252 protein-coding genes, 7 pseudogenes, 2 riboswitches and 2 other annotated features (1 of these 263 only partly in view) are annotated in these 228,759 nt (G+C 36.3%); of the genes and pseudogenes, 167 read left to right on the top strand and 92 right to left on the bottom strand.

What is annotated here, in order from left to right:
• Window positions 1-46: 46 nt before the first annotated feature.
• Window positions 47-148: riboswitch (TPP riboswitch) on the bottom strand.
• Window positions 149-342: 194 nt separating this feature from the next.
• From NST14_RS24490 to NST14_RS24480, 3 genes are read left to right on the top strand one after another with little or no spacing between them, the layout of a single operon-like run.
• The gene (locus NST14_RS24490) at window positions 343-570 is read left to right on the top strand and encodes a FeoA family protein (protein WP_000060519.1); all 228 of its coding nucleotides are present in this window, start codon (window positions 343-345) and stop codon (window positions 568-570) included.
• Window positions 567-2,555, top strand: a complete 1,989-nt coding sequence (gene feoB / locus NST14_RS24485) for a ferrous iron transport protein B (RefSeq protein ID WP_095843206.1) — start codon at window positions 567-569, stop codon at window positions 2,553-2,555. Before NST14_RS24490 ends, feoB begins: the two co-directional genes overlap by 4 nt.
• Before the next feature lie 16 nt (window positions 2,556-2,571).
• Window positions 2,572-2,739: a FeoB-associated Cys-rich membrane protein gene (locus NST14_RS24480; protein WP_000989595.1), complete on the top strand. Its 168-nt coding sequence runs from the start codon at window positions 2,572-2,574 to the stop codon at window positions 2,737-2,739.
• 56 nt (window positions 2,740-2,795) lie between these two features.
• On the opposite strand, the pseudogene NST14_RS24475 reads toward NST14_RS24480, so the two are convergent.
• From NST14_RS24475 to NST14_RS24445, 8 genes and pseudogenes are all read right to left on the bottom strand, one after another.
• Window positions 2,796-2,915, bottom strand: a pseudogene (locus NST14_RS24475) (IS3 family transposase); the annotation flags it as partial.
• Window positions 2,916-3,024: 109 nt separating this feature from the next.
• Entirely contained in the window at window positions 3,025-3,426 is a 402-nt protein-coding gene (locus tag NST14_RS24470) for a hypothetical protein (protein WP_000413492.1), read from the bottom strand.
• Window positions 3,383-3,649, bottom strand: coding sequence for an EndoU domain-containing protein (locus NST14_RS24465; protein WP_229143071.1), 267 nt, complete (start codon window positions 3,647-3,649; stop codon window positions 3,383-3,385). Before NST14_RS24465 ends, NST14_RS24470 begins: the two co-directional genes overlap by 44 nt.
• Window positions 3,649-3,858: a hypothetical protein gene (locus NST14_RS31050; RefSeq protein WP_370648076.1), complete on the bottom strand. Its 210-nt coding sequence runs from the start codon at window positions 3,856-3,858 to the stop codon at window positions 3,649-3,651. Before NST14_RS31050 ends, NST14_RS24465 begins: the two co-directional genes overlap by 1 nt.
• Window positions 3,832-4,153 (bottom strand): annotated as a pseudogene (locus NST14_RS24460) (WXG100 family type VII secretion target); the annotation flags it as partial. The pseudogene NST14_RS24460 and the gene NST14_RS31050, both read right to left, overlap by 27 nt.
• Window positions 4,154-4,297: 144 nt before the next feature.
• Window positions 4,298-5,440, bottom strand: coding sequence for a S8 family peptidase (locus tag NST14_RS24455; protein ID WP_000724386.1), 1,143 nt, complete (start codon window positions 5,438-5,440; stop codon window positions 4,298-4,300).
• Between the two features lie 46 nt (window positions 5,441-5,486).
• The gene (locus tag NST14_RS24450) at window positions 5,487-5,918 is read right to left on the bottom strand and encodes a hypothetical protein (protein WP_001095277.1); all 432 of its coding nucleotides are present in this window, start codon (window positions 5,916-5,918) and stop codon (window positions 5,487-5,489) included.
• Between the two features lie 48 nt (window positions 5,919-5,966).
• Window positions 5,967-6,440 (bottom strand): hypothetical protein, encoded by a 474-nt coding sequence (locus tag NST14_RS24445; protein ID WP_000933426.1) that lies wholly within the window; start codon window positions 6,438-6,440, stop codon window positions 5,967-5,969.
• A gap of 300 nt (window positions 6,441-6,740) precedes the next feature.
• Between NST14_RS24445 and NST14_RS31045 the strand changes: the two are divergent.
• Window positions 6,741-6,860: pseudogene (locus NST14_RS31045) on the top strand (DUF3967 domain-containing protein); the annotation flags it as partial.
• A gap of 301 nt (window positions 6,861-7,161) precedes the next feature.
• On the opposite strand, the gene NST14_RS24440 reads toward NST14_RS31045, so the two are convergent.
• Window positions 7,162-7,740: a lipoprotein BA_5634 family protein gene (locus NST14_RS24440; protein WP_000737498.1), complete on the bottom strand. Its 579-nt coding sequence runs from the start codon at window positions 7,738-7,740 to the stop codon at window positions 7,162-7,164.
• Window positions 7,741-8,143: 403 nt separating this feature from the next.
• On the opposite strand from NST14_RS24440, the gene NST14_RS24435 reads away from it, so the two are divergent.
• The 5 genes from NST14_RS24435 to NST14_RS24415 all read left to right on the top strand — a co-directional run bounded on the left by NST14_RS24435 (window position 8,144) and on the right by NST14_RS24415 (window position 10,964).
• Complete coding sequence (locus NST14_RS24435; protein ID WP_000110281.1) at window positions 8,144-8,809, top strand: PspA/IM30 family protein; 666 nt, start codon at window positions 8,144-8,146, stop codon at window positions 8,807-8,809.
• Between the two features lie 80 nt (window positions 8,810-8,889).
• Entirely contained in the window at window positions 8,890-9,294 is a 405-nt protein-coding gene (locus tag NST14_RS24430) for a DUF350 domain-containing protein (protein ID WP_000220322.1), read from the top strand.
• 21 nt (window positions 9,295-9,315) lie between these two features.
• Entirely contained in the window at window positions 9,316-9,822 is a 507-nt protein-coding gene (locus NST14_RS24425; RefSeq protein WP_000051759.1) for a DUF4178 domain-containing protein, read from the top strand.
• A 12-nt stretch (window positions 9,823-9,834) separates the two neighbouring features.
• Entirely contained in the window at window positions 9,835-10,650 is an 816-nt protein-coding gene (locus NST14_RS24420; RefSeq protein ID WP_000071211.1) for a DUF4247 domain-containing protein, read from the top strand.
• A 95-nt stretch (window positions 10,651-10,745) separates the two neighbouring features.
• Entirely contained in the window at window positions 10,746-10,964 is a 219-nt protein-coding gene (locus NST14_RS24415) for a hypothetical protein (RefSeq protein WP_229143059.1), read from the top strand.
• A gap of 189 nt (window positions 10,965-11,153) precedes the next feature.
• On the opposite strand, the gene NST14_RS24410 is transcribed toward NST14_RS24415, so the two are convergent.
• Both NST14_RS24410 and NST14_RS24405 read right to left on the bottom strand, forming a co-directional pair.
• Window positions 11,154-12,026, bottom strand: a complete 873-nt coding sequence (locus NST14_RS24410) for a YitT family protein (protein ID WP_000411240.1) — start codon at window positions 12,024-12,026, stop codon at window positions 11,154-11,156.
• A 187-nt stretch (window positions 12,027-12,213) separates the two neighbouring features.
• Window positions 12,214-13,248, bottom strand: a complete 1,035-nt coding sequence (locus NST14_RS24405) for a YdcF family protein (protein WP_071743408.1) — start codon at window positions 13,246-13,248, stop codon at window positions 12,214-12,216.
• A gap of 709 nt (window positions 13,249-13,957) precedes the next feature.
• On the opposite strand from NST14_RS24405, the gene NST14_RS24400 reads away from it, so the two are divergent.
• Both NST14_RS24400 and NST14_RS24395 read left to right on the top strand, forming a co-directional pair.
• Window positions 13,958-14,770 carry an S-layer homology domain-containing protein gene (locus tag NST14_RS24400; RefSeq protein ID WP_098946908.1) on the top strand — a complete coding sequence of 271 codons (813 nt, stop codon included), beginning with the start codon at window positions 13,958-13,960 and terminating at the stop codon, window positions 14,768-14,770.
• Between the two features lie 84 nt (window positions 14,771-14,854).
• The gene (locus NST14_RS24395) at window positions 14,855-15,088 is read left to right on the top strand and encodes a spore germination protein (protein ID WP_001998505.1); all 234 of its coding nucleotides are present in this window, start codon (window positions 14,855-14,857) and stop codon (window positions 15,086-15,088) included.
• 166 nt (window positions 15,089-15,254) lie between these two features.
• Here the strand turns inward: NST14_RS24395 and cydB are convergent, their stop codons facing one another.
• Both cydB and cydA read right to left on the bottom strand, forming a co-directional pair.
• The gene (gene cydB, locus NST14_RS24390) at window positions 15,255-16,283 is read right to left on the bottom strand and encodes a cytochrome d ubiquinol oxidase subunit II (RefSeq protein WP_229143058.1); all 1,029 of its coding nucleotides are present in this window, start codon (window positions 16,281-16,283) and stop codon (window positions 15,255-15,257) included.
• Window positions 16,273-17,622: a cytochrome ubiquinol oxidase subunit I gene (gene cydA, locus NST14_RS24385; RefSeq protein WP_001286187.1), complete on the bottom strand. Its 1,350-nt coding sequence runs from the start codon at window positions 17,620-17,622 to the stop codon at window positions 16,273-16,275. Before cydA ends, cydB begins: the two co-directional genes overlap by 11 nt.
• Window positions 17,623-17,845: 223 nt before the next feature.
• On the opposite strand from cydA, the gene NST14_RS24380 reads away from it, so the two are divergent.
• Window positions 17,846-18,409 (top strand): beta-class carbonic anhydrase, encoded by a 564-nt coding sequence (locus tag NST14_RS24380; RefSeq protein WP_000838159.1) that lies wholly within the window; start codon window positions 17,846-17,848, stop codon window positions 18,407-18,409.
• Here NST14_RS24380 and yidD read toward each other — a convergent pair.
• Window positions 18,406-18,642, bottom strand: coding sequence for a membrane protein insertion efficiency factor YidD (yidD, locus tag NST14_RS24375; protein ID WP_000809333.1), 237 nt, complete (start codon window positions 18,640-18,642; stop codon window positions 18,406-18,408). The two genes, NST14_RS24380 and yidD, sit on opposite strands and share 4 nt — an antisense overlap.
• 128 nt (window positions 18,643-18,770) lie before the next feature.
• Between yidD and luxS the strand changes: the two genes are divergently transcribed.
• Window positions 18,771-19,244, top strand: coding sequence for an S-ribosylhomocysteine lyase LuxS (gene luxS, locus NST14_RS24370; RefSeq protein ID WP_001141369.1), 474 nt, complete (start codon window positions 18,771-18,773; stop codon window positions 19,242-19,244).
• A 484-nt stretch (window positions 19,245-19,728) separates the two neighbouring features.
• Here luxS and NST14_RS24365 read toward each other — a convergent pair whose 3' ends face one another.
• The 3 genes from NST14_RS24365 to ytzI are packed head-to-tail and all read right to left on the bottom strand — an operon-like array spanning window position 19,729 to window position 20,322.
• Window positions 19,729-19,959: a YczI family protein gene (locus tag NST14_RS24365; protein ID WP_061185174.1), complete on the bottom strand. Its 231-nt coding sequence runs from the start codon at window positions 19,957-19,959 to the stop codon at window positions 19,729-19,731.
• Between the two features lie 44 nt (window positions 19,960-20,003).
• A complete protein-coding gene (locus NST14_RS24360; RefSeq protein WP_219993374.1) occupies window positions 20,004-20,180 on the bottom strand; it encodes a DUF3953 domain-containing protein in 177 nt (58 codons plus the stop codon).
• Window positions 20,173-20,322: a YtzI protein gene (gene ytzI / locus NST14_RS24355; protein WP_000472802.1), complete on the bottom strand. Its 150-nt coding sequence runs from the start codon at window positions 20,320-20,322 to the stop codon at window positions 20,173-20,175. Before ytzI ends, NST14_RS24360 begins: the two co-directional genes overlap by 8 nt.
• Before the next feature lie 83 nt (window positions 20,323-20,405).
• Between ytzI and NST14_RS24350 the strand changes: the two genes are divergently transcribed.
• A complete protein-coding gene (locus NST14_RS24350) occupies window positions 20,406-20,723 on the top strand; it encodes a hypothetical protein (protein ID WP_000435818.1) in 318 nt (105 codons plus the stop codon).
• A gap of 84 nt (window positions 20,724-20,807) precedes the next feature.
• A complete protein-coding gene (mutTA, locus tag NST14_RS24345) occupies window positions 20,808-21,287 on the top strand; it encodes an antimutator 8-oxo-(dGTP/GTP)ase (RefSeq protein ID WP_000276388.1) in 480 nt (159 codons plus the stop codon).
• A gap of 208 nt (window positions 21,288-21,495) precedes the next feature.
• Here the strand turns inward: mutTA and NST14_RS24340 are convergent, their stop codons facing one another.
• The 5 genes from NST14_RS24340 to NST14_RS24320 form a co-directional block, all read right to left on the bottom strand.
• The gene (locus tag NST14_RS24340; RefSeq protein ID WP_000583949.1) at window positions 21,496-21,936 is read right to left on the bottom strand and encodes a hypothetical protein; all 441 of its coding nucleotides are present in this window, start codon (window positions 21,934-21,936) and stop codon (window positions 21,496-21,498) included.
• Between the two features lie 13 nt (window positions 21,937-21,949).
• The gene (locus tag NST14_RS24335) at window positions 21,950-22,342 is read right to left on the bottom strand and encodes a hypothetical protein (RefSeq protein ID WP_000719389.1); all 393 of its coding nucleotides are present in this window, start codon (window positions 22,340-22,342) and stop codon (window positions 21,950-21,952) included.
• A 27-nt stretch (window positions 22,343-22,369) separates the two neighbouring features.
• Window positions 22,370-22,714, bottom strand: coding sequence for a hypothetical protein (locus NST14_RS24330; protein WP_000604189.1), 345 nt, complete (start codon window positions 22,712-22,714; stop codon window positions 22,370-22,372).
• Between the two features lie 14 nt (window positions 22,715-22,728).
• A complete protein-coding gene (locus NST14_RS24325) occupies window positions 22,729-23,652 on the bottom strand; it encodes an ATP-binding protein (protein WP_000238738.1) in 924 nt (307 codons plus the stop codon).
• A 214-nt stretch (window positions 23,653-23,866) separates the two neighbouring features.
• The gene (locus NST14_RS24320; protein WP_000617314.1) at window positions 23,867-24,538 is read right to left on the bottom strand and encodes an HAD family hydrolase; all 672 of its coding nucleotides are present in this window, start codon (window positions 24,536-24,538) and stop codon (window positions 23,867-23,869) included.
• Between the two features lie 93 nt (window positions 24,539-24,631).
• Here NST14_RS24320 and NST14_RS24315 point away from each other — a divergent pair, with 93 nt between their 5' ends.
• Window positions 24,632-25,747, top strand: coding sequence for a recombinase family protein (locus tag NST14_RS24315; RefSeq protein ID WP_229143057.1), 1,116 nt, complete (start codon window positions 24,632-24,634; stop codon window positions 25,745-25,747).
• A gap of 214 nt (window positions 25,748-25,961) precedes the next feature.
• Window positions 25,962-26,189 carry a hypothetical protein gene (locus tag NST14_RS24310; RefSeq protein WP_000849109.1) on the top strand — a complete coding sequence of 76 codons (228 nt, stop codon included), beginning with the start codon at window positions 25,962-25,964 and terminating at the stop codon, window positions 26,187-26,189.
• Between the two features lie 34 nt (window positions 26,190-26,223).
• Here NST14_RS24310 and NST14_RS24305 read toward each other — a convergent pair whose 3' ends face one another.
• The 3 genes from NST14_RS24305 to NST14_RS24295 are packed head-to-tail and all read right to left on the bottom strand — an operon-like array spanning window position 26,224 to window position 28,806.
• Entirely contained in the window at window positions 26,224-27,030 is an 807-nt protein-coding gene (locus NST14_RS24305; protein WP_073541066.1) for an ABC transporter permease, read from the bottom strand.
• Complete coding sequence (locus tag NST14_RS24300) at window positions 27,023-27,787, bottom strand: ABC transporter ATP-binding protein (RefSeq protein ID WP_000009050.1); 765 nt, start codon at window positions 27,785-27,787, stop codon at window positions 27,023-27,025. Before NST14_RS24300 ends, NST14_RS24305 begins: the two co-directional genes overlap by 8 nt.
• Before the next feature lie 11 nt (window positions 27,788-27,798).
• Window positions 27,799-28,806: an ABC transporter substrate-binding protein gene (locus tag NST14_RS24295; protein WP_229143056.1), complete on the bottom strand. Its 1,008-nt coding sequence runs from the start codon at window positions 28,804-28,806 to the stop codon at window positions 27,799-27,801.
• Window positions 28,807-28,926: 120 nt separating this feature from the next.
• Between NST14_RS24295 and NST14_RS24290 the strand changes: the two genes are divergently transcribed.
• From NST14_RS24290 to NST14_RS31040, 3 genes and pseudogenes are all read left to right on the top strand, one after another.
• The gene (locus NST14_RS24290) at window positions 28,927-29,223 is read left to right on the top strand and encodes a DUF3986 family protein (protein ID WP_000455572.1); all 297 of its coding nucleotides are present in this window, start codon (window positions 28,927-28,929) and stop codon (window positions 29,221-29,223) included.
• An 11-nt stretch (window positions 29,224-29,234) separates the two neighbouring features.
• Window positions 29,235-29,465 carry a hypothetical protein gene (locus tag NST14_RS24285; RefSeq protein ID WP_000227427.1) on the top strand — a complete coding sequence of 77 codons (231 nt, stop codon included), beginning with the start codon at window positions 29,235-29,237 and terminating at the stop codon, window positions 29,463-29,465.
• 106 nt (window positions 29,466-29,571) lie between these two features.
• A pseudogene (locus tag NST14_RS31040) lies at window positions 29,572-29,646 on the top strand (YwbE family protein); the annotation flags it as partial.
• An 82-nt stretch (window positions 29,647-29,728) separates the two neighbouring features.
• Here the strand turns inward: NST14_RS31040 and NST14_RS24280 are convergent.
• Window positions 29,729-30,982 carry a glycosyltransferase family 39 protein gene (locus NST14_RS24280; RefSeq protein ID WP_000956217.1) on the bottom strand — a complete coding sequence of 418 codons (1,254 nt, stop codon included), beginning with the start codon at window positions 30,980-30,982 and terminating at the stop codon, window positions 29,729-29,731.
• 290 nt (window positions 30,983-31,272) lie between these two features.
• On the opposite strand from NST14_RS24280, the gene NST14_RS24275 reads away from it, so the two are divergent.
• Window positions 31,273-33,342 (top strand): LTA synthase family protein, encoded by a 2,070-nt coding sequence (locus NST14_RS24275; RefSeq protein ID WP_000873612.1) that lies wholly within the window; start codon window positions 31,273-31,275, stop codon window positions 33,340-33,342.
• A 357-nt stretch (window positions 33,343-33,699) separates the two neighbouring features.
• Here NST14_RS24275 and NST14_RS24270 read toward each other — a convergent pair whose 3' ends face one another.
• Window positions 33,700-34,509 carry an alpha/beta fold hydrolase gene (locus NST14_RS24270; protein ID WP_000498295.1) on the bottom strand — a complete coding sequence of 270 codons (810 nt, stop codon included), beginning with the start codon at window positions 34,507-34,509 and terminating at the stop codon, window positions 33,700-33,702.
• Window positions 34,510-34,777: 268 nt separating this feature from the next.
• On the opposite strand from NST14_RS24270, the gene NST14_RS24265 reads away from it, so the two are divergent.
• Both NST14_RS24265 and NST14_RS24260 read left to right on the top strand, forming a co-directional pair.
• Complete coding sequence (locus NST14_RS24265) at window positions 34,778-36,031, top strand: ATP-binding protein (RefSeq protein ID WP_000664875.1); 1,254 nt, start codon at window positions 34,778-34,780, stop codon at window positions 36,029-36,031.
• The gene (locus tag NST14_RS24260) at window positions 36,028-37,248 is read left to right on the top strand and encodes an ATP-binding protein (protein WP_001030620.1); all 1,221 of its coding nucleotides are present in this window, start codon (window positions 36,028-36,030) and stop codon (window positions 37,246-37,248) included. The genes NST14_RS24265 and NST14_RS24260 overlap by 4 nt, the downstream gene beginning before the upstream one ends.
• 200 nt (window positions 37,249-37,448) lie before the next feature.
• Here the strand turns inward: NST14_RS24260 and NST14_RS24255 are convergent, their stop codons facing one another.
• On the bottom strand, window positions 37,449-38,369 hold the full coding sequence (locus NST14_RS24255) for a Nif3-like dinuclear metal center hexameric protein (RefSeq protein WP_001111103.1): 921 nt from the start codon (window positions 38,367-38,369) through the stop codon (window positions 37,449-37,451).
• A 321-nt stretch (window positions 38,370-38,690) separates the two neighbouring features.
• On the opposite strand from NST14_RS24255, the gene NST14_RS24250 reads away from it, so the two are divergent.
• On the top strand, window positions 38,691-39,014 hold the full coding sequence (locus NST14_RS24250) for an iron-sulfur cluster biosynthesis family protein (protein WP_000289565.1): 324 nt from the start codon (window positions 38,691-38,693) through the stop codon (window positions 39,012-39,014).
• Window positions 39,015-39,312: 298 nt separating this feature from the next.
• The gene (locus NST14_RS24245) at window positions 39,313-40,218 is read left to right on the top strand and encodes a DMT family transporter (protein ID WP_001255398.1); all 906 of its coding nucleotides are present in this window, start codon (window positions 39,313-39,315) and stop codon (window positions 40,216-40,218) included.
• A 28-nt stretch (window positions 40,219-40,246) separates the two neighbouring features.
• Here the strand turns inward: NST14_RS24245 and NST14_RS24240 are convergent, their stop codons facing one another.
• Window positions 40,247-40,468, bottom strand: coding sequence for a hypothetical protein (locus NST14_RS24240; protein WP_000639042.1), 222 nt, complete (start codon window positions 40,466-40,468; stop codon window positions 40,247-40,249).
• A gap of 278 nt (window positions 40,469-40,746) precedes the next feature.
• Here NST14_RS24240 and NST14_RS24235 point away from each other — a divergent pair, with 278 nt between their 5' ends.
• Entirely contained in the window at window positions 40,747-41,130 is a 384-nt protein-coding gene (locus NST14_RS24235) for an ATP synthase subunit I (protein ID WP_000624930.1), read from the top strand.
• A gap of 234 nt (window positions 41,131-41,364) precedes the next feature.
• On the opposite strand, the gene NST14_RS24230 is transcribed toward NST14_RS24235, so the two are convergent.
• Window positions 41,365-41,562 carry a hypothetical protein gene (locus tag NST14_RS24230; RefSeq protein ID WP_000788116.1) on the bottom strand — a complete coding sequence of 66 codons (198 nt, stop codon included), beginning with the start codon at window positions 41,560-41,562 and terminating at the stop codon, window positions 41,365-41,367.
• Window positions 41,563-41,852: 290 nt separating this feature from the next.
• The gene (gene pckA, locus NST14_RS24225; protein ID WP_000108804.1) at window positions 41,853-43,439 is read right to left on the bottom strand and encodes a phosphoenolpyruvate carboxykinase (ATP); all 1,587 of its coding nucleotides are present in this window, start codon (window positions 43,437-43,439) and stop codon (window positions 41,853-41,855) included.
• A gap of 228 nt (window positions 43,440-43,667) precedes the next feature.
• A riboswitch (SAM riboswitch) is annotated at window positions 43,668-43,789 on the top strand.
• Window positions 43,790-43,958: 169 nt separating this feature from the next.
• Between pckA and metK the strand changes: the two genes are divergently transcribed.
• The gene (gene metK / locus NST14_RS24220) at window positions 43,959-45,158 is read left to right on the top strand and encodes a methionine adenosyltransferase (protein WP_000163125.1); all 1,200 of its coding nucleotides are present in this window, start codon (window positions 43,959-43,961) and stop codon (window positions 45,156-45,158) included.
• 177 nt (window positions 45,159-45,335) lie between these two features.
• Here the strand turns inward: metK and NST14_RS24215 are convergent, their stop codons facing one another.
• Entirely contained in the window at window positions 45,336-45,515 is a 180-nt protein-coding gene (locus NST14_RS24215; protein WP_000424795.1) for a hypothetical protein, read from the bottom strand.
• Window positions 45,516-45,754: 239 nt separating this feature from the next.
• Between NST14_RS24215 and NST14_RS24210 the strand changes: the two genes are divergently transcribed.
• A complete protein-coding gene (locus NST14_RS24210; RefSeq protein ID WP_000117134.1) occupies window positions 45,755-46,264 on the top strand; it encodes a MogA/MoaB family molybdenum cofactor biosynthesis protein in 510 nt (169 codons plus the stop codon).
• Complete coding sequence (locus NST14_RS24205) at window positions 46,261-46,863, top strand: molybdenum cofactor guanylyltransferase (RefSeq protein WP_000049606.1); 603 nt, start codon at window positions 46,261-46,263, stop codon at window positions 46,861-46,863. The genes NST14_RS24210 and NST14_RS24205 overlap by 4 nt, the downstream gene beginning before the upstream one ends.
• Before the next feature lie 280 nt (window positions 46,864-47,143).
• Here the strand turns inward: NST14_RS24205 and NST14_RS24200 are convergent, their stop codons facing one another.
• From NST14_RS24200 to NST14_RS24190, 3 genes are all read right to left on the bottom strand, one after another.
• Complete coding sequence (locus NST14_RS24200) at window positions 47,144-48,286, bottom strand: glycosyltransferase family 4 protein (protein ID WP_001261612.1); 1,143 nt, start codon at window positions 48,284-48,286, stop codon at window positions 47,144-47,146.
• A 12-nt stretch (window positions 48,287-48,298) separates the two neighbouring features.
• The gene (locus NST14_RS24195; protein WP_000868600.1) at window positions 48,299-48,832 is read right to left on the bottom strand and encodes a phosphatase PAP2 family protein; all 534 of its coding nucleotides are present in this window, start codon (window positions 48,830-48,832) and stop codon (window positions 48,299-48,301) included.
• 143 nt (window positions 48,833-48,975) lie between these two features.
• Window positions 48,976-49,488, bottom strand: coding sequence for a gamma carbonic anhydrase (locus tag NST14_RS24190; RefSeq protein ID WP_000640211.1), 513 nt, complete (start codon window positions 49,486-49,488; stop codon window positions 48,976-48,978).
• Window positions 49,489-49,562: 74 nt separating this feature from the next.
• Between NST14_RS24190 and NST14_RS24185 the strand changes: the two genes are divergently transcribed.
• Genes NST14_RS24185 through NST14_RS24175 form a run of 3 tightly spaced genes read left to right on the top strand, consistent with a single transcriptional unit; the run spans window position 49,563 to window position 51,742 of the window.
• Window positions 49,563-50,366: an alpha/beta hydrolase gene (locus NST14_RS24185; protein WP_000267442.1), complete on the top strand. Its 804-nt coding sequence runs from the start codon at window positions 49,563-49,565 to the stop codon at window positions 50,364-50,366.
• 37 nt (window positions 50,367-50,403) lie between these two features.
• Entirely contained in the window at window positions 50,404-51,468 is a 1,065-nt protein-coding gene (locus tag NST14_RS24180; protein ID WP_001102457.1) for a tetraprenyl-beta-curcumene synthase family protein, read from the top strand.
• A gap of 40 nt (window positions 51,469-51,508) precedes the next feature.
• Complete coding sequence (locus NST14_RS24175; protein WP_117611438.1) at window positions 51,509-51,742, top strand: hypothetical protein; 234 nt, start codon at window positions 51,509-51,511, stop codon at window positions 51,740-51,742.
• Window positions 51,743-51,779: 37 nt separating this feature from the next.
• Here the strand turns inward: NST14_RS24175 and NST14_RS24170 are convergent, their stop codons facing one another.
• A complete protein-coding gene (locus tag NST14_RS24170) occupies window positions 51,780-53,081 on the bottom strand; it encodes a PepSY-associated TM helix domain-containing protein (RefSeq protein ID WP_000867806.1) in 1,302 nt (433 codons plus the stop codon).
• A gap of 289 nt (window positions 53,082-53,370) precedes the next feature.
• Between NST14_RS24170 and NST14_RS24165 the strand changes: the two genes are divergently transcribed.
• Entirely contained in the window at window positions 53,371-53,760 is a 390-nt protein-coding gene (locus NST14_RS24165; RefSeq protein WP_306299033.1) for a MerR family transcriptional regulator, read from the top strand.
• Window positions 53,757-54,650, top strand: coding sequence for a DUF2268 domain-containing protein (locus tag NST14_RS24160; protein ID WP_000688526.1), 894 nt, complete (start codon window positions 53,757-53,759; stop codon window positions 54,648-54,650). Before NST14_RS24165 ends, NST14_RS24160 begins: the two co-directional genes overlap by 4 nt.
• 142 nt (window positions 54,651-54,792) lie before the next feature.
• Here NST14_RS24160 and NST14_RS24155 read toward each other — a convergent pair whose 3' ends face one another.
• From NST14_RS24155 to NST14_RS24130, 6 genes are all read right to left on the bottom strand, one after another.
• Window positions 54,793-55,332, bottom strand: a complete 540-nt coding sequence (locus tag NST14_RS24155) for a hypothetical protein (RefSeq protein ID WP_001024985.1) — start codon at window positions 55,330-55,332, stop codon at window positions 54,793-54,795.
• Window positions 55,329-56,003, bottom strand: a complete 675-nt coding sequence (locus NST14_RS24150; RefSeq protein WP_214328355.1) for an aspartate/glutamate racemase family protein — start codon at window positions 56,001-56,003, stop codon at window positions 55,329-55,331. Before NST14_RS24150 ends, NST14_RS24155 begins: the two co-directional genes overlap by 4 nt.
• 24 nt (window positions 56,004-56,027) lie before the next feature.
• Window positions 56,028-56,708, bottom strand: coding sequence for a hypothetical protein (locus NST14_RS24145; protein ID WP_000457763.1), 681 nt, complete (start codon window positions 56,706-56,708; stop codon window positions 56,028-56,030).
• Window positions 56,709-56,726: 18 nt separating this feature from the next.
• Window positions 56,727-57,560, bottom strand: a complete 834-nt coding sequence (locus NST14_RS24140) for an ABC transporter ATP-binding protein (RefSeq protein ID WP_000959708.1) — start codon at window positions 57,558-57,560, stop codon at window positions 56,727-56,729.
• 192 nt (window positions 57,561-57,752) lie between these two features.
• Window positions 57,753-58,325, bottom strand: coding sequence for a class I SAM-dependent methyltransferase (locus tag NST14_RS24135; RefSeq protein ID WP_000764500.1), 573 nt, complete (start codon window positions 58,323-58,325; stop codon window positions 57,753-57,755).
• Entirely contained in the window at window positions 58,322-59,281 is a 960-nt protein-coding gene (locus NST14_RS24130; protein ID WP_000868018.1) for a TIGR01212 family radical SAM protein, read from the bottom strand. Before NST14_RS24130 ends, NST14_RS24135 begins: the two co-directional genes overlap by 4 nt.
• Window positions 59,282-59,392: 111 nt before the next feature.
• Here NST14_RS24130 and NST14_RS24125 point away from each other — a divergent pair, with 111 nt between their 5' ends.
• The 11 genes from NST14_RS24125 to NST14_RS24075 all read left to right on the top strand — a co-directional run bounded on the left by NST14_RS24125 (window position 59,393) and on the right by NST14_RS24075 (window position 72,052).
• Complete coding sequence (locus tag NST14_RS24125) at window positions 59,393-59,656, top strand: YtzC family protein (RefSeq protein WP_000840869.1); 264 nt, start codon at window positions 59,393-59,395, stop codon at window positions 59,654-59,656.
• A 15-nt stretch (window positions 59,657-59,671) separates the two neighbouring features.
• Window positions 59,672-59,821, top strand: a complete 150-nt coding sequence (locus tag NST14_RS24120) for a hypothetical protein (protein WP_001129345.1) — start codon at window positions 59,672-59,674, stop codon at window positions 59,819-59,821.
• Between the two features lie 136 nt (window positions 59,822-59,957).
• On the top strand, window positions 59,958-60,980 hold the full coding sequence (locus NST14_RS24115) for a DUF418 domain-containing protein (protein WP_000527877.1): 1,023 nt from the start codon (window positions 59,958-59,960) through the stop codon (window positions 60,978-60,980).
• Between the two features lie 337 nt (window positions 60,981-61,317).
• The gene (locus NST14_RS24110; RefSeq protein ID WP_000165846.1) at window positions 61,318-62,079 is read left to right on the top strand and encodes an ABC transporter ATP-binding protein; all 762 of its coding nucleotides are present in this window, start codon (window positions 61,318-61,320) and stop codon (window positions 62,077-62,079) included.
• Window positions 62,080-62,097: 18 nt separating this feature from the next.
• Window positions 62,098-63,957 carry an FtsX-like permease family protein gene (locus tag NST14_RS24105; RefSeq protein WP_000897792.1) on the top strand — a complete coding sequence of 620 codons (1,860 nt, stop codon included), beginning with the start codon at window positions 62,098-62,100 and terminating at the stop codon, window positions 63,955-63,957.
• A 328-nt stretch (window positions 63,958-64,285) separates the two neighbouring features.
• On the top strand, window positions 64,286-64,852 hold the full coding sequence (locus NST14_RS24100; protein WP_000454218.1) for a tyrosine-type recombinase/integrase: 567 nt from the start codon (window positions 64,286-64,288) through the stop codon (window positions 64,850-64,852).
• 33 nt (window positions 64,853-64,885) lie between these two features.
• Complete coding sequence (locus NST14_RS24095; RefSeq protein ID WP_001026042.1) at window positions 64,886-65,383, top strand: cation:proton antiporter regulatory subunit; 498 nt, start codon at window positions 64,886-64,888, stop codon at window positions 65,381-65,383.
• Window positions 65,384-65,386: 3 nt separating this feature from the next.
• Window positions 65,387-66,610, top strand: a complete 1,224-nt coding sequence (locus tag NST14_RS24090; protein ID WP_000380205.1) for a cation:proton antiporter — start codon at window positions 65,387-65,389, stop codon at window positions 66,608-66,610.
• Window positions 66,611-66,915: 305 nt separating this feature from the next.
• Window positions 66,916-68,109, top strand: coding sequence for an MDR family MFS transporter (locus tag NST14_RS24085; protein WP_001137564.1), 1,194 nt, complete (start codon window positions 66,916-66,918; stop codon window positions 68,107-68,109).
• Window positions 68,110-68,297: 188 nt separating this feature from the next.
• Window positions 68,298-68,517: a binding site (T-box leader), on the top strand.
• 65 nt (window positions 68,518-68,582) lie between these two features.
• On the top strand, window positions 68,583-70,991 hold the full coding sequence (gene leuS / locus NST14_RS24080; RefSeq protein ID WP_000009457.1) for a leucine--tRNA ligase: 2,409 nt from the start codon (window positions 68,583-68,585) through the stop codon (window positions 70,989-70,991).
• 203 nt (window positions 70,992-71,194) lie between these two features.
• Window positions 71,195-72,052, top strand: a complete 858-nt coding sequence (locus NST14_RS24075; RefSeq protein ID WP_341119180.1) for a hypothetical protein — start codon at window positions 71,195-71,197, stop codon at window positions 72,050-72,052.
• A 44-nt stretch (window positions 72,053-72,096) separates the two neighbouring features.
• Here the strand turns inward: NST14_RS24075 and NST14_RS24070 are convergent, their stop codons facing one another.
• The 5 genes from NST14_RS24070 to NST14_RS24050 form a co-directional block, all read right to left on the bottom strand.
• The gene (locus NST14_RS24070) at window positions 72,097-72,519 is read right to left on the bottom strand and encodes a hypothetical protein (protein ID WP_000180554.1); all 423 of its coding nucleotides are present in this window, start codon (window positions 72,517-72,519) and stop codon (window positions 72,097-72,099) included.
• A gap of 98 nt (window positions 72,520-72,617) precedes the next feature.
• On the bottom strand, window positions 72,618-72,803 hold the full coding sequence (locus tag NST14_RS24065) for a hypothetical protein (RefSeq protein ID WP_000038783.1): 186 nt from the start codon (window positions 72,801-72,803) through the stop codon (window positions 72,618-72,620).
• A gap of 90 nt (window positions 72,804-72,893) precedes the next feature.
• Window positions 72,894-73,979: a Ger(x)C family spore germination protein gene (locus tag NST14_RS24060; protein ID WP_000411398.1), complete on the bottom strand. Its 1,086-nt coding sequence runs from the start codon at window positions 73,977-73,979 to the stop codon at window positions 72,894-72,896.
• Complete coding sequence (locus tag NST14_RS24055) at window positions 73,949-75,049, bottom strand: spore germination protein (protein WP_000049063.1); 1,101 nt, start codon at window positions 75,047-75,049, stop codon at window positions 73,949-73,951. The genes NST14_RS24060 and NST14_RS24055 overlap by 31 nt, the downstream gene beginning before the upstream one ends.
• A gap of 17 nt (window positions 75,050-75,066) precedes the next feature.
• Window positions 75,067-77,139 (bottom strand): spore germination protein, encoded by a 2,073-nt coding sequence (locus tag NST14_RS24050; RefSeq protein ID WP_220779606.1) that lies wholly within the window; start codon window positions 77,137-77,139, stop codon window positions 75,067-75,069.
• Window positions 77,140-77,291: 152 nt separating this feature from the next.
• Here NST14_RS24050 and NST14_RS24045 point away from each other — a divergent pair, with 152 nt between their 5' ends.
• A complete protein-coding gene (locus tag NST14_RS24045) occupies window positions 77,292-78,416 on the top strand; it encodes an alpha/beta fold hydrolase (RefSeq protein WP_229143054.1) in 1,125 nt (374 codons plus the stop codon).
• Between the two features lie 49 nt (window positions 78,417-78,465).
• Here the strand turns inward: NST14_RS24045 and NST14_RS24040 are convergent, their stop codons facing one another.
• The gene (locus tag NST14_RS24040) at window positions 78,466-78,648 is read right to left on the bottom strand and encodes a hypothetical protein (protein ID WP_000171893.1); all 183 of its coding nucleotides are present in this window, start codon (window positions 78,646-78,648) and stop codon (window positions 78,466-78,468) included.
• Between the two features lie 200 nt (window positions 78,649-78,848).
• Between NST14_RS24040 and NST14_RS24035 the strand changes: the two genes are divergently transcribed.
• From NST14_RS24035 to NST14_RS24010, 6 genes are all read left to right on the top strand, one after another.
• Complete coding sequence (locus NST14_RS24035; RefSeq protein ID WP_000141219.1) at window positions 78,849-79,154, top strand: rhodanese-like domain-containing protein; 306 nt, start codon at window positions 78,849-78,851, stop codon at window positions 79,152-79,154.
• 77 nt (window positions 79,155-79,231) lie between these two features.
• Entirely contained in the window at window positions 79,232-79,456 is a 225-nt protein-coding gene (locus NST14_RS24030; protein ID WP_000512463.1) for a spore germination protein, read from the top strand.
• A 20-nt stretch (window positions 79,457-79,476) separates the two neighbouring features.
• Window positions 79,477-79,800, top strand: a complete 324-nt coding sequence (locus NST14_RS24025; protein ID WP_001110853.1) for a hypothetical protein — start codon at window positions 79,477-79,479, stop codon at window positions 79,798-79,800.
• Between the two features lie 119 nt (window positions 79,801-79,919).
• Window positions 79,920-83,651, top strand: coding sequence for a BclA-related collagen-like exosporium protein (locus NST14_RS24020; RefSeq protein ID WP_341119179.1), 3,732 nt, complete (start codon window positions 79,920-79,922; stop codon window positions 83,649-83,651).
• A gap of 173 nt (window positions 83,652-83,824) precedes the next feature.
• Window positions 83,825-84,838 carry a GTP 3',8-cyclase MoaA gene (gene moaA / locus NST14_RS24015; RefSeq protein WP_048557778.1) on the top strand — a complete coding sequence of 338 codons (1,014 nt, stop codon included), beginning with the start codon at window positions 83,825-83,827 and terminating at the stop codon, window positions 84,836-84,838.
• Window positions 84,839-84,854: 16 nt separating this feature from the next.
• Window positions 84,855-85,868 (top strand): molybdopterin-synthase adenylyltransferase MoeB, encoded by a 1,014-nt coding sequence (locus tag NST14_RS24010; protein ID WP_046198214.1) that lies wholly within the window; start codon window positions 84,855-84,857, stop codon window positions 85,866-85,868.
• 38 nt (window positions 85,869-85,906) lie between these two features.
• Here NST14_RS24010 and moaC read toward each other — a convergent pair whose 3' ends face one another.
• A complete protein-coding gene (gene moaC / locus NST14_RS24005) occupies window positions 85,907-86,392 on the bottom strand; it encodes a cyclic pyranopterin monophosphate synthase MoaC (protein ID WP_000094141.1) in 486 nt (161 codons plus the stop codon).
• 83 nt (window positions 86,393-86,475) lie between these two features.
• On the opposite strand from moaC, the gene moeA reads away from it, so the two are divergent.
• From moeA to NST14_RS23970, 7 genes are all read left to right on the top strand, one after another.
• Window positions 86,476-87,765 carry a molybdopterin molybdotransferase MoeA gene (gene moeA / locus NST14_RS24000; RefSeq protein WP_229143053.1) on the top strand — a complete coding sequence of 430 codons (1,290 nt, stop codon included), beginning with the start codon at window positions 86,476-86,478 and terminating at the stop codon, window positions 87,763-87,765.
• Window positions 87,735-88,250 (top strand): molybdopterin-guanine dinucleotide biosynthesis protein B, encoded by a 516-nt coding sequence (mobB, locus tag NST14_RS23995; RefSeq protein ID WP_048557779.1) that lies wholly within the window; start codon window positions 87,735-87,737, stop codon window positions 88,248-88,250. Before moeA ends, mobB begins: the two co-directional genes overlap by 31 nt.
• A complete protein-coding gene (gene moaE / locus NST14_RS23990; RefSeq protein WP_048557780.1) occupies window positions 88,247-88,711 on the top strand; it encodes a molybdopterin synthase catalytic subunit MoaE in 465 nt (154 codons plus the stop codon). The genes mobB and moaE overlap by 4 nt, the downstream gene beginning before the upstream one ends.
• Before the next feature lie 2 nt (window positions 88,712-88,713).
• Window positions 88,714-88,947 carry a molybdopterin converting factor subunit 1 gene (moaD, locus tag NST14_RS23985; protein ID WP_000621789.1) on the top strand — a complete coding sequence of 78 codons (234 nt, stop codon included), beginning with the start codon at window positions 88,714-88,716 and terminating at the stop codon, window positions 88,945-88,947.
• Window positions 88,948-89,041: 94 nt separating this feature from the next.
• Complete coding sequence (locus NST14_RS23980; protein ID WP_000717661.1) at window positions 89,042-89,461, top strand: DUF3888 domain-containing protein; 420 nt, start codon at window positions 89,042-89,044, stop codon at window positions 89,459-89,461.
• Window positions 89,462-89,497: 36 nt separating this feature from the next.
• Window positions 89,498-90,355, top strand: a complete 858-nt coding sequence (gene glcU / locus NST14_RS23975) for a glucose uptake protein GlcU (RefSeq protein ID WP_000350853.1) — start codon at window positions 89,498-89,500, stop codon at window positions 90,353-90,355.
• A 13-nt stretch (window positions 90,356-90,368) separates the two neighbouring features.
• Window positions 90,369-91,154 carry a glucose 1-dehydrogenase gene (locus tag NST14_RS23970; protein WP_048557781.1) on the top strand — a complete coding sequence of 262 codons (786 nt, stop codon included), beginning with the start codon at window positions 90,369-90,371 and terminating at the stop codon, window positions 91,152-91,154.
• A gap of 72 nt (window positions 91,155-91,226) precedes the next feature.
• Here NST14_RS23970 and NST14_RS23965 read toward each other — a convergent pair whose 3' ends face one another.
• Complete coding sequence (locus NST14_RS23965) at window positions 91,227-91,721, bottom strand: CarD family transcriptional regulator (protein ID WP_001998466.1); 495 nt, start codon at window positions 91,719-91,721, stop codon at window positions 91,227-91,229.
• 255 nt (window positions 91,722-91,976) lie between these two features.
• Here NST14_RS23965 and NST14_RS23960 point away from each other — a divergent pair, with 255 nt between their 5' ends.
• Window positions 91,977-92,213: a DUF2553 family protein gene (locus NST14_RS23960; RefSeq protein ID WP_000533800.1), complete on the top strand. Its 237-nt coding sequence runs from the start codon at window positions 91,977-91,979 to the stop codon at window positions 92,211-92,213.
• 1 nt (window position 92,214) lies between these two features.
• Window positions 92,215-92,397 (top strand): sporulation protein Cse60, encoded by a 183-nt coding sequence (locus NST14_RS23955; RefSeq protein WP_000621751.1) that lies wholly within the window; start codon window positions 92,215-92,217, stop codon window positions 92,395-92,397.
• Between the two features lie 34 nt (window positions 92,398-92,431).
• Here NST14_RS23955 and NST14_RS23950 read toward each other — a convergent pair whose 3' ends face one another.
• Window positions 92,432-92,659, bottom strand: coding sequence for a DUF3973 domain-containing protein (locus NST14_RS23950; protein WP_000498984.1), 228 nt, complete (start codon window positions 92,657-92,659; stop codon window positions 92,432-92,434).
• A gap of 424 nt (window positions 92,660-93,083) precedes the next feature.
• Here NST14_RS23950 and NST14_RS23945 point away from each other — a divergent pair, with 424 nt between their 5' ends.
• Both NST14_RS23945 and NST14_RS23940 read left to right on the top strand, forming a co-directional pair.
• On the top strand, window positions 93,084-93,515 hold the full coding sequence (locus NST14_RS23945; protein ID WP_000437668.1) for an SRPBCC family protein: 432 nt from the start codon (window positions 93,084-93,086) through the stop codon (window positions 93,513-93,515).
• Complete coding sequence (locus tag NST14_RS23940) at window positions 93,516-93,839, top strand: ArsR/SmtB family transcription factor (RefSeq protein ID WP_000098837.1); 324 nt, start codon at window positions 93,516-93,518, stop codon at window positions 93,837-93,839.
• Window positions 93,840-93,871: 32 nt separating this feature from the next.
• Here the strand turns inward: NST14_RS23940 and NST14_RS23935 are convergent, their stop codons facing one another.
• Window positions 93,872-95,308: an MDR family MFS transporter gene (locus tag NST14_RS23935; protein WP_229143052.1), complete on the bottom strand. Its 1,437-nt coding sequence runs from the start codon at window positions 95,306-95,308 to the stop codon at window positions 93,872-93,874.
• A gap of 283 nt (window positions 95,309-95,591) precedes the next feature.
• Entirely contained in the window at window positions 95,592-96,863 is a 1,272-nt protein-coding gene (locus NST14_RS23930; protein WP_000558878.1) for a BaiN/RdsA family NAD(P)/FAD-dependent oxidoreductase, read from the bottom strand.
• 254 nt (window positions 96,864-97,117) lie between these two features.
• Between NST14_RS23930 and NST14_RS23925 the strand changes: the two genes are divergently transcribed.
• Together NST14_RS23925 and NST14_RS23920 are read left to right on the top strand one after the other, a co-directional pair.
• On the top strand, window positions 97,118-98,770 hold the full coding sequence (locus NST14_RS23925) for a putative polysaccharide biosynthesis protein (RefSeq protein ID WP_109630349.1): 1,653 nt from the start codon (window positions 97,118-97,120) through the stop codon (window positions 98,768-98,770).
• 41 nt (window positions 98,771-98,811) lie between these two features.
• Complete coding sequence (locus NST14_RS23920) at window positions 98,812-99,540, top strand: pseudouridine synthase (protein WP_229143051.1); 729 nt, start codon at window positions 98,812-98,814, stop codon at window positions 99,538-99,540.
• 81 nt (window positions 99,541-99,621) lie between these two features.
• Here the strand turns inward: NST14_RS23920 and NST14_RS23915 are convergent, their stop codons facing one another.
• Window positions 99,622-99,843 (bottom strand): DeoR family transcriptional regulator, encoded by a 222-nt coding sequence (locus NST14_RS23915; RefSeq protein ID WP_000805512.1) that lies wholly within the window; start codon window positions 99,841-99,843, stop codon window positions 99,622-99,624.
• Window positions 99,844-100,200: 357 nt separating this feature from the next.
• On the opposite strand from NST14_RS23915, the gene pepV reads away from it, so the two are divergent.
• The 4 genes from pepV to NST14_RS23895 all read left to right on the top strand — a co-directional run bounded on the left by pepV (window position 100,201) and on the right by NST14_RS23895 (window position 105,679).
• Entirely contained in the window at window positions 100,201-101,607 is a 1,407-nt protein-coding gene (gene pepV, locus NST14_RS23910) for a dipeptidase PepV (protein WP_001274276.1), read from the top strand.
• 219 nt (window positions 101,608-101,826) lie between these two features.
• Window positions 101,827-102,372 (top strand): RNA 2',3'-cyclic phosphodiesterase, encoded by a 546-nt coding sequence (thpR, locus tag NST14_RS23905; RefSeq protein ID WP_000418993.1) that lies wholly within the window; start codon window positions 101,827-101,829, stop codon window positions 102,370-102,372.
• A gap of 138 nt (window positions 102,373-102,510) precedes the next feature.
• A complete protein-coding gene (gene pulA / locus NST14_RS23900; RefSeq protein ID WP_229143050.1) occupies window positions 102,511-104,652 on the top strand; it encodes a type I pullulanase in 2,142 nt (713 codons plus the stop codon).
• 229 nt (window positions 104,653-104,881) lie between these two features.
• Window positions 104,882-105,679: a phosphotransferase family protein gene (locus NST14_RS23895; protein ID WP_001998457.1), complete on the top strand. Its 798-nt coding sequence runs from the start codon at window positions 104,882-104,884 to the stop codon at window positions 105,677-105,679.
• Between the two features lie 3 nt (window positions 105,680-105,682).
• Here the strand turns inward: NST14_RS23895 and NST14_RS23890 are convergent, their stop codons facing one another.
• On the bottom strand, window positions 105,683-105,961 hold the full coding sequence (locus NST14_RS23890; RefSeq protein WP_001122234.1) for a YtzH-like family protein: 279 nt from the start codon (window positions 105,959-105,961) through the stop codon (window positions 105,683-105,685).
• Between the two features lie 233 nt (window positions 105,962-106,194).
• Between NST14_RS23890 and trmB the strand changes: the two genes are divergently transcribed.
• Window positions 106,195-106,848, top strand: coding sequence for a tRNA (guanosine(46)-N7)-methyltransferase TrmB (gene trmB, locus NST14_RS23885; RefSeq protein ID WP_001239380.1), 654 nt, complete (start codon window positions 106,195-106,197; stop codon window positions 106,846-106,848).
• A 70-nt stretch (window positions 106,849-106,918) separates the two neighbouring features.
• Window positions 106,919-107,773 (top strand): YtnP family quorum-quenching lactonase, encoded by an 855-nt coding sequence (locus tag NST14_RS23880; RefSeq protein WP_000436882.1) that lies wholly within the window; start codon window positions 106,919-106,921, stop codon window positions 107,771-107,773.
• 195 nt (window positions 107,774-107,968) lie between these two features.
• Here the strand turns inward: NST14_RS23880 and NST14_RS23875 are convergent, their stop codons facing one another.
• Window positions 107,969-108,280 carry a PepSY domain-containing protein gene (locus tag NST14_RS23875; RefSeq protein WP_000118540.1) on the bottom strand — a complete coding sequence of 104 codons (312 nt, stop codon included), beginning with the start codon at window positions 108,278-108,280 and terminating at the stop codon, window positions 107,969-107,971.
• Window positions 108,281-108,428: 148 nt separating this feature from the next.
• Between NST14_RS23875 and NST14_RS23870 the strand changes: the two genes are divergently transcribed.
• The 9 genes from NST14_RS23870 to murC all read left to right on the top strand — a co-directional run bounded on the left by NST14_RS23870 (window position 108,429) and on the right by murC (window position 119,668).
• Complete coding sequence (locus tag NST14_RS23870; protein ID WP_001031510.1) at window positions 108,429-109,502, top strand: M42 family metallopeptidase; 1,074 nt, start codon at window positions 108,429-108,431, stop codon at window positions 109,500-109,502.
• A gap of 279 nt (window positions 109,503-109,781) precedes the next feature.
• A complete protein-coding gene (locus tag NST14_RS23865; RefSeq protein WP_000869929.1) occupies window positions 109,782-110,291 on the top strand; it encodes a DUF84 family protein in 510 nt (169 codons plus the stop codon).
• Window positions 110,292-110,374: 83 nt separating this feature from the next.
• Entirely contained in the window at window positions 110,375-110,689 is a 315-nt protein-coding gene (locus NST14_RS23860; protein WP_000838188.1) for a thioredoxin family protein, read from the top strand.
• 78 nt (window positions 110,690-110,767) lie between these two features.
• Window positions 110,768-111,580: a DUF1444 domain-containing protein gene (locus tag NST14_RS23855; protein ID WP_000784603.1), complete on the top strand. Its 813-nt coding sequence runs from the start codon at window positions 110,768-110,770 to the stop codon at window positions 111,578-111,580.
• The gene (gene ytpR / locus NST14_RS23850; RefSeq protein ID WP_001006759.1) at window positions 111,577-112,191 is read left to right on the top strand and encodes a YtpR family tRNA-binding protein; all 615 of its coding nucleotides are present in this window, start codon (window positions 111,577-111,579) and stop codon (window positions 112,189-112,191) included. The genes NST14_RS23855 and ytpR overlap by 4 nt, the downstream gene beginning before the upstream one ends.
• A gap of 229 nt (window positions 112,192-112,420) precedes the next feature.
• Window positions 112,421-112,765 (top strand): hypothetical protein, encoded by a 345-nt coding sequence (locus NST14_RS23845; protein ID WP_000813335.1) that lies wholly within the window; start codon window positions 112,421-112,423, stop codon window positions 112,763-112,765.
• Window positions 112,766-112,986: 221 nt separating this feature from the next.
• On the top strand, window positions 112,987-116,925 hold the full coding sequence (locus tag NST14_RS23840; protein WP_341119173.1) for a DNA translocase FtsK: 3,939 nt from the start codon (window positions 112,987-112,989) through the stop codon (window positions 116,923-116,925).
• 61 nt (window positions 116,926-116,986) lie between these two features.
• A complete protein-coding gene (locus NST14_RS23835; protein WP_229143048.1) occupies window positions 116,987-118,105 on the top strand; it encodes a nicotinate phosphoribosyltransferase in 1,119 nt (372 codons plus the stop codon).
• Window positions 118,106-118,357: 252 nt separating this feature from the next.
• Window positions 118,358-119,668: a UDP-N-acetylmuramate--L-alanine ligase gene (gene murC / locus NST14_RS23830; protein WP_000219470.1), complete on the top strand. Its 1,311-nt coding sequence runs from the start codon at window positions 118,358-118,360 to the stop codon at window positions 119,666-119,668.
• Window positions 119,669-119,720: 52 nt separating this feature from the next.
• Here the strand turns inward: murC and NST14_RS23825 are convergent, their stop codons facing one another.
• The gene (locus NST14_RS23825) at window positions 119,721-120,383 is read right to left on the bottom strand and encodes an HAAS signaling domain-containing protein (protein WP_001031376.1); all 663 of its coding nucleotides are present in this window, start codon (window positions 120,381-120,383) and stop codon (window positions 119,721-119,723) included.
• Window positions 120,380-120,724, bottom strand: a complete 345-nt coding sequence (locus NST14_RS23820) for a PadR family transcriptional regulator (RefSeq protein ID WP_000414143.1) — start codon at window positions 120,722-120,724, stop codon at window positions 120,380-120,382. Before NST14_RS23820 ends, NST14_RS23825 begins: the two co-directional genes overlap by 4 nt.
• Before the next feature lie 122 nt (window positions 120,725-120,846).
• Here NST14_RS23820 and NST14_RS23815 point away from each other — a divergent pair, with 122 nt between their 5' ends.
• The 6 genes and pseudogenes from NST14_RS23815 to NST14_RS23790 all read left to right on the top strand — a co-directional run bounded on the left by NST14_RS23815 (window position 120,847) and on the right by NST14_RS23790 (window position 123,913).
• Window positions 120,847-121,260, top strand: coding sequence for a MerR family transcriptional regulator (locus NST14_RS23815; protein ID WP_000276595.1), 414 nt, complete (start codon window positions 120,847-120,849; stop codon window positions 121,258-121,260).
• A pseudogene (locus NST14_RS23810) lies at window positions 121,250-122,157 on the top strand (DMT family transporter). Before NST14_RS23815 ends, NST14_RS23810 begins: the two are co-directional and overlap by 11 nt.
• A gap of 57 nt (window positions 122,158-122,214) precedes the next feature.
• Window positions 122,215-122,763, top strand: coding sequence for a GNAT family N-acetyltransferase (locus tag NST14_RS23805; protein ID WP_000494672.1), 549 nt, complete (start codon window positions 122,215-122,217; stop codon window positions 122,761-122,763).
• Window positions 122,760-123,251 (top strand): GNAT family N-acetyltransferase, encoded by a 492-nt coding sequence (locus NST14_RS23800; protein ID WP_001003093.1) that lies wholly within the window; start codon window positions 122,760-122,762, stop codon window positions 123,249-123,251. The genes NST14_RS23805 and NST14_RS23800 overlap by 4 nt, the downstream gene beginning before the upstream one ends.
• Before the next feature lie 78 nt (window positions 123,252-123,329).
• Window positions 123,330-123,734 (top strand): PH domain-containing protein, encoded by a 405-nt coding sequence (locus NST14_RS23795; RefSeq protein ID WP_001010634.1) that lies wholly within the window; start codon window positions 123,330-123,332, stop codon window positions 123,732-123,734.
• A complete protein-coding gene (locus tag NST14_RS23790; protein ID WP_000878351.1) occupies window positions 123,731-123,913 on the top strand; it encodes a hypothetical protein in 183 nt (60 codons plus the stop codon). Before NST14_RS23795 ends, NST14_RS23790 begins: the two co-directional genes overlap by 4 nt.
• A 45-nt stretch (window positions 123,914-123,958) precedes the next feature.
• Here the strand turns inward: NST14_RS23790 and NST14_RS23785 are convergent, their stop codons facing one another.
• Window positions 123,959-125,074: an aminopeptidase gene (locus NST14_RS23785; protein ID WP_000654722.1), complete on the bottom strand. Its 1,116-nt coding sequence runs from the start codon at window positions 125,072-125,074 to the stop codon at window positions 123,959-123,961.
• Window positions 125,075-125,261: 187 nt separating this feature from the next.
• Here NST14_RS23785 and NST14_RS23780 point away from each other — a divergent pair, with 187 nt between their 5' ends.
• The 4 genes from NST14_RS23780 (at window position 125,262) to ccpA (ending at window position 128,785) form a co-directional block, all read left to right on the top strand.
• Entirely contained in the window at window positions 125,262-125,774 is a 513-nt protein-coding gene (locus tag NST14_RS23780) for a DUF948 domain-containing protein (RefSeq protein WP_001197726.1), read from the top strand.
• Window positions 125,774-126,100, top strand: coding sequence for a bacillithiol system redox-active protein YtxJ (gene ytxJ, locus NST14_RS23775; protein WP_001057466.1), 327 nt, complete (start codon window positions 125,774-125,776; stop codon window positions 126,098-126,100). The genes NST14_RS23780 and ytxJ overlap by 1 nt, the downstream gene beginning before the upstream one ends.
• Before the next feature lie 117 nt (window positions 126,101-126,217).
• Entirely contained in the window at window positions 126,218-127,234 is a 1,017-nt protein-coding gene (locus NST14_RS23770; RefSeq protein ID WP_229143047.1) for a CamS family sex pheromone protein, read from the top strand.
• 552 nt (window positions 127,235-127,786) lie between these two features.
• Window positions 127,787-128,785: a catabolite control protein A gene (gene ccpA / locus NST14_RS23765; protein WP_001103296.1), complete on the top strand. Its 999-nt coding sequence runs from the start codon at window positions 127,787-127,789 to the stop codon at window positions 128,783-128,785.
• A 35-nt stretch (window positions 128,786-128,820) separates the two neighbouring features.
• Here ccpA and NST14_RS23760 read toward each other — a convergent pair whose 3' ends face one another.
• The 3 genes from NST14_RS23760 to dhp61 form a co-directional block, all read right to left on the bottom strand.
• Window positions 128,821-129,183: a DUF4288 domain-containing protein gene (locus tag NST14_RS23760; protein ID WP_229143069.1), complete on the bottom strand. Its 363-nt coding sequence runs from the start codon at window positions 129,181-129,183 to the stop codon at window positions 128,821-128,823.
• Window position 129,184: 1 nt separating this feature from the next.
• Window positions 129,185-129,421 carry a DUF3949 domain-containing protein gene (locus NST14_RS23755; RefSeq protein WP_000637881.1) on the bottom strand — a complete coding sequence of 79 codons (237 nt, stop codon included), beginning with the start codon at window positions 129,419-129,421 and terminating at the stop codon, window positions 129,185-129,187.
• 80 nt (window positions 129,422-129,501) lie between these two features.
• Window positions 129,502-129,798, bottom strand: coding sequence for a protein Dhp61 (gene dhp61, locus NST14_RS23750; protein ID WP_000456865.1), 297 nt, complete (start codon window positions 129,796-129,798; stop codon window positions 129,502-129,504).
• 152 nt (window positions 129,799-129,950) lie between these two features.
• Here dhp61 and NST14_RS23745 point away from each other — a divergent pair, with 152 nt between their 5' ends.
• Window positions 129,951-130,223: a DUF3917 domain-containing protein gene (locus NST14_RS23745; RefSeq protein WP_000636593.1), complete on the top strand. Its 273-nt coding sequence runs from the start codon at window positions 129,951-129,953 to the stop codon at window positions 130,221-130,223.
• A 50-nt stretch (window positions 130,224-130,273) separates the two neighbouring features.
• Here NST14_RS23745 and mscL read toward each other — a convergent pair whose 3' ends face one another.
• The 4 genes from mscL to NST14_RS23725 all read right to left on the bottom strand — a co-directional run bounded on the left by mscL (window position 130,274) and on the right by NST14_RS23725 (window position 134,408).
• On the bottom strand, window positions 130,274-130,678 hold the full coding sequence (gene mscL / locus NST14_RS23740) for a large-conductance mechanosensitive channel protein MscL (protein ID WP_000267019.1): 405 nt from the start codon (window positions 130,676-130,678) through the stop codon (window positions 130,274-130,276).
• A gap of 128 nt (window positions 130,679-130,806) precedes the next feature.
• Entirely contained in the window at window positions 130,807-131,733 is a 927-nt protein-coding gene (locus NST14_RS23735) for a Gfo/Idh/MocA family protein (RefSeq protein ID WP_061536129.1), read from the bottom strand.
• A 154-nt stretch (window positions 131,734-131,887) separates the two neighbouring features.
• Window positions 131,888-133,018 (bottom strand): RNA-guided endonuclease InsQ/TnpB family protein, encoded by a 1,131-nt coding sequence (locus NST14_RS23730; RefSeq protein WP_061185372.1) that lies wholly within the window; start codon window positions 133,016-133,018, stop codon window positions 131,888-131,890.
• Between the two features lie 709 nt (window positions 133,019-133,727).
• A complete protein-coding gene (locus NST14_RS23725; protein ID WP_048557726.1) occupies window positions 133,728-134,408 on the bottom strand; it encodes an ankyrin repeat domain-containing protein in 681 nt (226 codons plus the stop codon).
• A 149-nt stretch (window positions 134,409-134,557) separates the two neighbouring features.
• Between NST14_RS23725 and NST14_RS23720 the strand changes: the two genes are divergently transcribed.
• The 3 genes from NST14_RS23720 (at window position 134,558) to NST14_RS23710 (ending at window position 137,094) form a co-directional block, all read left to right on the top strand.
• The gene (locus tag NST14_RS23720) at window positions 134,558-136,012 is read left to right on the top strand and encodes a sensor histidine kinase (RefSeq protein WP_000023851.1); all 1,455 of its coding nucleotides are present in this window, start codon (window positions 134,558-134,560) and stop codon (window positions 136,010-136,012) included.
• Window position 136,013: 1 nt separating this feature from the next.
• Window positions 136,014-136,703, top strand: coding sequence for a response regulator transcription factor (locus NST14_RS23715; RefSeq protein WP_001993852.1), 690 nt, complete (start codon window positions 136,014-136,016; stop codon window positions 136,701-136,703).
• A gap of 118 nt (window positions 136,704-136,821) precedes the next feature.
• Window positions 136,822-137,094, top strand: a complete 273-nt coding sequence (locus NST14_RS23710) for a hypothetical protein (RefSeq protein WP_000502330.1) — start codon at window positions 136,822-136,824, stop codon at window positions 137,092-137,094.
• Window positions 137,095-137,145: 51 nt separating this feature from the next.
• Here NST14_RS23710 and NST14_RS23705 read toward each other — a convergent pair whose 3' ends face one another.
• From NST14_RS23705 to acuA, 4 genes are all read right to left on the bottom strand, one after another.
• Window positions 137,146-138,021, bottom strand: coding sequence for an alpha/beta fold hydrolase (locus NST14_RS23705; RefSeq protein WP_001998432.1), 876 nt, complete (start codon window positions 138,019-138,021; stop codon window positions 137,146-137,148).
• A gap of 172 nt (window positions 138,022-138,193) precedes the next feature.
• Window positions 138,194-139,360, bottom strand: a complete 1,167-nt coding sequence (gene acuC, locus NST14_RS23700; RefSeq protein WP_000092806.1) for an acetoin utilization protein AcuC — start codon at window positions 139,358-139,360, stop codon at window positions 138,194-138,196.
• Window positions 139,357-140,001: an acetoin utilization AcuB family protein gene (locus tag NST14_RS23695; protein WP_000634568.1), complete on the bottom strand. Its 645-nt coding sequence runs from the start codon at window positions 139,999-140,001 to the stop codon at window positions 139,357-139,359. The genes acuC and NST14_RS23695 overlap by 4 nt, the downstream gene beginning before the upstream one ends.
• A gap of 17 nt (window positions 140,002-140,018) precedes the next feature.
• Window positions 140,019-140,651, bottom strand: coding sequence for an acetoin utilization protein acetyltransferase AcuA (acuA, locus tag NST14_RS23690; protein ID WP_000581400.1), 633 nt, complete (start codon window positions 140,649-140,651; stop codon window positions 140,019-140,021).
• A gap of 176 nt (window positions 140,652-140,827) precedes the next feature.
• On the opposite strand from acuA, the gene acsA reads away from it, so the two are divergent.
• From acsA to tyrS, 6 genes are all read left to right on the top strand, one after another.
• Window positions 140,828-142,546 (top strand): acetate--CoA ligase, encoded by a 1,719-nt coding sequence (gene acsA, locus NST14_RS23685; protein ID WP_000862042.1) that lies wholly within the window; start codon window positions 140,828-140,830, stop codon window positions 142,544-142,546.
• A 67-nt stretch (window positions 142,547-142,613) separates the two neighbouring features.
• Window positions 142,614-143,162 carry a GNAT family N-acetyltransferase gene (locus tag NST14_RS23680; protein ID WP_000701361.1) on the top strand — a complete coding sequence of 183 codons (549 nt, stop codon included), beginning with the start codon at window positions 142,614-142,616 and terminating at the stop codon, window positions 143,160-143,162.
• 93 nt (window positions 143,163-143,255) lie between these two features.
• Window positions 143,256-143,711 (top strand): hypothetical protein, encoded by a 456-nt coding sequence (locus NST14_RS23675; RefSeq protein ID WP_000066454.1) that lies wholly within the window; start codon window positions 143,256-143,258, stop codon window positions 143,709-143,711.
• Window positions 143,692-144,237 carry an RNA polymerase sigma factor gene (locus NST14_RS23670; RefSeq protein WP_000057192.1) on the top strand — a complete coding sequence of 182 codons (546 nt, stop codon included), beginning with the start codon at window positions 143,692-143,694 and terminating at the stop codon, window positions 144,235-144,237. The genes NST14_RS23675 and NST14_RS23670 overlap by 20 nt, the downstream gene beginning before the upstream one ends.
• The gene (locus NST14_RS23665; protein ID WP_001293775.1) at window positions 144,218-144,463 is read left to right on the top strand and encodes a hypothetical protein; all 246 of its coding nucleotides are present in this window, start codon (window positions 144,218-144,220) and stop codon (window positions 144,461-144,463) included. The genes NST14_RS23670 and NST14_RS23665 overlap by 20 nt, the downstream gene beginning before the upstream one ends.
• A gap of 77 nt (window positions 144,464-144,540) precedes the next feature.
• Window positions 144,541-144,769: a binding site (T-box leader), on the top strand.
• A gap of 70 nt (window positions 144,770-144,839) precedes the next feature.
• Window positions 144,840-146,096 carry a tyrosine--tRNA ligase gene (gene tyrS, locus NST14_RS23660; RefSeq protein ID WP_000512078.1) on the top strand — a complete coding sequence of 419 codons (1,257 nt, stop codon included), beginning with the start codon at window positions 144,840-144,842 and terminating at the stop codon, window positions 146,094-146,096.
• Between the two features lie 77 nt (window positions 146,097-146,173).
• Here the strand turns inward: tyrS and NST14_RS23655 are convergent, their stop codons facing one another.
• Window positions 146,174-146,476, bottom strand: a complete 303-nt coding sequence (locus tag NST14_RS23655) for a YjdJ family protein (RefSeq protein WP_076856074.1) — start codon at window positions 146,474-146,476, stop codon at window positions 146,174-146,176.
• Between the two features lie 150 nt (window positions 146,477-146,626).
• Here NST14_RS23655 and NST14_RS23650 point away from each other — a divergent pair, with 150 nt between their 5' ends.
• The gene (locus NST14_RS23650) at window positions 146,627-146,755 is read left to right on the top strand and encodes a transporter (RefSeq protein WP_098824552.1); all 129 of its coding nucleotides are present in this window, start codon (window positions 146,627-146,629) and stop codon (window positions 146,753-146,755) included.
• Between the two features lie 54 nt (window positions 146,756-146,809).
• On the opposite strand, the gene rpsD is transcribed toward NST14_RS23650, so the two are convergent.
• Window positions 146,810-147,412 (bottom strand): 30S ribosomal protein S4, encoded by a 603-nt coding sequence (gene rpsD / locus NST14_RS23645; RefSeq protein WP_000135319.1) that lies wholly within the window; start codon window positions 147,410-147,412, stop codon window positions 146,810-146,812.
• A 397-nt stretch (window positions 147,413-147,809) separates the two neighbouring features.
• On the opposite strand from rpsD, the gene megL reads away from it, so the two are divergent.
• Window positions 147,810-148,988 (top strand): methionine gamma-lyase, encoded by a 1,179-nt coding sequence (megL, locus tag NST14_RS23640; RefSeq protein WP_074540385.1) that lies wholly within the window; start codon window positions 147,810-147,812, stop codon window positions 148,986-148,988.
• Window positions 148,989-149,049: 61 nt separating this feature from the next.
• Here the strand turns inward: megL and NST14_RS23635 are convergent, their stop codons facing one another.
• Entirely contained in the window at window positions 149,050-149,529 is a 480-nt protein-coding gene (locus NST14_RS23635) for a GAF domain-containing protein (RefSeq protein WP_000494346.1), read from the bottom strand.
• Between the two features lie 147 nt (window positions 149,530-149,676).
• Between NST14_RS23635 and refZ the strand changes: the two genes are divergently transcribed.
• Entirely contained in the window at window positions 149,677-150,315 is a 639-nt protein-coding gene (gene refZ, locus NST14_RS23630; protein ID WP_000814931.1) for a forespore capture DNA-binding protein RefZ, read from the top strand.
• 11 nt (window positions 150,316-150,326) lie between these two features.
• On the opposite strand, the gene NST14_RS23625 is transcribed toward refZ, so the two are convergent.
• Window positions 150,327-151,271: a DMT family transporter gene (locus tag NST14_RS23625; RefSeq protein WP_076856075.1), complete on the bottom strand. Its 945-nt coding sequence runs from the start codon at window positions 151,269-151,271 to the stop codon at window positions 150,327-150,329.
• 124 nt (window positions 151,272-151,395) lie between these two features.
• On the opposite strand from NST14_RS23625, the gene NST14_RS23620 reads away from it, so the two are divergent.
• The 8 genes from NST14_RS23620 (at window position 151,396) to NST14_RS23585 (ending at window position 160,949) form a co-directional block, all read left to right on the top strand.
• Complete coding sequence (locus NST14_RS23620) at window positions 151,396-152,238, top strand: LysR family transcriptional regulator (RefSeq protein ID WP_000362561.1); 843 nt, start codon at window positions 151,396-151,398, stop codon at window positions 152,236-152,238.
• Between the two features lie 207 nt (window positions 152,239-152,445).
• Entirely contained in the window at window positions 152,446-154,158 is a 1,713-nt protein-coding gene (gene ezrA, locus NST14_RS23615) for a septation ring formation regulator EzrA (protein ID WP_000377297.1), read from the top strand.
• A gap of 168 nt (window positions 154,159-154,326) precedes the next feature.
• Complete coding sequence (locus NST14_RS23610; RefSeq protein WP_229143043.1) at window positions 154,327-155,469, top strand: cysteine desulfurase family protein; 1,143 nt, start codon at window positions 154,327-154,329, stop codon at window positions 155,467-155,469.
• A 6-nt stretch (window positions 155,470-155,475) separates the two neighbouring features.
• Window positions 155,476-156,690 carry a tRNA uracil 4-sulfurtransferase ThiI gene (gene thiI / locus NST14_RS23605; RefSeq protein WP_000989282.1) on the top strand — a complete coding sequence of 405 codons (1,215 nt, stop codon included), beginning with the start codon at window positions 155,476-155,478 and terminating at the stop codon, window positions 156,688-156,690.
• A gap of 80 nt (window positions 156,691-156,770) precedes the next feature.
• The gene (locus tag NST14_RS23600; RefSeq protein ID WP_000124489.1) at window positions 156,771-156,968 is read left to right on the top strand and encodes an alpha/beta-type small acid-soluble spore protein; all 198 of its coding nucleotides are present in this window, start codon (window positions 156,771-156,773) and stop codon (window positions 156,966-156,968) included.
• A 222-nt stretch (window positions 156,969-157,190) separates the two neighbouring features.
• Window positions 157,191-158,777 (top strand): acyl-CoA synthetase MbcS, encoded by a 1,587-nt coding sequence (gene mbcS, locus NST14_RS23595; protein WP_074540388.1) that lies wholly within the window; start codon window positions 157,191-157,193, stop codon window positions 158,775-158,777.
• Between the two features lie 102 nt (window positions 158,778-158,879).
• On the top strand, window positions 158,880-159,311 hold the full coding sequence (locus NST14_RS23590; protein WP_000600364.1) for a VOC family protein: 432 nt from the start codon (window positions 158,880-158,882) through the stop codon (window positions 159,309-159,311).
• Between the two features lie 69 nt (window positions 159,312-159,380).
• Window positions 159,381-160,949 carry an amidohydrolase gene (locus NST14_RS23585; protein WP_229143042.1) on the top strand — a complete coding sequence of 523 codons (1,569 nt, stop codon included), beginning with the start codon at window positions 159,381-159,383 and terminating at the stop codon, window positions 160,947-160,949.
• Between the two features lie 234 nt (window positions 160,950-161,183).
• Here the strand turns inward: NST14_RS23585 and NST14_RS23580 are convergent, their stop codons facing one another.
• Window positions 161,184-161,987: an NAD kinase gene (locus NST14_RS23580; RefSeq protein ID WP_000785168.1), complete on the bottom strand. Its 804-nt coding sequence runs from the start codon at window positions 161,985-161,987 to the stop codon at window positions 161,184-161,186.
• A 205-nt stretch (window positions 161,988-162,192) separates the two neighbouring features.
• Between NST14_RS23580 and NST14_RS23575 the strand changes: the two genes are divergently transcribed.
• From NST14_RS23575 to ackA, 5 genes are all read left to right on the top strand, one after another.
• Window positions 162,193-162,831 (top strand): DUF2953 domain-containing protein, encoded by a 639-nt coding sequence (locus NST14_RS23575; RefSeq protein WP_000620650.1) that lies wholly within the window; start codon window positions 162,193-162,195, stop codon window positions 162,829-162,831.
• 12 nt (window positions 162,832-162,843) lie between these two features.
• Window positions 162,844-163,239, top strand: a complete 396-nt coding sequence (ytfJ, locus tag NST14_RS23570) for a GerW family sporulation protein (RefSeq protein WP_000350002.1) — start codon at window positions 162,844-162,846, stop codon at window positions 163,237-163,239.
• 134 nt (window positions 163,240-163,373) lie between these two features.
• Window positions 163,374-163,874 (top strand): thiol peroxidase, encoded by a 501-nt coding sequence (gene tpx, locus NST14_RS23565; RefSeq protein WP_000024528.1) that lies wholly within the window; start codon window positions 163,374-163,376, stop codon window positions 163,872-163,874.
• A gap of 197 nt (window positions 163,875-164,071) precedes the next feature.
• Entirely contained in the window at window positions 164,072-165,058 is a 987-nt protein-coding gene (locus NST14_RS23560) for a class I SAM-dependent methyltransferase (RefSeq protein ID WP_000084357.1), read from the top strand.
• 299 nt (window positions 165,059-165,357) lie between these two features.
• Complete coding sequence (ackA, locus tag NST14_RS23555; protein ID WP_000034576.1) at window positions 165,358-166,551, top strand: acetate kinase; 1,194 nt, start codon at window positions 165,358-165,360, stop codon at window positions 166,549-166,551.
• Window positions 166,552-166,574: 23 nt separating this feature from the next.
• Here the strand turns inward: ackA and NST14_RS23550 are convergent, their stop codons facing one another.
• Window positions 166,575-167,009: an NUDIX hydrolase gene (locus NST14_RS23550; RefSeq protein WP_000283489.1), complete on the bottom strand. Its 435-nt coding sequence runs from the start codon at window positions 167,007-167,009 to the stop codon at window positions 166,575-166,577.
• A 222-nt stretch (window positions 167,010-167,231) separates the two neighbouring features.
• Entirely contained in the window at window positions 167,232-167,867 is a 636-nt protein-coding gene (locus NST14_RS23545) for a DUF1796 family putative cysteine peptidase (RefSeq protein ID WP_229143041.1), read from the bottom strand.
• Between the two features lie 136 nt (window positions 167,868-168,003).
• Here NST14_RS23545 and NST14_RS23540 point away from each other — a divergent pair, with 136 nt between their 5' ends.
• Window positions 168,004-168,837 carry an EcsC family protein gene (locus NST14_RS23540; RefSeq protein ID WP_001256869.1) on the top strand — a complete coding sequence of 278 codons (834 nt, stop codon included), beginning with the start codon at window positions 168,004-168,006 and terminating at the stop codon, window positions 168,835-168,837.
• A 31-nt stretch (window positions 168,838-168,868) separates the two neighbouring features.
• On the opposite strand, the gene NST14_RS23535 is transcribed toward NST14_RS23540, so the two are convergent.
• Window positions 168,869-169,531 (bottom strand): YitT family protein, encoded by a 663-nt coding sequence (locus tag NST14_RS23535; protein ID WP_001244531.1) that lies wholly within the window; start codon window positions 169,529-169,531, stop codon window positions 168,869-168,871.
• Between the two features lie 843 nt (window positions 169,532-170,374).
• Between NST14_RS23535 and NST14_RS23530 the strand changes: the two genes are divergently transcribed.
• Window positions 170,375-170,569, top strand: a complete 195-nt coding sequence (locus NST14_RS23530) for a hypothetical protein (RefSeq protein WP_000910277.1) — start codon at window positions 170,375-170,377, stop codon at window positions 170,567-170,569.
• 28 nt (window positions 170,570-170,597) lie between these two features.
• On the opposite strand, the gene NST14_RS23525 is transcribed toward NST14_RS23530, so the two are convergent.
• Window positions 170,598-170,915 (bottom strand): radical SAM protein, encoded by a 318-nt coding sequence (locus NST14_RS23525; protein WP_229143040.1) that lies wholly within the window; start codon window positions 170,913-170,915, stop codon window positions 170,598-170,600.
• 166 nt (window positions 170,916-171,081) lie between these two features.
• On the opposite strand from NST14_RS23525, the gene NST14_RS23520 reads away from it, so the two are divergent.
• From NST14_RS23520 to NST14_RS23510, 3 genes are all read left to right on the top strand, one after another.
• Window positions 171,082-172,287, top strand: a complete 1,206-nt coding sequence (locus tag NST14_RS23520; protein WP_000412327.1) for an argininosuccinate synthase — start codon at window positions 171,082-171,084, stop codon at window positions 172,285-172,287.
• Window positions 172,284-173,672 carry an argininosuccinate lyase gene (gene argH / locus NST14_RS23515; protein WP_000041262.1) on the top strand — a complete coding sequence of 463 codons (1,389 nt, stop codon included), beginning with the start codon at window positions 172,284-172,286 and terminating at the stop codon, window positions 173,670-173,672. The genes NST14_RS23520 and argH overlap by 4 nt, the downstream gene beginning before the upstream one ends.
• Window positions 173,673-173,770: 98 nt before the next feature.
• The gene (locus NST14_RS23510) at window positions 173,771-174,124 is read left to right on the top strand and encodes a DUF3139 domain-containing protein (protein WP_229143039.1); all 354 of its coding nucleotides are present in this window, start codon (window positions 173,771-173,773) and stop codon (window positions 174,122-174,124) included.
• A gap of 43 nt (window positions 174,125-174,167) precedes the next feature.
• Here the strand turns inward: NST14_RS23510 and NST14_RS23505 are convergent, their stop codons facing one another.
• Window positions 174,168-174,347 (bottom strand): hypothetical protein, encoded by a 180-nt coding sequence (locus NST14_RS23505; protein ID WP_000342760.1) that lies wholly within the window; start codon window positions 174,345-174,347, stop codon window positions 174,168-174,170.
• Window positions 174,348-174,442: 95 nt separating this feature from the next.
• On the opposite strand from NST14_RS23505, the gene NST14_RS23500 reads away from it, so the two are divergent.
• Together NST14_RS23500 and NST14_RS23495 are read left to right on the top strand one after the other, a co-directional pair.
• Window positions 174,443-175,138: a hypothetical protein gene (locus NST14_RS23500; RefSeq protein ID WP_001252896.1), complete on the top strand. Its 696-nt coding sequence runs from the start codon at window positions 174,443-174,445 to the stop codon at window positions 175,136-175,138.
• 78 nt (window positions 175,139-175,216) lie between these two features.
• Window positions 175,217-175,888, top strand: a complete 672-nt coding sequence (locus NST14_RS23495; protein ID WP_000052602.1) for a hypothetical protein — start codon at window positions 175,217-175,219, stop codon at window positions 175,886-175,888.
• 55 nt (window positions 175,889-175,943) lie between these two features.
• Here the strand turns inward: NST14_RS23495 and NST14_RS23490 are convergent, their stop codons facing one another.
• Window positions 175,944-176,402, bottom strand: coding sequence for a universal stress protein (locus NST14_RS23490; protein ID WP_001066673.1), 459 nt, complete (start codon window positions 176,400-176,402; stop codon window positions 175,944-175,946).
• Between the two features lie 147 nt (window positions 176,403-176,549).
• On the opposite strand from NST14_RS23490, the gene NST14_RS23485 reads away from it, so the two are divergent.
• The 3 genes from NST14_RS23485 (at window position 176,550) to NST14_RS23475 (ending at window position 180,375) form a co-directional block, all read left to right on the top strand.
• Window positions 176,550-177,341, top strand: a complete 792-nt coding sequence (locus NST14_RS23485) for an SDR family oxidoreductase (RefSeq protein ID WP_002163505.1) — start codon at window positions 176,550-176,552, stop codon at window positions 177,339-177,341.
• A 213-nt stretch (window positions 177,342-177,554) separates the two neighbouring features.
• Window positions 177,555-178,688 carry an alanine dehydrogenase gene (gene ald / locus NST14_RS23480; RefSeq protein ID WP_001219405.1) on the top strand — a complete coding sequence of 378 codons (1,134 nt, stop codon included), beginning with the start codon at window positions 177,555-177,557 and terminating at the stop codon, window positions 178,686-178,688.
• 250 nt (window positions 178,689-178,938) lie between these two features.
• Window positions 178,939-180,375, top strand: coding sequence for an IS4 family transposase (locus tag NST14_RS23475; protein WP_001053964.1), 1,437 nt, complete (start codon window positions 178,939-178,941; stop codon window positions 180,373-180,375).
• 507 nt (window positions 180,376-180,882) lie between these two features.
• Here NST14_RS23475 and NST14_RS23470 read toward each other — a convergent pair.
• The 3 genes from NST14_RS23470 to NST14_RS23460 form a co-directional block, all read right to left on the bottom strand.
• Window positions 180,883-181,119: a hypothetical protein gene (locus NST14_RS23470; protein WP_000236389.1), complete on the bottom strand. Its 237-nt coding sequence runs from the start codon at window positions 181,117-181,119 to the stop codon at window positions 180,883-180,885.
• Window positions 181,113-181,289, bottom strand: a complete 177-nt coding sequence (locus NST14_RS23465; RefSeq protein WP_000421056.1) for a hypothetical protein — start codon at window positions 181,287-181,289, stop codon at window positions 181,113-181,115. The genes NST14_RS23470 and NST14_RS23465 overlap by 7 nt, the downstream gene beginning before the upstream one ends.
• 98 nt (window positions 181,290-181,387) lie before the next feature.
• The gene (locus tag NST14_RS23460; protein ID WP_000775177.1) at window positions 181,388-181,579 is read right to left on the bottom strand and encodes a hypothetical protein; all 192 of its coding nucleotides are present in this window, start codon (window positions 181,577-181,579) and stop codon (window positions 181,388-181,390) included.
• Window positions 181,580-181,764: 185 nt separating this feature from the next.
• Here NST14_RS23460 and NST14_RS23455 point away from each other — a divergent pair, with 185 nt between their 5' ends.
• The 10 genes and pseudogenes from NST14_RS23455 to NST14_RS23410 all read left to right on the top strand — a co-directional run bounded on the left by NST14_RS23455 (window position 181,765) and on the right by NST14_RS23410 (window position 188,854).
• Complete coding sequence (locus NST14_RS23455) at window positions 181,765-183,981, top strand: peptidase domain-containing ABC transporter (protein WP_000823107.1); 2,217 nt, start codon at window positions 181,765-181,767, stop codon at window positions 183,979-183,981.
• On the top strand, window positions 183,974-185,287 hold the full coding sequence (locus NST14_RS23450; protein ID WP_000036958.1) for an HlyD family efflux transporter periplasmic adaptor subunit: 1,314 nt from the start codon (window positions 183,974-183,976) through the stop codon (window positions 185,285-185,287). The genes NST14_RS23455 and NST14_RS23450 overlap by 8 nt, the downstream gene beginning before the upstream one ends.
• 33 nt (window positions 185,288-185,320) lie before the next feature.
• On the top strand, window positions 185,321-185,800 hold the full coding sequence (locus tag NST14_RS23445; RefSeq protein ID WP_000879945.1) for a CPBP family glutamic-type intramembrane protease: 480 nt from the start codon (window positions 185,321-185,323) through the stop codon (window positions 185,798-185,800).
• Between the two features lie 162 nt (window positions 185,801-185,962).
• Window positions 185,963-186,115: a hypothetical protein gene (locus tag NST14_RS23440; RefSeq protein WP_000600385.1), complete on the top strand. Its 153-nt coding sequence runs from the start codon at window positions 185,963-185,965 to the stop codon at window positions 186,113-186,115.
• Window positions 186,116-186,261: 146 nt separating this feature from the next.
• Complete coding sequence (locus tag NST14_RS23435) at window positions 186,262-186,594, top strand: cupin domain-containing protein (protein ID WP_000516428.1); 333 nt, start codon at window positions 186,262-186,264, stop codon at window positions 186,592-186,594.
• A complete protein-coding gene (locus tag NST14_RS23430; RefSeq protein WP_000736739.1) occupies window positions 186,591-187,379 on the top strand; it encodes a GNAT family N-acetyltransferase in 789 nt (262 codons plus the stop codon). Before NST14_RS23435 ends, NST14_RS23430 begins: the two co-directional genes overlap by 4 nt.
• A 2-nt stretch (window positions 187,380-187,381) precedes the next feature.
• Window positions 187,382-187,726 carry a DUF6176 family protein gene (locus tag NST14_RS23425; RefSeq protein WP_001100205.1) on the top strand — a complete coding sequence of 115 codons (345 nt, stop codon included), beginning with the start codon at window positions 187,382-187,384 and terminating at the stop codon, window positions 187,724-187,726.
• A 71-nt stretch (window positions 187,727-187,797) separates the two neighbouring features.
• The gene (locus NST14_RS23420) at window positions 187,798-188,253 is read left to right on the top strand and encodes a GNAT family N-acetyltransferase (RefSeq protein WP_001222927.1); all 456 of its coding nucleotides are present in this window, start codon (window positions 187,798-187,800) and stop codon (window positions 188,251-188,253) included.
• 138 nt (window positions 188,254-188,391) lie between these two features.
• Window positions 188,392-188,584, top strand: a pseudogene (locus NST14_RS23415) (hypothetical protein); the annotation flags it as partial.
• 63 nt (window positions 188,585-188,647) lie between these two features.
• On the top strand, window positions 188,648-188,854 hold the full coding sequence (locus NST14_RS23410) for a hypothetical protein (RefSeq protein ID WP_001248905.1): 207 nt from the start codon (window positions 188,648-188,650) through the stop codon (window positions 188,852-188,854).
• A 14-nt stretch (window positions 188,855-188,868) separates the two neighbouring features.
• Here NST14_RS23410 and NST14_RS23405 read toward each other — a convergent pair whose 3' ends face one another.
• A complete protein-coding gene (locus tag NST14_RS23405) occupies window positions 188,869-189,696 on the bottom strand; it encodes a DUF2785 domain-containing protein (RefSeq protein ID WP_000941483.1) in 828 nt (275 codons plus the stop codon).
• 90 nt (window positions 189,697-189,786) lie between these two features.
• Here NST14_RS23405 and NST14_RS23400 point away from each other — a divergent pair, with 90 nt between their 5' ends.
• Window positions 189,787-190,164: a hypothetical protein gene (locus NST14_RS23400; protein ID WP_073541114.1), complete on the top strand. Its 378-nt coding sequence runs from the start codon at window positions 189,787-189,789 to the stop codon at window positions 190,162-190,164.
• A 30-nt stretch (window positions 190,165-190,194) separates the two neighbouring features.
• Here NST14_RS23400 and pepQ read toward each other — a convergent pair whose 3' ends face one another.
• The gene (pepQ, locus tag NST14_RS23395; protein ID WP_000994042.1) at window positions 190,195-191,292 is read right to left on the bottom strand and encodes a Xaa-Pro dipeptidase; all 1,098 of its coding nucleotides are present in this window, start codon (window positions 191,290-191,292) and stop codon (window positions 190,195-190,197) included.
• Window positions 191,293-191,441: 149 nt separating this feature from the next.
• Between pepQ and NST14_RS23390 the strand changes: the two genes are divergently transcribed.
• Window positions 191,442-192,125 (top strand): metal-dependent hydrolase, encoded by a 684-nt coding sequence (locus tag NST14_RS23390; protein WP_229143038.1) that lies wholly within the window; start codon window positions 191,442-191,444, stop codon window positions 192,123-192,125.
• A 40-nt stretch (window positions 192,126-192,165) separates the two neighbouring features.
• Here NST14_RS23390 and NST14_RS23385 read toward each other — a convergent pair whose 3' ends face one another.
• Window positions 192,166-192,327, bottom strand: coding sequence for a hypothetical protein (locus NST14_RS23385; RefSeq protein ID WP_000976310.1), 162 nt, complete (start codon window positions 192,325-192,327; stop codon window positions 192,166-192,168).
• 244 nt (window positions 192,328-192,571) lie between these two features.
• On the opposite strand from NST14_RS23385, the gene NST14_RS23380 reads away from it, so the two are divergent.
• The 4 genes from NST14_RS23380 (at window position 192,572) to NST14_RS23365 (ending at window position 195,831) form a co-directional block, all read left to right on the top strand.
• The gene (locus NST14_RS23380; RefSeq protein WP_000201583.1) at window positions 192,572-193,885 is read left to right on the top strand and encodes a CBS domain-containing protein; all 1,314 of its coding nucleotides are present in this window, start codon (window positions 192,572-192,574) and stop codon (window positions 193,883-193,885) included.
• Window positions 193,886-194,083: 198 nt separating this feature from the next.
• The gene (locus tag NST14_RS23375; RefSeq protein ID WP_061535703.1) at window positions 194,084-194,407 is read left to right on the top strand and encodes a hypothetical protein; all 324 of its coding nucleotides are present in this window, start codon (window positions 194,084-194,086) and stop codon (window positions 194,405-194,407) included.
• A 129-nt stretch (window positions 194,408-194,536) separates the two neighbouring features.
• Window positions 194,537-195,478 (top strand): phosphotransferase enzyme family protein, encoded by a 942-nt coding sequence (locus NST14_RS23370; RefSeq protein ID WP_048557718.1) that lies wholly within the window; start codon window positions 194,537-194,539, stop codon window positions 195,476-195,478.
• Between the two features lie 89 nt (window positions 195,479-195,567).
• Window positions 195,568-195,831 (top strand): DUF3949 domain-containing protein, encoded by a 264-nt coding sequence (locus NST14_RS23365; protein WP_000099739.1) that lies wholly within the window; start codon window positions 195,568-195,570, stop codon window positions 195,829-195,831.
• A gap of 7 nt (window positions 195,832-195,838) precedes the next feature.
• Here the strand turns inward: NST14_RS23365 and NST14_RS23360 are convergent, their stop codons facing one another.
• Window positions 195,839-196,144 (bottom strand): YtpI family protein, encoded by a 306-nt coding sequence (locus tag NST14_RS23360; protein ID WP_001144765.1) that lies wholly within the window; start codon window positions 196,142-196,144, stop codon window positions 195,839-195,841.
• 236 nt (window positions 196,145-196,380) lie between these two features.
• Here NST14_RS23360 and NST14_RS23355 point away from each other — a divergent pair, with 236 nt between their 5' ends.
• Window positions 196,381-197,313, top strand: a complete 933-nt coding sequence (locus tag NST14_RS23355) for a DHH family phosphoesterase (protein WP_000545147.1) — start codon at window positions 196,381-196,383, stop codon at window positions 197,311-197,313.
• A 51-nt stretch (window positions 197,314-197,364) separates the two neighbouring features.
• Here NST14_RS23355 and ytrI read toward each other — a convergent pair whose 3' ends face one another.
• On the bottom strand, window positions 197,365-197,868 hold the full coding sequence (ytrI, locus tag NST14_RS23350) for a sporulation membrane protein YtrI (RefSeq protein WP_001265735.1): 504 nt from the start codon (window positions 197,866-197,868) through the stop codon (window positions 197,365-197,367).
• Window positions 197,865-198,278 (bottom strand): YtrH family sporulation protein, encoded by a 414-nt coding sequence (locus NST14_RS23345; RefSeq protein ID WP_001998397.1) that lies wholly within the window; start codon window positions 198,276-198,278, stop codon window positions 197,865-197,867. The genes ytrI and NST14_RS23345 overlap by 4 nt, the downstream gene beginning before the upstream one ends.
• Before the next feature lie 42 nt (window positions 198,279-198,320).
• On the opposite strand from NST14_RS23345, the gene dnaE reads away from it, so the two are divergent.
• From dnaE to NST14_RS23305, 8 genes are all read left to right on the top strand, one after another.
• A complete protein-coding gene (dnaE, locus tag NST14_RS23340; RefSeq protein WP_000673762.1) occupies window positions 198,321-201,647 on the top strand; it encodes a DNA polymerase III subunit alpha in 3,327 nt (1,108 codons plus the stop codon).
• Window positions 201,648-201,780: 133 nt separating this feature from the next.
• Window positions 201,781-202,989, top strand: coding sequence for an NAD(P)-dependent malic enzyme (locus NST14_RS23335; RefSeq protein ID WP_001970845.1), 1,209 nt, complete (start codon window positions 201,781-201,783; stop codon window positions 202,987-202,989).
• 14 nt (window positions 202,990-203,003) lie between these two features.
• On the top strand, window positions 203,004-203,648 hold the full coding sequence (locus NST14_RS23330) for a FadR/GntR family transcriptional regulator (RefSeq protein WP_000204431.1): 645 nt from the start codon (window positions 203,004-203,006) through the stop codon (window positions 203,646-203,648).
• Between the two features lie 185 nt (window positions 203,649-203,833).
• Window positions 203,834-204,703, top strand: a complete 870-nt coding sequence (accD, locus tag NST14_RS23325) for an acetyl-CoA carboxylase, carboxyltransferase subunit beta (protein WP_000942861.1) — start codon at window positions 203,834-203,836, stop codon at window positions 204,701-204,703.
• Entirely contained in the window at window positions 204,691-205,665 is a 975-nt protein-coding gene (accA, locus tag NST14_RS23320) for an acetyl-CoA carboxylase carboxyl transferase subunit alpha (protein WP_000818794.1), read from the top strand. Before accD ends, accA begins: the two co-directional genes overlap by 13 nt.
• 128 nt (window positions 205,666-205,793) lie before the next feature.
• The gene (pfkA, locus tag NST14_RS23315) at window positions 205,794-206,753 is read left to right on the top strand and encodes a 6-phosphofructokinase (RefSeq protein WP_000821160.1); all 960 of its coding nucleotides are present in this window, start codon (window positions 205,794-205,796) and stop codon (window positions 206,751-206,753) included.
• Window positions 206,754-206,806: 53 nt separating this feature from the next.
• Window positions 206,807-208,564 carry a pyruvate kinase gene (pyk, locus tag NST14_RS23310; protein WP_001232661.1) on the top strand — a complete coding sequence of 586 codons (1,758 nt, stop codon included), beginning with the start codon at window positions 206,807-206,809 and terminating at the stop codon, window positions 208,562-208,564.
• 199 nt (window positions 208,565-208,763) lie between these two features.
• Window positions 208,764-209,153 carry an FxsA family protein gene (locus tag NST14_RS23305; RefSeq protein WP_000871626.1) on the top strand — a complete coding sequence of 130 codons (390 nt, stop codon included), beginning with the start codon at window positions 208,764-208,766 and terminating at the stop codon, window positions 209,151-209,153.
• 573 nt (window positions 209,154-209,726) lie between these two features.
• On the opposite strand, the gene ytvI is transcribed toward NST14_RS23305, so the two are convergent.
• Window positions 209,727-210,845: a sporulation integral membrane protein YtvI gene (gene ytvI / locus NST14_RS23300; protein ID WP_001081397.1), complete on the bottom strand. Its 1,119-nt coding sequence runs from the start codon at window positions 210,843-210,845 to the stop codon at window positions 209,727-209,729.
• 419 nt (window positions 210,846-211,264) lie between these two features.
• Here ytvI and NST14_RS23295 point away from each other — a divergent pair, with 419 nt between their 5' ends.
• From NST14_RS23295 to NST14_RS23275, 5 genes are all read left to right on the top strand, one after another.
• Window positions 211,265-211,726 (top strand): DUF441 domain-containing protein, encoded by a 462-nt coding sequence (locus NST14_RS23295; protein WP_000625507.1) that lies wholly within the window; start codon window positions 211,265-211,267, stop codon window positions 211,724-211,726.
• 387 nt (window positions 211,727-212,113) lie between these two features.
• A complete protein-coding gene (gene citZ / locus NST14_RS23290) occupies window positions 212,114-213,262 on the top strand; it encodes a citrate synthase (RefSeq protein ID WP_000503660.1) in 1,149 nt (382 codons plus the stop codon).
• A gap of 160 nt (window positions 213,263-213,422) precedes the next feature.
• The gene (icd, locus tag NST14_RS23285) at window positions 213,423-214,715 is read left to right on the top strand and encodes an NADP-dependent isocitrate dehydrogenase (RefSeq protein ID WP_000206898.1); all 1,293 of its coding nucleotides are present in this window, start codon (window positions 213,423-213,425) and stop codon (window positions 214,713-214,715) included.
• Between the two features lie 19 nt (window positions 214,716-214,734).
• Window positions 214,735-215,673 carry a malate dehydrogenase gene (gene mdh, locus NST14_RS23280; RefSeq protein ID WP_000153232.1) on the top strand — a complete coding sequence of 313 codons (939 nt, stop codon included), beginning with the start codon at window positions 214,735-214,737 and terminating at the stop codon, window positions 215,671-215,673.
• A gap of 216 nt (window positions 215,674-215,889) precedes the next feature.
• Complete coding sequence (locus NST14_RS23275; RefSeq protein WP_000914178.1) at window positions 215,890-216,363, top strand: MaoC family dehydratase; 474 nt, start codon at window positions 215,890-215,892, stop codon at window positions 216,361-216,363.
• A gap of 56 nt (window positions 216,364-216,419) precedes the next feature.
• Here the strand turns inward: NST14_RS23275 and NST14_RS23270 are convergent, their stop codons facing one another.
• Entirely contained in the window at window positions 216,420-216,551 is a 132-nt protein-coding gene (locus NST14_RS23270; protein ID WP_002022497.1) for a hypothetical protein, read from the bottom strand.
• Between the two features lie 86 nt (window positions 216,552-216,637).
• On the opposite strand from NST14_RS23270, the pseudogene NST14_RS23265 reads away from it, so the two are divergent.
• From NST14_RS23265 to NST14_RS23215, 11 genes and pseudogenes are all read left to right on the top strand, one after another.
• Window positions 216,638-216,873: pseudogene (locus NST14_RS23265) on the top strand (hypothetical protein).
• A gap of 125 nt (window positions 216,874-216,998) precedes the next feature.
• The gene (phoP, locus tag NST14_RS23260; RefSeq protein ID WP_001065225.1) at window positions 216,999-217,718 is read left to right on the top strand and encodes a two-component system response regulator PhoP; all 720 of its coding nucleotides are present in this window, start codon (window positions 216,999-217,001) and stop codon (window positions 217,716-217,718) included.
• The gene (gene phoR / locus NST14_RS23255) at window positions 217,711-219,474 is read left to right on the top strand and encodes a sensory box histidine kinase PhoR (protein WP_220778269.1); all 1,764 of its coding nucleotides are present in this window, start codon (window positions 217,711-217,713) and stop codon (window positions 219,472-219,474) included. Before phoP ends, phoR begins: the two co-directional genes overlap by 8 nt.
• Window positions 219,475-219,759: 285 nt before the next feature.
• Entirely contained in the window at window positions 219,760-222,393 is a 2,634-nt protein-coding gene (polA, locus tag NST14_RS23250) for a DNA polymerase I (RefSeq protein ID WP_229143037.1), read from the top strand.
• Between the two features lie 12 nt (window positions 222,394-222,405).
• Complete coding sequence (gene mutM / locus NST14_RS23245) at window positions 222,406-223,236, top strand: DNA-formamidopyrimidine glycosylase (protein ID WP_001114483.1); 831 nt, start codon at window positions 222,406-222,408, stop codon at window positions 223,234-223,236.
• A 72-nt stretch (window positions 223,237-223,308) separates the two neighbouring features.
• Window positions 223,309-223,941 carry a sporulation membrane protein YtaF gene (gene ytaF, locus NST14_RS23240; RefSeq protein ID WP_000281751.1) on the top strand — a complete coding sequence of 211 codons (633 nt, stop codon included), beginning with the start codon at window positions 223,309-223,311 and terminating at the stop codon, window positions 223,939-223,941.
• Window positions 223,942-223,994: 53 nt separating this feature from the next.
• Window positions 223,995-224,597: a dephospho-CoA kinase gene (gene coaE, locus NST14_RS23235; protein ID WP_229143045.1), complete on the top strand. Its 603-nt coding sequence runs from the start codon at window positions 223,995-223,997 to the stop codon at window positions 224,595-224,597.
• A 109-nt stretch (window positions 224,598-224,706) separates the two neighbouring features.
• The gene (locus NST14_RS23230) at window positions 224,707-225,735 is read left to right on the top strand and encodes a glyceraldehyde-3-phosphate dehydrogenase (protein WP_000198972.1); all 1,029 of its coding nucleotides are present in this window, start codon (window positions 224,707-224,709) and stop codon (window positions 225,733-225,735) included.
• Window positions 225,736-226,124: 389 nt separating this feature from the next.
• A complete protein-coding gene (gene speD, locus NST14_RS23225; protein WP_002003660.1) occupies window positions 226,125-226,508 on the top strand; it encodes an adenosylmethionine decarboxylase in 384 nt (127 codons plus the stop codon).
• A gap of 280 nt (window positions 226,509-226,788) precedes the next feature.
• Window positions 226,789-227,250 (top strand): transcriptional regulator NrdR, encoded by a 462-nt coding sequence (nrdR, locus tag NST14_RS23220; RefSeq protein WP_001203687.1) that lies wholly within the window; start codon window positions 226,789-226,791, stop codon window positions 227,248-227,250.
• Window positions 227,251-227,376: 126 nt separating this feature from the next.
• Window positions 227,377-228,759, top strand: the 5' portion of a protein-coding gene (locus NST14_RS23215; RefSeq protein ID WP_000415041.1) for a replication initiation and membrane attachment family protein. Its footprint extends 24 nt past the window's final position; only the first 1,383 of its 1,407 coding nucleotides appear in the window; its start codon is at window positions 227,377-227,379; its stop codon lies off the right edge, out of view.

Raw genomic sequence — 228,759 nt, 5'->3', positions numbered from 1 at the left:
GATATCATAGGAGGATACGAAATACGTAAATAAAAAGAGGTATGTATTTCGGACGTTTGCACAATCCCTGCGTTAGCATTAACTAACAGGTTCGAAGGGTCGGAACGAAGTGTTCCCTCTCAGCGGCATGGCTCCCCCTGTGATAACGAGATTCTTTATTTGCTACTGTTTATTGTAAGCGAAATGGATGAGAATGGCAAACGAATACAGTATGACAATAATTGAAATAGAATTGTAGCGAAATGTTAATAAATATGAAGCAAAAGGGTATAGTACAAGAGAAATAGAGTGTGCTATAATTTTTTTGAAAATAATTATCATTCTCTTCTGAGGGGGAAGGTTATGAGCTTAGTAGATATTAAAATTGGTGAGAAAGTGTTAGTAAAAAGCGTTCAGTCGTTAGATCAATTATTAAAGAGAAGACTGGCTGCTTTTGGTCTTTCTGAAGGAAGCGAACTTCGTATGAAGCAGAAAGCGATGTTCAAAGGTCCTTGTACATTGGAGTGTCGTGGACAGTTAATTAGCATTCGTCATTGTGACGCGAAAATGATAAAGGTGGAATTAGCGTGAATAAGGTAGCTTTGCTAGGGAATCCGAATACAGGAAAGACATCATTATTTAATGCGCTTACTGGTTCTTATGAATACGTAGGAAACTGGAGCGGTGTAACAGTAGAAAAGAAGGTTGGTAAATTAAAAGATAAGCAAGGAACATTAATTGATTTACCAGGTGTGTATGATTTAAATCCAGTTTCGCGTGATGAAGGTGTTGTAACAAACTTTCTATTAACAGAAGAATTTCAGCATATGTTAAATATTGTGGATTCTTCGCAGTTCGAACGAAATATGCATTTAACGTTGCAATTACTTGAATTTGGTAAGCCGGTCTCAATTGGTTTAAATATGATTGATGTGGCGAAGCAAAGAGGAATTGTCATTGATGTAAAACGATTATCAGAACTATTAGGTGTAACAGTCGTTCCTGTCGTTGCAAGAAGTGGAAAAGGCTGTGAAGAATTACTTGCGACTCTTAAAGAAAATGATAAAAACGAGAAAAAGCCATTCATTATTTCATATGGTGTACGAATGGATGAAGGAATTGGAGAAGTAATTTCTCTTTTAGAGAAAGCGAATTATGAGCATCCGAGATGGTTAGCTCTTCAATTTTTAAGTAATAACGAAGTAGTAGAAAAAGAAATGAAAGCATTACCAATCTATAAGGAACTCATAGCCATTCGATCTCGCTTAGAAGAAAAACTTGATTGTACGTTGGAAGAGCACATTTACAAAACTCGTGAAGCGTATATTGAAAAGTTAAAAACAAATGTTATGAAGCATGAGAAAGAAGGAGAAATTCCTTTTTCAGAAAAAATTGATAGATTAATTACACATAAAATTTTAGGACTTCCAATCTTTTTAGCAGTTATGTTTTTTATTTTTCAGGTTACGTTTACGTGGATTGGGACACCGTTATCTGATATGTTAGATGAGTTTTTTGCTGGACAGCTTACGGATTGGGTGATAGCTGGGCTTGCAAGTGTTGGAGCTTCTGATTTTATTCAAGCACTCGTTACGGAAGGTATTATTGCTGGTGTTGGTGCCGTATTAGTATTCGTTCCACAAATCTTTGCACTATTCTTTTTCATTTCATTATTAGAAGACTCAGGATATATGGCGCGAATTGCAGTTGTTATGGATAGAATTATGGAGTTCTTCGGTTTAAACGGAAAAGCGTTTATTCCGATGATTATCGGTTTTGGATGTAATGTTCCAGGTATTATGGCAGCGAGAACGATTGAACAAGAAAAAGAACGTTTACTTACAGTTCTTGTAACACCATTTATGTCTTGTTCGGCACGTTTACCTGTATATGCGTTATTTGCGGGAGTATTCTTCCCTCATAGTCAGGCAACTGTTGTGTTCTCCCTATATGTTGCAGGGATTGTCCTTGCGTTATTAGTTACAAAAATTATGTCTCTTACCATTTTAAAAGCGGAAAAATCTATTTTCGTTATTGAACTACCGCCTTACCGCGTGCCGCAAGCGAAAACGTTATGGCTAAGTACGTGGGAGAAAGGGAAAGGATTTGTTCGTAAAGCAGGTACATTTATCTTTGGTGGTTCTGTTGTCATTTGGCTATTAAATTATGCAGGGCCATCAGGATTTGGTGTTGATATGGGAGACAGTTTCTTAGCAATGATTGGTGGATTTATCGCACCACTATTTGCGCCGCTTGGCTTTGGAACGTGGCAAGCTGCAGCTTCCCTTTTAACAGGATTTTTAGCGAAGGAAGTGGTCGTTTCTACAATGGCCATTATTTATGCGGTGAAAGAAGATGTGCTTGGAAATGTAATGGGAGCACATTATACAGCATTATCAGCTTATGCATTTATGTTCTTTATTTTATTATATGTTCCGTGTTTAGCGACGGTAGCTGTTATTAAACGTGAAACAGGATCAGCGAAATGGACGATTTTCTCAGTCGTGTATCCACTCGTAGTTGCTTATGTATTAACGCTCATTATATACCAAGTTGGATCCCTACTCGGATTCTAGAAGGAGATGTATTGTGATGATGGTCAATATTATAATTGGAGCTATCATTTTTGGTTATGCAGCATACACGTTAGTTAATTTTGTAAAGAGAAGTAAAAAAGGAAAATGCGCGGCATGTTCTTTAAATAAGTCATGTCAGTCGAATACTTGTAGTCCGGATATGGAGCAAATTGCTCATAAATAGAAAAAAGCTTTTCGAATTTGAATTGAACCCAAAAAGTTAGGCAAATATATTAAGCAGCTAGCTACTAAGGATTGAACTCTGTATTGCACAGGGGGCAATCCTTTTAGTTTTGCTTTAATTCTTTTGTGATTGTAGTAATAAATATAAGTTTCTAGTTCTTGCTTAAATTGTTCCATTTACTGCTTGTATTTTATCCTTTGAAGAAAATTTAGCCGTAAAAAATGCACCTCCAATTGTTAATTATGTGTCTAACAATTGGGGTGCACTTCATTACAGGCAGTCTTTTTAATCTACTTCAATATCTCGGCCTTCTGTCATCACTTTATTTCTCCAAAGCAAAAGTAATCTCCTGAATTCTGAAGTTTCTAATTTACATTGATTATTTGGTGGGCTAATGTAATAATTAATCGCGCTTGTATATTTAGGTTCAATAAATACAGCAGCAGCATTGTATTCTAGTTCATAACTAGGGTACTTTCCTTCTACGACATGGTCTAAAACTTCTATGTATTCATCCGCTTCATCTTCATCTAGATTTTCTATAAAGTCAGATACAATAGCAATTTCTTTTGGTAAACGAATTCTTAGTCCACCAAATGGGTCACGCCAAAATTCATGTGAATAATTCATTAATACAACCTCACTATCTTCTCGTATATTTTGGATAAGCAGTGGTAATTTCTCCATTTTCAATAATCATCTCAACCTTAAATCCAGAAGAAGTTTGCTCTACGTATTTATTTGGAGCGATTTGAACAAGATTGGTATATGCTTCTTTAATAGAATCAACTACCTGGACTCTATTCCAATCCTTAGGGAAAAATGAAGATTTAGCTTGTTTTACAATACCATCAACCTTTAGCTCTGCAACATATAATCCTGCAGGATTTGGTGGCCTAGTAACGCGAATTATCTCTCCCCCATCATATTCTCGTGAATAGTGTCTTTTATTTTATTCACATCTTTATACGCTGCATCGATACCATGTTTAAATTTATCATATAAAGACTCATCGGAATTTTTTACTTTACTAAGATCCTCATAAGTTTCCTTGAGACCATGCCAAACCTTGTCACGTAAAAATCCATCATTTTTCTCACTATTTAACTTACCACACATTGCTCCTTCTTCAAGATTTCCATCATATGAAGCATCTGCGGTACGGAATTTTTTCGGCAATTCTTTTCAAATTCTCTTCCACTTTTATAATCGAATTGATAGATGTAAAAGCTTTTGGTCTTGCATCATTGAACATTTGAATGAACTGTTGGTTAGAGGCACCAATCCATTGAAAACACAAATGATCTATTTCATTACATAAATTATTATGTATAGTTTCTCATGCGATGCTGGTATTATTTGCACAATTAGCAACTTCTTCTAGCATTTCAGTTGTTACTTTGATTTGAACCATTTCTTTCCTCCCTTTCCCCAAATTAAAATTATGAGATAAAAAGAAAAAATGTAAATACGGAAACTTTAGATTAGCATAATAATATTTGTGTTAAATAATGTTAAAAGGTGCACTCATATTTAAGTGCACCTTTTAACATTATGTTTAATCCGCCATATTTAGAGCGTAGTCTACATTTATCTTACCATTACCATATTCAAAAGCATTACCAAGAGAAATAGCCGCTTTATTCATAATCTCTCTAACTTGTTTATTTGATAAATAAGGGTTCTTTTCAAATATTAATGAAGCAACGCCCGCGACGTGGGCTGCTGCCATAGATGTTCCGCTATCTAATCTGTAATTTCCATCTTTCCATGTACTTAAAATATCAACACCAGGTGCCATTAATTCAAGTTCATCACCTTTACTTGAAAGAAAACCGCGTGCATCATTTTTATCTAAAGCTCCGACAGCAACTACTGATTGGAATTTTGCAGGATAAGAAATTGTATTTCCGTCCTTATACCCCTCATTACCAGCTGAGGCAATTAATAAGATACCCTTTTGATAAGCCTTGTCCATAGCTTCTTTAAAAAATGCTGACTCTTTCTTTCCTCCTAAGCTCATTAAAACAATATTTACATTATGTTCAATGGCCCAGTCTATTCCCTTTACAACTGTACTGTATTTTCCATTTGTATATTTATCTAATACTTTTACGGCATATAAATCTACATTAGGTGCTATACCTGTCATTCCTAATTCATTATCTTGTGCTGCGACAATTCCTGCTAAATGTGTCCCGTGACCGTTATCATCATCAAAACTTGGGTGATTCTCTACAAATGAAATACCGTCTTTTATTTTTAAATCTGTATGTTCTGTATCAATTCCCGAATCCAATATAGCAACAGATACCCCTTTTCCAGTGAAAGGAATAGTGTTGATGGATTTTGATTGTGTCATTGAGGGATTAGTTTGAGTATTACTATCCCCAAGGGCTTTAATAGTTTGATCTACTTCCACTTCACTAACATTACTATTATGTTTTAAAACTTTTTCAGGATTATAGGAGAATTCAGCTTTAATAATAGGTAAATTTTCAAAGGTTTCCTTAATAACACCACCATGTTTAATGATAAGTTGTTCGTCAACTGTGTTATTAAACATAATTAAGTAGTCTTTTTTTATATCATGTTCAGCAGCAAATACGTTTTTTTCATTTAATCCACCAATAAAAAAGATTAATAAAGAAAAAATAGTAAAAGCAAATAAAGGTAAATTATGAATAGTTATTTTTTTCATCGAATGTTAGTCCTTTCAAACGTAAAAATAAGGCGCATATTGCGCCTTATTTTTGTGATTCTGAAATTAAATACTCACAAATGTCTGTATGTATACCTTGTCGATTCGTACGCTTTAATAAAATTAAAGGTTTTACATCTTCAGGTAAAAATGGAGTAATAAGAGATGAAAATGCTTCAAAAGTTGGAGCATTTTCTATAGATAGTCCATTAAAACCTGTAGTATCTAAATGAGAGTATTTAGATAACATGGCTTCTTTATGAGATTCAAAATATTTAATTCCATCTTTTTCTAATTGCTCTGATTGACGTCTTAATTGAAGAGAAAAAGCACTTAGAATATCTACAAAAATATTATGTTGTTCTCTAGAAAAATTATAGTCAATCATATAATCATAGAGAGGGTTGTCATCAATATTAACCATTTTTTTCAATAGTTCAATTTGATATTTTAATAATTCGAATTCATTCGTGTTCATGTATATCATCTCCATACTTCTATAAGGTATCAATACTATTATTACACATTATAGAATAACAAATAAAATTCCTTCCGCTACTACATCTGCTGTAGAAGGTGTTATGCCGCAATCATCAATTAAAAAGTTTTTTAATCCTCGTTTAGCTACATTTTCTGTGTACTCTAAATAGTGGGCAATTGATAAACGATTTTCTTTTACAGCGTTCTTATATTTTGCTTTACCTAAGTATCCAAGAAGGCTTTCTAACGCTTCACCGCCCCATTTTAAACCGTAAATTAATCCTTGCTTTTTCCAACCTTGAGCAGATACCTCGCCGTCTTCATCTATATCAATTGTTGGATTTTGATTTAAATCAGTCACATTGTAGTTTGTTTGTGGGAAATTCACAACATTATTTTTCACAGGTGCATCTGTTTCAGCAGCAAAAGAAGAAAGTGGTGCAACTGTTAAAAGTGCAGCGAATGCCATTGAAGCTGGGATGATTTTCTTGAATTTTGATTTTAAGTTTAGGTTTAACATAAGTGTATAATTCATCCAAAAATGTTTTTTTTAAATAACGATTCCAATTGTTGCATATTTTATTTAGGGCGTCCATGCGATATGCAATATTGCATATATTTATAAATATATATATATTATTTATTGGGTAAAATATTATTTTTTATGTCTGTTCTTTATTAGAGGGGATTAAAATAAAAATGGTGTCATTTATTTAAGTGAAGTGAAGTTACATCCAAAAATCATTTTCTTGAACTGTTTTAAACCCTCTTCCGATTTGAAATAGTTATCTTCTTAATTAATCAAATCCGTTGTAACGTTATGACGGACGAAATTGTTTATTCTGCTAGTGAAGTATCCAAACGACTAGGAATAAGTGATAGCACTCTTAGAAAGTACATGGAAGTATTGCAGTGCGAAGTAATAAAGGGATATAAAGATGGTATGTATAACATTAATGGTAATTAGTGGATTTCAGGTGAGTGTGTAAGGTTCGAAAAATAATATTAACGTCATATTATTGTAAAATGCATCCGTACAAATTATAGATTTATTCAGTGGATCAATGTCAACGACAGTCATATAGTTAGTAAGTAAAAAACATCTTCAGTACCTTCTAGATATCGTTTTACTGCTTGTATTTTATCCTTTGAAGGAAATTTAGCCATAAAAAATGCACCTCCAATTGTTAATTATGTGTCTAACAATTGGGGTGCACTTCATTTCGTGAAGCTTTTTTGTTTTACTTTTTAATTTTTACAAGTTGTGATGATTCTACACCATTCTTTCCAGGGAACTCTTTACTTGGATCTTTATCGAATTTTAATACACCTACAGATTTTTCTTCACCTTTTACATTTCCGTAAGTTGCATCATCAACAATTGCGAACATGTCGGCATATGCACGGCCACTTCCGATAATTGTGTTGCCTTCATATTTTAATTTTGCTCCATCAAGTGTAGCATTTTCTACTTTTTCTTTAGCAAATAATACACCTTGTTCTGCTGTTACAGCTGGTAATTTATCAAGTGGCTTCGTGTTGTCTTTTGCATCCACTTTGTTAAGTAATTCTTTCTTCACCAGTTCTTCACCAGTTTTCTTATCCATGACAAGAACTTTTTTACCTTCTAATGTTGTCATTTTCATTTTATAGAAGTCTTTTTCTTTCACTTCTTTTTTGTTTTTATCTGTAATTTGCTGAACTTGTTCTTCTGATCCGTAAATTACAAAACCGTTCGCTTTCTCTCCTAATAAAGAACAACCTGATAATGCCCCAAGTGAAATTGCTGCTGCTAACCCGATTCCTACTAATTTTTTCATGATGATTTCTCCTTTTATCTGTTTTATAGTAAATACAATTTTTGTATTAGTTCCGAAATGATGAGAAGCTTGTTTGTTGCTTCTGGTATTAGTGTATAAGAAATAGGGAGACGCAACTATCGAGTTAGCTTACAGTAACATTACACTTATGTAATTTAGTGAAATTGCACAAAAGCAAGTTAATTTTAAAGAGGGATAATGAGAATATATTAGAAATACAATATTATATATAGAATGTCATATTATAATGGATGTATTTTGGAAATAACATGTAAGGACATATTAGTTTTGTTATAATAAACACATAGGCTGTAAAAATGAATATTCTTTACTGTAAAGGGAGATTTTTCAGTTTTCCAAGTAGTGAATTTGAAATATGAGGTATATCATAGGAGGAATTTAGATGTCTGTATTTAAACGATTAAGAGATTTAACAATGTCGAACGTATATTCATTAATTGAAAAAGCGGAAGATCCAGTTAAGATGACGGATCAATATTTACGCGATATGCAAGCGGATGTACAAGAAGCTGAGAAAAGTGTAGCCGCTCAAATTGCACTTGAGAAGAAATTCAAAATCTTATTTGAAGAGCAAGAAGCGCTTGTGAAAAAACGTGAAGAGCAAGCTCATATGGCTGTTCAAGCTAACAACTTAGATCTTGCGCGCCGTGCATTAGAAGAAAAACAAAATGCAGAGCAAAAGATGAATGAGTATAAAGCAAGCTATGAGCAAAACAAAGCTGCTGCTGATAATCTTCGCCTGAAGCTAGAAGAAATGCGTAAGCAATTAACTGAGCTGAAAAATAAACGTGAGACACTTGTAGCACGTGTAAATGCGGCGAAAGCACAAAAGAATATTAATCAGGCGATGTCTGGATTTGATTCAAACTCAGCGAAAGCTGGTTTAAGCCGTATGGAAGAGAAAGCTCTTCAATTAGAGGCTGAAGCAGAAGCAAGCGGTGAAGTGTACAAAAAAGAAAAATCATTAGATGATGAATTCGCAAGCTTAAACAAAAACTCTGCTGTTGACGATGAATTAGCTCGTATTATGAAGCAGTATGAGAAATAATATAGAATAGAGACAAATGAACCGACATGTCTAAACAAATTCATGTCGGTTTTCTATTACTTTTTAGAGGAGGTTTTGCAATGACATGGACAAATGTATTAGCCATGCTTGTATGGACTGGAGCGAGTGCAGTACTTTTATTTGCAATTATGTGGGTTGATTCGATTTTTACAAAATACAATGATTTAAAAGAAATAAAAAATGGCAATACAGCTGTAACAACTCGTTTCGTTATGAAATTATTCGCACAAGGGTACATTTTATCTCAATCGATAACGAAAGCAAATGACTTATGGCAAGCACTACTTGCATCAGCCGTTTCTTTCGTTATTTTATTAGTGGTAGAAATGTTTATCGAATTTGTGTTAAAGAAAATGGCTGGTTTAGATTTAGAAGAAGGTACGAAAGAAGGCAGTGTTGCGCACGCGATGTTGGCCGGATCATTACATATTGTGGGTGCACTTATTTTAGGTGCTTGTTTATAAAGAGAGAAGGAGGGGTAGCTCATGAGTTTATTTAAACGAATTAAAAATATAATGAAAAGCCCAGAACCGCCGAAACCAGAGAAAAGTTTGTTAACGTTAGCTCCTGGCGATATGGTTGAAGTTTCATTAGTCATGTATGAATTAATTGGGAAAACGAGTATGCATTCTCGTAAAGAAATTGTTTTAACACTGCAAGACGGGAAAGATATTCGTTATTTAAAAATTGAAGATCGTGAAAATACGTATTACAAATTATATACACCAATTGATGGTCGTTTAGATTCGATTGATGAAATTCCGACGACAATTGAGATGGATGATACAGAGTACCATATGGAAGAGCAATATAACGGACGTGTTGTTGTGATGGGGAAAACACCATTCTCAGCTTCAGAAGAACAGTATGTATGGGAGTTCCAATCGGATAATCGAAAATTATTACGTATTGAATGGCAAAATGGTCGCACAATGATGTATGAGGGAGAAGCAATTATTCCTGCTGATGTACAAATTATAAGAGCAACGTAAGGGGGCGTAATCATGTCAAACCGATTGTTTACCATGATTAAATCGTTCGTGATCCCTATACTTGCTATCGTTACGTTACTTGTTGTTGCTGGATATGCCTTATCAGGTTGCCAAGGCGGACAGACAAAGTCGATTCAAGATCGTTATCCGCTTGAATCTGTCGCAAAAGAAGGTAAACAAGAATCTTACGTGTATAGGGCCGCCAATCGGTCAGTTCCTGAAGTCGCGAAGGAACTCATGAATGAAAGAGAACCGAAGCAAGCATCTAAAGAAGATGAAAATCAAATGTTCCTCGTTTATTCTGATAAGATTTATAACTTGCAAAAGGATAAAGAGAAGCCATCTGATACGTTAATTGAAATAAGTAATAAAGAATTTGTTCGTCAAAATTACCAACCGTCCTTCCTGCAAGGATATATTATGGGTAGTATATTAAATGATATATTCGGTTCACGAAAATCATCGTACGGTGATTATCGCGGATATAATGACAGACAAAATCATAAACCAGTTATTCCAGAGAGACCGCCTACGAAAGAAGAAAAGAAAACCCCGCCTCCAATTACGAAGGAAGGGAAAGGGTCTATCATTAAGCGTGGCGATAATGTAGATTCGAAATCTTCTGTAGGAGATACAGGAAGTATTACGAAAAAAGGAAGCAGCACGCCTCCGCCTTCTACTGGAAGCAAAGGGAAAATAACGAAAACACCAGGTGGTTCGAGCGGATCAGATGTGAAGCCGAAATCATCTATTAAAACGCCACCAAGGAATACATCTCCTCCGAAAACGAGGGTCGGTGGTTCAGGAAAGATTACGAAGAGAAGATAGTGTAGAGACCGGAAAGTGGAATTTGCTTTTCGGTCTTTTTTATGGGGATTAATTCCTTGTAGCTGGTACAATGGATTTATAAGGAGGAGATTATTATGACTATGTATAAAAGATTTAGTGTAATTATGTTCCTCGTCTTATTTTTAAGTTTATTCATTAGCACAACGATGAAATTTCACTTTGTAGTAGGTATTCTATGGATACTATGTACATGTACTCTTTTTCTATATGTTCCGCTTCGTTTTCAACATGAAGTGCCAGCCTTTCAAAAATACGTGGCATGGATTAAGAGCGGGGGAAGATGGGGGGAGTAAAAATATATCAGTGATTATCGAAATATATCGACCACAACTCCAAATATATCAGCGATTATTGGAATATATCGCCCGCAACTCCAAATATATCAGCGATTATTAGAATATATCGACTTACCGACAAAATTTGACAAAAATAAAAGAAGAGGGTGTGCCAACATATTGGCACACCCTCTTCTTTCATAATGATTAATGAATATCACGTTTCTTAAAGTTACCGCCTTTTACTTCTGCTACGTCATAAACTGTAATAAAGGCGTGTGGATCGATTTCATTAATAAGTTCTTTCATTTTACTTTCTTCTAAACGGTTAATTACACAAGAAATTTCTTTGAATTTCTCTCTAGAATAACCGCCGTATACTTCGTTATATGTTGCACTTCGGCCTAAACGATCACGAATGGTTTCTACCATCAATTCAGGCTCTTTTGTAATGATTTTAAATGCTTTCGAACCACTTAAACCAACTTCAACGATATGAATCACTTTCGAAGCAATAAAGTAAGCAATTGCCGAAAGGATAGCTCCTTGAAGACCGAATACGGTTGATACGAAAATAAATACGAACATGTTTAAGAATAAAATAAGGTCACTCGTTCCAAATGGTAACTTACGAGAAAGCAATACAGCTAGCATATCGATTCCATCTAATGCCCCGCCATTACGTAATGCTAGTCCCATACCAAAACCGATGATAATACCACCAACAACTGTAACTAATAATGTATCGCCTTCAATAATAGCTGGTATTCCGTGCATGACAACGGTACCTATTGCTAATGAAGCAATCCCGATAATGGAATAAATAGCAAAGCTTTTACCGATTTGCTTATATCCTAACCAAACGAAAGGAATGTTAATAACTGCGATTAGAGCTCCTAATGGTAATCCAAACAATCTTGAACTAACGATACTTAAACCAGTTACACCACCGTCTGATACGTTATTTGGAATTAATACTGCCTCTAATCCGTACGCTGTAATAAATGCCCCAATAATAATCATCAAAGCTTTTGAAGCGATTTTAAGCTTATTGGGCTTGTTTTTGATAATTTTCTCCATATGATTTCCTCGTTTCAAACTAGTTTCTTATTTGTTACGTCATTCACACTTAAATTTTATTTTAACATTTTATTTGAAAAAATTCTCCTTTAATGGATGTATGCAGGGAATATTATGACCATATTAACTTTAAAATATTTTTGAAATGCGTATAAGAAATCCCATCCTTTCAAAGGATGGGATGCTATTAAGAAATGATAAAACTAAGTAAGGATAGGAATAAAGAAAATCCTAAAATAACTCCGCAAACTTTCATATGGCGCTTACGTCCCATCACAACGATTGCAACATACTCACGAATCATTGCATTAGGCCAATAATAAAAGGCTGTCTTTGATCCAATTCCTTGGCTATTAAGACCAGCTTGTCTTGCATATATACCAGCGCGGAAAAGGTGGAAATTATTCGTTGTAAAAATACTTTTATACTTACCGTCTGGTTTTAAAGAATCCATAATTTCTTTAGAGAACAACATATTTTGATATGTGTTTACAGAGCGATTTTCTTGCACTGTATGTTCAAGCGGAATTCCTTTTTCAACAGCGTACTTTTGCATCGCTTCTGCTTCAGGAAGGCCTTCATCTGGACCTTGTCCACCAGAGAAAATAATTGTTGGTGGGGTATTCACAGCGGCTTGTTTCCAGTAAAAGTCGATCGCTTTATGAATACGACTGGCAAGTAAAGGTGGTACTTTATCATTAATTAAGCCGCTACCGAGAACGATAATGAAATCTTGATTACGCCTTGGTCTGTTGAATTGATATAGAAAATAAGCGCTTAAGAAGTTAGATAAGTGTATAAAGAAATATACGGTTATAAGAGAAATACCAGCGAAAATAGGCTGGAAATGTGATGAGAAGAAACTTGCTGGACTTATGAAAAGGAATAATATACAGAATAAAATACCTAAAGCAGCAATAAGTGTTAAACAGTTAGTAAAACGTCGGCCTTCTCGTTTCATTAAAATTCTCGCATTCAGAAATAGTCCAAACATTAAAGCAACAATACCAAAAGGAATCATAACGATAAGTGCTAAAATAGGTAAGACTATTATGTAGCCTAGGATAGTATTACTTGAGTTCCAAGAGACAAGTATACAAAACAGAAGGAAAAAACAGATAAAAGTATTAAATAAAAACCCATTTATTATTTTTCGTGGATCTTTTAAATAGGAGATAAGAAAAATAATAAACAATATAAGAGGAATGATTCCGAAAGACATAAATATAGTACACCTCAACTTGTATAAGAATTTGACATACCTTTTATATTACATGATTTTATAATTGAAAATGAAAAAAAAAGGATTTTGAATTTTCTCAATAAAATATATGGATACATATGTTACAATGTATGTAAAGCGATATATTAAAAGTAAAATGGTTGAAGAGGCACTCTATGGAGTGTCTTTTCTTTTTCATATGTAATTATGCATATTATATTTATTTTCAAGTGAAGAGGATTAAAATATAAGTGGTAGACATACTTTATAAAACAGAATGTAATACAAACATTTCCCTCTATTTTTTGTATCTAACAATCGTATAACAATAAATAATTCTGTTTTATAGTGTCTGTTTATGAAAGGCATCTTCTTTGAAGGCGCCTTTTTTGTTGTTTCATGTAGATGCTTTTCACTGTTGGTATAGTGGAAAGTATCTATACTAAACATTAGCAATCTTCCGTATAAATATTATCAATTTACTATATATTCCAGTAGTGTTAACCTACATATGAAAGGCTTTCTTTTTCAAAATATTACCCCTAATAAATTTTTGAAGAAGTCAACTGTCTCCAAAATTGCCATTCATGCTTAGCAAAAAAGAATCCTGCAGGATTCTTTTTTGTGTTCGACAGAATATGACAAAGTACATTTGAATAATTTGTTATATTGTTAAATGGTTATTATGGGAAGAGAAGGAGACTTAAGTATGAGATTTAAAAAATTAATTTTAACAGGTGCACTTGTTGCAACTACAGCATTTACTTCAATTGGAACAGCGGAGGCAAGCGCAGGTTTTAAAGATGTTCCAAACAATCATTGGTCTTATAAAGCAATTATGGATTTAGCAAATAAAAACGTTGTTGCTGGATACGGAAATGGGATTTTTGGATTTGGTGATGATGTAACGCGTGAGCAAGTTGCAGCTCTTATGTTCCGCCATTTAAAACCGACAGTAAAAGAACAGTATAACAATCCATATAAAGATGTTACGGATCGTTCAACTATGTTTAAAAAAGAGATTCTTGCTTTAACAGAGATGGGCGTATTCGTTGGAGATAACACAGGGAAATTCAGACCGAAAGATGCGTTAACTCGTGAAGAAATGGCACAAATTTTGACAAGAGGATTCCAATTGCAAATTAGAGGGGATCATAATTTCCCGGATGTAGATAGAAATGGATGGGCGAATCCTGCGATTACTGCAATTAAATCAAATTATATTACAGCTGGAACTGGTGACGGTACATTCGCACCTAAAATGCATGTAAGTCGTGAGCAATATGTTCAGTTCTTATATAATGCAACGTTACCACTTGAAGAAAGACCAGGAGCAAAACAACCACAGCCGAAACCAGAACCGAAACCAGAAGTAAAGCCAGATCCAAAACGTTTTGCTAATTGCAAAGAAGCAAACGATGCGGGATATTATGACATTACAAGAGATAGCCCGTATTATGGTAAGCATTTAGACCGTGATGGCGATGGAATTGCTTGTGAGAAAAAGAAAAAAGGTAAATAAGAAAAAAGCACTCAGTCTGAGTGCTTTTTTCTTATGGAAACATGCTATTTTTTTAGGCACTTTTCATAAAATGAAAGTAAGGAAATGAAAGTAGGTGACAAAATGCCGTCAGTTGTGGAAGGCGTTATTATTGAAAACTGCAATGGAACGATTAATTTAGGAGATAAATATAACGTGCAGCCGATTGAAAAAACGAAAGCTTATAATGGATCGGGATCATCGAATACAGGGATTAAAGTACAAACATTTAGCGGGATTAGTACATCAGATGTAGGGGATAGCGATGTGAATGATCAGGGAATACAGTTTACTTTATAGAGAAATATGTAAAATTGCATAAAATGATGAACTTGTCCTGTGCTACAATCTAGCTGTGAGCTGTTAATGATTCTTCTGTATTATAGTTGTTAGATTAGAAATATAACATCTTATCGAAAATCATACGTATAAAAAAGACACTTCAAACGAAGTGTCTTTTTTCATTTTAGTGATACCCTTTAGCAGAGTCTTTATGAATTTTATTTTTAAAGATACTGTAACTCCAAAGTTGATATCCAATAACAATTGGTACCATAACCATTGCAACGAAGAACATAATTTTTAAGTTTAATTGACTACCAGCTGCGTTGTATAACGTTGTACTATAAGCATCATTAATACGAGATGGTAACATTCTTGGGAACATACCCGCAAAGCCAGTTGTCATAAACATTGCGATTGTTAAGCAAACGAATGTGAATGCAAGACCGATTTTATGTTTGTACACCATAATAAGTGCGAGTACACTCATTAACATTGCAAGTACTGGAAGAATGAATAGTACCGGGTACTCTGTGAAGTTTTGGAATAAATTTGTACGATTTGCAGTTGCTACATAGAAAATAGCTAAAATGATAGCAGCTGCCATTGAAAATGGTCTTGCGATTTTATAAGCACGGTCAGATACTTCACCAGTCGTTTTAATCATAACCCAAAGGGCACCAGATACGACGAATATAGCAGTGAAGAACAGCCCTCCTAAAATACCGTAATGATTTAGTAAGCTAAGTAAATTTCCTTCATAGCCATTTTTTCCAATTTGTAGTCCGTAATAAAGATTAGCAAATGTAACACCGAATAGGAAAGCAATTAAGAAACTACCAATTGAAAATGCCCATTTACAAGTTTTTTGCCAAATTGGTGAATCATCTTTATGCATGAACTCAAGTCCAGCAGCACGAGCAAATAGTGCAAGTAATACTAAGAATAACGGTGTATATAAATAACTAAACATATTTGCATATGTGACTGGGAAGGCAGCAAATGTTGCGCCACCAGCTGTAATTAACCACACTTCATTACCGCCCCAGAACGGGCCAATTGCTTCTTGTAATTGATTTCGTTCTTGTCGGTCTTTCGTAACGAAAGGAAAAATCATTCCGTTACCAAGTGCATATCCATCAAGAATAAAGTAAACTGTCCAAATCACGCCCCATAAACCAAACCAGATAATCGCAAGCATATCATGAGACATGAGCCACGCCTCCCTCAGTAGCAGGTTCTTCTAATGCTGCTGGTCCTTTTTTGGCGAACTTCAGCATTAAGTATACATCTGCGATTAAAAGTAAAGTGTAGAACAAGATTAAACTAATTAATGAGAACCAAATTTGCGGGACAGATATAGGTGATACAGATTCTGCGGTACGCATGAGTTTATAAACTGTCCATGGTTGACGACCTACTTCGGCAACAATCCAACCAGCATTAATTGCGATATATGGTAGTAAAACAGACCATATTGTAATTTTTAAGTAACGTTTTGAGTTTTCTAGTTTTCCTTTTCGGTTTAAGTAGAAACCGTACCAAGTTAATGCCATAAAGAACATACCAAGTGCAACCATTAAGCGGAAGCTATAGTACACAAGGTTAACGTTTGGACGATCTTCTTTCGGAATATCTTTTAAACCAACAATTTCGCCATCAAATGAATTTGTATAGAAGAAGCTTCCTAACTTTGGAATCGTAAGGAATTCAAAGTTCTTTTCATTTTCCACATCAGGAATTTGAACAATCGAGAAGCCTTGTCCTTTCCCAGTTTCCCAAACAGCTTCCATTGCAGCACCTTTAGCAGGTTGATATTTAGCCGCGGATACACCAGATTGATGTCCCATAAACGGTGTAATTGTTGCGGCAAATAAGCCTAACATTAAGCCAAACTTAAATGATTTTTTGAAGAATTCAACTTCATTTTTACGTAATAAGTGATAGGCACTAATTGCCATGACGAAGAAAGCACCAACAATATAACAACCAACTACAGTATGGAAGAACATATTCCAAGCGTATGGATTCGTAACGAGTGCCCAGAAATCATTTAATTCAGCGCGGCCGTTACGTACGACGTAGCCAACTGGGTTTTGCATAAAGCCGTTTGCTGTAATAATCCAAAGGGCGGAAATATTTGTGCCAAGTGCAACCATCCACATACAGAAGGCACGGAACTTTGGTGAAATTTTATCTTTACCGAATAACCATATTCCCATGAAAGTAGATTCTAAGAAGAAGGCAACGAGTGCTTCGATTGCGAGAGGTGATCCGAAAATATCTCCCATATATTTGGAGTACTCAGACCAGTTTGTTCCAAATTGGAATTCCATCGTAATCCCGGTTATAATCCCCATTACGAAGTTAATTGTAAATAATTTACCCCAGAAATTTGCCATTTTGCGGTATGTTGGATTCAATGTGCGGGCGTATTGAGTTTCCATACATGCTACTAAAATGACAAGTCCGATTGTCAAAGGTACAAATAAAAAGTGATAAAAAATAGTAATTGCAAATTGAAAACGACTCAGTAACAGAACGTCGGACATAATAAATATTCACTCCTTTTTTACATTATCTACAATCAGTTTATAGTGAAAATGCGTTTAAAGTATGTGAGACTTGTTACAAAGCTGTGTGTATATTTTGAAAGAATTATGTCGATTATCTGAAAATATCTTATTTTTAATATAAAGCGATATCCTTTTTGAGTTTTTCATATTTTGGTACACTATTTATGTAGTGTAAACGAGAGAAAAGAGGGCCTTTACTATGAAGTCATTAGAAGAGATTTTGCAATACAATGAGAAATTTGTTGAAGAGAAAAAGTATGAAGAGTTTGTAGCGGGGAAATTTCCAAACAAAAAGATGGTAATTATTTCTTGTATGGATACAAGACTTGTTGAACTATTGCCGAAAGCGATGAATATGCGTAACGGCGATGTGAAAATTATTAAAGTAGCAGGCGCTGTTATTTCACATCCATTTGGAAGTATTATGCGTAGTATTTTAGTCGCTGTATACGAACTTGGCGCTGATGAAGTATGTGTAGTTGGTCATCATGATTGTGGTATGGCAAAAATTCAAGCAAGCAGTACGATTGAGAAAATGAAAGAACGCGGTATAACAGAAGAGAAATTAGATATGCTTCGTTATTCTGGAATCGATTTAGAACAATTCTTGCGCGGCTTCTCTAGTGTGGAAGAAAGTGTAGAACATAGCGTATCAGTACTTCGCAACCATCCATTACTTCCGGAAGAAGTACCTGTTCACGGTCTTGTTATCGATCCTGATACAGGAAAATTAGATTTAGTTGTGAATGGTTACGACAATTAAGAATGTACTTTGTCATCCTTTTTATCTGGGACAGGATCAAATCCTCCTGGGTGGAAAGGGTGACATTTTAATATACGCTTACAAGTAAGCCAAAAGCCTTTGAGTGCACCATGCTTTTGAAACGCCTCTAATCCGTAATGAGAACAAGTTGGATAAAAGCGGCAAGTGGGTGGTGTCATCGGAGAAATGAATTTTTGATAAAAGCGTATAATCCCAATAAAAATCTGTTTCATAACGGTCTCCTTTTCAGCATATTCTTAAAGTATTATAGCACGACTGTACATAATACTTTACTAATGTGAATTTCCGTTATATCATATTGGATATAACGGAATTAAATTAAAAGCGGGAGAGATGTTGTATGCCATCAGTAGAAAGCTTTGAATTAGATCATACGATTGTAAAGGCACCTTATGTAAGACATTGCGGAGTTCACAATGTAGGTAGTGACGGTATTGTAAATAAATTTGATATTCGTTTTTGCCAACCGAATAAACAAGCGATGAAACCAGATGTTATTCATACGTTAGAACATTTATTAGCATTTAATTTACGTAAATATATTGATCGTTATCCGCATTTCGATATTATCGATATTTCACCAATGGGCTGCCAAACAGGATACTACCTTGTAGTAAGCGGAACACCGACAGTTCGAGAAATTATTGATTTATTAGAATTAACATTAAAAGATGCGGTTCAAATTACAGAAATTCCAGCTGCAAATGAAACGCAATGTGGTCAAGCGAAGCTTCACGATTTAGAAGGAGCAAAACGTTTAATGAACTTCTGGTTAAGCCAAGATAAAGATGAACTTGAGAAAGTATTTGGATAGAAAGAAAACTGCCTGTGAAAGGGCAGTTTTTTTGTGTCATGATAATAAATAAAATTATATCGACGATTTTTCGAATATATCGACCGTAACTTGAAATATATCAACGATTTTTTTAATATATCGACGTTTCGACATGGAATATCGACTTACCGACAAAAACTGACAAAAAAATCATCCCTATTTTATTACGTGCTTGTAAATGCGAAATTGCTCAAGATTTCATTCTATACGTAGCGAAGGTAGTTTGATATGAGAACGAAGAGTGTAAGAATAGAAACGAAAAAAAAACGGAATGCTCATTGATTTTCGTCCGGATATAAATTTGTTAATTCCGACAAGAATAAAGAAACAACTGAGAATAAATTGTACGTATGGGAGAAGTGAGAAATGATCGGTAATCTGGATATATGTGCAAAGAAAGAGTATGAGAAGCGTGAAAAGTCCTAAAACAATCCGTAATCCAGTTAGCATGTAAATAGATTATTTATCGGAATAGTTCTGAGAAGCTAAGAAATAAAGCACCAGCTCCAGCTATGAAAGCAAATATACCACTAGATTTTCTGTCTTGTTTTATTTCTCCTAGTCCTATAGTGAAAGCCATTAATCCTAAGAAAATGAACATATAAGGCATCATTTCTCTATTACCAGTAAAATATCCGTAAATTACTATACATAATGCAATGAGTGCAAAAATAATCTGTAATCCCTTTAGCATATATATCCCCCTTGTTATTTTATATAGCTAATGATGAGGAAAATCTAAATAAATCCGGTTCCTGAATCTTTTTTCTTTATTTGTTCAAGGGCAATAAGGAATAGTAAAGCTCCTAATAGAAATTGTGAAAGTGGTAGAAAGTTATGTTGACCTGCTAGTAAACGAATACTGGATATGATGTGGCCTAAAATAAGTAGTAGTATACGAAGCGTATTATGAATTCTTCTTGCTGTTTTTTGTATACGGGTTATCTTCTGGTTTATCGACGGAATGTTTATAAGCGTAGCCTTTATTAATCGTCATGACGGAGAGTACTAATATGACTAGGACGATTATAATACCAATAATTAATATTTTAAACATGGAATCCCTCCTTTTCTTTATTTTACATAATTTTGTAATTGATGAAAACAATAGAAATAAAAAGGATGAAAGAAGGGTGTTACATGGAGCAGAAAAAAACATATTATATATCAATAGCAAACGGTCAAATTTCACAAGTGAAGACAGCGGATACGTATAATTTTGAGATTTCCGCAAATGATGAGGAAATTACGGAGTTAAGAGAGTACTTTGATCAAGCGTATGTAGAGGATTTAGGTTCATTTGTACGCTCCCACGTTCCATTTGTTGAGTATCATCATGATTCAAATAATGACCGATATGATGAACAACTACAAAAAGCATATAAAATGATTTACGATTTAGGAAATCATGAGACGAAAGAATTAGTCGCGCAAATGGGAATAATCAATGGATTATAATTGGATAATATTATGCAGAAAAGCGAGAATATGCTACAATTTGTGGTAGGAAAAACTTGTAACCATCAATAGGGGAGTAATGGCATGTACAAATTTAAAGATTATTACCACAACACTGTACAATTATCGTTTGAACGTTATCCATTTTCTCCTGAGCCAAAGCATGTTTGGGTTGTATGCCGGTACGGGGATCAATGGTTATTAACGCATCATTTACGTCGCGGTCTTGAATTTCCAGGTGGAAAAGTAGAACTAGGGGAAACACCGGAAGAAGCGGCAGTTCGAGAGGTTCATGAAGAAACCGGCGGCATAGTTTCTGATTTAACTTACTTAGGACAATATAAAGTATCTGGAAAAGACAAAATAATCATTAAAAACATTTATTTTGCAACAATTAGTGCGGTAGAACAACATACGCATTACGAAGAAACGAAAGGGTCTGTTTTATTAAAAAACATTCCTGACAACATTAAAACGGATAGAAAATTTAGCTTTATAATGCGCGACGATGTATTGGCGCGTACGATGAAACATATAGAAGAAATCGGCTGTTTTACGAAGTAAAGTGGCCGATTTCTTTTTTATTGAGATAGATTTTGATCAACTTCCTAAAATATTTGAGGGACATTATGTTTTCGTAAAAAAGAACTGGTGTGGATGTTTCTGGAAGGAGATTTTGTTTTATCATTTATCGGGAAAGGTTATAGGGAGAATTTATTTATTGAATAAGGGGCCCTGAATTAGGGCCCCTTTTGAAGCGGATGTTTATATATTAGTCTAAAGAAATATAATGAGTAATTACTCCTTTTGGATAAATTCTTTTTTCTAAACAGCGATAAGCAATTTGATTTTGATTAAAATCTAAACGTTCTATTACCCCTTTTTGAACAAGATCATTTAATTTGTCTTGTACTTGATTTGCACTATCCTTACTATCGATGAAGTTCACAATATCTGTATAAGTTCCCATTTCGTATTGATAAAAATATGATTTTACTTTTTTATCAATAGACTTATCCATAAAGTAACCGAGGGTGAAAAGTATAGCTAGTAGAATTAAGGACCAAGGGAAAAATGCAACGATTAAAAATCCTACCCCTATTATAAGGGCAATCCCTATAGCAACTAATAATAGTTGTCCTATAAATCGCAGTAATACAAGTATAATACCTAAACAAAAGAGGGCGCCTAATATATACAATATAATGATCATTTGTAATGCCCCCTTATTCAGCTGAATTAGAGATTTCATAGGATACTTCTTTAGCATCCTGTAATTCTTTTAAGGCACTTTCTGTTAAATTTGATGTTGGAAGTAAATTATTGGTCTCTTTCTTTACCCATTTTTTGGCCGAATCTTGAAAATAACCGTCCATTGATACTTTAAATTCTTTAGAAGACGTGTAAGTTATTTTGAAAATTCCACCTGCAAATGTTAATTTGTCGTTTACTTCTATTTTTTTTATGATTTCTTCTGTACTTTCTGAATATAGTTCAGCGATTTCATTTAAGTTATATTGTATTTTTGGCGATGGAAGAAACTGTTTAAATATTTTTATGAACTCTTCCGTATCTTCTAAAAGTGATCTGAGTTTTTTAAAATCTCCTATTTTTTTCATGCTTTTTATTTTCCTTCCTCAATTATGTTAATTTAATTGTAATTCTAATTCATGAGTTATATCAGTTTCTTGAGAGGTTTTATTAGCCTTTGCTAAAATTTCGGGTGGCACATCGTATTCCGATACTTCACGAGTTACAACAGTTTCATGCCATTGCCCTTGTTGGTCACGAGTGTAGTGTTTTGAAATTTCTTGCATAGCTTCATACATTTTTTTGATGAAAACTTTTGTACCGTAAATGATTGTTTGCATCATTTCTTGTACTTTAGAAATAGCTCGTTTTAACCAATCAACTACACTATTCCAATATCTAGCTAATAAACTACCACCTATTAAAATTCCAGCGCCGACTATGAGTGAAGTTAAAATCATATAAAATCCTCCTGTTATTTCTGTAATTGTGTTTTTACATATTCTTCATCAACAATCCGATCGGTAGTTTTAATATTTTGTTGATGGTTATGTCTTTTACTTTTTAATATGTTTGATATAGAGTCTTTAAAGTATTTATCAGAGACATGAGATTCATTTTTTCTAGCTGCAGCAAATGCTGCATTTAAAATAGCGTTAGATATATCACTTCCAGTGACTCCTGGGTATTCAGTTGCCATTTCAGTTAAATCGAGATTTTGCGGAAGTTCGCGAGGGATTAATTTTCGCCATAGATTTTCCCTTTGTTCTGCATCAGGTAATGAAAAGTGTATATGAGCTAAAATTCTTCTCATAAATGCAGGATCAAAATTAGAGATAAAGTTTGTTGCAAATAAAATAATATCTTGATAATCGTTGAGCAACATGAGTAAAACAGAACGAGTTTGGTTCACGCTTACATCAGTAGAGTTAGACATGTTGGTAACACGTCTACTTAGCATTGCATCAGCTTCGTCGAAAAATAAAATACTATTTGTTTCCTTAGCAACTTGAAAAATATGTACTAAGTTTTTTGCAGTTTCTCCAACATACTTTGATTCAATATCAGCATAGTTTACTACCATTAAGTCACGTTGAAGCTTATTTGCAATTGCGTGGGCAGCCATAGTTTTTCCTGTGCCAGGATCACCATATAAATTAATACCAATTTTTTTTGAAAATTTATGGGTATTATTAAGTCCCCATTTTTCAAAAACAACTTCGCTATTCTTTTGATAAGATAATACATTTAAAAGTTCCTCTTTTGTTTTTTCATTAAGTATAATGTCATCGAAAGAATATTTAGGCTTCTCAGTAGTAAATGCTGCACTTGTTTTTTTGATAATTTCTTTAGGTGGGGAAGGATTTGTTTTTTCTATCCTATTTCCGATCTTAACCATAAAATCACTCCTGTTGTATATAAGGATATATGTATAATTTTCTACTTAAACATTGTAATATAAAAGTTAAATAAATCCAATTCAAAAAATATAGTTGATTTAAAAATCTCGAAAGAAGGCTGTTTTAAAAGATTATTTTAGAACATTCTTCCTTCGTTATTAGCTTACTATTACAAAAGTGATAGGTTAAAATAATCGCTGATATAATTTATTGTTATTTTGTTTTCATCTCTATCTCTAAAAACGAAAGCACCTCCAACAAATCATCCACCACATGCGAATGCTCAAAATCACCCCAAAATGAATCTCTTTTCCAAACACCAAGAATCCCTACTTGTTCAGAACCCAGTACATCATTTTCAGGATGATCCCCAACGTAAAGACATTCTTCTGCCTTCACATCTAGCTTTTTTAAAGCTCTTTCGAAAATTTCAGGATGCGGTTTTTTAATTCCTTCCGCTTCTGAAACGAGAATTGTATTTGTATACGTATGTATGTTTAGTGCGCGAAGATTATTTATCTGAAAGTCAGTAAAGCCGTTTGTAATAATACCAATTTTAATATTTTGTTGTGTTAAACGTCGAAGTAATTCATGCATGTTTTGGAAAGGGATACAATGATGTTGAAAATTTGTAATGTAGTCGTGCAGCAGTTGCTCTTGCGTTAAAGTAGTAATGTTGTATTCAGAAAGGAGAGTAGCATATACTTTATCTTTCCACGTATAGCCATTATTATCTAGTTCGAGAAATCGAGAACAATACTCGGATTTTTCTATGTTCATTAAATGAGAGGCAAAGCGATTATATTGATCATGAATAAATTGTTCTAAAGATTGACGACGATCTAATAGTGTTCCATCTAAGTCGAATAAGACTGCCCGAATCATAGGAAACCTCCTTACAATTTTTATAATTTATTATCGCATATTCGTTAAAAAATGATTATGATATTTTTGTAGAATGTATTGATGGAGGAATGTATGAAGAGACTGTATGGCAAGTTAGTAGGGGTTATCGTTGCAATCGGCTTACTAGCAGGGTGTGAAAGTTCTATGAAGAGTGTGAAAGAAAAAGAAGTGTGTAAAACAGACGAAGAATGTGTGGAAATAGGAGATAAGAAACTTCAAAAAGTATATGAAAAAATAGATGGATTATCTGAGCTTGAAGCAGTAGAAGATTATGAAATAGAAGAGCATGAAAGTGCGGATATGAAAGAGGCAGAGCAGAAAAAAGAAGATGATGATGAAAATTATTTCTTTTTAGCTTCTTATTATATTGATGGTGATGAAATTGTAGATCCTTATTTTGAAAAAATAGAACGGAAACGTTTAAATAAAGTATTTGCTGAAGAGAAAGAAGCGAAAGAAGAGGTGCTACAACAACGTCAAGATAGAGGGTATCATGAAGACTTGTGGGATATGTATCGCACGCTCATTCCAGCTAAATATCGCGGGAATATAACAGAATTTGATCTAATAACGGATGGTTATGACGGTGTTGTTGCTCACGTTATGCCTAGTATAGAGAATCCGAAAGAATGGACTCTTAGCTTAGATACGCTTGATTCTGCGGTAAATATTGATGAAGTGATGAAAACATTAATTCATGAGACGGCTCACGTGTTAACGCTCGGGCATAAGCAAATACCAGTAGATGAAAACTATGTAAAGGATTTTGAAGAGGATAAAGATATTTCGACGTACCGAAATAAATGCGGCAATCTTTTCTTACAAGAGGGATGTGCGAAGGAAAACTCTTATATTAATCAATTTTATAATTCTTTCTGGAAGCCTATTGAGCAGGAGTGGACAGAAAAGAAAGTAGAAGAAAGTGAAGAAACGCAAATTGAATTTTTTAAAGAAAAACATGATGAGTTTGTATCACAGTATGGAACGACAAATGTAGCAGCAGATATTGCAGATACATTTACAGCATTTATTTTGCAAGATTCAAAAAAGGTGAAAGAAGGATCGGAGTTAAAGTATAAAAAAATTGCCTTTTTCTATCAATTCCCTGAGCTTGTAAAAATGAGGGCGGAAGTGTTGGCAGGATTATATGATGTTTCGAAAACGATAGAACAACGAAGTGGAAACTAATGCGGGTTATATATGTTAGCTAAGAAAACGTAAAGAATTGTAGTTCTTTACGTTTTTTATGTTGATAAAATTGAAAATTCTGTATTTTAATTAAAAAGAAGAAGGAACTACCATTATAAAATAGAATTAGTATAAAAATGTCACAATTTAGACACAATTATAATGCGCGTGTTATAGGGACTATAAGTTTACTCTCGAGGAGGTAATGAAACGTATGAAAACGATTCTTGCTGTCGCTGGTCTCATTTGGGTAATGTCTCACGGTTTTCCGATTTTTGAAGGGGAGCAAATTCGTAGTGCATTGGATAAAAAGTTTAATGATTATCATGTGATAGATCGAAAAGATAATGTCGTTACAGTACGTGTGAAAGATTGTTTCCATACAGTTACGGTTGCGGATGGAAACGTTAAAAATGAAACAAAGATGTGTGATAAAAAGTAAAAGAAAGAAGCTGACTATAGTCTATCGCTCTAAGTCAGCTTCTTTTTCGTTTCCCAATTAGAAGTTTTTCAAATGCCTCAACAAACACATACATAAGTGTTGCGAGGACGCATGTGAGTAGTACGCTTAGTAAGACAAGTGTGAAATTAAATACTTGGAATCCGTAGCTAATTAAGTAGCCAAGACCTTGTTTAGAGACGAGAAGTTCGCCGAATATAACACCGACCCACGATAATCCAACGTTCACTTTTAACGTTGAAATAATGGCTGGGAAAGATGCAGGGAGAACGACTTGTTTATAACATTGCCATTTATTTGCGCCAAATGTGTCCATCACTTTTATATAGTTAGAATCGACTTCTTGAAATGCGCTGTAAATAACGAGAATGGTAATGATGATAGAAATGATTACTCCCATTGCAATTGACGAAGAAATATTTGGGCCGAAGATTACAATGATAATCGGACCAAGTGCTACTTTTGGCATGGCGTTTAGGACGACGAGATATGGATCAAGTACGCGGGCGAGAAGTGGTAGCCACCAAAGGAAAGTAGCGATAATGGCTCCGAGCACTGTTCCAAGAATGAAACCTACTCCCGTTTCAAGTAATGTCGTCCATATGTGGACCCAAAGCGAACCGTCCATCCATTTATTAAGGAAGAGATCCCAAATGCTTGAAGGAGAGCTAAAGAGTAAAGGGTCAATCCATTCTTTTTTGCTAGCTATCTCCCATAGTGCAAAGAGAAGAATGAGCAGTAAAAGTTGCAAAGAGCGTGCTAACCATGCGCGCCTGCGTTCTTTTTTCCGAAACTGTTCATGTAGTTGCTTTATATTATCCAAGACGCTCCAGCTCCTTCCATATATTTTGGAAGAGGGATGGGAAGTCATGGTGATGGCGTGATTCTAACGGTGATAAGGAACGGATACTTTCTGGGACGATAAATGTTTTTGCAATTTTTCCAGGATTCGCTTGTAGTAAATAAATACGATCACTCATCGCAATTGCTTCTTCAATATCATGCGTCACGAGTAGTGAAGTTTTCTTATATTTGTGTAGTAAGCTGAAAACGAGATTTTCTAGTTTCAATTTCGTTTGATAATCGAGCGCCGAAAAAGGTTCATCTAGCAATAAAATTTTTGGATCGGTCGCTAACGTTCGAACGAGGGCGGCACGTTGACGCATACCACCGGATAGTTCACGAGGGTATTGCTGCTCTACATCATGTAGACCGACTTGCTTTAAAAGCTGTAAAGTATGTTCTTTCGTCTGTTCATCGTAAATGTTTCGGATATGAAGTCCAAGCATAATATTTTCTTCAATTGTCTTCCAAGGGAACAAGTAGTCTTGCTGCAACATATATCCCATAGATGAAGTTTTCGTTGTAATGGGCTCACCATCTAAAAAGACGATACCTTCAATTGGATCAAGCAGCCCGGCAATAATGGAGAGGAGTGTCGTTTTGCCACAACCACTTGGACCGAGTATCGAAATGAATTCGCCTTCTTCCACTTGTAAACTCATATCTTCAAGAATCAATTTGGCATTCTCTTTTGCGAAAAAGCAGTGAGAAACGTTACGTATTTGTAAAAAACTCATACACTTCGCCTCTATTTCTTAATAACGCTTTCGGCAATTTTCATATTGACGAGCGCTTCATATGGAACTTCTTTTTGTAATTCGCCAGCGTCTTTCATAATCGTTTGGAGCTGTTTCCATTCTTCAGCATCTAATAGCGGATTTGTCGCATAAGAATGTTGCTTTTTATACCGTTCAATTACTTTTACTGTAATGTCTTTTGAAGTGTCTTTAAATACCGGAGAAACGGCATCAGCAATCTCTTCTGGGCTATGAGTATCAACCCATTGCTGCGCTTTATAGAGCGCCCGTGTGAATTTTTCAGCAGCAGCTTTATCTTTCTTTAAGAAACTTTCCTTTGCCATGAACGATGTATACGGAACAGTACCAGATTCATTTCCGAACGAAGCGACGATATAACCTTTACCTTCTTTTTCAAATATACTTGCAGTCGGTTCAAAGAGCTGGACAAATTCTCCCGTACCAGATGCGTAGGCATTTGCAATATTAGCAAATTCGATGTTTTGAATTAAGTTTGTATCTTTGTGAGGGTCAATGCCATTTTTCTTTAAAACGTATTCTCCAACCATTTGCGGCATACCGCCTTTACGCTGTCCTAAAAACGTAACACCTTTTACGTCATTCCAATTAAAAGAGTCTAATTTTTTACGCGAAACTAAAAATGTTCCATCTGTTTGTGTAAGTTGTGCGAAGTTAATGACGGGGTCTTTTGCGCCTTGTTGATGAACGTAAATGGACGTTTCAGAACCGACGAGAGCAATATCAATCCCGCCAGATAATAAGGCAGTCATCGTTTTATCTCCTCCAGCTGTTGTTTGGAGGTCAACATGTAATCCCTCATCTTTAAAAAATCCTTTTTCAATCCCGACATATAACGGGGCATAGAAGAGAGAGTGGGTAACTTCGCCGACTCGAACATTTTGAGTTTGTTCTTTCGTATCTTCTTTTTTACTACTGCAAGCAACAAGTGTGAAGACAGCTAGTAACATGATACAAAAAAAAGCTATTAATTTTTTCACTATATAACACCTCCTAGAAGTCACTCTACAAGCATGATATGTAGGTAAGTGCCCACATGTGAGTGTAGATAGCAGGAATTTTTTTGAGGATAAAGAAGTACAAATATAAGGGGTGATAAAATGGAGTACGAATATGATGATAGCGTACATTTACATCTTGACTATTTTGGAACAGAATGTGATATGGAATCGATTGCTTATAAACGGAAGAATGAAGACGTGTGGGATGTATATTTTAATTTTGGAGCATATGGTCTTCAGAAAGATGGGATTGAGACGGGGAAATTTATGGACGAATATGCTGGTTATTACGTTTTTTCTGTACATGCTCGTGATCTTAGTTGGGAATTTGGAAGTGCTCAATTTGAAGAGTGGGTTTTGAAAAATCATATAGTAGAAAAATCGCTGCAAAAATAAGGAGGAATTTTGTGGTCGATTTTCTCATTTTCTTATTCATTTTTGTAGTGGGATTTTTTATTATGCAAGTGCTCATTTACCGATTTGCAAAGAAAAACATCCAAAAATATACAAAAACAAAATGGATTCATATGTGGCTAGAGATGAATATGAAAAAGGGTCCGAGATTAGATTTTTTTGATTTTGTAGTTATTGTACTCGTATGTATCGTATGGAAAATATGGCTGTTTCCTTTTATATAATACACATGCTAATGATTTTTTCTTTTATCATAAAATAACGAAAAGAACCTGTCTTGTGGCGGGTTCTTTTCGTTATAGTAATAGTTGTAAAAAACTTGCATTTATAAGTGAAATAGTGAGTAGTATTGTGAAAGATATTTTGACAAATACAGAAACATATACATACGGAATTAAAGTGTGATTACAGAATGGACAAATTGGCTGTGTGCAAAGTGTGGGGTAATAAGAAAGAGGTCGTCCACCGTTGGACGACCTCTTTCTTATTATGCTTGGTTCGTGCGGAAGAATGGAAGCTTCTGCACAATGTGAATTAATCCGTATGCAAGAATTAAGCACATAAGAGGATTAATGAAAAATCCATAGCGATTAATTGCTAAGAATAAGTTTGAGAAGATAATGTAAATAATAGAACTTGCTACTAGCATCATAACGCGTTTATGTTTAAATGAATTTAGCATGAAGCAGAAGCTGCTCAAGAATGTACCGATGATAAACACTCTATGACATAGTTGCATAAAGTTGTGAATACGGTATTGGTCTACAGCAGGAGCTGTTTTGAATAATTCAATTGTTTTACCGACAGTGAACCAAGAGAACCAATAAGTGAAGTCCGTCTTAAAGCCGTTCTTGATTAATTCTTTTGCGTATGCCCCTTTGTCATCTAAGCCTTTGGCTCTCATTTCATTTACTATATTTTCATATCCAATTTTATTAAATGGATCAGCACCCGCAATTAGTGGATCAGCACCTTGGGTTGAGAATAAAATAAATTGGTTGAGTGCTAAATAGTTACGAACAACCCATGCACCAATAATAAAGAAAGGTCCGATAAACCATAACAATCCGATTCGAATGGAGTCTTTAAATCCATATGTAAATAACACAACAAGAACAGGAATGAGCATCATTGGAGCTGGATTTGGACGGAACATAAGTAAAATTGAAACGACAATTCCAAACCATATATGGAATTTCACTTTATTGTATTTCCATGCGAGAACAAATACATATACACATAACGCTAATAAGAATATGGATGGAACTTCTGTTAGCAATGTACGGAAGTATGTATAGTTACTTGGATAAATAGCATATAAAATACTTGCAACAATTCCATAAATGTTTTTTTCGAACAATTCTTTTCCTATTAAGAATACTAATAGCACTGTGCATAGGTTCATAATCATGTTAATAACAGTTGCTACGTAATAGTAAGGAATTGATGTAATATCAGAAATAATCATAGCGCCAGCTAATAGTAATGGCTGACCTGGTGTGATATATGCATTTTTCCCTGGAACTTCACTAGGTTCTAAATACACATAACCAAATACACCATGTTTTAATAGTTGTTCAGCTGTTAACGAATAGTTAAAGGCATCATTTGCACCATATGTTACTTTGACTAACTCTCCATCTAATCCTGGCTGTTTTACTAAACAAAAAACGTGCAACAGGAAAGAAAGCGCCAAAATTGCATATACCGCTTTAGGCAAACTCTTAAACTTAGTAAGCAAAAATGAGCAACTCCTTTTTTATTAATTCTTTCGTATTTTCATGTGAAATCTTTAATAGTATTAAGGATTTCCAAAACATAGTTATTATATCATAAAGTGGAATGCTGAAATTAAGTTTTTCAAGAATGAGTAATTTGTATGCCATAATTTAACTGTTTACTAAGGGAATATTAAGACAATACATTTATGATAGAATCAACTATGCAGACGAAATATGTCATATATGTTATTTTAATAGAAATAGTTCTTTCGATGCGGGGGAAATTAAGACATAGAAACGAGGGAATGAATTGAAGTATGGTTCTACACTTTTTGATCTTCCAAAAAGAAATATATTAATTTCTAGCATTATAAGTAGTATGGTGACTTTATTAGTAATAACTATGCTGTTTATGCTTTTAAAGGTTTTTAATTTAGACATAATGAAAGCTCATTTAAATCAAAATCTTGTTTTAATTGTTATGATGATTTTCATATGGGGCATAACATTTTATATTTCACATTTTAATAAAAAAGAGATGTCTACACTTAGGGCATCCCTACGAGTGCATTTTGTATTATTTTTACTAGCTCATACAGTAGCGTTATTTTATATTGTCATGCAAGTTAATATGAGTTTCATAGAGGCAATGAATTGGATTTACTTGTATAACATGCAGTTTATATTAAGTTTTGTAGTAATTTATGCAATATACATTCTTGTTTATAATTTAATAGGCAAGGTTTTTCTAAGTATGATTTTAACGAGCTGTACGTTAGTCATTTTAGGTATTGTGAATTATTTAAAGCTTATTTTTAGAGGTGATCCGCTGTATCCTTCTGATTTCACACAAATTATGCATATGCAATCTGTTATACCGATGGTGATGGACTATTTTAGCTGGAGTTATATTTTTGTCATTATCTTAAGTATCGTGGCTTGTATTGTAGCAGGGATATATATGAGAAGGTATATTCAAAATGTAAAGACTCATCTAGGAATAAGAGCCTTATTAGTAGTAGGATCTATTTTTGTTCTATATGCGTACGGTAATTTTGCGAACACATTTATGAATAAAGTATTTCAAAAATCAGGTGTAGATTTTGTTTTGTGGGATCAAAATGAGAACTATGCTTCAAATGGTTTTGTACTTGGGTTTATTAGCAATTTAGATACAACAGTTATGGAAAAACCCAAAAATTATTCTAAAGAAAATATGCTTCAAATAGCAAACGATATAAAAAAACAATATAGTGGAAATATAGGGAGCCAAAAGAAAAAAGAGAAACCGAATATTATTTTTGTAATGAGTGAATCGTTTTGGGATCCGACGAAAGCAACTAACCTTTCTTTTAGTGAAGATCCTGTACCAAATTTACATCATTATATAGAAAACTTTCCTGGTGGACAAACTATTTCTCCTACATTTGGGGGAAATACGGCGAACGTTGAATTTGAGGCATTAACGAGTTATTCAATGAGTTTGTTAAAGCCAGGTTCTATACCATATCAGCAGGTTATTACAAATAAGAAAGAAATTCCATCAATCCCTACGGCGTTGAAAAAAGAAGGGTATTACACAAGTGCAATTCATTCATTTGGTCGCACATTCTTTAAACGTGATGATGTATATAAGGTGTTAGGATTTGATAAATTTAATGCAGCGGATACGATGGAAAATGTAGATGTTGATGGAGATTATATTAGTGATTTAGCGATGAGTAAAGAGATAATTGCTGAGTTAGAGAAACAAAAACAACCTACATTTATTCATGCAGTTACGATGCAAAATCATTTTCCATTTACAGAGGGCCGATTTGGTGAAAACCTAATAGAAATTAGCGGGCTAGAAAATGAAGAATCAAAGGGAGAATTAGAAACGTATACAGAAGGGTTAAGACGTTCAGATGAGGCCCTTCAATATTTAATAGAGCAACTAGATAATTTAGATAGACCTACATTATTAGTATTCTTTGGAGATCATCTTCCATCATTAGGAACAAATAAATCTTTTTATAAAGAGAATGGGTATATAACGAATGAAAAAACACCGAGCGAACGTTTAGCGATGGCCCAAACGCCGCTATTAATGTACGCAAACTTTGATATGCCAAATGATAATTTAGGTGTAGTAAGTCCAATTTATTTTTCTAATCTTATTTTTGATTATGCAGGATTAAATAAATCTTTATTTTATCAATTTTTATCGGGATTTTACAAGGAAATACCGGTGCTTAGAGATGAATTAAAAGTTGATAAAAATGGAGAAGTAATCAATGATTTAACAAAGAAACAAAAAGAAATGTTAGAGCAATATAAAATGCTTCAGTATGATTTACTTGTTGGAAATCAATATAGTAAAGATATCCTCTTTAAATAAAGTGAAACTTTAATCAGTGGGGGTTTTCTTCATCCTCCACTGATTATTAGCCTTCACCAATCGGACTTTTATGGGCAGCCCGACCCCCACCTAACTTCTTTGCTTTGCTGAATTTTGAGGTGGGGGTCTTACTGCCCGTTAAAGCGGGATAAAAGAAACAAAAAGAACTTGTATAACGATACAAGTTCTTTTTTATAGTATTTAACGGGGTAACCAGACAAGCTGGGTTTAGGGAGTATTACCTGTACATTTAGTATAAATGAAAATGTAACCGTTTTATCGAATGATTTGTGAGAAATGTGTGAATTTTAACCTTTTTAAAAACTACGTTCCTATCGATACATTTGGCATAGTTTTTTATGAATGCAAAAACTTTATAAGTTCTTCGTTTAATTCATCCGCTTGATCAATTGGAGAGCCGTGACCACTATTTGTGAGAGGATGTAACTGAGAATTTTTAATACGCTTTTGCGTAAGTTCAGCGCTTTTGTATGGGATAAGTTGATCATGAATACCGTGGAATATTTTTGTTGGCACGTTAATTTTACTCAAGTCTTTCGTTACATCTTCATTTGCGGCTGCTTGCAATATTTTGATGAGAGCATAAGAAGCAGACTGCATACCGAGATAAGAAAACCATTCTAGCGTAGCAGATCCTAAGTTTCTATTAAAAAATGATAAAGATACATCATTTAAAAATTTAGGCATATTGGCATACATTTGATTAATGAGAGTGTCTGCTTGTTCTTTTGGGACACCATAGGGAGATTCTTGATTTTTAACGAAAGAGGGGGAAACGGCATCGACTAATACAAGTTTAGAAATACGATGACCATTATAGCGAGACATGTACCGAATAGAAAGAGCACCACCTACTGAGAAACCAATTAATGTAGCATTTTCGACTTGAAGTGCTTCTAAAACGATGGCGATATCGTCTGCTAAACGATTGTATGTGTAACCAGTCCATGGTTTATCAGATTGTCCATTTCCGCGTATATCCATAGCGATGCAGCGGAAACCGTGTTGTGGTAACACGTTGAGCTGATATTGGTACATTTGATGATTTAAAGGCCAGCCATGGACGAAGAACACGGTTTTACTACCGGGACCGGGATTAACGTCTTGCACAAAAATATGCACATCTTTTTCAACGGTAACAAACATGAATGAGCCTCCTATTCATACGCGAGGAGCGTATGATTTTGTTCTATTAAGACACTAAGCTTTCCTTCATTTTTTGCCGCTTATATAAAATCTCTCCCACATAATATACGTATTATTGTTTATAATTTTTATGATTGTATATCGTCTGAAAATATCACGGTTTTGGGATGATTTTCCTCAAATGTTCGATTTATCTTTGTTTGTATAAGAAAATCATTTATTATAATAAATGGTATTCTTCGAGATATTATGTTGAAGGGGTGTTGAAGTGAAGGAAAGTTTTCTATCATATAAAGAAGAAGAAAGGAATGCCAAAATCTTTTTGTGGGTGCTATACGTCATTGTTGTTTCATACCAAATTTTCTATGCAATCGTATTAGAAAATAAATCACTAACGGATAAGGGACATAGCATACTATGGCAAGTTATTTGCGGAACTGCAATACTCGGTGTAAATGTATATTTAATAAAAAAAGAGAAAGTGAATTTTGTGAAATATGCATGTGTATTTGCATACATAGGAATAGAAATTGCTAACATATTTTCGTATATGCTTTATAATGAGGCGGCATTTGATGGGGGAAATATAGTAGAAATTATTCTTATCTTCTTTGTACCTATATTTTTAAATAAAAAATATTTTGTGTTTGTACTTTCAACTATTGTAGGGAAATATGTAATTTACTTATTTGTATTAAAAGAAGTAAAAGGATTTATGTTCCTCATTATGTATACACTCGTATTAATAGCAGCATACATCATTTTAAATCGATTTATACAATACCTTTCAGCGGTAAAGGAAAGTATTAAGATTGCTAGTGAATCACAAAAATTAGCAGTAATCGGAAAGATGGCAGCGACAGTGGGACATGAAATTAAAAATCCACTTGCTTCATTGAAAGGGTTTACGCAATTACAACGAGAGAAGCATGAAGAGGACCCTATTTATAAACAGATGATTTTTGAAATAGAAAATATGAATAATATGATAAGTGAATTGATGGAAGTTGCTACATGTAAACCTTCTATTTATAAGAAACATAATATAGGTGAAATTGTATTACAAGCAGTAGCAATTCTTCGAGAAAAAATGAATGAATCTAGTATCCAGCTTATTTCTAATATCGAAGAAAAGATGATAGAAATTGAATGTGATGAGCGGAAAATGCGAGGAGTTTTTCTATATGTCATAAAAAATGCTCTGGAGGCGATGGAGCAAGGTGGCACATTAGAGTTACGGTTAGAAAATAAAGGACAAGATTATGTAATGCTAAGTGTAATCGATAATGGTTACGGTATTAAGAAAGAGAATGTGGCTCGTGTTACAGAAGCTTTTTATACAACAAAACAAGATAAAATTGGTTTGGGACTTACGGTAGCAGATCGAATTGTCAACGAACACCTTGGTACGTTACATATTTCAAGTGAAAGAGATAAGGGAACGAGAATAGATATTATTCTTCCAAAAAAGTGTGGAAATAATGAAATCCAATTGAGAGAAAAGCTAGGAGTTACCATATGAATAAAGACGGTATATTTAAAAATGAAGAAATGAAGGCGCTGAAAATATATTTAAGTTTATTTTTCATTATATTTTTTGTATACGATCTTGCCTACGAATTTATTGTACCTTTAATAGGAGGAGAGCAAGAAGGAGTAGGACAATTTGAAGATGGTTTAGGTTTATGGCTTTATTTTCTGATGGTGGTTTTATTTTGCATTGGAATATACTTTATGAAATGGAAAAATCCATTTGCAGTAAAGTATATTATTCTAATTGGGTATAATCTATTAGATTTTATCCATAATATTATGATTTACTACGGTAGTGATACTGAGTTTGATGGTGGGAATATAGTAGAAGGGTTTTTTATTTTATTTGCCCCACTTTTTGTGAATAAAAGATATTTTTGGTTAGTTCCGAGCATACTTGTTGGAAAATATGCTCTTATAGGAATCATGATTCACTCATCACTCGTTTTAATCCCGATGGCATTATATAGCGTATTTACTATCATATGTTGGATTATGTTTGTAAGGTTCCAATCTTACGTTCGTACGCTTGAGATGATGAATAAAGAAATACAACAAACAGAAAAGTTAGCAACTGTTGGGAAAATGGCTACAGTTATTGGTTCCAAAATTAAAAGACCTTTAGCTAATTTAGATAAATTTGTAAATAAGCAAGCGGTTAAATATCCAGAGGATAAAATATATAGTGATATTATGAAACAAGAAGTAGAACGAATTCATACAATCGCTACAGAACTTAGTGGATTTGAGAAATCTAAATCAATAGAATCAGAAGTTCATAATATAGAAGAAATTATCGCTTATGTTATTCGAGTTATGGGGAAGCCTGCTTTAAATCAAGGTGTGCACATACAAGGTATTTATAGTAAAGACATACCATCGATTACATGCGATGAAAAACGATTAAAACAAGTGTTTTTTAATTTAATTAAAAATGCGATTGAAGCAATGTCAGTTGGCGGAACGATTACGATTAAAGTGACTGTAGAAGATGCAATCATTGTTCAAGTTAAGGATGAAGGTTGCGGCATTCCAAAAGACAAAATCCCGAAGCTAAATGAAGCCTTTTACACAACAAAAGAAACGGGAACAGGTTTAGGCTTAGTAGTTACAGAAAAAATCATTAAAGATCACAACGGTAAAATAAGTTTTGAAAGTGAAGTTGGGGTTGGAACGACGGTGAAGGTTATGTTGCCGATACAATAAAAAATATATTTTAAAAAGGGAAATCATTTATTTGAGAGTGATTTCCCTTTTTTGTGAATAAAAATCCGGAAGTGTTTACACTATTGGTGCATTATATCTAATTACGAATCTAAGATATGGGTATTTTTATAGTGATAATATATAGTGAATTTGTCTGTTATTGATTTTTTTAGAATTGAAATGGATATATCTTTTATATACTATAACCACCATTTTTCCTGTGGAATCAAAGTAACATCCACTTCAAAATTTTCTTTAAACCAATTATACATCAATGTTTCTTTCACTAAATATTCAGAGGCAGAGTGTGATACACCGATGAGTGACATATTCGTTTCTTTTACGTAATCCATAATGAGCGAGTATTTCTGTTTACCGTAATCATTGTCGATATGGCAATGGATTTCCCCAGTAATATATGCTTCAGCACCTTTTGCTTCTGCTTCTTTCATGAGAGACACGACATCACCACATCCTGCAATAATTGCAATTTTTTTGATAGAATCATGTTGTTTACCTTCGAAGTCTGTATAAGGAATATGGAAGAGATTTTTTAGACGCTTTTGGAGTGCTTCTGTGGATGTTTCATCTATTTCACAAATAAGGCCAACTGGCTCTTGTTCTGGACCTTCATATGCAAAGCCGTCAACTACATGAGCATGTAAAGATTTTGCAATTGAAATGCTCGTTCCATGCGTTTGATGAATATCCATTGGTCCGTGACATGTATATATAGAAAGTTGTTTTTCTTTTATTGCTTGCAAATATTTTTCAGGTATTGGAATAAAACCACGATCTGATTTTCCAAGCGGATCACCGCATTCCATTACAAGTGGGTGGTGCAGAAAAAGTAAATCACCAGATGTGGACTGTGAAATGAATGTTTCAAGAACGTCATTTGTAGGAAAAACAGCTAAAAATACTTTATTTACAGTTTCAGCTCCTCGTATCATAAGACCGTTAAATAGCTCTACAAAATTGGTTTCGAAAAATTGTTGCCACGGAAAGTGGATAGGATCATATACAGATGGGATAAATCGACTAAAGGCACTATCTTTTCCATATTTTTCAATTTGGAACAAATGATTGAGTGATTGTTCTATTTCTTTTAAAGCTGGCATGTTATGTTATCCTCCTTGAACTAATTAGATGTTTTTGTTCTTCACAGCGAAATAAGAAGCGGTTAGGAAACAAATAAAACCTAAAATCCAACCAATAGAAGGAGAATAAGGAAGTATATGTTGTAATATCATACCGCTAGAAATAAAAAAGCTACCGAGTAGACCTAGGAAGATGGGGTATCGCAGTAATTTGAGCATGAGTGATACAACCTCCTTTACTACATACATTGTATATTGTTCGTAATTTTCTGTATATATTTTTAAAGAAAAATGGTGGTACAATATATGAAGGATACGAGAAGAGAGGATGAAGATTAGAGTATGTACGTTACTGTAACAGAAGCAGCATATAAAAAGATTATGGATACGATTCCAAATGAAGCGAAATATATAAAGTTATTTTACGATAATGAAGGTTGCGGTTGTGTAATGAGCGGAATTATCGATTTAGTAGCTGTAGCAGAAAAAGATGAGCGCGATGTGGATATCGAATCTAGCACAATGAATTTTATCGCAGATCGCACAAAGCTTGTATTTATGGATGATAAATTAACAGTTGATTGGCATGAAGGTGGAGGGACGTTTCAGCTGAAGAGCCCGAGCCAATTTTATAATCCAAATATGAAGTTACACGTTCGAGTGTAGTAAAGAAAAGGTGGTTCCAAAACGTATTTTGGAACCACCTTTTTTATTGTATAAGTCGCTATTCTTGTCGTTTTTTGTTGATAAGTCGATATATTTAAAAAATCGCTGATATAATTCGAGTAGCGCCGATATATTTTGAAAATCGCCGATATAATCAGAGTTGCGCTGATATATTCAGAAAATCGCTGATATAATTTCATGCCCCAAAACGTTTCATACAATAAAAAGATTTTTTCACATAATGAAATGTACATATGATTGAATTTTCTGTATAATTTTATTTGCGGAGGGGATACGCATGAGAAGATGGGGAATTGAGTTATTAATTTTAGCAGTCGTTATTATTTGGGGGATTAATTTTACGATTGCGAAATATGGACTTTTAGAATTTACAGCAATTGAGTTTACTGCACTTCGGATGATATCGGCGGCACCACTTATGTTACTCCTTACATTTTTTATTGAAAAGTCGGTTTATATGGAGAGAAAAGATATACCTAGATTAATCATCGTTAGCGTTGTAGGTATTGTACTGTATCAAACGTTATTTATGGAAACTGTTAAATATACATCCGCTACAAATGCCTCTTTACTCATTTCTATTTCACCTATTTTTACAACTGTATTTGCGATTATCTTAAAACAAGAAAAGTTTTCTTCTCGAAAGCTTATCGGTTCGATTATTGCCTTTTGTGGTGCAGCCTTAGTTTTAGTAGCAGGGCATTCACTGGCTAGTTCTTTTTACGGGAATGGGATTGGACTCATTACATCAATATGTTGGGGGCTTTATCCTGTTTTAGCTGGTCCATTAATTAAAAAATATTCAGCGCTACGTGTTACCGCATGGTCAGCACTAGTTGGCGCGATTCCACTCTTGCTTTTAAGTGGACCATACGTATTTATAATGCCATTTCATATTACACATGGAATAACACTATTCGCTTTACTATATTCTATTTTCTTTGTAACAGTATTTGGTTTAGTAATGTGGTATGTTGGTGTTCAAAAAATTGGAGCATCACATACGATGGTATATATGTATATAACGCCACTTGTAGCTGTTTTATTTGCAGCTGTATGGGCAAATGAATACGTATCGTTTCAACAAATAATCGGTGGAATTATTATTTTCTTCGGTTTATGGTTTGTGAAATCGGAGAAAGTAAAAGTGCATTCTACTGCGGGGGAACCTATATCAAAATAGGAAAACAGATCACCTATGATCTGCTTTCCTATTTTTTTATTTTTGGTAAGAAGATGAGAAATAAGATCGCAGTAATAAGTGGAATTAAGTTTAAAAATGGAATACGGAAGAGTGTAATAAGAATAATACCCGGAAGAAGGACACCGAGGACAGCGTAGAAAATACTATGGTTTTTCGTGTACCAATATAATGAAAGTCCAATAAGTGCAGGGATAATAAGGTGAATGAGAGCCATTAAAAAATAAATCATTAGACGCCCCCTTTATTTGTGTACTTATTACATCATATCCGTATGTTCATAGATTGATATCAATTTTTTCATAAATGGACGAAAAATGTTTGAAAAAACGTCACAAATTATGGGGGGATGATCTTTGAAATCTTGTATAATATTATTTTCTAAAAATATTTAAACAACATAAACATACCGTTTATGTTGTTTTTAATTTGAGTGAAATGAATGTAAGTAGTATAGACTTGAAAAAATTTATTGTTGGATAGATAAAAATTACTGAAGAGGAGAACATCATGATTAGTATGTCATTAAGGTCGTTTAAAATTCAATCGTATTATATACTAGGTATTCTTTTACTAGGCTGGATGGTAACGCCGTTTTCAGCACATTTTTTAGGTGCAGGAATTGGACTTATCGTAAGTATGTATTGCGTTTGGCTTTTAGGGAGACGAATTGAGAAGCTTGGAGATAGTATCGTAAAGAAAACGAAAGCGCCGACGCTCGGTATGTTTAATCGTTTTGCGGCTGCTATTTTAGGCGCTATTATTATGTACGAAATTGAGCACCATATGGTAATGTGGGCATTTGCAGTAGGGATTATGGGCGGTTATTTTTTAATCGTTGTGAACTTAGGTTATTATAGTATGAAAGATGAAAAGGAACTAACAAAAAGATAAAGAGCCTCTTTTTAGATGGAATAGAGGATCTAGCGAGGGATAGAAGCGTTTAAATCCTTTTTTAGCTCCATACGTTGTGAAACTAGAGGGATGTAATTTATATGTTCGAATCCGTAAGTTGTATGTGTGAAAATGAATTTACCCTAGAATAAGGAATCCAGCGATGAATAGTACAACAGGAAGCGAAACATTGCATAAAATACAGGTTTTTGCTTCCGATAAGTTAACATGAAATTACGTATTAGTATGACTTTTATGTTCTTTAAAAAAGTTGGATATAATACAAAAAACTATTCCGGTAATTAGAATAATATATTTTATCGTTTCACTTGTATGCTCAAATAAATTAACGTTAAGCATTACAAGTCCCCAAAACATTTGAATCGCTCCATAACTGAATAAAATTTTTCCTGTACGAGAAAAATTTTTCATAGGTTTCACCCCTTCCTATATATGTAAATTATATCATGAAAAACTAAAAATAAGTAAATATAAAGTGAAAATTCTGTGAATTAACAAACGAAGTCACAGATGAAGAGAGTAACGTTTTACTTTATATAAGATATAGAAAGAAGCTTACGTAAAAAACGTAAGCTTCTTTTTTATGTAAGTGTGTGTAACCGTTAAGCCGCATTGGGTTTTGTCGGTGAGTACGCGAAACTTTACGGTTACACGACACTTATTCATATGAGTAAAGGGTTATTCCAACAGAAAGTTTGCGCTTAAGCGATTGGGCCGCCTAAGTTAATAATGTCTTCAGATACGCTGTCGAACTTTTTGAAGTTAGCTTTGAATTCATTTGCAAGTTCGATTGCTTTTGCTTTATAAGCAGCTTTATCAGCCCAAGTTTGTTCAGGCATTAACACTTCGTCAGGTACACCTGGTACGTGAAGTGGAACTTCAAGACCGAAGATGTCATGTTTAGCTGTTTCAGTTTTCGCAAGTTCACCGCTTAATGCTGCTTGAATCATTGCACGAGTGTAACCTAAGTTCATACGTTTACCAACGCCGTATTCGCCACCAGTCCAGCCAGTGTTTACTAAGAATACTTTCGCATCGTGTTTCTCAATTTTTTCACCAAGCATTTCAGCATAGCGAGATGCATCAAGTGGTAAGAATGGTGAACCGAAGCAAGTTGAGAATGTTGCTTGCGGAGATGTAACACCGCGCTCTGTTCCTGCTAGTTTACTAGTGTAACCACTTAAGAAGTGATACATAGCTTGTTCTTTTGATAACTTACTGATTGGAGGCAATACGCCAGATGCATCAGCAGTTAAGAAGATAATTGTATTTGGGTGTCCTGCAACACTTGGCAGTACGATATTGTCAATCGCATGCATAGGGTATGCAGCACGAGTATTTTCTGTTAAAGTAGTATCGTTATAGTCTGCGATACGCGTTTGGTCATTAATGATAACGTTTTCTAAAACAGATCCAAATGTGATTGCATCGAAAATTTGTGGTTCTTTCTCGTGAGAAAGGTTTACACATTTCGCGTAGCAACCGCCTTCAATATTGAATACACCGTTATCAGACCAACCGTGCTCATCATCACCGATTAATTTACGGTTTGGATCAGCAGATAATGTTGTTTTACCTGTTCCAGATAAACCGAAGAATAATGCTACATCGCCTTCTTCACCTACGTTTGCAGAGCAATGCATAGAAAGGATATCTTGTTCAGGTAATAAGAAGTTCATAATAGAGAAGATTGATTTTTTCATTTCTCCAGCGTATTCTGTACCACCAATTAGTACGATACGTTTTTCGAATGAAACCATAATGAATGCTTCAGAGTTTGTACCGTCAACAGCTGGATCAGCTTTGAAATTCGGTGCAGAAACAATTGTGAACTCTGATTCATGAGTTGTTAATTCTTCTTCAGTTGGACGAATGAATAGTTGATGTACAAATAAATTGTGCCATGCATATTCATTAATAACTTGAATTGGTAGGCGGTAATTGCGGTCAGCGCCTGCAAATCCTTTGAAGACGAATAACTCTTCTTTCTCTTTTAAGTATTCTAAAACTTTCGTATATAATTTATTAAAATGTTCTTCAGAAATCGGTTGGTTCACTGCTCCCCAAGCAATTTTGTCAGCAACCGATGCTTCTTTCACAATAAATTTATCTTTAGGAGAACGTCCTGTATATTTTCCAGTTGAAGCAGAAACGGCACCAGTCGAAGTTAATTTCCCTTCATTTCGCATTAATACTTTTTCCACTAATTGCGGAACACTTAGTTGAATCTGTGCATTGCTTCCGTTCAATAATTCGTGTAAACCAATTTGGACATTCACAGTACTCATATTTATATACCATCCTTTTCATTTAATGAAATATTTCTCGTAATCCCCAACAAGAGTATAACACAATTATATAAATAATGTATACTATTTATTTCTTTTTGTTTGTGTGAATACATTATTTCCTTATTAATATTTCATTTTAGGCGCATTGAGAAAAACTTTCACGAAAATGTGAATATTAATTGACAAATGAATATCATTTCTTTAGTATAGGTTGGGACGGATACTCTCTTATCCCGAGCTGGCGGAGGGACAGGCCCGATGAAGCCCAGCAACCTCACTTGTATTGGTAAACACAAGTGAATAGGTGCTAAAACCTGTGCGAGGCTACAGGTCTCGAACGATAAGAGCGAAGGGCAAAAAGCAGTATGCAAGTAGCAAATTAAACCTTTCCTCTCTATTATGTAGGAAAGGTTTTTCTGTATGCTTGTGTGGGAGAATAAATGTATGTCGCAATCTGTGGCAAATTAAGGATGAGTTCCGTACAATATATACAATTACTGTAGGGAGGTTTACCACATGACAAAAAAACGTCATCTGTTCACATCTGAGTCTGTAACTGAAGGACATCCAGATAAAATTTGTGACCAAATTTCTGATTCAATTTTAGATGCGATCTTATCAAAAGACGCAAATGCACGTGTAGCTTGTGAAACAACTGTAACAACTGGTTTAGTATTGGTAGCGGGGGAAATTACGACTTCTACTTACGTAGATATTCCAAAAATCGTTCGTGAAACAATTCAAGGCATTGGTTACACACGCGCAAAATATGGATTCGATGCAGAAACTTGTGCAGTTTTAACATCTATCGATGAGCAATCTGCTGACATCGCTATGGGTGTTGACCAAGCGCTAGAAGCACGCGAAGGTCAAATGACTGACGCTGAGATTGAGGCAATTGGTGCAGGAGACCAAGGTTTAATGTTTGGTTTCGCATGTAATGAAACACAAGAGTTAATGCCACTTCCAATCTCGCTTGCTCACAAATTAGCTCGCCGTTTAACTGAAGTACGTAAAAATGATACATTATCATACCTACGTCCGGATGGAAAAACGCAAGTTACAGTTGAGTATGATGAAAATGGTAAACCAGTACGTGTTGATACTATCGTAATTTCTACACAACATCACCCAGATGTTACATGGGAAGAAATCGATCGCGATTTAAAAGAGCACGTAATTAAAGCTGTAGTACCAGCAGAATTAATCGATGGAGAAACAAAATTCTTCATTAACCCAACTGGCCGCTTCGTAATTGGTGGACCACAAGGTGATGCTGGTTTAACAGGACGTAAAATCATCGTTGATACTTACGGTGGATACGCTCGCCACGGTGGCGGTGCATTCTCTGGTAAAGATGCAACGAAAGTTGACCGTTCTGCAGCATATGCAGCTCGTTATGTTGCGAAAAACATCGTAGCAGCTGGTCTTGCTGAGAAAGCAGAAGTACAACTTGCATACGCAATCGGTGTAGCACAACCAGTATCAATTTCAGTTGATACATTCGGCACTGGTAAAGTATCTGAAGACGTATTAGTAGAACTAGTTCGTAACAACTTCGATCTTCGCCCAGCTGGTATTATTAAAATGCTAGACTTACGTCGCCCAATTTACAAACAAACAGCAGCTTACGGCCACTTCGGACGTACTGATGTAGATCTATCATGGGAACGTACAGACAAAGCTGCAGCTTTAAAAGAGCAAGCTGGTCTATAATATATGAAAAAAAGCTTTGCGCGGTGAGCGCAAAGCTTTTTTTATTTCGTTTTATTTACAATTTGAATGCATGATTTGCAATATACTTCTCCATCTAGCTCAATATACTTTTTCATATGTTTGTATTTCTTTTTGGTATGATTTACAAACAGTTGGCTTTTTTTGAAACATGTGAAATCAACCTTTCATTTGACGTGCTTTGCCCGCACAAAATGCACTGCTTAATAAAAATAGCGTGGCGCATATAATACTTACTAATGTAGCGTATGGAATTGCGCCTTTTAGAGAAAAGCCGACAGTGATGGAAGCGATAAATAAGAGGATGAATGTTGTTGTTAATTTTTTGTATAGTTCCATAATAGGTAGACCTCCAATTTATTTTTTAGTACAAGTTTTAAAATTGAATTCTATGTATGTAGAAAATATAAAGAGTAGCTAAAGGTATGTAGTCTAAGGAGTATAAGAAAGTGCAGTTTCCTTTTTGTGGGTTAGTATATTTATATTGTATCATGGCGTATTGTTGGCTTCATACATAATTGTGTAAACATATGTATGATAAAATGAAGAAAAGTCTTTAAGGAAGGAAAGATGAAAAAATGAGCGTAACCGAACATAAAAAACAAGCGCCAAAAGAAGTGCGCTGCAAGATTGTAACGATTTCCGATACACGTACAGAAGAGACAGATAAGAGCGGACAACTATTACATGAATTGTTAAAAGAAGCAGGCCATACAGTGACTTCTTATGAAATTGTGAAAGATGATAAAGAAAGTATTCAGCAAGCAGTGTTAGCTGGTTATCATAGGGAAGATGTTGATGTCGTGTTAACAAATGGCGGTACTGGTATTACGAAGCGTGATGTAACGATTGAAGCAGTATCAGCGTTATTACATAAAGAAATTGTTGGATTCGGTGAGTTGTTCCGCATGATTAGTTATTTAGAAGATATCGGAAGCAGCGCAATGTTAAGTAGAGCGATCGGCGGCACAATTGGGCGCAAAGTAGTCTTCTCGATGCCAGGATCTAGCGGAGCGGTTCGCCTTGCGATGAATAAATTAATTTTACCAGAATTAGGTCATATTACATTTGAGTTGCATCGCCAATGAGTAAGTATGCTGGAATTGTATTAGCAGGTGGTATGTCGAGTAGATTCGGTGAGCCGAAAGCGTTAGCGAGTTGGCAAGGGAGTACGTTTATTGAGCATATTTTGAAAGTGATGACAAGCACGCTCCAAGAAGTTGTAGTCATTAGTCATTCTGATATAAAAGAGCGAGTAGAGAAACTCGTACAAGTTCCTGTTATCGAAGATATTCCGCACTATAAAGGGAACGGGCCACTTGCTGGAATTGTATCAGGAATGGAATACATAGAAGCAGATTGGTACGCTATTATGCCTTGCGATGCGCCAAATGTTTCGCATGAATGGTTTACCATTTTACTGGAGCAAACAAGCAATGAGTATGATGCAGTTGTACCTATTATTAATGGAAGGAAACAACCGCTACTTGCAGCGTACCATAACCGCGTGAAAGAAAAGATTTATACTTTGCTTCAAGAAGAAAAAAGAAGTATGGGTCAGCTTTTATCACAATGTAATGTGAAATATATTGCTGGTGAAGATATACAAGCAAATGCGGATTGGTTTATAAATGTGAATACGAAAGAAGAATATGTGCAGGCTCAAAAAGACCTTTCAAATGAATGAAAGGTTTTTTTGTATACAGAAATTGGGGAACAATTACTGTATAAAGGTATGTGAGTAAGTTGATTTTAAGGGGAATTCTTAAAATCACTATACAGTTAAAATACTGTATAACCATATATTAATTTTTATGGGTTTTTATTACAAGTCTATTTGTTTATGTTTGTTTTTGTTATAATGAATATAGAAATAATATAATATTTCACCTTGTGTATCATTTATTTAAGTAAATTTTACAATTGTATAATAAACTCCCTTCGTTTTTTGAAGGGAGTTTTTCTATTTAAGCAAGCAACTCTGATTCGTTATGCTGAAGGACTTCTTCATATTCGTTAAGCAAGCCACGAAAGATCTCATCCCAGCTTTTTGATTTCGCATAAGATAAAGCTGCTACTCCCATCTGCTCCAATTTTTCTTCATTTTGCAATAAAAAATAAATGGATGATAGAAATGCGTCCTCATTTTTTGGCGGGCAAAGAACTCCCGTTTTTCCATCTGTAATAATATTTTTAACCCCGCCACTATTTGCACCGATGACAGGTGTGCCGCATGCAAGCGATTCAAGTACAACATTTCCGAATGTTTCAGTGGCTGATGGAAATACCATCATGTTAGAACAAGCATATGCTTCAGCTAAATCCCCGCCTTGTAAATAGCCAGTAAACGTGACATTTGTTTTCGGAACAGCTTCACGAAGACTTGTTGCTAGAGGACCGTCTCCTGCTATAAGCCAATGAATATCGTTTCGAGTATGCGCTGATTTAACGATAAGATTTTGCAACGTATCAATATCTTTCTCAGGAGCAATCCGTCCAACATAGGAAAGGACATACTTCGCTGTAATATTATATTTTTTCCGGAATACTTCTGTATTGTAAGCTGGATGAAAGAGTGTGCAATCTACACCCCGTCCCCAAATAGAGAGGGCCTGAAAGCCTTTATGTTTTAATTGATGTAATGTTTCAGGAGAAGGGACAAAATTTTTTTGCATATGACTATGAAACCATTTTAAATAGTTCCAAAGCATATTGGAGAGAAATTCGATTTTGTAATAGCGCAAATAAGCATCGAAATCAGTATGATAAGAACCGACAACTGGGATGTTTAACTTTTTCGCATAATACAATCCACAAAGTCCCATGTTGAAAGGTGTAGCAATGTGAATTATGTCAGGTTTAAAGGAAAGAAGTTCTCGCTTAATGCGCGGAGTAGGAAAAGAAAAGCGACATTCTGGATATAATATTGTTAACGGGATACTTCTCATCTTGTTCACATTCGCTACGAAATTATCTTCAGCTGTATGCTGAGGGGCGAAAACAGAATAGGCGATTTTTTCTTTCTGAAAATATCGTGTTAACCGCTCTAACGTTTTCGCAACCCCGTTCACTTGTGGCGTAAAAGTATCGGTAAAAATGGCGACTCTCATCATATCACTCCTTTATGTGAAAAGTGGGATGAATTGATAAAAAGAGATGATGCCAGAGCAAGTGCCGAGGCACATACCGACGAATACATCAGATGGATAGTGAAGCCCTAAATAAATGCGAGAAATACCGACGCATAATGCTAACGGTAATAGGAAAATAAGTAAGCTTGGATTATAGCAAATAAATGGAATAAAGACAGAGAAAACGGCTGTTGTATGACCAGACGGGAAAGAGTGGTCTTGTAATGGATGGACTGGATATTTTGCATCCTGAATTGTTAAATAAGGACGTTTTCGTGGATACCATCTTTTTAATATTTGCACAGGAATATGGCTAATTGCTAGCGAAATAGCAGTTGCAATTGCAGCTTGATGCAAAGTTCCACTTGCGAAAATTAAAAAGAACAGTGTGAGTGCGATAGAGAAAGTCGCGCCACCGATATGAGTAATATTGCTGAAAAAGAGATTTAACGTTTTTTGATCAAAGTAGCGGTTAATTCCTCTGAAAATGTAACATTCTATTTTATATAATCCACTGACCTTCATGAAAATTCTCCTCCCTCATCTACATATATATGGAGATATTAGCTTTTATTTTAATAAGATTTTGTTGAGGGAGTAATAATGTTTTGTAAAGAAAAAGTTAGATTTTATATAAAAAAACTGCCAGTATTATGGCAGCTGTAAAATCATTTTTGTAGTGATTTATAATATTGGCCTTTTTCAACGTATTGCGTGCGAATTCGCTCCATGTCTTTACGGTCTTCTTCTGTTAACTCACGAACGACTTTCGCTGGACGACCGAAAGCTAATGTATTCGGCGGGATTTTCTTTCCTTGTGAAACGAGGCTTCCAGCACCGATAAAGGCTCCTTCGCCAATTTCAGCACCATCTAATATAATAGATCCCATTCCAATTAAAGCATCTTTCTTAATATGGCAGCTATGTAAAATCACTTGATGCCCAATTGTTACGTCATCTTCTAAAATAAGAGGATATTGCGGGCTTTGGTGGAGTGTACATTGGTCTTGTACATTTACTCGGTCTCCAATAATTGTCGGTGACACATCACCGCGGATGACTGTATTAAACCAAATACTTGATTCCTCGCCAATTGTCACATCACCAGTAATGGTTACGTAGTCAGCGATAAAAGCACTACTCGCAATTTTCGGATTTTTTTCTTTGTAAGGATATATCATGTAAAGCCTTCCTTTCCTAGAGACTAGTTTCAGTGTATCAAATTATGAGAAAGAGTGAAATGGAGGAGAGCCGTATGTGGAATTATGAAGCTGAGCAAGCAAAGGCTGTCATCGTTATTGTGCACGGCGCAATGGAATATCACGGACGTTATGAAGCTGTTGCGGAAATGTGGAATCATATCGGCTATCACGTCGTGATGGGGGACCTTCCGTCACATGGAACGACTTCAAGAAATAGAGGACATATTGATTCGTTTGATGAATACATAGAGGAAGTTAAATTATGGGTGAAAGAGGCAAGAAAGTATCGATTACCTATTTTTCTATTTGGTCATAGTATGGGTGGTCTTATCGTCATTCGTATGATGCAAGAGACGAAGAGAGAAGATGTAGACGGCATTATTTTAAGTTCGCCATGTTTAGGTGTATTAGCTGGACCTTCTGCACCGCTTCAAGCTGCCTCAAAAATATTAAATATTATCGCTCCGAAGTTACAATTTGCAACGAATCTTACAGTGGAAATGTCAACGCGTAATCATGAAGTGAGAGATGCGATGGAGAACGATTCATTGTTCTTGCGCAAAGTATCAGTACGTTGGTATAGTGAATTGATTAAGTCTATTGAAATCGCTCATAAAAAAATAGATGATTTTCCAGATGTTCCGCTCTTGCTAATGCAAGCATGTGAGGATAAACTTGTAGATAAAACACGTGTCCGCACTTGGTTTAATAATGTTAAAATAAGTGATAAGGCTTTTAAAGAATGGCCGAATTGTTATCATGAGTTATTAAATGAGTATGAGCGTGATGAAATTTTGAATTATATTCAGTCATTTACTGAAATACGCATCAATAACATAATAGAAACAAATAAGTAAATTATTTGTACATTGAATAGAGGAGATGAAGGAAGAAGTGAACGTACCGAGTAATCCCATAACGCTCATGGCGAAAGTATACCGTGATGTGTTTCCGGTTGTACACCATGAGCTAGCGATGTGGAAAGAGCGTGCCTACCATATTCCGAATGATGAGCTTCATAGTCAGGCAATCGCAAGTATTGAGCATAAAACGTTTCATTGCGAAGGCGGTGGCATTTTAGCACTATTAGCAAATGAACACCGTGAGGAATGTATTCGTTTTATCGTCGCATATCAAACGATTAGTGACTACTTAGATAATTTATGTGATCGCAGTACATCACTTGATCCGAATGATTTTGCCGCACTGCATGAATCTATGTTAATGGCATTATCACCTGAAGTAGAAGGTGGCGGTAATTATTATCGCTATCGTGATGATCAAGATGATGGTGGTTATTTAGATGAACTTGTTGAAACATGCCAAGATGTTTTAAAGAAAACGAAGCACTATGACAAAATTGCTCCTATTCTTCATGAACTTGCTTGTTATTATTGTGATCTGCAAATTCATAAACATGTGAAATTAGAAGAAAGAGAACCAAGATTACAAACATGGTTTGAAGCACATAAAGAAAACTTACCGGAGATGAGTTGGTTTGAATTTTCAGCATGTGCCGGTTCTACGCTTGGAATCTTCTGTCTTGTCGCATATGCCTTTCATGATGAATTACATGATGAAGATATTGCGAAAATTAGACAAGGATATTTTCCTTACGTACAAGGACTTCATATCTTACTTGATTATTTCATTGATCAAGAAGAAGACCGCATCGGCGGGGATTTGAATTTCTGTAGTTATTATGAAAACGAGCAAGTGATATTAGATCGTATGAAACATTTTGTAGAAGAAGCAGAGAAGAGCATTGGTGATTTGCCTCATGCGAAGTTTCATCGTCTCATAAGCCGAGGATTACTTGGTATTTATTTATCAGACCAAAAAGTATCAGCACAAAAGAATATGCACAAAATGGCACGGCGCATTGTAAAATACGGTGGTCTCACTTCACGATTCTTCTATTGGAACGGGAAGATGTACCGAAAGAAAACGGCGCAGTGATGAAGAAAACCACTCATGTAGAGTGGTTTTTTGTTATAATATGGTAAAGGTGGTGGCAGAAATGAAGCGATTGTTTCAAAAGCTATATGACCATATTGAGGTTACATTACTCGTGCTACTTTCCATTTCATTTGTAACTGGAATGTATATGATGATGAATAAAGCCGGCGGTCCTACAACGATGGATTATGTAGCTCAAGTTATTATTGTATTGATTATTATAGTAGATATTGTCTTTTTAATAAGTGATAGAAAAAAAGAAAATAGTAAATAAAAAAGCATTTGTACACGGTAGTACAAATGCTTTTTTACTATGAGCGTATTTTTGAAAATACATATATAAGAAGTTCAATCACAAAAATAGCTAAAACAGATAGTCCGAATAAAGGCATGACAGCGCCTAGTATAACCATCATGATAAAGAAAACGATTATGCTTTTCTTATCTCTTTGCTTTGGCGGTGCTGCTAATTTTCCTTTCGGCTTTCTTGCTAACCACATTTTTATTCCGTAATAAATAAGAAGTAATAAAGATAATGTCGTTAGTAAGCATAATATTTTATTTGGCCATCCGAATAAATGACCTTCGTGAAGCGGGATACCGTAAGTGAACCATTGCGCAAGTAATCCATAATCACGATAGTCCGTTTTGGAAATGAGCTCTCCGCTATATTGATCAAAATAAGCTGTTATTTCTTCATTTGGTGCAACATGCATACCTGTAATACCAGAACCGCTCGATTTCGAAACAGTGAACACACCTTTTGGATCAGCTGGTAGTGAAATAACATATGGTTTCTTTATTTTAATTCCGTTTCGCAATTCATCGACAGAAATTGCTTTTGGCTCATTCGAATTCGATTCAGGAGGTGCTTCTTTTCTAGTTGCCCACGGCAATTCTTTTACCTTCGATTCAGGAGGTGCCATATACAATTTTGGATATCCGAGTGATTCATTTGACGATGCAATTTTATAAATTTGGTTACCCATAAATCCTGACCATGGCAACCCAGATGCAACTAACAAAACGAGAGGAATTGTAAATATAATACCGATAATAGAATGACGTCGTTTTGCTTTTTCTCGCTTATTGGATGCCGGTGTATTTTTGAATTGGCGTATACTCATGTACAACCCAGTTACAATTAAAAAGATTGTCCAACATGCCGCAAGTTCTACCGTATAGTTAACGACAGTGCCACCAACTAAAAGAGAACTATGTAATTCCCTCATGATATTGGCAAACGTTTCACTTGCGTTTTGATCCCCAACAATTTGATTATTACTATCTAAATACACATATTTTTGTTGCCCAGTATACTCATTTGCAATCGTAAGTCTCGTATTATAATCCCCATTAAACTCACTAATTTTCGCCACACTATAATGTGGATATTTTTTCTCTGTTAAGGAAATAGAATCAGCCATCGAAATAGATTCTGTTTGAGCACTCTTCCCAAAATATAAATCTTTATAGATGAAATCCTCAACCTCTTCCCGAAATAAATACCCAATTCCGCTCAGTGACAACGTAATAAGAAGCGGCGTAATAAAAAGCCCAGCATAAAAATGCCAACGCCAAAAAATGTAATGAAGCGAACGATTTACTTTCATGCTCTTAGTTCCCCTAACCTTCCCTATATGAATAACTACTTATTTAATATAGCGAGATTAAGTGTGATTACTTTGAAAGAATTGTGAAGAAAGTTAAAAGTTTTGGAGAGCTGGCTGGGAATTTTGTTAGTAAAGCGATAATCTATTATGACAATAAAATTTTTAAAACGTTTTAAGATAGTTCAAAAGTAGACATCTTCAATTTTGAAGATGTTTTTTTATATACCATGATTAAATACTAGCTTGACTATAACGTAGCGTCATAGATTAAGTTGTTCTTAGGAGGTGGATTAATCTGATTACTACGGGGGATGTAAAGAAAGTTACAGGTTTAACAGAAAGGACAATACGATATTATAGTGAATTGAACTTAATTACGCCAAAAAGAAATAATATAGGACAAATTCATTTATCAAGAAAGGATTTATTAGACTTAATTAAAATCCTAAATCTAAAGATAGTAGGAAAAAATTTAAAATTTATCGGCAGTCTAAATTTAAATGAACTGAGTATTAAAGATACAAGTCTTCAGCTTGATGAAATGTACAATGATTTAGAGTGTGTACTTATATCTTTAAACCATCTAGAGAATAGCAACGATGAAGATAGTATATTAAATGCTCTTAAACTTGCTCACGTAGTTAATGATAAGTACATGATGAAACGGGGATATTTATGAAAATTTTTATAGAAGATACTATAAGTCAATATGATATATTACTTTCACTATCACCTGAAGAAAGGGAGAATTTTTTTAGGCATACAATGATGAAACCATTTGAAGGAATGTGGAATACAATTAATGTACCGATGAAATCTAAGGATCCAAAAGGTTATGACGTCATGATGGCAACACGAATGCTAGGGTATTTAGATATAAACGAGACAAAATTAGCAGAAGAAGCATTAAATGATTTGAAGAAGATGAATGCATTAAAAATTGCTGAAAAAACTTTAAAAGAATGTATAGATTTCTCTTCTGAGCATGATTTAAGAGTAAGTGCAGAGGAAATGAGATTTGGTATGTATATTGCAGACCCAAAAAAATTAAAAAATCAAAACAGTTATACTGGTTTTGGTGGTATTCCTGGTTATGTTATAGCAATAATTCGCCCGAATAGCTACAATGTTCCAAGATTTCCGGCACTCATTGCACATGAATTTCATCATAATTTACGATTCTCTTATTTTGAATGGAATCATGGAGATGTAACCGTAGCTGATTATATAATTATTGAGGGACTCGCCGATTCTTTTGCTACCGCATTGTATGGTAAAGAATTTTTAGGGCCATGGGTTACTTCAATTGACAATGAAGACCTTGAATACTCTATTTACGTAATAAAAGAAGGGCTTAATGTGAAAGGGTTTGCGGAGGTAAGTAGCTATATGTTTGGAGATGATTTCGCCAAAAAAGAAGGTTATCAACCAGTAGGCTTATCAACCGGTGCGGGTTATGCTGTAGGGTATCACATTGTGCAGTCTTTTATGAAAAATAATAATGTTACAATCCAAGAAGCTACATTGTTAAGTACAGAAGAAATAATAAAGGGGTCTAATGTTTTTTAAGGTAATTGTATTTTGAAAGACGCTATTGTTTCTAAAAGTTATGAATTCTTATGTGGATTTGGAAATTAAGTAAGCATAATACCATCCGTAAGAACGGTACTATGCTTATTTATAGTTTTAAATTTAATCAATTTTATTATAATTATACATCCATGTTCAATTGCCGAGACATACAATGTTCTATGCAAAGTGTAGTTGAATGAATCAGCTCTTCATTTCCTTTTTGTAGCCTAATTTGAAGTGCTTTTTGAAAACAAGTAAGGGCGGTTTGGAAGTCACCTTCATCTAATTTACTTTTTCCGTAATGTTGGTAGAAAAAATCTTCATAAGCGGGTAAGTCTGGCAGTGTTTGTAGAAGTTCGGCAAAGATTGTATTTGCAGCAGCAAACTTTCTTTCCCAATGATATGTATGTGCGAGGCGAAGTTTGTTAATAAAAAGCACTTGGATGTTATCTGTTTGTGTGTAATATTCAATAGCCTTCTGTAAGTAATACTCACTGTCAGAAAGGTTGCCAGCGATTCGTTCATAAACACCGATTAATCCGCAGTTTTTTCCGTATAACGAACTTTCATGTAAATGCTCTTTCAAAAATACAATCCCTTGCTTCATTTCAGCAAGGGATATAGGTTTTTCTCTAAGATTTTCATCAAATGTGTATCCCATTTCAAAAGGTATATTCATTTGGACCCCCTTATATTTTCTACATACATCCTAACAACCGCTTTTGCAAGACATTGAGAGGAATCAACAAAATCCTCACTCGCCACCACATTCAAATCGGTACATGCGATAATGGCGGTATCAACTTCATCTTTCAATTGTAAAACGAGTGCATTCCACAATTCACGAGCTTCTTCAACTTCTCCGCTTTTAATATAAGTAATAATTTGATTAATGCTTTCCTGCCATTGTTCGTAATGAATATACTCTATGTTACATTTTGCAATCCCATCTTGGTAAATACCAGCTTGAACAGTTGCTTCTGTTGCGAGAAGAGCGACTCTTTTTGCAGTTTCAGGAATCGCTTTTAACGTTTCATCAACTATATTCAAAATAGGAATAGAAAGAGATTGCTGTAATTCTTCAAAATAAAGATGCGCTGTATTGCACGGCATAGCGATAAAGCTTGCGCCAGTACTCTCGAGTTTTTGTGCTCCTTCAATAATCGCTTTTTTCATCGCTTCATGATCAATAGGGCGATCCATGTAAAACGGTGTTGGGCACGAATAGATCATCATATGAGGAAAGTCCATGTCATGCTTTGCTCCGTATATTGTTTGGCACTCTGCTACAACTGTATCAACGAATGGTCCAGTTGATTTTGGCCCCATTCCTGCTAGTATTCCGATCATTGTTTTGTCTCCTTCAATATGTAATTAAAAACGTTTTTTGCGAACGATAAAAAGAAATAAGGTAAATAATAAAAATGAATATACGATAGCCCAAGCTGTGAGCCATAGCGTGTGAGTCAGTATATTATATTTGTATTGTCCAAGCATTAGAAAGCTTTCGACAGGTGGTAAAAACCATAGTAACTCTTTTTTAAACCGGATAGATGCAATCGTTATAAGCAATATAAATGTAAGACTAAGCCAAGCGGTGCTTGCTTTTGGAATCATATTTCTAGTAAATAAAGATGCGATTGAAATTCCAAGTATAGAGAAAGACATATGAGCGAGAAATCCGACTAAAAATAAAGAAACTGTCATTTTTTCATTAAACATTTGCAAAATAATTGGGTAGATTACGGATATAAAAGATAAAACAGTACAAATGAGAAGAGCTGTAATATATTTCCCTACATATAGTGCGGAAATATTATTTGTGTGAGAAATCGTAATTTGTTCTTGTACAGGATCTTCCGTATGAAAAATTGTGACCGTAATCCAGGCAGATAATAAATAAAGCGCAATTGCTGTTTCTAAATATGTCGGTACAATAGGAGTCGGTTTATATGTATATACAAAAAGTAAGCTCATGAAGTACATCGCAATAGGAGGGACGTACTTATACGATTTTGTATAGTCGAGAAAATGGTAACGAATAAGAGCAAACATAATAAACCTTCTTTCGATTTAAAAGTTAGGTTGTAGCAGTGTGATAGATGCTTTTTTATGCAATAAAAACTGAAGCATTTCGTTTGTATATTCTTTTTCGATTTGTAATTGAATAAGGTTTTGATTTGAATTGTGTGCAACGTGTATAAAACCGGATTGTTTTTGTAGTTCTATCGCTGAAAATGTTTCGTGAACAATTGCTTCAATATAGACTTGTTCTGCTCCTTTTTGTGCAGAGATATTTTCTGTGATTGTATGATTTGCTAACGTCACAATTCTATCGGCGAAGTTTTCTAGTAGCTGTTTTTCGTGACATGTGAAGAGTATAGATATACCTTGTTGTTTTAATGAGAGTAAAATATGTTCTAATTCTTGCTGAGAGTTCGGATCGAGTCCAGAAAGCGGTTCGTCTAAAATTAATAAATGGACGTCCGTAAGTAATGCTTGCATAATACCGGTTTTTTGTTTCATACCTTTTGAAAAGTTTCGTATAACGGAATGTCTTGCATGAAGTAAATGAAACCTTTCAAGAAGCAGCGGAATTTTATCTTTTACATATTTTGTTGATAAACCGTGAATGCGGCCGAGATGAAATAGATAATCCTCTAATGTAAAACGAATCCCTTCAGGAAAATGTTCAGGTACATAGCCGATTTGTATATGTTCTTTCCTTTGAATTGTCCCTGCCGTATGTGAAATAAAGCCTGCAATTATTTTGAGTAGAGTACTTTTTCCAGTCCCGTTCCCGCCAATAATGGCGAGTGCTTCTCCTTCTGGAATGGATAAATCAATGTTGTCTAGTATAAGTGATTTGCCATACTTCTTTTGAATTCCCTTTAGTTCTACTAGCAAAGTTCTATCCTCCTATACAGTGTATATATCCATTATATAGGAGAATAACAAAAAGACGTGCAGTGAGTGCACGTCTTTTTTTGTTATGTTTTGTCGATAAGTCGATATAGTGTGTCGAATCGTCGATATATCGAAAAAATCGTTGATATATTTTAAGTTACGATAGATATAATTGAAAAATCGTCGATATATTTATCGCTTCTCAATCGCCACAATAAATGGCGGGTTATTTTGTTGGTTAATGAAGCCGTAGCGCAGTACGTGTGCTTGTTTTTGGTCTAATTCTTCGGCAAATTTGAGAACAGCGTCCCGTTCTACTTGTCCTTCTGGATGTCCGTGGTAAATAACAAGGACGATGATACCTTCAGGTGCCATTATTTCTAATAATTGTTCGATTGCTGAAATTGTTGAGTTCGGTTTTGTAACGATATGCTTGTCTCCGCCTGGAAGGTAACCTAAGTTGAAAATTGCGCCTGTTACTTTACCTTTTGCATCTTCTGGTAATACGGATAGAAGTGTATCGTGACTATCGTGAACTAAAACAGTACGTTCGAAAAGTTCTTTTTCTTTTAGACGAGTTGTTGAGCTTTCAATTGCCTCTTTTTGAATATCAAATCCAAATACTTTTCCGTTATCGCCAACGATTTTAGCTAGGAAGCAAGTGTCATGTCCGTTTCCTAAAGTTGCATCTACAGCGTAATCGCCTTCTTTTACTGCCGTTTGCAAGAGAGTGCGAGCAAACGGTAATACACGTTCTAATTTCATTTCTGTTTCTCCTCATTTGCATATTTTCCTTGCCAGCTTCCGCGGCGTACAAATTCTGCATCGATGGAATTTAATACTTCCCATTTATTTAAGCTCCACATTGGACCAATCATTAAATCCGGTGGACCGTCACCTGTAATACGGTGCACAATTACGTCTTCTGGAATAATTTCAAGTTGGTCAACAACGAGACTTACGTAATCCTCAAGAGAAAGGAACTCGAGTTGTCCTTTTTCATATTGCTTTACCATTGGCGTTCCTTTTAATAAGTGAAGTAAGTGGATTTTAATTCCTTGTACGTCAAGCTTCGCTACTTCGCGAGCTGTTTCCATCATCATGTCGTAATCTTCAAGTGGAAGACCGTTAATAATATGAGAGCAAACTCGAATGCCATGCTTACGTAATTTATTTACGCCTTCAACGTAAGAAGGATAATCGTGAGCGCGGTTAATAAGGTTTGCAGTTCGTTCATGAACAGTTTGTAATCCGAGTTCAACCCAAAGATATGTGCGTTTATTTAAGTCCGCTAAATATGCAACGACATCGTCTGGTAAACAATCTGGACGAGTTGCGATAGAAAGACCGACAACGTCTTTTTCAGCTAGAAGCGGTTCGAATTTCTCTTTTAACACTTCAAGAGGTGCATGTGTATTTGTGTAAGCCTGGAAATAAGCGATACATTTTCCATCTTTCCACTTTGAGCGCATTTTTTCTTTCATTTCATGATATTGCGTTATAACATCATCGCGGCGATCGCCAGCGAAGTCACCAGATCCAGCAGCACTGCAAAATGTACAACCGCCATAAGCAACTGTACCGTCACGGTTCGGGCAATCGAAGCCAGCATCTAATGAAACTTTAAAGATTTTTTCACCAAATTCATTTCGTAAATGGTAATTCCATGTATGATAACGTTTATTGTCGTTTGTATATGGAAAAGGGTTTTGAACCTTCATTACTTTCCCTCCTAAGCCGAGTCAAAATGAAACAAAATCCATTATAACATACTCATAAGGTTCATATGGAAGGGACACACTAAAGGGGAATTGAAGCAAGGAGGGACAATTATGGCAGAGCGTCAATCACTTGAATCGTATATTACACAAGCAGAACAAGCGGTGGAATATGCGAAAGAACAATTAGACCAAGGCATGAGACAAGAGCATTACAATACGATGGAGTATTCGGATGCGCAGTTACAATTAGAACAAGCATATAACGATTTACAAACGATGCAACAACATGCGAATGATGAGCAACGTGAGCAATTAAATAGAGCACGTATGGCAATTCGCCAATTGCAACATCAAATGATTATTACACCGCACTAATAAGGAGTGAATGTAATGGCGAAACGTTCAGATCAAAATAACCCAGAGCAAAAAACGCAAAATGGACATAACGCTGAGTTTTCGAATGAGCTTGATCCAGTTGTTCAAGTGAAACAGCGTAACAGTAAAAAAGGACAACCTCAAAGATCGAAACAATCAGAGTAGACCAGGTCGCAATATGACCTGGTTTTATTTTGTTATATGACAATAATGTAAGATTACTGTAAGGTTTGTCGATAGTTGTAAGAATACATTTCCAGTAGAGTAGGGGAGGATTAAATTTTATACAAGGAGTTGCTTTATGGGGAACAATATGACAAACAAACGAATTGATGAGTTAGATTACATTCGTGGCTTCGCATTACTGGGGATTATTTTAGTAAATATTCTTGCACTACTTAACATTAAAATTCCAGATCCTAATACAGTGGATGCTAGTTATCAAAGGTTTTTATACTTATTTGTAGAAGGTCGTTTCTTCTCAATCTTCTCATTCTTATTTGGAGTGGGATTCTATATCTTTATCTCTAGAGCAATTGCAAAGGGGAAAAATGGATATGTTTTATTTTTACGCCGCTTAGTTGCACTATTTATTTTCGGTTTGATTCATCAAATGTTTCAGCCTGGAGAAGCATTAACGTTATATGCAATTTGCGGGTTGATCGCTTTACCATTTTATAAAGTGAAAAAACAAGTGAACTTAGTTATTGGTCTTATTTTAACAATTGCCTTTAGCGTAATGGGTGCTAAGGAACTATTGCCACTTGGCTTAATTTTATTAGGGCTTGCTGCAGGGCAATATCGTGCATTTGAAAATCTTGCGCAAAATATAAAGAAAGTCGCTATTTTTACAGGTATTATGTTTGTTTTAAGTGTCGTAGCTGTATGGTATCAATACGGGCACGTGCCTGCTGATCCATTTGTAAATATGATACTAATGAATGAGGACGGAACAATGGATGCTGCAAGCCAATTTTTAAAAATTGGTGTTACAGTTGGCCCAATTATTTCAGCTTTCTATGTTGGAGCATTAATTTTACTACTTCAATTAAAACTAGTTCAAACATTGTTAGCGCCACTGAAATATTATGGTCGTATGGCTTTAACGAATTATATTGGACAAACTGCAATGATTTTAATCGCAGGAAGTGTATGTAACTTTGCGGGAAATTTAACTTACATGCAGACGTTATATGTGTGTATTGCAATTTATGCAATTCAAATTGTGTTTAGTGTGATTTGGATGAAAATCTTTAAAATGGGTCCATTAGAATGGATTTGGCGTGTTATTACGTATTGGACGGTAACACCTTTAAAGAAATAAAGAGAGAAGTGGGCTGTTCCTTTTGTGGAGCAGCTTATTTTATTGTCAGCTTTTGTCGATAAGTCGATATATTTTGAAAATCGCTGATAAAAGTGGGAGAATCGCCGATATATTAAAAAAATCGCTGATAAAAGTAGGAGAATCGTCGATATATTTGAAAAATCGCCGATATAATTTCAGTTACCGATTCACTATGTTACTAGTAGTAAAAGCCAAGCTTACAAACACACCTTTTTTATCTTACAAAAGTGTAAGGTAATTGTAATGTTAACAAATAGCAGTTCATCTCCAAAAGGCGCAAAATAGGTAATGGAAAAACAAGCGTAGGAGGATATATATGACGAAACCAGTTGTAGACGTGAAAAACGTTCAAAAAGTGTACGGTAAAAAAGGTGAGAACCAATCACATGCATTAAAAGGTGTATCATTCTCAATTCAAGAGGGTGAGTTTGTTGGGATTATGGGACCATCTGGTTCTGGTAAAACGACATTATTAAATGTAATTTCAACGCTAGATAAAGCAACGGGCGGTGTTGTTGAAATTGCGGGTACGGACATTACGAAAATGAAACAAGGTGAGCTTTCTGATTTCCGCTCTCAAAAATTAGGATTCATCTTCCAAGACTTTAACTTATTAGAGAACTTATCTATTTACGAAAACATTGCACTTCCATTATCTCTTCAAGGTGTCTCATCACGAAATATTGGACCAAAAGTAGAAAAGGTAGCAGATATGTTAGGCATTTCGGCAATACTTCAAAAGTATCCATCTGAAGTATCTGGTGGACAAAAGCAACGTTCAGCAGCGGCGCGTGCATTAGTGCATGAACCTGCAATTATTTTAGGGGACGAGCCAACAGGAGCGCTTGATTCTAAAAATGCAACGAGTTTACTTGATGCGATGACAAACTTAAATAAAGATCAAGGCGTATCTATTATGATGGTTACACATGATCCTTACAGTGCAAGTTACTGTCAGCGTATTTTATTCATTCAAGATGGTGAGCTATATAAAGAAATTCACCGCGGCGGTACACGTGAAGAGTTTTATAAAGAGATTTTAGATGTGCTAGCAGACTTAGGCACACAAAAAGCGTAAGAAAGGAGGTTCTAAGGCATGTTATTCAAACTTTCCATGTCAGGACTAAAAAGTAAGCTGAAAGATTATATCGTCTTACTTGTTGGTCTTGTCATGTCGATTTCAATTTTTTATATGTTCCAAACGTTAGCACTAAATAAAGCGTTTATTGAATCCAACTCAGTTATTCAATCAATTGGATTTGTATTCCAAGCAGGTTCATTTTTACTTGCTATTATAACGTTCTTCTATATTTTATATGCGAACTCTTTCTTATTATCTCTTCGTCAAAAAGAGTTTGGTATGTATATGATGTTAGGAGCAAAAAAGCATAAAGTTACATTACTTATGTTTATCGAAACAATCGTATTAGGCGCTGCGTCTCTTGCGATCGGTATTACAGTTGGTGTAGGACTTGCAGAAGGTATCGGACAGTTATTAATGAAACAATTAGAGTTTGCTGGTGAAGGCTATAAAGCATTTTACCTTCCATCAATGACCGTTACTTGCATTTTCTTCTTAGCACTATTTGTATTATCAGCAATTATGAATAGTATTAAGTTATCACGTATTTCTGTACTGCAACTTGTACATGCAGATGCACAAACAGAACGTGTTGCGGTAAAAGGAAAAATGACAGGTGTAGTTGCATTCCTAGCGGTTATTTTATTAGGCATTGGCTATGCATCGATGATTTACATGGAAAAACTAAGAGAAATGGGAATCCTTATTGCATTAGTGACAACAACAGCTGGTACTTACATGTTATTTGGATCACTTCTTCCTGTTATTATTAAAAAGTTAAAAAGTAATAAAAAGCGTAGTGAAAAAGGGCTTAACGCTTTTACATTTGCACAATTAAACTTCCGTATTAATAGCTTAACAAAGGTACTTGCAACAGTAGCGATGTTAGTTGCGCTTGGAGCCGGTGCCATTTCAGGTGGTATGGCGTTTAAAAATAACGTTATAAAAATGGTTGATGGTTTCGTAATATATGATTCAGTAGTTCATAATCCAACTGCTGAAGAAAAGAAAATTTTAGACGATATTACATTTAAAGAGAAAAGCGAATATCGTTACAAAGTCGATGATAAATACGTTTACTATGTAAAAGAAGATTTAGAGAAAAATCGTCCTTTAGTAAAAGATATGACAAATATGAAGTCGATGAAGGATTTAGTAAAAACGAAAAAAGTTTCAGAGGAACTACCAGTGGGTGCAGTTGCTAGAGAAATGAATGAAAAAGATGCGAGTGCTAAAGAACTTCCACAAGAATGGGACGAGGCTTTCAGAACAATCCAGCCATTTTACGTGCATGAAGATCATGCAATTAAAATTGTAGATCAAAAAATGTACGATACTGTAAATGGTAAAGAAGGAATTGTATTTACTGGAAAAACAGATGATTTTGAAGCGCATAAAAAAGAATGGAAAAAACTTGACGAGTTGCAGCTAGATAAATATAAAAATGTAAAAGCTGAAAGATTAGATAGTAAATATCAAGCTTACGACATGTTCTATGGCGTTGCGAGCGGAACAGTGTTTATGGGATTCTTCCTTGGAATTGCTTTCTTAGCAATGATGGCAAGTTGTTTAATGTTCAAAATTCTTTCTGGTGCATCAAAAGATATTACGCGTTATCAAATGCTTCGTAAAATCGGGGTGCGCCGTGAATTATTAACGAAATCCATTTATAAAGAGTTATTCTTAGTCTTCTTATTCCCAGCAATTGTAGGTATTGCTCACGTATTAGTTGGTATGAATATTTTCGGATTTATTTTAATCGATCCGTACTTCCGTATTTGGGTACCAATCATAATTTTCGTAGTTATTTACACGATTTATTACTTCATTACAGTTCAATTGTATAAAGGAATTGTTCTTCCGAAAGAAGATTAATAAAAACCGAGCGAAATTGCTCGGTTTTTATTATTTTCAGAAAAAATACTTTAATGTTACTGAAATATATAATATAATGTAAATAAGTAACATAATATAAAAGTAGAAGCAACTGGATAAGGAAAGGAGGAATCCGATCTGTAGAAAGAGGCTGAACTTGTATCCCCTATTATTCCTACCCCTACTGTATTTGCACAATTATAAATTTCCGAGCTTAAAAGTATATTGTAAAAATAATGGATAATACATGGAAATCTCATAGCGTGATAAGGTAAAATGGACAACATGATGAGAAAATTACCGTTCATAAGATGAGGAGAATACATGTATGGAAGTTGTAGAGGCATTAAAAGATATAAGCCAAATTGAGGCGATGAAAAAGTATTTAAAAGAGCACTCACAGCGAGATTATCTTTTATTTGTTATTGGAATTAACACAGGATTAAAGATTACTGAGCTACTTAGTATGAAATTTGAAGAGGTATTAAATGAAGATGGAACTGTTAAAGAGTTTTATTCTCTTCCTGTGAAAGATGAAAAGTTTAAACAAGATATTTATTTAAATACAAAAGTAAAAGAAGCACTTTTAGAGTACGTACAATCTATTGATGTGAAAAGAGAAAACTACGTATTTCAATCTAATAAAACGAAAAATTCAATTACACGTCAACAAGCGTATCGTGTCATTCATAATGCTGCTGAAGCGGTTGGGATTGTTGGTAAAATCGGAACAAACTCAATGAGAAAAACGTTTGGATTTCATGCATACAAAAGAGGGATAGCGATTGCACTATTGCAAAAGCATTTCCATCACGCGACACCTTCAGAGACGCTCAAGTATTTAGGAATCTCAAAAGATGAAGAATTTAAAACCGAGATTGATGTTGATTTGTAAAAGCCGTAACTAAAAACTTTAGGAGGCGGGAATATGAATATTCGAGAGAGTGAATTACCGGGCATTGGATGTAAGTTTGAAGTAATTACAAAAGGTAATGAAAAGCTGGTTATTGTTATTCACGATGATGGCCGAAGAGAAATGTATCATTTTGATGCAGATCATGATGAAAGTATTTCAAGTATTTCTCTTCGTGATTCTGAAGCGAGACAAATTGCGGCTATATTAGGCGGAATGGTATATAGACCGCAAGCTTTAGACACAATTGAGATGGCTTTTGAAGGACTATCAATTGAATGGTTTAAGGTGGAAAATAACGCACCAGTCGTACAAAAAACAATTGGTAGCTTACATGTCAGAAAAACATATAACGTAACGATTATTGCTATTTTAAAAAAGAATATGAAGAAATTCTTTAATCCAGGTCCAGACTCTATTATTGAAGCTGGCGATATGCTCGTGTTATCGGGCGCGAGACATGAAGTGAAAAGAATTATTAATGAATTGCTTTCATCAGGAGGTGATTCATAATCGATGGATACTTTAATCTTTGAAGTTGGAACTGCGTTAGTATTAGTAGCTTTTGCAGCTATCCTCGCTGCGAAGTTAAAGTTCTCGATTATTCCGTTTCTCATTATACTCGGTATGTTAGTGGGGCCTCATGCCCCCGATTTAGGACTTATCGATTTAAGGTTTATTGAAAGCGGAGAAGTTATTTCCTTCCTCGGCCGCGTTGGCGTCATATTCCTCCTATTCTACTTAGGTTTAGAATTCTCAATTAAAAAATTAATTAAATCAGGAAAATCAATTGCTTTCGGGGGGACTGTTCACATATCACTTAATTTCTTATTAGGTTTGCTTTATGGATATGTGGTGGGATTTCCCTTATTAGAGACGTTAATTATTGCTGGAATCATTACAATTTCATCAAGTGCAATTGTTGCAAAAGTCATTGTTGATTTAAGAAGATCTGGTAATAAAGAGACTGAATTAATATTAGGAATCATCATGTTTGATGATATTTTTTTAGCTGTATATTTATCAGTCGTTTCAGGGTTAGTACTCGGTGGTGCCACATCATTTGTAGGTGCTCTTACATCGGTGTTAATCGCAGTAGGGTATATGCTACTATTCTTTGTAATCGCTAGAAAAGCTACGCCGTTTTTAAATAAAATATTAGATATTTCCTCAAATGAAATTTTTATTATCGTAATATTCGCTATTTTATTCTTCGTAGCAGGATTTTCAGAAACGATTCATGTCGCTGAGGCAATTGGAGCGTTATTGTTAGGACTCGTGTTTTCTGAAACAGAGCATAGTGATCGGATTGAGAAGCTAGTCGTCCCATTCCGTGATTTCTTTGGAGCCATATTCTTTTTCAGCTTCGGTTTAAGCATAGATCCGTTTTCGCTTGGAGGAGCAGTGTGGTTGGCATTAGGAGCAGTGCTCATTACACTCATCGGTAATTTTACAGCTGGAATGATGGCGGGACGTAAAGCCGGGTTATCGCATAAGGCTTCTACGAATATCGGTTTAACACTTGTATCGCGTGGAGAGTTCTCCATTATTGTTGCTAATATCGGCATTGCGGGTGGCTTAATGGCAGCGATTAAACCGTTCTCTGCTTTATATGTTTTAATATTGGCATCGTTAGGACCGTTATTAACGAAAGAGTCTGGGAGAATATACTCTCTACTAGATAAGGTATTTAAATGGAGTGCGAAAGAACGTGCAAAGCGAGAAAAGGAAGTCGGATAGTATAAAGAGGCTGCATGAACTTCATGCAGCCTCTTTATATAGTGTTGCTGTTGTCGTTTTTTGTCGGTAAGTCGATATATTTTAATAATCGCTGATATATTTCGAGAATCGTCGATATATCTTAATAATCGTCGATATATTTCCAAAATCGCCGATATATTTTCAAACAGCAATCAATATAATTTCATTTACCGACAAACCATTATCTGAATTTCATCAACTATTAATCAGTTGCCTTCCTATTTAAAAACGACTACAATTTTACTGTTATAGATGAACGAAAAAATAGAATAGGAGGGGAGACTATGCCAAGGAAAGTATGGCTATTAGTAGCTGGGATGATTATTAATGTCACGGGTGCTTCTTTTTTATGGCCTTTTAATACAATTTATTTGCATGATCACCTAGGGAAATCTTTATCTGTGGCCGGAATGGTATTAATGATCAACTCGCTTACTGGTGTAATCGGAAACTTGCTCGGCGGTGTTTTATTTGATAAATGGGGCGGTTATAAATCAACTTTAGTAGGGATTGTCATTACACTCGTATCGATTTTAGGTCTTGTGTTCTTCCACGGTTGGCCGTTATATGTTGTTTGGCTAGCGTTAATCGGCTTTGGTTCTGGAATGGTCTTTCCATCGATGTATGCGATGGTTGGTACGGTTTGGCCAGAGGGCGGAAGACGAGCATTTAATGCGATGTATGTTGGACAAAACGTTGGTATTGCGATCGGAACAGCGTGTGGTGGATTAGTTGCATCATATCGTTTTGATTATATTTTCTTAGCAAACTTTATTTTATACTTTGTTTTCTTCTTAATTGCTTTTATTGGATTCCGTGGTATGGAAGACAAAAAAGAGCCAGGAGTACAAAAAGAAGTGGAAACGAAAAAAGGTTGGTCGCTTACACCTGGATTCAAAGCACTTCTTATCGTATGTGTAGCATATGCTTTATGCTGGGTTACATACGTACAATGGCAAGGAGCAATTGCAACACATATGCAAGAGTTAAATATTAGTCTTCGTCACTATAGTTTATTATGGACGATAAACGGAGCGATGATCGTTTGTGCACAGCCACTAGTTAGTATGTTAATTCGCTGGATGAAGCGTTCGTTAAAACAACAAATTATGATTGGGATTCTTATTTTTGCAGTGTCATTCATTGTATTAAGTCAAGCGCAGCAATTTACGATGTTCCTCGTTGCGATGGTAACATTAACAATTGGTGAGTTATTCGTATGGCCAGCAGTTCCAACGATTGCAAATATACTTGCGCCAAAAGATAAGTTAGGGTTTTATCAAGGTGTTGTAAATAGTGCGGCGACTGTAGGGAAAATGTTCGGGCCGGTCGTTGGCGGAGCAATTGTGGATTTATACAATATGGAAGTATTGTTTATAGCAATCATGGTAATGCTTGTAGTAGCGCTTATCGCAACGAGTATTTATGATAAACGAGTAAAAGTAGAAGAAACAGTTGAAGAAAAAATTGCAGTTTAGTTTGACGGAACATGTTCACATGTTTTAGAATATATTTAAATAAAACAACCTTTAGAACAAGGGAGATAGCTCGGCTGTCTTAAGACGAATTCGTTAGTTATTAAAAGTAACGATTAACCGAGAAGCCCCGCTTTAAGTAAGCTCTTTAGAGATACGAAGTGGAGGGTAGTTCAAATTAACTCATATGTGTAATAACAGTGAGAAGGAGTAGTAGTAATAGAAGCTGGTTTAGAGAGTTGACGGTCGGTGCAAGTCAATCCACGTTTCGTTATGAACTCGCCTTTGAGTTGCAGTTGTGAAACTAATAGTAGCAATTGCCGTTAATCCACGTTACGGATCTAAGCGAATGTATATTTGTACATTAATTTAGGGTGGTACCGCGGGAATCTATAACCTCTCGTCCCTTTCTAGGGATGAGAGGTTTTTTGTATTTTGGGCGGTGAAAATAAATAGAATTTCAAGGAGGGTATCTCATGAGCTTTAATCATCAAGAAATTGAGAAGAAGTGGCAAGGGTACTGGGAAGAGAATAAAACATTCCGTACGCCAGATGAGACAGAAAAACCAAAATTTTATGCACTAGATATGTTCCCATATCCATCAGGTGCAGGCTTACACGTAGGACATCCAGAAGGTTATACAGCAACAGATATTTTATCTCGTATGAAGCGTATGCAAGGATATAACGTTCTTCATCCAATGGGATGGGATGCATTCGGTCTTCCAGCAGAGCAATATGCACTTGATACTGGAAACAGCCCAGCTGAATTTACAGAGCATAATATTAATACATTCCGTAACCAAATTAAATCATTAGGTTTCTCTTACGATTGGGACCGTGAAGTAAATACAACAGATCCAAACTACTATAAGTGGACACAATGGATCTTCCTAAAACTATTTGAAAAAGGCTTAGCTTACGTTGATGAAGTACCTGTAAACTGGTGCCCAGCACTTGGTACAGTACTTGCAAACGAAGAAATCATTGACGGTAAGAGTGAACGCGGTGGACATCCAGTTGAGCGTCGTCCGATGAGACAGTGGATGTTAAAAATTACAGCTTACGGAGATCGTCTATTAGAAGATCTAGATGAGCTTGATTGGCCAGAAAGCTTAAAAGATATGCAACGTAACTGGATCGGTCGTTCTGAAGGTGCCGAAGTACACTTCAATATCGATGGCACAGACGAGAAGTTCACAGTTTTCACAACGCGTCCTGATACATTATTCGGTGCAAGCTACTGTGTACTTGCTCCGGAACATGCACTTGTTGCTGATATTACAACTGCTGAACAAAAAGAAGCTGTAGAAGCTTACATTAATTCTGTAAAAATGAAGAGTGATTTAGAGCGTACAGAACTTGCGAAAGAGAAAACTGGTGTATTCACTGGTGCTTACGCAGTTAACCCAGTAAATGGTGAGAAATTACCAATCTGGATCGCTGATTACGTTCTTGCAACTTACGGAACAGGTGCTGTAATGGCAGTTCCAGCTCATGATGAGCGTGACTATGAATTTGCATCAACGTTCAATCTTCCAATGAAGGAAGTTGTAAAAGGCGGAGACATTACGAAAGAAGCATACACAGGTGATGGTGAACACGTAAACTCAGCATTCCTTGATGGTTTAAATAAAGAAGAAGCAATCGCAAAAATGATTGAATGGCTTGAAGTAACGAGCGCAGGAAATCAAAAAGTAACATACCGTCTACGTGACTGGTTATTCAGCCGTCAACGTTACTGGGGTGAGCCAATTCCAGTTATTCACTGGGAAGATGGCACAATGACAGCTGTAAAAGAAGAAGAATTACCATTAGTTCTTCCGAAAACAGACAACATCCGTCCTTCAGGTACAGGTGAATCACCACTTGCTAACATTGACGAGTGGGTAAATGTTGTTGATCCTGAGACTGGTAAAAAAGGTCGTCGTGAAACGAACACAATGCCACAATGGGCTGGTAGCTGCTGGTATTACTTACGTTACATCGATCCAAACAATAGCGAAGCACTTGTAGATCCTGAAAAAGTAAAACAATGGCTTCCAGTTGATATTTATATCGGCGGAGCAGAGCACGCTGTACTTCACTTACTATATGCTCGTTTCTGGCATAAAGTATTATACGATATCGGTGTAGTTCCAACGAAAGAGCCGTTCCAACAATTATTCAACCAAGGTATGATTCTAGGTGAAAACAACGAGAAAATGAGTAAATCAAAAGGTAACGTTGTAAACCCTGATGATATCGTAGCAAGCCACGGTGCAGATACACTTCGTCTATACGAAATGTTCATGGGACCATTAGATGCTTCAATCGCTTGGTCTGAAAATGGTCTTGACGGAGCTCGTCGTTTCCTAGACCGCGTATGGCGCCTATTCGTTCAAGATAACGGTGAATTAAGTGAGAAAATTACTGATGCACCAAATAAAGAGCTTGAAAAAGCTTACCACCAAACAGTGAAGAAAGTAACAGAAGACTATGCAGAGCTTCGCTTCAACACAGCGATTTCTCAAATGATGGTATTCATCAACGATGCATACAAAGCTGAAACGCTTCCGAAAGAATATGTAGAAGGTTTCGTAAAAATGATTGCACCAGTTGCACCTCACATCGGGGAAGAGCTATGGAGCAAACTTGGATACAATGAAACAATCACATATGCAAGCTGGCCAACATTTGATGAGTCTAAACTTGTAGAAGATGAAGTTGAAATCGTTGTTCAAGTTATGGGTAAAGTTCGCGCAAAACTAACAATGAGTAAAGACGCATCAAAAGAAGAAATGGAACAACTTGCACTTGAAGCAATTAAGGACCAAATTGAAGGGAAAACAGTTCGTAAAGTAATTGTAGTTCCTGGAAAACTTGTTAACGTTGTTGCAAACTAATGTATTCTAAATAAAAGCTCAGAGTATTTATGCTCTGAGCTTTTTTGTGTAGAAAATAATCTCTGGATCACCTTAGTCTAAGTTTTCAATTATTTCACTACGTACAAATAAAAGAGCGGAATTCCAATACAGACAAACACCTATTTTTCTATAGGAAATATGATAAAAAAGGTAGGCTAAATTGAGTAGAAGAGGTGAAAGGAATGAAAGGGATGGACAATAATGCACCACATGGCTTTTTCGGAGGTGGATCGGATAGTTATGAACAAATGATGTTAATGGGAGGCGGACAACAAGGGTATGGCGGAATTCCGAGCTGGATGGGTGGAACACCTGGAGGATTTTCCACATCAGTAGCTGGAGCACAAACAGGAATCCCAACATTTGTAGGCGGAGCAGCGGGAGGAGTACCAGTGGGCGTACCAACTACATTCCCATCTTTCGTTGGAGGAGTACAAACAGGATTTCCGGTACCGGGAGTAGGTGTTGTGGCAGGCGGAGTAGGTGGTTATCCACAAGGTTTTTACGGTCACCATGGCCACCACGACGGTCATCATGGACACCATCATCAAGGTCACCATGGCCATCATGGACATCACCACCAAGGTCACCATGGCCATCATGGACACCATCACCACCAAGGTCACCACGGTCATCATGGACATCATCAACAACAAGTACATCACCACGGACACCATCATATACATCCGCAGGCTGTTCTTTATCAAATTCATCAAGATCACCATGGTCACCATGGCCACCACGGCCACCAAGGTCAACATGGTCATCAAGGTCACCACGGTCACCAAGGTCAACATGGCCATCAAGGTCACCACGGCCACCAAGGTCAACATGGCCATCAAGGCCATCACGGCCACCAAGGTCAACATGGTCATCAAGGTTACCAAGGCCAACAACATCAACAACATCAACAATACCAACAGTATCAACAACAATCTTCTCCTTGGACAGGTGGAATTGGAGCAGGAGGAGCGGGGGCAGCAGCAGGAGCGGCTAGCATTAGTGGAGCAGCAGGACATGCGGGACACGTGGGTCATTAATGATTGCCAGAAAAAAAGACATAATAAAAAACTGCTAGGAAATCCTAGCAGTTTTTTTCAGCTTCTTGGCGTTGACGTTCGATTTCAGCACGAAGTTGTGGTTCTGGTGCTTGCCAGCCTTCAGGTTTTAGAATTTTACCGTCACCTTCGCGGAATCGAGGTTTCCCGTCAGGGAATAGTTTTGCCATGTTTGCGTTATTTACAATTTCGAATCCTTTATCAGGACGTACGCCCATTTCGGCAAACGTGCCGAATGCAAAGTAAATAAGGTCAATCAGTGCATCATATTGATCTTCAACAGTCGTTGCTTCTAGAAATTCTTCTAACTCTTCTTGCATAAAACTCGCACGGATTTTTGCACGTTCTTCTGTTAATTTTGTTGGAGTATTTGTTACGGGATGTCCGAATACTTCATGCATTTTTGCAACAAGTTCGTACCCTTTATCTAAACCTTTTTCGTTTGTCATGTTGTTTCATCCTTTCTCGCTTAGTGCCGAATCTCATTGTAACATAAGGTGATTATGAAATGAAAAGAACATCTTATAGAAAATAAGATGCTCGCTTGTTATTCTTCTTTCTTAATTAAAATGGATAAAATAAGATCGATGCCAAACATACCAACGAGCAACATTGGTATAACGACAAGTAAATAACGTGTGAAGGAAACATTTTTTAAGTATGTATGAGCAAATAAAAAGACGCCGAGAAATAAAATACCATTTAAAATAGGCTTTACTAATTTTTTAGACATAAGCTCCCCCATAAATATCTTCTCTCTCTATCTAAAATAAAAACTCCTCTTTCCGTTGTATCATGCCGGGAAGAGGAGTTCAATCATTTCTCATTCAATTACACCAGAATTTGTAATATTTACAGTGTATTTTATATGAATTGGAACATCTTTGTACATTTTTCTCCACTCTTCTAATTTGAATGGACGATAATGGTGTTTATATTTTGCTCCTAGCCCGAGGGGATCGACATTTAAAGATTTAAACTGCTTAATTAACTTAGCAGCTTGTTTATCTAATTGCTTTTGAACATCTTTTTCAATGTTTTTTGTGTTTTTATTATTTTCTAAGTTAATTTGTTTTGATAGTTCTTGAATACGTGCATCAAGATGAACGTGAATGAAAAAAGAAGGCTTCCCGTTTTTAATCTTTATATCGTAATATGGAATGGAACGAATGTTGTTAACCACTACGTATGCAGAATCCGTTTTAAATTCATGTGAATCTAATTTATGTTTCTCTAATAGTTCTTTAAAGATGAACATATCTTTTTCCGCAATTTTACCGATATATTTATCCTTTTTAAAAAGACCAATTCCGGTAATTTTTATTTTATCACCATGCTTCTTTAAAATGGGAATATAGTAGTCTTGTCCTTCTTGATAATAACGGAATGCTCCTACATGTAGGTTATCCGTTGGTAAAGGACCGGTCTCCATATTATGTTCTAGCAATTTTTTTATATAAATTGCAACGTTGTATGAAGTCGAATATTTGCCTTTTAAAAGTTCAGTACCATTCCCCTCTAATAAAGCAGCATATAAAGCGTTCCCTATATTCACATCTCGAAGTAATGTATCGAATGAAGTAGCCATTCCTGTTTTAGCAAGTCTTATCGTATATAGAGCGACACGCATTTGTCCGCTAGCAAAAGGTTGAGAAGATTCTAACGATGTATCTGCTTTTACTTGTTTTACCGCATTTGCAGTTCCTTCAAAAACTTGAACTTTATTTCCCTTTTTCTGAATGGGGCAAACGAATGTCACTTTTACTTTATTATCTTTTGCAACGTCAAATACGGTTCCTTGAATAAGTTGTACATCATCGATAATGTTTTTTTGTAAACATCCCGTTAGACTGAAGAATGTTATACAAGAAATAAGTATTAATTTGCTTGTGCTTTTGATTTTTTCCATTTTCTTTTCACCCACACAATGATAAATAGGATTGGGATGTATACATAAATGAGCCAAAAACTAACTTTTGCTGCATTACTAATAAAATTGTTAATATCGTGCCTGTTTGTTAAAAGTTGTGAAACAATAAGCGTGATAAAGAAAAAAGCAATTAAAATACCTCGTTGTTTTACACGAAATATTTCGTGAGTTGCTCTCATTGACGCCCATAAAGGGAGGATAAAACTTGAAATAATAACAAGTGCATAGCCTGAAATTGCAATATATTCGAGTCTTTCTATAAATGGTAATTGAATGACTTGGGTCATAGAAAGTTGGGCCCATATCGTTTTTAACAATTGTTTTTCACTAAAAAAAGAAAAGGCTAAAAGGGTGCTAAATAGATATAGAAGATTTGAAAATAGTGCTCCGAGCTGAGCGTATTTATGAGATTGCATAGGCTTTTTCACAAATGGATACACCATGAGGTAAATCTCAAAACCGGTCATACTGTAGATTGACAGTTGAGCGGATTTTAAAATGTCTGAAAAAGAATGTGTAAATATAGGTAGTAAATTATCCCAATGTGAGTATTTCAAAACGAATAAACTTAGAAATAAATATCCTAATGTACCACCAATAGAGATGACGCAAATACCGGTAATTACACGAAATCCAGAAGAGATAATGTAATAGCTAACTAAGCACAAAAAGAGTGTTAACATAAAGGTGGAAGCGGTAGGAAACATCCATACTTGAATAATTTCAACATACGTTCGAATAACCGAAATACTGACGATTAAAAAATAAGCTGCAAAGATGATATTAAAGACATTTCCTATCCACTTTCCAAACGTTTGCCTTTGTAAATCAATTAAATTTCCATTTGTTTCTTTTAATAAAAAATACATCATCCATATAAGGAGATGGATACAGAGTCCTGTGATTACAACGCCCATCCATCCGTCATATCCAGCGGCCTTTGCGATGATTCGAGCGAAGCCGAGAACGCCAGCACCGAACTGTGCACCGTGAATTAAGAAGAAAACGAAGATAGGAGATATTTGATATTTTTCTTGAACTTTACTCATCGAATGCACCTCATTTCTTAATCATCAAAGTCTGATCTATGTTTTGTTGAAATTCCTTTCGCTGCTTTTTTTACATGTTGTGGCCTTGCTTGTACATCCCGTGTATCAATCATTGTTAAAGGGAAACGGATCCAAGAATCTTTAACAGATTGTTGTCTTGTTGGGTAGAACAAAGCGTACGGCTTGCGTAAAGAAGTAAGTCTAAATAGGTGCGTAAATAAGAAGATAAATCCAAGTGAAATCCCGAAAAGTCCTCCTATTTCTGCAAATATGAGAAACGGGAAACGTAGTAATCGAACCGCATTACCCATTTTATAAATAGGTGTAATAAAGGAAGCGAGTGCTGATAAGGCAACGATAATTAATAAAATATTACTCGTTAAACCAGCTTGTACAGATGCTTGTCCGATTACGATACCGCCTACAATACCGAGCGTTTGACCAACTTTCATCGGTAACCTTGCCCCAGCTTCTCTCAGTAAATCGATTGCGAGTTCTAAAAAGAGTGCTTCAATTAAAGGCGGGAATGGTACTTGCGCCCTTGATAAAATTAAAGTTTCAAGTAAATCACTCGGAATGAGTTCATAATGATAATTTAAAACTGCAACGTATAACGGTGTAGCACATATAGAGAATAAAACGGAAATAAGACGTAAAACCCTTGAGAATGTAGCGTATAGCCAAGAGACGTTGTAGTCTTCTGGTGAAATGAAAAAATCGAAATAGGATACAGGTGTTAGTAAAACACTTGGAGAACCGTCCACAAAAATAGCGATTTTCCCATCGATTAGTGCTTTTGTAACTCTATCAGTGCGTTCTGTATTGATATAGAGAGGGAAAATCGACTTTTCTCCCATCAATTCTTGTAAATAAGCACTATCATTAATTTGATCATATTCAAGAGCACGTAAAGACTCCTCTAGAAAATCAACATTATCTTTTTCAGCAAGGTTGTCTAAATACATCATGACAACTTTTGTTTTGGAAAACTCACCGATAATCATCTCTTTTGTTTGTAAATCTAAAACAGGAAGACGTTTTCGTACTAAATTTATGTTTGTATCAATATCTTCTACAAAACCTTCTTGCGGACCAATAACAGTCGATTCATTTAAAGGAGGAGTTGGTGCACGATAATTATCAATTGCAATATTTGCGAGCATACATTTTTGATCTTGTTGATTTACTTGAACAATCGCATGCCCCTTTAAAACCATGTCCTCAATTTTTTGTAAATCGTTCGTAATTGTAATGCCGCTCATCGGAATATGTTCCTTCAGCTCTTCTAGTGATGCGTTAGGTCGTTCTAAAAGAGTGGGCATTAAATATTTTTGTAATTTCTCTCCATCAAGCGAAGGACGATAGTAAGAAATCCAATAAGGCATCGTTTCGTCGTCGGATGTATGATAATTCACAAAATCACTAGACTTTTTCAGCTTCTCTATTAAATCTTGTAAAGAATGAATACGATCTTTTTCTGGTTTCGAAAAATCATAAATACTATTACCTTTAGAATTTTGTTGCTTATCCTGATTTGAGTTGTCTTGTTTAGAGTGTTGCTGTTGACCCTGATCGGAGTCGTTCTGCTTAGAATGCTTCTGTTGCCCTTGATTCGAGTCGTTTTGTTTAGAGTGTTGCTGTTGACCCTGATCGGAGTCGTTCTGCTTAGAATGCTTCTGTTGCTCTTGATTGGAGTCGTCTTGCTTAGAGTGTTGCTGTTGACCCTGATCGGAGTCGTTCTGCTTAGAATGCTTCTGTTGCTCTTGATTGGAGTCGTCTTGCTTAGAATGCTTCTGTTGCCCTTGATTGGAGTCATCTTGTTTAGAATGCTTCTGTTGCTCTTGAGAAGATTCATCTTGTTTAGCACTTTGTTGCTGATTTTGATTCGATTGATTTTGCTGCTTATCTTGAGAAGATTCCTTGTGTTCCTCTTTTTTTTGCTCGCTATTGTTACCTTTATTATGTTTCGTACTTCTAGTCTGTTCTTTGTTGTCGTCCTCTTGATTGTTAGGTTTTTGCTCCGAATTATCTGTTTCGTTTTTCTCTGTTGTATTTGATTTTTTTTTCTTACGTAGCCAATTCCAAATCATATGTATGCCCTCTTTGATTGTGTAATATAGTGCTATTTTGTGGCTAATTTTGTATATTATTCATTTATTTATGAAAAGAAGGAGGAGATGGGTTTGCATAGAAAAAATCCTTTAGTAAGCAGTACATACTATGACGAGAAGAGGGCGAGTCTGTGCAAATTGTAAAAAAGGAGAAATTTATTTTAAAGGAGTTTACATTTGAAAATGGTAGGACAATTCCTGTTCAAATGGGGTATGAGACTTATGGTACTTTAAATAGAGAAAGGTCAAATACGATTTTGGTTTGTCATTATTTTAGTGCAACTAGTCACGCGGCAGGAAAATATACAGCGCATGATGAGGAGTCTGGCTGGTGGGATGGTTTAATTGGACCGGGAAAAGCAATTGATACAAATAAATACTTTGTTATATGCACTGATAATCTTTGTAATGTGCAGGTGAAGAACCCTTATGTAATTACAACGGGACCGAAATCGATTAATCCGAAAACTGGAGATGAATATGCGATGGACTTTCCAGTTTTTACATTTCTTCATGTAGCTCGTATGCAATACGAGTTAATAAAAGATATGGGAATCCCAAGGTTACACGCTGTAATGGGCCCATCAGCTGGCGGGATGATTGCGCAGCAATGGGCTGTTCATTATCCTCATATGGTAGAGCGGATGATTGGTGTTATTACGAACCCGCAAAATCCAATTATTACGTCGGTAAATGTAGCGCAAAATGCAATTGAGGCTATCCGGCTGGATCCAAGTTGGAAGGGCGGGAAATATGGAGAAGAGCAGCCAATGAAGGGGCTTCAGTTAGCAAATAGAATGATGTTTATGAACGCGTTTGATGAGCATTTTTATGAAACAACCTTCCCTCGTAATAGTATAGAAGTAGAACCGTATGAAAAGGTTTCTTCATTAACATCATTTGAGAAAGAGATAAATAAATTGACATATAGAAGTATAGAGTTAGTAGATGCAAATTCGTGGATGTACACTGCGAAAGCAGTTTTATTACATGACATTGCGCATGGATTTTCGTCTTTAGAAGAGGCGCTGTCTAATGTAGAAGCAAATGTACTTATGATTCCGTGTAAACAAGATTTGCTTCAGCCGTCACGTTATAATTATAAAATGGTAGACCTATTGCAAAAACAAGGGAAGTATGCAGAAGTATATGAGATAGAAAGTATAAATGGGCATATGGCGGGAGTATTTGATATTCATTTATTTGAAAAGAAAGTGTATGAGTTTTTAAATCGGAAAGTATCTAGTTTTGTGTAGAAAATAAATGATGTGAAAAAGGTGCAATGTATGTAGTAGGCACCTTTTTTTACATGATTTGTAGGCGGAAAATATATGTGGCAATTGCTATACCGAAGAATGCAATACTAAGTAATAGAAATAAGAATGACATTTCTTGTGGTGATTTTATCTTTTTATTATTTTTCATACTAAGTGCAATAATTGCAGCGAGTAAGAACACAATGCTCATAATGAAAAGAAAAAGTGTCATTTTAATCGACTCCCTTCATAAAACAAGTATATTGAGGATACAATGCACGAGTTATGTTTGTAAAGAATAAGTTTTGCGAGAAAATTGAGAAATAAATTCTCCGTTCTTTGCGTTCTTTCTTTCGCATGCTAAAATTGATGAGGAATGATTATTCAAGGAAGAAACTAAAGGTTTTTATTGTATATAAGGAGGAACGAAATATGACAGAAGTGAAAACAATTACTACAGAAGAAGTACAAGAGCGTTTAGAAAACGGAGAAACGTTATTTTTAGTAGACGTAAGAGAAGATGAAGAAGTAGCAACAGGGAAAATTCCAGAAGCTGTACATATTAAAATGGGGGATATCCCAAATAAAGTAGATTTCTTTGATAAAGAGAATGAATATATCTTTATTTGTCGCTCGGGAATGCGCAGTGAAAATGTATGCCATTATTTAAATGAGCAAGGCTTTAAAACAGTGAACATGGTTGGCGGTATGCTTCAATATGAAGGCGAAATCAAATAAGTAGTTTAAAAAACTTGAAACGAGTCTGTTTCAAGTTTTTTTCTTTTGCATACAGTGTACAAAAGGGGGATAGGTAAATGGGGATTAACTTACGGAAAGTAAAAATTATAAATAATACAGGGGCTGTTAATGTCGGCGATTGTTATGATATCTCACCTTTAGCTGTAGCGAAAGTGTATGCAGGTGCTGGAGGATCGAGTGCGGCTATTTTTTTAAATGGGAAAAGACAGCCAGAAGCGGTCATTAGAACATCGGTGTTTCTTCCGCCATTAGCAACGAGTACACGTACATTAGGCTCATAGAAGAAAGGTAGAGTGTAATTATGCCTGCTCATATAAAAGAGTTCGTTATTGTGAATAACACTGGGAATATATTTACTGGTGATAATCTGAGTGATACGTCATTTACTGCTTCGAAATCGTATAGTGGTTCGATGGGGTGTACTTGGATTGATGTTGTTACAGTAATAGGGACGGAGACGAAGCTTTGTTTACAGCCAGGAGATTCGGTGACGACAACATATACAAGGGGTACTCCTGCTGGTACTGTAACAGGAACAAATATGGGGCAAAGTGTAAATGCATCGGGTATAGCACAAGCTGTCCCTAATACAGATAATATGGATTCAGTTGCTGGACTCCCTTAAGGAATTAAGGGAGTTTTTATTATTTAAAATAAAAATAGTCTTTGAGATTATTTTTGTAAATACATATTAAGAAGAGGTTTGTTTAATGTAAAAATAGATGGTGTGTAGGTGGTGAAAGTGTGAGAGAGCGCGATAAACAAAATTCATTAAATTCTAATTTCAGAATTTCACCAAATCTTATTGGGCCTACCTTCCCCCCTGTTCCAACTGGATTTACAGGTATAGGGATTACTGGTCCAACCGGTCCACGAGGCCCGACTGGCCCACAAGGACCGAGAGGGTTTCAAGGTCCGATGGGGGAGATGGGCCCGACAGGACCTCAAGGCGTGGAGGGAATTCAAGGACCCGTTGGACCAATAGGCGCAACGGGTCCAGAAGGACAGCAGGGGCCACAAGGGTTGAGAGGACCACAAGGAGAAACTGGAGCGACAGGACCTCAAGGTGTGCAAGGGTTACAAGGTCCGATTGGTCCAACGGGAGCGACTGGGGCACAAGGTATACAAGGGATACAGGGATTACAGGGACCAATTGGAGCGACGGGACCTGAGGGTCCACAAGGAATTCAAGGAGTCCAAGGATTACCAGGAGCAACAGGTTCACAAGGGATACAAGGAGTGCAAGGGATACAAGGTCCACAAGGACCGAGTGGAAATACAGGGGCAACTGGAGCGACTGGTGAGGGGATAACAGGTCCAACTGGGATAACAGGCCCAACAGGGATAACTGGACCATCAGGAGGACCTCCAGGTCCAACCGGTCCGACTGGAGCAACAGGTCCGGGGGGCGGACCGAGTGGAAGTACAGGGGCGACTGGAGCAACAGGAAATACAGGAGCAACAGGAAATACAGGGATAACAGGAGCAACGGGAACTACAGGTCCGACTGGAAGCACAGGAGCACAGGGCTTGCAAGGAATACAAGGGATTCAAGGACCAATTGGGCCAACAGGTCCAGAAGGTCCGCAGGGTATTCAAGGTATTCCTGGTCCGACGGGAGTAACTGGTGAACAAGGAATTCAAGGAGTTCAAGGTATTCAAGGGATAACGGGAGCAACAGGAGATCAAGGTCCACAAGGTATACAGGGGGTTATAGGGCCTCAAGGTGTAACAGGAGCAACCGGAGATCAAGGCCCACAAGGAATACAAGGAGTACCAGGGCCATCGGGAGCAACAGGACCACAGGGAGTTCAAGGGATACAAGGTGCGATGGGTGATATAGGACCAACAGGTCCAGAAGGCCCAGAGGGACTGCAGGGCCCGCAAGGAATACAAGGTGTGCCAGGGCCAGTTGGAGCAACGGGTCCAGAGGGTCCCCAGGGGATACAAGGCATTCAAGGAGTGCAAGGAGCAACAGGCCCACAAGGTCCACAAGGAATTCAGGGAATACAAGGTGTGCAAGGGATAACGGGAGCAACAGGAGTACAAGGAGCAACTGGAATTCAAGGGATACAAGGGGAAATAGGAGCAACGGGTCCAGAGGGGCCACAAGGAGTGCAAGGTGCTCAAGGGGCAATTGGTCCAACCGGTCCGATGGGGCCACAAGGAGTGCAAGGAGTACAAGGAATTCAAGGAGCGACGGGTGCACAAGGAGTGCAAGGTCCACAAGGAATTCAAGGAATCCAAGGTCCGACGGGGGCAACAGGAGATATGGGAGCAACTGGGGCGACAGGAGAAGGCGCTACAGGCCCAACAGGAGTAACTGGTCCAACAGGGGTAACAGGCCCATCTGGAGGACCAGCAGGACCGACCGGCCCAACGGGGCCATCAGGTCCGGCGGGAGTAACTGGTCCATCTGGTGGACCACCTGGCCCGACAGGAGCAACTGGAGCGACAGGAATAACAGGAGATACTGGGGCGACAGGCTCAACTGGAGTGACAGGAGCGACAGGAGAAACGGGAGCAACCGGAGTGACGGGTTTGCAAGGTCCGCAAGGAATACAAGGTGTGCAGGGAGAGATAGGTCCGACGGGTCCCCAAGGTGTTCAAGGTCCCCAAGGAATTCAAGGAGTAACGGGGGCCACTGGAGATCAAGGTCCGCAAGGGATTCAAGGCCCACAAGGCGACATAGGTCCAACCGGCCCACAAGGAATTCAAGGCCCACAAGGTTCTCAAGGAATCCAAGGAGCGACAGGGGGAACAGGAGCACAAGGCCCACAGGGAATCCAAGGTCCGCAAGGAATACAAGGTGTTCAAGGGCCAGTTGGAGCAACGGGTCCAGAGGGTCCTCAGGGGATACAAGGCATTCAAGGAGTGCAAGGAGCAACAGGTCCACAAGGTCCGCAAGGAATTCAGGGAATACAAGGTGTGCAAGGGATAACGGGAGCAACTGGAGCACAAGGAGCAACTGGAATTCAAGGGATACAAGGGGAAATAGGAGCAACCGGTCCAGAGGGGCCTCAAGGAGTGCAAGGAATACAAGGGGCGATTGGTCCAACAGGTCCGATGGGCGCACAAGGAGTGCAAGGAATACAAGGGATTCAAGGAGCAACAGGTGCACAAGGAGTGCAAGGACCACAAGGGGTTCAAGGGATACAAGGTCCGACGGGAGCAACAGGAGAAACAGGAGCAACCGGAGCGACGGGAGAAGGATCAACCGGTCCAACAGGGGTAACCGGTCCAACAGGGGTGACAGGTCCGTCAGGAGGACCTGCCGGACCGACCGGCCCAACGGGGCCATCAGGTCCAGCAGGAGTGACAGGTCCATCAGGTGGACCACCTGGCCCGACAGGAGCAACAGGTGCGACAGGAGTAACAGGAGATACCGGGGCGACAGGCTCAACTGGAGTGACCGGAGCGACAGGAGAAACGGGAGCAACCGGAGTGACGGGTTTACAGGGGCCGCAAGGAATCCAAGGTGTTCAAGGAGAGATAGGTCCAACCGGTCCCCAGGGAATTCAAGGTCCGCAAGGAATCCAAGGAGTAACGGGGGCAACCGGAGCACAAGGTCCCCAAGGAATTCAAGGCCCACAAGGCGACATAGGTCCAACCGGCCCACAAGGAATTCAAGGTCCACAAGGTCCGCAAGGAATCCAAGGAGCGACGGGGGCAACCGGAGCACAAGGCCCACAGGGAATCCAAGGTCCGCAAGGTGACATAGGTCCGACCGGCCCACAAGGCCCACAGGGAATTCAAGGCCCGCAAGGAATTCAAGGTCCAACGGGAGCAACAGGAGAAACCGGAGCGACAGGTCCCCAAGGAATTCAAGGCCCACAAGGCCCACAGGGAATTCAAGGCCCGCAAGGAATTCAAGGTCCAACGGGGGCAACAGGATCAACCGGAGCGACAGGTTCCCAAGGAATTCAAGGCCCACAGGGAATTCAAGGCCCGCAAGGAATTCAAGGTCCAACGGGGGCAACAGGATCAACCGGTTCACAAGGTCCAACTGGAGATACAGGTCCAACCGGAGCTGGAGCCACTGGAGCCACCGGGGCGACTGGAGTTAGTACAACTGCAACATATGCATTTGCGAATAATACATCAGGAAGTGTTATTTCTGTTTTGTTAGGTGGCACGAATATTCCGTTACCAAACAATCAAAATATTGGCCCGGGAATAACCGTTAGTGGTGGGAATACTATATTTACAGTTGCGAATGCAGGAAACTATTATATAGCTTATACAATTAATTTAACGGCAGGATTAATTGTAAGTTCTCGTATAACTGTAAATGGCAGTCCGCTTGCGGGAACGATAAACGCTCCGACAGTGGCTACTGGTTCATTTAGTGCAACAATCATTGCTAACTTGCCTGCTGGGGCTGCTGTTAGCTTACAATTATTTGGAGTAGTTGCGTTGGCTACATTATCTACGGCAACGCCAGGAGCTACTTTAACGATTATTAGATTAAGTTAATAAGGAGAAAACCTTGGGGCTTCTATGCTTCAAGGTTTTTTATCTCCTTATTTGTATGTAGTCTCATTGATTAGGAAAGTTTTACTTTATTCACATGAGTAAAAACATCGCAGTTCGAAAATATATTATAATAGAATGAAAAGAAAGAAATTTGGCAGAAAGGGAGGGTGGCGATGCAGGAGATGGTTACAGATTTTTTTGGACGCCCACTTCAAGATTTGCGCATATCTGTCATTGATCGTTGCAATTTTAGATGTACATATTGTATGCCAGCGGAAGTATTTGGGCCAGATTATGCTTTTTTAAAAGATGAGTTTTTACTGACGTTTGATGAAATTGAGCGTTTAGCAAAACTATTTGTTAGCATCGGTGTAAGAAAAATTAGACTTACTGGTGGCGAGCCACTACTTCGTAAAGATTTAACAAAACTTATTGCACGTCTCGTGAAAATTGACGGGCTATTAGATATAGGGTTAACGACCAATGCAATTCATTTAACGAAGCAAGCAAAAGTATTAAAAGAAGCTGGATTACATAGAGTAAATGTTAGTTTGGATGCAATAGATGATGATGTATTTAAGGCTATTAATGGCCGAAATATTAATACAAAGCCTGTTATAAAGGGAATTATGGCTGCAAAAGAGGCCGGGCTTGATGTAAAGGTAAATATGGTTGTGAAAAAAGGGATGAATAATCATCAAGTACTTCCGATGGCTGCGTATTTTAAAGAGCAAGGAATCTCGCTTAGGTTTATTGAGTTTATGGATGTTGGTAGTACAAATGGATGGAACTTTGATCAAGTCGTTACGAAGCGAGAGTTAATTGAGATGATTCATCGCGTGTATCCGCTTGAGCCAGCTGAAGCGCATTATTTTGGTGAAGTTGCGAAGCGATATCGTTACGTTGGAACAAATGTTGAAGTCGGTTTTATTACTTCTGTTTCTGAGTCCTTTTGTTCCTCTTGTACGAGAGCGAGAATTTCAGCAGATGGAAAGTTTTATACTTGCTTATTTGCGACAGAAGGACTCGATCTAAGGGAACTTCTTAGAGGAAATCTTTCGGATGAGGAGTTAGTAAGCGTTATACAAGATGTATGGATGAATAGAAAAGATAGGTATTCGGATGAACGGACAGAAGAAAGTGCGAAAAATCGTCCGAAAATTGAAATGTCTTATATAGGGGGATAAGAAGGGAGGCTATCGTATGCAGGAGCGATATTCAAGGCAAATATTATTTTCTGGTGTTGGAGAAGAAGGACAGAGAAAAATTAGAGAGAAGCATGTGCTTATTATTGGTGCTGGAGCTCTTGGTGCAGCAAATGCAGAAGCGATTGTTAGAGCAGGTGTTGGAAAAGTAACAATTGCGGATCGTGATTATGTAGAGTGGAGTAATTTACAAAGGCAACAATTATATACAGAAGAAGATGCAAAGCAGTATAAACCGAAGGCGGTAGCAGCGGCAGAGCATTTAAAAGCGATTAATTCTGAGGTGGAAATAAATCCGGTTGTGACTGATGTAACAGTGCAGGAAATGGAAGAGTTAGTGAAGGGTGTAGATTTAATATTAGATGCGACAGATAATTTTGAAACGCGTCTTCTTATTAATGATATTTCACAAAAGTATAATATTCCGTGGATATATGGTGGTTGTGTCGGAAGCTACGGAGTAACGTATACAATTGTACCAGGAAAAACACCGTGTTTCCGCTGTTTAATGGAGCATCCAGCAAGCGGAGCAACATGTGATACGGCTGGTATTATACAGCCGGCGGTGCAATTAGTAGTTGCGCATCAAATAACAGAAGCGTTGAAAATATTAGTAGAAGACTATGGGGCGCTTCGCGAAACGATGTTATCGTTTGATCTTTGGAATAATCAACAGATGGCATTTAAAGTGAATAGACAGAAAAAAGAAACGTGTTTATCTTGCGGAAGATTACGTACATATCCGAGTTTAACATTTGAAGCACAAACGAAAACAGAAGTGTTATGTGGACGAAATACAGTACAAATCCGTCCAGGTGTGCGGAATGAATTTAATTTAGAAGAAATTAAAAAGCGCTTACAAAGAAGTGTGGATGTAAAGGCTACTCCGTATTTAGTATCGTTTCTGGTAGAGGAATTTCGTTTTGTTTTATTTACAGATGGCAGAGCTTTTATTCATGGGACGAATGATATAAATGTAGCAAAACGTTTATATGCAAGATATATAGGTTGAACCTAAAGGGAAGTCCTTTAGGTTCAACAGGGAGAAGGTTAAGACTTTCTCGTATAATCTCCACTTTTTCCACCTGTTTTTTCAAGTAAGTACGTTTCGCCAATAATCATACCTTTATCAACAGCTTTACACATATCATACACAGTAAGGGCAGTAGCGGAAGCAGCTGTTAAAGCTTCCATTTCAACACCGGTGCTACCTTCTGTTTTAACTTTTACTTCAATCAGTAATCGATATTGTTCATCAGATTGTTTCCAATCGAAAGAAACGTCAACACCTTTTAATAATAAAGGATGACACATTGGGATAATATCAGAAGTGCGTTTCGCAGCCATAATACCAGCGATTTGTGCAACTGCTAATACGTCACCTTTCCCGATTTCATTATGAGAGATTTTATCGTAAATTTCTTTTGTAACGACAATGCTAGAGCACGCAATTGCTGTTCGAACGGTTGCTTTTTTGTCGCTTATATCAACCATTTTCGCGCGTCCTTGGTCATTAAAGTGTGTGAATGAAGACATGGAATTCCTCCTTGAAGTAATTTCTATTTAATATATAAAGTTTAATCGAGATAAAAAAAATTGCAAATATGGGGTGAGAAACGATGGTAGAAAAACGAATTCCGATTCAAGTTGCTGAGGCAGTAGAGAGAGTAATGGAATATGCGAAAATTGGTGAAGTAGAAGAAGTTTCTATTACGGAAAGTTACGGGAGAATTCTTGGGGAGGATGTTGTCTCTGATCATGACGTTCCTCATTTTGATCGTTCTCCTTACGATGGTTTCGCAATTCGAGCGGAAGATACGAAAGAAGCAAATCAAGAGAATGCAATTGAGTTTGAAGTAATAGGAGAAATCGGAGCGGGGTCTGTTTTTCTAGATACAGTAGGATCTTTTCAGGCGGTTCGTATTATGACAGGAGCAGCTATTCCAGCGGATTGTAATGCAGTTGTAATGCTAGAACTGACGGAAGGCTTTGAGAAGAACGGAAAAACATATATGAAGTTAAAGCGTCCTTTTCATAGTGGCGACAATGTGTCATTTAAAGGGGAAGATATAAAACAAAATCAAGTTCTCGTTCAGAAAGGTGTTGCAATTAATCCAGGTGTTGCGGCCTTATTAGCGACGTTTGGATATAGTACTGTGAAAGTTGTAAAACAGCCTGTTGTTGGTATTGTGACGACAGGAAGTGAATTGTTAGAAGTACATGAGTCGTTACAGCCGGGGAAAATTAGAAATAGTAACTCTTATATGATTGCTGCTCAAATTATGAAAGCCGGAGGTAAAGTCCGATATTATGGCCAACTTGCTGACGAGTTAGATGCATGTTTTACAGCTGTTCAAGCAGCGATGGATGAAGTTGATATTTTAATTACGACAGGCGGTGTGTCGGTAGGAGATTATGACTACTTGCCAGCTATTTATGAAAGATTACAAGCGAATGTACTCTTCAATAAAATAGCGATGAGACCAGGAAGTGTAACGACTGTAGCTGAAGTGGATGGAAAGTTACTTTTCGGTTTATCAGGGAATCCGTCAGCTTGTTACGTAGGATTTGAGCTATTTGTGCATCCAGTTATAAAAACATATTTGAATGCGAAAGAACCTCACATATATAGAGCAGATGCTATTTTACAAAACGATTTTCCAAAGCCGAATCCGTTTACTCGTTTTGTAAGAGCAAAGGTGACAATTGTGGACGGGGCATTACAAGCGATGCCGGTCGGTTTAGATAAATCGAGTGCGGTATCTTCACTTGCAGATGCGAATGCTTTTATTGTGTTGCCTGGAGGAACGAGAGGCTTTGAGGCAGGGATGAAAGTGTCTGTATTATTGTTAGAGCACGCTGAGGGATGTGATTGGCCATGGGCAAAGCCCCTTCAATCTTACAAATAGTAGGGTATCAAAATAGCGGGAAAACAACACTTGTAGAGAAAATTGTACATGCATTAGCTGTACGGAAAATAAAAGTTGCTACGATTAAACATCACGGGCATGGAGGGTTTCCAGAAGTAGCGCAAAAAGATAGTGAAAGGCATAGAAAGGCCGGTGCTGTCGTAAGTAGTGTAGAAGGCGCTGGATTACTTTCATTGTCGTCATTAAGAGAGGAATGGTCCTTGCAAGAAATTATCCGTTTATACGAGTTTTTTGAAGTGGATACAATTTTAATTGAGGGCTATAAAAAAGAGAGCTATCCGAAAGTGGTGTTACTTCGTTCTGAGGAAGACGTTGAACTTTTACATAAAGTAGAAAATATAGTAGCAGTTATTACGTGGTATGATGCTCCTGCAAACTTACGAGAAGAATATAAAGTATTTCATATAACAGAAGAAAAATTGTACATAGACTGGTTTTTACAAACGGTAAGGAGTGCGAAATGAAAAATACGTATTATGAAGTAATTGATACAGAAATTTCAATTGAAGAAGTAGCGAATAAGGTTATTCGCCGCGAATGTGGTGCTGTTACAACATTTATTGGAACGGTTAGAGAGTTTACGAAAGGGCGTCGTACATTATACTTAGAATATGTCGCTTATAAAACGATGGCAGAAAGGATGCTAGAGAAAATCGGATCAGAAGTGAAAGAGAAATGGCCAGGTACACACGTTGCGATTACACATCGCATCGGTACACTGCAAATTTCTGATATTGCGGTTGTTGTGGCTGTTTCAACGCCGCATCGTAAAGCGGCTTATGAAGCAAATGAATATATTATGGAACGCATAAAACAAATTGTTCCGATTTGGAAAAAAGAGTTTTGGGAAGATGGAGACTCTTGGATTGGCGATCAATTAGAAAAAACGCCATATCCGGCGGGAGAGCCTGGGAAGGAGCTATAAGTATGATTCGAGTATTGTTATTTGCGAACTTGCAAGAAGAAGCAGGAAGAAGTGAATTACAAATAGAGAAAGAAAGTATTACGGTTGCAGAGTTAAAAGATGTTATTGCAAAAGAATATAATGTACCAGTCACAGAACCAATTATGGTTGCGATTAATGAAGAATATGCAAATGAAGATGATACAATTCAATCTGGTGATGTTGTTGCACTAATCCCACCAGTGAGCGGTGGTTAATATTGGATTCATTAAAACGACTTTCCTATATAGGGAAAGTCGTTTTTTTTATGGCGTTTTTGAGAACACTAACGTATAGAACAAGGAGGGCGTTATGAAAAAAATATGTGTAATGCTAACAATGATATGTTCTATCTTTTCCTTTTTGCCAAGTTATTCTTTGGCAAAAGAATCGAATGAACAACTTTTAGAAAGTGCATTATTAAATCGATATTATTCTGTGATAAGACAAGTGACAGAAGATCAATATGAATGTGCTTCAGTTATCAATATAAAGCGTCTCGGCAAGAATGGTGAGTTCGTTCCTAGATATGAAGTGACGCTACAATTTCTTACATTTCAAGGAGCACATAATCCGCCAAATGATAAAGTTACGCTTACTTTGGAAGATTATTTAGATCACGTAAGGATAAAGAAAGTGGAGCGAGAAAAGAATGTTTCTGGTGCTATTGCAGAAAAAATTTGTGAAAGGGAAAAAGAAAAAATAAAAGCTCACTCTACTGATTCAGAGTGATAACCTATGACATTTAGTAAAGAAAGGTAATGAGCGATGGATATATTTTTAGCGATTTTACCAGCTATATTTTGGGGAAGTATTGTGCTATTTAACGTAAAACTGGGCGGGGGGCCTTATAGTCAAACGCTCGGTACAACGTTTGGCGCGCTTATTTTCTCGATTGTTGTTTATATTTTTATGAAACCAGTATTGACTCCTACTGTTATCGGAGTTGGTATTGTGTCAGGTTTATTTTGGGCGCTCGGTCAGGCGAATCAATTAAAAAGTATTGATTTAATGGGCGTTTCAAGGACGATGCCGATTTCAACAGGACTTCAATTAGTTGCGACAACTTTATTTGGAGTCATCGTATTTCATGAGTGGTCCACAACAATATCAGTCGTCCTTGGTGTTTTGGCCCTCGTTTGTATTATTATCGGTGTTATTTTAACATCGCTTCAAAGTGAAGAAGAAAAGAGTGCAGAGCAAGCGGGGAATTTTAAAAAAGGCATTATCATTTTATTGATTTCAACAGTCGGCTATTTAGTTTATGTAGTAGTGATTAGACTATTTAAAGTAGATGGTTGGTCAGCTTTGTTGCCACAAGCAGTTGGTATGGTGTTAGGGGGGATTTTGCTTACGTTTAAACATCATCCATTTAATAAATATGCAATACGAAATATTATTCCAGGATTAATTTGGGCAGCTGGAAATATGTTTTTATTCATTTCACAGCCGCGTGTTGGAGTGGCAACAAGTTTCTCGCTATCGCAAATGGGAATTATTATTTCGACGCTTGGCGGGATTCTTATATTAGGTGAAAGAAAAACGAAACGCCAATTAACAGGGATTGTTGTCGGTATCATTTTTATTATTGCAGCCGGAATTATGTTAGGTATAGCAAAAAGTTAAAGGAGGTATGGAAATGTATAGTGATTTAGAAGGAAAGGTTGTCGTTATTACAGGATCAGCAAGTGGTCTTGGAAGAGCAATGGGGGTAAGGTTTGCTGAGGAGAAAGCAAAGGTAGTGATTAATTATCGCTCACGGGAGTCAGAAGCGAATGATGTGTTAGAAGAAATTAAACAAGTAGGTGGAGAAGCGATTGCTGTAAAAGGTGATGTGACGGTCGAATCAGATGTGGCGAATCTCATTCAATCTGCTGTGAAAGAGTTTGGTACGCTTGACGTTATGATTAACAATGCAGGGATAGAAAATGCGGTACCATCGCATGAAATGCCGCTTGAAGATTGGAATAGGGTAATTAACACAAATTTAACAGGTGCTTTTTTAGGAAGCCGTGAAGCGATTAAATATTTTGTAGAACATGATATTAAAGGATCTGTCATTAACATGTCGAGTGTTCATGAGAAAATTCCGTGGCCATTATTTGTGCACTATGCAGCAAGTAAGGGTGGTATTAAACTGATGACAGAAACGTTAGCGTTAGAATATGCACCAAAAGGTATTCGAGTAAATAATATAGGGCCAGGTGCAATTAATACGCCGATCAATGCAGAGAAGTTTGCTGATCCTAAAAAACGTGCTGACGTAGAAAGTATGATACCGATGGGCTACATCGGAAAACCAGAAGAAATTGCAGCAGTAGCAACTTGGCTCGCTTCTTCAGAGGCGAGTTATGTAACGGGTATTACGCTATTTGCAGATGGTGGAATGACGTTATATCCATCGTTTCAAGCTGGGCGTGGGTAATAGAAAAGGACGAAGAGATAAAACTCTTCGTCCTTTTTTACAAAAAAAAAATAGCGGCCAGCTATTTTAAATTTAGTGATTAATTGTATCTTGAAGATATTCTGTTGCTTGATGTTCAGAAACATTTTGTACGAGTGCAACTTCACTAATCATCATTTTTCGGGCATTATCTAGCATTTGTTTTTCGCTCGCATTTAAAGCTCTCTCTTTATTGCGGCGAAGTAAATCCCGAACAACTTCTGCACTATCTTGCAGATTGCCGTTTTTCATTTTTTCCATATTCATTGTATATCTTTGTTTCCAGGAAAGTGATGTATCTGATTCCCCGTTTTGAAATTCAAGAAGTATATCATCTAACGTACCTTTATCTACGATATAACGAATACCTGATTTTTGTAATTGATCCATCGGAAGCATTACTTGCATATCCTTACTAATGATACGTATTACACAATATTGACGTATTGTTCCTAATATTTCTTTCTCTTCAATGGCTTCGATGACTCCTGCGCCGTTCATTGGATAAACGATTTTATCACCAATTTGAAACAAATCATCCACCTCCATATGTGGTAACCATCTTTAATGATAGCATAAGTGAATGTAAATGTCAAATTTTATATAATACCATAATAATTATATTTGAGTCAATAAGTAAAAGCTCTTTTTATATATATTTTTTTTGCTTTTATTTATGGATGATTTTTTTAGAAAAATAGTACAGGTGGAGAAAGGAGGCATATCCACTTATTTTTAAGCATAAAATGTAAAATCGCTAATACAATATACCTAAATCCGTTCTTTGCAAAGGAGGGAGAGAAGGTGGGGCGCACAATAAAAATTGATATTACAAATAAAGTGGTAGCTAAATTTAGACCAGATTATTTGGAATTGTATACGAGTAAATTTATGATAGGTAAGTTTTATGTCTATACTGAAGGTAAACAATATGTGTTAGAAGACGGATATATATATGAAGACGGAAAGTTTTATCGCATCATAGATACGCACCGTGGCAATAATCAAGCGGCGGAGGGCTGCGATCTAGGATGGTGTTAACATGATTCGTGTAAAAGTGTTTGATGAAAGTCACGAAAAAGACTTAGAAGACGCTGTAAATGTTTTTTTGAAAAAGATTGATGATAGTAACTTTGTAGACATTAAGTACCAAGTCGGTGTTTCTATTAACGATGACGAAAACCAAATTTATTGTTTTTCAGCAATGATCGTTTATAAAGCATAAAAAAGAGCTGGATGAGCCAGCTCTTTTTTATGCTTTATGTTGGGACAACATGTGTCGGTAATACGTTCATAATAGATTGGGTTGCGCCTAATTTCTTTGTCGTTAAAAGAGGCTCCCCTGTCTCATGATTTTGGGCATCTTTACACATACCAAGGTGATAACGATCACCTAAAAATGGATCAATATAAAAACCGTTTTTGAATACTTTATCATTCGGATGTTTTTCATGGTGAATATCAGAGCAGTTAATGCAATAGAACATAGCGTTCAACCCCTTTTTATTTTTGTTTGAAAAAAGTGAGTCGGTAGTCATTTCGCTCCTAAGGAAATGTTGAGGAGAAGAGAAATAACTACCTACTCAAATGGTGGGCATATTCCTTCTGATTTTTCATATCTCGCGTAGTGTCCCTGAGGGAAGGAGGAGAGACGAAATACGCATGATATACGTAAGGCGCTTCTTCCAAGATGAATGATGGAGTTTCATGTTGAGAGAAGTTTTTATTTTTTGTTGCCTTTGTGAGTATATTATGAGGAAATGTTCGGAGGGTGTTTGTCCTGTTGAAAAAATGTTGAGAATTTCTCAACAGTAAAAAAGAGTTAGCGTTGACATGAAACTAAAAGGTGTTATATTATCGAAGTGTAACCAAAAGGTGTTATATTTGAATGCCGAATAAAGGAGAATGGAAATGGAACAACAACATACATTAACTGACATTAAACAAACGATCGTTTTTAACGCGTCTATTCAAAAGGTGTGGAATGTAGTATCAACTGCAGAAGGGATTGCCTCATGGTTTATGCCAAATGATTTCGTATTAGAGGTAGGACATGAATTTCATATACAATCACCATTTGGACCATCACCATGTAAAGTATTAGAAATCGATGAGCCAAATCATCTATCTTTTTCATGGGATACAGATGGCTGGGTTGTTTCATTTCATCTGAAAGACCTAGGAGATAATAAAACAGAATTTACGTTAATTCACGGCGGCTGGAAACACCCTGATGAAATTCTTCCGAAAGCGAATGCGAAGAGCTCTATTATTCGCGACAGAATGAGCGGAGGCTGGGTAGCGATTGTAAATGAAAAACTGAAAAAGGTTGTCGAAGGCTAAGTGTCCTCATCAGCAGCGAAATATGATGTGTTTCAAGCAATTGCTGATCCAACCCGCCGAGAAGTAATACGGTTATTAAGTGATAAAGAGTTACCGATTTCCAAAATAACGGATCATTTTCCGATGAGTCGTACTGCGGTTGTAAAGCACCTTCATATTCTTTCAGAAGCGAATTTAGTAAGTGGAAGAAAAAGCGGAAGAGAGAAAATATATCGCTTGCATCCAGAACCATTAGAGGAATTACAACAGTGGCTCTCGTATTATGAACGTTTTTGGGATAATAAATTGTCCATGCTGAAACATATTGTGGAGAATGAAGAGTAAAAAGAGGATGACCATTTTGGTCATCCTCTTTATTATTGCTCACTTGTTTGTGTAGCTGGCTTTAATAAAAGCCAAGCGATAATTAATGTACATACTGCTAATACGAAAGTGCTCATATAAATGACGTGTACACTTGATGCTAATGCAGATTGTGATTCGGTTACTACGTTTGTTGTAGTACCTCCATGTCCGCCAGATACAAGATCAAGGTTTTTAATACCACGTGCGTGAATCATCGTATTGAAGATTGTGCCAAATACTGCCGCACCTAACGTTTGGCTAAATGTATTAATAAATGTGTTTAAACCAACGGCTGTTCCACGTGTATGAGCTGGTACGGCTGCTTGAATTGTTACCATGTAAATCGGTGTCACAAGCCCCATTCCTAAGCCGAATAATCCGACTGCCACATAAATAAGGAACGATGGTGAATGTGTTGATAATGTAAATAATAAGAACGTAGCGACTGATAAAATGCTAGCCCCAAGTAAAATGATTTGTTTCGTTTTTAATTTTCCTACTAAGTTACCAGAGAAAATAGCTCCAAATGTCCACATAACAGGGATTGGCATTAAAATAAGTCCGGCTTCTGTTGCATTTTTTCCTAATACACCTTGGCTCCAAATTGGAAGGTACATTGTAATACTAATAATCATTGCGCCAGCGATAAGCGTTAATATATTAATCGTAGATAATGTACGGTTAGAGAAAAGTGCTAGCGGAATTAATGGTTCCGGAGATTTTTTCTCGATGAATAAGAAAATAATGAATGAAACGACGGCGAAGATTAATAGGCCGATAATTGTTATATCTCCCCAGTTTTGCTTACTGCTACCTGTTAATAATGCGTATAGTAGAGCAATCGTACTTAGTGAGAATACTGTTGCACCAAGATAGTCGATATGGTGCTTAGCAGGCTTAATAGATTCTTTGTAGTAAATGGCAATCATTAAGCAAGCGATAATTCCAAATGGAACGTTTAAGAAGAAAATATAACGCCAAGAAAGAGAATCAACTAAAAATCCGCCGACTAATGGTCCGATAACACCTGAGACACCCCAAACAGCACTTATCCATCCTTGTGCTTTTGCGCGGTCTTTCGCTTCGTCATATAAGTCACCAATGATTGTCATAGTAATTGGCATGACAGCACCAGCACCTAAACCTTGAAGGGCACGAAAGACGATAAGTTGTTCCATCGATGTAACGACACCGCAAAGTGCAGAACCGACTAAAAAGATTGTAGCTCCAATAAGTAAAACTTTTTTACGGCCAAATAAATCAGCTAGCTTTCCGTATATTGGAGTTGAAACCGCTGTGGCAAGCATGTAAATTGCGTAAACCCAGCTAACAAGTTCAACGCCGGATAAATCACTCGTTATACGAGGGATCGCTGTACTAACAATCGTTCCTTCTACAGCAGAAAGAAACGTCATTAGCATTAAAGACATCATGACTTTTTTTCTCATATGTTTTCCCCTTACCCTTTTTCAAATATTCAACAATATAAAATATAAAGGTACTAAGGTAAATAAAGCAACAAAAAAGCAATGGAAAGTTAAGGGGAGGGGATATTTGTCGTTTTTTGTCGGTAAGTCGATATATTTGAAAAATCGCCGATATAAGTAGCAGAATCGCTGATATATTTGGAAAATCGCCGATATAAGTAGCAGAATCGCTGATATATTTACAGAATCGCCGATATAATTTCATGTACCTATAAAAAAGAAACAGGAATCCCTGTTTCTCAGTTTAATATTGCATTTTCGCGTTTTCTCCAGCTGTGGTTCCGGCAATTCTACCAGTAACGAGAGCAGATGTAATGTTATAGCCACCAGTATAACCGTGAATATCAAGAACTTCCCCGCAGAAATATAAGCCATTTGTAAATTTAGAAGACATTTCTTTCGGGTTAATTTCTTTAACGGATACACCGCCGCCAGTAACGAATGCTTTTTCAATTGACTGCGTACCATTTACATTTACAGTAAATTCTTTAAAGTCTTTCACAAGTGCACGAATCTTCTCGTGAGAAACTTGTCCAGCTTGCTCGCTGCCATCAATTTCATTTTTTTCTAATAAGAATAGGAAGTAACGTTCAGGAACATAACCTTTTAACACGTTTTTAATTCCTTTTTTCGGATCTTCCTTCATTTGTTTCAGCATGCGCTGGAATAGTTGTTCACTATTTTCTTCTGGCAATGCATCGATGCTCATCTGCACTGTATTCGTTTTGAACTTTTTCAGTGCTTTTACAACGAATTGACTACAGCGAAGAGCAGCAGGACCAGATAAACCGAAGTGAGTGAAGAGCATGTCCATTTTGTGAGAAATGATAGCTTTTCCTTTCGGGTTTAATACGCTTAAGTTTACATCTCGTAAAGCGAGGCCTTGTAGTGAACGGTCTCGAATAAATGGTTCGTTTGAAAGGATTGGTACTTCTGTTGGGAATAATTCTGTAATTGTATGACCAGCTTTTTCTGCCCAAGCATATCCGTCTCCAGTAGAACCAGTTTGAGGAACAGATTTTCCGCCAACAGCGATAACGACGTGATTTGTTTCTAGCACTTCGCCAGTCTTTAGTACGACTGCTTTCGTTTGACCATTTTCATATTCAATCGTTTCAACAGGTGTATTCGTGCGGATTTTTACACCTAAATCTTTTAATCGTGTTAAAAGTGCGTCTACTACCGATTGGGCTTTATTTGAAACAGGGAACATGCGGCCATGATCCTCTTCTTTCAGTTTTACACCGAGATTTTCGAAGAATGTAATAATATCTTCATTATTAAAAATAGAAAAAGCGCTGTATAAGAAGCGGCCATTTCCTGGTATATGTTTAACGATCTCATCAAGTGGTAGACGGTTCGTTACGTTACAGCGGCCGCCACCAGAAATCGCAAGTTTACGCCCTAGTTTATTTCCTTTATCAAGAAGTAAGACGCTTGCGCCTTCTTCTGCAGCACCGATTGCAGCCATTAGCCCAGAAGGCCCACCGCCGATGACAATAACATCATAATGCATAATATATCGACCTCATTTTCTACATTTCCTGCCTAAAAGAATAGCATGTTTTCCCTTAAAAGAAAAATAGAGTGAAGTACTGCTTAAGGAGAGAATTGTGGTACAATACAAAAGTTAGAGTTCAGCACTATCCTGCTATTTGTGGGCCATAGGACTAAAACCTTATGAGTTAGGGGAAGTCTAATAGTTCTCGAATGCTCGAATAGTTCAATTTATTATAGTTTCACTTTATGTAGATGTAGGAGGATTTTTGTATGTCCGATTCGAAATTTCTGCGCGGAACGCTTATCGTTACGTTAGGGACATTTTTAGTGAAGTTCTTAGGCATGATTTACGTCTTTCCGTTTCATGCATTAGTAGGGACAGAAGGCGGAACGCTCTATACATATGGATACATTCCATATACGATCTTTTTAAGTATTGCAACGGCAGGGGTGCCGCTTGCTGTTTCAAAATTCGTTTCCAAATATAATGCGCTTGGCGATTATAAAACGAGCCGGAGAATGTTCCGCTCGGGAATGGTTATGATGATAGTAACAGGAGTTCTTTCATTCCTAGTACTGTACATGACGGCGCCGTTGTTTGCAGAAGCAATGCTTGGTAAACAAAGTGTACACAGTAATATAGGAGAAGTTACGACGATTATTCGTCTTGTAAGTTTTGCGCTTATTGTTGTGCCGGCAGCGAGTTTAATTCGTGGTTATTTCCAAGGTCACCAATCGATGGGACCAACTACTGTTTCGCAAATTATTGAACAAATTATTCGTATCGTCTTTTTATTAGCGGGTAGTTTTATCGTTATTAAAGTACTTGGCGGTACAGTTGCAACAGCAGTTGGGGTAGCGACATTTGCTGCATTCGTTTCAGCAGTTGGAGCGCTCGGTGTACTCATTTGGTACTGGCTAAAACGTAAAAAACATTTGGATCAATATTTAATTGAACAAACTGTACCAGAATCGACAGTGAGTACTGTTCAATTATTTAAAGAATTATTTGCATATGCGATTCCTTACGTTGTAATTGGGTTAACAATTCCTTTATATCAACAAATTGATACATTGACATTTAACTCAATTATGCAAGCGATTGGCCAAGGTGATATTGCAGAGCGAGCGCTCGGTATTTTCACAATGTGGACGCATAAATTAATTATGATTCCTGTATCACTTGCGACAGCGTTTAGTTTAACGCTCGTACCAGCGATTACAAAATCATTTACTGAAAAGCAATACCGTTATTTAAAGTTACAAATTACACAAACATTCCAGGCAAATATGTTCTTAACATTGCCAGCAGTTGTCGGTATTTCATCACTTGCCTATCCGATTTATACTGCATTTTACGATTCAGATCCATTAGGTGGACAAGTATTAATGTGGTATGCACCGGTTGCGTTGTTATTTGCTTTATTTACAGTAACAGCGGCAATTTTGCAAGGTATTAACCAACAAAAGCATGCGATTATCGCACTTATAATGGGTGTTATTTTGAAATTTGTATGTAACGTAATCTTTATTCGTTATTTCGGTACAGTAGGGGCGATTCTAGCAACAGCTGTTGGTTTCTTAGCTTCTGTTTGGTACACAAATCAACAAATTAAAAAATACGCACACTATTCATTCGGTGTTGTATATAAGAGAACGTTCCAAATTGCAGTATTAACATTTGTAATGGTTGTGGTCGTAAAACTATCACAATGGATTCTATCCTTCATGATTTCGCCGGATGGCCGAGTTGGCGCTCTTATTACAGTTGCGATTTGTGCAGGTCTTGGCGGTCTCGTTTACGGATTGTTAGCAATTCGCACAGGAGTACTTGAAAGAGTATTCGGCGGAGAAGCGTTAGAGAAAATCCAGCGTAAACTTGGCAATAGATTGAAAATAAAGTTGAAATCAAAAGGGGCGTAATTACGTCCCCTTTTCTATGATAAATAAAGAAGGTGAAAAACGTGAGATTAGATAAATTATTAGCAAATATGGGATATGGAAGTAGAAAAGAAGTAAAGAAATTATTGAAAGACGGCGTTGTGAAAATTGATGGAATACCGGTGAAAGATGCAAAGGTTCATGTAAATGTAGAAGAACAAGAAGTTATGATTCACGGTGAAGTCGTGGAATATAAAGAGTTTGTCTACTTAATGATGCATAAACCACAAGGCGTTATTTCAGCTACAGAAGATGATAATCATGAAACGGTAATAGATTTATTAGAGTTAGAAGATGCGATTTTTAATCCGTTCCCAGTGGGAAGACTTGATATTGATACAGAAGGTTTCTTATTAATAACAAATGACGGGAAGTTATCACATCAATTGTTATCTCCGAAAAAGCATGTGCCGAAAAAATATTATGCACACGTTGCAGGAGTAGTAACGGAAGAGGATGTAAAAGAGTTTGCTAAAGGTGTTATTTTAGATGATGGCTATGAGACAAAGCCAGGTGCACTTACAATATTAAAAAGCGATGATATTTCTGAAATCGAGCTTGTCATTACAGAAGGAAAGTTCCATCAAGTGAAGCGTATGTTTGAAGCGGTAGGGAAAAAAGTAGTCTACTTAAAGAGAACAGAGATGGGACCGTTAGTGTTAGATGAAGAGCTAGAACTTGGACAATACCGAGAGTTAACAGAGGAAGAAGTAGAGATGTTAAAAACATATCAAGTAGATACTGAGAAATAGTGCTATTTTTAGATGCAGAAAAGACCCCTTTCTAATGAGTTAGAAAGGGGTATGTATTTATTTACATACAATTATTTTTCGTTATGAGGTCATTCTCACTTTCTTTCCTGTTGTTGTCCACTTACCGCGGCAAGGGCTATACACGAGTTCATTAAACTGCAACACATTTAGATCACGTTGTATCGTTCGCGGTGTGATCCCGAACTCATCTACAAGGTCTTTCGTCGTTACCGTTCCGTTTTCATTGATGTACATATAAATTGATTTAATGCGTGTTAGCATACGAGTAGTTGTAGGTTTCAAGAGAAAACCACTCCTCTACTAGTTTTTTTGACCCCATTCAGGAAAGAAGGTCGTTACTACCATTGTACTCTACATGATAAAATTCATGCTTTAATCTACTTAAATTTTACAGAAATTTAACAAATATTCATATAGAAAAATATTGGTAGTTGACATTGTATATATGGTCAGTCAACTAACACATAAAATTCTACGTAAAACGCCAAATTCCTGCAAATTTTTTTGAAAAAATAAAAGAAAAACTAATAAGAAATATCTGAAATATTACAATTGTTCGGTATTTGGTTTTCGTATATGGCATAAGAGATTTCGGTTTGTTATGATGAAAGAAACAATATAGTGAAGGATGGATGCGTGATGTCAGCAATTAATTGGACAGAAGAAGTTGCAAAACGAAAAGATGATTTAATTCGTGATACACAACAATTTTTACAAATTAAAAGTGTATGGGAAGAAGAATCGGCGAAAGAGGGCGCACCATTCGGTGAAGGTGTAGAAAAAGCTTTATCTTTCATGTTACATAAAGGAGAAACGGAAGGCTTTACTTCTAAAAATTTAGAAGGGTATGCAGGTCATCTTGAAATGGGACAAGGAGAAGAATTAGTAGGTATTCTTTGTCACGTTGATGTTGTACCAGAAGGAGATGGCTGGACGACTCCTGCATATAGTGCAGATATTCGCGATGGAAAGATTTTTGCACGTGGTGCAATTGACGATAAAGGCCCAACGATGGCAGCTTACTATGCGATGAAAATTGTGAAAGAATTAGGTTTACCTCTTTCAAAACGTGTTCGTATGATTTTAGGAACAGATGAGGAAAGCAATTGGAAATGTGTAGATCACTACTTTAAAAACGAAGAAATGCCAACAATCGGTTTTGCGCCAGACGCGGACTTTCCAATTATTAATGCAGAAAAAGGAATTTCTGATATACAAGTTGTGCAAAATGGTAGTGAAGAGAAGAAAGGTACATATGAACTTGTTTCATTTGAGTCAGGTCGCCGTTTAAATATGGTTCCTGATTTTGCAGAAGCGGTTGTTACAGGAGAGGATGTAAGTGCACTTACAGTAGCATATGAAGAGTATTTACAAACTGCTAAAAAAATAGGTGAAGCAATTGTAGAAGGTAATACAGTAACGTTGCAAATTAAAGGGGTTTCAGCTCACGGATCTACTCCTGAAAAAGGAGAAAATGCAGGTTTATTACTGGCAAACTTCTTAACGAAAGTTGCTCTTGATGGAAAAGGGGAATCGTTTGCGACATTTGTAGCAGCAACATTTATTGGTGATATTTATGGTGAAAAGGCTACTATCGCTTATAAAGATGAGGTTAGTGGTCCGTTAACAGTGAATGTTGGTCGCCTTTCTTATACGAAAGAGAATGGTGGCAATTTAGGATTAAACGTACGTTATCCAGTTACGACTAACTTTGAAGAAATGATTGCAAAGTTAAAAGAATATGTGGGTACTCATGGATTTGAAGTAGCTGATTATTCAAACTCTCGTCCGCATCACGTTGATAAAGACCACGTATTAATTCGTACGTTGCAGCGCGTATATGAAGAACAAACAGGTGAAAAAGCAGAACTATTAGCAATTGGCGGTGGTACTTACGCTCGTTCGTTAAAAGCTGGTGTTGCATTTGGCCCATTGTTCCCTGGAAAAGAAGAACTTGCGCATCAAAAAGATGAGTATATTGAAATTGAAGACTTATTAAAAGCAACAGCAATTTACGCGCAAGCAATTTATGAATTAGCGAAGTAATGGATATATAAATAATAAAAGACCGTCCCGATACATTCTTTGGGACGGTTTTCTATTACGTGTCGTTTGTTGGTAAGCAGATGTTCCTTGTCGAAATGTCGATATCATTTCATCTATTAACGCGACCTGAACTTGGTTAGACTTGTAGGGAAGTTGGATTCTTTTTAATGGAATGAGATAAGAAAGAAAAGCAACAATAGAAAGAAGGAGAAGATGTACATGGAACTGCATTATTTTGTCGCGATTACGTTACCAAATCATATAAAAGAAATGCTGTCTAACTATAAAGAGGAAATGCAAGAGGAATTACCATTTCGTTCATGGGTACATAAAGAAGACTATCATGTTACCCTTTCGTTTTTAGGTAGTGCGACAGAGGAACAATTAGAAGGAATAAAGAATGGATTACAAACACTTATACAAATGAAAGAACTATCGTTCACATTACAAGGATTTTCAACGTTTGGTATGGAAGACAGGCCGCGTATTTTTTGGGCAAAGGTAAGAGGAAATCAAGATTTGTTTCAATTGCAAAAGCGAGTACATGTTATGTGTGAAGAGAATGGATTTTCTTTAGAAACACGCCCATATCATCCGCATATTACTGTTGCACGTAAATGGGTAGGAGAAGAAAAGTTTAATTTAGAACATATAAAGGAAGTGCCTGAAATATCATTTCAAGCGGATACGATTACTTTATACGAATCTCACGTAAAGGAGACACCGAAATATAAAGCAATTGCTGAAATAAAATTACAAAAATAGAATGTATGAAAACGTTTTTTATACAGGTGAATATACTATAAAGAACAATGTGTTACTGTATAGGGCTTCGCTGATAAGAAAAGCCTTATCATTTGCAGCTCGTTTCATTTTAACTTTAAGAATGATGGTGATTTTTTTATGTTGAAAGTAAAACGTCCATTTGATGCCTATTTAGATGAAATGAATAAAATTACAATTTTGCTCCCACATGCGTATGGAACAAGTCGGACATTTCGTTTGCAAGAAGGAAGTAACGTGAAAGATTTACCGATTGCTCATACAATTGCGCTTCCGGATGCAACGAAGTATGAGTGCTTTATAGAAGAGCCGCTAGATGTGGGGAAGTATTATACAGTACGAGATGAACGGAATGAAGAAACAGATTTACAAATAGGTGCTGTCATAAGAACAGCGATTTTCGATGAAAAGTATTATTACGAAGGTACAGATTTAGGGGCAGTACACCAAAAGGAAGCAACTACATTTAAAGTATGGGCTCCAACTGCGAGGCTTGCGAAAGTAAGAATTTATAAAAGTGATAAAGAATATACCGATCACGAAATGCACAGAGAAGAAAATGGAGTATGGGCTCATACATTACAAGGCGATTTAGCCGGAGAAAATTATACATTTCTTGTTTGTATAAATTTAATATGGAACGAAGCTGTGGATCCTTATGCAAAATCAGTGACTGTAAATGGGAAGTACGGCGTTGTTATTGATTTGGAAAAGACGAATGTAACAAAGCGAGGGCAATTACCACCTTTACAAGCAATGACAGATGCCATATTGTATGAACTGCATATTCGTGATGCTACTATTCATCCGAATAGTGGAGTGAGTAAAAAAGGAACATATAAAGGGCTAATGGAAGAAGGAACAACAGGACAAAATGGGACGTTAACAGGTTTGTCTCATATAAAAGATTTAGGTGTTACACATGTTGAACTATTACCTTTATATTGTTTCGGTGGTGTAGATGAGGCAAACCCTTCCTCTGCGTATAATTGGGGTTACAATCCATTATATTACAACGCACCAACGGGATTTTATGCTACAAATCCTTCTGACCCGTATAACAGGATCGTAGAGTGTAAACAGCTGATTGAAACATTTCATGAGCATGGCATTAGGGTGATTATAGATGTTGTATATAATCATGTGTATGAAAGAGAGCTATCGTCATTTGAAAAGCTTGTTCCAGGATATTATTTTCGTCATGGTGAAAATGGTATGCCTTCTAATGGGACGGGAGTCGGAAATGATATAGCATCTGAACGGAAAATGATGAGGAAATTCATTGTAGAGTCTATTTTATATTGGCTTACAGAGTACAATGTTGATGGATTTCGGTTCGACTTAATGGGAATTTTAGATGTTGATACAATAAATATAATAGAAAAAGAAGTGCGAAACATAAAGCGAGATGCACTGCTATTAGGAGAAGGATGGGATCTACAAACACCACTTCCTCTAGAGGAAAAAGCAACGTTAAATAACGCAAAGAAAATGCCGCATATTGCGCAATTTAATGATCAATTTCGTGATGGGATAAAAGGGAGTACCTTTCATATAAATAAACGTGGTTTTGCATTTGGTGGGTATGTAGACTGTAATCATTTGCAGTATATTGCATCAGGAAGCCTTTTGAGTATGAAAGAAACAGGTTTGTTTCTAGAGCCTGTGCAAAGCATTAACTATGTAGAATGTCATGACAATATGACGATGTGGGATAAACTAATGCGCAGTAATGAAGAGTCGGAAGAGATTTTGAAAAAACGTCACGTGCTAGCAACTGCAATGGTGATTCTGTCGCAAGGCATCCCTTTCTTACATGCTGGGCAAGAGTTTTATCGTACGAAGCAAGGAAATGAAAATAGTTATAATGCAAATGATGAAATTAATCAATTAGATTGGGATCGAAAAGAGAAAGAAATAGAGACCGTTAACTATATAAAAGGTTTAATTGCGATTCGTAAAGAGCACGGAGCATTCCGGTTACAAAATGCAGACCTTATAAAAAAGCATATGACTTTTTTACAAACATCCCCAGAAGTACTTGCATATCATTTAGAAAATGTAGAGTCGTTTGGACCGTGGAAAGAAATTGTCGTTTTATTTAATAGCAGTTTAGAAGCGAAAACGGTGCAACTGCCGAAAGAAGAAACGTGGCATGTGCTAGTAAACGAAAAGCAAGCGAAAATAGAGCCAATTTCTTCATTTAGAGGAAAGGAACTTAGGCTCGCTCCGATTAGCACGTATATATTGACGATAATGTGACAAATCGCTACTTGACGGTGAGAATGTAATAAATGTAGAATTGACAAAGGTGACGATTTTGATAAGTTGTCATTCTATGGCTGGTTTTGTAAAATAAAATAGAGAGTTTTTGGCTTATGCCAAATTTTCTTTTCATTTACAGTAAAATATATATGAATCCACAACATGTGTAGAAATGTTGCGGTTTTTCTTTTCATAACTATAAAAGATAAGGATTTGTTAACGGGTAATGAATATGGAATGGTTGGAACAATTATTAGGAAAAGAGTGGAGTCTTGTACCGGCTGGTGGAGTAACGGGCGATGCATATATTGCGCAAAACGGACAACAGAGGTTATTTTTAAAGCGGAATACATCGCCCTTTTTAGCGGTATTGTCAGCAGAAGGAATTGTTCCAAAATTACTTTGGACAAGAAGGGTAACGAACGGTGATGTAATTTCTGCTCAAAAATGGCTTCCGGGACAGAAGTTAGAGCCAGAGGATATGAAACTAGAACGTGTTGCGAAACTTTTGAAGAAAATACACTCCTCTAAAGCACTTGTGCAGATGATTCAGAGACTTGGGAAGCAGCCGCTTCACGCACAAGAGTTATTACAACAACTGCAACTTGTGTTAAGAGGAGATATAAGGGATGAGGAAACAATTCAACAAGGTCTTCAATATTTAATGGATTCATTAAAAGATATTGAATACAACGAATTCGTTGTATGCCATTGTGATGTAAACCATAACAATTGGCTATTGTCGGATGAAGATGAGTTGTTTTTAATTGATTGGGATGGAGCTGTAATTGCTGACCCAGCTCTAGACCTCGGTATGTTATTATATTGGTACATTCCGCGCCAAGAATGGAGTGAGTGGCTCGGTTACTATGATATTGAAATGGATGAATCGCTGCTTAAACGTATGAGATGGTATGTGATAGCACAAACGATTTTGTCTATTCAATGGCATACAACAAAAAAACAGCAAGCAGAAGCTGAATATTGGCATCAATATTTACAGCAACTACTTGCTTCAGAGTAATACTTAAGAAAAATTGTCCATTCCAGCAATCCACTGAGTAAGTTGTTCTTGATTATTGGAAATGTGGTTGTCCAAATTAGAGGAAGATTTACCCGATTGACTATAAGAATATACATCGTTTAGCATTGCTTTAGCGTCACTACTTATATTATCGTTTGCGAGTAACGATTGAATGAGACGCTCTAATTGCTCGCATTCAGAAACTGTCCCGCAACAATCACTTTGGTGATTGACTAAAATATCTTTCAGCACTTCTAATTGATGTTGTTGATTAATTGGCATGAACGGATCATCCTTTCGATTGTTTTTCTCTTCTTAGAAAAGTAAGAGAAAAAGCTGTTTCGTCATGGAATGTTTAATGCTGTATGTAGTTTTTATCAAAATGGTACATCTTATACTTGAAAGAAACGGACCGAGTGCTCGTACGTACTTGGTTTTTTGTTTGGTAGATTGATTAAAAACAGAAAGAAGGAATTATTCCTTTAAAATAGCTATGTAAAGAGAGGGAAACATCTATGCGTTTAAGACATAAACCATATGCAATGGATCGAATTAATGAGTATTCACATATCGTAATCGGAAACCCAGAGGAGCGCGCTGGTAACTGGAAAGAAGTATTTGGAAATGAGCAACCCATTCACATCGAAGTAGGTACAGGTCGTGGCCGCTTTATGTATGATATGGCAAAAGCCAATCCACATATTAATTATATTGGAATTGAAAAATTCACAAGTGTTGTTGTAGATGCACTGGATAAATTAATTGAAGAAGAATTGCCGAACTTAAAGTTAATTAATAAAGATGCTGAAGATTTAACAGTTTTCTTTGCAAAAGGTGAGATCGATCGCGTGTATTTAAACTTCTCAGATCCATGGCCAAAGAAACGTCATACGAAGCGTCGTTTAACGTACAAAACGTTTTTACGCAATTATGAAGAAGTGTTAGTAGAAGGCGGAGAAATTCATTTCAAAACAGATAACCAAGGTTTATTTGAATATTCTCTTATGAGTATGGCGGAGTATGGTATGTTACTAACTTACTTAAGCTTAGATCTTCATAACAGCGACTTTGAAGGTAACATTATGACTGAGTACGAAGAGAAATTCTCTAGTAAAGGTCATCGCATTTACCGAGTAGAAGCAAAATATCGTACAGAGCCTATGCAGTAATGCATAGGTTTTTTTGTGTCTAAAATAATCAGAATTTTATGTTAGTATTAAAAGAAAAGGGGGATGAAAAATGGAACAGTTACAAGTTGGAGATATAAAAGTGACGTGGCTAAAAGGTGGGAACACACATTTAGACGGAGGAGCAATGTTTGGCGTTGTGCCGAAAGTACTTTGGTCACGTAAATATAAACATAATGATACAAATCATATTTATTTACGAACAGATCCGTTACTTTTACAAACGAAAGATGGCAACATGCTCATTGATTCTGGTATAGGAAATGGTAAATTGAATGAAAAGATGAAGCGGAATCAAGGTGTAACGGAAGAGTCGTCAGTTGAGAATTCTTTAGAAAAGATGGGACTAAAGCCTGAAGATATTCATTACGTTTTAATGACGCACCTTCACTTTGATCATGCATCTGGTTTAACGAAATGGGAAGGTGATCAACTTGTACCAACTTTTCCAAATGCAAAAGTTTACGTAAGTGAAACAGAGTGGAATGAAATGAGAAATCCAAATATTAGATCCCGTAATACATATTGGAAGGAAAATTGGGAGCCAATTGTAGACCAAGTTGTTACGTTTCAGCAAGAAATAGAAATTACGGATGAAATAAAAATGGCGCATACGGGCGGCCATAGTGACGGACACGCAGTGATCGCTTTAGAAAGCAAAGGGGAAACGATGCTGCATTTAGCAGACCTATTGCCGACGCACGCCCATCAAAATGTATTATGGGTCATGGCTTATGATGATTATCCGATGACATCGATTGAAAATAAGCAAAAGTGGATGAAGTATGGTGCTGAAAACGATGCTTGGTTCACTTTTTATCATGACGCGTATTATCGCGCAGTAAAGTGGAATGAGGAAGGTCATATCGTAGAAAAAATAGAACGGAAAACGGGTATAGAAGCATAAAAATGGGAGGGTGTTCCAGCAGTCTGTTGGAGCAGTCTCCTTTTTGTTGTCGTTTTTTGTCGGTAAGTCGATATATTTCAAAAATCGCTGATATATTTGGAGTTGCAGCCGATATATTCGAAAAAACGCCGATATAATTTCAATCACTATCTGCAATTAAAAAATAAGAGGTTCACCTAATGGGAACCCTCCTGTTTATGCTGCTATAACCTCTAAAACAGTACCTGTTTTAGCATCAACTAAAAATTCAAATCGTTCTTGTATATCATTTAACATCGTTGTAAGACCGCCGCGATACACTTCATACGCGACATCATATTTTTCAAATGTCTCTGGAACCATATGTACCCAAGAGCCAGTAATTTCACCTTTATGACTTAATGCTTGTTTTACCATTTTCAATGCTTTTTCTGAAGAAATATGGGATTGTTCTTGTACTTTGTTTGCAACGAAATAACCAGCTGCGAACCCAACGCCAAGACCTGCTACTAAACCTTTCCAGCTCATATATTCACCTCAATTCTATAAAATAAAAATAGTGTACCGATAATAATTATAAAGCAAATACAGCTAAAAAAGAAGAAACTAGAAACATTTCGAAAATTTCGTTACAATAAAAGAGGTATTCTACTAAGGTTTGAAAGAAGGGGACTTCGTGAATAAAGAGACATTACAATTATTTCGTACGTTAACAGAATTACAAGGTGCATCAGGTTTCGAACATGATGTACGCCGTTTTATGAAGCAAGAATTAAGCAAATATGCAGATGAAATTGTACAAGACGGTTTAGGTAGCGTATTTGGTCTGAAAAAAGGGGACGAAACTGGCCCGCGTGTTCTTGTAGCAGGTCATATGGATGAAGTAGGTTTTATGGTTACGCAAATTACGAAAAACGGAATGCTTCGTTTTCAACCTTTAGGCGGCTGGTGGAGCCAAGTACTATTAGCTCAGCGCGTTCAAGTTATGACGAAGAATGGCCCTGTTATTGGGGTTGTTGGTTCTATTCCTCCTCATTTATTAAGTGACGCGCAACGTGCAAAACCGATGGATATAAAAAATATGTTAATTGATATAGGCGCAGATAGCTATGAAGATGCGATTGAGATTGGTGTAAAACCAGGACAACAAATCGTGCCAATCTGCCCGTTTACGCCGATGGCAAACGAAAAGAAAATTATGGCGAAAGCTTGGGACAACCGTTATGGGTGTGGCCTTGCAATCGAATTACTAAAAGAATTAAAAGACGAAACATTACCAAACACATTGTACTCTGGTGCGACTGTACAAGAAGAAGTTGGTCTTCGCGGTGCTCAAACTGCTGCAAATATGATTCAACCAGATATTTTCTATGCGCTTGATGCAAGTCCAGCTAACGATGCATCTGGTGACAAAACACAGTTCGGTCAATTAGGAAAAGGTGCTCTTCTTCGTATTTATGACCGTACGATGGTAACGCATAGAGGAATGCGCGAATTCATTTTAGATACAGCAGAAACACACAACATTCCGTACCAATACTTTATTTCACAAGGTGGTACAGATGCGGGCCGTGTACATACAAGTAACTCAGGTATCCCATCAGCAGTAATTGGTGTTTGCGCACGCTACATTCATACACATGCTTCTATTTTACATGTTGATGACTATGCAGCAGCGAAAGAACTAATTACGAAGCTTGTAAGAGCAACAGATAAAACGACGTTAGAGACAATTAAGAATAACGCGTAGAGAAGAAGGGCTGAAGAGCCTTTCTTTTTTTAGATTGAATAGATGCTCGAGCGATATATGGTAGCAGTCAGTGCTTAATTGATTCTCGTACGGGGATTAAAACCCCGGGTAGGAAGTGAGAGTAAGGTTGCTTTTGAGTTCGAGGTCCGCAATGTTGTGAGAAAAACTCTTCTTTTTCAGAGTGAAGAGACAAACAAGCGATGTGTGGTGGCCGTGCTCCCGTGTATAAAGAACAATTTGATTAAGGGAAAATGATAAATTTTTATAGAGGTGAATGAAATGAAAGTAGTAGTTGGATCGAAGAATAAAACGAAGGTTGGAGCTGTGGAGAAGGTTTGGAAAGATGCCGAAATTACATCTCTTTCTGTTCCTTCAGGAGTAGCAGCACAACCGTTTTCAGATGAAGAGACGATGCAAGGAGCGATCAATAGAGCGAAGCGAGCGCTAGAGGAAGGGGAAGCTCAAATTGGCATTGGACTAGAAGGCGGCGTGATGAAAACGGAGTACGGTTTATTTATGTGTAATTGGGGCGCACTAGCAACAAGTGATGGTAAAACATTCGTTGCCGGCGGGGCGCGTATTACGTTACCGGATGATTTTTTAGCACCTCTTGAAGAGGGCAAGGAGTTAAGTGAAGTGATGGAAGAGTTTGTACAGAGAAAAGATATTCGTAGTCATGAAGGTGCTATCGGTATTTTTACGGATGATTATGTGGACCGTACGGAATTATTTGTACACGTTGTTAAGTTACTTGTTGGGCAATATAAGTATGATGAAAAGCAAGCATAAACCTTGCACCGTGCGCGATGTATGGTAGTATAAAGGAAAGATTATAACATGAAAAAATGCACTCGTTAGAGGAGGAAATATAGATGAAATCATTAGAAAGCATGGAGCAATTCCAAGAGTTAAAAAATGAAGAGAATGTAATCTTTATGTTCTCAGCAGAATGGTGTCCAGACTGCCGCTTCGTAGATCCATTTATGCCAGAAGTAGAAGAGAAATATAGTGATTTCTCATTTTACTATGTAGATCGTGATGAGTTTATTGATTTATGCGTAAAATTAGACGTATTTGGCATTCCGAGCTTTGTAGCGTACAATAAAGGTGAAGAAACAGGTCGCTATGTAAACAAAGATCGTAAAACACAAGAACAAATCGAAGAGTTCATTGAAGGTTTAAAATAAGGCAATTTGCCAATTGAATTGTAAAACAACCTCTACCTTCGCGGGGGAGGTTATTTTTTTGGAAGGGAGGAAAAAGAGATGAAGATGACAAGTAAAAAGATGAAAGACGAGTTAATGAAGAAATTATCTCGCCCGGAATGGGACTTTCAGTATGATAGTGAGAAAGAAGTTCTACGTATAGAACAGAAAGACTCAAAAAAAGGTATTAACGTATCGCTTCCAGGAGTTGTAGCAAAATGGGAAGTGAATAAAGAAAAGGCGATTGAAGAGGTTGCCTACTACGTACAAGAAGCGTTAATTGCGATGCATAAGGAAGAAAATAGCGCGGCGAAAATTTTACCTGTTATTCGCTCTACTTCTTTCCCGAAACAAGCAGAAGAAGGAAATCCGTTTATTATGACGGATCATACGGCGGAAACACGTATTTACTATGCGCTAGATTCGAATAAAACATATCGTCTCATTGACGAGCGTTTATTACAAAAATTAGGGCTTACAGAGCAACAAGTGCGTGAAATGGCATTATTCAACGCTCGCTCATTAGGTTATGAATTTAAACAAGACACAGTGGCAGGTAATACATTCTACTTTTTAAACACAAATGATGGGTATGATGCGACTCGTATTTTAAACGAATCATTACTACAATCGATGCGTGAAAAGATTTCTGGTGACATGGTTGTTGCTGTTCCTCACCAAGATGTATTAATTATTGCTGATATCGTCAACGAAATCGGTTATGATATTATTGCACAAATGACAATGAAATTTTTTGCCGAAGGGCATGTTCCGATTACATCACTTTCATTCGTATATGAAGATGGGGACTTTGAACCAATCTTTATTTTAGCGAAGAATCGGAAGAAGACAGATGGAAAAGAGAAAGGATGAACGAAGTGAACGTTTTTTACAACCTTGAAGGAATTGGTGACACTCTAATTGTTGCCTTACAAGATATTACTTTAGAGAACCGTACTTTTGATCGCAAAGGAGATGTTGCACGCGTATATGACCGTGAAAGCAACGAAACAGCAGGATTCAACATCTTTAATGCATCTTCTTACTTAGAAGTAAAAGAAACAGGTAACCTTACATTAACGAAAGAACTTGTAGAAAAAATTAACGAAATTTTAGCGAAGAACGGCTTTGAAGAAACAGTAGAAGCAGATCTTTCTCCGAAATTTGTTGTAGGCTATGTAGCTGAAAAAGAGAAACACCCAAATGCCGATAAGCTAAACATCTGTAAAGTAGAAATCGGTACAGAAACATTACAAATCGTATGTGGCGCACCAAACGTTGATGCAGGACAAAAAGTTGTCGTTGCAAAAATCGGCGCTGTAATGCCAAGCGGTATGTTAATCAAGCCAGCTGAGCTTCGCGGAGTTCCTTCTGCTGGAATGATTTGTTCAGCACGTGAATTAGAGCTTCCAGATGCTCCACAAGAAAAAGGTATTCTTGTATTAGAAGATAGCTTTGAAGTTGGACAAGAGTTTAAATTTTAATTGATATAAGAAAAGAGAGGTTGTCCTTTTGGGCAGCCTCTCTTTTCTTTATTTTCATTTTGCGCCGGGTAATCTATGTTTTCTATTGAATCGTTGATATATTGCGAGTTGTGACAGATATATTCAAAAAATCGTTCATATTATAAGGATGTCACCTTTTTTCTTTGAATCTATATTGTATTTTATAAACAAACTAGTTAAAATTTAGAAAAAAGAAGGGGATAGACGTATGAAACAACAACCAAAAATCGCAGAACTTCTGAAACGAATTGAAACTTCAAAACAGCAAGATATCGAGTTAGGTACTTATGAGATATATTTGTTTAGTGAAAATGAATTAGAAAAAGGACAAATTGGTTATCGATATGATAAACATAAAAATTCATTACTAAGTAAAGAACACGGAAAATGGAAAGATGAATGGATTGTTATTGGATATGAAACAGATATGGGAGACCCAGTTTTCGTGAATATCGATGATGATGCGTATCCAGTGTATACGGCAGAGCGTGGTACAGAATTGTGGCAACCCGTTCATATTGGAAATATAGATGAGATTATAAAACAATTATAAAAAACTTTGAGACCGGTGCAAAGTGTAACGGATAGTGTAGATGAGTATCGGAAGAGTAAAGCTTGAACGCATTCTTACATGTAAGAATGCGTTTTTCTATATGAAAACACTCGTAAATTAGAATATTATGGATAAATATGACATGCTTAATTTTACCTGCACTTTTTGCCGAATGCTGATACAATAAAGGATGTTACTATTTAGTAGAAAGAGTGGTAAGCATGTTAGATTGGATGAAAAAGCTGTTTAACAAAGAGGAAGAACAAACAGCGATGAATAAAGAAGTACAAAAGCAAGTTGAAAGTCAGCCGAAAATTCCTCGTGTAAACCACTACACTGAAGCAAGAGAAGCACAAATGGCAAGTAGGAATGCAGGTAAATGCCGTTTTCCATTAGTACCGGATAATGGGTTCGATGAAGAGGATGTTATAGAAACAGGGCGTTTTGAAGAACAACCTGTTCAAGCTGTAACATATGAGAATCAGCCTATTCAAAGAGGAATCAAAGTGGAAAGAAGCAGACGACAGTATGTGGAGAAGGTAGTTTCTACATATGAAGAGCCGGAAATACAATATGAACCGGAGCGAGAGCCTGTCGTAAAGAAAGCATCTACACCAGCGCAAGAAAGTAACCGTAGACCATTTCGTCCAACAGAAATGATTTCGCCAATTTACGGATATAACCGTCCTTCAGTAGAGAAAAAGGAAGAAAAGCAGGAGGAAGTAAAGGAAAGAGAAGACCTTGAAATATCTGTAGAGGGCAAATCAGTCGTTGATGCATGGTTAGAGAAAAAAGGATATACATTATCTGATTTCTCAGAAGGACAAGCACCGACTTCTTCTAGTCATAGAGCTGCTAACGAGCAAGGAGAGCAACAATATGAAGAGAGTAAAAAGGAAGAAAAGTCAGTTGTTGATCAATGGCTAGAGAAAAACGGTTATGAAATCGAACGCCAAGAGCCTATAGTGGAAGAAAAAGAAGTGGTTCAAGAAATGAGTGCACCGCAGGAAGTTCCAGCGGCTGAATTACTTCATGAAACAATTGCTGAGCGCATGGAAGATGCGAAGCAAGAAAGTGATGTAGTGGACAAAAACATTCTACAAGAGGAATTAGTAGATTCTAAAGTAGAGCACGAGGATACAATATTATCAGAAGAAATTAAACGTAGTACAGAAATAGAACAACCTACTATTGAAGTAGAAAAACAAGCACCAGAAGAATCAGTGATTGTCAAAGCAGAAGAAAAACTTGAAGAAACAATTGTTGTAGAAATACCAGAAGAAGTGGAAGTAATTGTGGAAACAGAAGAGTCAGAAGAAGTAGAAGTAATTGCAGAAACAAAAGAGTCAGAAGAAGTGGAAGTAATTGCAGAAACAGAAGAGTCAGAAGAAGTAGAAGTAATTGCAGAAACAGAAGAGTCAGAAAAAGTAGAAGTAATTGCGGAAGCAGAAGAGTCAGAAGAAGTGGAAGTAATTGCAGAAGCAGAAGAGTCAGAAAAAGTGGAAGTAATTGCAGAAGCAGAAGAGTCAGAAGAAGTGGAAGTAATTGCAGAAGCAGAAGAGTCAGAAGAAGTAGAAGTAATTGCAGAAACAGAAGAGCAAAAAGAAGTGGAAGTAATTGCGGAAGCGGAAGCACCAGAAGAAGTGGAAGTAATTGCGGAAACAGAAGAGCAAGAAGAAGTAGAAGCAATTGCGGAAGCGGAAGAGCGAAAAGAAGTAGAAGTAATTGCAGAAACAGAAGCACCAGAAGAAGTAGAACCTGTAGCACTTGAAGAAATGCAACAAGAAATGGTGTTAAATGAAGCAATTGAACAAAAGAATGAATTCATACATGTTGCTGAGGCTGATGAACAAACGAAAAAAGATGTTCAAAGCTTTGCGGATGTTTTAATTACAGAAGAACAACCAGTTGCAGAAGAAACACCGGTCGTAGAAGAACAACCAGCTGCAGAGGAAGCACCGATTGCAGAAGAAACATCGGTCGTAGAAGAACAATCGGTTGTAGAAGAAGCACCGATTGCAGAAGAACAATCAGTTGCAGAAGAACAACCAGTTGTACAAAAAGAAGAACCAAAACGTGAGAAAAAGCGTCACGTACCATTTAATGTTGTTATGTTGAAACAAGATAGAGCGCGATTAATGGAAAGACATGCGTCTAGAACGAATGCAATGCAACCTTCTATGAGTGAACGAGTAGAGAATAAGCCTGTACATCAAGTAGAAGAACAGCCACAAGTGGAAGAAAAACCAATGCAACAAGTAGTAGTGGAACCACAAGTGGAAGAAAAACCAATGCAGCAAGTAGTGGTAGAACCACAAGTGGAAGAAAAACCAATGCAACAAGTAGTAGTGGAACCACAAGTGGAAGAAAAACCAATGCAACAAGTAGTAGTGGAACCACAAGTGGAAGAAAAACCAATGCAACAAGTAGTGGTAGAACCACAAGTGGAAGAAAAACCAATGCAGCAAGTAGTGGTAGAACCACAAGTGGAAGAAAAGCCAATGCAGCAAGTAGTGGTAGAACCACAAGTGGAAGAAAGACCAATGCAACAAGTAGTAGTGGAACCACAAGTGGAAGAAAAGCCAATGCAGCAAGTAGTGGAGCCACAAGTGCAGCCAGTACAACAAGTAGTGGCAGAGCAAGTACAAAAGCCAATTTCAAGTACGGAAGTAGAAGAGAAAGCATATGTTGTAAATCAAAGAGAGAATGATGTGCGCAATGTATTGCAAACGCCACCGACGTATACGATTCCATCATTAACATTACTATCGATTCCGCAGCAAGCAGCGTTAGATAATACGGAATGGTTGGAAGAACAGAAAGAATTATTAGATACAACGTTTAATAATTTCCACGTTGGCGCACATGTTATTAATGTATCGCAAGGTCCAGCAGTAACTCGTTTTGAAGTACAGCCAGACCCAGGTGTAAAAGTAAATAAAATTACAAACTTAAGTGATGATATTAAGCTAAGTTTAGCGGCGAAAGATATTCGTATTGAAGCGCCGATTCCAGGGAAGAGTGCGATTGGAATCGAAGTTCCCAATAAAGAAAGTAAGCCAGTATTTCTTCGTGAAATTTTAAGAAGTCCTGTGTTTACAAAGAGTGAATCACCGCTTACGGTTGCGCTTGGACTTGATATTTCAGGTGATCCAATTGTAACGGATATTCGAAAAATGCCACACGGACTTATTGCGGGTGCAACAGGTTCAGGTAAAAGTGTGTGTATTAACGCCATTTTAACGAGCATTTTATATAAAGCGAAACCACATGAAGTGAAGTTAATGTTAATCGATCCGAAGATGGTTGAGCTTGCACCATACAATTCTGTTCCACATCTTGTAGCACCTGTTATTACGGATGTAAAAGCAGCGACAGCTGCATTAAAATGGGCAGTTGAAGAAATGGAGCGCCGTTATGAATTATTTGCGCACGCAGGAGCTCGTGATTTAACTCGTTACAATACGATTGTAAGTGAGCGAGAAATTCCGGGAGAGACATTACCTTATATCGTTATTGTCATTGACGAGCTAGCCGATTTAATGATGGTAGCACCTGGTGATGTTGAGGAAGCGATTTGTCGTATTGCGCAAAAAGCACGTGCTTGTGGTATTCATTTATTAGTAGCGACGCAGCGTCCATCTGTAGATGTTATTACAGGTTTAATTAAGTCGAACATTCCAACGCGTATTGCGTTTACTGTATCATCTCAAGTTGATTCGCGTACGATTATTGATATTGGGGGCGCGGAGAAATTACTTGGCCGTGGTGATATGTTATTCTTAGGGAACGGTACGTCTAAGCCAGTTCGTGTACAAGGTGTATATGTATCGGATGATGAGATTGAAAAGACAGTTGATCATGTGAAAAAGCAAATGAAGCCGAATTACTTATTTAAGCAAGAGGATTTATTAGCGAAAACAGAACAGGCTGAGTCGGAAGACGAATTGTTCCTTGATGCATGTCAATTTGTTGTAGAACAAGGGGGAGCGTCCACATCTTCTGTACAGCGAAAATTCCGCATCGGTTATAATCGCGCGGCACGTCTCATTGAAGAGATGGAATCGCAAGGAATTATTTCTGAAGCACGAGGAACGAAGCCAAGAGATGTCCTTATTTCTGAGGATGAATTTGCCGCTATGCAGGAAACAAATGTATAGTAAACGGTTTTGCTGTATACTAAGAGAAAATGTTGGATAGTAAAGTAGGGAGTAAAGCGACATGAAAGAAATTGAATTAAAATTAAAAGGTGAAATAAATAGACTAACAAATAAAACATTTAAATTTGACGAACGCGTTGGAGAAGGTTGGTTCTCTGCCGTTTACTTTTTAAAGACTAGAGAAATCATCGAAGAATTTCGCCCGAAAAGTGTTGTAACGATGCAATTTTTCCAAAAGGAAAATGCAGTTCTTTGCGGAACAGATGAAGTTATTGCATTGCTACAAACATTCGCTAAAAATCCTGAGGAACTTGAGATTAACTCTTTAAAAGATGGCGATAAAATTAGTCCATTTGAAACAGTGTTAACAATTCATGGTCCTTATGAAAATTTCGGATTTTTAGAAGGTGTTATTGATGGGATTTTAGCTCGTCGTACATCGGTTGCGACAAACGTATATAACGTTGTCCAAGCTGCACGTAGCGTAGATAAAGAAAAACCAGTTATTTTCATGGGAGACCGTGATGATCATTATACACAACAAGCTGGTGACGGTTATGCAGCATACATCGGTGGTATGAGCGCACAAGCGACGCATGCGATGAATGAATGGTGGGGCAAAAGTGGTATGGGGACAATGCCTCACGCATTAATTCAAATGTTTAATGGTGATGTTGTGGAAGCGGCAAAAGCATATCATAAAAAATTCCCAGAAGATGAATTAGTTGTATTAATTGATTACAACAATGATGTCATTACAGATGCACTTCGCGTAGCACGTGAATTTGGATCAACATTAAAAGGTGTACGTGTAGATACGTCTCGCACGATGATTGATCAATACTTCATTCGCCACCCAGAAGTACTTGGAACATTCGATCCACGTGGTGTAAACCCATCGCTTGTATTCGCACTTCGTAAAGCACTTGATGAAGAAGGATTCCAGCATGTAGACATCGTTGTAACTGGTGGATTTGATGAGAAACGTATTCGTGAATTTGAAGCTCAAAACGTACCTGTTGATATATACGGAGTAGGAAGTAGCTTATTAAAAATGAATATTGGCTTTACTGGTGATAACGTAGAATTAAATGGAAAACCAGAGGCGAAAGCTGGTCGTAAATATCGTCCAAACCCACGTCTAGAACGTGTTCAATTAAAAAAAAGAGAAGATATGTAAGAGAGAGAAAAACTGATAGGTGATTGACCCTATCAGTTTTTCTGTTATCATAGTATAGCGGCTTCTTTTTTGCTATAATGGATTTGTTATGGACATAAAAAAGAAGTACGTACGAGTTTATCCTGATAAGTGAAGGGAAGAATAACTTCACTACATCAAAAATGTATGATGATTACCAAAATAAGAAAAGATTCATATACTGTCTTATAGATAGGCCGTTGTATTAGTTCGAAATGTTGGAGGTTCTTTAAGATGACAGTTTACCATTTTGTAGGAATTAAAGGAACAGGAATGAGTTCATTAGCGCAAATTCTTCATGACATGAAGCATACTGTTCAAGGGTCTGATTATGAAAAGCGTTTCTTTACACAAACAGCGTTGGAAAAGCGTAGTATCTCGATTCTTCCTTTTGATAAAAGTAATGTAAAAGAAGGACAAGTGATTATTGCAGGAAATGCATTTCCTGATACGCATGAAGAAATCGTAGCAGCAAAAGAATTAAACATCCCAGTACATCGTTACCATCACTTCTTAGGTGACCTTATGAACCAATACACAAGTGTTGCTGTAACTGGTGCACATGGAAAAACATCAACAACTGGTTTGTTAGCCCATGTAATGCAAGGTGCACACCCTACATCTTACCTTATTGGAGATGGAACAGGGCATGGGGTAGAAAATAGTAAGTATTTTGTATTTGAAGCTTGTGAGTATCGTCGTCATTTCTTGTCTTACAATCCAGACTATGCGATTATGACAAACATTGATTTTGATCATCCAGATTATTTCACAGATATCAATGATGTATTCAGTGCATTCCAAGAGATGGCATTGCAAGTGAAAAAAGGCATTATTGCATGTGGAGATGATGAAGAACTTCAAAAAATTCAAGCGAAAGTACCTGTTATTTTCTATGGATTTGGAGAAGATAATGATTTCCAAGCACGTAACATTCAAAAGAGAACAGATGGTACTATTTTCGATGTATTCGTTCGTAATACGTACTATGACACGTTCAAAATTACAGGATACGGCAATCACAGCGTATTAAATGCATTAGCAGTAATCGCGCTTTGCCATTATGAAAATGTTGATGTAGAAGCAGTTAAGCATCAGTTAACAACTTTTGAAGGCGTAAAACGTCGCTTTAATGAGAAGCCGATGGGAGAGCAAGTTATTATTGATGACTACGCACACCATCCGACAGAAATTAATGCAACGATTGAAGCCGCTCGTCAAAAACATCCAGAGCGTGAAATTGTCGCTGTATTCCAGCCGCACACATTCTCACGTACAGAAAAGTTCTTAGATGAGTTCGCTGAAAGCCTAAGCAAAGCTGATCAAGTATACTTATGTGATATTTTCGGATCAGCGCGCGAAAACAAAGGTGAATTAACAATCGAAGATCTGCAAAAGCGTATTGACGGTGCAGAATTAATTACAGATACAACAACGGATGTATTAAAGAAACATAAAAACGGCGTTCTCATTTTCATGGGCGCAGGAGACATCCAAAAATTCGAAGCAGCTTACGTAAAAGAAGTTCAAGTTGCAGAGAAATAATAGAAAAGACGCATAGCTTAGCTGTGCGTCTTTTTTGTTGTGTTCGATATATTTAAAAACCATGGATAGGTTGGTATTGTTTATTCTTTTTGTAGAGTTGTTTTAACAAAACGATATAAATTGAACTAAAAAGTACATATCCAATTAAATAATAGAATGAAAACATATCGAATTGTTTTGTTATGATGATGCGAATTGCGAAAAATGAAAATGGAAGAGCGATTAAAAGCCTTGAGCTAATGGAAATTATTGTTTTAAAGTATTTTAATAAGTCTGTATTCCAATGGTTTTCTCTACAGATGAACCAAATGTTACTTGCTATAAAAGCTAGTACAAATGGCAAATTAGCTGAAATATTGATGAAGCCTAGTACAATAGGTACTGATAGAGCACCAAGTGGACCGATAGATAGGCCAGAATAATATTTTATAAATGTATTTGTAGATTGCTGTACATCTTGAATAACGTCGATATATTCTGCTGCAATTTCCTTTGCTAGTTCTTTTGGAGGAAGAAATTCTGCAATCACTTGTGAAGGGATGCTTGCTGATGGTATCCCTTCACTTTCTTTACTTAATGCATTTTCGTATAAATCAGATTTAATTTCTAGCACATGTTGTTCGCGTGCTGATGTAGGTAAGTTCATTAAACCTTTCTGAAAATCGTGTAAGAAAGAAATAATGAGTTCATTTGCAAAGAATTGTTCCTTGTTCATTTTTTATCCTCTCCTTTAGCTAGTAACATTAGAGCTTGATACACGGCATCATAATCATGTAAGCGACTATGTAAAATTTCTCTCCCTTCGTCTGTAATGCGATAGTATTTTCTTTTTGGGCCATCACCAGACTCTTCCCAATAGGAAACAGCCCAATTGTTTTTCGTGATTCGATTTAATATAGGATAAATCGAGCCATTGGGGATATGAAATACAGGGATTTCTTGTAATGCACTTGTAATTTCGTATCCGTACATAGGTTGTTTACTTATTAAGGATAAAATAGCGAGATCAAAAACACCTTTACGTAATTGAATTATAAAATTATCATTTTTTTCCATACTTTAACTATATACGATTCATATCTAGATATCAATCATATATAGTGGATTTTTATTTCTGTATTGACCTAGAGCTAACTCTAGGTTGTAAGATGAATATGTAAAAACAAGGGGGAGAGAACATGTATAAAATCGGTGAAGTAGCAGAATTAACAGGGATGGGTATTCATACTTTGCGTTACTATGAGAAATTAGGATTATTACCACCACCAACGCGAAATAGCGGGATTCGTCAATATACAGAAGGTGATGTGCGCCTATTAAAATTTTTATGTTCATTAAAACAAACTGGAATGTCATTAGAAGAGATGGCTGAGTTTGCAAGTGATGGATGCATTATAGAGGAAATTAGGCAGAGGAAAGAGGAAGTGCCAGCGAAAGTAAAAAAGAGAATTTCAATTTTAACAACTCATTTAGAAAGATTAAAAGAACAGCAAGAACAATTGCGAAAAGTTGTCCAGCTAACAGAAGAGAAGTTAGAAATCTATTACGGTTTTCTAGAAGGAAAAGACTTGGAGGCCGACAATGAAAAATAAAGTATATGCGCAGTTATTAGGATTTGCGATATTTACTGGTGGAACATTTAATGCTTCGAAATATGCGGTGCAGTATTTCGAAGCGATTCATATAGCAGCATGGCGTTTTGGGATTGCTGCATTTGTGATGTTATGTCTGTTAAAAATACGAAAAGATTTTGAGGTGGAGGTATGGAGGCAAAACAGGATCTATTACCTTTTGTTAGGCATTGTTGGTGTATATTCGGTTTTAACTTCTTTTTTTTTTTAGGAATGAAACATACAGAAGCTATGAATGGTGCACTTATTATGGCGACAAACCCGCTTGTTACGACGCTGTTAGCAAGTGTTATTTTACGGGAGAAAATAGTAAAGCGCCAAGGTATTGGAATGTTACTTGCACTAATTGGTGTTGTTTTTGTGCTTACGCAAGGTTCGTTTACCGCAATACAAAATTTATCATTTTCAAAAGGGGATTTTTATATTTTATTAGGAAATATTTGCTGGGCGTTATACGGTGTACTAGGCAGAAAGTTTATTAAAACTGGTAATCCAATACAAACGACGACATATACGATGACTATTGGTGCACTTGCCTTTATGATCATATCTTCTACACAAAAAAGTATAGTAACAGTTTTAGAAATTCCTTTGTTGGCATGGGGAGCGATTCTCTTTATGGCAATTGGAATGAGTGTGCTTGGTTACTTATGGTGGAATAATGGAATTGCTCAAATTGGTGCAGCAAGGACATCTTTATTTTTTAATCTAGTGCCTGTAGTTACAATGATTATTTCTTTTTTAGAGGGAGTAAATATAGCACCCGCACAATGTATAGGGATGCTATTGGTTATTACGGGAGTATTGTGTTCATCAGGTTTTATACAAATAAAATCAAAAGAAAGTGTGAATATTTAACATTTTTCGTTTAGAAATGTTAGAATAATAAGAAAAATGAAAAGGGAGCTAAAAAACATGTTCACACTCCGGGTAGATGACGAAATCGAACTACAATTACTAGAAAAACATCATAAAGAGGAACTATATCAATTAATAAATCAAAACCGTAATCATTTAAGAAGATGGCTTCCTTGGGTAGATGGGACGAAATCTGCTGATGCTTATAATGAGATTTGTCCGATGTGGTTAAAGAAGTTTGCAGAGGGAGACGGTTTTGAAAGTGGTATACGTTATAAAGGAAAGCTCGTTGGGATGGTAGGTATTCATCCAGTGAGCTGGGGGAAGAAAGCGGCGAGTCTTGGATATTATCTTGCAGAAGATGCTGGCGGGAAAGGTATTATGACGCGTAGCGTGAAGGCTGTACTTCACTATGCATTTGAGAATTTAAAATTAAATAAAATGGAAATTAGATGCGGTGTTGAAAATGTGAAAAGCCGCGCGATCCCAGAGCGTTTAGGATTTAAGTTAGATGGTATTTTAAGAGATGAAGAATGGCTATACGATCACTTCCACGATATCGCTGTATATAGTTTATTAGCTTCAGAGTGGAAGGAGATTCGATGAACGAGAAGATTCATATTGTTCCGTATGAAAGTACATTTCAAGAGGAAGTAGTAAACCTTATCGTTCATATTCAGCAAAAAGAGTACAATGTCCCCATTATGAAAGAAGAGCAGCCGGACCTGCTTGAAATAGAAACATTTTATCAAAGGAATCATGGCAACTTTTGGGTAGCAATTTATGATGGTAAAGTAGTTGGAACAGTAGCTTTATTAGATATTGGGAATCATCAAGTAGCGTTAAGAAAAATGTTCGTAAAAAAAGAATTTCGGGGAAAAGAGTGGGGTGCATCACATAAGTTGCTCCAAACAGCAATTTCGTGGGCTGAGAATAAAAAGCTGAAGGATATTTACTTAGGAACGACAGTGAAATTTTTAGCGGCGCATCGCTTTTATGAAAAGAATGGTTTTGAAAGTGTGAGTATAGATGAGTTGCCAAAAAGTTTTCCAGTGTTGCAGGTGGATAAGAAATTTTATAGATATATTGTTTAAGAAGGTCATGTAGAAATGGCCTTTTTTTTATGAACTAAAATGGAAAAAGTGGTATAATTTAGGTTAGGGGGTGCGTGTATGAACTTTCCGATTCAAAGAAGTAAGTCAGTAGTCATTTTCGTTTGTCTCACGTTAGCTTTTATGTTTGTGTATCCACTCGTCATGATTGTCGCAAATAAAGAGCAGTGGATGACAGCGTTAATTGGGATGAGTTTATGCTTCCTTGTTAATGTACCACTCGTTTGGGAAGTATTTATTAAAAAGCATAAAGTAGAAGATGGTGTATTAAAGTACGGTATTTTAAATGATGATGTTGTATTAAAAGATATAAGAGTTGTTCGTCAAGTTGGAAACTACCTTGAAATTACGACGAATGCATACAAAGTACATATGGTTGCGATGCCGCAACATATGACTGAATTTTTGGCACTTATTGAGAAAGAGAATCCACATGTGAAAATAGAAATGGTAGGGAAGAAATGAAATATGTAAAACCTTTGTTTTGCTTGGAAATATTATTTGTACTTGTTGGTTGCACTAGAGTATATATGAAATGGGATCTGCCTTTATATGTTCCTATATTGATTGGTACTATTGCAGTGGCGCTTTTGTATTATTTTCACTTCCAGCAAACAAAAAGTGAGAAAAGTAGCTCAATATAGAGTGAAGATAAAAAAACGCTCGGAAAAAATCCCGAGCGTTTTTCATTATTTTAAGTTCTCTGGGTTTAAAGCTTCTAATTCAGGTACAACGAAGCGTCCGTCTTTACGGATTAGTACGTCGTCGAAGTAAATTTCGCCGCCGCCGTATTCAGGGCGTTGGATGCATACTAAATCCCAGTGAATGTTCGAGTTGTTACCGTTCCATGCATCGTCGTAAGCTTGTCCAGGAGTGAAGTGGAAGCTGCCATCGATTTTTTCATCGAATAGGATGTCTCCCATTGGATGTAAGATGTATGGGTTTACGCCAATTGCGAACTCACCAACGTAGCGTGCGCCTTCGTCTGTATCGAAGATTTTGTTAATGCGTTCTGAATCGTTTGCAGTTGCTTCAACGATTTGGCCGTTCTCGAATTTAAGTTGTACATTTTCAAATGTATAACCGTTGTAAGGAGATGGCGTGTTGTAAGAAACTGTACCGTTAACAGAATCACGAACTGGTGCAGAGTATACTTCACCGTCTGGAATGTTTAAATGACCTGAGCATTTAATTGCTGGAATGTCTTTAATAGAGAATGTTAAGTCAGTTCCAGGTCCAGTTAGGCGCACTTTATCTGTTTTATTCATTAATGTAACAAGGCTATCCATCGCCTTATCCATTTTACCGTAGTCTAAGTTACATACTTCGAAGTAGAAGTCTTCGAAAGCTTCTGTGCTCATTTTCGCAAGCTGTGCCATAGAAGCATTTGGGTAGCGAAGAACAACCCAGCGTGTTTTTGGAACGCGAATGTCTCTATGAACTTTCTTACCAACTGTTTGACCGTGAATTTGCATTCTTTCACTTGGCACGTCAGCTTGTTCGTTAATGTTATCGCCAGAGCGAAGACCGATATAAGCGTCCATATCTTTCATTACGTTTGCTTCATAGGCTGCGATTTGTTCAAAATGTTCTTCAGTAGCACCCATTAATAAAGAGCGATCTACTTGATGATCTTTTAAAGAAACGAATGGGAAACCACCAGCTGCATATGCTTCTTTAACAAGTGCAGTTACAAGTTCTTTTTGTAAGCCAAAGTTTTCAATTAATACTTTTTCGCCTTTTTGTAAGCGAATAGAGTAGTTAATTAAATTGTATGCTAACTTTTCAATGCGTGGATCTTTCATATGTAAAGCCTCCCTACTAATTATGTATCCTCTCCTATTGTAACCTACTTAGTGGAATTTGTTGAATCATTTATGTTAAAGTTAACGAATAAGTATGAAAATTCTAATGGAAAGATAGGGATTAGAACGAAACGGAAAATGATTGTATAATAGGGGAAAGTATGAAAAAGATAAAGGAAGTGATGAAATGCAAGTTCTTTTATATGTAAGTGCAGCTATTATCGCGGTTGCTTTCGCTGTATTAGTAGTGTATGTATGCAGAACGTTGTTATCGGTTCAGAAGACGTTAGAAAACGTTGCAAGCACGTTAGAAGGTTTAGAAAAGCAAATGCAAGGGATTAGCGTAGAGACGGAGCAATTATTACATAAAACAAATGCGTTAGCTGATGACATTCAACAGAAGTCACAATCATTAAATAAAGTAGTATCGGGTGTAGATGGAATTGGAACGACAATCCATTCTTTAAATACGAAACTTCGTAATGTATCAGAGTCTGTTACGGATGAAATTGAAAATAATGCAGATAAAGTAGCGCAAGTTGTACAGTGGAGTAGCGCAGCAATTGAAGTATACAATCATTATCGTGCGACAAGACAAGAGAAAAAGGTTGAAAAAGAAGAACGTAAATTAGAAAGACTCGAGAAAAAAGCTGAAAAGAAAGAAAAGCGCTCTAGACTTCGTATGAGAGGTGAATCGTAATGAATATGACAAAACTTGAAACAATTGAAGAGCTTGAAGTACTAGTAGAAAAAAACGAGCCTTATGTTCTTTTTAAACATAGTACGACATGCCCGATTAGTCATGGTGCCTATACAGAATTTCAAGCTTATTGTAGTGAAGAAAGAGCGGTACCAGCGTATTACTTATACGTACAAGATGCGAGAGATGTTTCGAATCGTGTTGCAGAACAGTACAGCATTAAACATGAATCTCCGCAAGTGTTATACATAAAAGATGGGATGGTAGTATGGAATACGTCTCATTGGAACATAAAAAAAGATGCTTTAGAAGAGAATATTAAGTAAAAAGAAGCAAGCAAAAGGTGCTTGCTTCTTTTTTTTGTTTTTGTTGAAATATATTTAATGGTAAACTGTTAATAGTTCAAACTAAATAACTAGATTGTTGAAAGTAGGTTTTAAGTAATGAAGAAAATGGCATTATCCTTCGCAGTCGTAAGTTTATTACTAGGAGCTTGTAGTAATGATACGATTAGTAAGAAGGATGAAGTTATACAGAAAGATACGAAAGAAAAAAGCATGATTCCGAGAACTGCTGTTTCTAAAGATTATTATAGAACTGTAATTCCTTTAAAAGGACAAAAGGTTATAAATACAGCTAATGTAAAAACAAATTCTAAATTAGATTTAGCAGAGTATGAAAATGGTTTAATGAATATTGCAAAAGAGCAATTTGATACAGAAAACCATGTGCTTCAATTAAATCAGTATATTCCTGAGAAGTTAGTTGATGAACTAGTCGCAAAAGTAGAAGCACCCGTTTTGACAAATATTATAGAACAAGACTATTTCGGGAAACAGAATTCAAATGAATTAAGTTTATCTGGCGTTGTAATTGGGTTAGCTATGTCTTCAAGTGTATCCAATGAAGAGGCAATGTCTAAGGGGACTGAAGTTGCTAAGCAACTTATTGAAGCTATTCATAAAAATGACAAGTATAATAAATCCCCAATTACGTTTGCTATCTTTAAGCAAGAAAGTACAAGTTCTTTAAAAAATGGCACGTATATTGCTAGTGCTACCGTTCAAAAGAATGATACGAACCTTGGAAATTGGAATGCAATTGAAGAAAAAGCGTATTCATATCCTTCCGATGAATTTACACAAGCACATGGAGAAGATAATGAAAAAATAAATAAATTTGCTGAGGCAATGAAAGGTTTTTCTCCTGGAGACTTTATTCCAGTAAATGCTAAAGTTTCTTATAAGAAAAATCAAATGGATACATTAAATATGGATATTGTTATTAAATATAACGGTAAAACAGAATTAATGGCTCTTACTCAACTCGCCGCTCAAAGTATGTTAGACCAATTACCGAAAGATGCAAAAGTACAATTGCAGATAAAGTCCGAGAATAAAATTGAGGCAATTGTTATAAAAGAGAAAAACAGCGATAAACCGTTTGTTTCCTTCTTATAAAAAAAGACAGTGTTTAAACTGTCTTTTTTTACTGTAAATGAAAGGGGACGATGGGACAGGGCGTCACGTAATACGCTCCATATTTCCGCTGTACTAATTTCAATTTACCCCTTGTATTGTCGATGTAACGCATTCTACAGGGGGATGGGATCTTCTATTGCCAATTGTAGAGTACTTCCAGATCCAGCGCATCAAATGCCTATCATTGTCGATTTTTGTTGGTAAGTCGATATATTCAAAAAATCGCTGATATAAATTTCAATTACTAGCTAGTGTACTGCTTAAAATAAGATTTCTACTTATGAAACATCTATATTTTTACAAAAAATCCCCTTTTTTTCATGAAAAATACGAAAATACGAGAAAAGAAGCGAATTTTTTCGAAACTTTTGCGGGAAAATATTGTATGACCCTGCGTTTTTATCGTATCATTAGTAAAAGGAAGAACTCGGGACGATTGGTGGCATCTGCAAATAGAGTTGATGTCTTTTTTTCATTCAAGTAACCGATACATAAAAATAGATAGCAAAAATAGAAGGAGTGTGCGATGAGATGAACGTAACAATATATGATGTAGCGCGCGAAGCGAACGTTTCAATGGCTACCGTGTCACGCGTTGTGAACGGTAACCCAAATGTAAAGCCTACAACAAGAAAGAAAGTATTAGAAGCAATTGATCGTTTAGGATACCGCCCAAATGCGGTAGCACGTGGATTAGCAAGTAAGAAGACAACTACAGTAGGTGTTATTATTCCTGATATCTCAAATACGTTTTATGCAGAACTTGCTCGTGGAATTGAAGATATCGCAACAATGTACAAATATAACATCATTTTAAGTAACTCTGACCAAAACAAAGAGAAAGAGTTCCATTTATTAAATACGATGCTTGGAAAACAAGTGGACGGAATTGTTTTCATGGGTGAAGATATTACAGACATTCACATTGAAGAATTTAAAAAGTCTCCAGTACCAATCGTATTAGCAGCGTCATTTGATGAGCAAAATGAAACGCCATCAGTAAACATTGATTATACACAAGCAGCTTACGACGCAATGAAGCACTTTATTGAACAAGGACATAAGCGTATCGGTTTCGTCTCTGGTCCTTTCATTGATAAAGCGGGAAGCGCGAAGAAATTACAAGGTTATAAAAAAGCTCTAGAAGAAGCAGGTATTTCATATGATGAAAATCTTGTAATCGATGGAGATTACACATATGACTCAGGTATCGAAGCATTCGAAAAGCTTTGGAGCCTTGATGAAAAGCCAACAGCGATCTTCGTATCTTCTGACGAAATGGCACTAGGTGTAATCCACGCAGCACAAGACACTGGATTAAATGTACCAACTGATGTAGAAGTACTTGGTTTCGATAATACACGCCTTGCATTAATGGTTCGTCCACAACTTTCAACAGTTGTACAACCGATGTATGATATCGGTGCAGTAGCAATGCGTCTATTAACAAAGTATATGAACAAAGAAAAAGTGGAAGATCACACTGTTATCTTACCTCACCGTATCCAATTTAGAGATTCAACGAAGTAAGTATAAAAAAAGCTCACAGCGATTGCTGTGAGCTTTTATTCGTATTCAGGATAGTATGCTTTTACTACAGTATCCACCGTTTCATTTTTCTTAACGTGTAAAAATCTTGCGTATAATTCTTTTCCAGTTTCAAATGGTGTATCGTCTAATTCAAACACATGTAATAGTTTTCGAAACGTCCACGTTACTTGCTCACCGTACATATTATCGTACGTATGCTCAGACTGTATAGCGATTTGTTCACCTAGTGTATGGGCCTCTTCAAAACTGTGTGCCTTAACAAGAATAATACTTTCTTCAAAAAGTGTATCGTGATTTTCTTCATAATGCTCATCCATTTTCGTAGGATTAGGCTCACCAGAATGAACAGATTCAAACAATAATTTTACAGCGTACATATTATGCTGCATGTTTCACTCTATAAATAATACTTGCGACAAGTGAAGCAGGTATTGTAAATACGTTACTTTGGTAATGGTAATGTATTTGGGATTCTTCATAAGACATGTTGTCATATAGTTCGTTTTGTGACATATTCATTTTCTTCTGTTTTTCTTTGAGTATTTTAATGTAGTTATACTGTATTGGGACGAGAATGATGAAATAGGCTAATACGATTAGTGAAATCCAAATCATTATGAACACTCCCTTATAAAGAATATTTGTATATAATAATTATATTAATTAATAGAAAAAATAACCATTTTTAATTGGGGCTAATTTTCTTCTAGAAATGCGAATAGTTCCTCTTGGTTGCTTAAATTGCGATCAATACATGTTTGTGCAACACATTTTAACCCTTGTAATAATGCTTCTATGTGCAAAGTATCGTACTGAATTGTATTTCCCTCTATCATCGTTTCGTCTTTTTCTAAGTTCATTGATATTTTTAGTACAGCTTTATTGCTTTGTAGATTTATAACTTCGATATAAAAAAACTGTTTGTCTAAGTCAATCGTAACATAATCGAATCGTTCGACTAAATCTAAATCCCCTACAGTAGTATATTCCAAATGAACCGCTCCTCATTATGTAAGTGTATGTTGTAATGTTTTCGCTACAATTGGGGGTATTCCTTGTTATATGTCACATAAGTGTAAAAATAACTATTATAGGGCAATGTCATGTATAATAGAAAGAAAAGGCTTGTGAGGGGGGAGAAGAGATGATCGTTCTTTGGATAATTACGCTTTGTATGACTGCTATTTTTGCATATATGACGTTAAAACAAAATGGTTTAAAGCGATTTGTTCCAGGAAGTATTCTTGCAGGAATTGCCCTTATCACGTATGTAATTTCTATTTTTATTGAAAGTGTATCGGTGGATATGAGCACAAGTTTAATGTTTATGGGAATTACACTATTTGCAAGTAGTATTATGGTACTTATGGTTGCTGGTATTATTTTATTTATTCATATGAATTCGGAAACGTTATAGCATATAAAAAAGGCATGTCCCTCTCGGGACATGCCTTTTTATCCGTTCAATTATGCTCTATCTTTAGAAGAGTTTTGCTGTTTTAGCAAGTCGCGAATTTCGCCAAGAAGAACTTCTTCTTTTGTTGGTTCTGGAATTTCTTCCTCTTTTTCTTCTTCTTCTTCTTTTCTAGATGTTAGTTTGTTGAACACTTTAACGAACATAAAGATAGCCGCTGCAATAATTAAGAAATCAAAAATTGTTTGGATGAAGTTACCGTACATAATAGATGACTTACCGAATGTAAGTTTTAAATCTGTAAAGTCAACGCCACCTAATACCATACCAAGTAATGGTGTAATAACATCTTTTACTAAAGAACTAACGATTTTACCGAATGCAGCACCGATTACAACCCCGACAGCTAAATCAACGACATTCCCTTTGAACGCGAATTTCTTAAACTCGTTCCACATGTGTTAATCCCATCCTTTCCACGATTCATTATGAAATTTATAATTCCTATCAACATATTCTATAGAAATTTTCGAGAGAAATAAAGAGGGAATGGGAATGAAAGTAAATTCTGAAAAATGTATCCGTTTTAATTTTTGTTTACATTATTCAGCAGAGATTGCAAAAGCTGCTGCGTTTTTAATCCTTCTAATCCATCTACAACAGGCTTTGTATCTCCTTGCACACATTCAATGAAATGATGAACAGCATCTTCAAAACCACGTTGTTTTAACGTCGTATCCCATGATGGGGAACCAATTTGAGAAACTGCATTTTCTTGCTCAACTTCAAATGTGTTCATGTTTTTTACGCGAATGATTTTTCCTGTTGTGACAAGTTCAATTTGTTCTAAATTTGTACCGGCATGGCGATGCATTGCGGTAGAAAGTAACAGTCCACTTGGCGTTGTATATGTATGATGTCCGTAAAGAAGTTCATTCTTTTCATTGATTTGCATCATATTATGAACGACGTTAAGCTCATCGTTAGCTAACCAGCGAGCAGTATCTACAATATGTAAGTAATCATCTAACATCGTAAAGTCGTACGTATAGGGCCCGACTTTATTTGTACGATGCTTTTCAATTCGAATCCATGAAATATGATGAGCTTGCTCTTTTGCCGCAACATACATAGGAACGAAGCGGCGATTAAATCCGACCATTAACTTTCGGTTATATTTTTCGCTCAACTCGACTAGTTTTTCAGCCTGTTCCACTGTAGCAGCTAGCGGCTTATCTACGTAAACATCGATTCCTTTTTTCAGAAGTTCAGAAACGATTTCATAATGAGTAGCAGTTGAACTATGAACGAAGATTGCATCACATTCTGAAGCTAACGTTTCAATAGAATGGAATTCTTGAATGCGGTATTGCTGACAAATTTGTTTCCTTTTCTCTGCGTTAGGTGTAAACGCCCCTACAAAATTCCAATCTGTTTCTTTTGTAAGTGTTGGAAGATAGGCTTTTTGTGCGATACTTCCAAGTCCAATCATCCCAATTTTAGGTTTGTTCATGTGTATTCCCACCGATACGATAAACTTAACTAAATCTATACAATTTAATCAAATTTATACAAGTTAGTGCTTCATCGTGTTCTCGCAGCCCCAAAGGGACGAGGGGTATAACACTCCACACGAGGCAGTATCGTTACCTCCTATTATCAAGCATTTATTTTACCCATCTTGATAAATTTATCGCAGCATTTACATCCCTATCGTGATAGCTATTGCATGAAGCACAACGCCATTCACGAATCTTTAAACTCCACTGTCCTTCTGGTTGAACCGAATGGTCGTATTTTACGCCGCAACATGAGCAAATCTTGCTTGAGGCGAACCATTTATCAGCTTTTTCATACGCAATGCCGTACTTCTCGCACTTGTATGATAAACATTGAAAGAAGAAGTTTAATTTTTGAAAGGAAAGTGCCTTCGATAGTTTTTTGTTTTTTAACAGGTTCGAAATAGATAAGTCTTCCACAACAATCCTCATTGGTTTGGTTTTCACCAATTTAGCTGTTGCTTGATGGATATGGTTATTTCGGATATTCATAATTTTCCTAGATAACCGCAGGTGCTCAGCTTTCGCTTTTTCATATCCGGCAGACTGAATTTTCACACCTTTTTTAAATCTCCTAGACATATCTCTTTGCGCTGACTTTTTCCTTTTCAAAAGTTTTTTAACCTTAGCATCTTTGTTTATATTTCGTTCTTTCATACCATTAGAAGCTACAAAAAGTTCTTTTAAACCAACATCCACACCAATCGACTCATTCGTTAGTTCTTGTGATTCAAAGTCTTCTTGGAACCCTACACTAATCCACCAGTGACGACCATCAAAGGTAACTCTTGGATTGGATGGTTTTTTATTTCTTGGTAGTTGTTGGCTTGTTTTCACTTCTCCAATAGACTGAATATGAACGACTTTCTTTCCTATAACCAGTCTTTCATAATTGGCATAAAATCCTTGGATTACATCTTTTTTGGATTTATAAGAAGTGTGATAACCATTTTTGTACTTTTTGAACGAATGTTTTCTCGCCGTATCAAAATCTTTTGAAGCCTGTTTGGGAACTTGTGCATTAATTTCTTTTAACCACTCATATCTCTTTCGCTTCTTGATCTTTGTAAATCGTTTCTGTAAAGCTAACTGTGAAACAGATTTTCCAAATAGCTTATAGTATCTATCACTCATTCTTTTACAATAGTTATAAGCAAATCTTGCAGCGCCAGCATGGTTTCTAAGCAACTTTTCTTGTTCAGGCGTTGGAATCAGTCTAACTTTCTTCGCCAATATCATCAGAATGTAACTCCTTTAATGAAAGATTTGTTCTTCTGAATCGTAGCGTGTTCCACCAGCATTCTCCTGAGACTACTCGGATGCAAACCTGTTAATTCTGATACTTGACTAACTCGTAAAAATTTCATTATCATTCTTACCTCATTAAATTCACAATAGCACATACGTTCGATAAATTCAATGCGGTTTGATAGATTTAATTAAATGTATCTCGTTCAACTAAGGGCGCAATTCCTTAGCCAGTTCTCTTATGAACTTCTCATGTTTTCACATGAGCGCAGACTATATGTTTATCTACTTAGAGATAGAGGATTTTTCCATCACCATAGGCTTGTGATGTACTCTCGCCAGTTATACGAGATAGTCGTTGAACGTTCATCTTATCCATTTTGACTTAGATGATTCGAGGCGGAAGACCCATTGTTCTAGTGTTTAGGATTTAACCTTGCACAATCTGATTGATTTTTTCTGCTTTCGCGACATTCACGCTCGCTATTTCTAGCCACGTTGTAGTTCAATCAGCTTTAGGGATTGCCCGCAGTTAACCCTCACTACTAGCCAATCACTTGACTAGCAGGGCTTACTGATATATTTAATTAACTTTCGTTATAATTGGTTAAATAAATCGTAACAGTTAGTTACCCTATTAATATTAATATAACGGCTTAAATGTAGCATAGGGCGGGGAAGGAAAGCAAAAATTAGCGTTTTACTTATGTTCTTCTAACAAAATCTTCTCTATCTCTTTAAAGTGATGAGCACGAGCATGCTCTAGCAGAGTAACACCATCATTATCTGGAATGTTTACATCTGCACCGTGCTCAATAAGAAGGCGGATAACTTGTTGTTGTGTTTCATCTCCGTTGCTTAGTACGATGGCTTCCATTAAAGCTGTCCACCCGAGATTATTGACATGGTTTACATCGATATTTGTTCGCATGAGGAGTTCTTTTATAACATCAATATAACCATGTTCTGAGGCAGGGATAAGGGCCGTTCCGCCGTAACGATTCGTAAGTGTTGGATCTGCGCCGGCATCAATCGTTAGTTTTAAAATATCCAAGTAACCTTCTGCCCCGGCGTATAGAAAGGGATTGTTTTTCATATCATCTTGGATATTTACGTCAGCACCAGCTTCGATAAGCGCTTTTGCGGTTTTTACATCATTTTTGTATGTAGCAATCATAAGAGGGGTGCGTCCTTTATTGTCTGTTATATTTATGTCAGCCCCTTTTTTGAGTAACGATATAACAGTATTCGTTTCTTGTTTCTCAGTAGCTGTTAGTAGCGCTGTCTCCATGTTTATCATCTCCTTTTTAACTTCTTGTTCTTGCGAGCAACCTTGCAAAAAAATTACGCAACATATCATGCTTACTGTTTTTTTGAACATGGAATTTCAACCTCCTCATTTCAACTGTAAAAGAAGAACATTAAATTTTTATAAACTGACGCTAAAATTACTATAAAATCGCTTGAGTATTTGAACATATATTTTTATGCTTATGAGTAATAAGGTTTGATAAAGTGAGGATGTAACATATGTCTATTAAAACAAGGTTTTTATTTTCTTATATCGCTGTCATTCTCGTTTCCATTACGCTTATATTAATCGCGGGATTTTTAATCGTTTTTTCGATAACAGGTGATTTGGAAGCAGTGAAAAATTTCTATAAAAGCTCCTATATTCAAAAGCCGCTTACGTCAGAAGAAGAGAATGTGTATATTGAGTTAAAGACGGCAGCAAAGAAACATCAATCGCAACTATTAGATGAATCATTCGTTTCATCACTTGAAAAAGAAGGGGTGAAAATCGTTGTAAGAAAGGGAGAAACCATTTCTTATGCTACAAAAGTACTTGAAAGTGGGGCTTTAAAGGAAGCTCTTCCGAAATTTGAATCAGCAAATATTAATAGTCGTGGTACAACGGAATTAGGCGATACATTTTATCGATATGTAAAGTTTGATTTTTATTTTCCTCAGGAAGAAGAGGGGAGTATATTTGTATTAAAGAAGCAAAGTTCATTTGTAGATCTTACACAAAAGTTATTTCCGATTTTGTTCGTATCACTTTTACTGTTAGCTATTTTACTTATTGGATTATTAAGTTACCTCGTCTCAAGAAGTGTTATAAAACCAATCTTTGTATTGAAAGATGCGACTGAAAAAATTAAAGAAGGAAATTTAGATTTTCAAATACCAGTTACATCGCACGATGAAATTGGGCAATTGAATCAAGGATTTGAGGAAATGAGGAAGAAATTAAAAGAATCGATAGAGATGCAAACGCAGTATGAAGAAAATCGAAAAGAGCTCATTTCAAACATCTCTCACGATTTAAAAACACCGATTACATCTATTATTGGATATGTAGAAGGAATAAAAGACGGAGTAGCAAATACGCCAGAAAAAATGGATAAGTATTTGACAACTATCCATACGAAAGCAAGACATATGGATACACTCATTGATGAATTATTTTTATTCTCAAAGCTCGATTTGAATCGAGTTCCCTTTCAGTTTGAAACGGTTGAATTAAATATGTTTATGCAAGAATTAATAGAAGAGATGCAGATGGATTTAAGTAAAGAAGGTATAGAAGTTAACTTACAATTACATGCATCACCACTTTATGTAAAGGCTGATTGCGAAAAGATAAATAGAGTGATATCAAATTTAATTCATAATAGTGTGAAATACATGGATAAAGAAGAAAAGAAAATTACTGTAACAGTATCGAGTGATAACAATAAAGTGATTGTGAAAGTAATGGACAACGGATCAGGTATAGAATCTGATACACTTCCTTATATTTTTGAACGTTTCTATCGTGCAGAGCAATCGAGAAATTCTAGTACAGGTGGAAGTGGACTTGGCTTAGCGATAGCGAAGCAAATTATTGAAGAACATGGCGGGGAAATTTGGGCGGAAAGCGAGCTTGGGGAAGGCACAAGCATTTTCTTCTCATTGGAAAAAGTAGAGAAATGTGGTGAGTAAATTGAAAAGAATTTTACTAATAGAAGATGAAGTAAGCATTGCAGAATTACAGCGAGATTATTTAGAAATTAATGATTTTCAAGTTGATGTCGAACATTCAGGAGAAACAGGTTTACAAATGGCCCTGCAAGAAGACTACGATTTAATTATTTTAGATATTATGCTTCCGAAAATGAATGGATTTGAAATTTGTAAGCAAATTCGAGCTATAAAAGATATTCCGATTTTACTTGTTTCAGCAAAAAAAGAAGATATAGATAAAATTCGCGGGCTCGGTTTAGGAGCGGATGATTATATAACGAAACCGTTTAGCCCGAGTGAATTAGTCGCAAGGGTAAAAGCACATATTTCTCGTTATGAAAGATTATTAGGAAATGTAAGTAAGCAACGCGATACGCTATATATTCACGGAATCTCTATTGATCAAAGGGCGAGGAAAGTTTTTATAAACAATGAAGAAGTTGCGTTTACAACGAAGGAATTTGATTTATTAACATTCTTTGTCACAAACCCAAATCAAGTATTAAATAAAGAACAGCTATTTGAACGTATTTGGGGATTAGACTCCGCTGGTGACTTAGCAACTGTTGTTGTTCATATTAGAAAGCTACGTGAAAAAATTGAAAGAGATCCAGCTCACCCGCAATATATTGAAACGGTATGGGGAGCTGGTTATCGTTTTAACGTGTAGGGAACCTGTCAAAGCTTTGGCAGGTTTTTTTATGTGATCAAAAGGGAAGGATAGGTAATTTATGTTAAAATATAAAAAGAGATAAAACATAGGAGAGTGTGAGAGGGCGTGCTACATTTTGGGGGATATATTAAAAGATAATAAATCAAACAAGATTTTAAAGATTGGAACTAATATCATACTTGTTTTATTACTAATAGGCGCAATACAAATGTTTTATGATGAAGATTCTACGAATGATCATTTCGGTGGGTTGTTTATGATGGTCTTTTTTGCAATTAAAATAGTTTCTAGTTTTCTAATAAGTTTAAAAGAAGGAGATAAAAAGGCAGTATTTATTGATTTAGGTTTAGTGGTTTTGTGTGTTCTTCTTTTAATTGTTACTAGTTGAAATATTTCTTTTGAAAAAAGCTCATAGTCTCATAGAGGCTGTGAGCTTTTTTTAATAATAACGGTACTGGCGTAATGATTTATAAAATGTTTGAGTGGTAGAAGTAAACAGAGTAGTTTCTTCTAAAAAAGGATAATGGTTGCTCTCCTCAAATGTCACAAAAGTAGAATCGCATATATCCTCATGTATCTCGATGGAATATTGAATAGGACACTGCACATCATATCTTCCGCATATAATAAGTGTCTTTGTTTGGATGGAAGGTAAATACTCTCTTAAATCAAATGAAGGATATTCATTGGCGAAAGCATTCATCCGGCTAATGGACATTGTTTTGTTGATTGGTTTACAAAAATAAGAGTTGTAGTTTTCTGGTTTAAACAATGATAATTTTGTTCTCTCAGTAGATAGTTCTTTCCGTTCCTCATTTGTAAGGTGAGGGCTTTTTAAATTTTCGATGAGCTGTTGCATATAATGAAACTGAGGATGTTCCGGATGATAAATACAAAATGGTGTTTCAGTATAGTTACTTGCTGCGGCTCCAACGACGACTAGTGATTGTAAGGATTTTGGATATGTGATTGCGTATAGAAGTCCAAGCATACCACCTGTTGAGTGGCCAGCGAAATGCCATATTGGAAGTTGTAATGCTTCTCGTATCGCTTCTAAATCGTGAATTGTTTCAATCATACTTAATTCGTTTTCTACCTGGGCTTTTGCTGAGTTACCAGCATCTCGTAAATTAATGAGCAATACACGATGCGTAGCAGTGAAAACATCCGCAAAGTAATCACCAGTCTCATTAAATTGCGAATAGTGATGTGTAATGCAAAGCGGTTCGCCACTGCCTTTAGTAAAAAGCTCGAATGTGCCACGTTTCGTGTTGACCATTTGTTGTTTCCACATAATATCACGACCTTTTCCCATAAAGTCCGTTAGTACATAAAAATATATCAGCGCAACTCGAAATATATCAGCGATTATCAAAATATATCGGCGCAACTAGGAATATATCAGCGATTATTAAAATATATCGACTTACCGACAGAAACCGACAATAAATAAAAGGAGGCTATTCAAAAACGAGCCTCCTTTTCGTTTAGTACAAAGATTTTTTCATATTATTCCGAATAATTTCAAGGGATTTCGCTACAGTTAATGCGTTCTTTTCTTCAATTTCTGGTTTGCGGGGGATAGGTTTATACATGTTGTCTGGATCTTCCCATGTGAGGGGAAGTTCTGTTTCTGCTTGTCCTTTCCAAGCGTCAATCCATTCTGGAGGGAGATAACCTGAGATGTTTTGGATGTTGTTCATTTCGAGCCAAATGAGTGCCCAAGCTCTTGGGACGACGCGCCAGTGGTCATAGCCACCGCCGCCTACAGCAATCCAGCGACCTTCGCAATATTCGTTAGCGATTTCGCGAGCGAGCTTCGGTATTTCACGATAAATACTCATCGTTGCGCAAAGGTGTGTAAGTGGGTCGTAGTAATGTGCGTCAGCACCATTTTGCGTTAAAATAATATCCGGTTTAAAGTATGCGGCCACTTCTCTTACGACAGTTCGATAGGAATCTAAAAACGATTCGTCTTCTGTAAAAGCATCGAGTGGAACGTTAAAAGAATAACTATAGCCATTACCTTGTCCTCGTTCGTTTACAGCGCCAGTTCCAGGGAATAAATATCGACCAGTTTCATGTAGTGAAATGGTGCATACGTTAGGATCGTCATAAAAGGACCACTGTACACCATCACCGTGATGAGCATCTGTATCAATATATAAAACGCGTAAACCGTATTTCTTCTGAATATATTTCATTGCGATGGAACTGTCGTTATAAATACAAAAGCCAGATGCCTTGCCGCGGAAGCCGTGATGTAAGCCGCCACCTAAATTAAGGGCGTGCTTTACTTTTCCAGAAAGAACAGCGTCAACAGCTGTTAATGTACCGCCAACGAGTAATGCGCTTGCTTCGTGCATATTTGGAAACATCGGTGTATCTTCTGTTCCGAGTCCATATGTCATTGCAATTGATTTTTCTAACTTTCCTTCTCCAGCACGTTTTACCGCATTTATGTACTCCTCTGTATGAATGTAGGCAATCTCTTCATCTGTAGCCATCCGTGGTGAGATGATTTGAGAAGGAGAGATGAAACCACCCTTTTGTAATAAATCGTACGTAAGTGTGACGCGCAGTTGGTTAAAAGGATGATCAGGGCTAAATGAATAGCCCCGAAAGTCATCCGAATAAATAAACGCGCTACTCATGCTTGCATCCCCATGATGTTTGGCCATAATACGCGGTAGCCTTCTGCTTCAAGTGCATCAATCACTTTTAGCGGATTCATCGTTTGAATGCGGAAAACGAGTACTTTATCATTCTCATCTTTTGCTGGGTAGACGAGAACGCTCACGATATTTATTTGTAACTCACTAAAAATAGCAACGACTTTTCCGAGAATGCCAGGTTCATTTTTTACTTGAATTTCAATTTGTGAACTCGGTTGATGTGCTCCTGTTAATTTCACTAACGTGTGCAGTACAGTAGATTCAGAAATAATTCCAACTAACTTTCCTGCCTTTGTAACAGGAAGACAGCCAATTTTATTTTCAAAAAATAAAGTAGCAATTTCCTCAACAAAGTCGAGAGGATGGCAAGTCATAACAGGATGTTTCATAATCAGTTCGAGCGGTTGCTTCAGCATATCGAGTGAAACTTGTTCATCTAAAATAGACGGACTTGCATCTCTTACATCCCGATCAGAAATAATGCCTACAACATGATTATTTTGATCGACAATTGGAATGTGCCGAATGCCTTTCGTGCGTATCGTTCGGATTGCTGTTTCGATTGTATCGTTTGGATGTAGTGTCACCACATCTTGATTCATAATTTCTTCTACAATCATTCCAGTTGCCCCCTTTATTAATACATAAAACGATTGTGAAAACGTAGACGATCAAATGCTTGAATAGAATCCGTATCAACGCGTTTACCGATGCGGACCATTAAACAGTTAGCAGGATGTGAACAAATTTCAGGATCATCTGTAGCCATCCATTGTAACCCGCCAGCATTCATCATCTTTTCCATTACTTTTCGGTACTCCCAAACATTTAAGCCTGTTTGTTTCAAATCCCAGTGCCAATAATATTCAGTCGTCAATATAATGTAATCTTCCATATAATCGTCCATCATAGAAACCTCTAGTAAGTTCTTTCCGACAGAACTCCCGCGGAAGGCTGGGACCACTTCAATTGCCCCAAGCTCAATTAAGTTTTCCATTTTTCCTTCTGACCATCGTTCAAGTGGATCAGGATACAAGTATGTAACATATCCAACAATCGTTTGGTCATGTCTAGCAATAATGAGACGAGCTTCTGGCAATTTAGAAATTTCGACAATTGCTTTATATTGCTGCTCGGCAGGACGAAACGCAACTAAATCTGGATGAAATTCATACATTTCTAAGTTATGTGTAGAGACAGGCCCTTCAATAATTAAAGTGCCTTTCGCTGTTTTTAAGTTTCTAGCATTATATATTTTTTTATGGATCAATGTATTGCTCACCACCTTGAGGGTTTGTGAATCTATTCATATCGTACTTTATAATATATGCGATGTGAATCGAAATTTGTCATTAAAAATTTGTCTAAAAATCAACAAATATACTGAAAATTTTAAATAATGTTATTATAATAGATAATAGAATACATAGGAGGGGGATGTAAAGTATGAAAGTAGAAACGCTTCCTGTCATTAAAGGAGAAAATAATTTGCCGAATTATGATGAAGCATACGCGAATTTTAACTGGGAAGAGGTTAATAAAAACTTTACTTGGAATGAAACAGGCCGAGTGAATATGGCGTATGAGGCAATTGATAAGCATGCGAAATCCGATCGGAAGAATAAAGTAGCCCTTTATTATCAAGATGGATCTCGAAAAGAGAAGTATACATTTAAGGAAATGAAGGATTTTTCTAATAAAGCAGGAAATGTCCTAAAAAATTATGGCGATGTAGAAAAAGGCGATCGCGTTTTTATTTTTATGCCGCGTTCCCCAGAGTTATATTTCGCACTTCTTGGTGCAGTGAAGTTGGGAGCAATTGTTGGTCCGCTATTTGAAGCATTTATGGAAGGCGCAGTTCGCGATCGTTTAGAAGATAGCGAAGCAAAAGTGTTAATTACAACACCTGAATTGTTAGAGCGTGTACCATTAAATGATTTACCTGCTTTAAAAACAGTCTTCCTTGTTGGAGATCATGTAGAAGAAGGCGGTAAAACGGTAGCATTCAATCCTTTATTCGAACAAGCTTCAAAAGAATTACATATTGAATGGTTAGGCCGTGAAGACGGTTTGATTCTACATTACACGTCTGGTTCTACTGGTAAGCCAAAAGGTGTGCTTCATGCGCAAAACGCAATGGTTCAGCACTATCAAACGGCGAAGTGGGTATTAGATTTAAAAGAAGACGATGTATATTGGTGCACAGCTGACCCAGGCTGGGTAACGGGAACTGCTTACGGTATTTTCGCGCCGTGGTTAGTCGGAGCATCAAATGTTATTTTAGGCGGACGCTTTAGTCCAGAAGCGTGGTATGAAGCGCTGCAAGATTACGGTGTAACAGTTTGGTATAGCGCACCAACAGCATTTCGCATGTTAATGGGTGCTGGACAAGATGCAATTAAAAAATACGATTTATCACAAGTGCGCCACGTATTAAGCGTTGGTGAACCGTTAAATCCAGAAGTAATTCGCTGGGGTATGAACGCATTTGGACTTCGTATTCATGATACGTGGTGGATGACAGAAACAGGTGGACAAGTTATTTGTAATTACCCTTGCATGGAAATCCGTCCAGGTTCAATGGGTAAACCAATTCCAGGTGTGAAAGCAGCGATTGTTGATAATGAAGGAAATGAAGTGCCTCCATACACAATGGGTAACTTAGCAATTGGTAAAGGTTGGCCAGCTATGATGCGTGGAATTTGGAATAACAAGCAAAAGTATGAATCTTACTTTATGCCGGGCGATTGGTACGTATCAGGTGATTCTGCCTATATGGACGAGGATGGATACTTCTGGTTCCAAGGACGTATTGACGATGTAATTATGACGTCAGGTGAGCGCGTTGGTCCGTTTGAAGTAGAAAGCAAATTAATCGAGCATGCTGCTGTTGCAGAAGCTGGTGTAATTGGTATTCCTGATCCGGTGCGCGGCGAAATTATTAAAGCATTTATCGCGCTTCGTGCAGGGTACGAACCATCTGAAGAATTAAAAGAAGAAATTCGTCAATTTGTAAAGAAAGGTCTAGCAGCTCATGCAGCGCCAAGACAAATTGAATTTAGAGATAAATTACCGAAAACGAGAAGCGGTAAAATTATGCGCCGCGTATTAAAAGCGTGGGAGTTAAACTTACCAACAGGTGACTTATCAACGATGGAAGATTAAGAGAGAAAGGTCTGAACGAAACAACGTTCAGACCTTTCTTTTTGTAAATAATAAAGGGGGAATGTAGATGAAGATACCTGTTTTAGAAGGAAACATAGTATGCTTACGTTCTGTGGAACCGGAAAAGGATTACAGACAGTGGTATGAGGTAATGAAAGATCCAGATATGCACCATTGGACAGGGAATGTGACTCCAAAAGATAGTAATGAAATTAAGGACTTGTTACATACTTATAAAAATTTAAAAGATATTATAGCTTGGTCAATTATAACGAAACACACAAAGGAAATGGTAGGGACATATTGGATCTCTGTGCCAACGGTGGATGAAAATAAAAAGTTAATTGTGAGTGCAGAGGCTCAGCGGATTGCACGTAAGTTTTGGCGTACAGGTGTCAATCGAGAAGCAAGGAATTTAATATATAATTACTTATTTTTAACTTTAGATGTGGATGAGATCCGTGCGCAGGCTTGGGATAATAATATCAATTCATGCAGGTCTATGGAACAAATAGGCTTTAAATTAGAGAATCAAGTGAAACGCTTATTCCCTAAATACAATGAACTATTTTTGGAAAACCATTATGTACTATTTAGAGAGGACTGGTTTGGATAAAAGGTTATGGCTGAAAAAATAAAATAATATTTGAACGAAGTGCCTTCCTCGTCTGTATACATTTATGAAAGAATAGATGAGGGAGGCTTTTTTATGTCTAATAAATTACTTCTTACTTTTGCTTTAATTGGAGTTATAGTCGTATTTTCTTGTGGTTTGCTATTACCGATGCCAATCGGATTTAAAGTATCAATGATTACAGCTGGCGTTATGATGATTGTTATGTTTTCAATCATTATTCCATTTGATAGAAAACATATAGTAAGAAAAAATGGATATAAAATTGATTTTACGAAAACAAAAGTATATTTTCGCTGGAATGTATTTGATACGATTTCGGCTTGCCTGGCAGTGTATGCATGTATATGTGTGCAAGCATTAAATATTTTAGTTTCAACCGGCGAGACAATTCAAAACCCGTACGTTCAATTTTTTACGAATCAATCACAAGTATGGATTATTGTCGCAAGTGGCTATTTAATTTCCCGTATTTCATTAACGTTAAAAGGAATAAAGGAGATCAAAAATCATGGCGCAGATTGGGATTGAGGAGGAACTTATGCTTGCGTATCAAAGTGGAGATAAGCAGGCTGGGGAAAAACTATACGTTTTAATCAAACCCGCGCTATACACATTTTTATATCGATTTAACCGAGATGAACAATTGAGTATCGACCTTGTCCAAGATACGTTTTTGACGCTAGAGCGTAAGAAACATATGTATGAACCTGAAAAGGGAAAAATAAAAACGTATTTATTTCAAATTGGTTATCGTCTTATGATTAATAAATTAAATAGGAGAAAAAAGTGGCGTACGCTTTTGCCGTTTTTAGTGCCGATTCAGGAAAAAGAATTTTCTCACGAAGATCGGCTCACAGTAAGAGAAGCAATTTTGAAAGTTCCAGAAGAGCAAAGAGCGGTCCTAATCCTGTCTTATTATCATGACATGCAGCAAAAAGAAATTGCAGAGGTATTAGATATTCCAGTCGGAACGGTGAAGTCGAGACTTCATAACGGGATAAAGAAATTGAAACAATTGCTGGAGGTGGACGAAATTGAGCGAAAATCCCTTTAAGAGTGAATATAAATTAAAACAGCATTTAGATAGTGACCATATAGAAGTACCGGACTTTCCAAAAACGGTAAGTCGATTCGATCGATTAATCGGGTTTCTTGGTTCCCCGGCGAAAGATCCTGTGGAGGCTACGATTGGGAATGATTTATCAATTGTATTTCATGTATCGTTATTAGTTGGGGTTCCAATTCTTTCTCTTATTACGATACTCTTTATGACGCTGTAAAGGATTGGCAAGGAGGGAAACCTGACCTCTATTTGACACGCCTATATAAATGATGGTATAAAGAAAAGTATATGAATAATTGAGCGTGGAAAGGGAGAAGTAGTGATCATTTCCCTGTTTTAGAGAGCTGATGGTCGGTGAAAATCAGCACATAGATGATCGCGAATTACGCCCCTAGAGCATCTTTTTTCGATTGAATTGTATTCAAAAGGGAAGAGACGGTGCTAAGCCGTTATGTAAATAAGGTGGTAGGCTTTTTTGGTCTGCAACTAGGGTGGTAACGCGATAATCAAAATCGTCCCTTATTTGAAGGGGCGATTTTTTTATGTTTTTAACCTTCACGCCAGTAATGAACTTAAAGGAGAGTATGTAGGATATGGGTATTTTACAAGATCTTGAATTTCGCGGTCTAATTAATCAGCAAACAGACGCTGAGGGCCTTGAGCAATTATTAGAAAAAGAAAGCGTTAAATTATACTGTGGTTTCGACCCGACAGCGGATAGCTTACACATCGGTCATATGTTACCAGTATTAATGTTACGTCGCTTCCAATTAGCTGGTCACCAACCAATCGCACTTGTTGGCGGTGGTACTGGTATGATCGGTGATCCAAGTGGTAAAAAAGCAGAGCGTACATTAAATACGAAAGATACAGTTGCTTACTACACAGAAAGCATTAAAAACCAACTTTCAAACTTCTTAGAGTTCGAAAACGTGGACAACCCAGCAACAATGGCTAACAACTATGATTGGCTTGGTAACTTAGATGTCATTTCATTCTTACGCGATATCGGTAAAAACTTCGGTTTAAACTATATGCTAGCAAAAGATACAGTAGCATCTCGTTTAGAGACTGGTATTTCATTTACTGAGTTTAGTTACATGATTTTACAATCATACGACTTCTTAAACTTATACCAACACCATAATTGCCGCCTACAAATCGGTGGTAGTGACCAATGGGGTAACATTACAGCTGGTCTTGAATTAATCCGTAAATCAGAAGAAGATGCGAAAGCATTCGGTTTAACAATTCCACTTGTTACTAAATCTGACGGTACGAAGTTTGGTAAAACAGAAGGCGGCGCAATTTGGTTAGACCCAGAGAAAACAACTCCTTACGAGTTCTACCAATTCTGGATTAACACAGATGACCGTGATGTTGTTAAATACTTAAAATACTTTACATTCTTATCTCATGAAGAAATTCTTGAGCTTGAAAAGCAAGTAGCCGAGGCACCAGAAAAACGTGCAGCACAAAAAGCATTAGGTGCAGAAATGACAAAACTTGTTCACGGCGAAGAAGCATTAGAACAAGCGATTAAAATTTCAGCTGCATTATTCAGCGGTTCTGTAGCAGAATTGACTGCAAGCGAAATCGAGCAAGGATTCAAAGACGTACCATCTGTAGAACGCACTGCAGAAGATACAGTATTAATCGACTTACTTGTAGAAAGCAAAATCTCTCCATCAAAACGTCAAGCACGTGAAGATGTAACGAACGGCGCAATCTACGTAAACGGTGAGCGTACACAAGCATTAGACTACGTTGTAACAGAAAAAGACCGCATCGAAGGTAAATTCACAATCATTCGCCGCGGTAAAAAGAAATATTTCTTAATTCGTTACTAATCCGAAACGAATATAAACAAATAGTACCCCGAATTGTAGGTTGAAAAGTCTATGATTCGGGGTTTTTATGTATGGATTTAAAACGCCGCATCTTTTCTTTTAAATAGAATATAAAGAATTAATATGAGCATATAAAGTAAACTCGCTAGCATAACGATAAATGCTGTTGGATAAAATTTTGCTGCATATATAAAGAAGTCGATTTGATAAATATCTTCGTAATTTGAAACGGTGCCTTTGAAGTAATTCGTAAACTTAGCGCTATATTTCCATTCATCAGGATCATCTATTAAATTACTTCCCTGATACCAATTAATAAGCGCGGAAGTAATAAACAACATACATGCACTGCCTAACTGAACCATTTGGTTTATTGTCAAAATGAATCAACCTCCTATTTTATGGTTATTATAGCGTGCATTCATATACTTGTAACCATTTTGTTGTAATCTCCTTTTCGAGTTCATACGGAAATCACATGTAAGCGGTATGATAAATGTATAACAACTAGAAAGGAGTGGTAAAACGAAATGTCACTAGAAGCACTCATTATTTTTTCTTTGCTAAATGCGAGTCAGCTTGCAGAGAATTCGAAGGTGGATATACATAAAGAGCAGAAAGATGCTTATGTATATGTTCAGAAAGAGGAAAATAAATAACTATATTTTATATATAAACGAAAAAAGCCAATCCACAGGATTGGCTTTTTGTCATTAACGAGAGTAGAACTCTACGATTAATGCTTCGTTAATTTCAGCTGGTAACTCAGCACGCTCAGCGTGACGAGTGTAAGTAGCTTCTAATTTGTCAGCATCGAAAGTTAAGTATTCTGGTACGAAGTTGTTAACTTCGATCGCTTCTTTAACAACAACAAGGTTGCTAGATTTTTCGCGAACGCTGATAGTTTGACCAGGTTTTACACGGTAAGATGGGATATCTACGCGAGCGCCATCAACCATGATGTGACCGTGGTTTACTAATTGGCGAGCTGCACGACGAGTGCGAGCTAAGCCCATACGGTAAACTAAGTTGTCAAGACGAGCTTCAAGAAGGATCATGAAGTTTTCGCCGTGCTTACCAGGCATTTTACCTGCTTGGTCAAATGTGCGACGGAATTGACGCTCAGTCATGCCGTACATGTGACGAAGTTTTTGTTTCTCTTGTAATTGTAAACCGTATTCTGAAAGTTTCTTACGTTGGTTAGGACCGTGAGGACCTGGTGCGTAAGGGCGTTTTTCTAATTCTTTTCCTGTGCCGCTTAGAGAGATTCCAAGACGACGAGACAGTTTCCAAGCTGGACCTGTATAACGAGCCATAGTTGACTCCTCCTTTAAAATGTTTTTATTTACGTAAAATAAAAACAGACGTAATCGATATTTACGGGCATTTTGTTTTCATGTACCTTCGCTCCAGCAGCAGGGAGTTACGAGATACACCTCCGTAGAGGAACAAAATACAAACGATAAACTCACATTACAAGGCTGCCTTTTTATTTTACACAAACGCTATTATATCTTTTACCCAGAGTTTCGTCAAGCGAGTACGTTTTTGTTTTATGCATATAAATTTTGGAAATGAACAAGAAGGAATTTAAAACGATATAAAAGAAGAGATAGAAACACAAATAAAACGCTTACATAAAATGAAGTAAAACGTTCATCAAAGTTTTAATGATGAATATGCGGCAATAAAAACATAAAAGGGGATGTTTTTATGAAAAAGAAGCATATGGAGACAGCGTTAATTCATCACGGTTATACATCAGGGGCACATAAAGGAAGTTTAACACCGCCTTTATTTCAAACGTCTACATTTACATTTGAGACTGCGCAGCAAGGAGAGGCGAGTTTTGCGGGAGTGGATCCATCTTATATTTACTCAAGACTTGGAAATCCGACTGTGAAATTATTCGAAGAACGTATGGCGGTGTTAGAAGGAGGAGAAGAAGCGCTTGCTTTCGGATCCGGTATGGCAGCTATTTCCGCAACGTTAATTGGTTTTCTAAAAGCTGGAGATCATATTATTTGTTCAAATGGATTATACGGCTGCACATACGGTTTTTTAGAAGTGTTAGAAGAAAAATTTATGATTACGCATTCGTTTTGTGATATGGAGACAGAGGCTGATATGGAAAATAAAATTCGCCCGAATACAAAGCTTATTTTCGTTGAAACACCGATTAATCCGACAATGAAATTAATTGATTTAAAACAAGTGATTCGGGTTGCGAAGCGAAATGGGTTACTTGTTATTGTTGATAATACGTTTTGTTCACCTTATTTACAAAGACCGCTTGAACTTGGCTGTGACGCGGTTGTTCATAGTGCGACAAAATATATTGGTGGTCACGGTGATGTTGTGGCGGGTGTAACAATTTGTAAAACGAAAGCGTTAGCTGAAAAAATCCGCCCGATGCGAAAAGATATCGGCGGTATTATGGCACCGTTTGACGCATGGTTATTGTTACGCGGATTAAAGACACTAGCAGTAAGAATGGATCGTCATTGTGATAATGCAGAAAAAATTGTATCGTTCCTAAAAAATCATGATGCGGTAGAAGGTGTTTGGTATCCAGAAGGAGAGTTAGCATCTCGCCAAATGAAACGTGGGGGCGGTGTTATATCTTTTTCAATTAAAGGCGGGAAAGAAGAGACGCAGGCGTTTATTAATGACCTTCACTTTATTACAATTGCGGTAAGTTTAGGAGATACAGAAACGTTAATTCAGCACCCAGCAACGATGACGCACGCCGCGATTCCAGCTGCGTTAAGACAAGAAATGGGCATTTATGATAATTTAATACGTTTATCTGTCGGTTTAGAATCGTGGGAGGATATTGTTTCTGATTTAGAGCAAGCGTTAAAGAAAATATCTACTGTTAGTAATCAATAAAAAAAGAGCTAGCTATCGGTTTTGTACGTCATGTACTTAATCGATAACTAGCTCTTTTTTGTTACATATGTTTTAGGAGTGTTTCCACAAACTTTTCTAAATAGCGCTGATCTACTTCGTCGAAACGGTTTTTTTCAGGGCTATCAATATCAAGTACACCAATGACATTCCCATCCTTAATAATCGGTACGACGATTTCTGAGTTTGAAGCACTGTCGCAAGCGATATGTCCTGGGAATTGGTGAACGTCTGCTACAAGCTGCGTTGTTTTCGTTTCAGCTGCAACGCCGCAAACGCCTCGTCCAAATGGAATGCGCACGCAAGCAGGCATTCCTTGGAATGGTCCAAGAACAAGCTGATTTCCTTCTGTTACGTAAAAGCCAACCCAATTAACACGATCCAAAAATTGGTTTAATAATGCGGACGCATTTGATAAGTTTGCGACTACGTTTGATTCGCCAGTTAATAATGCATCCAGTTGTTTTATTACTGTCTCATATTGCTGCACGCGAGATCCTGTATAACTTTCTTTAGTAAACATGGAAACAGCTCCTTTTTTATCGAGATGTGTAAAATATTAGCAAAATACGATGTATTTCACATGACTTTGTCGATAGAAAATTAAAGGAATTTGTCTTAAAAGTCAAGAAATTTACACTATAGCTGTTCAGTGAGAGGAAGTGAGCGCATGAAACAGACGAAACAAAAAGTAATTGATGCGGCAATATCGTTGTTTAACACGAAAGGTTATGATGGAACGTCGGTGCGAGACATTGCAAAGCGAGCGGATGTGAATGTAGCGAATATTTCATATTATTTTGCTGGAAAGCAAGGCCTATTAGAGCAGCTTATTACTAATTTTTTAGAAGGGTATATTCATGTGATTGAAACGTCCTTTGAACAGAGAGAATATTTGTCGGCTAAAGATGTGATGGTGCAAATGGTGCGCGGGATTTTACGATATCAATTTGATAATAGGGAACTGACACGTTTTTTTTACCGAGAGCTTTCGCTTGATACGACATTAATTCGCGAAGTGATGACCGTTTATTTTTCTAAAGAAAGATATTATATAGAGCAAATGATTAGACAGGGACAAATGAAACAAGAGTTTAAGAAGGTATCTTTTACAATGTTTATGACGCAATTAAAAGGCATGATAAATATGCCGTTTTTATATCCGCAATATATATCAGAAGTGTTGCATTCTTTTCCATCTGAGACCTTTTTCTTAGAAATGTACACGAAAGAAATTGAACAATGGATGGAACAAACATTATGTATAACGAATATGTATTATGAATGGCCAAGAGCTGTTCATATGTGAAAAATCCCCACCTAACGAACTGAGGTGGGGATTTTTGTGCTTTCTTTTCTTTGCCATAAATTGTTGCATAATAGCGCGATAATTGTTAATGAGGCTCCAGCAACTTCAATTTTGTCGACTGTATAACCTCGAAAGATGGAACCGATAAGTGCAAGTACAGGAACTAAATTCATAAATAATATGCCATTAATGGATGAAATATAGCGATTTCCTGCGTTCCAGCAAAATACTGCGATAACGCCTGCAATAATAGACATATATAAGAGTTCAAAACGAACGTTCATAATTGTCGATAGTGAAGGTACAGTAACGACGTTTGTATAAGTTAAAAAAGTGACGATAGTGATGAGTGAAATTGAGCCAAATAAACAAGTTAACGTCGTATACCTAAGTGGTGACCAAGATTGAAAACTAGCACCACCGTTTGTATAAATGACCCAGCAAGTAACGCCGCATAACATAAGTATATTTGTTGAAAGGTGACTGGCAGCTCCAAATAATAAGTGAATATTTCCTTTTGAAATGACAAGCATAACACCGAATAATGCAACAAACATACAAAGGAATGTATAGTTTTGTGGGCGTTTATTTTTTGTTAGCCACTGCAATAATAAAGCGATGAGTGGCATAAGAGACTGAATCATCGCGGCATGGATGGCTCCAGACGGTCCGGCAAGTTGCTGTCCGTAGAAAACAAGAAAACCATATCCTGCGAAACCGACTGTTCCGTAAAAGAGTAACGAAAGTGTTTTCTTTTCTAAGCGAAGTGACTTTGTCCCTTCGGTAAGTAATAGCAGAATAAGAAAAATAATAGCTGCTGATCCATAGCGAATCGTTGTGAAGAAGAATGGATCGATAAACTGTAAGGCGTTTGCCATGACAGGAAACATAAATCCCCAAGCCGTTACGGCAAGTAAGCATAGGAGGGATCCGAGTAGCATTTGTTTTTTGTTCAAGAGTATCTTTCCCCTTTACATTTCGTTATAGTAAGTTGATGAAATAAGTATAAAGAGTAATTGTTTATAGAAGGAAATATCGATTTTTTATGACAGTTATAACTTTTTGTTAGAGGTGTGTACGATGGATTTGGAGGCAGTACGATCGTTTATTGAAGTGAAGAATACGCGAAGTTTATCAAAGGCGAGTAAGATTTTACATATTTCGCAGCCAGCGCTTAGTAAACAAATTCAAAGGTTAGAGGCCGATTTAGAAGTTACTTTACTGAAGCGTTCCGCGCAAGGAGTGGAATTAACAAGTGCTGGAGAGCTATTTATAACAAGAATGTTACCGATTTTGGAACACATACATGAAGTGAAAGCCGAGATGAAGAAATTTCAAGAGAAGCGAAACATTTCTATAGGCATATTGCCAAGTTTAGCAGCACATTATATATCAAAATGTAAAGATGTATTAGGTGACGGGTTCGAAGTAGAATGGAAAATTGAGCATACGAAAGTACTGATGGGACTCTTTAAAGAACGGAAGATTGAAGCGATGTTCATCGATTCAGTAGTAGAAGGTGCTACGTGTATAAAAGAAATACGAGAAGAAAAAATTGTGTGTGTCGTTTCAAATGATCATCTTTATAAAGAGAAAACAGTAATCCGAATGGAAGATTTGCAAAATGAAAAGTTAATCGTATACCCAGAAATCTGCGATGTAAGAAAAATGATTACGAATATGTTTCAAGGGATAGGTGCGAAACCGATTATTGCATTTGAAACTTCTTATGCAGAACCGATGCTTGCGATGGTCAGTGCTGGACTTGGCATTACGTTACTTCCAGAAATAGCAGTAGAGCAAGCGGTAAGGCAAGGAAATGTGCATGCGATTTCTATTGAACCGCCACTTTTGCGCAAAATTTATTTCGCATCTCATATGGAAGAAGGCCTTGTATTGCATTCATTTGCTGATGAGAGGTAATCCAAACGGAATATTGAGAAAGATTACAATTGCATTGAAAGAAACATGAAATTTTAAAAAAAACTAGGTCAAAAACAAACGATTACATGGTATGATTAGTACATTGTTAGTTGTTAAATATAGGGGAATTCCCTTTTTATACATAATGCCTTCCATTTCATAAACGGAACGGACAAAAAAAGAGATATAACTAGGAGGCTTTTTTGCATGGATTCTATCCTGACGATCGTTATCATTGTAGTAAGCTCTATTCTAGTGCTGCTCATGATAGAGCTTGTGATAAGAAATCGTTCATATAAAGATATTGAAGCACTTGAGCAGTGGAAACAAGAGATAAAAGATAAACCTGTGGCAGATGAGCTAAAACGGGTGAAAGATTTAAATATGACGGGTCAAACAGAAGAACTGTTTGGTAAATGGCGTGAAGAATGGGATGAAATTGTATCAACAACCATTCCGAAAGCTGAAAAAGATTTAGCGCAAGCGCGAAAATTCGCCTCGCAATTCTCCTTCCGAAAAGCAAAGCATGCGATGAATGAATCCATAAGTGGTTTAGATGACGCTGATAATCGTATTACAGACATTTTAAATGAATTACAGCAATTGTTAGAAAGCCATGAAAAAAATAGCTCGGAAATCGAAGGGTTACGTGATACATATCGTAGTATGAAGAAGAGTGTTCTTGCTCATAGACATATGTATGGAGCAGCAGAGCAGAAAATCGAAGAGATGCTAGACGCTGAATCTGAGAAATTTAAAACCTTTGAAGAAGCAACAAACAATGGCGACTATTTAAAAGCGAGAGAAATTGTTATTAGTTTGGAAGAAGGTTTAGCAGATTTAGAAATCATTATTCACCAAATTCCAGATTTATTGGTAGAGTGTCAAGCGACGTTACCGGTTCAGTTGGAAGATTTATTACACGGACATAATGATATGGTAAGACAAGGTTATGTATTAGAGTATTTGGAAATTCCTAAAGAAGTTCGCGATATGAAGAAACAACTACAAATATGTTTAATGGATATACAGGAGCTTCACATAACAGAAGCGGCTGAAAAAGTAGAGAACTTAAAAACAAGTTTAGATAGCTTCTATGATCAACTAGAACAAGAAGTACATGCGAGACATTATGTGGAGCAAAAAACACTTTCTGTTTATGAAGACTTAGAAGAAATTCGCATTGAAACGATTGAAACAAAAGCAGAAACACAGCTCGTGAAACAAAGCTATCAGTTACAAGATAAGGACATTGAGTCTCAAAAAGTAATTGAAAAGCAAATGCACATTTTAATGAAACGTTTTGAAATGTTGCAATTACGGGTTGCGGAACAAGATATTGCCTTCTCTATTATTCGTGAGGAACTAGAAGAGATTTATGAGCAATGTGAAACATTAAAAGTACTTCATGCAGAATATAAAGAAATGCTGCAAACGATGCGCAAAGAAGAATTTGAAGCGCGTGAGAAGTTACAAGAAATGCGAAATACTATTTTCGAAACGAAACGCTTTATGCAAAAGTCGAATTTGCCAGGTCTTCCAGAGAGCATTATGGAAGATTTAAAAAGAGGACAAATGGCAATGCAAGCTGTATATGAGCAATTAGAAGTGAAGCCGTTAAATATGAATGCTGTAAATAGCAGTTTAGAAGAAGCTTACACAACTGTTAATGGTGTTGCTGAAATGACAGAAGAGTTAATTGGACAAGCGTATTTAGTTGAAAAATTAATTCAATACGGTAATCGTTACCGCAGTCATGATGAAAACCTTGCAGAGAGCTTAAATTATGCGGAGAAATTATTCCGTGAATATCAATACGATGCAGCTTTAGAACAAGCGGCTTCTGTACTAGAGCAACTTGAGCCTGGCGTTGTTCAAAAAATAGCTGAATATGTAGACAATGAACAAACCCTTTCATAAGGGTTTGTTTTTTTGTGTAATTTTGCAGGCGATGTTGCTATAATGAATAGCGGAATACAGTAAGGTTATTCGTTTTAAAATATAACGGAACCTTTGAGTAGTCTTAGCGTAATGACACGTATTTGTGATATGATTATATGATGTGACAGCGCTGAAAGGGGAAGAACGATGATCTATTTTGATAATAGTGCGACGACAAAGCCATATCCAGAAGCTCTTCAATCGTACGTAACGGTTGCGGGGAAATATTTTGGGAATCCTTCTTCTATTCATTCGCTTGGAGGAGAGGCGGAGCGTCTATTAACACAATCAAGAACAATTGCAGCGCAGCTTCTTCACGTTAAGCCTTCTGAAATTATTTTCACATCAGGTGGAACGGAAGGGAATAACCTTGCGATTAAAGGAATAGCGATGAGGAATCGTTCGCGCGGTAAACATATCATTACAACAAATATTGAACACGCGTCTGTGTTTGAAGCATATAAACAATTAGAAGATCTCGGTTTTGATGTAACATATTTACCGGTTAATGAGCATGGTGTTGTATCGGTAGAGGATGTAAAACGAGCGCTTCGTGAAGATACGATTCTTGTGTCAATTATTCACGTGAACAACGAGACTGGAGCAATTCAGCCTGTTGCTGAAATTGGAACGTTATTATCGAATTATCCGAAAATAAGATTCCATGTGGACCATGTACAAGGGATAGGAAAAGTACCGCTTAATTTATACGCTTCTCATATTGATCTTTGCTCAATATCTGGACATAAATTCCATAGTGTAAAAGGAACGGGTCTTCTTTATGTACGTGATGGCGTAAGGTTAGATCCAATTTTATCAGGTGGTCAACAAGAGCTGAAGTATCGCTCTGGTACAGAGAACTTACCTGGCATTGTAGCGATGGTGAAAGCACTTCGCATGACAATGGAGCAAGTGAAAGAAAAGGTAGCTCATTTGCAAAGTTTACAAGCAGAGCTTGTTTGTTTCTTTAAAGAGATGGAGGATGTAACGATTAATACGTCGCTTGCATATGCAGCACCGCACATTTTAAATGTATCATTTGTAGGTTTAAAACCAGAAGTGGTCGTTCATGCTTTAGAAGAGCACGGTGTGTATGTATCAACGAAATCTGCTTGTTCTTCAAAAGCAAATGAAGTGAGCAGAGTGTTAGTGTCAATGGGAGTACCACATGCCGCTGCTGCAAGTGCTATTCGCATTAGTTTGGCACCAGAAAACACGATGGAAGAAGTAAAGCAATTTGAAGGTATTGTGAAAGAGACGATGCCAAAATTATATGAAGTGATGAGGTAAAGGAATATGATGACATATGAATATATTTTAGTTCGTTATGGAGAGATGACGACTAAAGGTAAGAACCGTTCTAAATTTGTAAGCACATTAAAAGATAACGTAAAGTTCAAACTGAAAAAATTCCCAAATATTAAAATCGATGCAACACATGATCGTATGTATATCCAATTAAATGGCGAAGATCATGAAGCGGTATCTGAAAGATTAAAAGATGTGTTTGGTATTCATAAGTTTAACTTAGCGATGAAAGTACCATCAGAATTAGAAGACATTAAAAAAGGTGCATTAGCAGCTTTCTTACAAGTAAAAGGCGATGTGAAAACATTTAAAATTACTGTACACCGTTCTTATAAGCATTTCCCAATGAGAACGATGGAATTATTACCTGAGATTGGTGGACATATTCTAGAAAATACAGAAGATATTACTGTAGATGTTCATAATCCAGATGTAAATGTACGCGTAGAAATTCGCAGCGGTTATAGCTACATTATGTGTGATGAGCGTATGGGAGCTGGTGGTTTACCAGTTGGCGTTGGCGGAAAAGTAATGGTACTTCTGTCTGGCGGTATTGATAGCCCAGTAGCAGCGTACTTAACGATGAAACGCGGCGTATCTGTGGAGGCAGTTCACTTCCATAGCCCACCTTTCACAAGTGAGCGCGCAAAACAAAAAGTAATCGATTTAGCACAAGAGTTAACGAAATACTGTAAACGTGTAACACTTCACCTTGTTCCATTTACAGAAGTGCAAAAAACGATTAATAAAGAAATCCCATCTAGCTATTCAATGACAGTTATGCGCCGTATGATGATGCGTATTACAGAGCGTATCGCAGAGGAGCGTAACGCACTAGCAATCACGACTGGTGAAAGTCTTGGACAAGTAGCAAGTCAAACGTTAGATAGTATGCATACGATTAACGAAGTAACAAACTATCCAATTATTCGTCCGCTTATTACGATGGATAAATTAGAGATTATTAAAATCGCTGAAGAAATCGGCACATATGATATTTCAATTCGTCCGTACGAAGATTGCTGTACAGTATTCACACCAGCAAGCCCAGCGACGAAGCCGAAGCGTGAAAAAGCGAATCGTTTTGAAGCGAAATACGATTTCACACCATTAATCGATGAAGCTGTAGCGAACAAAGAAACAATGGTATTACAAACGGTAGAAGTAGTAGCGGAAGAAGAAAAATTCGAAGAACTTTTCTAAAACCATAAATTACCATATCTAAAACGTGTATGAAGTCATGTTATTTATCACACTCTATACTCACAAGGAGGTGATATAACATGGCACGTAGCACAAATAAATTAGCGGTTCCTGGTGCTGAATCAGCATTAGACCAAATGAAATACGAAATCGCTCAAGAGTTTGGTGTTCAACTTGGAGCTGATGCAACAGCTCGCGCTAACGGTTCTGTTGGTGGCGAAATCACTAAACGTCTAGTTTCACTAGCTGAGCAACAATTAGGCGGTTACCAAAAATAATCCCATATGATGGCTTAGAAAGAGCGGGTTCTCCTGCTCTTTCTTTTTTATGTTGTGGCGCCATTTGTCGGTAAATTGATATATTTAATTTTTTGTTAATATATTCTAAGTTGTGTTCGATATATTCGACAGAACTAAAAAATTTGTCAAAAGATGAGGGTTCAAAATTTACAGAAAATTCTTTATTATATAAGGGAGGCATAAAGAAAAAGGAGGATGTTTATGAAGAGAGAGGAATTGTTGGCACCACCGTCTTATAATTTAGTTTCTGAAATAGAGAAATATACAGGTGATAAAGAGAAGCTTGCTTTAATTTGGCAAGATGATAAAGGGAATCGCCGAGAAGTTACATACGCGGAGTTAATGAAAGGTGCAAATAAAATTGGAAACGCTTTTATAAAGAGTGGTCTGCAAAAAGGGGACAAGCTCCTCATTATGATGCCGCGTTTAATTGAAGCATACATGACGTATATCGCTGCGATTAAAGCAGGATTTGTCGTAATTCCGAGTTCGGAAATGTTACGCAAAAAGGATATCGAGTACCGCATTGGACATGGGGAAGTAAAAGCAATCGTAAGTTATGAGCCGTACATTGGACAGTTTGATGATATAGAAGCGATGGAATCCCTTCAAAAATTCGTTCTGAGCGAGCAGCCAGTAGATGGATGGATCAATTTAAAAACAGCGTTAGAAACAGAAAGTGACATGTTAGAAATGGCGAAGACAGATAAAGAAGATATGGTCTTTTTATCTTACACGTCAGGAACGACGGGAAATCCAAAAGGTGTTGTTCATACACATGCGTGGGCATACGCTCATTTACGTACGAGCGCTCCAAATTGGCTCGGAATTGAAGAGAATGATGTTGTGTGGGCAACAGCTAGTCCAGGCTGGCAGAAGTGGATTTGGAGTCCGTTTTTAGCAACTCTAGGCTCGGGGGCAACAGGATTTGTATACCACGGTAAGTTTGAACCAAAAACGTATTTAAATTTATTAGACGATAATAAGGTGAATGTGCTTTGTTGTACGCCGACTGAGTATAGATTAATGGCAAAAGTAGAAAATTTAAGTGAATACAATTTAGAAGCGTTACATAGCGCTGTATCCGCAGGTGAGCCGTTAAATAGAGAAGTCATTGAAACGTTCCAAAAGCACTTTCATATTACAGTAAGAGACGGCTATGGGCAAACGGAAAATACATTGCTTGTTGGTGTAATGAAAGGGATGGATATTAGACCAGGATCAATGGGGAAACCGACGCCGGGTAACCACGTTGATATTGTAAATGAGGAAGGTATTCCAGTGAAAGTAGGCGAAGTTGGTGATATTGCAGTTCACATTGAAACGCCGGCCCTCTTTAAACAATATTACAAAGACGATGAGCGTACAGCGATGCAATTCCGCGGTGATTATTATATTACAGGTGATAAAGCGAAAAAAGATGAAGACGGCTATTTCTGGTTTGAAGGGCGCGGTGATGATATTATTATTAGCTCTGGTTATACAATCGGGCCGTTTGAAGTAGAAGATGCGCTCGTAAAGCACCCTTACGTGAGAGAATGTGCGGTTGTCGCAAGTCCTGATGAAATTCGCGGAAGTGTCGTGAAGGCATTTATCGTATTAAGAGAGAATATAGAAAAGAACGAAGAAACATTAATTCCAATACTCCAACAACACGTCAAAGAACTTACTGCACCATATAAATACCCTCGCAAAATTGAATTTGTAGATGAACTACCAAAAACGATTTCTGGAAAAATTCGCCGTATTGAGCTTAGAAAACAAGAGATGGAGATTCCGTCAAAATAAATTTGAAAACAGTGAAGGAAATAGTTGAATGAAATGGCAAACAATGATAATATAAAAACGAACACAAGTTCGATTTTATAAATTGAAAAAAGAGGTGTCCGTATGATTTTAGGTATTAATCCGTACTTAGTTTTAGATGGTAGTGGGCAAGAAGCTGTACAGTTTTATAAAGAGGCGTTAGATGCAAAAGTGGAAGTCATGCAAACTTTTGGTGATATGCCTGAAAATCCAGAATACCCAGTTCCAGCTGAAGCGAAAGAACGCGTTTTACACGCTACTTTAAAAGTTGGTAATACGGATCTTATGATTTCTGATACATTCCCAGGTCAAGGGCATGCAATTGGATCTCAAGTAACAATCGCAATTCAAATTAGTAACGCAGAAAAAGCGAAAGAAGTATTCAATAAGTTACAAGAAGGTGGCGAAGTTATTATGCCCCTTCAAGAAACGTTCTGGAGCCCAGCATACGGACAAGTAAAAGATAAATTTAATATTGAATGGCAAGTTACAACGTCTACTACTGAACAAAAGTAATGTTTAGAAAAGCACCATGTTTTGAAATGGTGCTTTTTTTTATACAATAAAACAAAGGAGATGAAATATATGGGGGAAATTTGGTATGGCGGCAACATTTACACGATGAGGGAAGAAAATGAAAAAGTAGAAGCTATTTATGTTGAAAATGGCAGGATCATTGATAATGGAAGTAAAGAAGAGTTAGAAAATCGATATGCTGTGGCTAAATTGCGCGATTTAAAAGGCAAAACGATGATTCCAGGTCTCGTTGATAGCCATATGCATCTTATTGGTCACGGGGAGAGGTTACTTCGTTTAGATTTATCAAACTGCACATCTTATAGAGAAGTGCTGACTCTCGTTCGGAAGCGAGTAGAAGAAGCGCCGAAAGGTTCTTGGATTATCGGAGAGGGCTGGAACGAAAATAATTTTAAGGATACGAAAGATGTTCACACGCGTGATTTAGATGAAATTTCGAAAGAACATCCCATTTTATTAAAGAGAGTTTGTCGTCACGTTACATGGGTGAATTCATACATACTGCAAGAAGCGAATATAACAGAAAAGGCAGAAGATCCAAAAGGCGGGAAAATTGGCCGTGATTCATCAAATATGTTAACAGGGCTTTTATATGAACAAGGACAAGAGTTAATTAAACATGTGCAGCCTGAAATTGATGAAGCTTATTTACAAAGCGCTTTGCAAACAGCGATTAAAGATTGTTGGCAATACGGACTCGTTGGTGGACATACGGAAGATTTAAATTATTACGGTGGTTTTAGAAAGACGCATAATGCGTTTTCTCATGTCATAAAGGAAATGCCATTTAAAGCACATTTACTCGTTCACCATGAAGTAGCACATGAACGAAAGGAATATGAAAATGAGCATTATATTGAATTTGGGGCAATGAAAATTTTTTCTGACGGTTCTTTTGGCGGAAGAACCGCATTATTAAGTGAACCGTATGAAGATGCGAAGGAAACGAATGGGGTTGCGATTTTCTCACGTGAAGAACTTGCGGAATTAGTGAAGAAAGCACGAGATTTACATATGCCAGTTGCGATTCATACTATCGGTGACTTATCGCTTGAATATGTCATTGATGCACTTGAATTGTATCCGCCAGCAGAAGGATTACGTGACCGTATTATTCATTGTCAGCTAGCTCGTGAAGAGTTGATTGAAAGAATGAAAAACTTACAAGCCATTATTGATATACAACCAGTCTTTGTTTCATCGGATTTTCCATCAGTCATTGAAAAACTAGGCGAGCAACGTCTTCGTTATGCGTATGCTTGGAAGACGTTACTGGAAGCGGGATTACACTGTAACGGGGGATCTGATGCTCCAATCGAGCAAGTAAATCCGTTTCTAGGCATATATAGCGCTGTTACACGTAGAAGTTTTATTGACGGTTTATGTTATATGCCAGAAGAAAGATTAACGGTATATGAGGCTGTTTCTTTATTTACAACAGGAAGTGCCTATGCAATCGGAAAAGAAGCGAAGCGAGGGCAAATTACAAAAGGATATGAGGCAGACTTTACAATATTAGACCGCGATATTTTTGAAATAGAGGCAGAGGAAATAAAAGAAGTACAAGCAGAGATGACCGTAATAGATGGCAAAGTCGTCTATAGAAAAGGTGCGTAAAAATATATGAGCGATTATCGGAATATATCGACCGTAACCTGAATTATATCAGCGATTATTGAAATATATCGAACGTAACTCCAAATATATGAGCGATTATTAAAATATATCGACTTACCGACAAAAACTGACAAGAATATCGGCCGGATAGCAAGAGATTGTTATACGCGTCAATCGGGGTAAATAAATAACCGCAGAATTATGTACTACCATAATTCTGCGGTTATTTTAATCTTATAAAAACGTTCTCTGTACTTTTTCCCAGAAAGAGTTGTTTTTTAATTTAACTGTTTTAATTTGTTTATCGCTTAAGCGTACAACAGCTTTTTCCACTTGTTTAATGCTAAGCGCTTCATTATCCATACCGATAACTGGATAATCGTTACCGTCTGGTCTTAGTTTTAAAGTTAATGTACGTTCGTGATTTAAAATGAACGGTGAACCAAGTGTACGGTATGTGTTGTTATTTAAAGATGCTAATTCACTTACTTGGAAGCAAGGGATAAGTGGATCAACAACTGCCCCGCGTAACGATTTATTGTAAGCTGTACTTCCTGTTGGGGTAGAAACAACTAAACCGTCACCTCTAAAAGTTTCGAAATATAAATCATCAACGTGAACATCTACAACGAACGTTTTAATAATGCTAGAACGTAATGAGAACTCATTTAAACAATGGAAAGATGTGCTACCATCTACATCTACCTCAATTGTTGGATATTTTCGCACTTCAATTTCATTTTTTGTAATTTCTTGAAGGGCTGTATCAACGTGATCAATATGGAAATCGCAGTAGAATGAAATTTCATCTTTCGTAGAAATCCCTGCGTATAAGCAATCTTCCCTAAAACCAGTTTTACGAACGGCTTGTAAGAAAGTTGCATCATCTCCAACACTGACGATAGCGTTTGCATTTTTTGGATGATCTAATATGGTGAATCCATTCTCTTCTAAAATACGATAGATTGGTTTCATTTTTTCAACGAGCTTTGCTTTGTCATCACCATAAAAGAAAAATAAATTGCGACGATCTGCCATTATGTATCCCTCCACTGCAGTTAAATTTTCTATGCTTCGTGCTACATATCATTAGAGTCCGTTCCCTGATGATATGTTCAAATAATATATTTCGATATAAATTGTCAAAATACCTTTTTATTTTTAGAAAAATTTTTATATTCAATCTTATGAAACGCTGTTTAATGATGAATAAAGTTGTCGATAATGGGTACGGAGTGAAAGGATGATACGTATGAAGTGGCTCGTAATTGGAATAATAATTCTTCTCCTTTTTATTTTGTTTATACTATTGTCGAAAATAAAGCTTAAAGTGACATTTTTATATTCAGAAATGGAAAAGCAATGTTTGCTTCAAGTGAAAATATGGATGATCCGATATACATTTGATGTGTTGGAAAGAATTGAGAAACAGCAGAAGAAAACAGGACAAAAAATCGAAAAAGCTGAAGAGGACGGCGGACTAGACAATAAAATTATGGCACAACTTGATAGTATGGGGGAACTGATAAAAAAGCTGCAAGAAGTTCATACTATTGTTAAAGATTTTCTCAAACGAGTGAAAATCAATGGTTGGAAATGGCATACACAAATTGGAGCAGGCGACGCAGCTAGTACTGGAATTGTCACAGGATATGCATGGGGGACAAAAGGAATGGCTGCTGGAGTTGTAGGACAATATATGCATATTGTCGACGTACCAGAATTTGAAATTACTCCTGTTTTTCAAGGGAAAGGATTTGCATCAAGATGTGAGTTAACAGCATCTTTTCGTATATTCCGTACTATAAAAACAGCGGTGAAATTACTCGTGTTTATGAGAAGACAAAGATCTGGTACGACAGAAAAATCTGTTCAAGCATAGGGGGGATATAGAATGGACCATCCAATTCAAGGTTTAATGACAACTGCAATGCAGCATTTAAAACAAATGACTGATGTAAATACAATTGTCGGCGATCCAATTAAAGCTGCTGATGGAAGTGTAATTCTTACCGTTTCAAAAGTTAGCTTCGGATTTGCGGCTGGTGGAAGTGAATTTGGTAAAATAGAACATTCAGGCCGCCATCCATTTGGCGGGGGAAGCGGTGGAGGAGTTTCTATTAATCCTGTTGCTTTTCTTGTTATAAATGGAGAAGGCGTAAAAGTGTTGCACTTAGATAAGCAAACACACGTCATCGATAAAATAATTGAATTAGCGCCACAAGCTGTTGATAAAGTGAAAGAAATGATGGATAAACGAAAAGAAGACGATCCTGAATTTCAAATTTAACGAATAAAGAAGCTGATCAATAGATTAGCTTCTTTAATTTTTTTGTAAATAAAGCGATTTTATTTGCATTATCGATAGGGACAAACTATCATTTACATTGTACATATTTTGTTTAAATAAGGGAGGATTTTCAAGTGGCAAACGTAACTTTTAAAGGTAACCCAATGACTTTAGTTGGAACAGAAGTTAAAGTTGGCGATCAAGCGCCAAACTTCCAAGTGTTAGCAAATGACTTATCTCCAGTAAGTTTAGAAACATACAAAGGTGAAGTGAAATTAATTAGTGTTGTACCTTCTATCGACACAGGTGTATGTGATGCACAAACACGTCGTTTTAACCAAGATGCAGCAGGTATTGAAAACGCGAAAGTATTAACGATTAGCGCTGACTTACCATTCGCTCAAAAACGTTGGTGTGCAGCAAACGGTTTAGAAAATGTTGTTACACTTTCTGACCACCGTGACCTTTCATTCGGTGAAGCTTACGGCTTAGTAATGAAAGAGCTTCGTTTACTTGCTCGTGCAGTATTCGTAGTAGATAGCAATGACAAAGTAGTTTACGTAGAATACGTAAGCGAAGGTACAAGCCATCCAAACTATGAAGCAGCATTAGAAGCAGCAAAAGCTGCAAAATAATGTGAACGAAGATGACCTCTTTGTAAGAGGTCGTCTTCTCTCATATATTGCTATATGGAATCGATATACGAGAGAAGACGTTACATCATACATCACTAAAAAGGGAGCTCTTAAAAAGAGGTCGCTTTTTCTTTTGGGAAAAAATCAGATTATGGTATGATATAAGTTATGTGTAAAAGAGAGAAGGAGGAATGTACGTGAGTCAGACAGTAGAAACTTTATTTTCTATTTTTGATTCTTCTGCGGTAGTTTTACGTAAAGAATTAGATGTAACATATTTAGAGGCGCTTGTAGAAACAGGGGATAACTTGTTTGAAGGAGCGATTTTACAAGAGGAATTATCAGAATCAGCAATTGAAAGGCTGAATCGTGAATATAGTACGTTTAATGAAGAAACATATAAAGGTGAAGAAATTCGTAAAGCATTTCAGTTAGCCATCTTAAAAGGAATGAAGGAAGGCGTACAAGCGAATCACGAAATGACGCCTGATGCAGTTGGTATGTTCATGAGTTACTTATTCCATAAATTTATGAAGGGTCAAAATGAAATTACTGTGTTAGACCCTGCAATTGGAACAGGTAACTTGATGACGACAGTTTTCAATAGTGCTCAAGAAAACGTTACGATGAGTGGATTTGGTGTAGAAGTGGACGAAGTGCTAATTAAACTTGCTTTAGTAAATGCGAATTTACAAAAGCATGCAATCGAATTCTTCCATCAAGATGGACTAGCACCGCTTTATATCGATCCAGTTGATGCAGTCGTTTCAGACTTACCGGTTGGTTACTATCCAAATGAAATCGGTGCAAGTGAATATAAGTTAAAAGCAGATGAAGGAATGTCATATGCCCACCACCTATTTATTGAACAAAGTGTGAAGCATACGAAAGAAGGCGGATACTTATTCTTCCTAGTACCGAACTTCATTTTTGAAAGTGATCAAGCACCGAAATTACATGCATTTATTAAAGAAACATGCTTTATTCAGGGGTTATTACAGCTACCTGTTTCCATGTTTAAAAACGAGAAAAATGCAAAAAGTATATTTGTTCTCCAAAAGAAAGGTCCTAGTGTAACGATGCCAAAACAGGCGTTATTAGTGGAGTTACCTAAATTCTCCAACATGAAGGCGATGGAGGACATTATGGACCAATTAAATACTTGGTTTGCAACGCATAAATAAGGCTAGGTATATGTAACAGGGTTAGTAATTCATGTAGTACAGTTTTATATGATATGTCATATTTTTAAATATATACAAGATTTAACTGAATTTTTTTGAAATCTGTAATATATTTTTTTTCTTGGTGTTACAATTTTTTCACTTGAAATATATGTCGTACGATGTTTAAATTAAAATCGTGAGTATAAAATTTACTAATGATGAAACGTTTTCATATTTAGTAAATTTGATCAGATAAAATCGAGCGGTTTGTGGAAACATCCACACAACTACCAAGAGAAAAAGGGGCGAAAGACTAGATGTCAAAAATCATCGCGATTAACGCAGGAAGCTCTTCCTTAAAATTCCAATTATTTGAAATGCCAAGTGAAACAGTATTAACAAAAGGTTTAGTAGAACGTATCGGTTTAGAAGATAGTATCTTCACTATTACTGTAGATGGCGAAAAACAAAAAGAAATTACAAACATTCCAGATCACGCAGTAGCAGTTAATATGCTTCTTAAAAAATTAACTGAAAACGGAATCGTTAAATCTCTAGATGAGATTGGCGGTATCGGTCACCGTGTTGTTCACGGCGGCGAAAAATTTGCTGACTCTGTTCTAATTACTGATGAAGTATTAGCTGATATCGAAGAATTAAGCGATTTAGCACCACTTCACAACCCAGCAAACGTTGTTGGTATTAAAGCATTCCAAGAAGTATTACCAAACGTACCAGCAGTAGCAGTATTCGATACAGCATTCCACCAAACAATGCCGGAATCTGCATTCCTATACAGCTTACCATATGAGTACTATGAAAAATTCGGTATCCGTAAATACGGTTTCCACGGAACTTCTCATAAATATGTAACTGAACGTGCGGCTGAACTATTAGGTCGTCCACTTGAAAGCTTAAGCTTACTTTCTTGTCACTTAGGTAACGGTGCAAGTATCGCAGCAGTAGAAGGCGGTAAATCTATCGATACTTCTATGGGCTTCACTCCACTTGCTGGTGTAACAATGGGTACACGTTCTGGTAACATTGACCCTGCGTTAATTCCATACATCATGGAAAAAACAGGCCAAACAGTAGAAGAAGTAGTTAACGTATTAAACAAGAAGAGTGGTATGTTAGGTCTTACTGGTTACTCTAGTGACCTACGTGACATCATTGCGAAAGAAGAAGAAGGCGATCACCGTGCGAAAGTAGCACTTGATGTATTCGTAAGCCGTATCCACAAATACATCGGTTCTTACACTGCTCGTATGAAAGGTGTAGATGCAATCATCTTCACAGCTGGTGTAGGTGAAAACAGTGCGATTATTCGTGAACGCGTATTAGAAGGCCTTGAATACATGGGCGTATACTTCGATGCAAAACGCAATAACGTATTCGGTGAGGAAGCATTCATCAACTTCCCACATTCTCCAGTAAAAATTATTGTAATTCCAACTGACGAAGAAGTTATGATCGCTCGTGACGTACTACGTCTTGGAAACATCGGTTAATATATGAAAAGAAAGACGAAGTCCTATAGGATTTCGTCTTTTTTCTTTTGGATATAGTTTAAAATTCCATCTGGATATAGTGCTTTTTTCTCCTGAATGAATGCTGTAATGGGAATCCACTTCGCATACGATACTGTTTGTTCATCTTGTATATTCAGTACTTCCATTCCATATAGTGACGTGTCTAATAAGCGTAAAGAATATAACTGAATGATTTCATGAGCAATTTCTCCATCAAGATGAAAGATGTTTTCTAAGCAACCTAAATAAGCAGTGATTTCCACTTCTGTATGAAGCTCTTCTTGAAATTCACGAATAACAGTATGTGCTGATTTTTCACCAAGTTCAATTGAACCGCCAAGAGGCCGGTAATATGTTTCATCGTCTGTATGATATTCTTGTACGAGAAGCCGCTCGTGATGTAAAGCAAGACCGAAAGCTTTTGCACGTGGATACATATACAATCACTCCTTATTTATCCCGCTTTAACGGGCAGTAAGACCCTCACCTCAAAATTCAGCGGAAGCAAAGAAGTTAGGTGGGGGTCGGGCTGTCCGTAAAAGTCCGATTGGTGAGGGCTGATAATCAGTGGGGATGAACAAAACCCCCACTGATTAAAGTTTCACTTTATTTTGTATAAGGATGATTATAATGTATTGCGTAATAAAAGTGTCGTGTATTTAAGAATGTGGTCGAATTACGATGCCATTAAATAAGTCATTCCAAAATGCTTCATTGTACTGAAATACATCCATAATAGGACATTTTATAACGCAAATATTTTGCAATCCCCAATCTTCTTCCGTAACAGTTGGTACATCTTCAGGAATGAGTAATAGGACAGAGAATGTATGTGTAACGATTTGAGATAAAATGTGTTCCAAGGAACGTGCTTCTTCGTATGTTCCTCCAGTTCGAATAAATAATATGGATTGTGCTGTGTCAATTGTTGTTAGAAAACGATTAATTCGGTGCTCATAATTTAACTTAATTTCTGTATAAGAAGGCCAAGAAGTTGGTGTGTTTACATCTGTTTTAAAGTCGTGGCAGGAGTCGATTTCATATAGATTGTCCCGTAGTCTTAATTTCGCATCATCATCCCAAAATGAGATGAAGGATAAGTTTTCTAACTGTAAAAAACGGTCAAATCGATTTTGTAATAATATATTCACATTTTCTAATGATGGGCTTAGCATAAAATCAATAACGCCAAAAAATGGTGATAATTTGAATTGATATAACGCCCAAGCAGGCCAGCAGTTTTGTCCTAAACTGAATACTGCATGATATTCTTTTTTTATATCGGATAGATTCATGTGATTTATCTCATCCTTTTTGTTAATATTTTATGTCACTAAAAGTGGTATGTGAATAAAGATAGACAAGCATATTTGCAAAGAATAAGCAGAAATATGTTACAATAGAAAAAAATCGAACGAGGTGGTTGTTACGATGCGATCGAAGCGAGAACAAGCCATTTTAGACAATATAAAAGAATGGGAATCGCAATTAGTTGAGCAAGAAGCGACTGATTTTCAAAAACTGTTTGATAAATGGGTACATAATACAATTGCGAAACTACCTGAGAAAAAACGAAAAGATTTCTTTACGAAAGCAGATGGATGGCTCTTTCATTTGCATGCATTGATTCAAAGTTCACAATCACAGTTAGAGGCGCGTAATCGTATTTTAGGAACATCGAGATTATTTGATGAATCGATTGAGCAACTAGAGGATTTAAAAGCATTATCTATCGATCAATTAACATACATAGCAGAGCAGCAAACAGCACGCCATCGCCTATATTCATTCGTACAAGGCGGAGCAACGGGTGCTGGAGGTTTATTATTATTAACAGCTGATTTTCCGGTTATGATTGCGTTAAATGTGAAGGCTGTCCAACTTATTGCAACGTCATTTGGGCATGATGTGAACAAGCCTTATGAAATGATGCTTGCGTTAAAGGTATTTCATGCGTCATTACTACCAGGAAGACTTCAGCAATACGCATGGTACAATTTACTGCAAGAGCTGGAACAAGAAGATTCCTTCTTCTACGAAGGAGACGAAGCGGTGTTACAACCAGCTTCGACTGAAATTATTTTAAAACAAATTTTGAAAACATTTTCGATTTATGCTCTTCGTCGTAAATTATTCCAAGGTATTCCGGTAATTGGAATGGCAATCGGGTCTACAGTGAATTATCGTTTAACAAGAAACGTTACTGAATTTGCAAATAGATTTTATCAAGTGCGCCACATAGTCGAGAAGGAAAAAAGAGCATAAAAAAAGCGAGAGGCCGAAGCCTTTCGCTTTTTTAATTTGTTGCATGCTTTTTGGACATTGGAATAGATACTGGCTGCTTTTCTTCTGCTTTTTCTGTTTTGGGATAATAAATTAAATCCAATGTTTTTGCCTGTACGGCAATCGAAAGAATAGTAAAAGCAATTTCTGTCCAATTTAAATAATATAATGAAAGCGCAAGAACAATCGCGTCAAAGACGAAGAAAATTTGCCCAATTGTAAAACGTGTTTTTTTACTTAATACAATTGTTAAAATATCGTCTCCACCGGTTGCACCGCCAAATCGCAATATAAAACCGAGTCCAATACCAGCTAACGCACCGCCAACTACTGCAGCTATAAATAAATTGTTTGATAAATCGACCGTAAATGGAGAATAATTTTCCATAAGAGAATAAAATACTCCGAATGAAATTGAACCTAAGAATGAATAGCCAACCATTTTTCTACCTAACAATGAAGCGCATAGTAGAATAATTGGGATATCCATCATTACAGTTGAAATAGATGGTGAAATATCATAAAAATTTTGGATGAATAGTGCGATACCTACAAAGCCACCTTCTGTTAAGTGGTTTTGGAAGTGAATGTGATATAGCGCTGCTGCTAAAATAAATGAACCGATTAAAACCATAAAAACTTCTTTAATAATTTGTCGACTTTGGATATTCCTCATCGTTATTCCTTCTTTCCGTAGTTAGTAGTCCTTTTTTGTGTTGTAAACTAACTACGAGCTCACATGTAGCTTCAGTTAGTTTACGAAAAAACTAACTACGCTATATGTCGCTGAAGAAATAACGAATAATCCTCTCGTCCATCAATTCTCCCTACTTTCGTTTTAGTTTAAGTCTTAAAACGACTAAACAAAACGTGGAGTAGGATTCTTCATTTAGCAATCCTGCTCTTCTTTGTTTTGTTTAGCTAGTAACAATTAAGCCCTAAACAAAACGCTATGTGTAAGAAGAGTCTTTTTTTTGCCAAATTATCCTTCGGGCAATCATAATTTCCCCACTCTCGTATTTTTTTCGCTAGACTAAAGTATCTGAGCTGGAAAATACGCTACGTGTATGATTCGTCAATACGATGCCACATGCTCCTTCGAGCGATCATGATATCAAAATCCCTTCCTTCAAGATTTATATTATTATATCATACTTTCAAAAAATGTATGCGGATGGAAACCGACAATAAACGGAGGAAATCTACAAAAATTGTTATGTTTAAATATTTTTGTAGAAAAGCCTAAGTTATTTTGGAGAATTGGACCGTTTTTTTTAGTTTGTCCAATAAGTAAGAAAAGAAGAGTTTCTATTCAGTTGTATTTTTATCTTTAAAAAACGCATCCCAGCTAATCACACTTAAAAAAGTTAAAGCGATAATAACGAAAGCACGCATAAGTGTAAGGCCTCCTTTTGTACATAGTATATGAATCATTTACTTTATAATGTGTCATTTTTTTACAAGTTTTAACTATTATGAGATTATATTAATATAGATAGATGAAGAGGAGAGTGAGAATATGCTAAAAGACATGTTTAAAAGAAAAGAGTTAATATGCGTTTCATGTCAGAAAAAGATTCAATATGAAGAAGAGCTTGTTGCTTTTGTAAAGTTGCCGAAAGAAAGAAGTATATTAGTTGGTCCATTTGATGTATGTTTGGCAAAAACAGCAAAAGAAATATATTGTAAATCGTGTTACGACAAAAAAGCATGACCCAAAGTAATTGAGGGGCATGCTTTTTTTATTGGTGTGCTTTCCCCTCAGATACATTTTGAGTGAGTCGATACCAAAGCCAAAGGTCATTAATGATGGAAGCGAGATCGGCAATTTCTGAATTCAGTTTGCAAGAAATTTCGAAGTCTTCTTCGTTATTTAAATGATGCTGTTTTGCATTAATATAATGTTCGAGTTCTTTTATACGATCAGGAATCTTTCCGCGAACTTGTTCCCATTTTAATAAAATCGCATGTTGCATTTTTTGGGGGATATCTTCCCAGTCTTCTTGTAAATGCGGAATTTCAATTCCGAGATGTTCATCGTATAAGAAATACTTTTCCATAAGTTCACCCCCGTTTTCCTGCTTATATTGTACAAAAAAACAGAAAGAAGTTCGACGAAATTGTTTGAAAAAATTTGAAAATGACTCTTGATACATTTTGTAAAAGGTGTTAAAGTGTGAATTATTATAAAAGAAAATGAATATTTATTCTTTAGGGGGATGCAAAATGGAGAAGAAAAAAGTTGTATTAGCATATTCTGGAGGCCTTGATACTTCCGTTGCAATTAAATGGTTACAAGAGAAGAATTATGATATTATTGCGCTTTGTTTAGACTTAGGGGAAGGTAAAGACTTAGCATTTGTAAAAGAAAAAGCACTTTCAGTAGGTGCAATTAAATCATATATGATTGATGTTCAAGAAGAATTTGCAAACGAATATGCATTGATGGCGATGCAAGCACACACGTTATATGAAGGGAAATATCCTCTCGTTTCGGCGTTATCTCGTCCACTTATCGCAAAGAAATTAGTAGAAATTGCGGAACAAGAAGGAGCGACTGCAGTGGCACACGGATGTACAGGGAAAGGGAATGATCAAGTTCGTTTTGAAGTTTCTATTCAAGCGTTAAATCCTTACTTAGAAGTGATTGCACCTGTACGTGAATGGAAATGGTCACGTGAAGAAGAAATTGCCTATGCAAAAGAAAACAATGTACCAATTCCGATTAATTTAGACAGCCCATTTTCAATCGATCAAAACTTATGGGGACGCAGTAATGAATGTGGCATTTTAGAAGATCCATGGGCAGCACCGCCAGAAGATGCATATGAGATGACATTAGCATTAGAAGATACACCGAATAAACCAGAGTTTGTAGAAATCGGCTTTGAAGCAGGCGTACCGACGACTTTAAATGGTACTGCATACCCACTTTCAGAACTTATTAAAACGTTAAATGCACTTGCTGGAAAACATGGCGTTGGACGTATCGATCACGTAGAAAATCGTCTTGTCGGTATTAAATCGCGTGAAGTATACGAATGCCCAGCAGCAATGACATTAATTACGGCGCATAAAGAACTTGAAGATTTAACACTCGTAAAAGAAGTAGCACATTTTAAACCGATGATTGAGCAAAAAATAACAGAGCTTATTTATAACGGTTTATGGTTCTCGCCTTTAAAACAAGCGCTTCATGCTTTCTTACAAGAAACGCAAAAGAATGTAACAGGCATGGTGCGTGTGAAATTATTTAAAGGTCATGCAATTGTAGAAGGACGTAAATCTGAGTACTCTTTATACGATGAAAAATTAGCAACGTATACTGCTCAGGATGAATTTAATCATGATGCAGCAGTTGGATTCATTTCATTATTCGGTTTACCGACGAAAGTATACAGCCAAGTGAATCAAAAGAAGGTGGAAGCGTGAGCAAACTTTGGGGCGGACGTTTTACAGAAGAAGCGGAAGCGTGGGTTGAAGAGTTCGGGGCATCCATTTCCTTCGATCAACAATTAGTAAATCAAGATATAAACGGGAGTATTGCGCACGTAACGATGCTAGCAAAGCAAGGCATCGTTACGAAAGAAGAAGCAGAGAAAATAAAGATAGGTCTTCAATATTTATTAGAAGAAGCGAAACAAAATAAATTGCATTTTTCCGTTGAAGCGGAAGACATTCATTTAAATATCGAAAAGATGTTAATTGAAAAAATCGGTGAAGTAGGCGGGAAACTTCATACTGGCCGAAGTCGTAACGATCAAGTAGCGACAGATATGCACTTATATTTAAAAGAAAAAGTAGAGCATATTATAAAAGCTACAAAACAATTGCAAACTGTTCTTGTTCATCAAGCAGAAAATAATATTGAAACGATTATGCCTGGCTATACGCACTTACAGCGTGCCCAGCCAATTTCATTTGCGCATCATATTCTCGCTTATTTTTGGATGTTAGAGCGCGATGTGAATCGTTATGAAGATTCGTTAAAGCGTATTAACATTTCACCATTAGGAGCAGGAGCGTTAGCTGGGACAACATTCCCGATTGACCGAGAATATAGTGCGGGGCTTCTTGGATTTAATGGAATCTATGAAAATAGTTTAGATGCAGTAAGCGATCGCGATTTCATATTGGAGTTCCTCAGTAACTCATCTATGCTTATGATGCACTTATCACGCTTTTGCGAAGAACTTATTTTATGGAGTAGCCAAGAGTTTCAATTTATTGAAATGAGCGATCAATACGCAACGGGAAGCAGCATTATGCCGCAAAAGAAAAATCCAGATATGGCGGAACTTATTCGTGGTAAAACAGGCAGAGTGTACGGTAATTTATTTAGCTTACTTACAGTAATGAAAGGATTGCCGCTCGCTTACAATAAAGACTTGCAAGAAGATAAAGAAGGAATGTTTGATACAGTAAAAACAGTAGAAGGATGCCTTCATATTATGGCAGGCATGCTAGAGACGATGACTGTCAACAAAGAAAAAATGGGGCAAGCTGTAACGCAAGATTTCTCTAACGCAACAGAAATTGCTGACTACTTAGCAAACAAAGGACTACCATTCCGTCAAGCTCATGAAATTGTTGGAAAGCTAGTTCTGCACTGTACACAAAAAGGAATTTATTTAGTAGATGTACCACTTGAAACGTATAAAGAAATGAGCTCGTTATTTGAAGAAGATTTGTATGAAGTGCTGTCACCATATGCAGCTGTAAAGCGTCGTAACAGTGCTGGTGGAACAGGATTTGAACAGATTGAAAAGGCTTTGGAGAAGGCGAAGGGATTAACGAAAGAAGTTATCAAGAATTGAGTTAAAAAGTACGCCAGTCTGTTAAAGTCTGGCGTACTTTCTTTTTTACTAGTATTTAAGTTATGATATAGTAAAAAAGAATAATTTAGGGGAAGTCTATGAAAAAAATAATATTTATCGTTTTACTGTTAATTAGCTTAAGTGCAAATGTTAAAGTGTTTCTCCTAGACAAATATATCTTTGTTGGTGAACAAGTAAAGCGAGAGGAAGCGATTCTTGCAACGATGTGGCACTTGCAAGAAAAAGGATATAAAGAAAGTGATATTTCTTACATAAAACCGGCCTTTTATAGTAAAATCGGTTCTTACGGTATGAATGTACAGTTTAAAGATGAACCAAATGAATCATATACATATAGAGTTTTAAAAGATGCGAAAACAAATAAACTAACTGTACACCAAGATAGCAATGAGTCTGGTGGTATGGGCGGGAAACATCAAGAGCTTAAATAAAGAAAGAAAACGACTGATGGCATTCGCCTGCAGTCGTTTTCTTTTAATCATACTTATGTCGATCTTCCGTAATTCGAATATACTCAATATCCATCAAATCACGAAGTAATGCACCATTACTTAGTTCAACGCCGTGCTTCTCTTTAAAATGAGTGCGAATCGTATCTAACATTTCGATTTCTTTCCCATTCACATCTAAAATAATACGTTCAGAATCATCCATGTGGCACCCTCCTTTTTTAAACATATATATTTTGTCCATCTATTTCTAAAAAATGTATGTTAACCTAATGTTAGGAAATAAGAAAGGGATGGAAAATGAGACGTATTTATTTTATAGGGTTAATTTTGTATACGCTAATTGTATTGCACGTTGCATTCCCAAATATCTTTTCATTTGAGGATGTAGAAACAGTACATATCGGGATATTTATCTTTATTCTATTTGTAGTAGACTGCTGTATTTCGATATGGCTTTCGAAAAGAAAACATGTACAAGATAAAAAAGAAATGGAACGAAAAAAGAGAAAACGTTCATTTTGGATGATGACGTACTGTTTGTCTTTAGTGCTTACTGCTGTCTTTTTTAGTGAGCATATTCCAATAGAAAGATTAAATATTGGATTTGGAGCGTTCGTATTTGCATACTATTTTTTCATGCATTTTCTTCCTTATATGAAAGAAAAGCGAGGAGAAGAGGAAGATCCGCTTGTAGAAGAAGCGAGAGAACAAGAGCATAAGAGAATAGAAGAAGATATACAGAAACTTGGGGAACAAAAATGGTATTTGAAATCTAAAATTATATATGTTCTTTGCTTTATTACGCCGCCAATCGGTTATTTGTATGTATTCTGCCTTCGTAAAAAAATGACAGAAGATGCAAGGCAATCTTATTTAACAGTAGCTACGATTATGATGGCATTATGGTCTTTGAAGTTTCTTCCGCCTTATGTGTTGGCGATCGTTATTGTTGTTGTGGTTTGTTTTGTGTTTATAGTAAAGTATGTGAAATAAGTTGTAGTTATATAGACTACAGCTATATAATTATAATCGTAATAGTTTTATATAATGATATTAAAAAGGAGATGCGGTATGAGCTTAATTAAATTAGTAACTAAAGCAGCCGCTAAAGTTACAGCCGAAGTAGTGGGCGGTGCGATAGAAGCAGTAGGAGAAGTTACGAATAGTAATTTCATAAAGGATGTTGGAAAAGGTGTTAATAAAGCTACTGTGAAAACTGGGGAAATCGTTGGGAATCTTGCTGATGGGACGTATGATGCTATAGGTGGTCTTATTACAGATGATAAACAGCAAGCGAAGCGAGGATACGAAGAAATACTTGGAACAGTTCAAGATACAGCAACGACAATTGGAAAAGGGATTGTACATGTTTCGGAAAAGGGAGTTGAAACTGTACAAGCAATAAGAGAAGGAGATACTGATAAAGCAATAGAAGCAGGGAAAGAATTAGCTAAAGTTGCAGCTGTAGGCGTCTTCTCAGTTGGAGTTATTGATATAGTTGATGGTGTGGATGGAATCGCCGACGGAGTAGAAGGTGATAGTGTAGCACAAGCATCAGCTCCAGAAGTAATGGATGCAGAATATACAGCGGAGGAAAACCCGAATACGCATCATGTAACACCCCATGAAAGAGTTTTACCTGACGGGAGAACAATATGGGTAGATGGTGATGGCGATACGAGTGTACATACACAAGGTGGCTGGGAACAGCATAATCCAGATTACAGAATTCCAAAAGTATAAATGAAAATAGGGTAAATAAGAGAAGCCTCTTATTTACCCTATTTATTTTTATAAATTAAAGCTCACCTTGCTCCTCATCACCACGAACAACAAGGACATCGCATTTCGCATAGCGAATAATATGTTCAGAGACGCTACCAATTAGGAAACGCTCAACAGCATTTAAACCAGTTGCACCACACATAATTAAATCTACTTTATGATTTGGAGCGATTTCTTTTGAAATTTTTGATTTAGGATTACCAAATTCTAATACAGTTTCAATTTTTTCAAGGCCAGCTTCAAGCGCAGTTTTTTTGTAGTCTTCTAATAAGTCTTCTGCAAATAGATTTGCACGTTCAGCAATTGCACGGCTATAAGCTTCTACTGCTGAGTATGCTTTTACATCAACGATATGAGCAATAGTTAATGTTGCATTGTTGCGTTTTGCGACTTGAATTGCTTTTTTAAAGGCTTTTTCTGCTTCTTTAGAACCATCCACCGCGATTAAAATATTTGTATATGTATTATTCATAGTAAATTCCTCCCAATCATTTTTATTACCGTTTACAACTTTATTATAAAACAAATTTTGGTAATGTGCTTGCCAGAAACGTTACAGAATTTCGAAAACTCTGTTTTGATTCATTTTAGTTGTAATTGGTGCGAGAACTTGTTACATATGAACTATAGCAATTTAAAAGGGGGCCGTTTTGTGAGACACGCGCTCATTACAGCCGGTACGAAAGGTTTAGGAAAGCAAGTAACAGAAAAATTATTGGCTAAAGGCTATTCAGTAACAGTAACATATCATAGCGATATCACGGCTATGGAAAAGATGAAAGAAACATATAAAAATATGGAAGAGCGTCTACAATTCGTGCAAGCGGATGTCACGAAAAAGGAAGATTTACATAAAATAGTAGAAGAAGCGATAAGCCGTTTTGGCAAAATCGATTTCTTAATTAATAATGCTGGTCCATATGTATTTGAACGAAAAAAGTTAGTCGATTATGAAGAAGATGAATGGAATGAAATGATTCAGGGTAATTTAACAGCGGTGTTTCATTTGTTGAAACTTGTCGTTCCGATTATGAGAAAACAGAACTTTGGCCGTATTATTAATTACGGATTTCAAGGGGCGGATAGCGCACCGGGATGGATTTATCGTTCAGCTTTTGCCGCAGCGAAAGTAGGACTTGTTTCATTAACGAAAACAGTGGCTTACGAAGAAGCTGAATATGGTATTACTGCAAACATGGTATGTCCTGGTGATATTATTGGTGAAATGAAAGAAGCGACGATTCAAGAAGCACGTCAGTTGAAAGAACGTAACACACCAGTTGGTAGATCTGGAACAGGTGAAGATATTGCAAGAACGATTGCGTTTTTATGTGAGGACGATTCCGATATGATTACCGGTACAATTATTGAAGTGACTGGTGCAGTTGATGTTATTCATAGACATCGATAGAGAAAAATAAAGAGAAGTTTCGAATAATTGGACAGTTTATCCTTTATGCAAAGAGGTGCGGATAATACTGTCCTTTAATATAAAATTAAATCTATCGGAAAACTTGTATTATTTTTTGTCAAATATTGAGATATTATGTTAAAATATAAGAGCGTAGAAAGCGCTTTAAAAAATGATTCAGGGGTCATTTCATAACTCAAGGGGGAACTAATAATGCGTATCGGTATTCCAACAGAAATTAAAAACAATGAAAACCGCGTGGCAATGACGCCAGCGGGAGCAGTACATTTAGTACAAAATGGTCATGAAGTTTTTGTTCAAAAAGGAGCAGGTTTAGGATCTGGCTTTACGGATGAAGAATACGTACAAGCTGGTGCGAAACTTGTTGAAACTGCTGAAGAAGCATGGAATCAAGATATGGTTATGAAGGTAAAAGAGCCAGTAGCAAGTGAATACGGTTATTTCCGTGAAGGTTTAATTTTATTCACATACTTACACTTAGCTCCAGAACCAGAATTAACAAAAGCATTAATTGATAACAAAGTTGTATCAATTGCATACGAAACAGTACAATTAGACAATCGTTCATTACCATTACTTGCACCTATGAGTGAAGTAGCAGGTCGTATGTCTGCACAAATCGGTGCACAATTCCTTGAGAAAAACAAGGGTGGTAAAGGTATTTTACTTGCAGGCGTTCCAGGGGTAAAACGCGGCAAAGTAACAATTATCGGCGGTGGTCAAGCTGGTACAAACGCAGCGAAGATTGCAGTAGGTTTAGGTGCAGATGTAACAATCATCGACTTAAGTGCAGAACGTCTTCGTCAACTAGATGACATTTTCGGTAACCAAGTAAAAACGTTAATGTCTAATCCATACAACATCGCAGAAGCTGTAAAAGAATCTGATCTTGTTATTGGTGCAGTATTAATTCCAGGTGCAAAAGCGCCAAAACTTGTAACAGAAGAAATGATTCAATCAATGGAACCAGGTTCTGTCGTTGTAGATATCGCGATTGACCAAGGTGGTATTTTCGAAACAACTGACCGTATTACAACTCATGACAACCCAACTTACGAAAAACATGGCGTTGTTCATTATGCAGTTGCTAATATGCCAGGTGCGGTTCCACGTACATCAACTCTTGCATTAACAAATGTAACAGTACCATATGCAGTACAAATTGCGAACAAAGGCTACAAAGATGCTTGCTTAGGCAACACTGCATTACTAAAAGGTATTAACACATTAGATGGATACGTAACATTCGAAGCAGTTGCAGAAGCTCACGGTTTACAATACGCTGATGCGAAAGAGCTTCTTGAAAAAGCTCCTGCTTTATCATAATTAAAATATATGTAGCCTTCCTTTTTTTAGGAGGGCTTTTATTTAAAATAAAAACATCTTATAATATATATAATAAGAAATTAGGATGAGAATGGGAGGCACAACATGGGGGATATTTATGATATTTTGTCATTTGTTTTGCTTATAGGGGTTACCATACATGCCCATCAACTTAAGAATTTTCACTACCCCCAAGTGACAAAAAACGTTATTCTTTCTAAAAAGCTAGCTAGAAAGGGTGACATTTTTTATGAATCTTTCGATTCAAGATGAATTACAACTATTTTCTGAAGAACTGTATCGTCATTTAACCCCTTCTCTTTTGGAAGAACTCGCAAAAGAATTAGGTTTTGTAAAAAGAAAACGAAAGTTTTCTGGAAATGAATTAGCTACCATATGTATTTGGGTAAGTCAACGTACAGCGAGTGACTCGCTTGTTCGACTATGCAGTCAATTACATGCGGCCACAGGCACTCTTATGAGTCCAGAAGGACTCAATAAACGCTTTGATAAAAAAGCGGTTGAATTTTTGAAATATATTTTTTCGGCATTATGGAAAAGTAAAATCTGTGAAACATCGGCCATTTCAAGCGCGGCGCTCACGTATTTTCAACGAATTCGTATTTTAGATGCGACGATTTTCCAAGTACCAAAACATTTAGCCCATGTATATCCTGGATCAGGTGGTTGTGCACAAACAGCGGGTATCAAGATTCAATTAGAATATGACTTACATAGCGGACAGTTTCTAAACTTTCAGATAGGTCCAGGAAAAAATAATGATAAGACCTTTGGAACAGAATGCTTAGACACATTACGTCCAAGCGATTTATGTATCCGTGATTTAGGTTATTTTTCATTAGAAGACTTAGATCAAATGGATCAACGAGGTGCTTATTATATATCCAGATTAAAATTAAACCATACCGTGTATGTAAAAAATCCGTTTCCAGAATACTTTCGAAACGGAACCGTAAAAAAGCAATCACAGTATATCCAAGTTGATTTAGAACATATTATGAACAATTTAAAACCCGGTCAAACATACGAAATAAAAGAAGCTTACATTGGAAAGAATCAAAAACTATTCACACGTGTAATTATCTATCGTTTAACAGACAAACAGATACAGGAACGTAGAAAAAAACAAAGTTACACTGAAAGTAAAAAGGGTATTACATTTTCAGAAAAGAGTAAACGATTAACGGGTATCAACATATATGTCTCAAATACGCCTGAAGGAGTTGTTCCGATGGAACAAATACATGACTTTTACTCCCTTCGCTGGCAAATAGAAATTATTTTTAAAACGTGGAAATCCTTATTTCAAATTCATCATTGGCAAACTATCAAAAAAGAGCGATTAGAATGTCATGTGTATGGAAGACTTATTGCCATCTTTATCTGTTCTTCTACGATGTTTAAGATGCGTAAACTTCTTTTGCAAAAGAACAAAAGAGAATTAAGTGAATATAAAGCCATTGGGATGATTCAAGATCATGTATCGCTGTTATATCAAGCGATACAGAGAAACACCCAAAATCTAACAAAGATTTTAATCCGTTTGTTCGACCTCCTACAGAAGAATGGACGGAAATCTCATCGATATGAGAAGAAAACTATCTTTGATATTATGGGTGTTGTCTATGAGTATAATGGGTTTGGAAAACAAAAGAAAGCTGCATAATTTTTAAAATGAAACTCGTTAGAGTTTATTTGGTGTGTGTACTTTTCAATACCAAAAGTACATTACGTGTTTTTTAGTTTGTTTGAACGAAAGTTCATTTTGTTTTCGTTCTTAAGTTGATGGGCATGGGGTTACCATATCATTTCGGGAAAATTGTACGTTTAAACACAATTTGGACACATTTCAAGTGTTTCCTGTACGTTAAGAGACATTTGTCCAGAAAATCTTCTTTATTTATTGTAATTTGAATGTATATTTTTGTTGTATAAGTTGGGGATATTAGGGATTCAGTGGAAAAGTAATGTTTAAAAGGATATGAAAGTAAACTAATATTCAAAATTTTACATTGGAGAATAAGAAAAAGAATTTCGATTTTAGTTTTTTTCTTATTTTGATACTATCCGTATCTTATTTCAGTTTATATATTTTGTAATACATAGATGCCTAAAAATAGAATGTGATGAGGCCTAAGAAAGAAAAGACAGCTGAGTTATTGCTGTCTTTTTGTTATTTAATTTTTGATCCAATCCATCGTCCAAGTTCTTTACCCCATTTTATAGGATAATAAGATGCATTAGTTGAAGTTGTTACAAATGTTGTTTTACCACCATTTGTGTTTAATAATTCTTTTTTTGAAAGTAGAGTACATTTGTTTTTATTCATTGTTATTTCTTCTTTTAATATATTAGTATTTTTTCTTTTTAAATTTATATAATTGATAGAGGCATTTTTATTTATTACCATTTGCCGCCTGGCATACCATGTTTATATTGCATTTCCATTGATGGACCTGGTCCTTTTGTGTATGATTCGAATTGTTCACGTATCCATTTGTTAACATTTATAGCTCCGCCATTAGTTTTTTCTATTTCTTTTTTATTAAGATTTTTTAATTTTGTTTTTTTTAGTTCCACGATTAAAATTCCCCTTATTATATAGATTTTTTATGTGTTCTAATTTATAAAATACCCCTATCAATTATATAAATTGATAGGGATATTTTTAATTATTATTACCATTTACCGCCTGGCATGCCATGTTTGTATTGCATTTCCATTGATGGACCTGGTCCTTTTCCATATTCCTTAGCAAGTTTCCAAAGTTCTGATCCAATTGTATACATGTCAAAAGGACTTACTCCACCATTTACTTTTTCAATTTCCTCTTTGTTCATTTCCTGTAATTTTGTTGTGTTTAGTTTCATGATATTTCCTCCTAATTATAATGTGTTGAAATTGCATTAATTTTTGAAATTAATAACAATATTGATTATATATTGTAATATACATATTTTAATATGCAATTTTACATATTTTTTAAAATTTGAAATTTATAATTATATAATTTACTTATTAAATTTTACATAGGAATAAGAGGGTAGGATATAACTTGAAAAGAAAATTTATTTGTGTCAAACAACAGGATTTAAAAGATTGTGGGCCAGCTTGTCTTTCAATGGTTTCTCGTTATTATGGTCTTTCTGTAGCTATATCAAAAATTAGAGAAATTGCTGGAACAGATTTAGAAGGGACAAATGTACAAGGATTAATTGAATCTGGTGAAAAATTAGGTTTTGAGGTAAAAGGTGTTAAAGCAACTGATTCAGAGGCTTTAAATGAAATTCCTTTACCTGCAATTGCACATGTTGTTATGCCAGGAGGATTACTTCATTATGTAGTGGTTTATAAAATAAAAAAGCAAAAAATATATGTAGCTGATCCGGCTGAAGGGTTAGTGGTATATTCGAGAGATGATTTTTGCAAAATTTGGACTGGAATATTAGTATTATTAGTTCCTAGTCAAAATTTTCAAACGGGAAATAAGGATGTAGGAACATTATCACGTTTTTTAGTATTACTAAAAACACAAAAATCTTTGCTTTTTCCTATATTTTTAGCATCCATTTTCTTAAATTTATTCGGATTATTGGGAGCGTTTTATTTTAAATTTTTAATAGATGATATTGTAGTTAATCAGTTAATACAGTCACTTCATATTATTTCTGTTGGAGTTATTGTTTTGTATATTTTTAAAGTTTTACTTTCTTATTTTAGAACACATTTAATTTTATATTTGAGTCGAAGGATTGATGTTCAATTAGTACTTGAATATTATCGTCATGTAATTAATTTACCTATGAATTTTTTTGAAACCAGAAAAGTAGGTGAAATTATTTCAAGGTTTATGGATGCTGGTAAAATACGTGATGCTTTATCAAATGTAACTATTACATTAATGATTGATACTGTAATGGTTTTATTAGGTGCAATTTTATTATATGCACATAGTCCAATGTTATTCGGAATTACATTATTATTAATTCCATTTTATATAGGGATTATATTTGTATTTCATAAACCATATCAACGTATTAATCGTAAGGAAATGGAAAGTAATGCAAAGTTAACATCGTATTTAATAGAGTCTTTAAATGGGATTGCAACTGTAAAATCTTATAATGCTGAAAAAGAAGTGTTCTATCAAACAGAAAGTCGTTTTGTTAATTTACTTAGATATATATTTAAAAAAGGAATGTTATTGAATTTACAGGGTTCTATTAAGACAGGACTTGAATTGATTGGTGGTACAATTATTCTTTGGGTGGGTGCTATGCAAGTATTAAAGGGGAATATGACAATAGGTGAATTGATTACGTATAATGCACTTTTGGCATATTTTCTAAACCCTATTGAAAATTTAATAGGAATTCAACCTACTATGCAATCTGCATTGGTTGCAGGGGAAAGATTAAATGAAATATTTGATTTGGATATAGAAAAAGATGAAAAAGAACATAATAAAGTTTTTCCAAAGTATTTATCTGGGAAAATTAAGTGTTCGAATATTACATTTCGCTATGGAACACGTAAGAATGTTTTAAATAATATAAGTTTTTCTATTGAACCAGGTAGTCAAGTAGCTTTTGTAGGGGAAAGTGGTTCAGGTAAAACAACAATTTCAAAATTATTAATGTCCTACTATGAACCGCAACAAGGTGAAATATATTATGATGATTATCATATTAAAGAGATAAATCGAACAGCATTGAGAGAACGAATTGCGTATGTATCACAAGAATCTTTTTTCTTTAGTGGATCTATTTATGATAATTTAAGATTTGGACTTAACAATTCTGTTTCATTAGAAGAAATTATTCAAGTATGTAAACAGGCTTGTGTTCATGATTTTATTAGTGATTTACCTTTGCGTTATGAAACCCCTCTGGAGGAAAATGCTTCGAATTTATCAGGTGGACAAAGACAACGTTTAGCAATTGCGAGAGCCTTATTGAAAAAACCGGATATATTGATTTTAGATGAAGCAACAAGTAATTTAGATTCTACAACTGAAAAACATATTACAGATATGTTAAAAGAATTAGGTTTACAAGGAATAACAGTAATTATGATTGCTCATCGTTTAAGTACAATTGAACATGCAAATCAAATTTTTGTAATGGAAAAGGGTAATATTATAGAAGAAGGTTCACATGTAGAATTATTATTTAAAAAAGGTGAATATTATCGTCTTTGGAAGAATCAAACAGTTCATGTAGAGCATATAGAACAACAATTTTATGCAATGAGGGGTGATCAATATGAGTAAAATCTATTCTTTTGATCAATTTACAGATAGTGTGGAGCTATTAGAAAGAAAACCACCTCGGTTTATTGCTGTATTATTATCCTTGCTTTTTTTGAGTTTAATAGGTTTTATGATTTGGGCATATGTTGGGAAGTTTGATGTTGTTAGTAAAGGAACTGCAATAATACAAGGTAAAACGGATATAAGTGTATCTAAAACTGAAATAGCAGGTATTGTAGATAATGTTAAAGTTAAATCAGGGGATGAGGTAAAAAAAGGTGATATTTTGATTCAATTAAAGAATCAAGAATTAACTAATAGACAAAATCAAGTGAATCAAATTGTGAAATATTTAGAAGAAAAAAGAGGGATGTTGGAACAATTAAAAAAAAGTATTCAAGTACATCAATTTTCTTTTTCTAATGGAGTAGATACAAAAATTAAAGAAGAGTATAAAACATATGAACAGGGATACCAATCTTTACAAAATGAAAAGGAAAATGAAATAGAAGTAATAGAAAATAGTAAATTATCAAATGAACAAGATCAGATTTTACAAGGATTAATTATGGAAAAAGACAATGTTCAAAGAGAAATAGAGTCTATTGATAAACAAAAAAAGAGAGGAAAATTATTAGAAGAACAAAAACAATTATTGGATGATAAAGAGTGGTCCTTAGATTCCCAAAAAAATGGTATTGAAAAGCAAATTGAACAGAGAAAAAAAGGTTTAGAAAATGAAAGAAATAAGGTTGATATTATTAGGAAAGGTAAACAAGAACAAAAAAGAGATGTTTTAAATCAATATAAAGAAAATGCTATTACTTCAGTTAATCAACGAATTGAATCTTTAGATCAGGAAATATTTGTGAATAAACAAGAAATAGATGGATTACAAAGTCAAAATGAAATGACAATTATAAAAGCAAAAAAGGATGGTATTGTACAATTTCCTTCTATCATACAGACAGGTGATTTGATTGAATCTGGTGAAGAGATAGTTTCAATTATTCCAAAGGAAGATGAAAAAAGGGTAAGAATTTTGTTGTCAGCTCAAGATATAAAAGAGATTAAAAAAGGAGATAAAATTCAATATTCATTTAAGTTAAAAAAGACGGATAAACAAATAGGAAAAGTGACATATTTATCAGCACATCCAATTTTGGATAAAGATTCAAAAGCCTATGTATATGAATTAGAAGGGACAATTGATACTAAAGAATTATATGAGTTGCATACAGGGATGGTAGGCAGGGCTTCTATAGTGATAGGAGAAGAACCTATATGGAAATTTATATTGAGAAAACTAGATTTGACTTCTAATTAGTATAACTTAATAAAAACGAGGAGAAATAGGTATATGTTAGCGAAACTAAATAAATTTATGTTTAATTTACCTGTAATTTGGTTTGTATTGCTTATAGTATTGGGGACATTTTTAGTTGTAATACCATTAGATTTATTTTTACCACCATTAAAACAACATCCGATAAAGGAAGAACCAGCTATCATACAGATATTAGTAGGTGTATTTGCGGCACCTATATATGAAACAGTAATTTACCAGGTGTTTTTATTTTGGGTATTAAGTTGTATTCCTTTTATTAAAGATTTTGATTATCTTATTATTTTAATCGCATCAATTATATTTGGATTAAGTCATCCAGAGGGTATTACTTATATAGTTGCTACAGCAATAATTGGGGTATTATATAATTACGCTTATTGGGTATATCAAAAAAAGAATGAAAAAGTTAAAGTTACAATATCTGCTTTTTGGATTGTTTTTTTGATTCACTCATTACATAATTCTATTGTTGTTATTGCAAATGTTTTCTAATAAATAATAGTTTGATTATATAGATTGCGTATATTGGTTTGTTGGATAAATGATGATTTCCTGGACAAATATTTCTTAACGTACAGAAAACACTTGGATTGTATCTAAACGTACAATTTTCCCGAAATGATATGGTGACCCCTTATAGTAGGAATTATTACAATGATTTTAGGTAAAAAGAAGAATAATCCGAAACTAAGAGGTATTGGTATTGGAATTGTAACCGCAGTACTTATTATTGGATTGCCTGATTTTGCAAAAGGTTATACGAAAGGTGTACTTTCTGCTGGAGATAGTACATTTCCGATAAAATAAAAAAAGATCTTTAATTTTTCTTATAGTTAGGAAAGATTAGGGATCTTTTTTGATTTCAGAATATGGGATTTTTTTCTTGTTAGTAAAATACCTCTTATGCTAATTTTAAGATAAGTATATAAAAGGGTGTAAAGGGGAGAGATTCTATGGGAAAAATAAATTTAATGGAGCTAACAAAAGACATTCAAGAGCAACATAAAAACTTCGTCGTTTCAAATGTAAATAGTCATTGCTTACGAATCGCTGTGTTTACTGGTGAATATGATTGGCACTATCATTCTAATTCAGATGAATTATTTATTGTGTTAGAGGGAGAATTACTTATTGATTTTGAAGATGGAGAAACAGCGGTATTAAAGCCGAATGATTCTATTTTAATTCCAGCATGTACGATTCATAGAACGAGAGCATTAAAGAGAACGGTAAATCTTTGTTTTGAACATATAGAGGCGGATACGATTAAAGTGGAGCAATTATGAAAAAATTATCCGTAGCCGAGTATAGAAAAATCCTTCCAATTTTAGAAAGCCATACAAAAACGACGACGTTTGCTTATGCGGTATGTGATCAAGTGATAGATGGTGATGTTTTTGTAAACGAGAAGTTAACAGCAGGACTAATTCGTACAGCGAATGGCATTTATTATTTATTTGGTCATACTGATGATCAAAATTACAACGAAGATTTATTTTCTTTTATAAAAAAGGCTATTGAAAAAACAGAGAAGAGATTTACATTGTTCTCTTCGAGTGACGAGTGGGAAATGATGATAGAAGAACGTTTTAGTCATGTACTTCGAAACATCCCGCGAATGAAGTTTCAAAGCGTAATCTTTGAAGAGAGAAAACGAGATTGTAACAAAAATACATATGAAGTGAAGCGTATTGATAGAAGATATATAGAACGAAGCAGTGAATTTACTGAGGAGTACTACAAAGAATATTGGGGATCAAAAGAAACATTTTTAAACGATGGTTTTGGATTTTGTATAGAACTAGAGGGAATGATTGTAGCGGAATGTGTTTCAATATTTAGTGGAAACGGATTTGCTGAAATTGATATTGTGACGCATAAAGCATATCAAGGGAAAGGATTAGCTCAAGCTGTTGCAGCAAGGTTTATTGAATATTGCATGCAAAATGATATTATACCGTGCTGGGATTGTTATGTAGACAATACTTCTTCGCGAAAATTAGCTAGCAAATTAAGTTTTCATAATCCAATAGAATATAGATTATTTGTACGGAAGAAAACGGGGGAATAAAAATGAATGTGGAATTAACGAGATTTAAAGTGAAGCCTGGTAAAAGTCATCGTGTAGATGAATGGATGCAGCTTCTGAATGACAATATGAAAGAAGTGCTTTTGACATTAAACGACGAAAAGATGTACGTTGAGACAATTTTCCGGGAAATAAGAGATGGAGAAGAGTACTTATATTGGTATTCTGTGCAAGGAGAAGGCGGGGCTCTTGTCGAAAATTCTCATCATGAAATTGATAAAAAGCATTTGGAATTTTGGTATGAATGTATTGATGAAGAAGCACCCTCTGTTGATATGAAAACAGAAGTCGTTATGATTCAAGATGTTGTGAAGGATGCGATGAAATAATAGATTGGTATTTTGTAACCGTAAAATGGTCATCTTTTTGGTTGAATATACATTATTGGAGATGCTGTAGGATGAGAATTAGTAATAAATATATCACTCTCGATGAAATAGAAGTAATAAGAGAACCTTTAAATAAATTGCATGAATATCATAATAATACATCAAAACATTTTTCTGGTGACTATCCAAGAATGTCATTTGAGGAACGTATTGAAAATTATAAACAAAATTCAAAGTACGGAGAGTATAGAATTGAATTATTAGTTGAGACGGAAACAGATAATATATTAGGATGTTGTATAGCATATAGCAAAAGTGTAAACGGAAAGATTGAAGTTTTATTCGTTGATGAAAAACACCGAGGAAACGGATTTGGTTTGAAATTAATGAATAGTGCAGTGGAATGGTTTAAAGCGAAGAAGATAGATGAAATTGAATTAACAGTAGTGTACGGAAATGAAGCTGTATCGTTTTATGAAAAGCTGGGGTTTTATCCTCGTTCAATTATTATGGAAACTAAGTCATAACGATAGTATGGAGAGAGATGAGTGAGAGTCTTTATTTCAAAAAAGTGATTTATATGTTACTAAAGTATATGTGAAGGGCGCATCAAAATAGATGTGCTTTTTATTATGATAAAAATGTAGAAAAGCTGTATTTGGATATCTTTAAGTGAAAATAAAAGTGGGATATTAAGAATCTTTTAGGACAGACTATAAAGAAATAAAAAACAGAAAACCAAAAGACCTACCAATATAAGGTGTAATTGTAACAGGTAAAACAGAGGATTTACAAAGTTTACAAGGAGCGCCATATATTAAAGTGGCTGTTAGAGGTGTAACAGTTGAGAAATATTAATTACAGTCTATTAATGTGAATAATCAGAAAATTTATGTTATACTATATGAAAAGGAGGTTTATATGAGGCAAATACATGGAGCAATTTATATTTACATAACAATGTTTTTCGTGGCGATATCTTATGGATTAGGGCACGTGTATTCGCATCCTATACTAACTTTTTTAAGCGGAGCATGTATGGCGTTTGCGCTTCTTGTCCACCTTTTCTCAGTTTGGATCGTGAAATTTCAATTAAATATTAGTGAAATAGAAGAAGGCACTTTTTAAGTGGCCTTCTTTTTTTAATAATATTTTGGAAGTTCTTGGAGCAATTTTTCAATTTTGCATTCGGTTTCTTCACATATAGACAGTGTGCGTAGTCGGAAAAACAAACTACGTAAGAAAGATTTTACATTTCCGTATAAGTACTCGTACGATTCAATATGTAATGTTTGTTTTTTGACGGGTAATTGAGCTACTAAGTCATGAAGGGCTAATAGGAGTACTTCTTCCTTTAGACCATTTTGTAGCATTGCCACAATCGGATAAACGAGACGCTCGTCTTCTTCATATTTGTAGTAAATAGAATGGACACAGACTTTGTTTAATAAAGTTTGTAATATTTCTTCGTAACATAAAGTTTCCAGTTTAGGACTACGAACAAGCGCTTCAAATGTATCGGAAGCATGAGCGATACTATGTGCCCAGCCGTGGTCTTGCACATATCCCCGGAAATCATGTTCGTTGTTCATATATAGAATTAGTTGATCTTTTACATTTGAAATATCAGTCCGTGATAAGAAATTATGATTTGTATCAGCATCAATAATGAGGGCAATTAATAATGTTGTAAATGCTCGCGTAAATACCGCATCTTCATCAGCCGAATGAATCTTATACAATAAATATTTTTCACTGATGCTTTCTAATAGTAGTTTCTGTAATTGCGTGTGTGAAAGGTATTCCTTTTTGATGAGATGATAAAAAGTAGAGTAAATAAGTTTGTCTCTTAAATAGCTATCAGTAACACCGATATGTTCAAGCATATTGGAACTTAAAGAATCAATGTTAACTTTGTTATCCAGCATGTAATTATTATTACGAATTTCTTCTAACTGTTGTTGTAACATATAAACCTCCTATTTTAGAAAATTCTGTATTTTAATAGTATAATAGAAGGAAGAAATAGACAATAAATAAGTGCATTTGAATGGAGGGGCATGATGAAGAGAGCACTATTCTTTTTCATTAGTATTTTCTTTTTAGGAAGCTGCTCGATTTGGTATGTTACTTTTTCTAGCGAGAGCAAAAGTTGGACGGGACAATATAAAGGCCATATTAAGGATGACAGTGAAGATGGAATGTTTACATTTCAGTATAAGGGCGGAGATGGAAATACAGAATTTAAAAATTTAGAGATTGCTATTAATGGAGCCTTTAGCACAATGACACAAACGTCAGAAAATCATAGAGGAGCAAAGATTGAAATGAAGTCTTCTTGTGTAAGTTGTGCGCCTCTATCTAAAGATGAACCGATAGAGATTGTGATTAAATGGGATGATAAGTATGAAGAGAAGATGGTGTTAAAGCGGAAATAGAAAAAGGCAGCACTCACGCTGCCTTTTTTATTATTTTACAAATTGTAATTCTTTCGGGAATTTCGTTAAAATTTCTGATCCGTCTTTTGTGATATAAATATCATCTTCAATACGAACGCCACCTACGTTTGGTACGTAAATACCTGGCTCGATTGTGAAGACCATACCTTCTTTTAATGGAGATTCGTTACCAGCTTTTACATCTGGATATTCGTGTACGCTAATTCCTAGTCCGTGACCAAGGCGGTGCGGGAAGAAGTCGCCGTAACCTGCATCTGCGATAACAGAACGAGCAGCGTTGTCGATTGCACCAAGTGTAACACCTGGTTTACATGCTTCAACTGCTTGTAGTTGTCCAGCAAGTACAGTGTTGTAAATACGAGTTTGTTCTTCAGAAATGTCGCCAAATGCCACTGTACGTGTAATGTCAGAGCAATAGCCGTCAATGATTACGCCTAAATCAAATAGTACGAAATCGCCGCGTTTCATTTTGTTTGCACCTGGAATACCGTGTGGAAGAGCAGAGTTTGCACCTGCTAATACCATCGTATCAAATGACATTTTATGTATGCCTTTTGTTTTTAATTCGTGTTCAATAATTGCTAATACTTCTAGTTCGCTACGATCTTCTTTAATTGCATTTACACCAACCTCAACAGCATAGTCTGCCATTTTAGCTGCTTCGCGTAAAATAGAAAGTTCTTTTTCGTCTTTAATTAAACGAAGTTCACGAACTTTTTCCTCAGCTGACGTGAAAGCTGCATTTGGGAATAATTTTGTTAATTCTTCGTAACGCTCTACGTTTAAATGTTCTTTTTCAATTGCAACTGCATTTGCATTGATACCGCGGTCTTTAATTGCTTTTGCAATCATATCCCATGGTCTGTCAGTATCAGTAAATCCGATAATTTCATGTGCCCAGCCAGCGTTACGTGCTTGGCCTTCTTCCATTTTAGGGCAAATTAAAATAGGTTCTTTTTCTTGGAATACAAACATACCAAGAAGTCTTTCGTGTGGTTCACAGTGGAAGTTTGTCATGTAGAAGACGTTCGGTGTAGAAGTTAAGAACGCAGCTTCAACGTTTTTTTCTTTTAGCCATTGCATTAAATTTTCTAATCTAGCATTCATCGATTGGCACCCCCGAGATATTTAATTACAAATATAACTTTAACTCGGAAGAAAGCGTTATGACAAGTAAATCGATGTTAGAAAAGACAGGGAATTGAAAAATCATGTAGAATAAAAAGTGAGAATGTAATAAGGGGAGGAATGTAATAATGAAAGTATCTTATCACGGGCATTCAGTTGTAAAGATTGAAACGAATGGAAAAGTAATTTTAATTGATCCGTTTTTAACAGGAAATCCAAAAACAGATTTAAAGGCTGAAGATGTAAAAGTAGATGCGATTCTTTTATCACACGGTCATGGTGATCATGTTGGAGATACAGTAGAACTTGCGAAGAAAAATGATGCAGTTGTAGTGGCACCGTTTGAACTAGCGACATTCTTAAGTTGGCAAGGTGTAAAAACACATCCGATGCATATTGGTGGTTCACATGAATTTGACTTCGGAAAAGTGAAGTTTACACAAGCATTCCACGGTTCTAGTTATATTGATGAAGAAAATAAGACGATTACATATACAGGTATGCCAGCGGGTATTTTATTTACAGCAGAAGAGAAGACTTTGTACCATGCAGGGGATACTGCTCTATTCTCTGATATGAAATTAATTGGGGAATTAAATAACATTGATGTAGCATTTTTACCAATTGGTGATAATTTCACAATGGGACCAGAAGATGCTGTTTTAGCAGCAAAATGGGTTCAGGCGAAAACTGTTGTACCGATGCATTACAATACGTTCCCGGTTATTGAACAAGATCCATATCAATTTGTAGAAAAGCTACAAAATTGTACAGGGAAAGTATTAGAAGCTGGAGAAAGTATTACACTATAGAAAAGAAACCCTTCATTTGAAAAGACAAGTGAAGGGTTTTTTACGTGTGTAGGACAGCTTGTAAAGGTTGTACTTGTTTTGATGATTCTTTTCTTTTTGGAAGTGGCTGTTCAGGTGTTTCATTCAATTCCATTGCAACTTTTTTTCCGTCTACGAAAGCTAACAATACAGCACCTACAACTTCTAATAATTTTTTCATCATATATCCGCTCCTTTGTTTCATTTCTTGTCTTCATTGTATATGGAAGTGGCTGGACAAACTATCGAACGAGATGACAATACCATTACATTGTTGTAATAGAAGAAGTGGTGTAATGTAAGGTGTATTTTGTTATAAAAAAAATAGTACAGATATACAAAGAGAGAGTGTAACAGTTTTGAAAATATAGTATACTGAAAATACAACACATGAAGAATTTAGGGAAAAGAAAGTATGGTGAAACCATTTGGCTACCAAGCATAACCAAATTTTAGAACATATTAATAGCCTGCCAGTAGGGCATAAAATTTCTGTAAGGCAAATTGCAAAAGATTTGAGTGTAAGTGAAGGTACAGCTTATCGTGCAATTAAAGATGCAGAAAATAAAGGGTATGTTAGTACGATTGAACGTGTCGGAACAATTCGAATTGAACAAAAGAAGAAAGAAAATATTGAAAAGCTGACATATGCAGAAGTCGTTAACATTGTCGATGGTCAAGTACTTGGAGGCAGAGAAGGACTACATAAAACGTTAAATAAATTCGTAATCGGAGCAATGAAATTAGAAGCGATGATGCGCTATACAGAAGCTGGAAACTTACTTATTGTCGGTAATCGTACGAACGCACATCAATTAGCGTTAGAAACCGGAGCTGCGGTGTTAATTACGGGCGGATTTGATACGGAAGATCATGTGAAGAAATTAGCAGATGAATTAAAACTGCCGATTATTTCAAGTAGTTACGATACATTTACAGTTGCAACGTTAATTAACCGTGCGATTTACGATCAGCTTATTAAGAAAGAAATTGTACTCGTTGAAGATATTTTAACGCCAATTGAAGAAACGTTATATTTAAAGCCAGATGATACAGTGCAGCAATGGCATGCGTATAACGAAGAGACGATGCACGGAAGATATCCGATTGTTGATGAAAATAAAAAGGTGTTAGGTATTGTAACTTCAAAAGATATGATCGGTGTAGCGAAAGAAACACCAATTGATAAAGTGATGACAAAGCATCCGATTACGGTAAATGGAAAAATGTCTGTCGCAGCTGCGGCGCGTATGATGGTGTGGGAAGGTATTGAGTTACTTCCGGTTGTTGATGAAGGAAATAAGTTGCAAGGTATTATTAGCCGTCAAGATGTACTTCAGGCGTTGCAAATGATTCAGCGTCAACCGCAAGTCGGTGAAACAATCGATGATATTGTAACGAATCAATTTATGACGCCGAAAGAAGCGAAAAATGAGCATCTATATCAATTTTCAGTGACACCGCAAATGACGAATTCAATCGGAACGCTATCTTACGGTGTATTCGCAACGATTGTGACAGAAGCAACGAATCGCGTTATTCGTGCGCAAAAGAAGAGCGATTTAATTGTTGAGAACTTAACAATTTATTTCGTAAAACCAGTTCAAATTGACAATGTTGTATCGGTTCATCCGAAAGTATTAGAAATAGGACGTAAATTTGGTAAGGTTGATGTAGAAGTACATCATGAAGGTAATGTTGTTGGGAAAGCATTACTTATGGTGCAATTGATCGATAAATAAAAAGATGGAGCAAGCCGCTTTGGTTTGTTCCATTTTTTTTAAGAAGGTATAGTAGAGCTTTTTAAAATTTAGTTATCAACTGAATCTATTATGTTTTGAATTGCAAAAGAAAAAGGTAAATTACGTTCTGTTTCATATTTATAAATAGAAGCGTGCAATCATTTGAAGATGCTTGAACAATAATTGTGGAGGTGTCGAATGGGAGTAATAATTTTCTTTTTAGGGGTAGTATTTGCAATAACTTTTCATGTGTTAACACATCGAAGAATGGATATAAAGAAAAAGAAATTGTATGTAGTAAGTTTGATTTTCGCTATTGTTTGTTCCTTTATCTCTACAGCCGGAGAAAATAAGGGCGATTTTCTATACTTTGGTGTACCAGCTGGAACATTTGTTTATTATGGTGGATGGGAAATATCTTTTAATCCATTAGGCTTTTTCTTTAACTTTATTTTGTTTTATTGGATTTTGAAGCTGTTATTTAAGCTGCGTAAGAGTTTGGGTAGTGAAGTGCAAAAATAGCAGTATATGTTGGAGACTTTAGCTAATCTATATCAGGTTAGAGAATTGGTTGTTAGTCGATAGAAAAGCTTACACTACTAATTATTAAAGGGAAACTATGCTGCACTATATGTACTAGGGGGGAGAAGAATGGATTTTCACATTAAAGAGCAGTTATGTAAGCAATATAATTTAAATAGTCTTATGAAAGTTTCATTGTTGCATGGGGGAGAAAATCAAACATATATGTTCGAATCGGACAAAAATAAATTTGTAGTTAGGCAGTATAGAGAAGGACGTTATACAGCCGAGCAAATAGAAGCTGAAATACATTGGTTAATAGCGATACAAAAACAAATGTTAGTACCAGAAGTAGTTGTAAATAAAGATGGTGACTGGATCACACCTGTTATGAAAGATGAGGGAAGTATCCAGTATTTTGTTGTCTTTAGGTTTATAAATGGAAGTGAAATTATAGAACCAAAGGATAAAGATTATGAAAAACTTGGATCACTCATGCGAATGTTTCATGAAAAAGCAAATGGAGTACTTAAAAGTGTGCCGCAAACTTGGAGGGGTTATGAAAGACCTATATATAGCGAGAAAAAGATGATTCATGAGCCTTTACAATGTTTATTACATGCTTCTTTTTTATCTTATGAGGATAAAAATAAATGCTTGAGAATTGCAGAAAGAATACAAGAACTTACAAACTCAATTCAATTGGGAGAAAAACAATTTGTTCACGGAGATATGCATTTTGGAAATATTCTTGTAGACAAAGAGGATTGGTATTTACTCGATTTTGATGAATGTGGATTTGGGTATAAAGAGTTTGATATTGGTGTTCCTAGATTGCATTTAATTGCTTCTGGACAGTTAGAAGAGGCATGGGGGAACTTCATGATGGGATATGGGGGAAATATTTCGGAAGTAGCCATTCGACTTGGAACTGCTTTAAGAATCTTTTATATGGCAGGGAAAATACCATTAAGACTTGATATTGAACCTATTAAAAAGAATCCTGATTATTTCATTCGCCGATATATTCAGTATGCGGAAGAGGAGTTATACAGTAAGACAATTGTCTGATAAAAAAACAGAATATTAATTCATTTGGATTCTAGACTATGTTATAATTTAATTGTAAGAAAATGGATTTCTGAAAGGTGGTATGCATGATGTCATCGACAGTACTCTTTTTTGGTAGTATCGCACTATTTTACTTCCTTGTGATGATACCGATTCAATATTTATACTTACAAGGTTTACATGAAAAAAAGAAAAAAACAGGATTATCTCAGCGAGAGCTATATGAAAAAATGTCTTTTGGGGAAGAACAGTTACATCTCCATGTGCAAGGCAATCCATTCAATATTCCTTCTGCGTTTGTCGCATATATGATTTTGAAAGTTAGAGGACGTAAAAAAGCATCACAATGTTGATGCTTTTTTACGTTGCTTCATAGACTTCGGCTTCTTCAACTGCTAATGGTAAGAAATGTTTGTATTGGCGAAATCCATTAAATACACTTGCACTGCCAAATAGAACGAATAAGATACCAACGATAATACGAGCGGTTGAAAGTTCTAAAAAGAATTGGTTTATCCCGAAGAATAAGACGAATGAACCGAGTGCCATTGCGGATTTTCCTGAGAGCCAACCTTTCTCCATTGGGCGGTTTGTACGAAAGTATTTTGTTTTGTAGAAGAGGTACAACATAAATGAGACGATAATACAGAAGACTAATACTGGCATCATGCACACTCCCATCGCTTTATGAAAAAATAGTAGAGAAAAAAGAAATATCTAAACTTTCTAATTTTTATTATAAAGCAATTGTTCGCATGTATGAAATACTTTCCGTTATAATGGAGGATAAAGTGAGACTTTCATTAGTGTGGGGATGTGTCCGTGCTAATGATTAGCCCACATTCATTGGGCTTTTACTGCACGTTAAAGTGAAGAAGTTGAATAAAAAGGAGATTATACATATGCATGAGCAAATTTTAGGAGCAATTAAAGAGTTTGATACAATTATTATTCATCGTCATGTGCGTCCGGATCCAGATGCGTTAGGTTCACAGGGCGGTCTTAGTACAATTCTACAAGAATCGTTTCCAGAGAAAAATATTTATACGGTTGGGTACAATGAACCGTCATTAGCATATTTACGAGTAATGGATGATATTGAAGATAGTGTATACGAAAATGCGCTCGTTATCGTTTGTGATACAGCAAACCAAGAACGTGTTGACGATCAACGCTATACAAAAGGGAAGATGTTAATCAAAATTGATCATCATCCAAATGAAGATCCATACGGAGACATTACGTGGGTAGATACGACAGCAAGTTCTACAAGTGAAATGATTTATGAGTTTTATAATTATGGAAAAGATAAAGGATTAAAAATAACAAAAGAAGCAGCTCGTCTTATTTTAGCGGGTATTGTTGGGGATACAGGTCGTTTCTTATTCCCGAATACAACAGCAAAAACACTTCGTTACGTAAGTGAGCTTGTTGACATGGGTGTGAAATTCACAGATTTATACAATGAAATGTATAAGACAAAAGAAAAAATCGCTCGTTTAAACGGTTATATTTTACAAAACTTTACGATGGTAGAAGAAGGAGCAGCTTACATTAAATTAACGAAAGAAGTATTAGAAGAATTTGATGTACTTCCTTCTGAGGCATCCGGCGTTGTTGGAGCACTTGGTAATATTGATGGATTAAAGGCATGGGTTCTATTTTTAGAGGAAGACGATGTGATTCGTGTTCGCCTTCGTTCAAAAGGACCAGTTATAAATAAATTAGCAATGCAATATAACGGCGGAGGACATCCGATGGCTTCTGGTGCAAAAGCATCTTCTTGGGAAGAAGCGGATCGTCTATTTGCTGATTTACGTGAGATTTGTAAATAAGAAATTATATGTTAGAACGAAAAGAAGGAGTGGCGCTAAACCCCTCCTTCTTTATTTTTCTTTCTCTATCGTAATGCTAATTTCAAGCACGGTATCGAAAGATATTGTATCGACTTTAAAACGGTATAGCCGATCGTAATGTTTGTACGTCTTGTTTTCGATTACCTTTTTGAGTAGGTCTTTATTTTTTGCGATACTTTGTATGTTTTTCGTTAAAAGATGCTGGAGGTCATTATGGATAGAAGTAGTCATGTTTTCAATTGTAAGGTTGTCTAAATCGTATTTTTCTCGATTTATAAGTTTTATTTTAATCTCTTGAATGGTTAAGAGCCGTTTATTTTCAGTATTTAATTTTTCTTGATCTTCGAGAAGGACGTGGAGTTTTGCTTCTTGTTTTTCTATAATTTCTCTTTGTTCTGCTATTTTACTAGCTTGTTCTTCTTGAAAAACACCGTATATGTACAAAAAAATAAACCAGCTCAACACGCCCCCAACAGCAGCACCAGCTAAAACTAAATACCATCTTTTTGCTGTATTGGCACTTGGTACTCTCATACATGCTCCTGCGTTAGCCATTTAATAATAATAAGACCAGTTTGCATACCACCTGTTGCGAAAAAAATAAGGAGAATTTGTTTTACGATATCTTTCATATCCCCGCCAAAGAAACTTCTTTCAAAACTATAAAAAGTATCAAATGTTCCGCCGATCGCTGCAACGAGTGCCCAAATTCTTAAATTTTGGGCGAATTGATTAATGTAAGTGAGAGTTGGTTTTCCGATAAGAAATGCACCAAATCCACCAATTAATGAACCACCAAGTATAACCCCAAAGGCAATAAAGTAACTAATAATAAGCAGAGAGAAAAAAGTGTGTTCTCTTACATCCATCGTCATTCCCCTTTCTTCTTCATATATATGGACAAAGTATAAGAAGTATGTTTTGATTTCCTCTTTCCTCTTCACCTATAATAAAAGTAGTCAAATAGGTAAAGAGAGGGTACAACAGTGAAGTTTGTGCATTTACAATGTCAAACCGTTTTTAGTTTATTAAAAAGTGCTTGTAAAATTGATGAACTTGTAGTTAGGGCGAAAGAGCTCGGTTATTCATCGCTAGCTATTACGGATGAAAATGTTATGTATGGCGTTATTCCGTTTTATAAAGCATGTAAGAAACATGGTATACAGCCTATCATCGGCTTAACAGCTTCTATTTTTAGTGAAGAAGAAGAAAAGTCTTATCCGCTTGTCTTACTTGCTGAAAATGAAATAGGTTATCAAAATTTATTAAAGATTTCTAGTAGCATTATGACGAAGTCAAAAGAAGGTATTCCTAAGAAATGGCTTGCACATTATGCGAAAGGATTAATTGCTATTTCACCAGGTAAAGATGGGGAAATCGAACAATTATTATTAGAAGACAAAGAGAGTCAAGCTGAAGAAGTAGCTCGTATGTATCAAAATATGTTCGGCAGTTTTTATATGAGTTTACAGCATCATGCGATTCAAGATGAACTGCTTCTGCAAGAAAAATTACCTGCATTTATGAATAGGATAAATATTCCGGTTGTAGCGACGAACGATGTACGCTACATCAATCAAAGTGACGCACTTGTTCATGAATGTTTATTATCTGTTGAAAGTGGAACGAAAATGACGGATCCTGATAGGCCGAGGCTGAAAACAGATCAATATTATTTAAAATCATCAGATGAAATGGAAGCCCTATTTTCTCACGTAGAAGAAGCGATTTATAACACAGTAGAAATTGCAGAACGTTGTAGAGTAGAAATACCGTTTCATGTAAATCAATTACCGAAATTCCCTGTTCCATCTAACGAGACGAATGATATGTATTTGCGCCGCGTTTGTGAAGAAGGATTACAAAAACGTTATGGTACGCCGAAAGAAGTACATATAAAGCGTTTGAATCATGAATTAAACGTGATTTCTAGCATGGGGTTTAGTGATTATTTCCTCATTGTCTGGGATTTTATGAAGTACGCGCATGAAAATCATATTTTAACAGGACCAGGTCGTGGATCAGCGGCTGGCTCACTCGTTTCTTACGTATTAGAAATTACAGATATTGATCCAATTGAATACGATCTATTATTTGAAAGGTTTTTAAACCCAGAGCGTGTGACACTTCCAGATATTGATATTGATTTTCCGGATATAAGACGTGATGAGATGATTCGATATGTGAAGGATAAATATGGTCAGCTTCGTGTTGCGCAAATTGTAACGTTTGGGACGCTTGCAGCGAAAGCGGCAATTAGAGATATTGCGCGTGTAATGGGTCTTCCGCCGCGAGATATCGACATATTCTCAAAACTTATCCCATCAAAGCTTGGTATAACGTTAAAAGATGCATATGAGGAATCGCAATCACTCCGTGAATTTATACAAGGGAATCTTCTGCATGAACGTGTGTTTGAAATTGCAAAACGTGTAGAAGGCTTACCGCGTCATACGTCTATTCATGCAGCTGGCGTTATTATGAGCCAAGAGCCATTAACCGGAAGTGTTGCAATTCAAGAAGGGCATAACGATGTGTATGTTACGCAATACCCAGCTGATGCATTAGAAGAACTTGGGTTGCTCAAGATGGACTTTTTAGGATTACGTAATTTAACGTTACTTGAAAATATTATAAAGTTTATCGTGCAAAAAACAGGAAAAGAAATCGATATAAGAAATTTACCACTTCAAGATGAAAAGACATTCCAATTGTTAGGTAGAGGGGATACAACAGGTGTATTCCAGCTTGAATCAGGTGGTATGCGAAATGTGCTTCGCGGGTTAAAGCCGAATGAATTTGAAGATATTGTTGCTGTTAACTCGTTATATAGACCAGGACCGATGGAACAAATTCCAACCTTTATTGAATCAAAACACGGAAAAAGACAAATTGAATATTTACATCCGGACTTAAAGCCGATTTTAGAAAGAACATACGGTGTAATTGTATACCAAGAACAAATTATGCAAATCGCGTCGAAGTTGGCGGGCTTCTCGCTCGGAGAAGCCGATTTATTACGCCGTGCAGTGAGTAAAAAAAATCGTGATATTTTAGATCAGGAACGTAAGCATTTTGTGCAAGGGTGTTTACAAAATGGTTATGACGAGACATCTGCAGAGAAAATTTATGATTTAATTGTAAGATTTGCAAATTACGGCTTTAACCGAAGTCACGCTGTAGCCTACAGTATGATTGGATATCAGCTTGCTTACTTAAAAGCGAATTATACGCTGGAATTTATGACGGCACTATTATCGAGTGCAATTGGAAATGAAGATAAGATTGTGCAGTATATACGCGAAACGAAGCGAAAAGGTTTTCATGTTTTGCCGCCGTCTCTTCAGAGAAGTGGTTACAATTTCCAAATAGAAGGAAATGCAATACGTTACAGCTTACTTTCCATTCGAAACATCGGAATGGCTACAGTGACAGCATTAATCGAAGAACGAGAGAAAAAAATGTTTGAAGATTTATTTGAATTTTGTCTGCGCATGCCATCAAAGTTTGTAACAGAGCGAAATTTAGAGGCGTTCGTCTGGTCTGGGTGTTTTGACGATTTCGGTGTTTCGAGAACGAATTTATGGAAAAGTCTTAAAGGAGCGTTAGAGTATGCCAATCTTGCACGTGATTTAGGAGATGCTGTTCCGAAATCAAAATACGTACAAGGAGAAGAGCTCTCTTTTATTGAACAGTTAAATAAAGAGAAGGAAGTACTAGGTTTTTATTTATCAAGCTATCCGACAGCGCAGTATGTGAAGTTAGCGAAAGAATTAGAAATTCCAACTCTCGCTCAGGCGATGCGACATAAGAAAAAAGTACAAAGAGCTATCGTGTACATAACAAGCGTGAGAGTGATTCGTACGAAAAAGTTGCAAAAGATGGCATTTATTACATTTTGTGATCAAAATGATGAAATGGAAGCAGTTCTTTTCCCCGAAACGTATATACATTTCTCAGATAAGTTACAAGAAGGAGCAATTGTTTTAGTTGACGGCATGATTGAGCTTAGAAATCATAAGCTGCAATGGATTGTAAATGGACTATATCCGTTAGAAGAAATGGATGTGTATGAAGAAAAGAAAGATGCGTCTGTTTACGTGAAATTGCCATCTCAATATGAGAAAAAGCTTTTAAATCAGGTTACTAAAATATTGTTTGACTATTCGGGTTTTGCGAAAGTACTAATTTATTATGAAAAGGAACATAAAATGGTACAATTATCACGAAGTTTATCGATTCATCCAAGTGAAGAATGTTTAGGAGCACTTCGTGAAATTGTCGGGGAAGAAAATGTGGTTGTGAAAATATAATGGACAATTTCCCTACACTTCGATTATTATAGTAGTAGTGTTCGTGGTCAGACCACTTGGAGAAATTGATATCAGCAAGAATAATTTGAGGAGAGTGGATAGTTTGTCAACACTTCGTGAAGAAGCACTTCACATGCATAAAGTGCATCAAGGAAAATTAGAAACTGTATCAAAAGTAAAAGTAGAAAATGCAAAAGATTTAAGTCTTGCATATTCTCCAGGGGTTGCAGAACCTTGTAAAGAAATTTATGACGATAAAAGTAAGGTATATGAATATACAATGAAGGGAAATATGGTAGCAGTTGTGACAGATGGAACGGCTGTACTTGGTCTTGGTAACATCGGACCTGAAGCATCTCTTCCAGTAATGGAAGGTAAAGCTGTATTATTCAAGAGCTTTGCTGGTGTAGATGCATTCCCAATTGCCTTAAATACAAACGATGTAGATAAAATTGTTGAAACTGTAAAATTAATGGAGCCAACTTTTGGCGGCGTTAACTTAGAGGATATCGCAGCACCAAACTGCTTCATTATTGAAGAACGTTTGAAAAAAGAAACAAATATTCCTATCTTCCATGATGATCAACACGGAACAGCTATCGTAACAGTAGCGGGTCTTGTGAACGCGCTAAAACTAGTTGGAAAGAAAATGTCTGACATTAAAGTTGTCGCAAATGGCGCAGGTGCAGCAGGTATTGCAATTATTAAACTTTTATATCGCTATGGCGTACGCGACATTATTATGTGTGACCGTAAAGGGGCAATCTATGATGGTCGTCCTACAGGTATGAATCCGGTGAAGGATGAAGTGGCAAAATATACAAATAAGAATCGTATCGAAGGTTCTTTAGCTGATGTTGTACAAGGTGCGGACGTATTCATTGGTGTATCTGCAGAAGGTGCATTAACAGAAGAGATGGTTCGTACAATGAATGACGATGCAATTATTTTTGCAATGGCGAATCCAGTTCCAGAAATTATGCCAGAATTGGCAAAAGCAGCGGGCGCAGCTGTTGTTGGAACGGGTCGTTCTGACTTCGCAAACCAAGTAAATAATGTACTAGCGTTCCCTGGTATTTTCCGCGGTGCACTTGACGTACATGCGACACAAATTAACGAAGAAATGAAGATGGCAGCTGTACAAGCTATTGCTGAGCTTGTAGCAGAAGATGAGTTAAATGCAGACTATATCATTCCAGCACCGTTTGACGCGCGTGTAGCGCCTCAAGTAGCAGCTTACGTTGCAAAAGCTGCAATGGAGACAGGAGTAGCTCGCCGTCAAGTAGATCCAAATGAAGTTGCTGAGAAAACAAAACAATTAGCGCTGATTGGTAAAGAATAAGCGAGGAATTTCCATTGACATCATCAAATACAAAAGTATATCTCGAAATTGTAAAAAAAATCCGTTCCATTATGGAAGAGGATGGATTGGTAGCAGGGGATCGTTTGCCGTCTGAGCGTGAGTTAAGTTCACGTTTAAACGTAGGACGTTCCTCTGTAAGAGAAGCGTTGCGTGCTTTAGAACTTGTAGGATTAATTGAAACGAGACGTGGTGAAGGGACGTTTATTCGAAACTTTTACGATAACGGTCTTGTACAATTGATTGCTCCGTTCTTGCTGCAAGATGAGAAAACAATTCGTGATTTATTACAAACAAAACGATTGCTTGAGAAAGATATGATTCGAATTGTATGTAATTTACCGAAAGAAATGTTTTCTAAAGTGCTAAGTAAATTACATCAAGTGCTTGAAGGAAATGAAAACTCAGTTCCAATGCTTCACCAAACGTTCTTTAAAACACTTATTGAACAAGTCGATAATTATTTACTATATCGCATTTGGATGATCGTAAATGATTACGTATCAACGCTTTCTTGTAAAGTTTCAGGAGATTCTATCGATATGTATAGAAAGCTTTACGCTATTTTGGAAGAAAAACAAGAAAATGATGCACTAAAAATTTACGATGAATTAGTAGAGAATATACAGTTTCACTCGTAATGTATAAAATTTGTCGAAATGACCATGACACGTTATGACAAACATTCTATCGCGTAGCGGTTAAAGTTAAACGTAAAGAGTGAGGTTATTAGACAGATTGAGAAGATAAGGCTAACATCAAACTTTGGTGTTAGCCCAATTTTCTTCTTACGCTAACCTTAGCTCTCAACGAAGGGGGTCAAATTGTGCTAAGAGATTTATTCGTGAAAAAGAAAAAGTACGCTGCAATACCTTCAGAACAAGTACGAAAAGATGTACCAGACGGCGTTATGACAAAATGTCCGAAATGTAAAAAAATCATGTATACGAAAGAGCTTCTAAAAAATTTAAAAGTATGTGTGAATTGTGGATATCATCATCCTATGAATGCATGGGAACGTCTTGATAGTATATTGGACGAAGGGTCATTCCGTGAGTATGACAAAGAAATGGTTTCATTAAATCCACTCGAGTTTCCAGATTATGAAGAGAAACTAGAGAGCGATCGTAAGAAGACTGACTTGAACGAAGCGGTTGTAACTGGTGAAGGAACAATTGATGACATGCTTGTTGTTGTTGCAGTAATGGATTCTCGTTTTCGAATGGGGAGCATGGGCTCTGTTGTAGGAGAAAAAATTGCCCGTGCGGTTGAAAAGGCATACGACTTACAAGTTCCATTTATTATCTTTACTGCTTCGGGTGGTGCCCGTATGCAAGAAGGGATATTAAGTTTAATGCAAATGGCAAAAACAAGCGTAGCTTTGAAAAAGCATAGTAATGCAGGAGGATTATTTATTTCTGTTATGACTCACCCAACGACGGGCGGGGTTTCAGCGAGTTTCGCTTCACTTGGTGATTATAATCTTGCAGAACCAGGGGCGCTGATCGGATTTGCTGGTAGACGTGTAATTGAACAAACGGTGCGTGAGAAACTACCGGAAGATTTCCAAACGGCAGAATTCTTACTAGAACATGGTCAATTAGATGCGGTGGTACATCGTGATGATATGAGAGAATCGCTTCGTAAGATTTTAGAAGTTCATCAAGGAGGGGAAATGGCCGTATGGCAGAGCTAGAATTTGAGAAACCAGTTGTTGAGCTAAGAAATAAGATTCGTGAACTGAAAGACTATACGAAAAACAGCCAGATGGACTTCAGTGAGGAGATTCGTATTTTGGAAGACAAGCTAGAAAATTTAGAGGAAGATATATACGGCAATATGAAAGTATGGGACCGTGTTCAAATTGCTCGTCATGCAGAACGACCGACAACGCTCGATTATATTGAGCACTTATTTACTGATTTTTTTGAATGTCATGGAGATCGTCTATTTGGCGATGATGCAGCGATTGTCGGCGGCATTGCGAAGTATAAAGGGATGCCTGTAACTGTAATCGGGCATCAACGCGGAAAAGATACGAAAGAAAATATTCGCCGTAATTTTGGGATGCCTCACCCAGAAGGATATCGAAAAGCATTGCGTTTAATGAAGCAGGCGGAAAAGTTCAATCGTCCAATTATTTGTTTTATTGATACGAAAGGAGCTTATCCTGGTAAAGCTGCTGAAGAACGTGGTCAAAGTGAAGCGATCGCCCGCAATTTATTTGAAATGGCAGGCTTAACGGTTCCTGTTATTTGTATCGTTATCGGCGAAGGGGGTAGTGGTGGTGCACTAGGTCTTGGAGTAGGAGATTACATTCATATGCTAGAAAATTCCACTTATTCTGTTATTACGCCAGAGGGTGCAGCGGCAATTCTTTGGAAAGATGCAGGAAAAGCAAAGGAAGCTGCAGAGGCGATGAGAATTACAGCAGCAGATTTGAAAGAATTAGGTGTAATTGACGAAATTATTCCAGAGGCAAAAGGTGGAGCACACCGTAATGTTTTGAAACAGTCAGAAAATATAGATTTAATGCTTAGAAAAACTTTTGAACAATTAAACGGAATTTCGAAAGATGAATTAATCGAAAAACGTTATGAAAAATATATGAAAATTGGGCAAGTTTCGTTTTCAAACGCTTCCATTTGGATAAAATAAGAAAAGCGTGCGTTCCACTTCGCGAATGCACGTTTTTATTATGAAAAGACACATCTTCTCCATTGTATTTTTATATTTTTTCGTGTTATTTTATTATAAGGCAAATAATCTTTATGAGGTGAGTACAAATGAAACGTATTGGTGTATTAACAAGTGGTGGAGATTCACCTGGTATGAATGCTGCCATTCGTGCAGTTGTTCGTAAAGCGATTTTCCATGATATTGAAGTATATGGTATTTACCATGGATACGCTGGATTAATTTCTGGTCACATTGAAAAATTAGAACTAGGTTCTGTTGGCGATATTATCCACCGCGGTGGTACGAAATTATATACAGCAAGATGTCCTGAGTTTAAAGACCCAGAAGTACGACTAAAAGGTATCGAGCAATTAAAGAAACACGGTATCGAAGGACTTGTTGTTATTGGTGGAGATGGTTCTTACCAAGGCGCTAAAAAATTAACTGAACAAGGATTCCCATGTGTTGGTGTACCAGGTACAATCGACAATGATATCCCTGGAACAGACTTTACAATTGGTTTCGATACAGCTTTAAATACTGTTATTGATGCAATTGATAAAATTCGTGACACAGCTACATCTCATGAACGTACATATGTTATCGAAGTAATGGGACGTCACGCTGGTGATATCGCATTATGGGCTGGTTTAGCTGATGGTGCGGAGACAATCTTAATTCCAGAAGAAGAGTATGACATGGATGAGGTTATCGCTCGTCTGAAACGCGGTAGTGAACGTGGTAAAAAACATAGTATTATCGTTGTAGCTGAAGGTGTTGGAAGTGCAATTGACTTCGGTAAGCACATTGAAGAAGCAACAAACTTTGATACTCGTGTAACTGTATTAGGTCACGTACAACGTGGTGGATCACCAAGTGCACAAGACCGTGTATTAGCAAGTCGTCTTGGTGCAAGAGCAGTTGAATTGTTAATTGCTGGTAAAGGTGGACGTTGTGTAGGTATTCAAAATAATAAACTTGTTGATCATGACATTATCGAAGCGTTAGCTCAAAAACATACAATCGATAAAGATATGTGTCAATTATCTAAAGAATTATCCATCTAATCGGCGTAATGTCGGATATTTGGGAACGGTTTCATAATTTTCGGAGGTGCAATATGCGTAAAACTAAAATTGTATGTACTATAGGTCCTGCTAGTGAAAGTATTGAAAAATTAGAGCAATTAATCGAAGCAGGTATGAACGTTGCTCGTTTAAACTTCTCTCATGGTAGCCATGAAGAGCATGGCGCTCGTATTAAAAACATTCGTGAAGCTTCAAAGAAAACTGGTAAAACAGTTGGTATCTTACTTGATACAAAAGGTCCAGAAATCCGTACTCACGACTTCGTAGACGGACAAGCTGAGCTTGTAACAGGTGCAGAAGTAGTTATTTCTACTGAGCAAGTATTAGGTACTGCAGAGAAGTTCTCTGTATCTTATGCTGGTCTTTATGACGATGTAAACCCAGGTTCTCGTATTCTAATCGATGACGGTCTTATCGAGCTAGAAGTAATCGAAAAAGCTGACGGAAACATCCGTACAAAAGTTCTTAACAGCGGAACTGTAAAAAATAAAAAAGGTGTTAACGTACCAAACGTAAGCATTAAGCTTCCTGGTATCACTGAAAAAGACGTAAAAGATATCATCTTCGGTATCGAGCAAAAAGTTGATTTCATCGCAGCTTCATTCGTACGTAAAGCAGCTGACGTATTAGAAATCCGTGAATTACTAGAAGAGCATAACGCTCAATACATCCAAATCGTACCAAAAATCGAAAACCAAGAGGGTATCGACAACATCGATTCAATCTTAGAGGTTTCTGACGGTTTAATGGTAGCTCGTGGTGATATGGGTGTAGAAATTCCACCAGAAGAAGTACCATTAGTACAAAAACGTCTAATCAAAAAATGTAACGTGTTAGGTAAACCAGTTATTACTGCAACACAAATGTTAGATTCTATGCAACGTAACCCACGTCCAACTCGTGCGGAAGCAAGTGACGTAGCTAACGCAATCTTCGATGGTACAGACGCAATCATGCTTTCAGGTGAAACAGCTGCTGGACAATACCCAGTAGAAGCAGTAACAATGATGGCTAACATTGCAGTACGTGTTGAAAAATCATTACAATATGAAGATATGTTCAAAAAACGTATTAAAGAGTTCACTCCAACAATTACAGATGCAATTAGCCAATCTGTTGCGCATACAGCACTTGCTCTTGATGTAGCTGCAATCGTAGCTCCAACAGAAAGTGGATATACTGCGAAAATGATCTCTAAATACCGTCCAAAATCTCCAATCGTAGCTGTAACATCTGACGAGCAAGTAGGACGTCGTCTTGCACTTGTTTGGGGTGTACAAGCATTTATGGCTGAGAAGCGTGCAGCTTCTACTGACGAAATGTTAGATACAGCGATTCAAACAGGTATGGATGCAGGTCTAATCGGACTTGGAGACACTGTAGTAATCACTGCTGGTGTTCCAGTTGCTGAAACTGGTACAACAAACTTAATGAAAATCCACGTTGTTGGTGAAGAGGTTGCTAAAGGACAAGGAATCGGTCGTAAAGCTGCAAAAGGTAAAGTAGTTGTAGCGAAAACAGCTGCTGAAGCTGTAGCAAACGTAAACGAAGGTGATATCCTTGTTACAACAAGCACTGATAAAGATATGATTCCTGCAATTGAAAAAGCTGCTGCTCTAGTTGTAGAAGAAGGCGGCCTAACAAGCCATGCGGCTGTTGTAGGTGTATCAATCGGTATTCCTGTTATCGTTGGTGTAAACGGCGTAACAGCAACTTTAAAAAATGGCCAAGAAGTAACAGTTGATGCAGCACGCGGAATTGTTTATAATGGACATGCGGAAGTGCTATAAGTAATACGGAGAGAAGGATCGGAGTCCTTCTCTTTTTTTTTACACAAAAATGAGGTGAAACTAGCTTTAAACGTCTGAAATTGCTTTTAAAAGCTGTTTGTTATGAAGTTTGATGGGAAAGTGCGTTTAGCTTTTATATGGTGTATATGGACGTTGTGAGGGTGTTTAAAGTGATAGAATATGAAAGGAGTGTAGAACTATGAAGTGGTTACTATTCTTGTTTATATTAATACCGGCTATTGAGATTACAGTCTTAATTGGATCGAGTCATGTAATAGGTTTGTGGTCTACGTTCGCTATGATTGTATTTACAGGTGTTGTAGGTGTATATTTGGCGAAAAGACAAGGGTTTAAAGTACTTGGAGAGATTCAATCTAAGTTGAATAGAGGAGAAATGCCAGGAGCGGCAGTACTAGATGGTATTTTTATCTTTGTAGGGGGTATTCTTTTAGTACTTCCTGGATATGTAACGGATATAATAGGTTTAATCTTTGTTATCCCGATGACGAGGGCTTTATTGAAGCCGTTTATTATGAAGTGGATGGAATGGAAGTTTAGAAAAAACTCAACTATTATTGTGCAGAAATAGTGCTTGGATTATAGCAATCTAAGCACTATTTTTTTGTCTGTAAAAGGATGAGAGAGTGGTTAAAGTTCAGTTAATGAAAGATGTGTTTTAATATGCGGCGAATGTGACGGTTAATAATCGATGGGGATAGGATCCTTGTAGATTAAAGTTTTACTTTGTTGTATTTGTTGTGTATTTTTCGATTTGAGGAGTTATTAGCTCTTAATCAGTGTGTTTAAAGTGGGAATCTGAACTTAAGATTGTTTTTGTATGTAAAAGAATGAATTGGAACGAAAAGAGTTAAATAAGGGCAGGTAAATGGTCAGTTTAAGTCTCATTCTGTGCTATTTTGTATATTTATTCATTTACATAAAAAGTAATAAATGTAAGTAATAATTATAAAATTAATAGAATAAATATGTAAAAACACCACGAAATATGCGTTTTTTATGCAAAAAAACAAGAGAATTATCTTTTTTGAGTGCAATTCTCTTGTTTTATGTAATGAGTATGAAAAATAAGTACAAGGAATAATCAGTGGGAATTTCCCACTGATTACATGTAAGTTTTTTGTTGTGTATGAATTAGAAACTATTATTTTGAAGGTGAGCCTTTAATATATTTCCACAAATCATGGAATACACGAGCTTTGTGCAATGTATTAAGTAGTACTAAGGTGACTGGACCGATGATTAATCCTAAGAAGCCAAAGAGCTTAAAGCCGACAAATAGAGCAATCAGTGTTGCTAATGGATCAAGGCCGATATTAGATGAAAGTACCTTTGGCTCCATAATTTGTCTTTGGACAATCACGACGATGTATAAAATGAGAAGACCGATGGCAAAAGCAGTGTCGCCAGTGAAAAATACGTATATAACCCAAGGAACGAAGACAGCCCCTGTTCCTAAATACGGGAGTAAATCTACAACCCCTGTAATAATCGCGATAGTAATGGCGTATGGTACGCGTAATATTAAAAGTCCGATTAGTACAATAACAGTTGTCATAGATACGAGTGTAAGTTGCGCTTTAACAAAACCGAATAAAGCTTTTCTTAAATCCACAAAAATAGTTTTTCCATAGCCATGAACACGGTTGGGCAAAAACTTTCTTACTTTCTGAGCAAGACGATGCCAATCGTAACTAATGAAGAAAGTGGCTAATAAAACGAATACAAGTACAGTTAAAGTAGTTGGTAGTGCACTAATGAAATTTGTTAACCCGCTTATAATAGCGGTTAAAAGTTCTTTCATTTGCGTCGTTGCTTCGGTTCCTAAGTTTTGAATGTTTTGTGTAATCGTATAGCGCTGCGGTTCCCCAAGATGATTAAATTTAGAGATTAAATCATCGTAGAGAGGCATAATATGATTAAGTGCAAACTGCTGAGCGAATGCAACGATATCCGGAAATTTTACTGTAACAAGTTGTAGTAAGTATGTTGTGGCAGATATTGCTTCTGTTACAAGATATGTAACGAGTCCGACGATAGCTCCAAATACGAGAATTAAGCTAACGAGTACTGCGAGTGCGCGAGGAAATTGTAGTTTTTGATTCAGGAAATTGACGACAGGATTAATTAAATAAGCAAATGCGAAAGCGATAATAAAAGGATAGATAAGTCCTGACATATATAGTAATGCATAGAACCCGGCTACCGTCGCTACAATGACAAATACGAGTCGCAATATCATATATAGTAAGTTTCGATTCAAAGATGTATACCTCCCATTCCAATTTGGATTATCCTAATTCGTTCAACTTATAACGAGTGTGCCCCACTGATTAAAGTTTCACTTTATGTTATAGTGGAATGATGGATTTTCCTGCTTTTTCAGTATGTGAGTGACTGTGAAAGCTTGGTGTTGATGCTTCTACTATATGGTAAAAACTTCATTTTCTCTTCTTTTTATTTTACCTGTTTCTAATTAGAAAAGAAAGGAGAGACGCCCGTTTTTTAAAATGTATACATGCTTACATTTGGATGGTGAAAGTCTCAGTTTGTCATTTTAAAATGCGTAAAAAAATGAAGTGATTCATGTTGAATAGGCATCGATATAGCATGTATAACGATAGGTTTAAAGGTATTTTTGTTTGGAAATGAGTTCATTATTTTCAGAAAGGAAGTGCAAACATGATTAGTCAGTCAACGTTATTTTTATTCATACTACTTATTATAGGACTTATTGCGAAAAACCAATCGCTTACTGTAGCTATTGGTGTGTTATTTCTATTAAAATTTACATTTCTAGGGGATAAAGTCTTTCCTTATCTACAAACGAAAGGGATTAACCTCGGTGTTACGGTTATTACAATAGCAGTACTCGTACCGATTGCGACGGGGGAAATAGGATTTAAGCAACTTGGAGAAGCAGCGAAATCGTATTATGCATGGATTGCTTTAGCTTCAGGGGTAGCAGTTGCTCTGTTAGCAAAAGGTGGCGTACAATTATTAACGACAGATCCTCATATTACAACTGCGCTCGTTTTCGGGACAATTATAGCAGTTGCTTTATTTAATGGGGTCGCTGTAGGTCCATTAATTGGGGCTGGAATTGCCTATGCAGTAATGAGTATTATACAGATGTTTAAATAAGGAATTTTATAGTAATATAAAATTTTTGAATTCTTTCTGTTCACAAAAGTCAGATAATTGTTTATAATAGGATTAGAAACTTTGAAAAGTTACATAACAGCAGAGACTTTACACCAGATAAAATAAAAACAACATAAAACAATTTTATAATGATATTGTTTTATGTTGTTTTTATCATAAAACTCTTCGGAATTCATTTTCCTCACTAACTTGTTGTTTTGAGCGTGAGGATTCGGGGAGACATTCACGCTCATGCTTTCCATGTAGACAATGGACAATAAGAGGGGAACATCGCAACAAATTTGCATGATCGTGCATTTTGCTTGCCTAAAGAGTGAACGGGCGTTCATAATTCAAAAGGGGAGCAAATAGATATAAGAAGCAAGGTTGGGAGAATTTTCAGGAAAAGGAGAGAATGTCATGACTGTTATTCGAGGTTTAGAAGGGGTAGTAGCAACAACATCATCTGTGAGCTCTATTATTGATGATACATTAACTTATGTTGGGTATAATATTGATGATTTAGCTGAGAATGCTACATTTGAAGAAGTAGTGTACTTATTATGGCATCGCAAGCTTCCTAACGAGCAAGAACTAGCGAAATTTAATGAGATTGTATCGGAATACTATAAAGTTCCAGGTGAGATTTTAGCATATTTGAAACAAGTAGATTTAAAAATCGCACATCCGATGTCTGTTTTACGAACTGCAATTTCCATGCTATCATTATACGATGAGAGCGCTGAAATTATGGATGAAAAGTCCAATTATTTGAAAGCGGTTAAATTACAGGCTCAAGTGGGTACTTTAGTTGCTGCTTACGCAAGAATCCGTAAAGGTTTAGATGTTGTTGAGCCTAGAAATGATTTATCATTAGCTGCAAACTTCTTGTACATGTTAAATGATCGCGAGCCAAATGAAGTTGAAATTGAAGCTTTTGATAAGGCGCTTGTACTTCACGCAGATCATGAGTTAAACGCTTCTACATTTACTGCACGCGTTTGTGTAGCTACACTTTCAGATGTATATTCTGGCATTACAGCAGCAATCGGTGCGTTAAAAGGTCCTCTTCACGGTGGGGCAAATGAAAATGTAATGAAGATGTTAACTGAAATTGGCGAAGAAGAAAATGTAGAATCATATATTCATAATGCTCTTCAAAATAAAGTGAAAATCATGGGCTTTGGCCACCGTGTATATGAGCAGGGTGATCCGCGTGCAAAACATTTACGCGAAATGTCTAAGAGATTATGCGTGCTTTTAGGAGAAGAGAAATGGTATAATATGTCTATCAAAATTGAAGACATTGTAACAAAAGAAAAAGGTCTTCCACCAAATGTTGATTTCTATTCAGCTTCTGTATACCATTGTTTAGGAATTGACCATGACTTATTTACACCTATTTTTGCAATTAGCCGTATGTCAGGCTGGTTAGCTCATATTCTAGAACAATATGAAAATAACCGTTTAATCCGTCCGCGTGCTGATTATAATGGACCAACACATCAAGTGTATGTTCCAATTGCACAACGATAAGCGAATAACACTATTTTGATAGTGAAAATACGCTTTCAAAAGTCTGATTTTTTCGGAAAGATGTAATGATTAGAATATTTTAATTTGACTAACGGTTTGAACTGAGGGGTTATTCCCTCAGTTTCATACATATGAAATTTCAAACATGGGGGTTATCACATTGACGACAGGTGAAAAAATTACTGTAACTAATGGTGTTATGAATGTACCAAACAATCCGATTATTCCATTTATCGAAGGAGATGGAATTGGTCCTGATATTTGGGCAGCTGCATCTCGTGTACTAGAAGCAGCAGTTGAAAAAGCTTATGATGGTGAGAAGAAAATCGTTTGGAAAGAAGTGCTTGCAGGGGAAAAAGCATTCAACCAAACAGGCGAGTGGTTACCAGAAGAAACTTTAAATTTAATTCGTGAATATTTAATCGCGATTAAAGGTCCACTTACAACTCCAGTTGGCGGTGGTATTCGTTCTCTAAACGTAGCACTTCGTCAAGAATTAGATTTATATGTATGTCTACGTCCAGTTCGTTATTTTGAAGGTGTTCCTTCACCTGTAAAACGTCCGGAAGATACTGATATGGTTATTTTCCGTGAAAATACAGAAGACATTTATGCTGGAATTGAATATGCGCAAGGATCTCCAGAAGCAGAAAAAGTTCTTGCTTTCTTAAAAGAAGCAATGGGTGTTAATAAAATCCGCTTCCCAGAAACATCTGGTATTGGTATTAAACCAATCTCAGAAGAAGGGACAAAGCGTCTTGTTCGTGCTGCAATTCAATATGCAATTAACGAAAAACGCTCTTCTGTTACATTAGTTCATAAAGGAAACATTATGAAATTTACAGAAGGTGCTTTCAAAAACTGGGGTTACGAAGTAGCGGAACAAGAATTCGGCGACAAAGTATTTACTTGGGCTGAATATGATCGTATCGTTGAGAAAGATGGTAAAGATGCAGCGAATAAAGCGATGGCAGACGCTGAAGTGGCTGGAAAAATCATCGTAAAAGATTCTATTGCAGACATCTTCTTACAACAAATTTTAACTCGTCCACGTGAGTTCGATGTTGTTGCAACAATGAACTTAAACGGTGACTACATCTCTGATGCACTTGCTGCACAAGTAGGTGGAATTGGTATTGCACCTGGTGCAAACATTAACTATGTAACTGGACATGCTATCTTTGAAGCTACGCACGGTACAGCTCCAAAATATGCAGGTTTAGATAAAGTAAACCCATCTTCAGTTCTTCTTTCTGGTGTATTATTATTAGAACACTTAGGATGGAACGAAGCTGCGAAATTAGTAACTGCTTCAGTTGAGAAAACAATTGCTTCAAAAGTAGTAACTTATGATTTCGCACGCTTAATGGAAGGTGCAACAGAAGTGAAATGTTCTGAGTTCGCTAATGAACTTATTAAAAACATGGATGTAGCGATAATCAAAAACGCATAATTAAAGTGGGAGGTAAATTATGACAATCAAACGCAAGAAAGTTTCAGTCATCGGTGCAGGATTTACAGGAGCAACAACAGCATTCTTATTAGCACAAAAAGAACTTGCAGATGTTGTATTAGTGGACATTCCACAGCTGGAAAATCCAACAAAAGGGAAAGCGTTAGATATGTTAGAAGCGAGCCCAGTACAAGGTTTTGATGCTAACATTATTGGAACATCTGATTACGCAGATACTGCTGATTCTGACGTTGTTGTGATTACAGCAGGTATTGCGCGTAAGCCTGGTATGAGCCGTGATGATTTAGTAGCAACAAACTCCAAAATTATGAAAAGTATTACGCGCGACATTGCAAAACATTCACCAAATGCAATTATTGTTGTGTTAACAAATCCAGTTGATGCAATGACATATTCTGTATTTAAAGAAGCTGGATTCCCGAAAGAGCGTGTTATCGGTCAATCGGGCGTATTAGATACAGCTCGTTTCCGTACATTCATCGCACAAGAATTAAATCTTTCTGTGAAAGACATTACAGGATTTGTTCTTGGTGGACACGGTGACGATATGGTACCTCTTGTACGTTATTCTTATGCAGGTGGCATTCCGTTAGAAACGTTAATTCCGAAAGAGCGTTTAGAAGCAATCGTAGAACGTACCCGTAAAGGTGGCGGCGAGATTGTAGGCTTATTAGGAAACGGTAGTGCATATTACGCACCAGCTGCTTCTTTAGTTGAAATGACAGAAGCAATCTTAAAAGATCAACGCCGTGTATTACCGGCTATTGCGTACCTTGAAGGTGAATACGGTTATAGTGACCTTTACTTAGGGGTACCAGTAATTCTAGGTGGTAACGGAATTGAAAAAATTATTGAATTAGAACTTCTTGCAGATGAAAAAGAAGCGTTAGATCGCTCTGTAGAATCTGTACGTAATGTTATGAAGGTTCTTGTTTAATCATTAAATATAAGTAGAAAAAGATTCGGGGCCCCGAATCTTTTTCTACTATTTATACAAATGTTTTTTTGAAATAACTTGAAAACGCTATCATTTGTAATATCCTATAATGAAACTGTAGATTTATACTATACATTGCCCTCATCATAGTAAATGTCGGATCAAGTATCGCTTTTAGTAGGATAATAAGGTGAAAAAATCGGAGGGGGTTGTAACATGTTAAAGAAAAAAGTTCAAATTGGTCGTAAAATGGATGAAATTACAGTAGGAGAGAAATTATCTATCACTGAAAAAATTGAGGATAAAGATTTGTTATTGTACTTAGGGTTAACGAATGATGCCAATCCATTATATATTCAGCATGATTACGCATCCCAAACTCCGTATGAAAAGCCGATTGTACCAAGCATTATGCTAACGGGAATGATTACAACGGCAGTTACGAAATATTTACCAGGTCCAGGTAGTCATATTACGAGAAAGGACCTTACGTTCGTGAAGCATGTTCACCATTATGAAACGTTACAAATCCACTTTGAAGTTGTGGCTGTTTCTGAGGAGGAACATACAATTGATATGCTTGTATCTGCTCATGATGAAAAAGGGGATACTGTTGTGAAAGGCTCATTAACAGTAACGCCACCTTACAAATCAGTCTCTATTATGGAAAAAGCATTAGATAATTTTTAAAACATGAAAATGTGAATAGCGCTAGCATGCCTTTCATAAGGGGGCTAGCGCTATTTTTAGTTGAAGAATCCCTCTTTGAATCCTTCAGCAAAATCTGAACACCCCGTTTTAATTGTATCCCAGCTCGGTACGTTAAAAGTAAGGAAACATGTTACTAATAAAGTTAAAATAGATAGTAATATTCGCATAATAGCTCCTTTATTGCATTTATTTATATATTAAAATTAATAATATATAAATTGATAATTAAAGTCAATTAAAGGGGTTTTTTAAGATGAAGTGGAAGAGAGAAGACGTTATCTTTGAAACGATAAGAGAAGCTGAAGTGTGGGCGGACGGGGTTGCGAATGAAATGCATGGAAGAGTATTTGATGGGTATGAAACGCTAGATTATAAAATAGCGTACGCTGTATCTTTTTCTTAGCGCAAAGTCGAGAATATCATATCCATACGAGTATTGAATTTAATAAAGATATAGAAGTGTATAAAGTATGGATCACTACAAGTTAATTGCGCAATCCGAATCCATGAATAGACAATTATATTGAGAGGGACCTTGTTTTCTAGTATGATGAGAATAACGGGGAAAATACTAGGATGAAGAAGGTTTCAAGTCTATAACTTGGAGGAAAAGAATGAACAATCGTATTTTAGTAGTTGATGATGAGGAGTTTATCTTAACTTTAATCGAATTTAATTTACAACAAGCTGGTTTTGAAGTGATAACAGCGATGGATGGAGAAATGGCGCTTCAAAAAGCGACAACAGAACGTCCAGATTTAATTATATTAGATTTAATGCTTCCAAAAATGGATGGTATGGAAGTATGTAAAGAATTACGATTGCAGCGCGTTATGACGCCAATTTTAATGTTAACAGCAAAAGATGATGAGTTCGATAAGGTGCTAGGTCTTGAACTTGGGGCGGATGATTATATGACGAAGCCATTTAGCCCAAGGGAAGTTGTTGCGCGTGTGAAGGCAATTTTACGCCGCACGAAATTACAACAAGAAGAGCAAGTTACAGAATCGTCAGATGAAGAGAGCATTACAATTGCTGAACTTAAAATTTTACCGGAGTTTTATGAGGCTTATTTCCAAGGAAGAAAGCTTGAATTAACACCAAAAGAATTTGAACTACTTGTTTATCTTGCGAAAAATAAAAGTCGCGTATTAACGCGTGATCAATTATTAAGTGCTGTATGGAATTATGATTTCGCTGGTGATACACGAATTGTTGACGTTCATATTAGCCATTTGCGCGATAAAATTGAACAAAATACGAAAAAACCGACGTACATTAAAACGATACGTGGTTTAGGATATAAATTAGAGGAGCCAAAAGGGGATGAATAAATTTCGTTCCAGGCTTCTTTTTACATTTGTTTCTCTTATTGTTTTTATTTTAGTCGGACTCGGTTTATTGCTGGAAACCGTGTTTGAAAACTATTATATAGATCATGCGAAAGAGAGAATGGTAAAAGAGACAGAGTATGTTGCGGTATTAGCAGAAGAACAAGGTTTTGATGATGTTTTAAAAAATCCATATATATTTAAAAAGCTAGAAGAAAAAATTCAGGCTTCTATTGCCTTTGTAGATGAGAAAAAGAAAGTTCAATATAGCGGGGGAGAACCGTCTGCTTTTAGCCAAGGGATAATAAAAGAACTTTCCTCTGTAACAACGAAACAAAGAAATAAAGTCATTACGAAAGAAACAGATCAAAATAATGAATTTTACCATGCGGTGTTCGTGCAAGATGTAGCAGGGAAACAAGGATACATTTTGGTGAAGAGCACAATTGAGCCTTTGAAAGACGTTCATCAAAAAACGTGGGGATTATTAATTATCGGATTTGTTATTGCGTGTCTTGTAGTCGTATTTTTAGGTATGAAAATTACAGGGCAATATATTAGGCCGATTGAGTCCGTTACGAAAGTTGCCATCGAATTAGCCAAGGGGAATTATAAAGCACGCGCTTATGAAAGTCATTCGGATGAAACGGGAATGTTAAGTAAAGCGATTAATATTTTAGCTCGTAATTTACAAGAGATGACACTTGAGCAAGAAATGCAACAAGATCGTCTGCATACGTTAATTGAAAATATGGGAAGCGGAATGATTTTAATTGATAGCCGCGGTTATATCAACCTTGTAAACCGTTCGTATAAGGAAACTTTCCACGTCACAGATGAAGAATATTTAGATCGTTTATATTATGAGTCGTTTCATCATCCGGAAATTATAGAGCTTGTGGAAGAAATCTTTATGACAGAAGTGAAAGTGCGCAAACAAATGTTATTGCCACTTGGAATTGAGCGAAAGCATTTCGAGGTATATGGAGCACCGATTATCGGGACGAACCATGAATGGAAAGGGATTGTCCTTGTATTCCATGACATTACTGAGCTGAAAAAGTTAGAACAAATGAGAAAAGACTTTTTAGCGAATGTTTCTCATGAACTAAAAACGCCGATTACTTCTATTAAAGGTTTTTCAGAAACACTTTTAGACGGTGCTATGGATAATAAAAAATTCTGCGAACATTTCTTGCACATTATTTTAAAAGAAAGTGAACGTATGCAAGGATTAATTGAAGATTTATTAGATTTATCAAAGATTGAGCAACAAGGATTTAAATTGAATATGGGTACCGTTGATATGAAGGGACTTCTTGAAGATATTCATATGGTGCTTGATAATAAAGCGGGAGAAAAAGAAATCTCTTTACAAGTAAATGCATTAAAACGTGTCTCTGTCATTGGAGATCCAAGTCGTTTGCAGCAAATCTTTATTAATTTAATGAATAACGCAATCGTATATACACCGGCTGGAGGCGTTGTTTCTGTAGAATTAGCAGAAGATAAATATAATGCTTATATAAAAGTGTCGGATACTGGAATTGGTATTAGTAAAGATGAAATTCCGCGTATTTTTGAACGCTTTTACCGAGTGGATAAAGCGAGAAGTAGAAATACTGGTGGTACAGGTCTTGGATTATCAATCGTAAAGCATTTAGTCGAGGCCCATCACGGTACGATTACAGTGGATAGTGAAGTAGGAGAAGGGACAACCTTTACAGTTGTTTTACCAAAATCAGCAACTGAAAAATAGGATGAAGGATGTTTACAATATATTAACAATGTCTTAATTAAATATTAATAAAGCTCTGTTAATATAATACATGAAAACCCCTTCATCCAAGGAGTAATTTTGGACGAGAATAGTTAAGCTGTTCTCGTCACTTCCCTTTATGCCAATATCAGTCTGTTTTATATATGAAAGAAAATAACCGTTATTTTTCTTCTCTCTATTAGTCATGTTAATATAGAGAGAGGAAAGAAACGGTTTTTTTCTGTGAAAAAAATCATTTCAAATTTGTATGGGGAGGTTTCTGATTTGGAAAAAAAGGTCGTATTAGTAGATGGTAATAATATCGCGTATCGTGCTTTCTTTGCACTACCGCTTTTAAATAACGACAAAGGTATACATACGAACGCAATTTACGGTTTTACAATGATGTTAATGAGAATATTAGAGGAAGAAAAACCGACGCATATGTTAGTTGCATTTGATGCGGGTAAAACAACGTTCCGTCACAAAACGTATAGTGAGTATAAAGGAGGACGTCAAAAGACTCCGCCTGAGTTATCAGAGCAATTCCCATTTATTCGTGAGATGCTTGATGCATTCAATGTACCGCGTTATGAATTAGAAAATTATGAAGCGGATGACATTATGGGAACGCTAGCGAAAGAAGCGAGTGAACAAGGAGCTAGTGTAAAAGTTATTTCAGGAGATAAAGATTTACTTCAACTTGTTTCTGATAACACGCTTGTATGTATTCCTCGAAAAGGGATTACGGAAGTAGATGAATATACGAAAGAAGCTTTATTTGAGAAATACAGCTTATCACCGAAGCAAATTATCGATATGAAAGGTTTAATGGGAGACCAATCAGATAATATTCCAGGTGTACCAGGAGTTGGTGAAAAAACTGCGATTAAATTGTTAACACAGTTTGGAACGGTTGAAGAAGTGTATGAAAATATAGATCAAGTAAGCGGGAAGAAATTAAAAGAAAAGCTGGAAGCAAATAAAGACCAAGCTCTTATGAGTAAAGATCTTGCAACCATTATTACAGACGCGCCGATTACAGTGCATGTGGATGATATGGAGTATAAAGGATATGAGCCAAGTGATGTCATTCCAATGTTCGAGAATTTAGGATTCACATCTCTTTTAAATAAATTAGGTGTTACGCCAGAAGAAACGGCTCCAGCTGAATTAGATGATATTACATTTGATATTGTGGAAGAAGTTACAGAAGAAATGCTTCAGCAAGATAGTGCGCTTATCGTTGAAGTACAAGAAGATAATTATCATAAAGCAGACATTCAAGGTTTCGGTATTCAAAATGAAAATGGATGTTACTTTATTCAGACAGATATTGCACTTAAATCAGATGCTTTTAAAGAGTGGCTTGCAGATGGAGAAATGAGAAAGTATACATTTGATGCGAAGCGTGCGATCGTTGCACTGAAATGGAACGGTATAGATATGCAAGGGATTGACTTTGATCTATTAATTGCTGCTTACTTACTTGACCCGGCTGATACAGATAAAGATTTCCGTACTGTAGCGAAAATGAAAGAAACACATGCTGTGAAATCTGATGAAGAAGTTTACGGAAAAGGTGCGAAGCGTGCTGTTCCAGAGTTAGAGATAGTAGCGGAGCATGTAGCTCGTAAAGTGCATGTATTATATGATGTGAAGCAAACATTCGTTGAAGAGTTAGAAAAGAATGAGCAATATGAACTGTTTACAGAGTTAGAATTACCACTTGCACGTGTATTAGCTGATATGGAAGTAAAAGGTGTAAAAGTTGATACAGAACGTCTTCGTAATATGGGAGAAGAACTTGCAGGTAGATTAAAGGAAATGGAACAGGAAATTTATAAGCTGGCGGGAACAGAATTTAATATAAATTCACCGAAGCAGCTTGGTGTTATTCTGTTTGAGAATTTAAACTTACCGGTTATTAAGAAGACGAAAACAGGTTATTCTACGTCAGCTGATGTACTAGACAAGCTGATGGATCACCATGAAATTATTCCAAACATTTTACATTACCGTCAATTAGGGAAACTAAATTCAACTTATATTGAAGGTTTATTAAAAGTTGTACATGAAGATTCATCTAAAATCCATACTCGTTTCAATCAAGTATTAACGCAAACGGGCCGATTAAGTTCAACGGATCCAAACTTACAAAATATCCCGATTCGATTAGAAGAAGGAAGAAAGATTCGTCAGGCATTCGTTCCATCAGAAGAAGGATGGATTATGTACGCAGCGGATTATTCACAAATTGAACTTCGTGTATTAGCTCATATTGCAAATGATAAAGGGCTAGTCGACGCGTTCCAACATGACATGGATATTCATACGAAAACAGCTATGGATGTATTTGGCGTTGAAAAAGATGAAGTAACTTCAAATATGAGACGACAAGCGAAAGCTGTTAACTTCGGAATTGTGTATGGTATTAGTGATTATGGTCTTTCACAAAACTTAGGAATTACAAGAAAAGCAGCAGCGGAATTTATTGAAAAGTATTTAGAAAGTTTCCCTGGTGTACAAGAATACATGGATGACATCGTAAAAGATGCGAAACAAAAAGGATATGTAGCTACATTATTAAATCGCCGCCGTTACATTCCGGAAATTACGAGTCGTAATTTTAACTTGCGTAGCTTTGCTGAGCGTACAGCTATGAATACACCAATTCAAGGTACTGCAGCAGATATTATTAAAAAAGCGATGATTATTATGGCAGATCGTTTAGAAGAAGAAGGATTACAAGCGCGTCTTCTATTGCAAGTACACGATGAATTAATATTTGAAGCACCAAAAGAAGAAATTGAAAAATTAGAGAAGCTTGTACCAGAAGTAATGGAGCATGCAATTGAACTTACAGTTCCGTTGAAAGTTGATTATTCTTACGGTCCAACTTGGTACGACGCAAAATAAGGAAGTGATGAAATGCCTGAATTACCAGAGGTTGAAAACGTCAGACGGACACTTGAAAATCTTGTAACAGGAAAAACGATTGAAGATGTTATTGTTACTTATCCGAAAATCGTAAAACGACCGGATGATGCAGAAATCTTTAAAGAAATGCTAAAAGGCGAGACGATTGAAAATATAAAGCGAAGAGGAAAGTTTTTGCTTTTATATGTAACAAATTATGTCATTGTTTCACATTTGCGTATGGAAGGTAAGTTTTTACTGCATCAAGAGGATGAGCCAATTGATAAGCATACGCACGTCCGTTTCTTATTTACAGATGGAACTGAATTACATTATAAAGATGTGAGAAAGTTTGGTACGATGCATCTCTTTAAAAAAGGTGAGGAAATGAATCAAATGCCTCTTGCTGACTTAGGTCCGGAGCCATTTGATGCTGAATTGACACCACAGTATTTACAAGAGAGATTGCAAAAGACAAATCGTAAAATAAAAGTTGTATTATTAGACCAGCGTCTTTTAGTAGGACTTGGAAATATATATGTAGATGAAGTTTTATTCCGTTCTCAAATTCATCCAGAACGAGAAGCGTCGTCTTTAACAGTAGAAGAAATTGAGCGAATTTATGAGGCGACTGTTACAACGTTAGGTGAAGCAGTGAAGCGTGGCGGAAGTACAATTCGAACGTATATCAACTCACAAGGGCAAATTGGTTCGTTCCAAGAACTGCTAAATGTATATGGAAAAAAAGGAGAACCGTGTGTGACTTGCGGTACGATATTAGAAAAAACAGTTGTTGGCGGAAGAGGAACGCATTATTGCCCGATTTGTCAGCCGAGAATATAGAAAAGAGATAACATCGGATAGGCATTTGTCATATACATACAGCAGAGCTATGTATAAGGGAGGAGCTTACCGATGTACCTTTATTTATCTCTTATTTTATTAGCTTTTACATTAAGCTTAGATAGCTGTAGTGTAGGGCTAACATATGGTTTAAGAAGCGTAAGAATTCCACTAAGATCAATTGTAATTATCGGGATGTGTTCAGCGGCTGTTATGCTTGTTTCAATGGGAATTGGACATATGATCGCGAAAGTATTTTCACCTGTTATCGCAACGCGTATCGGTGGGCTTGTCCTTATTGGAATAGGGATTTGGGTATTATACCAATTTTTTCGAAGTGAGAAAAAAGAAGAACCGAAGCAAGAGGAGAAGGTATGGAAATTAGAGATTGCCTCGCTAGGGTTAGTCATTCAAATTTTACGGAAACCGACTGTAGCAGATTTCGATAAATCAGGCACCATTTCTGCAGGAGAAGCGTTACTTCTTGGTATCGCTCTTTCTGTAGATTCATTTGGTGCTGGAATTGGTGCATCTTTATTAGGGTATGCACCTGCTATGATGGCGATATTAGTTGCAGTGATGAGTTCTTTGTTTTTATTTATTGGAATGAAACTTGGAACGGTTTTATCAAATATGAAATGGTTGCAAAAATTTACATTCCTGCCTGGGGTATTACTCATTATTATTGGAATTTGGAAAATGTAAGTACGGGCGTGGAACATTAGTTTCGCGCCTTTTATTATGAGGAGGATTATATGATGACAGTAGTAATTGGATTAACGGGAGGTATTGCAAGTGGAAAAAGTACAGTATCTCAAATGTTTCGCGAGCTAAATATACCAGTTATTGATGCAGATATTATTGCGCGAGAAGTTGTAGAACGAGGAAAGCCAGCATATAACAAAATTGTAGAAGTATTTGGAACAGAAGTATTACAAGAAGATGGAGAACTAGATCGTCCAAAACTAGGAAGTGTCGTTTTCTATAATGAAGAGAAACGATTGCAGTTAAACAAAATTGTTCATCCTGCAGTGCGTGAGGAAATGAATAGGCAAAAGGAAATGTACATAAAAGAAGGTATGCAAGCGGTTGTGTTAGATATTCCTCTCTTATTTGAAAGTAAATTAACAAGTCTCGTTGACCGCGCTTTAGTTGTAGCAGTTAAGCCACATACGCAATTAGAACGTTTAATGAAGCGAAATAATTTTTCAGAAGAAGAAGCAACAGCTCGTATTCAATCTCAAATGCCGTTAGAAGAAAAAGTGAAACATGCAGATGAAGTGATAAATAATGATGGCACAATTATGGGAACGAAAACACAATTACAGGGGATTTTAAAGAAATGGAACATTATTGACTAAAAAATTGTGAAATTAATGAAAATGCTTAGTGACATATCCCCTTTTTGTGTTATACTATTATTGGGATTGGAGATAAATAGTATAACGCATTCAAGGGGGATAACATATTATGACTCGTGTGGCAATTAATGGATTTGGACGTATTGGGAGAATGGTATTTCGTCAGGCAATAAAAGAAAGCGCATTCGAAATTGTAGCAATCAATGCAAGCTATCCATCTGAAACGTTAGCACATTTAATTAAATATGATACAGTTCACGGCAAGTTTGACGGAACAGTAGAAGCATTTGAAGATCACTTATTAGTTGATGGGAAAATGATTCGCCTTTTAAACAACCGCGATCCAAAGGAATTGCCTTGGACAGATTTAGGTGTTGAAGTTGTAATTGAAGCAACTGGTAAATTTAATTCAAAAGAAAAAGCAATTCTTCACGTTGAAGCTGGAGCGAAAAAAGTTATTTTAACAGCGCCTGGTAAAAATGAAGATGTAACAATTGTAGTAGGTGTGAACGAAGACCAATTAGATATTACAAAACATACTGTTATTTCAAATGCATCTTGTACAACAAACTGTTTAGCGCCTGTTGTGAAGGTGTTAGATGAGCAGTTTGGAATTGAAAACGGTTTAATGACGACAGTTCACGCTTATACAAATGACCAAAAAAATATTGATAATCCACATAAAGATTTAAGAAGAGCACGTGCTTGCGGACAATCAATTATTCCGACAACGACAGGTGCTGCGAAAGCGCTAGCAAAAGTTCTTCCACATTTAAATGGGAAACTTCATGGTATGGCACTTCGTGTACCAACGCCAAACGTGTCTCTTGTTGACTTAGTAGTAGATGTAAAACGTGATGTGACAGTGGAAGCTATTAACGATGCATTCAAAACTGTTGCAAACGGTGCGTTAAAAGGCATTGTAGAATTCAGCGAAGAGCCTTTAGTATCTATTGACTTTAATACAAATACACACTCAGCTATCATTGATGGTTTATCTACAATGGTAATGGGTGATCGTAAAGTGAAAGTACTGGCTTGGTATGATAACGAGTGGGGCTACTCTCGTCGTGTTGTAGATCTTGTAACGTTAGTTGTTGACGAATTAGCGAAGCAAGAAAATGTGCAACATATTTAAGTGAATAAGGGAGAGGGCAAGTGGAATATTTGCCCTCTTTTTTTTATTTTTTTCTGAAAAGGAAAAAAATTATAGGAGTATATTTTTGAAAGTGGACATACCACGAAACGTTGGGGTTACTGTATTTGTGAATCATTTATTTTTTTTAGGGAAAAGTAAAGAGGAAAATATGACAGAAAATCGAAAAAACTGTTGTTGCAAAATGAAAATAAACAAAGTATACTAACACTCGTAAACTTAAGAGCTGAGGTACGTAGTCACTACTTAAAGGGTTAGGACCTCTCTGGACTAACTTTCCCCCGTGGTAGTGGAGCAAGCCAAATTGCAAATTAGTTTTCAATTCGAACAGTTAGAATAAATTTACAAGGGGGAACTGTAGAATGGATACTATGGATACGATGGGTCGTCACGTGATCGCTGAACTTTGGGATTGCGATTTCGACAAGCTTAATGACATGCCGTATATTGAACAATTATTTGTGGATGCAGCACTAAGAGCTGGTGCTGAAGTGCGTGAGGTTGCTTTCCATAAATTTGCACCACAAGGTGTAAGTGGAGTAGTAATTATCTCGGAATCACATTTAACAATTCATAGCTTTCCGGAGCACGGTTACGCAAGTATTGATGTTTATACTTGTGGGGATCGTATTGATCCAAATGTTGCTGCAGAATATATTGCAGAAGGTTTAAACGCGAAAACGCGTGAGAGCATCGAGCTTCCTCGAGGCACTGGTAGCTTCGAAATTAAGCAGAGAGAAACAAAAGCTCTTTAAAAAAGAACATAATTGATTTAAAATGTAAAGAGGTGTATAATGCACCTCTTTTTTAGTTTATAAAAAAGGGAAAATATAATGTACTCGTTAGTTGAATAAATGGAGCTCTTACGAATAAGTTAACAACGCATCTATCATCGTATTTTTTTAAACGAGATAATAATGCGCTTAAACTTAAAGTGGTAAGAGAGTTAAAATGAGTTATATAATAATGTATATATATTGTCAGATGAAGTAAGTAGAGAAAAAATAAAGAGTATAGTGTAAAGGAGTGAATATATTGCGTTGTCCATCCTGTTCTCATAATGGTACAAGAGTGTTAGATTCGCGTCCGGTAGACGAGGGGCGCTCTATTCGAAGAAGGAGAGAGTGTGAAAGCTGTTTAAGCCGCTTTACGACATTTGAAAGAGTGGAAGAGTCACCTCTTATCGTTGTAAAAAAAGAAGGAACACGAGAAGAGTTTAATAAAGAAAAGATTTTACGTGGCTTAATTAAAGCGTGTGAAAAAAGACCAGTATCTTTAAGACAATTAGAAGAAGTAACTCAAAGTGTGGAACGTGAACTTCGTAATTTAGGTATATCAGAAGTGAAAAGTGATATGATTGGTGAAATTGTTATGGAAGAACTACGTGATATCGATGATGTTGCTTACGTGCGTTTTGCTTCTGTATATCGCCAATTTAAAGATTTAAATGTATTTATTGAAGAATTAAAAGATATACTGCAAAAAGAAAGAGAGTAGAATCTGTATCGTATTCTCTTTACATACCGTAAGTAATGAGATAAGAGAGCTAGAAGCGAAAGCTAATAGCTCTTTTTCGCTAATAAATTATATAGTGAAGATTGGATGAGAGAAAGGAAAGCAAGAATGGAAAAACAGTCATGGATGGAGCTATTGCCGATTGATCGTTATAAAGTAAGTGCGAAAGGATTATTGCATAATTACGACCGAAAAGTGTTAACGATGTTATATCAGCCGTTAATAGGTAGTAGAGCTTTTAGCTTGTACATGACGCTATGGGGAGAGTTAGAACAAGATCGTGTATTTGGAAAAGAGAATACGCATCATTCCCTTATGGTGACCATGCAAATGCAACTTCCCGAAGTATATGAGGAACGAGTAAAGTTAGAGGCAATTGGACTTTTGAAAGTATATATTAAGAAAGAAAAAGATATTCGAATGTTTATATATGAGCTGCAACCACCTTTATCTCCGAAGCAGTTTTTTGATGATATTGTTTTAAGTATCTTTTTATACAATCGATTGAGTCGGACAAAATATAATCAAGTAAAGCATTATTTCTTAGAAGAAGAATTTGATTTTGCATCTTATGAAAATGTTACGCGTTCTTTTAATGATGTGTTTGGTTCGTTTAATCCAGGGCAGCTTGAGCATGCGCAAGAAGACCTTCGTATTCCAAAAACGACAGCTATGCCAAGTAATGAAAAGGGAGACGCTCCAAAAGTTTGGAATGATTTCTTTGATTTCTCCTTATTTGTAGATGGCTTGTCCGCTCTTGTTCCTAAAAAGGCGATTACAGATCAAGTGCGAGAATGTGTCATTACACTTGCTTACGTGTATGATGTAGATGTGTTATCGATGCAAAATATCGTTCTTGGTGCGGTGACAGAGCTGCAGACAATTGATATCGAAAGGCTTAGAAAAGGAGCGCGTGATTGGTATCAGTTCGAAAACGGACAAGCGTTACCTGTATTAAGTGAAAGAGTACAGCCTCACGCTGCACGTATGATGAAAGAAAAAGAGCCTTCTACGCAAGAAGAGATGTTAATCAAACAGTTAGAGGAAATCTCACCAAAACAACTATTGAAAGAAATCTCTGGCGGTGCAGAGGCAACGAAGGCTGACTTGCAAATCGTTGAAGATGTAATGATCAATCAAAAATTAACGCCAGGTGTTGTGAATGTACTTATTTATTACGTTATGCTACGCTCAGATATGAAACTTGCGAAAACGTATGTGGAGAAGATTGCTGGACATTGGGCACGTAAAAAGGTCGGCACAGTAGCTGAAGCAATGGCGTTAGCGAAAGAAGAAAACCGTCAATATCAAGAATGGGCTGAGACGAAGAAGAAAGGCCGTACGTCGAAGAAAACGGTACGAAAAGAAATGGTACCAGATTGGCTGAAAGAAGAGCCGAAAGAACAAGAGAAAGAAACTGTGAAAAAAGATGTAAGTGCTGAAAAAGGTGCAAGTACGTTAGAGGACGAACGAAAACGATTAGAAGAAGTG

The sequence above is a fragment of the Bacillus sp. FSL W8-0519 genome, from assembly GCF_038005585.1.
Taxonomy (GTDB): domain Bacteria; phylum Bacillota; class Bacilli; order Bacillales; family Bacillaceae_G; genus Bacillus_A; species Bacillus_A paranthracis.
The sequence above is the reverse complement of the archived record's forward strand: the minus strand, read 5'-3'. Positions and strand labels throughout refer to the sequence as shown.

What these genes read in the sequence shown, in the direction of transcription:
- NST14_RS23705 (WP_001998432.1), bottom strand. Translation starts at nt 138,021, where the DNA reads ATGGGAAAAGGTCGTGATATTATGTGGAAACAACAAATGGTCAACACG.
- acuC (WP_000092806.1), bottom strand. Translation starts at nt 139,360, where the DNA reads ATGAGTAGCGCGTTTATTTATTCGGATGACTTTCGGGGCTATTCATTT.
- NST14_RS23360 (WP_001144765.1), bottom strand. Translation starts at nt 196,144, where the DNA reads ATGCCAGTATTAGTCTTCTGTATTATCGTCTCATTTATGTTGTACCTC.
- NST14_RS23305 (WP_000871626.1), top strand. Translation starts at nt 208,764, where the DNA reads ATGAAGTGGTTACTATTCTTGTTTATATTAATACCGGCTATTGAGATT.
- mutM (WP_001114483.1), top strand. Translation starts at nt 222,406, where the DNA reads ATGCCTGAATTACCAGAGGTTGAAAACGTCAGACGGACACTTGAAAAT.
- NST14_RS24025 (WP_001110853.1), top strand. Translation starts at nt 79,477, where the DNA reads ATGCCTGCTCATATAAAAGAGTTCGTTATTGTGAATAACACTGGGAAT.
- NST14_RS24215 (WP_000424795.1), bottom strand. Translation starts at nt 45,515, where the DNA reads ATGGAACTATACAAAAAATTAACAACAACATTCATCCTCTTATTTATC.
- NST14_RS23600 (WP_000124489.1), top strand. Translation starts at nt 156,771, where the DNA reads ATGGCACGTAGCACAAATAAATTAGCGGTTCCTGGTGCTGAATCAGCA.
- murC (WP_000219470.1), top strand. Translation starts at nt 118,358, where the DNA reads ATGACAGTTTACCATTTTGTAGGAATTAAAGGAACAGGAATGAGTTCA.
- NST14_RS24400 (WP_098946908.1), top strand. Translation starts at nt 13,958, where the DNA reads ATGAGATTTAAAAAATTAATTTTAACAGGTGCACTTGTTGCAACTACA.
- NST14_RS23845 (WP_000813335.1), top strand. Translation starts at nt 112,421, where the DNA reads ATGAAACAACAACCAAAAATCGCAGAACTTCTGAAACGAATTGAAACT.
- NST14_RS23745 (WP_000636593.1), top strand. Translation starts at nt 129,951, where the DNA reads ATGATCGTTCTTTGGATAATTACGCTTTGTATGACTGCTATTTTTGCA.
- NST14_RS23430 (WP_000736739.1), top strand. Translation starts at nt 186,591, where the DNA reads ATGAAAAAATTATCCGTAGCCGAGTATAGAAAAATCCTTCCAATTTTA.
- NST14_RS23670 (WP_000057192.1), top strand. Translation starts at nt 143,692, where the DNA reads ATGGCGCAGATTGGGATTGAGGAGGAACTTATGCTTGCGTATCAAAGT.
- NST14_RS24060 (WP_000411398.1), bottom strand. Translation starts at nt 73,979, where the DNA reads ATGGAAAAAATCAAAAGCACAAGCAAATTAATACTTATTTCTTGTATA.
- NST14_RS24205 (WP_000049606.1), top strand. Translation starts at nt 46,261, where the DNA reads ATGAGTAAGTATGCTGGAATTGTATTAGCAGGTGGTATGTCGAGTAGA.
- NST14_RS24195 (WP_000868600.1), bottom strand. Translation starts at nt 48,832, where the DNA reads ATGAAGGTCAGTGGATTATATAAAATAGAATGTTACATTTTCAGAGGA.
- NST14_RS24120 (WP_001129345.1), top strand. Translation starts at nt 59,672, where the DNA reads ATGGCGAAACGTTCAGATCAAAATAACCCAGAGCAAAAAACGCAAAAT.
- NST14_RS24420 (WP_000071211.1), top strand. Translation starts at nt 9,835, where the DNA reads ATGTCAAACCGATTGTTTACCATGATTAAATCGTTCGTGATCCCTATA.
- metK (WP_000163125.1), top strand. Translation starts at nt 43,959, where the DNA reads ATGACAAAAAAACGTCATCTGTTCACATCTGAGTCTGTAACTGAAGGA.
- pckA (WP_000108804.1), bottom strand. Translation starts at nt 43,439, where the DNA reads ATGAGTACTGTGAATGTCCAAATTGGTTTACACGAATTATTGAACGGA.
- thpR (WP_000418993.1), top strand. Translation starts at nt 101,827, where the DNA reads ATGGAACTGCATTATTTTGTCGCGATTACGTTACCAAATCATATAAAA.
- NST14_RS23520 (WP_000412327.1), top strand. Translation starts at nt 171,082, where the DNA reads ATGGAGAAGAAAAAAGTTGTATTAGCATATTCTGGAGGCCTTGATACT.
- NST14_RS23385 (WP_000976310.1), bottom strand. Translation starts at nt 192,327, where the DNA reads ATGATGAAAAAATTATTAGAAGTTGTAGGTGCTGTATTGTTAGCTTTC.
- phoR (WP_220778269.1), top strand. Translation starts at nt 217,711, where the DNA reads ATGAATAAATTTCGTTCCAGGCTTCTTTTTACATTTGTTTCTCTTATT.
- NST14_RS24480 (WP_000989595.1), top strand. Translation starts at nt 2,572, where the DNA reads ATGATGGTCAATATTATAATTGGAGCTATCATTTTTGGTTATGCAGCA.
- refZ (WP_000814931.1), top strand. Translation starts at nt 149,677, where the DNA reads ATGAAACAGACGAAACAAAAAGTAATTGATGCGGCAATATCGTTGTTT.
- NST14_RS24430 (WP_000220322.1), top strand. Translation starts at nt 8,890, where the DNA reads ATGACATGGACAAATGTATTAGCCATGCTTGTATGGACTGGAGCGAGT.
- NST14_RS23475 (WP_001053964.1), top strand. Translation starts at nt 178,939, where the DNA reads ATGAATCTTTCGATTCAAGATGAATTACAACTATTTTCTGAAGAACTG.
- NST14_RS23545 (WP_229143041.1), bottom strand. Translation starts at nt 167,867, where the DNA reads ATGAATCTATCCGATATAAAAAAAGAATATCATGCAGTATTCAGTTTA.
- rpsD (WP_000135319.1), bottom strand. Translation starts at nt 147,412, where the DNA reads ATGGCTCGTTATACAGGTCCAGCTTGGAAACTGTCTCGTCGTCTTGGA.
- NST14_RS23540 (WP_001256869.1), top strand. Translation starts at nt 168,004, where the DNA reads ATGCGATCGAAGCGAGAACAAGCCATTTTAGACAATATAAAAGAATGG.
- ald (WP_001219405.1), top strand. Translation starts at nt 177,555, where the DNA reads ATGCGTATCGGTATTCCAACAGAAATTAAAAACAATGAAAACCGCGTG.
- ytrI (WP_001265735.1), bottom strand. Translation starts at nt 197,868, where the DNA reads ATGAGAGTACCAAGTGCCAATACAGCAAAAAGATGGTATTTAGTTTTA.
- coaE (WP_229143045.1), top strand. Translation starts at nt 223,995, where the DNA reads ATGACAGTAGTAATTGGATTAACGGGAGGTATTGCAAGTGGAAAAAGT.
- NST14_RS24135 (WP_000764500.1), bottom strand. Translation starts at nt 58,325, where the DNA reads ATGAAATTAGAACGTGTATTACCGTTTGCTCGCACTCTCTTGCAAACG.
- NST14_RS24040 (WP_000171893.1), bottom strand. Translation starts at nt 78,648, where the DNA reads ATGACACTTTTTCTTTTCATTATGAGCATTGTGTTCTTACTCGCTGCA.
- NST14_RS23375 (WP_061535703.1), top strand. Translation starts at nt 194,084, where the DNA reads ATGGGAGTAATAATTTTCTTTTTAGGGGTAGTATTTGCAATAACTTTT.
- NST14_RS23525 (WP_229143040.1), bottom strand. Translation starts at nt 170,915, where the DNA reads ATGGAAAAGTATTTCTTATACGATGAACATCTCGGAATTGAAATTCCG.
- phoP (WP_001065225.1), top strand. Translation starts at nt 216,999, where the DNA reads ATGAACAATCGTATTTTAGTAGTTGATGATGAGGAGTTTATCTTAACT.
- NST14_RS24150 (WP_214328355.1), bottom strand. Translation starts at nt 56,003, where the DNA reads ATGATCGGAATACTAGCAGGAATGGGGCCAAAATCAACTGGACCATTC.
- NST14_RS23945 (WP_000437668.1), top strand. Translation starts at nt 93,084, where the DNA reads ATGGAACAACAACATACATTAACTGACATTAAACAAACGATCGTTTTT.
- NST14_RS24365 (WP_061185174.1), bottom strand. Translation starts at nt 19,959, where the DNA reads ATGCTAAAGGGATTACAGATTATTTTTGCACTCATTGCATTATGTATA.
- moeA (WP_229143053.1), top strand. Translation starts at nt 86,476, where the DNA reads ATGGTAGAAAAACGAATTCCGATTCAAGTTGCTGAGGCAGTAGAGAGA.
- pepV (WP_001274276.1), top strand. Translation starts at nt 100,201, where the DNA reads ATGTCAGCAATTAATTGGACAGAAGAAGTTGCAAAACGAAAAGATGAT.
- NST14_RS23580 (WP_000785168.1), bottom strand. Translation starts at nt 161,987, where the DNA reads ATGGCAGATCGTCGCAATTTATTTTTCTTTTATGGTGATGACAAAGCA.
- NST14_RS23880 (WP_000436882.1), top strand. Translation starts at nt 106,919, where the DNA reads ATGGAACAGTTACAAGTTGGAGATATAAAAGTGACGTGGCTAAAAGGT.
- NST14_RS24185 (WP_000267442.1), top strand. Translation starts at nt 49,563, where the DNA reads ATGTGGAATTATGAAGCTGAGCAAGCAAAGGCTGTCATCGTTATTGTG.
- NST14_RS24210 (WP_000117134.1), top strand. Translation starts at nt 45,755, where the DNA reads ATGAGCGTAACCGAACATAAAAAACAAGCGCCAAAAGAAGTGCGCTGC.
- NST14_RS23730 (WP_061185372.1), bottom strand. Translation starts at nt 133,018, where the DNA reads ATGATATTGGCGAAGAAAGTTAGACTGATTCCAACGCCTGAACAAGAA.
- mscL (WP_000267019.1), bottom strand. Translation starts at nt 130,678, where the DNA reads ATGTGGAACGAGTTTAAGAAATTCGCGTTCAAAGGGAATGTCGTTGAT.
- NST14_RS24030 (WP_000512463.1), top strand. Translation starts at nt 79,232, where the DNA reads ATGGGGATTAACTTACGGAAAGTAAAAATTATAAATAATACAGGGGCT.
- NST14_RS24425 (WP_000051759.1), top strand. Translation starts at nt 9,316, where the DNA reads ATGAGTTTATTTAAACGAATTAAAAATATAATGAAAAGCCCAGAACCG.
- NST14_RS23930 (WP_000558878.1), bottom strand. Translation starts at nt 96,863, where the DNA reads ATGCATTATGATGTTATTGTCATCGGCGGTGGGCCTTCTGGGCTAATG.
- NST14_RS24435 (WP_000110281.1), top strand. Translation starts at nt 8,144, where the DNA reads ATGTCTGTATTTAAACGATTAAGAGATTTAACAATGTCGAACGTATAT.
- NST14_RS24315 (WP_229143057.1), top strand. Translation starts at nt 24,632, where the DNA reads ATGAAGAGACTGTATGGCAAGTTAGTAGGGGTTATCGTTGCAATCGGC.
- NST14_RS23970 (WP_048557781.1), top strand. Translation starts at nt 90,369, where the DNA reads ATGTATAGTGATTTAGAAGGAAAGGTTGTCGTTATTACAGGATCAGCA.
- NST14_RS24325 (WP_000238738.1), bottom strand. Translation starts at nt 23,652, where the DNA reads ATGGTTAAGATCGGAAATAGGATAGAAAAAACAAATCCTTCCCCACCT.
- NST14_RS23535 (WP_001244531.1), bottom strand. Translation starts at nt 169,531, where the DNA reads ATGAGGAATATCCAAAGTCGACAAATTATTAAAGAAGTTTTTATGGTT.
- NST14_RS24230 (WP_000788116.1), bottom strand. Translation starts at nt 41,562, where the DNA reads ATGAAAAATTTTTCTCGTACAGGAAAAATTTTATTCAGTTATGGAGCG.
- NST14_RS23680 (WP_000701361.1), top strand. Translation starts at nt 142,614, where the DNA reads ATGAAGATACCTGTTTTAGAAGGAAACATAGTATGCTTACGTTCTGTG.
- NST14_RS23445 (WP_000879945.1), top strand. Translation starts at nt 185,321, where the DNA reads ATGTTAGCGAAACTAAATAAATTTATGTTTAATTTACCTGTAATTTGG.
- NST14_RS24055 (WP_000049063.1), bottom strand. Translation starts at nt 75,049, where the DNA reads ATGAGTAAAGTTCAAGAAAAATATCAAATATCTCCTATCTTCGTTTTC.
- NST14_RS23955 (WP_000621751.1), top strand. Translation starts at nt 92,215, where the DNA reads ATGATTCGTGTAAAAGTGTTTGATGAAAGTCACGAAAAAGACTTAGAA.
- NST14_RS24255 (WP_001111103.1), bottom strand. Translation starts at nt 38,369, where the DNA reads ATGCCAGCTTTAAAAGAAATAGAACAATCACTCAATCATTTGTTCCAA.
- NST14_RS24310 (WP_000849109.1), top strand. Translation starts at nt 25,962, where the DNA reads ATGAAAACGATTCTTGCTGTCGCTGGTCTCATTTGGGTAATGTCTCAC.
- NST14_RS23620 (WP_000362561.1), top strand. Translation starts at nt 151,396, where the DNA reads ATGGATTTGGAGGCAGTACGATCGTTTATTGAAGTGAAGAATACGCGA.
- pulA (WP_229143050.1), top strand. Translation starts at nt 102,511, where the DNA reads ATGTTGAAAGTAAAACGTCCATTTGATGCCTATTTAGATGAAATGAAT.
- NST14_RS24200 (WP_001261612.1), bottom strand. Translation starts at nt 48,286, where the DNA reads ATGAGAGTCGCCATTTTTACCGATACTTTTACGCCACAAGTGAACGGG.
- NST14_RS23840 (WP_341119173.1), top strand. Translation starts at nt 112,987, where the DNA reads ATGTTAGATTGGATGAAAAAGCTGTTTAACAAAGAGGAAGAACAAACA.
- NST14_RS24290 (WP_000455572.1), top strand. Translation starts at nt 28,927, where the DNA reads ATGGAGTACGAATATGATGATAGCGTACATTTACATCTTGACTATTTT.
- NST14_RS24300 (WP_000009050.1), bottom strand. Translation starts at nt 27,787, where the DNA reads ATGAGTTTTTTACAAATACGTAACGTTTCTCACTGCTTTTTCGCAAAA.
- pfkA (WP_000821160.1), top strand. Translation starts at nt 205,794, where the DNA reads ATGAAACGTATTGGTGTATTAACAAGTGGTGGAGATTCACCTGGTATG.
- mutTA (WP_000276388.1), top strand. Translation starts at nt 20,808, where the DNA reads ATGTACAAATTTAAAGATTATTACCACAACACTGTACAATTATCGTTT.
- tyrS (WP_000512078.1), top strand. Translation starts at nt 144,840, where the DNA reads ATGGGTATTTTACAAGATCTTGAATTTCGCGGTCTAATTAATCAGCAA.
- NST14_RS24320 (WP_000617314.1), bottom strand. Translation starts at nt 24,538, where the DNA reads ATGATTCGGGCAGTCTTATTCGACTTAGATGGAACACTATTAGATCGT.
- NST14_RS23755 (WP_000637881.1), bottom strand. Translation starts at nt 129,421, where the DNA reads ATGATTTGGATTTCACTAATCGTATTAGCCTATTTCATCATTCTCGTC.
- NST14_RS23365 (WP_000099739.1), top strand. Translation starts at nt 195,568, where the DNA reads ATGTCATCGACAGTACTCTTTTTTGGTAGTATCGCACTATTTTACTTC.
- NST14_RS23980 (WP_000717661.1), top strand. Translation starts at nt 89,042, where the DNA reads ATGAAAAAAATATGTGTAATGCTAACAATGATATGTTCTATCTTTTCC.
- NST14_RS23875 (WP_000118540.1), bottom strand. Translation starts at nt 108,280, where the DNA reads ATGAGCTGGAAAGGTTTAGTAGCAGGTCTTGGCGTTGGGTTCGCAGCT.
- NST14_RS24470 (WP_000413492.1), bottom strand. Translation starts at nt 3,426, where the DNA reads ATGGAGAAATTACCACTGCTTATCCAAAATATACGAGAAGATAGTGAG.
- cydA (WP_001286187.1), bottom strand. Translation starts at nt 17,622, where the DNA reads ATGTCCGACGTTCTGTTACTGAGTCGTTTTCAATTTGCAATTACTATT.
- NST14_RS23610 (WP_229143043.1), top strand. Translation starts at nt 154,327, where the DNA reads ATGATCTATTTTGATAATAGTGCGACGACAAAGCCATATCCAGAAGCT.
- NST14_RS23770 (WP_229143047.1), top strand. Translation starts at nt 126,218, where the DNA reads ATGAAGAAAATGGCATTATCCTTCGCAGTCGTAAGTTTATTACTAGGA.
- NST14_RS24340 (WP_000583949.1), bottom strand. Translation starts at nt 21,936, where the DNA reads ATGATCATTATATTGTATATATTAGGCGCCCTCTTTTGTTTAGGTATT.
- NST14_RS24050 (WP_220779606.1), bottom strand. Translation starts at nt 77,139, where the DNA reads ATGATTTGGAATTGGCTACGTAAGAAAAAAAAATCAAATACAACAGAG.
- NST14_RS23815 (WP_000276595.1), top strand. Translation starts at nt 120,847, where the DNA reads ATGTATAAAATCGGTGAAGTAGCAGAATTAACAGGGATGGGTATTCAT.
- NST14_RS24240 (WP_000639042.1), bottom strand. Translation starts at nt 40,468, where the DNA reads ATGATTTATTTTTTAATGGCTCTCATTCACCTTATTATCCCTGCACTT.
- NST14_RS24270 (WP_000498295.1), bottom strand. Translation starts at nt 34,509, where the DNA reads ATGTTTGTTACCGTTGAAAAAGATGTGCATATTTTTGTGCAAGACGTT.
- NST14_RS23450 (WP_000036958.1), top strand. Translation starts at nt 183,974, where the DNA reads ATGAGTAAAATCTATTCTTTTGATCAATTTACAGATAGTGTGGAGCTA.
- NST14_RS24395 (WP_001998505.1), top strand. Translation starts at nt 14,855, where the DNA reads ATGAAAGTAGGTGACAAAATGCCGTCAGTTGTGGAAGGCGTTATTATT.
- NST14_RS23490 (WP_001066673.1), bottom strand. Translation starts at nt 176,402, where the DNA reads ATGAATAATACATATACAAATATTTTAATCGCGGTGGATGGTTCTAAA.
- pyk (WP_001232661.1), top strand. Translation starts at nt 206,807, where the DNA reads ATGCGTAAAACTAAAATTGTATGTACTATAGGTCCTGCTAGTGAAAGT.
- NST14_RS23575 (WP_000620650.1), top strand. Translation starts at nt 162,193, where the DNA reads ATGATACGTATGAAGTGGCTCGTAATTGGAATAATAATTCTTCTCCTT.
- mobB (WP_048557779.1), top strand. Translation starts at nt 87,735, where the DNA reads ATGGGCAAAGCCCCTTCAATCTTACAAATAGTAGGGTATCAAAATAGC.
- NST14_RS24100 (WP_000454218.1), top strand. Translation starts at nt 64,286, where the DNA reads ATGGAAGTTGTAGAGGCATTAAAAGATATAAGCCAAATTGAGGCGATG.
- NST14_RS24450 (WP_001095277.1), bottom strand. Translation starts at nt 5,918, where the DNA reads ATGAACACGAATGAATTCGAATTATTAAAATATCAAATTGAACTATTG.
- NST14_RS24415 (WP_229143059.1), top strand. Translation starts at nt 10,746, where the DNA reads ATGACTATGTATAAAAGATTTAGTGTAATTATGTTCCTCGTCTTATTT.
- NST14_RS24350 (WP_000435818.1), top strand. Translation starts at nt 20,406, where the DNA reads ATGGAGCAGAAAAAAACATATTATATATCAATAGCAAACGGTCAAATT.
- NST14_RS24455 (WP_000724386.1), bottom strand. Translation starts at nt 5,440, where the DNA reads ATGAAAAAAATAACTATTCATAATTTACCTTTATTTGCTTTTACTATT.
- accA (WP_000818794.1), top strand. Translation starts at nt 204,691, where the DNA reads ATGGCAGAGCTAGAATTTGAGAAACCAGTTGTTGAGCTAAGAAATAAG.
- NST14_RS24035 (WP_000141219.1), top strand. Translation starts at nt 78,849, where the DNA reads ATGACAGAAGTGAAAACAATTACTACAGAAGAAGTACAAGAGCGTTTA.
- NST14_RS23420 (WP_001222927.1), top strand. Translation starts at nt 187,798, where the DNA reads ATGAGAATTAGTAATAAATATATCACTCTCGATGAAATAGAAGTAATA.
- NST14_RS24330 (WP_000604189.1), bottom strand. Translation starts at nt 22,714, where the DNA reads ATGATTTTAACTTCACTCATAGTCGGCGCTGGAATTTTAATAGGTGGT.
- NST14_RS24070 (WP_000180554.1), bottom strand. Translation starts at nt 72,519, where the DNA reads ATGACAAACGAAAAAGGTTTAGATAAAGGGTACGAACTTGTTGCAAAA.
- NST14_RS24115 (WP_000527877.1), top strand. Translation starts at nt 59,958, where the DNA reads ATGGGGAACAATATGACAAACAAACGAATTGATGAGTTAGATTACATT.
- NST14_RS24075 (WP_341119180.1), top strand. Translation starts at nt 71,195, where the DNA reads ATGAAAGGGATGGACAATAATGCACCACATGGCTTTTTCGGAGGTGGA.
- NST14_RS23895 (WP_001998457.1), top strand. Translation starts at nt 104,882, where the DNA reads ATGAATATGGAATGGTTGGAACAATTATTAGGAAAAGAGTGGAGTCTT.
- NST14_RS23635 (WP_000494346.1), bottom strand. Translation starts at nt 149,529, where the DNA reads ATGTTTACTAAAGAAAGTTATACAGGATCTCGCGTGCAGCAATATGAG.
- pepQ (WP_000994042.1), bottom strand. Translation starts at nt 191,292, where the DNA reads ATGAATGCTAGATTAGAAAATTTAATGCAATGGCTAAAAGAAAAAAAC.
- NST14_RS24155 (WP_001024985.1), bottom strand. Translation starts at nt 55,332, where the DNA reads ATGAATATACCTTTTGAAATGGGATACACATTTGATGAAAATCTTAGA.
- NST14_RS23590 (WP_000600364.1), top strand. Translation starts at nt 158,880, where the DNA reads ATGATTTTAGGTATTAATCCGTACTTAGTTTTAGATGGTAGTGGGCAA.
- NST14_RS23675 (WP_000066454.1), top strand. Translation starts at nt 143,256, where the DNA reads ATGTCTAATAAATTACTTCTTACTTTTGCTTTAATTGGAGTTATAGTC.
- NST14_RS23295 (WP_000625507.1), top strand. Translation starts at nt 211,265, where the DNA reads ATGATTAGTCAGTCAACGTTATTTTTATTCATACTACTTATTATAGGA.
- NST14_RS23470 (WP_000236389.1), bottom strand. Translation starts at nt 181,119, where the DNA reads ATGGTAATAAATAAAAATGCCTCTATCAATTATATAAATTTAAAAAGA.
- leuS (WP_000009457.1), top strand. Translation starts at nt 68,583, where the DNA reads ATGAGCTTTAATCATCAAGAAATTGAGAAGAAGTGGCAAGGGTACTGG.
- NST14_RS23820 (WP_000414143.1), bottom strand. Translation starts at nt 120,724, where the DNA reads ATGGAAAAAAATGATAATTTTATAATTCAATTACGTAAAGGTGTTTTT.
- NST14_RS23335 (WP_001970845.1), top strand. Translation starts at nt 201,781, where the DNA reads ATGCATAAAGTGCATCAAGGAAAATTAGAAACTGTATCAAAAGTAAAA.
- NST14_RS23505 (WP_000342760.1), bottom strand. Translation starts at nt 174,347, where the DNA reads ATGGATGATTCTGAACGTATTATTTTAGATGTGAATGGGAAAGAAATC.
- luxS (WP_001141369.1), top strand. Translation starts at nt 18,771, where the DNA reads ATGCCATCAGTAGAAAGCTTTGAATTAGATCATACGATTGTAAAGGCA.
- NST14_RS24380 (WP_000838159.1), top strand. Translation starts at nt 17,846, where the DNA reads ATGAAGTCATTAGAAGAGATTTTGCAATACAATGAGAAATTTGTTGAA.
- NST14_RS24245 (WP_001255398.1), top strand. Translation starts at nt 39,313, where the DNA reads ATGAGAAGATGGGGAATTGAGTTATTAATTTTAGCAGTCGTTATTATT.
- NST14_RS24085 (WP_001137564.1), top strand. Translation starts at nt 66,916, where the DNA reads ATGCCAAGGAAAGTATGGCTATTAGTAGCTGGGATGATTATTAATGTC.
- NST14_RS23230 (WP_000198972.1), top strand. Translation starts at nt 224,707, where the DNA reads ATGACTCGTGTGGCAATTAATGGATTTGGACGTATTGGGAGAATGGTA.
- NST14_RS23435 (WP_000516428.1), top strand. Translation starts at nt 186,262, where the DNA reads ATGGGAAAAATAAATTTAATGGAGCTAACAAAAGACATTCAAGAGCAA.
- mdh (WP_000153232.1), top strand. Translation starts at nt 214,735, where the DNA reads ATGACAATCAAACGCAAGAAAGTTTCAGTCATCGGTGCAGGATTTACA.
- ackA (WP_000034576.1), top strand. Translation starts at nt 165,358, where the DNA reads ATGTCAAAAATCATCGCGATTAACGCAGGAAGCTCTTCCTTAAAATTC.
- NST14_RS23860 (WP_000838188.1), top strand. Translation starts at nt 110,375, where the DNA reads ATGAAATCATTAGAAAGCATGGAGCAATTCCAAGAGTTAAAAAATGAA.
- NST14_RS24405 (WP_071743408.1), bottom strand. Translation starts at nt 13,248, where the DNA reads ATGTCTTTCGGAATCATTCCTCTTATATTGTTTATTATTTTTCTTATC.
- NST14_RS23825 (WP_001031376.1), bottom strand. Translation starts at nt 120,383, where the DNA reads ATGAACAAGGAACAATTCTTTGCAAATGAACTCATTATTTCTTTCTTA.
- NST14_RS24335 (WP_000719389.1), bottom strand. Translation starts at nt 22,342, where the DNA reads ATGAAAAAAATAGGAGATTTTAAAAAACTCAGATCACTTTTAGAAGAT.
- NST14_RS24175 (WP_117611438.1), top strand. Translation starts at nt 51,509, where the DNA reads ATGGTAAAGGTGGTGGCAGAAATGAAGCGATTGTTTCAAAAGCTATAT.
- NST14_RS23950 (WP_000498984.1), bottom strand. Translation starts at nt 92,659, where the DNA reads ATGTTCTATTGCATTAACTGCTCTGATATTCACCATGAAAAACATCCG.
- NST14_RS23780 (WP_001197726.1), top strand. Translation starts at nt 125,262, where the DNA reads ATGCAAGTTCTTTTATATGTAAGTGCAGCTATTATCGCGGTTGCTTTC.
- NST14_RS23530 (WP_000910277.1), top strand. Translation starts at nt 170,375, where the DNA reads ATGCTAAAAGACATGTTTAAAAGAAAAGAGTTAATATGCGTTTCATGT.
- NST14_RS24095 (WP_001026042.1), top strand. Translation starts at nt 64,886, where the DNA reads ATGAATATTCGAGAGAGTGAATTACCGGGCATTGGATGTAAGTTTGAA.
- ytxJ (WP_001057466.1), top strand. Translation starts at nt 125,774, where the DNA reads ATGAATATGACAAAACTTGAAACAATTGAAGAGCTTGAAGTACTAGTA.
- NST14_RS24445 (WP_000933426.1), bottom strand. Translation starts at nt 6,440, where the DNA reads ATGTTAAACCTAAACTTAAAATCAAAATTCAAGAAAATCATCCCAGCT.
- NST14_RS24090 (WP_000380205.1), top strand. Translation starts at nt 65,387, where the DNA reads ATGGATACTTTAATCTTTGAAGTTGGAACTGCGTTAGTATTAGTAGCT.
- NST14_RS23725 (WP_048557726.1), bottom strand. Translation starts at nt 134,408, where the DNA reads ATGTTCAAAAAAACAGTAAGCATGATATGTTGCGTAATTTTTTTGCAA.
- NST14_RS23585 (WP_229143042.1), top strand. Translation starts at nt 159,381, where the DNA reads ATGGGGGAAATTTGGTATGGCGGCAACATTTACACGATGAGGGAAGAA.
- NST14_RS23500 (WP_001252896.1), top strand. Translation starts at nt 174,443, where the DNA reads ATGAGACGTATTTATTTTATAGGGTTAATTTTGTATACGCTAATTGTA.
- NST14_RS23355 (WP_000545147.1), top strand. Translation starts at nt 196,381, where the DNA reads ATGCATGAGCAAATTTTAGGAGCAATTAAAGAGTTTGATACAATTATT.
- NST14_RS24065 (WP_000038783.1), bottom strand. Translation starts at nt 72,803, where the DNA reads ATGTCTAAAAAATTAGTAAAGCCTATTTTAAATGGTATTTTATTTCTC.
- NST14_RS24260 (WP_001030620.1), top strand. Translation starts at nt 36,028, where the DNA reads ATGAATAAAGACGGTATATTTAAAAATGAAGAAATGAAGGCGCTGAAA.
- NST14_RS23270 (WP_002022497.1), bottom strand. Translation starts at nt 216,551, where the DNA reads ATGCGAATATTACTATCTATTTTAACTTTATTAGTAACATGTTTCCTT.
- ezrA (WP_000377297.1), top strand. Translation starts at nt 152,446, where the DNA reads ATGGATTCTATCCTGACGATCGTTATCATTGTAGTAAGCTCTATTCTA.
- NST14_RS24110 (WP_000165846.1), top strand. Translation starts at nt 61,318, where the DNA reads ATGACGAAACCAGTTGTAGACGTGAAAAACGTTCAAAAAGTGTACGGT.
- NST14_RS31050 (WP_370648076.1), bottom strand. Translation starts at nt 3,858, where the DNA reads ATGTGTGGTAAGTTAAATAGTGAGAAAAATGATGGATTTTTACGTGAC.
- NST14_RS24125 (WP_000840869.1), top strand. Translation starts at nt 59,393, where the DNA reads ATGGCAGAGCGTCAATCACTTGAATCGTATATTACACAAGCAGAACAA.
- trmB (WP_001239380.1), top strand. Translation starts at nt 106,195, where the DNA reads ATGCGTTTAAGACATAAACCATATGCAATGGATCGAATTAATGAGTAT.
- ytfJ (WP_000350002.1), top strand. Translation starts at nt 162,844, where the DNA reads ATGGACCATCCAATTCAAGGTTTAATGACAACTGCAATGCAGCATTTA.
- NST14_RS23460 (WP_000775177.1), bottom strand. Translation starts at nt 181,579, where the DNA reads ATGAAACTAAACACAACAAAATTACAGGAAATGAACAAAGAGGAAATT.
- NST14_RS23510 (WP_229143039.1), top strand. Translation starts at nt 173,771, where the DNA reads ATGAAAAAAATAATATTTATCGTTTTACTGTTAATTAGCTTAAGTGCA.
- NST14_RS24250 (WP_000289565.1), top strand. Translation starts at nt 38,691, where the DNA reads ATGTACGTTACTGTAACAGAAGCAGCATATAAAAAGATTATGGATACG.
- NST14_RS24490 (WP_000060519.1), top strand. Translation starts at nt 343, where the DNA reads ATGAGCTTAGTAGATATTAAAATTGGTGAGAAAGTGTTAGTAAAAAGC.
- NST14_RS23795 (WP_001010634.1), top strand. Translation starts at nt 123,330, where the DNA reads ATGAACTTTCCGATTCAAAGAAGTAAGTCAGTAGTCATTTTCGTTTGT.
- NST14_RS23805 (WP_000494672.1), top strand. Translation starts at nt 122,215, where the DNA reads ATGTTCACACTCCGGGTAGATGACGAAATCGAACTACAATTACTAGAA.
- acsA (WP_000862042.1), top strand. Translation starts at nt 140,828, where the DNA reads ATGAAAGTAGAAACGCTTCCTGTCATTAAAGGAGAAAATAATTTGCCG.
- speD (WP_002003660.1), top strand. Translation starts at nt 226,125, where the DNA reads ATGGATACGATGGGTCGTCACGTGATCGCTGAACTTTGGGATTGCGAT.
- NST14_RS24235 (WP_000624930.1), top strand. Translation starts at nt 40,747, where the DNA reads ATGATTAGTATGTCATTAAGGTCGTTTAAAATTCAATCGTATTATATA.
- NST14_RS23965 (WP_001998466.1), bottom strand. Translation starts at nt 91,721, where the DNA reads ATGGAGGTGGATGATTTGTTTCAAATTGGTGATAAAATCGTTTATCCA.
- NST14_RS23425 (WP_001100205.1), top strand. Translation starts at nt 187,382, where the DNA reads ATGAATGTGGAATTAACGAGATTTAAAGTGAAGCCTGGTAAAAGTCAT.
- NST14_RS23760 (WP_229143069.1), bottom strand. Translation starts at nt 129,183, where the DNA reads ATGTACGCTGTAAAATTATTGTTTGAATCTGTTCATTCTGGTGAGCCT.
- yidD (WP_000809333.1), bottom strand. Translation starts at nt 18,642, where the DNA reads ATGAAACAGATTTTTATTGGGATTATACGCTTTTATCAAAAATTCATT.
- NST14_RS24145 (WP_000457763.1), bottom strand. Translation starts at nt 56,708, where the DNA reads ATGTTTGCTCTTATTCGTTACCATTTTCTCGACTATACAAAATCGTAT.
- cydB (WP_229143058.1), bottom strand. Translation starts at nt 16,283, where the DNA reads ATGTCTCATGATATGCTTGCGATTATCTGGTTTGGTTTATGGGGCGTG.
- NST14_RS23855 (WP_000784603.1), top strand. Translation starts at nt 110,768, where the DNA reads ATGAAGATGACAAGTAAAAAGATGAAAGACGAGTTAATGAAGAAATTA.
- moaA (WP_048557778.1), top strand. Translation starts at nt 83,825, where the DNA reads ATGCAGGAGATGGTTACAGATTTTTTTGGACGCCCACTTCAAGATTTG.
- NST14_RS24410 (WP_000411240.1), bottom strand. Translation starts at nt 12,026, where the DNA reads ATGGAGAAAATTATCAAAAACAAGCCCAATAAGCTTAAAATCGCTTCA.
- NST14_RS23695 (WP_000634568.1), bottom strand. Translation starts at nt 140,001, where the DNA reads ATGATTGTAGAAGAAATTATGAATCAAGATGTGGTGACACTACATCCA.
- NST14_RS23785 (WP_000654722.1), bottom strand. Translation starts at nt 125,074, where the DNA reads ATGAAAGATCCACGCATTGAAAAGTTAGCATACAATTTAATTAACTAC.
- moaD (WP_000621789.1), top strand. Translation starts at nt 88,714, where the DNA reads ATGATTCGAGTATTGTTATTTGCGAACTTGCAAGAAGAAGCAGGAAGA.
- NST14_RS23935 (WP_229143052.1), bottom strand. Translation starts at nt 95,308, where the DNA reads ATGAGAAAAAAAGTCATGATGTCTTTAATGCTAATGACGTTTCTTTCT.
- ytpR (WP_001006759.1), top strand. Translation starts at nt 111,577, where the DNA reads ATGAACGAAGTGAACGTTTTTTACAACCTTGAAGGAATTGGTGACACT.
- ccpA (WP_001103296.1), top strand. Translation starts at nt 127,787, where the DNA reads ATGAACGTAACAATATATGATGTAGCGCGCGAAGCGAACGTTTCAATG.
- glcU (WP_000350853.1), top strand. Translation starts at nt 89,498, where the DNA reads ATGGATATATTTTTAGCGATTTTACCAGCTATATTTTGGGGAAGTATT.
- NST14_RS23720 (WP_000023851.1), top strand. Translation starts at nt 134,558, where the DNA reads ATGTCTATTAAAACAAGGTTTTTATTTTCTTATATCGCTGTCATTCTC.
- NST14_RS24190 (WP_000640211.1), bottom strand. Translation starts at nt 49,488, where the DNA reads ATGATATATCCTTACAAAGAAAAAAATCCGAAAATTGCGAGTAGTGCT.
- NST14_RS24440 (WP_000737498.1), bottom strand. Translation starts at nt 7,740, where the DNA reads ATGAAAAAATTAGTAGGAATCGGGTTAGCAGCAGCAATTTCACTTGGG.
- NST14_RS23865 (WP_000869929.1), top strand. Translation starts at nt 109,782, where the DNA reads ATGAAAGTAGTAGTTGGATCGAAGAATAAAACGAAGGTTGGAGCTGTG.
- NST14_RS23650 (WP_098824552.1), top strand. Translation starts at nt 146,627, where the DNA reads ATGTCACTAGAAGCACTCATTATTTTTTCTTTGCTAAATGCGAGTCAG.
- NST14_RS23390 (WP_229143038.1), top strand. Translation starts at nt 191,442, where the DNA reads ATGAAAGTATCTTATCACGGGCATTCAGTTGTAAAGATTGAAACGAAT.
- NST14_RS23890 (WP_001122234.1), bottom strand. Translation starts at nt 105,961, where the DNA reads ATGCCAATTAATCAACAACATCAATTAGAAGTGCTGAAAGATATTTTA.
- NST14_RS23485 (WP_002163505.1), top strand. Translation starts at nt 176,550, where the DNA reads ATGAACTATAGCAATTTAAAAGGGGGCCGTTTTGTGAGACACGCGCTC.
- moaC (WP_000094141.1), bottom strand. Translation starts at nt 86,392, where the DNA reads ATGTCTTCATTCACACACTTTAATGACCAAGGACGCGCGAAAATGGTT.
- NST14_RS24010 (WP_046198214.1), top strand. Translation starts at nt 84,855, where the DNA reads ATGCAGGAGCGATATTCAAGGCAAATATTATTTTCTGGTGTTGGAGAA.
- NST14_RS23735 (WP_061536129.1), bottom strand. Translation starts at nt 131,733, where the DNA reads ATGAACAAACCTAAAATTGGGATGATTGGACTTGGAAGTATCGCACAA.
- NST14_RS23440 (WP_000600385.1), top strand. Translation starts at nt 185,963, where the DNA reads ATGATTTTAGGTAAAAAGAAGAATAATCCGAAACTAAGAGGTATTGGT.
- NST14_RS24130 (WP_000868018.1), bottom strand. Translation starts at nt 59,281, where the DNA reads ATGAAGGTTCAAAACCCTTTTCCATATACAAACGACAATAAACGTTAT.
- NST14_RS23370 (WP_048557718.1), top strand. Translation starts at nt 194,537, where the DNA reads ATGGATTTTCACATTAAAGAGCAGTTATGTAAGCAATATAATTTAAAT.
- NST14_RS23550 (WP_000283489.1), bottom strand. Translation starts at nt 167,009, where the DNA reads ATGTATCCACGTGCAAAAGCTTTCGGTCTTGCTTTACATCACGAGCGG.
- megL (WP_074540385.1), top strand. Translation starts at nt 147,810, where the DNA reads ATGAAAAAGAAGCATATGGAGACAGCGTTAATTCATCACGGTTATACA.
- ytzI (WP_000472802.1), bottom strand. Translation starts at nt 20,322, where the DNA reads ATGTTTAAAATATTAATTATTGGTATTATAATCGTCCTAGTCATATTA.
- NST14_RS24170 (WP_000867806.1), bottom strand. Translation starts at nt 53,081, where the DNA reads ATGAAAGTAAATCGTTCGCTTCATTACATTTTTTGGCGTTGGCATTTT.
- NST14_RS23400 (WP_073541114.1), top strand. Translation starts at nt 189,787, where the DNA reads ATGATGAAGAGAGCACTATTCTTTTTCATTAGTATTTTCTTTTTAGGA.
- NST14_RS24105 (WP_000897792.1), top strand. Translation starts at nt 62,098, where the DNA reads ATGTTATTCAAACTTTCCATGTCAGGACTAAAAAGTAAGCTGAAAGAT.
- ytaF (WP_000281751.1), top strand. Translation starts at nt 223,309, where the DNA reads ATGTACCTTTATTTATCTCTTATTTTATTAGCTTTTACATTAAGCTTA.
- NST14_RS24160 (WP_000688526.1), top strand. Translation starts at nt 53,757, where the DNA reads ATGAAAATTTTTATAGAAGATACTATAAGTCAATATGATATATTACTT.
- thiI (WP_000989282.1), top strand. Translation starts at nt 155,476, where the DNA reads ATGATGACATATGAATATATTTTAGTTCGTTATGGAGAGATGACGACT.
- NST14_RS23495 (WP_000052602.1), top strand. Translation starts at nt 175,217, where the DNA reads ATGAGCTTAATTAAATTAGTAACTAAAGCAGCCGCTAAAGTTACAGCC.
- NST14_RS23275 (WP_000914178.1), top strand. Translation starts at nt 215,890, where the DNA reads ATGTTAAAGAAAAAAGTTCAAATTGGTCGTAAAATGGATGAAATTACA.
- NST14_RS23790 (WP_000878351.1), top strand. Translation starts at nt 123,731, where the DNA reads ATGAAATATGTAAAACCTTTGTTTTGCTTGGAAATATTATTTGTACTT.
- NST14_RS23410 (WP_001248905.1), top strand. Translation starts at nt 188,648, where the DNA reads ATGAGGCAAATACATGGAGCAATTTATATTTACATAACAATGTTTTTC.
- mbcS (WP_074540388.1), top strand. Translation starts at nt 157,191, where the DNA reads ATGAAGAGAGAGGAATTGTTGGCACCACCGTCTTATAATTTAGTTTCT.
- NST14_RS23925 (WP_109630349.1), top strand. Translation starts at nt 97,118, where the DNA reads ATGTCCGATTCGAAATTTCTGCGCGGAACGCTTATCGTTACGTTAGGG.
- NST14_RS23800 (WP_001003093.1), top strand. Translation starts at nt 122,760, where the DNA reads ATGAACGAGAAGATTCATATTGTTCCGTATGAAAGTACATTTCAAGAG.
- moaE (WP_048557780.1), top strand. Translation starts at nt 88,247, where the DNA reads ATGAAAAATACGTATTATGAAGTAATTGATACAGAAATTTCAATTGAA.
- NST14_RS23835 (WP_229143048.1), top strand. Translation starts at nt 116,987, where the DNA reads ATGAAAGAAATTGAATTAAAATTAAAAGGTGAAATAAATAGACTAACA.
- NST14_RS23405 (WP_000941483.1), bottom strand. Translation starts at nt 189,696, where the DNA reads ATGTTACAACAACAGTTAGAAGAAATTCGTAATAATAATTACATGCTG.